Raw genomic sequence first — 230,686 nt, forward strand, 5'->3', positions numbered from 1 at the left:
CAGGAACACGGATCCTGCTTCCGTAGCGGAATAGCCGTGCGCCTCGATCAACGTGGTGGGAAGGAAGAACAGGGCGCCGCTCAGGGCGAAGTAGAGGAGCAGGGTCAGGGCATTCACGCCGGCGAAGGCGCGGACGCGGAACAGGTCCAGGGGCATCATCGGCGTGGCCGCGTGCGCCTCGTGAAGCACAAAGGCAGCCAGCAGGACGATTCCCGCGAGCGTCGCCAGAATGGCGATCCCGTGCACTGTTCCGACCTCGCCGAGGGCGGTGAGACCAAAGGCCAGGGCCCCGAGGCCGGCGACCGCGAGCAGCGCACCCCACCCGTCCATGGCGGCGTTTAGCCCCGTCCGGCTCTCGGGAACACGGGTCGAGCAGAGCCAGAGCGCGAGCGCGGCAAGGGGAAGATTGATCCAGAAGATCGCCTGCCATGGTCCGATATCGATCAGCCAACCTCCGAGAATGGGTCCGAGCGCGGCGGCGATGCCGGAGGCCGCGGCCCAGGTGCCGATGGCCCTGCCGCGTTCGTTCTGCGGGAAGTTGGCACTGATCAGGGCCAGCGAGCCCGGGACCAGCAGGGCTCCGCCAATGCCCTGGACGGCCCGGGCCAGGATCAGCGCGTTGGCTGATCCGGACAGGCCGCAGGCCAGGGAAGCCGATCCGAAGACCGCGATCCCGGTCATGAAGACACGCTTCAGGCCATAGGCGTCGCCCGCCGCTCCTCCGATGAGCAGGAAGGCCGAGAGGGTCAGCGCATAAGCGTTCGTCACCCACTGCATTTCGGCGAGGGAGGCATGAAGGCTCACGCGCATCTGCGGCATGGCGACGGTGACGATCGCGCCGTCGGCGAACACCATGCTGGAGGCCAGGATCGCCGTCCACACGACGAAGGGTTTCGCCGCCACTCTGTCGTCGTCCGGTCCCGGTCGTGCCACGCCAAATCGCCCCATTCGAGGCCATGGTAGCGCCGAATGCGGCTGAAGGCACAAGCGTTCACCCGCCCCAGCCATCGTCCTGCGGAAAGACAAGAAAGGATTCCCCGCTCGTCGTGAAATGCTTTAGGAGACGGCCATGACCATTCATGTCCGCCCTTCCGTCGAATCCGATCTTGCCGCCGTCACCGCCATCTATGACCACGCGGTGACGTACGGCACCGCCTCGTTCGAGCTCTCGGCTCCGGACGAGGCGGAGATGGCCCGCCGCCGCACCGCCCTTCTCGATGGCGGCTATCCCTATTTTGTGGCGGAGCGGGAAGGGGAGATCCTCGGCTATGCCTATGCAGGGCCCTACCGGCCGCGCCCGGCCTATCGCTCGACGGTGGAGGATTCGATCTATGTCGCTCCGTCCGCCCATCGCCTCGGCGTCGGGCGTAGGCTCCTCTCGCGCCTGATCGAGGAATGCGAAGCCCGTGACTTCCGGCTCATGGTCGCCGTGATCGGCGACGCGGAATCACACGGATCCATCGGGCTGCACAGGAGCCTGGGATTCGAGCATGTCGGGACCTTCGAGGGGATCGGCTACAAGCATGGACGCTGGCTCGACAGCGTGCTGATGCAGCGGCGCCTTGGGCGCGGCACGGCCGAGCCGCCGACCCGGCCGGTTCCCTGAGATCGATCCGATGCTGCGGACGTTGGGCGCATCCCGAGCCGGACTTTGGCACAATCCGGACTTCCTGAAGGTCTGGGCGGCGCAAAGCCTGTCCGCGGTCGGCGCACGCTTCACGCGCGAGGGCCTTCCGATCATCGCGGCCCTGCTGCTCGATGCGTCGGCCATGGATCTCGGCCTCCTCGTGGCGCTGAGCGCGCTGCCGGGGGTGGTGCTCAGCCCCTTCGTCGGGGCCTGGATCGACCGCGTGCGCCGCCGCCGGGTCCTGATCCTGGCAGACCTCGTCCGCGCCGCGGCGCTGGCAATCCTTCCGGCCATGGCCTGGCTCGATGCGATCACGATCGGTCAGGTCATGGGCGTGGCAACCGTAGTCGCCCTGTTCTCCATGGTGTTCCAGACAGCCGACAACGCCTATCTGCCGACGGTGGTGGAGGAGGACCGGCTGCTCGAGGCCAATGCGAAGCTCGCCACCTCCGATGCCGTAGCCGAGATCGCCGGGCCCGCCCTCGCAGGCATCACGATCCAGCTTCTGACGGCGCCGTTCGCGATCCTGATCGACGCCATGTCCTATCTCTGGTCCGCCGCGCTGCTCGCCTCGATCCGGCGGGTCGAGCCGCCTCGCGCGTCGGGCGAGGGAGCGCCGGACCTCTGGCGGGAGACGATGGAGGGCCTTCGCTTCGTCTTCGCCCATCCCGTGCTTCGCCCTCTGACCCTTTGCCTGGCGAGTGTCACGTTCTTCCTGTCGTTCTTCGCACCGCTCTACGTGCTCTACGCGGTGCGCGAACTCGGCATTGCGCCAGGAATGCTCGGCTTCATCATCGCGCTTGGCGGCATCAGCGCCCTGGTCGGCGCGCGCTATGCGGAAATTGCCGGGCGACGCATTCAAGCCCGCCCGCTTCTGCTCGGGATGCTTTTGGCCTATGGCGTCGTTCTCGCCTTCATCCCCATGGCCGGCGGGCCGCCCTGGATGACGATCGGGCTGCTCTGCATCCCGCAGATTCTTGGCGATGGGCTATCTGTCGTCTTTTTCACCAACATCACCACGCTCCGTCAGAAGGAGACTCCTGAGGCGCTGCGGGGGCGGGAGGGCGGAACGGTCCATCTCCTGACAGGTGGCCTGGGCCTCGTCGCGGCCCTGATCGCAGGCGCTGCAGCGGATTCAATCGGCATCAGGCCCGTGCTCTGGGTCGCGATCGTCGGCGTCCTGGCCTCGAGCCTGTGGCTTCTCGCACTGCCGCAGGAGAGGAGCCGCTAGGGCCGTTCAAGCGTCCGGCCAATCAGGAAACGACCTTCAGCGGCTTGTCGAGGATGCGCAGGACCGCCGGAAGCTCGTGGCCGCGCTTGAGGATCAGGCCCGACGGCGCCATGACCGAGTAGGCACCCTGCTTGCGGGCCAGCTTGGGGTTCTTCTCGATCCGGTAGAGCGGCATCTCGGAGGTGCGTCGGAAAACGGAGAAGACGGCCCTGTCCTGAAGGAAGTCGAGCGCATAGTCGCGCCACTCGCCTTCCGCGACCTTGCGGCCGTAGAGGTTGAGGATGCATTGCAACTCGAGGCGGTCGAACGATACCCTTCTATGGGCGGCGGGAAACGGCAGCACATGGCCCGAATGGGAGGCCAGGCTGCCGCGAAGCGGCTCTGCGAGGTCACCTTCGCTCATAGATCCTCCGGCGAATGAACAATCATTAGCCAGATGATGGGTCTCCCCGGCGGGCGGCGCAACCCCGATCCTGGCGGTTCCTTAGAGGGTCCTAATCTTATTTTCGCCATATTCGCGCCGCGCCGCAGCCCTGATGGCGAATGATAACTGGGCCGTTGCCTCGACGGCCCGGTCTGTCGGTTTCCCTGGACACGTCAGCCCCCCAGCCCCCGGGGTCATCGGTGGGCCGGGCCACATTACCCATCGAGCGCAAAAAGCCGCCTGTTCAAGGCGGCTTTCTTTTTGTCTGCGGACGGAACGCGGGGTGGTCCGTTTCCCGGTGCATCGCGCGGACCCAAGAGGGCCAAGCGAGAGAAAAGGGAATCTCGGTGTCCGCACAAGCGATGCGCCGCTATGGGGAGGCGCATCGATCGACCCCGGAAGTGAAGTCCGCTCCCGGGTCCGATGCCTACCGGAAGCCCTCCAGCACGACCTTGCCCCGCGCCTTGCCGCTCTCGATGAAGGCATGCGCGCGCCTGAGGTTGTCCGCGTTGATGGGCCCGAAGGTCTCGGCCAGCGTCGTGCGGATCGTCCCTTGGTCCACCAGCCGAGAGACCTCGTTCAGGATCTCATGCTGGCGCTCCATGTCCGCTGTCTGGAAGACGGAACGGGTGAACATGGATTCCCAGTGCAGGGAGACGCTCTTGCGCTTGAGCAGGGTTACGTCGACCCGTTCGGGATCGTCGATCAGCCCGAGCCGGCCCTGCGGCGCGATCAGCTCCGCGAGGGCTGGGAAATGGGCATCCGTATGCGTGATCGAGAACACGAAGGCGGTGGGGGCTCCAAGCCCGATTTCCCGTACCTGATCGACAAGGGAGGCCCGGTGGTCGATCACATGGTGCGCCCCCAGTTCACGACACCAGGCCTGTGTCTCTGGGCGGGAGGCGGTGGCGATCACGGTCAGATCGGTGAGATGGCGTGCCAGCTGGATCGCCATGGACCCGACGCCCCCCGCCGCCCCGACCACGAGGAGGGCAGGGGCGGCGCCCGGGACAGGCTTGCGGATGTCGATGCGGTCGAACAGGCTTTCCCAGGCGGTCAGCGACGTCAGTGGCAGGGCGGCGGCCTGGGCGAAATCGAGCGTCCTCGGCTTCCTGCCGACGATCCGCTCATCGACGATGTGAAACTCGGAATTGGTGCCGGGACGGGCGAGGGAGCCCGCATAGAACACTTCGTCTCCCGGCTTGAACAGGCTTGCCTGCGAGCCCGCCTCCCGGACAATCCCGGCCGCATCGAAGCCGAGGATTCTCGCCGACCCCGGCTCCGGCGCCACCTTGGAGCGGACCTTCACGTCGACGGGATTGACCGAGACGGCCTTGACCTCGACCAGCAGGTCGCGCCCCCGCGCTTCCGGCTTCGGCAGGTCGATCTCGATGAGGGACGATTCGTCTGCGATGGGAAGCGGGTTACGATAGGCGACGGCGCGCATGATGGATCTCCTGACCAAGGTTGATTTCCGGCCTTGTGCAAGCGAAGTTGAGGCATACGCGTTACTGGCGCAAGAACGCACATTCAGCGCACATAGTGTCGAAAAGGATACTGTCATGGCCCGTCCGCCCCGCAAGGACATCCCCGGCGCCGGCTGCTCCGTGGAGGGCACGCTCAACCTGATCGACGGCAAGTGGAAGATCGTGATCCTGTACAAGCTCCTGCGCGGCACCCTGCGTTTCAACGAGATCCGCCGTCTGATCCCGGCCGTCACCCAGCGGATGCTCACCACCCAGCTGCGCGAGCTCGAGGCCGACGGGCTCGTCACGCGGACGGTGTACGCCCAGGTGCCGCCGCGGGTGGACTATTCCCTGTCGGAACTCGGCCGCAGCCTCGAGCCGGTGCTCATGGCCATGAAGGCCTGGGGCGATGCGAATCTGAATCTTTCGTCTTCACCGGCCGAAGCGGCTTAAAATGTCGCGAAATTAATCACGTTGCCTGTTGCGTGTGCAGAATTGCAGGCTTTAGTTGCTTGTCCTGTCTGACTGTGGCAACGCTCCGGCGACGACCATCAGCGAGGATGCGGGCATGAAGCTGGAACCTTCCACCAGTGGACGCGACCTGACGGCGCAAGCCGTCGCCGTGCTCGAGTCCGGGCATGCGGGCGTACCCCCCACCTTCCTCCATGTCCTGTTCGGCCGCGTGCCTTCCGAGGACCTCGCATCCTATTCGCCGCAGGCGCTGGCCGAACTGGCCACCGAAGCCTATGAGCATCTCAAGGCTCCCCGGCCGGAGACAGGGGCAGATATCCGCCTGATCGACCTCGAAATCGAGCGCGAGGGCCGCCGCCGCGACGTGACGATCCTCGAAGTCGTCAATGACAACATGCCGTTCCTGCTCGATTCGACCCTGTCCGAGCTCGTGGACGAGGGCTACGAGCCTCTCCTCGTCGCCCATCCCATCCTGGCGGTGGAGCGTGACCGGAGCGGAGCGCTCGTGCGCCTCCTCGGGGAGGCGACCGCCCACACCCAGATCGGCGTCAAACGGGAAAGCTTCATCCATATCCATTTGCCGCGCATCGACGACGCCGAGGCGCGCGATCGCCTGACCGAGGCCATGCGACGGGTCTACAAGGATGTGGCGCTCGCGGTGCAGGATTGGCCGAGCATGCGCGCCCGTGTCACGGAACTCGTCCAGAACTACCGCCTTCATCCGCCGCCGCTGCCGGATGACGAGGCGAAGGAGGCCGTCGCCTTCCTGGACTGGATCGCTCAGGACAATTTCACGTTCCTCGGCCTGCGCGAGTATCGCCTGCCGCTCGGCGACACGGCCGCAGACCCGGTGGAAGGGACCGGCCTCGGATTGCTGCGCGATCCGTCCGTGAAAGTTCTGCGCCGTGGCCGCGAACTCGTGGCCATGACCCCCGAAATCCGCGCCTTCCTGGATCTTCCGAAGGCGCTCATCATCACCAAGGCGAACGTCAAGTCGCGCGTCCATCGCCGGGCTCATCTCGACTATATCGGCGTCAAGCTGTTCGATGGCGAAGGCCGCCTTCAGGGCGAGTTGCGCATCGTCGGCCTCTTCACCGCCAGCGCCTACACGAACACCACCGGCGAGGTGCCGTACCTGCGCCACAAGGTGGCGAAGATCGTCGCCCGCGCCGGCTTCGATCCATCGAGCTATTCCGGCCGTTCGCTGCTCAACGTCCTCGAGAACTATCCCCGCGACGAACTCTTCCAGATCGACGAGGACACGCTCTATCACTTCGCTCTCGACATCATGAGCCTGTCCGAGCGGCCGCGGATCCGCGCGCTTGCGCGGCCCGACGAGTTCGACCGCTTCGTGTCCGTGCTCGTGTTCGTGCCGAAGGACCGCTACGACACCGATGCGCGCCGCCGGATCGGCGAGTTTCTGGCCGGCATCTACGAGGGTCGCGTGTCCGCCTCGTATCCGGCCTATCCAGAGGGTCCGCTGGCGCGCACCCACTACATCATCGGCCGCGACGAGGGCGAGACGCCCAAGGTCTCCCGCGAGACGCTGGAATCCGGCATCGCGGGGATCGTGCGCACCTGGAGCGATGCGCTCCGCATCCAGCTCGACGACACCCTGGGCGGCGCCCGCGCCCGCGCCCTCGGCGCCCGTTACGCGCACGCCTTCAGTGCTGCCTATCGCGAAGCCTTCGGCGCCGAGCAGGCCATCGTTGACATCGGCATCCTCGAGCAGCTCTCGGAGGCTCGCCCCCGCGCAGTCGATCTCTACCGCCGGGAAGGCGACGACGAGACGCGCGTCCACCTCAAGGTGTTTTCGCGCGGCACCGCGCTGCCGCTCTCCGAGCGCGTGCCGCTTCTGGAAAATCTCGGCTTCCGCGTCGTGAACGAGCGAACCTATCGTGTTCTCTCTTCCGGCGTGTCGGGCATGGATCGGGTCTGGCTCCACGACATGACGCTGGAGCGTGCCTCCGGCGGGGCGATTGCCATCGACGAGATCCAGGAGCTCATCGAAGCTGCCTTGCTCGCCCTGTTCCGCGGACTTGCCGAGTCGGACGCGTTCAACCGGCTGGTTCTCGAGGCGGGCCTTGGCTGGCGGGATGTCGCCATGGTCCGGGCGCTCGGCCGCTATCTGCGCCAGATCCGCATTCCCTATGCCCAGGACTATCTCGCCGAAACGCTGACGCGCCACAGCGCGATCGCGATCAAACTCGTCGAGCTGTTCTACGCGCGGTTCGATCCCCGGATCGAGGATGCCGAGGAACGCTCCGCCAACGAAACGGCACTGCGCGCAGAGATCGAGGGTCTCCTGCGGAATGTGACGAGTCTCGACGACGACCGCATCCTGCGCCGCTTCATCAACCTCATCGAGGCCGCGGTCCGCACCAATTTCTTCCAGCTCGAAGGCAACGGCCTGCCGCGCCAGACCATTGCGTTCAAATTCGAATGCGCGAAAGTCGACGGCCTCCCGCTGCCGAAGCCCCTCTACGAGATCTTCGTCTATTCGCCGCGGGTCGAAGGTGTCCATCTGCGATTCGGCAAGGTGGCGCGCGGGGGCCTGCGCTGGTCGGACCGGCCGCAGGATTTCCGCACCGAGGTGCTCGGCCTCGTCAAAGCGCAGCAGGTCAAGAACGCGGTCATCGTGCCGGTCGGCGCCAAGGGCGGATTCGTGCCCAAGCACCTGCCTCCGGCAAGCGACCGCCAGGCCTGGCTCGCAGAAGGCACGGAAAGCTACCGCATCTTCGTGCGCACGCTCCTGCAGCTCACCGACAACATCGAGGGCGACCAGGTGGTGCCCCCGGGCGAGACGGTGCGGCACGACGGGGACGATCCCTATCTCGTGGTCGCGGCGGACAAGGGCACAGCGACCTTCTCAGACACGGCGAATGCACTCTCCGCCGAGAAGCACCACTGGCTCGGCGATGCCTTCGCCTCGGGCGGCAGCCACGGCTACGACCACAAGAAGATGGGCATCACCGCGCGCGGCGCCTGGGAGGCGGTAAAGCGCCATTTCCGCGAGATCGACGTCGATATCCAGTCCGAGCCGGTCACGGTCGTCGGCGTCGGCGACATGTCGGGCGACGTGTTCGGCAACGGCATGCTGCTGTCGCGCGCCATCAAACTGGTGGCCGCCTTCGATCACCGTGACATCTTCCTCGATCCGAACCCGGATCCGGAGGCTTCCTTCAAGGAACGCGAGCGCCTGTTCAATCTGCCCCGCTCCAGCTGGCAGGATTACGACAAGAGCCTGATCTCGAAGGGCGGCGGCATCTTCCCGCGCAGCGCGAAATCGATTCCGCTATCGGACGAGATCCGCGCCGTGCTCGGGATCGACAAGGCGGAGGCCGCTCCGACCGAGGTGATGAGCGCGATCCTCAAGGCGCAGGTCGGCCTGCTCTGGTTCGGCGGCATCGGCACCTATATCCGCGCGTCATCGGAGACCGACGAGCAGGTGGGCGACCGTGCCAACGATTCCATCCGCATCACGGGCGCCGATGTGCGTGCGCAGGTGATCGGCGAAGGCGCCAATCTCGGCATGACCCAGCGCGGCCGCATCGAGGCCGCGCGTGCCGGGATCCGTCTCAACACGGATGCGATCGACAATTCCGCGGGCGTCAACACCTCCGACGTGGAGGTCAACATCAAGATCGCGCTCGCCGTTCCGGAACGCGAAGGAAAGCTGAGTTTCGACGCGCGCAACGCGCTTCTGGTCGACATGACGGACGAAGTCGCCAGGCTCGTGCTGCGGAACAACTACCTGCAGACCCTGGCGCTGTCGCTCTCGGAGCGACGCAGCCTCGCCGATATCGGGTTCGCGCGGCGACTCATGCACATGCTCGAGGCGCAGGGGCGTCTCGACCGCAACGTCGAATATCTTCCCGACGATGCTGCGCTGGCGGAACGCGCCCGGAGGGGCGAGGGTCTGACGCGCCCTGAAATCGCGGTGCTCCTCGCCTATGCCAAGCTCTCGCTCCATGACGAGCTTCTCGAGAGCGCGGTGCCGGACGATCCTTATCTTGCCAAGGAACTGGAGCGCTATTTCCCGGAAGAGATGCGCGAGGGCTTCCCCGAAGCCATCGCCGGCCACCGGCTGCGGCGCGAGATCATCGCGACCCAGCTCGCCAATGCCATCATCAATCGCGGCGGACCGACCATGGTTGCGCGCCTCGTCGATCAGACCGGCGCCGATGCCCCGACGATTGCGGCGGCCTACGCGGCAACGCGGGATTCTTTCGGCCTCGCCGAACTCAATGTCGCCATCGACACGCTGGACGGCGTCGTGCCCGGCGCCCTGCAGCTCCGGCTCTATGGCGAATTGCAGGAACTCCTCATGAACCGGATCGTCTGGTTCATCCGGAACGTCGACTTCACGAGTACGACCCTCGACGCCGCGATCGGCACCTACGCATCCGGCATCGCGGATGTGGAGCGCGGGCTTCGGGAGACCCTGTCGCAGGATGCGCTGGAATCCTGGGAGGCGCGCACGAAGGCGCTGGCGGAGCAGGGAACGCCGGAGGACCTGGCGCGGCGGCTCGCGGCCCTTCCCGATCTGGTCGCTGCGCCGGACATCGTCCTGACTGCCCAGAAGACCGGCAAGCCGGTGCTCGACATCGCTCGCACGCATTTCGCCCTCGAAGGAATCTTCCGCCTCGGTTCGCTCATCGGAGCGGCGCAGGAGATCAACGTGAGCGATTACTTCGATCGCCTTGCGCTCGACCGGGCCATCGACAGCATCGCCTCGGCGCATCGCAATCTCACGGCCGAGGTGGCCGCGCAGGACAGCTCCGGAGCCGAGGCGGTCCAGGCCTGGAGCGAGAAGCGGGGTGCGGATGTCAACCGGATCCGCTCCGCCGTCGACAGCATTGTCCAGTCGGGACTGACCCTCTCGAAGGTGACGGTGGCCGCAAGCCTTCTCGGCGACCTGGCCCGCGTTTGAAAGCAGCGCGAAGCCGGGGCGAGGGCGATGTGCCCGGAGCGTTGCACCTGAACGGGGCTTCCCGTCCGGGAATCCCTCCGATGCCTGCATCCTCGCGTGGCATGTCGCCGGTTGCAGAAAATCCAGGTCCCCTTTTCCGCCCGATGGCTTAAGGAGATTCCATGAACGAGCACAACGTCCTGGACTCTCCCGCCTCCGCCGCGCCGCCTTCCGCCCGTTCCGGGAGGGCGCGGCCGGTCGGTAACGCGTCCCGGTCCGCGATTTTCGGCTGGCTGCTCTTCGACTGGGCCTGCCAGCCCTTCTTCACCCTGATCACGACCTTCGTCTTCGCGCCGTTCTTCGCCGCCGCGCTCGCGCCCGATCCCGTCGCGGGGCAGAGCCTGTGGGGCTACGCGACAGCCTGTGCCGGGCTCGTCCTCGCCGTCCTGTCGCCGGTCCTCGGATCCATCGCCGACGCCACCGGGCCGAAGAAACCGTGGATCGCGGCCTGCGGCCTCGTGCTCTTCGCCTCGTCGTTCGCTCTCTGGTTCGCGGCGCCGGGGCACCCTTACGCCATTCCCGTGGCGCTCGTCGGCTTCGCCATCGGCACGGTCGCAGTCGAGGTTGCGGCGGTGTTCAACAACGCCATGATCCCGCACCTCGTCCCGCCGGAGCGGTTCGGGCGCCTCTCGGGCACGGGCTGGGCCATCGGCTATCTCGGCGGCCTCGTCTCGCTCGTGATCGTGCTCGGCTTTCTCGCGGCCAATGCGGAAACCGGCGAGACCATCCTCGGCCTGCCGCCCTTGTTCGGCCTCGATCCGGCCCTGCGCGAAGGAGACCGCATCACCGGCCCGTTCTCCGCCGTGTGGTTCCTCCTCTTCATCCTGCCGCTCTTCCTCCTCACGCCCGACATCGCGCGCTCGTCCTTGAGCCTGCGCGACGCGGTCGCGAAGGGCGTTGCGCAGGTCGGCAGCACCATTGCCGATGCGCGCCGGCATGAGAGCGTCGGCCGCTTCCTCCTCGCCAACATGGTCTACCAGGATGCCCTGGTGGCGCTGTTCGCCTTCGGCGGCATCTACGGAGCGGGCGTGTTCGGCTGGCGGGCGACGGAACTCGGCATCTTCGGTATCCTGCTCACCGTCACGGGCACCCTCGGAGCCCTGATCGGCGGCAGGCTCGACGACCGGTTCGGGGCGAAGCCCGTGATCCTCGGCGCCATTCTGGTCCTGTGCCTGGTCTGCCTTGGCATTCTGTCGCTCGGGCCCGGCCACGTGTTCTTCACCGTCGCCACGGCGCCCGCCCAGCCCGGCGACGGCCTTTACGGCACCATCCCGGAAAAGCTCTTCCTGCTGCTCGGCCTTGCGATCGGCGCCGTCGCCGGACCCCTGCAGGCCTCCTCGCGCAGTCTCCTCGCCCGCCTCGTGCCCGCACATGAGGCGGGCCGATATTTCGGGCTCCTCGCCCTGTCGGGAAAGGTGACGTCGTTCCTGGCCCCACTCACGGTCGCCGTCGCGACGGCCCTGTTCCAGACCCAGGCGGCGGGTCCCGCCGTGCTGATCGTGTTCTTTCTGGCGGGCGGCTGGCTGATCGCGGGCGTGAAGCGAGCATGAGCCTTCCGGGTTGGGCTGCGCTTGAGCCGCGACCGTTGCGACGTTACGATACGATCCGTTGAAGGGGAGCCGATCCATGTCCTTGAAGACGCTGTTCACCGCACATCCCGACTCCGTCGGCGAAACCTATTTCGAGCATATGGGCGTGGCCCTCAGCTTCGCCTGGCCGCTGCTTGGGGCGGGTCTCGCCGCCCTCGTTCACGCCTTCCTGCCATTCCTGTGCGTGACCACCGCGAGCGCGACCGTGAAGCGGCTTTACGCCCGCATGATGAACCGGACCCCCCGACCGGTCCAGCAGGCGGCATCCGACCGGATGATGTCCTGGGATCCCGTGATCTGATCCGGCCGTCCACGTCCAGGGAACCGTCGCCGTTGCTTTCGCGTCTCACTCCTGCATAGCTTGCGGCAGGAGGGTCCGGGACATGAGAAGAAGCATCGCCGTCATTGTGACCGCAATCGTGGCCGTGGCGGCTCCTGGCGCTCCTGTGGGGGCCCGTGAGCTGGTGCCTTTCGAGGGCGGCGCTGCACCCGGGACGATCCTGATCAAAACCAGCGAACGCAAGCTCTACTATGTGCGCGGCGATGGCACCGCCCTGCGCTACCGGGTCGCCGTCGGCAGGCCCGGCAAGCAATGGTTCGGCGAAGCACGCATCGACGGCAAATACGTCAGGCCGGCCTGGGCGCCGCCCCTCGAGGTGAAGCGGGACAATCCGCGCCTGCCCGATGTCATTCCGGGCGGCTCACCCCATAATCCCATGGGCGAGAGGGCGATGACCCTCGACCGGGATCAATATGCCATCCACGGCACCAACCGCCCGTCCTCGATCGGCACCTACGCCTCCTACGGCTGCATCCGCATGATGAACGAGGATATCGTCGATCTCTACGACCAGGTCGCCGTGGGGACGCGGGTGATCGTGGAGCGGTGAGCGTTCTTTGTCCTTCCGGGACAGCGCGGAGCGCCGGGCCCGACCCCTCGCGCCGCCCCGGTGTGACGGGGTGCATCCTACCGATACAGGTCCGCCCGTGAGGGCGGCAGGCCGGCGGGGCCTCTCGTGCGCTTGGAGGCGAGCGTCTGGTTGACGCCGATGACGCCGCGCCCGAACCCGAGCGATACACCGGCGAGATACAGGAGCCAGGTCCGGGTTTTTTCCGGTCCGACCTCGGCCTCCGCCTCGGCCCGGCGGGCATTGAGGTTCTCCCACCAGAGACGGGTCGTGCGCTGATAGTGCTCCCGCCAGGCCTCCACGTCATGGACCTCGAAGCCGAAGCGTTCCAGATTCGCCACTGACATGCCGAGATGGTCGAGTTCGGCGCCAGGGAAGATGTAGCGCATGATCGCCCTGGCTTCGGGCTTCAGGCGTCCGAAGGCCCGGTCCGAGCGTTTCGCACGGCGCGCGATGCAGTGATGCAGATAGAGACCGCGCGGCCTCAGGAGCCGGTGCACGGTGCGGTAATAGGCAGGGTGGTTGGCGATGCCCACATGCTCGAACATGCCGATGGAGGAGATCTTGTCGAATTCGCCGTCCATCTGCGTGAAATCCTTGAGGATCACCTCGACCCTGTCCTGGAGGCCTAGCCGGGCGATCTTCTCCCGGGCCAGTGCCGCCTGCTCCTCCGCCAGCGTCACGCCGGTGGCCTTGACGCCATAATGCTGTGCCGCGTGGCAGATGAGGGCACCCCAGCCGCAGCCGATATCGAGCAGGCGCTCGCCGGGCTTGAGCCGCAGCTTGCGGCAGATCATGTCGAGCTTGTCGATCTGCGCCTTGGCGAGGTCGTCGTGCCAGTCCGGCTGGAAATAGGCGCAGGTATAGACCATCTCCGGATCGAGAAAGAGCCGGTAGAAGTCGTTCGACACATCGTAGTGATAGGCGATGTTGCTCTTGTTGGTCTCGGGTCGGCCATCGCGGGCGTCGGGTTTCTCTACGACCCGGTCGAGGGGGCGCGGCATATCGGCGGGGGCGCGCCAGAACTGATAGGCGGCCCTCAGGGCCTTGATCTTGCTCACCCCCTTGAGGCGGCGGGCGAGCTTGCCCTGGGGACGCTGGTCGGCGAGGTCGAAGAGGGTGCCGTTCTTGAGATCGAGCAGACCCGCCACATGGGCGTTGACGACCGTATCGAGGCGCGGGCGCCGGACGAGAGCCGCCACGACGCTTTCCCGCCGGATGACGAGGCGCATCGCATAGGAGGGGAGATCGCCGGGCACGGTCGATCCGTCCCACAGCTCGAAGCCGAACGGCAGATCGAGCGCCCGATGCGCATCCGTAAGAAGACTCCGGAAAATCTCCAGTCGCTCGGTTCCGCCCATCGTCCTCCCCCGTGCTGCGGCACGCACCGTAACGGGAGGGTGCGGGCGGGACAATCGTTCCTTTGATGCGGGGCGCCGTCAGGACATGGGCAGACCGACGGACCCCGCAAGGTGACGCAGCTTTTCGGGGTTGCGGACCACATAGATCGCGGAGATGCGACCATTCCCGATTTCGAGGGCCAGACTTTGCAGCGTCCCGTCCTTTTCCAGGGTGACGATCCCGGGCAGTCCGTTGATCGGACCCTGATAGAGAATCGGTGGCCTCTCGAAGTTCGCCTTGCGGGCGACGCCGGCGAAAAGGCCGGCGACCCTGCGGAATCCGAGGAGCGGGTTGATGGCCGCATTCTTGATGCCGCCGCCATCGGTATAGGCCACGACATTCTCCGCGAGCAGGGTCCGGAGCGTTGCCAGATCACCGCTGCGCGAGGCCGCGAAAAAGGCATCGGCCATGCGCCTGCCCTCGTCCATCGAGACCGGGAAGCGCGGACGCGCGTCGCGTACGTGCTTGCGGGCCCGCGCCGCCAGCTGGCGGCAGGCGGCGGGATCGCGGTCGAGGGTCGCGGCGATCTGGTCGAACTCCATGCCGAACACGTCGTGCAGGAGAAAGGCCGCGCGCTCGAGAGGCGAGAGCCGCTCGAGCGCCATCATCAGGGTCAACGACAGATCCTCGTCCCCATCCCCGTCGAAGGCCGGCTCGACAACCGGTTCCGGAAGCCAGGGGCCGATATAGGTCTCGCGCCGCACCCGGGCCGATTTGAGGAAGTCGAGACAAAGCCGCGTGACCATCCGGGACAGGAACGCCGCCGGTTCGCGGATGGTGGCCCGGTCCGTGCCGTGCCAGCGGATATACGCCTCCTGGACGATATCCTCCGCCTCGGTCACGGAGCCGAGCATCCGGTAGGCGAGGCGGATCAGCCGAGGCCGTTGAGGCTCGAACCGATCCGCCGCCTCGTCGTCATGCGGCTGCACGGTTCGAGCCCACCGGATGGATCGACCGGAAGCCGATGGCGAGCCGGTTCCAGCCATTGATGGTGACGATCAGCAGGGTCAGCTTGACCTGCTCCTCCTCGGTGAAATGAGCCGCCAGCATCTCGTAGTCCGCATCCGGCGCGTGGGTCTGCGACACCAGGGTGAGAGCTTCGGTCCAGGCCAGGGCGGCCCGCTCGCGGTCGCTGTAGAGGGGCGATTCGCGCCACGCGTCGAGGAGATAGATGCGCTCCTCCGATTCCCCGTGCGCCCGCGCATCGCGCGTGTGCATATGGATGCAGAAGGCGCAGCCGTTGATCTGGGAGGCGCGGATCTTCACCAGCTCGATCAGGCTCTGCTCGAGGCCGCTCTTCTGCACCTGTTCCTCGAGCGCCATCATCGCCTTCATGCTCTCGGCGCCGACCTTGTAGAGGTTCAAACGGGGTTTCATCGTCGTCTTCTCCTGGAAACGTTGGTACGGATGAAAGACGAGGCAGCGGCCCTCGATGTGACATGGGGCGTCGAAAAAATTCAGAAATCCGTCGCGAGCCCCTTCACCTCCCAGTCCTCGTAGCGGACCGGCTCCAGTCCGCCGCGGCCGCGATGCTCCTTCTGCCTGGCGAGGTCCGCGGCCTTGGCGTCGATCTCGCGCCGGCGCTCGGCGGCTTCCCGGAGCGCCCGCTCCGCCGCAGGAGAGAGGGATTTGCCGGGGGCGGCCCCCGCGGGAGCGCCATTATGGCTTGTGTCGGGTCTCTCGTTCGTGCTCATGAGGCGTCTCGATACCAGTTTGGCGGATTGTCCGCGAGATCTTGGGCGCGGTTCCCATCATCCCCACATAGCACCCTTGAGGGGAATACCTCGAGGGTTTTGCCTGACCTGAGGACGTGGAGACGATCATGAACACCGTCAAGACCGGGATGCTGCTGGCGGCGCTGACCGCCCTGTTCGGCGTCGTCGGCTATATGCTCGGCGGCGGGACCGGCATGCTGATCGCCCTGGGGCTCGCTGTCGCGACGAATCTTTACGCCTATTGGAATTCGGACCGGCTGGCGCTTGCGGCCCATCATGCCGTGGAGGTCGACGAGCGCACGGCGCCGGACCTCGTGCACATGGTCCGGGACCTCGCACAGCGGGCACAGCTGCCCATGCCGCGGGTCTATGTCATCGAGAACCCGCAGCCCAACGCCTTCGCTACCGGACGCAACCCGGAGAACGCGGCGGTGGCCGCCACGACGGGCCTTCTGAACATGCTCGCGCCCCACGAGGTGGCAGGCGTCATCGCCCATGAGCTCGCCCATATCAAGAACCGCGATACCCTGATCATGACGGTGAGCGCGACGGTCGCCGGCGCCATCGCCAGCCTCGCCCAGTTCGGGTTCCTGTTCGGCGGTCGCGGCGACGACAGGCCCAATGCCATCGTCATGCTGCTCACAGCCCTCATCGCGCCTCTGGCCGCCATGATCCTGCAGATGGCCATCAGCCGCTCGCGGGAATACGATGCCGACCGCACGGGCGCCCTGATCGCCGGGCAGCCGCTGGCGCTTGCCACAGCCCTCGCCAAGATCGCCGGCGGCGTGGCACATCTGCCCAACATGGACGCGGAACGTCATCCGGCGACCGCGCCCCTCTTCATCATCAATCCTCTCTCAGGCCGGGGCATGGACAATCTCTTCTCGACACACCCGGCGACCGAAAACCGGATCGCCGCCCTCCAGGCCCTTGCCCAGGAGATGGGCGCCTCCGCCCCGCAGGCGGGCTTCACCCGCACCGCCCCGTCGAGCCCATGGAATACGGGCTCCCGCAGAGGGCCGTGGGGTTGAGCATCGTGGATCGAAGCGAAGGCCCTGCCATGTCCGACCAAGCCGGCCTCGGCTCCCGCCGTCTGGCCTGGAAAGCGGTCAGCGAGACCCTCAAGCGGCGCGTGCCTCTGGACGACGTCTGGGACGACCTGGCGGCGGCGGAGCGCCTGTCTTCGCGCGACGAGGCGTTGGCGCGCGCCATCGCCACCGTCACCTTCCGCCGTCTGGGCACCCTCGGCTGGGCCCTGCGGGAGCGGCTCGCGAAGGGCCCGCGCGATGAGCGCCTCCTGCATCTGCTCGCCGTAGGCGCAGCGCAGATCCTGTTTCTCGACGTGCCCGACCACGCCGCCGTCGATACCGCCGTGCAACTGGCCCAGCAGGACCACCGGCTCCGGCACGCGGGAGGGCTGATCAATGCCGTCCTGCGGCGGGTGGCGCGGGAGCGTGAGGCGATCCTGGCGGCGGACGACCCATTCCTCGATACGCCCGACTGGCTGGAGAAGCGCTGGATCGCCCAGTATGGCGAGGCTGTCGCGGCCCGGATCGCCGGGGCCCATCGCACGACCGCCTCGGTCGATCTCTCCGTCAAGGACGATGCATCGGGCTGGGCTGGGCGCGTGGGGGGCCTCGTTCTGCCGACGGGAAGTGTCAGGCTGACCGGTCGTACCGCCATCCCGGAATTGCCGGGTTATGCCGAGGGCGGCTGGTGGGTGCAGGACGCAGCCGCAGCCCTCCCGGCCCGCCTGCTCCTGGCGCAGCCGGACGAACGCATCGCCGATCTCTGTGCCGCGCCGGGCGGCAAGACCGCCCAACTGGCCGCGGCAGGCGCCGACGTGCTGGCCGTCGACCGCTCGCCCCGACGTCTGAAGCGTGTGGAGGAGAACCTCGCCCGTCTCGGCCTGAGTGCCCAGACCCTCGCCCTCGATGCCGAAAAGCTCGATGCGCCGCCGTTCGACGCCATTCTCCTCGATGCCCCATGCTCCGCCACCGGCACCATCCGCCGCCATCCGGATGTGGCGTGGACGAAGAGCGACGACGATGTCGCGAAGCTGGCGGCATTGCAGATGCGCCTTCTCGACAAGGCAGCCCTGCTGCTGAAGGACGGCGGGCGCCTGGTCTATTGCACCTGTTCCCTGGAAGCGGAGGAGGGCGAGCGGCAGGCGGAGGCTTTTCTCGCCCGCCATCCCGGCTTCGTGCGGCTGCCGGTCGAGCCGTCCGAGATCGGCGGCCTTCGCGAGTGCGTGACTCCCGAGGGCGATCTTCGCACGCTGCCGTTCCACATGGCTGCCGCCGACGGCACCTATGGCGGCGTCGACGGCTTCTTCGCGGCGCGTTTCCGGAAGGGCGCTTCCGCATGACAGGGATTCGTCGGTCGGCGGAGACCCATGCTGTTAAGGGTGTATTGGGTATAACATCACATTGGATGTGCCGCGAGGCCTGATTTTCCTGCTCTTTTGGATGACAGGCCGGTATTCGCCTCTTCGTGGTTACTCGATGTTAACCCAACGGCGAGCATTTCTTCCCTTAGCGATCGTTAACGTGACCTAAACGAGAGGAGCGCCGCGCGTGGATTGGGGGCCGGACCGCTGGCGGCTGTATGGCCTTGCCTTCCGCGAGGCAGGCCGTGCCATGCGCGAGGCCGTGGTCTGGGGCACGTCGAAGGTCTTCATCGGCGCGCCCGCCCCGACCCGACTCCTGTTTGCGCCCCAGGATCTGCGTACCGCCGATCCGACCGTCGCCACCGACATCTATTCGGGCTTCTTCGCCTTCGCCGGCCGCGCCATCACCACGAGCGGACGCTCACCCTTCGGATTCGTGCCGCCGAGTCGCGCCTGGGCCGAGGCGCTCTACGGCTTCGGCTGGCTTCGTCATCTCAGGGCGGCGGGGACGGCTCTGGCTCAGGCCAATGCCCGCTCCCTGGTCGACGAGTTCGTCTCGTCCCGGCTCGGGGACCGGCGAATCGCCTGCGATACGCAGGTCATGGCGCGTCGGCTGATCTCGTTCATCAGCCAATCGCCCCTCATCCTCGAGGGGGCGGATCACGGATTCTATCACCGCTTCCTCAGGATCATCGGCGGTGCCGTCCGCGACCTCGAGCGCCACGTGCGCGCCGGCGCCCTGCCGCAACAGCAGCTCATGGCGGCCATCGCGCTCTGCTATGCGGGCCTGTGCTGCGAGGGTCTCGAAAAGACCCTGCGCCGCGCCACCCGCCTCCTCGTGCGGGAACTCGAGCGGCAGGTTCTCCCCGATGGAGGCCATGCGAGCCGCAATCCACGCGTCGTGGTCGACCTTCTGTTCGACTTGCTTCCCCTGCGGCAGATGTTCGCCAGCCGGGAGGTCGATACGCCAGAGGCGCTGCTGAACGCCATCGATCGCATGCTGCCCATGGTCCGTCTTTTCCGGCACGGGGACGGGACGCTCTCGCATTTCAACGGCATGGGCGTCACGGCGGCGGATCATCTGGCGACGCTCCTGACCTATGACGACATGCGCAGCCAGCCGATTCACCACGCCGCGCGCTCGGGCTACGAGCGCATGGAGGCGGGTTCCTCCCTGCTGGTCGCCGATGTGGGCGCATCGCCGCCGCCCGCGCTGTCGGCGGAAGCCTGCGCCGGCTGCCTTTCCTTCGAGTTCTCCAGCGGCGCGCAGCGCATCGTGGTTAATTGCGGCACGCCGCGCATCGCCAACGATGTCATCCTCCAGGCCTCGCGGTCGACCGTCGCCCATTCCACCGCTTCCATCGACGACGTCTCCTCCTGCCAGATCGCAGGCCTGCGCGGGACCTGGCTCGACCGGGCGGCGGCGGGCTGGCTCATGCGCCGGATCGGTCCCGTGGTGGTGCGCGGCCCCGGGCATGTGGCCGTGGAGCGGGGCGAGCGCGACCATGTCCAGACCCTCAATGCCAGCCATGACGGCTATGTTCGCCGCTTCGGGCTGACCCACGAGCGCCGGATCCAGCTTTTCCCGACCGGCGACAGGGTCGAGGGCGAAGACCTCTTCTGGGGCGAGGGTGCCGCCTCGCCGTCCCGGGAAGCGATCATCCGCTTCCATCTTGCGCCGGGAATCCGGGCGAGCCGCGCCCAGGGCGGGCGGGTCGTCATGCTCGTCCTTCCGAACCGGGAGGCCTGGCAGTTCTCCGCCAGTCCCGGCGAGGCTTACGTGGAAGACAGCATTTTCCTTGCCGTGCCCGATGGCATGCGCCGGACCGAGCAGATCGTGCTCGCCTTCCGCCCGAGCGAGACATCCTCGGTCCGCTGGCGGTTCGAGCGCCTGGCACGCAGCTTCAACCCGCCGCCGCACGCGGAGACGGCGCAGGACGAGACCTGACCGGTCCTCCTTCACGGGTGGCGGTTTCCATCCCTGCCCGTCCGTGCTATCGCGCCCGCACATCCCCTGACAGAGCCGGTCGCGCCCCGACGAAACCGGCTCTTGCTTTTCGTGGTCGCATTTTCCGAGGCGGACCAAAGCCCCTTCGCTGGAAAATGCTTGAATGGAGCGGCCGCCATGCCGAGCGATCTCAAGCGCGTTTCCCGCGCTCTTCTGTCTGTTTCCGACAAGACCGGCCTCGAGGATTTTGCCCGCGCGCTCGTGGAACACGGCGTGGCGTTGGTCTCCACGGGCGGGACCAAGAAGGCACTGCAGGATGCCGGCATCCCCGTGCAGGACGTGAGCGACCTCACGGGCTTTCCCGAGATGATGGACGGGCGCGTGAAGACCCTGCACCCTGCGGTCCATGGCGGGCTGCTCGGCATCCGCGCCAATCCCGAGCATCAGGCGGCAATGCTGGCGCACGGCATCGCGCCCATCGACCTCCTCGTCGTCAATCTCTATCCCTTCGAGGCGACGGTCGCGGCGGGCAGGCCCTACGACGATTGTATCGAGAACATCGATATCGGCGGCCCGGCGATGATCCGCGCGGCCGCGAAGAACCACGGCGACGTCGCTGTCGTGGTGGATGGGGCCGACTACAGGGCCGTTCTCGACGATCTCTCGGCCCATGACGGCGCCGTGACCTTCACCCTGCGCCGCCGCCTCGCCCAGAAGGCCTATGCGCGCACCGCCGCCTACGACGCCGCGATTTCCAACTGGTTCGCGGCCGAACTGGGCGAGGCGACGCCGCCCTACCGGGCGCTTGGGGGCTCGATCGCGGAGGTCCTGCGCTACGGCGAAAACCCGCACCAGTCGGCGGCTTTCTACCGGACGCCGGAAAGCCGCCCCGGCGTCGCCACCGCCCGCCAGGTGCAGGGCAAGCAGCTGTCCTACAACAACATCAACGACACGGATGCGGCCTATGAGGCCGTGGCCGAATTCCGTCCCGAGCGCACGGCGGCCGTCGTCATCGTCAAGCACGCCAATCCGTGCGGCGTCGCGGAAGGCACGACGTTGCGGGACGCCTACGAGAAGGCCCTGCGCTGCGACCCCGTCTCGGCCTTCGGGGGCATCGTCGCCATGAACCGGCCGCTTGACGCGGAGGCCGCGAAGGCCATGGTCGAGATCTTCACCGAAGTGATCATCGCGCCCGACGCATCGGAAGAGGCGATCGCGATCGTCGCGGCGAAGAAGAACCTGCGCCTCCTGCTTGCCGGCGGCCTGCCGGATCCCCGCCAGGGCGGCCTGACCCTGCGCACGGTCGCAGGCGGATTCCTCGCCCAGAGCCGCGACAACGCCGTCGTCGATGGCATGGACCTGAAGGTGGTGACGAAGCGCGCGCCGACCGAGCGTGAGCTTTCCGACATGCGCTTCGCCTTCCGCATCGCCAAGCATGTGAAATCGAACGCTATCGTCTATGCCAAGGACGGCGCGACGGTCGGCATCGGCGCCGGCCAGATGAGCCGGGTCGATTCCTCGCGCATTGCCGCCTGGAAAGCCGCGGAAGCGGCCAAGGCCGCGGGGCTACCCGAGACCCTGGCCAAGGGCTCGGTCGTCGCCTCCGATGCGTTCTTCCCCTTCGCCGACGGGCTGCTGGCGGCGGCGGAGGCTGGCGCCACGGCCGTGATCCAGCCGGGCGGATCCATGCGTGACGAAGAGGTCATCCGTGCCGCCGACGAGGCCGGCCTCGCCATGGTCTTCACGGGATATCGCCACTTCCGGCACTGAGGCGTGCCACTTGTCCTTTTCCTATAGGCAGGAGAGTCGGACAGCGCTTCCACCGTCATTCCGGGGCCGCGGAGCGGAGTCCGGAACCCATAGCCGCTGACAATGCAGGGTGATGCGCAGGCAATTGCAGCTTTCTATCCTGCACCACCGATGTTGATGGGTTCCGGGCCCAGCGCCATGCGCTGTCCCGGAATGACAGTGACGGCGCGACCTCCTCCCCACCAAGGGAGGAGAGCCGGGCGGCGCCACTTATCGCCTTTCCCAGCGCATCTCGGGTGTTCCCGACTTGCGCAAGGGTCGAGCGGATCTCGGAAACATCCGAGATCCGAGAGGAAAGCCGCGTGGCGCTACGCCGCCTGCGTGCGCTTGTTCTGGCGGTTCGTCACCAGGTCGTCGACGACAGTCGGGTCGGCGAGGGTCGAGGTGTCGCCGAGATTGCCGTATTCGTCCTCGGCGATCTTGCGCAGGATCCGGCGCATGATCTTGCCCGAGCGGGTCTTGGGCAGGCTCGGGGCGAACTGGATCAGATCCGGCGAGGCGATGGGGCCGATCTCCTTGCGCACCCAGGAGACCAGTTCCTTGCGCAGGTCCTCGGAGGGCGTTTCCCCGGCCATCAGGGTGACATAGGCGTAGATGCCCTGGCCCTTGATGTCGTGGGGATAGCCGACGACCGCCGCTTCCGACACCTTGGGATGGGCGACGAGGGCGGATTCCACCTCGGCCGTGCCCATGCGGTGGCCGGAGACGTTGATCACGTCGTCGACGCGGCCGGTGATCCAGTAATAGCCGTCCGCGTCCCTGCGGCAGCCGTCGCCGGTGAAATACTTGCCGGGATAGGTCGAAAAATACGTCTGGATGAAGCGCTCATGGTCGCCGTAGACCGTGCGCATCTGGCCCGGCCAGGAATCGGCGATGACGAGATTGCCCTCGGTCGCCCCCTCCAGCACCTTGCCTTCCGAATCCACCACCTCCGGCCTGACCCCGAAGAAGGGCAGGGTGGCGGAGCCCGGCTTCTGCGGGATCGCGCCGGGGAGCGGCGTGATGAGGATGCCGCCGGTCTCGGTCTGCCACCAGGTATCGACGATGGGGCAGCGGCCGTCGCCGACCACGCGGTGATACCATTCCCAGGCTTCGGGATTGATCGGCTCGCCGACGGAGCCGAGGAGGCGCAGGGACTTGCGTGAGGAGCTCTTCACGGGTGCCTCGCCCGCCTGCATGAGGGACCGGATCGCGGTCGGCGCGGTATAGAAGATGTTGACGTTATGCTTGTCGATCACCTCCCAGAAGCGGGAAATCGACGGATAGGTCGGCACGCCCTCGAACATCAGCGTCGTCGCGCCGTTCGAAAGCGGACCATAGACGATGTAGGTGTGGCCGGTGACCCAGCCCACATCGGCCGTGCACCAATAGATGTCGCCGTCATGGTAATCGAACACGTATTGGTGGGTCATGCCCGCCCAGACGAGATAGCCGCCGGTGGTATGCAGCACGCCCTTCGGCTTGCCCGTCGAGCCCGAGGTATAGAGGATGAAGAGCGGGTCCTCCGCGTTCATTTCCTCGACAGGGCAATCGCTGGTCACCATCTGCGCCGCCTCGTCGTAATAGACGTCGCGACCCGGAACCATGTTTACGGGGGAGCCGGTGCGGCGCACCACGAGCACGTGGTCGACCCCGCCGACGCGGGCGATGGCGGCGTCGACGTTCTCCTTGAGCGGAACCTTGCGGCCGCCGCGCAGTCCCTCGTCGGCGGTGACCACGAAGGCCGATTTCGCGTCCTCGATGCGGCCCGCGAGAGAATCCGGGGAGAAACCGCCGAACACCACCGAATGGATCGCGCCGAGCCGCGCGCAGGCGAGCATCGCATAGGCCGCTTCCGGGATCATCGGCATGTAGATCGTGACCCGGTCGCCCCTCTGGACGCCGCGATTGCGCATGACATTGGCCATGCGGCCCACCTCGTCATGCAATTGGCGGTAGGTGATGTGCTTCGACTCGGATGGGTCGTCGCCTTCCCAGATGATCGCGACCTGGTCGCCCCGGGTATCCAGGTGCCGGTCGATACAATTATAGGCGACGTTGGTGGTGCCGTCCTCGAACCAGCGGATCGAGACGTCGCCGGGGCCGAAATTCGTGTTCTTGATCCGGGTCGGTTCCTTGAACCAGTGGATGCGCTTGGCCTCCTCCGCCCAGAAAGCGGAGGGATCCTTGACGGAGGCCGCATATTTCGTCCGGTAGCCGGCCTCGTCCAGATAGGCGCGGCGGCTCCATTCGGGCGATACCTCGTAGATCTTCTCTTGCATGGCGCTTCTCCCAGGATTCCTGACGTGGTTATCCTAGCTTTACGGAAAGAGAGAGGCCGCGGGCAAGCACCGGAGGATCGGACTTTGGTCGTTGATTGGCTTTCCGGCGCCGTCCCGGGGCGCCGCGCCTTGCGCCTTTAACCTCCCGGCGGAAGAGGTCACGCCTGAGGCGTGGGAGAAGGACTGCGCCGGATCCGGATAGCACTCACCCGCCGCCTACAGGCCGCCCATCCTGCAGATCAGCGCCCATTCCTCATCCGTCACCGGCTGCACGGACAGGCGGGAATTGTTGACGAGGATCATGTCCTTGAGCTGCGACTCGGCCTTGATGGCCTCCAGGCTCACCGGCTTCGGCAGTGCTTTGACGGCCTTGAGGTCGACCATGCCGAACTTGCCGGACTCGTCCGTATGATCCGGGTAGTACTCCTTGATCACCTCCACGATTCCGACGACGGCCTTGCCCTCGTTGGAGTGGTAGAAGAAGCCGCGCTCGCCCTTTTTCATGGCCATCAGGTTCTGCTTGGCCACGTGGTTGCGCACACCGTTCCAGTGCGTGCCCTTGGCGCCTTGCGCGACCTGCTGGTCCCAGGACCAGACGGAGGGTTCCGACTTGTAGAGCCAATGGGCCATGGCTTCTCCTCGATATCAGTATTCGGCTTTGATCGGACGATTCATCAGGGCATCGACGGCCTGGTCGACGGTGGAGGAGCCGTCGAGGACCCGTTCGACGGCCTCCGCGATCGGCATGTCGACGGCCCTGGCGCGGGCCAGCGCCACCAGGGCGCGTGCCGTGGTCGCTCCTTCCACCAGCTTGCCGCCGGCGGCCGCCTCGGGCGTCAGGCCCTGCCCGAGGCGCATCCCGAAGGCGAAGTTGCGGGAATGGGCAGTCGAGCAGGTCAGGACCAGATCCCCCAGACCGGACAGGCCCATCAGCGTCTCCGCCTCGCCGCCATAGGCGCGGGCGAAACGCAGGAGTTCCGCAAAGCCGCGGGCGATCAGGGCGGCCTTGGCGCTCTCGCCGAGACCCCGCCCGGCCACGGCGCCGCAGGCGATGGCGAGCACGTTCTTGGCCGCGCCGCCGATCTCGACCCCGCGCGTGTCGGTGCGGTGGTAGACACGGAAGCCGGGGCCCGAGAGGGCGGCTGCGATGCTCTCGGCAAGGGCCGGGTCCCTGCAGGCCAGGGTCACGGCGGTGGGAAGGCCGCGGGCGACATCATCCGCAAAGCTCGGGCCCGAGAGGATGGCGAGCGGGCTGCCGGGGCGGACCTCCGCCGCCGCATCGCTCAGGAACATCCCGGTATCCCGCTCGATCCCCTTGGCGCAAAGCACGAGAGGTGTTTCCCGGGGCAGCGCGGCCGCGAGGGCTGCAGTCACCTCCCGCGTGGTCTGCGCAGGTGTGACCAGGAGGACCGCCGTCGCTCCGGCGAGGTCGGACAGCGCCGCGGTCGGGCGGATCCGCTCATGGAGGCGAACGCCCGGCAGGAAGCGCTCGTTCGCCCGGGTCCGGGCCAGAGCCGCCGCCTGCCCGGCGCTTCGCATCCACAGGACCACGTCGTTGCCCGCCAACGCCGCGGCATTGGCGAGGGCCGTGCCCCAGGCACCGGCGCCGGCGATGCCGATCACGCCTTCGCTCCCGCCTCGTCCCGGCTCGAATCGAGGGGCCAGCGGGCGCGGGCCGGGGCGGAGATGTCGTCGATCAGCCCGAGGCGCAGGCGTTCGAGCCCGGCCCAGGCGATCATGGCGCCGTTGTCGCCACAGAGAGACAGGGGCGGCGCGACGAGGCGCAGGCCCGTCTCGACCGCAAGGCGCTGCAGGGCCTGGCGGATGGCCTGGTTCGCGGCAACGCCGCCCGCCACCACGAGGGCTGTGGGGTGGCCGGCGATATCGCGGAAGGCGCGCAGGCCCACGCGGGTCCGGTCCACCACCGTGTCGACGACGGCAGCCTGGAAGCTGGCGCAGAGATCGGCCACGTCGCTCTGGGTCAGCGGCGCGATGCGCTCGGCCTCCAGCCGCACGGCGGTCTTGAGACCGGACAAGGAGAAGTTCGGCTCGGGCCGTCCGATCATCGGGCGGGGCAGGGCGAATCGCTCCGGATTGCCTTTCGCCGCTTCCTGCTCCACGTGCGGGCCGCCGGGATAGGGCAGGCCCAAGAGCTTTGCGACCTTGTCGAAGGCCTCGCCGATGGCGTCGTCGATGGTGGTCCCGAGGCGCACATACTCCCCGACGCCCTTCACGGCGACGAGCTGGGTATGGCCGCCGGAAGCGAGGAGCAGAAGATAGGGGAAGCCGACGCCGTCGGTGAGGCGGGCGGTGAGGGCATGCGCCTCCAGGTGGTTGACGGCCATGAGCGGCTTGCGGGTGACGAGGGACATCGCCTTGGCGGTGGTCAGGCCCACGAGGACGCCGCCAATGAGACCCGGCCCGGCCGCGGCGGCAATGCCGTCGATATCGTTGATGGTGCAGTTGGCGTTCTTGAGCGCACGCGCGACGAGGCGGTCGATCACCTCCACATGGGCGCGCGCCGCAATTTCCGGCACGACGCCGCCATAGCGGGCATGCTCGGCGATCTGGCTCAGAACCTCGTTGGAGAGGATTTCCCCCCGCCCGTCGAAGCCGACCCCGACCACGGCGGCGGCGGTCTCGTCGCAGGTCGTCTCAATTCCGAGAATGCGCATGGTCGTTCAAGCTATGGCCGGTTGGAGCACGATGTCTTCGGCACGCCGATTCCCGTCTTGCCGGATCCTGCTCGGGGTGATCTTTCGGGCTTCACGGCCCGCCTCTCATCCCCCTATAGTCCGCCGCGCCGTCCAAGATCAAACACCGATCTCGCCCAACAGGAGAAGACAGCAGGAAATGGTCGCTACATCCGCCCTCGTCATCGGCACGCGCGGCAGCCCGCTGGCGCTGGCCCAGGCTCACGAGACGCAGAGGCGCCTCGGTTCCGCCCACGGCCTTGCTCCCGAGCAATTGCCGCTGCAGATCATCAAGACGACGGGCGACAAGATCCAGGACCGGCCGCTCTCGGAAGCCGGCGGCAAGGGGCTGTTCACCAAGGAACTTGATACCGGGCTTTTGGAGGGCTCCATCGATCTCGCCGTTCACTCCGCCAAGGACCTCCCGACTGCCCTGCCGGAAGGAATCGTCATTGCCGGCTACCTGCCGCGGGAGGATGTCCGCGATGCGTTCATCAGTTTGCGCGCCAAGAGTCTGCGCGAACTCCCGGCCGGGGCCGTGGTCGGCTCCGCCTCCCTGCGGCGCCAGGCGGAGATCCGCCGCCTGCGGCCCGATCTCACGGTCACGCTGCTGCGGGGCAATGTGGAGACCCGGCTCGCAAAGCTCGACCGGGGAGAGGTGGATGCGACCCTGCTCGCCATGGCGGGACTGCGCCGTCTCGGGCTGACCCGGCATGTCACGGCCGTTCTGGAGGTGGACGATTTTCTGCCTGCGGTCGGACAGGGGGCCATCGCCATTGCCATCCGCGCCGATGACGAACGGGTCGCGCAGCTGGTCCGGCCCATCCTCGATGCGGAAACCGGCCATGCGCTCGCGGCGGAGCGGGCCTTTCTCAGCGTTCTCGATGGGTCATGCCGTACGCCGATCGCGGGTCATGCCCGCCTGACCGGCGAGACCCTCGAATTCCGCGGTCTCGTGCTGCGGCCCGATGGCTCCGAGAGCCTCGAGGTGGCAAGGCACGGCGCGCCGGCGGATGCCGCGTCCCTCGGCCGTGACGCCGGACTCGACCTCCGGTCCCGCATGCCGGCGGGCTTCCTCGAAATCTGATGCGGGTTCTCCTCACACGGGCGCTGGACGATTCCGAGCGCACGGCTCGGCGGCTCGCCATGCTCGGCCACGAATCGGTTATCGCTCCCATCACCCACATCGTGCCGACGGCGGACCCGAAGCCTCCGGGCTCCTGGGATGCCTTGATCGTGACCAGCGCCCACGGGGAGGCGGCGTTGCGGGAGATGGCCGACAAGGACTGCCCTGTCTTCGCTGTCGGGGATCGTACGGCTGTGGCGGTACGGCAGGCGGGGTTTTCATCCGTCATGGTGGCGGACGGCGACGCGGTTTCCCTTTCGGCCCTGATCCGCGACCGGCTCGAGCCGGGCCGGACCCTGCTCCATGTCACGGCCCGGCATCACAAGGAGGAGCCCGCGGCCTCGCTCCGTGCTGCCGGATTCGGCATCGTCACCTGGGAGGCCTACGAGGCCGAGGCGGTCCAGAGCCTTCCCGACGATGGCGTCCGGGCCCTCCGCTCTGGTCAGATCGAAGCCGTGCTCCATTATTCCCGGCGCAGCGCGGCTCTTTTCCTGCGGCTGGCGAAGGAGGCAGATCTGTCATCGAACCTCTTGCTGCCTGTCCATCACTGCCTTTCGGCCGATGTGGCGGCTCCCTTCGAGGCTTTGGGGCTGTCGACGCGGGTGGCGGCACGACCCGACGAGGATGCCCTTCTGGCCACGCTCCGGTGACGCCCGTGACTTCTTCCTTTACGATCCGTCCCCGGAGAGGGAACGAATGGCCGTGCTCAAGCTTGCCTCATTTGTTCATCAAGAGTGACCCGTGACCGATTCTTTTGACCCCCAAGACCCGAAATCGCCTCGCAGGAAACCCCGGCGCGAGCCGGCGACCATCGACCTCGAGGCGAAAGTCGTCGATGAAGGACACCGTGCAGAGCAGGCGGATGCGGACACCGAGCGGCTCGTGAGCGAGGCCATGGCCGAGACCGAGGCCACCCTCGACTCCGGCGCCGGAACCGATTCGATCGCGGCGGCGTCCCCGTCCGAGACCGTCGAGGGTGAATCCGTTGGCGCAGGCAAGTGGGATCCTCCCCCGCCACCGCCATCCGAGCCTCCGCCGCCCCGGCGGGCAGCGGCAGGACCGCTCATTGGAGCCGGTCTGGTCGGGGGCCTTGTGGGAGCCGGTCTCATTTACGGACTCCAGGTCTGGCAGAAGCCGCCGGCGTCCCAGGATACCCAGCGCCTCGCCCAGCTCGAGCAGCGTGTGTCCGCGCTTGGTCAGCCAGCCAGTACGCAAGGGCTGGAAGCCCGCCTCAGGGCCCTGGAGGACGCCCGCGCCACTGTCGACCGTCGCCTCCAGGCTGCGGAAGCCGCGGCCCGCCAGGCCGAGGCCCGTTCCGCCGAAGCCTTGAATCGGCCCGCAGCCGAAGCGCCCGTTCAGCAGGACGACGCGGCCCTGAAGAATCTCTCCGACCGGCTTGCCGCACTGGAGGAACAGACCAGGGCCCAGATGCAGGCCACGCAGCAGGCGGGCGGCTCTGCGCAGGCCCTGGAGCAGACGGTTCAATCCCTCGACAGCCGGGTCGCGGAAAACGACAAGCGGCTCGCTGACCTGTCCGAGCAGGTCGGGCACGGTCCCGACGAGACGACCCTGGCGGCCCTCAGGCTCTCCCTCGCGGCGCGCCTGAACGATGCCCTGCAACGCGGTGTGCCTTATGCGAATACGCTCGCGGCGCTTCAAAAAGTCTCGAAGGATTCCCAGCGCGTTGCGCCGCTGGCAGCCTTCGCGCAGGAGGGAGCCCCGACCGTGGCGGACCTGTCCCGGACCTTTGCGCCCTTGCGCGCGGCAATCTTGCGCGACGACCGCACCACCAGCGGAAGCTGGACCGATCGGCTCTGGCGCATGGCCGACCGCGTCGTGACCGTACGGCCCGTGAGCGAGACGGGCGCCACCGGCGTGCCGGGCATCGTCGCCCGCATCGACAAGGCCCTCGAGAGCGGCAATGTGACGGACGCAGCCGCGGCATGGCAGAGCCTGCCGGAGCCGTCCCGCCGTCTTTCCGACGACTGGGGACGCAAGGTCCAGGCCCGCGCGGAGGCAGAGGCAGCGGCGCAGGCCGCCGCCGACGATGCCCTTTCCGCCCTTTCAACGGCGCAACAATAAGGATCAGGCCAGCATGTGGCGCGCTCTCGTCTTCATCGGTCTTCTCTGCGTTGCGGCCTTCGGTGCGGTGTGGCTGGCCGACCGGCCGGGTACCGTCCTCGTAACCTTCGGCGGCTATGAGATGCAGACTTCGGTCGCCGTGGCCGCGGTGGCGCTCGTCGGGATCGCGCTGATCCTCGCTCTGCTCTGGGCCGCGGTCACGACCATCCTCCGCCTGCCCTCGCGCCTGACCTTCGCGTCCCGTGCCCGCCGCCGGGCGCGCGGCTACCAGGCCGTGTCGCGCGGCATGGTGGCGGTCGGGGCGGGCGATCCCATCGCAGCGCGCCGCTATGCCGGCGAAGCCGAGCGACTCCTCGGCCGGGAGGCCCTGACGCTTCTCCTCAAGGCTCAGGCGGCGCAGGTCTCGGGAAACCGGGCGGCCGCCGAGGCAGCCTTTACGCAGATGATGGAAGAAGACGAGACACGGGTGCTCGGCCTGCGGGGTCTGTTCGTCGAGGCTCGCCGGCGCGGCGACATTCCGTCGGCCCAGGAATATGCAGCCGAGGCTGTCCGCCTCGCGCCCGCAGCCACTTGGGCAAGCGACGCGATCCTCGAGGCCCGCTGCGCCGAGCGCAACTGGCGCGGCGCCCTGGAGACGGTCGAACGCCGGGCGTCCCTCGGCCTCGTCGACAAACCGACGGCCAAGCGTCACAGGGCGGTGCTTCTCACCGCCGATGCCCTGGATCGGGCCGACCATGACCGGGAAGGGGCGCTGAGCAGTGCCCAGGATGCGCTCAGGCTGGCGCCGACCCTGATTCCGGCCGCGGCCCTCGCCGGCGGTATCCTGTCCCAGCGGGGCGACCTTCGCCGTGCCGCCAAGCTGGTGGAGACCGCTTGGCGCAGCCAGCCGCACCCGGATCTCGCCGAAGTTTATCTCAACCTACGCCCCGGCGATTCCGCCCTCGACCGGCTCAAGCGCGCCGAGACCCTCATGAAGCTGTCCCAAGGGGCTCCCGAGGGGCGGCTTGCGGTGGCCCGGGCCGCCCTGGAGGCGCGGGAATTCGACCGCGCCCGCCATGCGCTCGAACCGCTCCTGTCGGACCGTCCCACCATGCGGGTCTGCCTGCTGATGTCGGATCTGGAACAGGCCGAGCACGGCTCGGCCGGACGGGGGCGGGAATGGCTCGCCCGCGCCACCCGCGCCCCGCGCGATCCGGCCTGGATCGCCGATGGCGTCGTGTCCGACCGCTGGGCGCCCATCTCCCCCGTGACGGGACGTCTGGACGCCTTCGTGTGGGAGGCCCCTCCCGATGTTCTCGTCGCTCCCGAGCTCGCCCTGAGCGACGAGGTGACCGCGGATCTCGACGATACCCAAAGGATGCTTCCCATCGCAGTCGAGGCGGAGGAGGCTGCCCCCGCCGCCGAGGCGGCGGCCGCAGACGGCGCCCTTGTCGAGGAGGCGGACCAGCGCGCCACGCCGCCCGCCGCGGAGCCCGCCAGGATGGAATCGCCGAAGGCCGTGCCGGAGCCGGTCGTCTTTCCCGCCACTCCGCCGGATGTTCCCCGGTCTCCGGAGGATGCCGCGCCCGCACGCCGCAGCGTCTTTTCGATCTGGTAGCGAGATCGGCCATCCGCGTGCCGATCCTCCCTTGCCAACCGCCGGCCTTGAGGGTATGAGGTCGCCCTCTCCGGTCGAATGACCGCGACGCCGCAATAGCTCAGCTGGTAGAGCACCTCATTCGTAATGAGGGGGTCGGGGGTTCGAATCCCTCTTGCGGCACCATTTTTCCCTTCATAACGATCAGCCCTGCAGGCATGCGCCATGGCAGCACCGGTGCGACTCTGTCGCGACGGGAGATCCTGAACACCCCGTTGCCGAGGCTTCGGCTCTTTCCGGACGGATACCCCGCGTCGACACAGCCTCCACTGAAGTCCCAGCATGAACCGGGTTGGCGTTCCGACGAATACAGAGACGCATATTTCACTGGCCAGAGCCCTTGCATCCTGTAATCTCTCAGGATCCCGGTCAGCGATAAGAAGAAGTGTCCAAACTCCTCGGAATCTCCATTCTCAATAATGTTCCGGCGTTGATGGCCTATGTCGATCGCCATGAGCGGTATCTGTTCAACAACAATACCTACCGGGAATGGTACGCGGTCGATCCGCTGGAGATCCATGGGCTCACGATCCGGCAGGTCGTGGGTGAGGCGAACTACGGGATCCTGAAGCCCTATATCGAGCGCGTGCTCGCGGGTGAACCGATCATCTACGAGCAGACTCTGGTGACGGCCACGGGCCCTCGCTATGTCCAGGGAAGCTATTCGCCCGACCGGACGGAGGATGGACGGATCCGTGGCTTTTTCGTTCTCGTCACGGACATCAGTGAAAGGCGCGCCCTGGAATTGCGGCTCAGGGAGAGCGAGATGCGGTTCTCCGGAGCGTTCCGCTTTTCGGACGTGGCGATGGCCATCGTCAGTCCCGAAGGGCGCTACCTCCAGGTCAATCAGGCCTATTGCGACATGCTGGGCTATACCGAGGAAGAACTGTCCCGGTTGACGTTCCAGGACGTCACCCATCCGGATGACCTCGAGGCGGATCTGCATTCCACGGGGGAGATGCTGGCCGGCACGCGGGCCGCGCAGGTGTTGGAAAAGCGCTACATCCACAAGGATGGGCACGCGGTCCACGGAATTCTCAGTGCATCCCTGGTACGGGACGAACGGGGACAGCCGCTTTATTTCGTCTCGCAGACCCAGAACGTCACCGCCCACAAGATCGCGGAGGAGCGTCTTTTCCGCGAGCATGAATTGTCTCAGGTCACATTGCGATCCATCGGCGATGGGGTCGTGACGACGGACATGGACGGGTCCATCACCTCGCTCAATCCCGCAGCGGAAGCCATGACCGGCTGGTCCGCCGAAGAGGCCATGGGGCGTCTGCTTCACGAGGTGTTGCAGGTCGTCTCCAGCGACGACGAGGCAGGACGCCCTTTGTCCGGCCCCCCGGCCTCGTCACGGCAGCCACCGGTCTGGCCGGGGCGCAACAGGATGCTGCTGCGGCGCGACGGCACGACGGTCCCGATCGAGAAGACAGCCGCTCCGATTCGTGACCCTGCCGGCACCGTGGTGGGCGGCGTGCTGGTGCTGCGTGACGTGACCGAGCAGCGCGCGCTCACATCCCAGTTGACGCGTCTGGCTCATCACGACCCGCTCACCGGCCTCGCGAACCGCACGCTTTTCAAGGATCGCATCGAACAGGCGATCGCCCGCGCCGAACGCGGACAGGGAGGCGCCGCAGTGTTGTTCGGCGACCTCGATCGCCTCAAGCTCGTCAACGACAGCCATGGTCATGGCACCGGCGACCGGGTGATCAGGGAGGTGGCCGAGCGGCTGCGTGACTGCGTCCGCGAGGAAGACACGGTCAGTCGCTGGGCCGGGGATGAATTCGGCATCCTTTTGCCTGATATCACCGATGCGGCGGTCGCCGCCGCGGTGGCCGAGCGGATCATCGCCGCCATCGGGGAAGGCTTTCATCTCAAGGGGGTGGAGCAGCCGATCCATGTGGGGATCAGCATTGGAGCGAGCCTCTACCCGCACCACGGCGCGGACAGCGACGAACTCATGCAGACGGCCGATGTCGCGCTCTACGAGGTGAAGCGCAGCGGAAAGGGCGGTTATCAGTTTTTCTCCCACGCCATGAACGAGCGGGCCCGCGAAAGGGCCCGCATCGAGGCTTTGCTCCGACAGGCCGTAAAGGTCGGAGCCTTCGAGCTGCATTATCAGCCGCGCATCAATCTCGCGTCCTGCCGGGCCGTCGGGGCCGAGGCGCTCGTGCGGCTGAAGAATGCAGACACGCTGATCCCGCCGTCGCGGTTCATCCGCATCGCGGAGGAAACCGGCCTCGTTGTTCCCATGGGCTGGTGGGTTATCGAACAGGTCTGCCGCCAGCTGAGGGAATGGGCGGGGACGGCTCTCGGGGAGCTGCGGCTCTCGCTCAACGTCTCTCCCGTTCAGGCCCGAATGGACAATTTCTGCGAGTCCCTGATCGCCATGACGGAGAAATATGGCGTCGATCCCTCGCAGATCGAACTGGAGATCACGGAAAGCGTCCTGGTCGAACCCGAGCCCAGGATTGCGGCCTGCATGAACAACCTGAAGAATGCGGGCTTCGCCATGTCGCTCGACGATTTCGGCACCGGCTATTCCAGCTTTTCCTATCTCAACCGCCTGCCGATCGACACCTTGAAGATCGATCGGTCATTCATCCAGGAGGTCAGTTCCCCGCAGGGCGCAGTGGTGGTGGAGGCGATCCTCGCTCTCGGTCGGGCCTTGGGCAAGACCGTCGTCGCCGAAGGTGTCGAAACGGAGGATCAGCTCCACTGGTTGAAGGCCAGAGGATGCGACGAGGCGCAGGGATTCTTCTTTCGCTCTCCGGTTGCGGCAAGCAATCTGGCAGCCGATCTCCAGGCGGGAGGGTTCCTGCCGGGCCTGGTCGGCGGATGATCTGCATCCTCAGGACAGAACCACGATACCGGCATGCTTCGCCTTGTTGTCCGGCTCCACATGGATCGTGATCAGCGCATCGTGGACCTCCGACTTCAGGGCCCGCTCGATCCGATCGCAGATCTCGTGCGCATCCGTCACGCTCATGATGCCGGGCACGACCAGATGGAAATCGATGAACGTGACCCGCCCCGCGTGACGGGTGCGCAGATCGTGCGCCTCGATGGCGCCTTCCGCATTGATGGCGATCACCTCGCGCACGCGGCGCAGGGTCTCCTCCGGGGCGGCCTCGTCCATGAGCCCGCCGATGCTTTCCTTCATCAGGCCCCAGCCGGACCAGAGGATGTTGACGGCCACCAGGGCGGCCATGGCCGGGTCGAGCCATTGCCAGCCGGTCAGCGGCACGAAGAGCAGGCCGGCCAGGACGCCCACGGAGGTATAGACATCGGTGAGGAGGTGGCGCCCGTCCGCGCTCAGGGCGGGGGAGCGCAGGCGACGGCCCTGGGTGATGAGCACCCATGACCATCCGGTATTGATAAGGGTCGCAATCGCATTGACTCCGAGCCCTTCCAGCGGAAGGTCGAGAACCCTGGGACGAAGAAAACCGGAATAGGCTTCCTGCAGAATCATCAGGGCTGCGACGATGATCAGGACGCCTTCGAGGACAGCCGAGAAATACTCGACCTTGTGATGTCCGTAAGGATGGTTCTTGTCTGCCGGCTGCGCACTGACGCGCACGGCCAGGAGCGCCACGACCGCGGTGACGACGTTGATCGTGCTCTCCAGGGCATCCGAATAGAGCGCGATGCTGCCGGTCAGATAATAGGCCGCGAACTTCAGGGCGAAGACGATAGCGCCGATGAAGATGCTGCCAATGGCAAGTTTCTGAATCTTGTCCATCGCGTCACAGGATAGGGGAAAAGCGGATACAGGGCGACCTTATAAGCGGCCCGAACGGCGGTGCAAGTCCTTGTTACTCTTTGCAAATAGCTCGCAGGAGCACGTCGTTTGCCGCCCCTCGCGGATCGCGAGGACGTCAGGCGCTGCGCGACAGGCGGGCTTTGATGCGCTCGTAGTATTTGCCAAGGGACGGCGCCATCGTCAGGCATGCCTCGGCGAGGGCCAGTGCTTCGGCCGCGTTTCCGGCCCTCATTGCCGCCAGCAGATGCGAATGCTGCTCTTGGAGGGCGATCAGCCGGGGATCCAGGTCGGGACCGGTGGGAGCAAGCACGGTGAAGATGGCGGATTCCGTCGCCCGTCCGCGCACTGCGATCCGGTCGAGTTCGATCAGGATGTAATGATCCCGCACCGCCTCCGCCGTACCGGGTCCGAGGATCAGCGACACGCCATAGTCCTTGGACAGGCTTTCGAGACGGGAGGCCAGGTTCACCGTGTCCCCGAGCACCGAATAATCGTAGCGCCAGCGCGAGCCCACATTGCCGACGACGCAATCCCCCGTGTTGATGCCGACGCCGATCGCGAAGACGGGGGCGCGGTCGCCTTCCTCTTCGCGCAGGGTGGCGTTCAGCCGGCCTACCGCCTCCAGCATGTGCATGGCCGCCCGCACGGCCCGCAGGGGATGGTCGGGGTTCGGAAGCGGTGCGTTCCAGAACGCCATCACGCAGTCGCCCATATACTTGTCAATGGTGCCCTTCTCGGCGAGAACGGCCTCGGAGAGCGGGTCGAGCAGGCGGTTGATGAGGCCCGTCAGTCGCTCCGGCTCGTCCTTCAGGGTTTCCGAGAGCGTCGTGAAACCGCGTACGTCGCAGAACAGGATCGACAGGTTCCGGCGCTCGCCGCCGAGCTTCAGAGCCGAAGGATTGCGGGCGAGCTGCGCCACCAGGTCGGGCGAGAGATAGCGCGAGAAGGCTTCCGAGACCGCATGGCGCATCTGCCGCTCGTGGGCATAGTCGAGGCCGAAGCGTGCGCCGAAAACCCCGAGCGCCGCTGCAACGGGAAGAGCCGGAGGCGCCCATAGCCGACCGAAACGAAGCAGCGCCCAGGCTCCGACGAGGATCAGCAGCAAGGTCAGCGCGGCGATCAGGCTCGTCCGCCAGAAGACCCCGTTCCGACACAGGAGTGCCGCCAGAACAGCGACGGCCGCCATGAGAGCGATCATGGCGGAGCGTGGGACTGGTATCACGAAGAGGCCATGCTTGAGGTTGTCGAGGATCGTCGCCTGAGCCTCCACGCCGGCGGTGAGGCCTTCGCTGAGCAGCGTGTAGGGTGTCGCGAAGGCATCCGGTGCGCCGCTGTCCGGCGACGTCGCCGCCTTGAGACTCAGGCCGACGAAGACGATTTTGTCCTTGAAACGCCCGGGCGGCAGGAATTCCTGGGGATCGAGCGCCTGATAGTAAGAAACGGTGGGATAGGTCCGTGCCGGGCCGAAATACTGGATCAGGGCGCCTTCCGGTGCAGGCTCGACCGGCACTCCGCTCAGGTCCAGGGCTTTCTCGGCGAAGCTGTCCGGAACAGAGGGCATGCGACGCAAGGAGGCGTCGCCGTCGAGATCGACGGAGGTCACGCCGGGATGGGCGCCCGCTTCCAGGAAGAGGTCGACGGGATTGACCCGCGTCGTCTGTGTCCCCTGTTCGAGCGGGGTCGTGACATCGTCGGCGGCGAGAACCACGTCCTTCCCCAGGGAAGCAGCGAGCCGACGGTCGGGGTCCTCGGAGGAGGGCTCGGCGAAGATGATGTCGAGGGCGATAACCTTCGCCCCCGCGCCCCTGAGCGCATCGATCAGGTGGGCATGGAGATCGCGCGGCCAGGGCCAGCGCTGTCCGACCTCGGAAAAGGATGGCTCGTCGATGGCGACGATGATGGCGCCGGCGTCGGGCGGCCGAGGCGGCGCAAGGGTCGAGAAAATGTCGAAGAGCCGCGCCTCGACGAGGTGAAACGGCGGGAAGAAGGAAAACGGCGCCAGCAGAGCCGTCACGATGAGGGCGATGGCATAGTGACGCCAGATCGCCCTCGTCGCGCGTTCGTGATGCTCTGTCGGAGCCGCCCCGTCGCTCACCCTAGAAGCGTGCCTTCATGGTCGCCGCGAAGGTCCGGCCCAGCCCCGGGATGCCGGGGGCGAGATCGTAGTCGCGATCGAACAGGTTGACGACAGTGAGGCCGAGAAGAAGGCGCCTGTCCGGTGTTTCCCAGGAGACGGACGCATCGGTCGTCCAATAATCGTCCAGTTTCACGCCGGCCAGATTGCCTGTCCGGTCGCCCACGAAGGTTTCCGAAAGAGTGAACTTCAACCGGCTCGGATGAACGAAGGTCACGCCGGCCCGGGCGAAATGGCCCGCCACGAACGGAACATCGAGACCGAGCGCCTCCTCGGAGCGGATCTCCGTATTGGTCACGCCGACCGAGCCGAACACGCCGATCCCATAGCCGAGCCAGAGATTGGCCGTTGCCGCAAGCCGCTCGATCCGCGCTTTGCCGATCGCCAGCGTATCGAAGGTGTTCGACAGGGGGAGATCGAGACTCCGCATGTCCTGACGCTGGTACTCGACGGCGGTGAACACATGTGGGGTCCATTCCGCGTCCCAGCGCAGGGCCAGCGTGTCCATCCGGCCGCTGAGGGCCAGCGGCAGGGCATTGGGCACGAGGCCGACCGTGGTGATCGGCGAGAGGGTGAACGCCAGCGGCAGCACCCCGTCCTGGCGATAGGCTGCGCGCAGCCAGTGTCCCTCAAGCGGCGCGACGGCGACGCCTACGCGCGGCGAGACCGAGGTCTCCGAGCGTTGCCCTTCGATATCGACGAAGGAACGCTGCACGCCGGCCTGCGCCTCGAACCAGTCCGACGGCCTCCAGAAGAGATCGGCATAGAGGCGATTGGCATTGAAGTCCGCATCGGTCCGGCTGGCCGTATCGCCGGACTGGCTTTCGTTCGTAAGCGTGCTGACGACGACGCCACGTCCGAACGCGCTTGCGAAGCTGCGCCCGAACTGACCCTCATATCCATATCGCAGCGTGAAGTCGTTGAAGCCCACGCTGTGGTTGACGGCCGCGACGACGCCTTCCGTGCGCGTGCTGGTCCATTGCCGCTCGGCAAGAACCAGAGTCGGGATCTCGGCGTTCAGGGAGTCGTAGGTGTGCCGGTCGAGGCCGCGATTGGCATAGATGGCCGCCGTCAGCACATTGCGATCGGCAAAGCTGTGGCTCCAGCCGCCGCCCGCCTGCATCGACGTCAGCTCCTGGTCTCCGGAGAACAGGCGGGTCGGGCGGTCGACACGAAGGATCGGTGGTTCGACCTTCGCCGCCGAGCCGAAAATCAGGAAGCGATCGGTCGCCGACGGCGCCATGCCGATGAAAACGGAGGCGCTGTCGGCCGCCTCCTTATCGATGGCCTCGCGGGCATCGATCTTCGTCCGTCCCGCGGTGAGCGAAAACGATGTCGGGAGAGGCTCGTTCGAGAAGCCTTGAACCGTGGCGTCCGCGCCCCATCCGACGCGGTTGTCCTTGACGAACAGGCTGCCGCCGACTTCCGCGTCGAGGAAGGGCTGCCGCAGGAGATCCTGCCGGCGGACCCGGCCCGAGACGGCGAGCGGATCGTAGAACAGGCCTTGGACGGAGAGGTTGAAGGCCGTCAGGTCCGAGGCATTGTCCAGAATCGAGGAGATGGTCGGACGCGTGGTCAGGAGAGTGGGCCGACGCGCGACCGCCTGGTCGAAATAGCTCGATGCGGTGAAGGGGTCGAAAACCCGGTCGCCATAGAAGCGGGCCCATTCATTCAGATCGAGGAAGCGATAGGCCTGGGCCGGATAGGAGCCGGCCTGACGGTTCACCGCAAGGCCTGCGAAGTCGCCGCCCCGTTGCCGGAACCGACGTACGGCTTCCCGCGCGCTGAGAACGGCCTCGTCGGCGCGATATTGGTCGAGCGCAATCGCGGTGCGGGCGATGGAGACGATCGGGTCGTTCGGATCGAGTCTGTCCGCATTGTCCAGGGCCTGAAGGGCGAGTTCGTCGTCGCCGTTCTGGTAATAGGCGATGGCGGTGGCGAGCAGCCCCTGCGAATAGGCCGGGTTGGCGGTCGATCCGGCCAGGATCGATTCGATGCCCTTGGCCGTCTGGCCCGTCTGCAGCCAATAGCGGCCGAGGGCGATATAGCCGGTGCTGAAGGCCGGATCGAGCGCGAGCGCCTTGTCGATCAGCGCCTTTGCCTCCTCGACCCGGCTTTGGTCGAGAAGCAGGATGGCGAGATTGGCATACGCGACCGGGCTGTCCGGGTCCGTCGCAATGGCCCGGCGCAGGGCCTCCTCGGCAGCGATCGGCGAATCCCGCGTGGACTCGAACAGACCGATCGTGTTCCACAGGTCCGAATGGCCGGGAGCGATCGCAGTGGCCCGCCGCAATTCGCCGACCGCGGCTTTGTACTCTCCGTCGATGTCACCGCGGATGCTGCTGTCGGCGATGATGACGTCCGGATCGTCCGGATCGATCGCCTTGGCACGGGCGATGGACGTCCGCATCTCATCGCGTCGGTTGAGCGCGAAGGCGATCCGCGCCGCCGTCACGGCAATGCGGGTATCGTTCGGGAAGCGCTTCTCCGCAGCCCGGATCACCTCGGCAGCGGCCGCCAGGTCCTGCCTGAAGGCGACGACATAGGCATGGGCAAGCGCCGCGATCGGATCGTTGGCGGCAGCCTTCGGCTCGGCATAGACCTGTTTCGGATTGGCGAGCGACAGGGCGATGTACCGTCCGTAGGACGCGATGGTCCGGCGCTTGGAATCGAGGCCGCGTTCTGCCCGCGCGTAGTAACCCGCCGCGTCCTGCCAGCGCCTCTGCAGGCTCGCGAGGACTCCGTCGACGAGGTCGGCACGGGCGCGCTGCGCGGGGGTGAGCCCGCGATTGCGCGCCTCGGCCAAGGCTTGCTCGGCGACCGTGCGCCCGTCGAGGTAGAGTGCGATTTCCGCGAGGCTGAGCCAATCCTCCGCCCGCCGCGCCTGCGGCGGGAGCGCCTCGATGCGTGCCCGTTCCGCACGCAGGTCGGGCCCGGTCAGGGACGATGTCGTCTGGGATGAAAACGCATCGCGCAGCGTCATGTAGAACAGCATCTGCTCGCGATCGCTGGAATTGACGAGGACGTACTTCGTCGGCGCCTGGCCGATCGAGGCGACCGCCCCCTCTCCCTGATGGACGGTGACGGATCCCTGCGCGTTGCGCAGTTCCACGACGCCCTCCAGCACGACGAGCGCGGTCTTGCCGGATCCGTCCACGGACAAGGACCAGTCAGTCCCCCTGATCGCGGCCACGGCTGCCGGCGTCTTCACATCGACGCCGGATCCGCCGCGGGCGGCACGCGCCCAGATGGTGCCGGCCTGGAGGGTGAGATCGGTCGTGCCATTCGAAGACCTCGCGATCTCGTTCACCGTAAGCGTTGAGTTGCGCCCGACCCGGATCTGGGTCTGGTCTGCGAACAGGATCGCCAGGTTGCCGATGGCATTGGTGCGCAGCACGTCGCCACCGACCACGTCCTGCCTGATCTCGGCAGTCCGCCACAGGCTTTCACGCACGAACCGCAGTTCCTCGCCGCCCTTCGCGGCGACGATGGATCCGGCAACAGGGGTCGGCCGCGGCACGGGCGACTGGGCAAGGGCGCCCGTGAAACCGAGCGCTATGGCGCTCGTCACGGTCAGGAGACGAAGGGTTCGGGATCGCATCTGTGTTCGCAAGACAAGGTTACAACATATCTTCAGATAAGGCGAAGCTTACTCTGGGATAACGTAACTTGAAAGCGGATTCAGGCGAACTTGGCCGTGTTTTCCCACACATGATAAATGTGCAGGAAGAGAATCGAGCAGGAGGAAAGACTTTTCCTAAGCTGCGCTGCCGCGCGCCATCAGCAATTTCTGCTTGAGGTCATTTTGCGCAAACGGCTTCTGCAGGACCGGGCGGTCCCGGAAGGTGTCGCGAATACCGGCACTTCCGTAGCCGGTGGAAAAGACGAACGGAATGGAGCGTTGCGCCAGCGCCTCTGCGACCGGATAAATGGGCTCGCCGGCCACATTCACGTCGAGGATGGCGATATCGACCTGCTCCCGGGCAACAGCATCGAGAGCAGCCGAGAGGCGGGCAGCCGGTCCGATGACCTCGCAGCCGAAATCGAGCAGCATGTCCTCCAGAAGCAGGGAAATTGCAGCTTCGTCCTCAACAACCAGAATACGCAGGCCATTCAGATCGCTGGTCGCCAGGCTTTCGGTCACGGCTTCGCTTTCTCTTTCAAACCGGCGCCTTTGTCTGACCATCGGCGCCGAAACACTTGCCTCAATAATGCCTTAAGCATTACGGGAATCAGTAAGATGTACCACCTTCCCGATCGGACCCATAGCATGCTTCCCACGCATGGGTCCGAACCTCCGGACCAAACCGCTCCTTCGAAAGTGGAATAGGAAGCAGGTCTGTGCCGGCAGCTTGGCATTATCCATCCTAGTGATGGAGGATTCCCATGTCTTTTCAAGACCTTTCTTCAACTTTTGCCGCGTCGTGGGCGCCGAGGGGCTCGATTTGCGTTGTGACCGTTTCCGTCGGCGTGTGACAGATTGGCCTAGCCCCGGATCGGGGGTGGGACCGGCCCCGGCGCGAGCCTCTTGCGGAAGCGGCTGAACTTCCTGAATAATCGTGCCATGTCCTTCCTGTCCCATCTTCGTGAGTTTTTCGGTCCTGCAGCCGCTTCGGAGGGCATGGCCGAGCAGGGCGAGCAGCTCACGCTGGCCGCACTTCTGACCCTGGTCATGCACGCGGACGGCCGGATTCTCGAAGTCGAGGAGAAGGGCCTGCGGAGGATGCTGCAATCCCGCTTCGGCCTGACGGAGCCGCAGGCGGAACATCTCATCGCGCGGGTCCGTGACAGCGAGGCGAGGTTTGATCCCGCGACGACGTTGATCGATCGCATCGCAACCGATATTCCCGCGGAGGATCGCCCCCGTATCCTGGCACTCGCCTATCAAGTCGCTGCGATTGATGGGGCTGTCCATGAGTTCGAGGACAACCTTATCTGGCGCACGGGACGCCTGCTGGGCCTCTCCGACGCGGAGCTCGGCGCGATCAGGGAGGATGCCCTTGCGCATTCGGGTCATGACTGAGATGCCTTCCCGTGCGCCGATCCTCATCGTGCTTCACCAGGAGCATTCCACCCCCGGTCGGGTCGGCCGCCTCCTGATGGAGCGTGGTCACAGTCTCGATATCCGCCGTCCGCGCTACGGCGATCCGCTGCCCGAAACCATGGCCGATCATGCGGGAGCGATCATTTTCGGCGGCCCCATGAGCGCCAACGACGGCGACGATTTCGTCAAGGCGGAGATCGACTGGATCAAGGTTCCCCTGCGGGAGAACAGGCCTTATCTCGGGCTCTGCCTGGGCGCGCAGATGCTGGCCAAGCACCTCGGAGGCCGCGTCTGGGAACATCCCGATGGAAAGGCCGAAATCGGCTATTACCCGCTACTGCCCACCAGTGCCGGCGCCGCTCTGAGCAAATCCTGGGGCGTGCCCTGGCCGACCCACGTCTATCACTGGCATCGCGAGGGCTTCGATTGCCCGCCCGGCGCCGACATGCTTGCCACCGGCGACGACTTTCCCACCCAGGCCATCCGCGCCGGAGAAGCGGCCTACGGTCTCCAGTTCCATCCGGAGGTTACGCACGCCATGATCTGCCGCTGGACCGTCCGCGCGGCGGAGCGTCTGGCGATGCCCGGAGCGCAGGATCGAGCCCGGCAGATCGAAGGGCGCTTCCTCTATGATCCCGAAGTGTCGCTCTGGCTCGACAGGTTTCTCGATCATTGGCTCGACGGCCGGAGCGCCGGTGAGCTGGCGGCGTGACCGGAGCTCTCAGGTCGGATCGAACTCGAACGGCGATACGCCCCGCTTCATCTCGTCGACGATCAGCGCATGCATCAGGGGCGGCGCCGCGCGCTGCGGGCAGGCGACCCGTTCGCACAGCCGGCAGTTGATTCCGATCGGCGTCGGATCGGGCGCCGTGAGGTCGAGGCCACGGGCATAGACTAGGCGGTGGGCGTATTTCAGCTCGCAGCCGAGACCGACCACGAATTGCGGATCGGGCATGCCCCACGCCGTCGAGGCCCGCTTGACGGCGCGCGCGACCGAGAACCAGCGTGACATATCGGGCAGTTCGATGATCTGGGTCATGACCTGCCCGGGCGTCTTGAAGGTGGCGTGCACGTTCCAGAGCGGGCACGTGCCGCCATATTGTGCAAACGGAAAGCGTCCGGAGGAGAAGCGCTTCGACACGTTCCCCGCCGAATCCACCCGCACCAGGAAGAAGGGGATTCCGCGCGCGCCGGGGCGGGCGAGGGTGGTCAGGCGGTGGGCCACCTGCTCGAAGCTCGCGCCGAACCGGGCGCCGAGCACGTCCACATCGTATCCGAGCGTCTCGGCGGCCATGTGGAACTTGCCGTATGGCATCATCAGCGCCCCGGCGAAGTAGTTCCCGAGCGAGACGCGCAGCAGGCGGCGGGCCGGACCGTCCGCCGGCTCCCATCGGATGGAAAGGTCGTCGATGACCTGCCGCATCTCTGCGAAGGCCAGCTGGTACGCGGCCTGAAAGGTCCGTCCCGACGGATCGACCATCTCGGAAATGAGGAGCTGACGACGGTGATGGTCGTAGCGGCGAAGCGAGTCTGACATCACATCGACAGGCATCACCCGTACGCGGATCCCATGCTTCGCGCGCAGGCGCTCCGCGATCGCGAAAAAAGGCTCGTGGCCCGTCACCTGCAGATCCGACGCCAGGGCCTCCGCCGCCTCATCGAGATCGGGAAAGTAGTTTCGCGCGCCCTGGATCAGGTGCCTGACCCTGTCGACCGGGTTGTCCTGCGGGGCGTCCTCGGCCCTGTCGCGATCGCTCACGTCCGGCGCCTGCGCCTCCCGGGCGCTGCGCATGGCCACATAGGCCCGGTACAGCCGGCCCACCGCATCGATCAGGCCGGGCGCGGTCTCGATGGTCTCGCGCAGCTCGAGGCGCGGCACCGGCGTGCTACGAAAAAGGGGATCGGCGAAGATTTCCTCGAGCTCGGACGCAGCGCGCTCGGTGTCGTCGGTGGCGAATTCCCGCGGATCGAGGGAGTAGGCATGGGCCAGTCGAATCAGGACCTGCGCCGTAATGGGGCGCTGGTTGCGCTCCATGAGGTTGAGATAGCTCGGAGACAGCCCAAGCTCCTCGGCCATGCCGGCCTGACTCAAATTCAGGTCGCGACGCAGGCGCTTGAGGCGGGGGCCGACGAACAGCTTCTTCGCGTCTTCCATTTGTAAATTTCTTTACAGATTTACTGCTCAGGTGGTGTGTTGCTTTTACAAGCCGACTTTTCTTCTGAAAACAAGCATTGAAACAACAGGCTCCTTGGCCGTTACTGATGTCAGAGACCCTGCTAACCGGATGAGATTGTGGATGGCGCGCAGGATTTGTCAACGATTGTAAATGGGAAGGCCATGATGACCGCTTCAACGACCCCGAGCTCATTCGAGGAGCTGTTCGCGACCGCGCCGGCAGGGCGCTACGACGGCATCCGCCGCCCCTATACGCTCGAGGATGTGCTGCGGCTGCGCGGATCCGTGCCGATCGTCCATACGCTCGCCGAACACGGCGCGCAGCGCCTGTGGCAGCTGCTTCAGGAGCGGCCTTATGTGCATTCCCTCGGAGCCATGACGGGCAACCAGGCGATGCAGATGGCCCGCGCGGGTCTTGAGGCGATCTATCTGTCCGGCTGGCAGGTGGCGGCGGACTCGAACGTCGCCGGCGCCATGTATCCCGACCAATCCCTCTATCCGGCCAATTCGGGCCCGGAACTGTGTCGTCGCATCAACCGCACGCTGCAGCGGGCCGACCAGATCGAGCACGCGGAGGGCGGCGCAAAGCGGAACTGGTTCCTGCCGATCGTCGCCGATGCCGAAGCAGGCTTCGGCGGCCCGCTCAACACCTTCGAGATCATGAAGGCCTATATCGAGGCCGGCGCAGCAGGCGTGCATTTCGAGGACCAGCTCGCCTCGGAGAAGAAATGCGGCCATCTCGGCGGCAAGGTGCTGATCCCGACGTCGGCCCATGAGCGCAACCTCATCGCTGCGCGTCTGGCGGCGGACGTCATGGGAACCTCGACCCTCATCATGGCCCGTACGGACGCGGAATCCGCACGCCTCATCACCTCCGACGTGGACGAGCGCGATCGGCCCTTCATCGAGCCGGACAGCCGCACGCCGGAAGGCTTCTATCGCCTCAAGGAGGGCACGGGTCTCGATCACTGCATCGCCCGTGGGCTCGCTTACGCGGAATACGCGGACCTGCTCTGGTGGGAGACCTCGCATCCCGATCTCGATGACGCGAGGCGATTCGCCGAGGAGGTCCACAAGCGCTACCCGGGCAAGCTGCTGGCCTATAACTGCTCGCCTTCGTTCAACTGGAAGAAGAAGCTCGACGACGCCACCATCGCGAAGTTCCAGCGCGAACTTGGTGCCATGGGCTACAAGTTCCAGTTCGTGACATTGGCAGGCTTCCACCAGCTCAACTTCGGCATGTTCGATCTGGCAAGCGGCTACCGCGACCGTGGCATGGGGGCCTATTCCGAGCTTCAGGTCCGGGAATTTGCGGCGGAGGCGGATGGCTATACTGCGACGCGCCACCAGCGCGAGGTCGGCACCGGCTATTTCGATCAGGTCTCGCTGGCCATCACCGGCGGCAAGTCCTCGACCACGGCCATGGGCGATTCGACAGAGACCGCCCAGTTCCACCCCTCGGCCAAGCTCCAGGCGGCCGAGTGACCCCGAACCCCCTGATGAACGGAGAAAATGCCATGCAAAAGTCTCGTTACTGGGTCGTTGGCGGCGAGTACACCTCCACCGATTTCGAAACCTTGATCCAGGGCACCGAGCGCGTCGTCGGTCCCTTCGAGAGCCGCAACGAGGCCGAGCGTACCTGGCGCTACCTCTCGGAAGACCACCGGCCCCAGGCCCAGGTCCGCTTCACCATTGCGCAGGAACCGCACCATGCGGTCATAGCCTGAGGCGCAGTCCACAGGCGACGATCCTGCAACCGCCCGAAACCGGTTGCGGGATCCCGCGCGTCAACGATACTTGACGGAGGTATATCGGAATCACGACGGGGCACCTGTCGGAGAGGCCGAAGCGGCCCTAAAACACGTGGGCCGGATTGCCGGAACCGCCGAAGGGGTCGTCTGATGAAAGCAGTTCTGAAATCTCTCGCCGTGGTCGCGGCCCTGGGTCTGTCCGCGGCCGCCGCACGGGCCGATGTCGTCGTCTCCTCCAAGATCGATACCGAAGGGTCGGTTCTCGGCAACATTATCCTGCAGGTCCTCAATGCCAACGGGATCAAGACGCAGGACCGGATCCAGCTTGGTGCGACGCCGGTCGTGCGCAAGGCGATCACCGCCGGTGAGATCGACATCTACCCCGAATATACCGGTAACGCCGGCTTCTTCTTCAACAAGGCCGACGATGCCGTCTGGAAGGATCCGGCGAAAGGGTATGAAACGGCGAAAAAGCTCGATTACGACGCCAACAAGATCGTCTGGCTCGCGCCATCTCCGGCCAACAACACCTGGGCCATCGCGGTGCGCAAGGATGTGGCCGGGCCCAACAAGCTGGCGAGCATGTCGGATTTCGGGAAATGGGTGGCTGGCGGCGGCAGTGTCGTGCTTGCGGCCTCCGCCGAATTCGTCAATTCCGCCGCCGCCCTGCCTGCCTTCCAGAAGGCCTATGACTTCAAGATGAAGCCGGAGCAGCTCATCGTCCTGTCCGGCGGCGATACGGCTGCGACCATCAAGGCAGCCGCCGAGCAGACCAACAAGGCCAATGCGGCCATGGTCTATGGAACGGACGGCGGCATCGCGCCCTCGGGTCTCGTGGTGATGGTGGACGACAAGAACGTCCAGCCGGTCTATGCGCCGGCACCTATCATCCGCGAGGCGGTGCTGAAGGAGAATCCGAAAATCGCCGACATGCTGAAGCCGGTCTTCGAGTCCCTCGACCTCAACACGCTGCAGACCCTCAACGCCCGCGTTCAGGTCGGCGGGGAAGCGGCGAAGACAGTCGCAGCGGACTACCTGAAGTCCAAGGGCTTCATCAAGTAATCGGCCGGATGCCGAGAGACATTGGCACGCAACCGTGATGAGAGAGCGACCGAGCCTGTTGTGAATGCGCCCTCAGCTCAAGCGAGCACGCTCGGCGCATTGTCGCTCCGTCCGGCCCTCTCGCCCGATCGCCTCGGGGGCGTCATCGCCCTTCTCATGGGCATCGCTCTGTTCGCGATGCCCTTCGTGACCTATCGCGCCAACCGCATCGTTTCGGGCGAGCCGCGCCTGCTTTGGCAGGCCCTTCCGGGCGGGATGGCAGCGTCCGTGATGCTCACGGCGATCGGTGTCGGGCTTGTCGCGGCCTTCGTGCGGCGACCGGCCGCCAGGCTCGCGGCAGCCGCACTCGGCCTGAGCATCGTTGTCCCTGCCGTCGGCATGTCGGCCGCCTTCGTGACGCCCGCCGAGAACACCTTCGCCCGCGTGTCTCCAGCCTCCGGCTTCTGGCTTCTGGTCCTTTGTCTCGGTCTGCTCGTCGCGGATTCCCTGACACGCCTGCGCTTCGGGCCCTGGGCCCGGCTCGTCTCCCTCGCCATCGTCATCCTTGCCGTCGCTGTACTCCTTCGCACAGGTGCGTGGCATGACCTGTCGCTTCTGAAGGAATATTCCACGCGGGCCGACAGCTTCTGGCGCGAGGCCGAGCAGCACGTGCTCCTTGCGCTCGGCTCGACTATGGTGGCGGTGGCTATCGGTCTGCCCCTGGGCATTCTGTGTCATCGGAGGCCAGCCTTGAAAGGCGCCATCCTCCAGGTGCTCAATATCGTGCAGACGATCCCGAGCATTGCGCTCTTCGGCATGCTCATGGTCCCGCTGGGCTTCCTTGCGGCGAGCGTGCCCTTCGCCGCCGCCATCGGCATTCGCGGGATCGGGGCGGCACCTGCCTTCCTGGCGCTGTTCCTCTATGCCCTGCTGCCGATCGTTGCCAATACCGTCGTCGGACTCGATCAGGTGCCCGCAACGGTGGTCGATGCGGCCCGAGGAATGGGCATGTCGCGCACTCAGCGGCTGATGCAGGTGAAGCTGCCCCTGGCCCTGCCCATCATTCTGACCGGCATCCGCATCGTCCTGGTCCAGAATTTGGGCCTCGCGACCATCGCCGCGCTCATCGGCGGCGGCGGTTTCGGAACCTTCATCTTCCAGGGTGTGGGGCAAACGGCCATGGATCTGGTGCTCCTGGGCGCCATCCCGACAGTTGCCCTGTCGTTCGGGGCGGCTGTCATCCTCGATGCCATCATCGATCTGGCGCGGAGAACCGGGACATGATCGAGATCGAGCACCTGTCCAAATATTATGGCGAGACGGTTGTCGTCGACGATGTCTCGATGCGCGTCGACGAGGGCACCATTACCGTCATCGTCGGCACTTCGGGAGCCGGGAAGTCGACGCTGCTGCGCATGATCAATCGCCTTGTCGAGCCGACCTCCGGGCGTGTGCTCATCGACGGGCAGGACACGATGTCACTTCCGGAGGACGCGCTCCGGCACCGCATCGGCTACGTCATCCAGGGCCATGGGTTGTTCCCTCACCGCACGGTCGCCGGCAACATCGCCACGGTGCCGCGCCTGCTCGGCTGGGACACCAAGCGGATCGCTCAGCGGGTCGACGAGCTGCTCGGCCTGTTCCAACTGGATCCAGCCGAATTTGCGAAAAAATATCCGCATGAACTGTCTGGCGGACAGCAGCAGCGCGTGGGCGTCGCGCGCGCGCTCGCGGCCCGTCCCGCGCTTCTCCTCATGGACGAACCATTCGGAGCGCTCGATCCCGTGATCCGGAGCAAGGCGCAGGACGATCTCCTGGCGATCCAGCGTCGCCTCGGCACGACCATCGTTCTCGTCACCCACGATATGGAGGAGGCGTTCCATCTCGGCGACAGGATCGCCGTGATGGATGAAGCCCGTCTGCTGCAGTACGGCACGGCCGCTGAGTTGCTGACCCGTCCGGTGCCGGGATTCGTCGAACGTCTTGTCGGCACGAGCGAGCGTCCATTCAGGCTTCTGTCTCTCACGATGGCGCGCGACGCCCTCGAGCCCGGCTTTGCCGAGGGCGAGCCGATCGACGGCTCCGCGAGCCTTCGGGATGCCCTTGCCAGACTGGTCTGGACGGGGAGCGACGCTCTTCCGGTCGCGGACGGGTCCGGCGTCGTACTCGGGCGGATCAGTATCGGCGGAATCCTCGCTCGTGGACGGCGGCCGACATGAGGGTCTGGCCCGCCGTTTCGCGTATCGTCGCCCTTGCCGTGCTGGTGACGTTCATCACCGCGCCGCAACACTTCGCCTTCGCCTTCGAGCCTTTGACCGAAAACGGAGCGCCGGCGATCTACAACCAGGGCAGCCTGCTGTCCCTGACACTCTCGCATCTGAAGACGGTGTTCGGCGCCGTGATCGCCAGCACGATCGTTGCCGTCCTGCTCGGGATCTTCGTCACGCGGCCTTCGGGGATGGACTTCCTGCCGCTGTCACGAAGCATCGTCAATATCGGACAAACCTTTCCACCCGTGGCTGTCCTTGCTGTGGCGGTTCCCCTCGTCGGCTTCGGCGAGGCACCGACCCTGATCGCCCTGTTTCTCTACGGCCTTCTGCCGATCTTCGAGAACACCCTCAGCGGACTGACCCAGGTATCGCCGCTCACCCTCGATGCGGCCAAGGGAATGGGCATGTCGCCGCGGCAGCGCCTTCTCGGCGTGGAACTGCCGCTGGCCTTTCCCGTGATCCTCGCGGGCATCCGCCTGTCCGCCATCATCAATCTCGGAACTGCGACGATCGGGTCGACGGTCGCTGCGAAAGGGCTCGGCGAGGTGATCATCGCCGGGCTGCAATCGAACAACGTCGCCTTTATCCTCCAGGGTGGACTAGTGGTCGCGCTCGTGGCGGCTCTCATCCACGATGGATTGACGGTTCTGGAACGGACCGTTGCCGCGAGGCTCGGCCGTTCCGCCTAGCCGACCCCGCTGGGAACAGGACCATGCCTCGCGGCCGAACGCCATTCCGCGGAATCAGCGTTGTGCATAGTCCATGAGCGGCTCTTTGTAGATCGCCGTCCGGAGGATGCCATCCGCCTGGACGACGCCGCGATACATGCCCGAGCAGTTGAAGGGGAGCGAGAAGGTCCCGTCGCGCGCCACCGCGATCACGCCGCCGGAGCCGTTCGCCGGAGCCAGCATGTCCATGACCACGATGCTGGCGGCCTCTTCGAGAGAGCGCCCGGCATAGCGCATCTGGGACGCGATTTCATGACCTGCCGCGTAGCGAATGAAGACCTCTCCGTGTCCCGTGCCGGAGACCGCGCAGGTATCGTTATCGGCCCACGTGCCGGCTCCGATGACCGGGCTGTCGCCGACCCGGCCTGGCGATTTCGCGGTCATTCCGCCGGTCGAGGTCGCCGCCGCCAGATGGCCATGCCTGTCTTTCGCCACGGCGCCCACGGTACCGTGCTTTCGGGATTCATCCTGGTCGTCGGCGCCGGCTTTGCGCATCGCCAGTGTCTCCTGGAGAGCGTTCCATCGCTGCTCGGTGAAGAAGTAGGAAGCCTCTTCGAAGGCGAGCCCTTGCGCCCGGCAGAATTGCAGGGCGCTCTCACCGATGAGAAACACATGGTCGGAACGTTCCATGACGGCCCTCGCCGCAAGGATCGGGTTTCGCGGCCCGCAGATCCCGGCCACAGCTCCGGCGGCGCGGTCTCGCCCGTCCATGATGGCTGCGTCCATCTCCTGCTTGCTGGCCGATGTGTAGACTGCGCCGCGTCCCGCGTTGAACAGCGGTTCGTCCTCCAGGGCCATGACCGCGGCGGTGACCGCATCGAGCGCCTTCCCGCCGTCGGCAAGGACGGAACGCCCGGCATCCAGGGCACGCCGAAGGCCGGCGTGATAGGCGGCTTCCTTCTCCGGCGTCATCTTGCTTCGCAGGATTGTGCCCGCACCGCCATGCACGGCGAGAGTGAAATTGGCGTCCGAGGAGAGCGTCATGGGTGTCGAGCCTTTCAGAAGGGATGTGTCATGATCTGGTGGGCGTCCGGGCAAGGGTGACCGTCCTGTCACTCGACCGGACAGTCTTGCTTCCGCTCATCGTGAACATTCCGCCTTCGCGAATGCCGCGATCTCCGCATGAGTCGCGATCCAGACGTCCGGGCGCTGCGAGATTTCCTCCAGGAGCTTTTCCAGGATCCAGATGCGCGAGCGGTAGCCGGTCACGTGCGGATGCATGGTGAGGAGGAAGAGGCCGCCTTCCTGGTAGGCGCGCTCGAATTCCCGGAAGAAGATGTCATAGACGGCCGTCGGGGGCGTGTGCGGACGCAGGCCGTTGAACCGATGCATGTTGAAATAGACGGCGTCGTCGCGGATCCACTCCACCGGCAGTTCCACGATTCCGGTCGGTTCGCCCTTCTCCAGCAATTCATATGGATCGTCGTCGGCCATCAGGGACGAATCATAAAGCAACCCGAGCTCGCGCTCGATCCGCAGCGTATCGGGGCTGAAATCCCACGAGGGCGTACGAAGGCCGACAGGCCGCACACCGGTCACGCGCTCCAGCGTATCCGAGGCGCGAAACATCAGGTCGCGCTCGACCTCATAGGGCAGCTGGCTGTTGAGCTCGTGGATCCAGCCGTGGATTCCAACCTCGTGCCCCTCGGCGGCCACCCGGCGCTGCTCGTCCTCGTAAAGGAGTGCAGCAACGGCGGGAACGAAGAACGTTGCCTTAGCATCGTATTTCCTGAGCGCGTCGAGAATCCGCGGCACGCCCTGCCGATTGCCGTATTGGCCCTGCGACATGCGCCCGATGGACTTGCCGCCATCGCGCAACTCGTTGGTCTCGTGATCGGAGTCGAACGAAAAGGCGACGGCGCAACGCGCCCCGTTCTTCCAGCGCGCCGGCTTCATCGAACGGCCGGCGCGGACATGCTCCACTTTTCTGCGCCACGTCTCCTCCGGCCAATTCCATGGCTGGCTGCTGATGTCGTCCATGGGCTTTCCTTCCCTGCTTCGGTTGAGAGGCCGGCACGGAGCCAGCCGCACGGATGCTCATGGCGCGCGATGCTATGATCGCCCGCCGTCTACGGAAACGATCTGGCCGGAGACCCAGCCCGCGACGTCGGATGCGAGGAACATCACCGTGTCGGCGATATCCTGCGGACGTCCGAGGCGGCGGGTGTGGATGCTCTCCACGAGGCGAGCCTGGCCCTCGGGGCCATAGCTGTCCCACTGACGCTGCGTCGCGGGGTTCGACAGCACGAAGCCGGGCGCGACGCTGTTGACGGTGATGCCAAACGGCCCAAGTTCGAAGCTCAGCTGCTTGGTGAGGCCGACCAGCGCGTGCTTTGCGGCCGTGTAGCCCTGGATGCCGGTGAGGCTGGGGCGCAAGCCTGCGCCCGACGAAATGTTGACGATCCGCCCGAAGCCGCCGCGCTTCATGTGCGGCGCCACTCCCTGAGAACACCAGAATGCACCATGCACATTGGCCTCGAACAGCACGAGCCACTCCTGCTCGGTGACCTCTTCGACCGGCTTCGCCGCCTGGCCGCGAACGCCACCGGCGCAATTGACGAGGATATCGATGCCTCCAAGCGTCTCCGCCATTTCCGCAATGACCTCGCCGACGGCGGCGCGATTGGAGAGATCGAGGGTGCGCGTGGCCTTCGCCCCGGCTTCGGACGCCACCCGCAGGCCCGCCTCGTCGAGATCGAGCGCCCAGACCTGGGCGCCCTCGGCGGCGAAGGATTGCACGATGGCGCGGCCGATGCCCTGGGCGGCTCCCGTGACGATGACGCGACGGTGGGAAAAGTCGAGCCTCATGGTTCGAGCATCCGGTCGAGGGTGGCCCAGGATTGTTCGCGTCGGCCATCCTCGATGTCGTGGATCAGGGACACGAGCCTGGCCACGGTCGGCGTGGCGATTCCGGCCTCCGTTCCGAGCTGCGCGATGATGGCGATCTGCGCATCGACCTCTGTCTTGCGCTTCCTTACGGCGAGGTCGCGCCAGATTCCGGAGTGGGTCTTGGCAGTATGGCGGTTGAACTCCGCCATGGCTGCGACGGACCTGCGTGCCACAGCCTCGTCCGCGTCCGGCATGAAGGCTGCCGGATCGAACCCGTTGAACCCGAGGGGTCGCACGCCACGCGCCAGTGCGACAGCCATCACTTCGCGGCCCAGGCGATGGAAGACAGGGAAGTGCCGCTCGGAGGCAAGGTTCTCCGACATGGAGGCGGGGGTCAGGGCCGTGGCGAACAGCATGGCGCCGTAGCCGAGCTTTCCCCACAAATAGCCCCAGATATTGTCCGTGAGCACTGCATCCGGCTCGAGGATCGAAAGCAGGCGATGATAATCCCGCACGCGCGGCGTCGTGCTTCCGTCGATCTCGCCGACGGCTACCGTCGCGCGATTGCCGAACAGGATCCGCCCAGGCTCCAGCCAGTCGGCGCCGAAATTCACGAAGCAACCCACGGTCCGCTCAGGGCCGATTTCCTCGGCGATGACGAGCTCGTTCAGGCCGTTCTGCGCCGACAGGACGGAGCCGCCGGGCGCGAGATGCGGGAGCAGGGCGCGTACGGCTTCACGCGTGTGATGAGCCTTCACCGCCAGAATGACGCGATCGAACTGTCCGTTCACATCGTCCGGCGTTGCCGCCCTGACGGCCTGGCGGAAGGCCTCGACGGGTCCCTCGATGGCAAGCCCGTCACGGTTCATCGCCTCGACATGAGGCGCGACGATGTCGACGAGCAGCACGTCCTCGCCGGCACGGGCGAGGTAGGCTCCAAGGGTGCCGCCGATGGCACCGGCACCCCAGATGAGGATCGTGTCGCTGCTCATCACCAGGTCTCGATCAGGGCACGGGTTTCTGCGATGGCGACGGACCAGATCGCATTCATGTCCTCGTCGGAGCGCTGGTAGCGCCCGCCGAAATTGCCGTCTCCCAGGATCTCGCGCACGCCTTCGGGTCCGAAGGTGCGCATGCGCTCCAGATCGACCATGGGTTTCTGATGATCGGGCTGAGCCACATCGCGCAGCCGCGTCCAGGGGAAGTTCTCCATCCAGGACGCATGGGAGGCTACCGGATCGATCTCCTTGACCTTCTCGAAGGTTTTGGGCGCGTTCCACCAGTTATGGAAGCGGACACGGCAGTCCGGGTTGTGATTCATCCATTCGATGCAGGCCGTCTGCGCGGGCGAGTTCCCGCCATGGCCGTTGACGAACAAAATGCGCCGGAAACCGGTGCGGCGCAGCGAATCCAAGACGTCGGAAATCAGGCGAAGGTAGGTCTCGGCCTTAAGGGAAACGGTGCCTGGATAGGCCATGAAATAGGGCGTGATGCCGTAGGCCTGCACAGGGAAGACGGGCACGCCACAGGGCTCGGCAGCCTCAACTGCGACCCGCTCGGCGAGAATGCTGTCGACGGAAAGGCTCAGGTAAGCGTGCTGCTCGGTGCAGCCAAGCGGAACCACGGCGCGGTCGTCCGACTTCAGGTACTCTTCGACCTGAAGCCAGTTCATATCGCTGATTTTCATCCAGTCTTTTCCTCTTGTCTGACGTTTGACGAGCGCAGCCGCTCGAGCACGGGGAGCAAGGTGGCGCGGATCGCATGTGGATCCGGCACGTAGCGGAATTCCATCGCCTGCCTTCCCGGCGGGAGAAGCTGTTTGATCTTGGTCTCGGCGCCGCTCGCGTAGATTGCGACGTCCACCTGGGCGAGGAACGCTTCGAGATCGGGTGCAGTGATCATGCGCACATCGACATCGGTGACGTGCGGCGCGAAGCGGAGAACCCCCGGCTTCATCAGGGCCATGAATTCGGGGAAGATCGAGACGATCCCGACCCGGGCCATCGGGTCTATCACGGCAAGCTGGGCACGCGTTTCCTCGGCCGGAATGAAACTCAGTCCCACAACGGGAATTCCTGTCGGGATCAGATGCTCGACCTCGCTGCGGCGATGGGCGAGAGTGATGCAGACATCGCAGGGTTGCGGGAAGGGGTTCCCCGCCTGCAGTTCGTCGACCGTTGTGACGGCGATGGAATCGCCCGGACCGAGATATTCCTGGATGCGATCCGCATAATTCTGGGTCGTCTTCGTGAAATTCCCGACCATGACGAGGAATAGCGGACGGCTATGGGTCCGGCCCCGCGCTGCACGGGCATTGACCAGAGACGCGACGACGGACGGGGCGAGGCCCAGTTCCTCGGCTTCGTTGAACAGCGTCTCGATGCGGCGCTGGATCTTGCGCATGGCAGAGGAGCGCAGTCCTTCGCTGCCGTGCCCGTCGCCCACATAAGTCCCCGCTCCTGGTTTGGCTTCGATCAGGCCCGCCTTGCGCAGGTCCTGATAGACCATCGCAACGGTCATGTGCGCGATGCCTGCGCGCTCAGCCAGTTCGCGCACCGAGGGAAGACGTTGCCCGGCCGGCAATTCGCCCAGGGCGATCCCGAACTCGATGAGCCCTCGCAGCTGAACGCCCAATGGCACAGGAAGCGTCCGGTCGAGCGCCCCAGCCAGGTTGTTCAGGATGCGCATCTCCGGCGTCTGTTCCGTTTCGCTATAACAGATGCTCTCGGAAGTGACAGGAGATGATGGCGTTTTGGGCACAGCTGAGTTGACTTTAGTTGGTTGCGTCACTTACCGTTCTAATCCGTAAGAACACATTGGACGAAAAGACAGGTTCTTAGCAAGAGGGGAGAGCATATGAAACTTCATTTCAAGCTTGGCGGGGCACTTGCGGCGGCTCTTTTCGCCGGCACCATGCTCGGGGGCGCCGCCTCCGCTCAGACACTTACGATGGGCCTGCGCGCTGGCCCGGATTCGATCGACCCGCATTGGTCGACGCTGGGCAGTCAGGCCGAAGCCCTTCGCCACATCTTCGATACGATCGTGATGGCGGACGAGAACCTGCAGCTCAAGCCGGGCATCGCAACATCCTGGAAGGTGGTCGACGATACCACCTGGGAGTTCAAGATCCGCGAGGGCGTGAAATTCCACGATGGTTCTGATCTCACGGCTGAGGACGTGAAGTTCTCCATCGACCGCATCCCGGTCGTGACCGGGCCGATGAGCATGACGATCTACACGAAGCAGGTGAAGGAGACGAAGGTCGTCGACAAATACACCCTGCACGTGATCACCAAGGCGCCCGCTCCGACGCTGCCGAACGATTTCGTCCGTCTCTTCGTCGTGTCGAAGTCGATCGGCATGGATGCCCGCAACGAGCAGTTCAATTCCGGCAAAGCCGCCATCGGAACCGGACCGTACAAGTACGTGTCCTGGGAGCCGAAAGGTGACCTCGTGCTCGAACGGTTCGATGGCTACTGGGGTGAGAAGCCCCATTGGCAGAAGGTCATCCGCAAGGAGATTCCGAACGATCCGGCCCGCATGGCGGCGCTCAAGTCGGGTCAGGTCGATCTCGTCAACTACGTTCCTGCCACCGACTATGCGTCCATGCAGAAGGACAAGTCGGTCGATACCTTCATCGCGGACACGGTCTATTTCTTCAACATCACGCCCAATGTGAAGGAAACCCTGCCGAAGCCGGTGAAGGTCGACGGCAAGGAAATCACCGCCAATCCTCTGCGCGACCCCAAGGTGCGCGAGGCACTCGACCTTGCCATTGACCGGAAGACGCTTGTCCGTGTCGTGCTCGAAGGCCTCGGCCGTCCGGCCAACCAGCTGATGCCGACCAATTTCTTCGGTGGAAGCAAGAATCTTCCGGAGCGCCCGTATAATGTCGCAAAGGCCAAGGAGCTTCTCGCGGCGGCGGGCTATCCCAAGGGCTTCGAGATCGACTTCAGCTGCACCAACAACCGCCTTCCGGGCGACGGAGCGGTGTGCGAGGCGCTGTCGCAGATGTGGGCCCGCGCGGGCCTGAAGGTGAATGCCAGCGCCCTCAACGGCACGGTGTTCTTCCCGGCGCAGCAGAAGGGCGAGTTCTCCATGTGGATGAGCGGCTGGGGCACGCTGACCGGCGAGGCCAGCTATACCTACGGTTCGCTGGTGCATACCGCCGATCCGAAACTCGGCCTCGGCGCGTTCAACAAGCAGGGCTACTCCAATCCGGAAGTGGATGCCTTGCTGGAGGAGGGTGCCCGCACCATGGACGACGCGAAGCGCCGGGCCCTGTTCGAGAAGGTCACCGACATTTCGATGAACGACCGTGCCCTGATCCCGACCGTGCAGCTCCAGACGGTATGGGCGGCAAAGAAGGGCACGATGGTCATTCCGCCGCGCGTCGACCAGGAAACGCTCGCCTACGAGATCAAGCCGAAGAGCTGATCGTCACCCTGAGCCGGCCGGGATTTGTCCGGCCGGCTCGCCCTTGGGCGGGACCCGGTTTTTGGTCCCGCTTCATCCACTTTTCTTGCCACGGAACGATTTCCAACCCATGCACGGGTCAGCATGATCGGTTTTCTCATCCAGCGCCTCCTGCAGGCGCTTTTGGTCATCATCGCCATGTCGATCATCGTCTTCCTCGGCGTTTACGCCATCGGGAACCCGATCGATGTCATGATCGATCCTGCCTCCGACCAGGCCCTGCGCGAGGCGCTGATCCGGCGCTATGGTCTCGATCTGCCCCTGATCCAGCAATATTTCGTGTTCATGAGCAACATGCTGCACGGGGATCTGGGCGAGTCCTTCATCTATAGGCTGCCCGTGCTCGACCTGATTTTCTCGCGGTTTCCGGCCACGCTGGAACTGGCTTTGTCCGCGATGCTGATCGCAACCTGCCTCGGCATCCCGCTCGGTCTCTGGGCCGGCTACAAGCCCGATGCCCTGTCTTCCAAGGCGATCATGGCCTTTTCGGTGCTGGGCTTCAGCGTGCCGACATTCTGGGTGGGCCTGCTGCTGATCATGGCATTCGCCGTCGAACTGGGGTGGCTCCCTTCGGGCGGCCGCGGTCCGACGACCACTATCCTGGGCATGAACCTGTCCATCACGTCGCTGGAAGGGCTGAGCTACATCATCCTGCCGGCGTTCAACCTCGCCCTGTTCAAGCTGGGCCTCCTGATCCGGCTGACCCGGGCCGGCACGATGGAGGTGATGAGTTCCGACTACGTGCGCTTCGCCCGCGCCCAGGGATTGTCGGAGGGCAAGGTGGTAGGGCTGCACGTCCTCAAGAATATCTCGATTCCGATCGTCACCGTGTTCGGCCTCGAACTTGGTTCCACGCTCGCCTTTGCTGTCGTTACGGAAACAGTCTTCAACTGGCCCGGCATGGGCAAGCTCATCATTGACTCCATCACCGTGCTCGACCGTCCCGTCATGGTCGCCTATCTCATTCTCGTGGTGTTTCTGTTCGTCGTGATCAATCTCGTCGTCGATCTTGTCTACGGTCAGCTCGATCCGCGAATTCGCGTGAAGGCTTCGTGATGCGTATTCCCGTCGAAACCCGCTGGAGCCGGCTCGCCAATTTCTGGTCGGATTTCAGGCAGAGCCCGGTCGCCGTGGCGGCCCTGGTCGTCATCGTGGCCGTCATTCTCATGGCGATCCTCGCGCCTCTCGTCGCGCCGCAGGACCCCTACAACCAGGAGACGCTCGATCTCTTCGATGCCCGGCTCGAGCCTGGGGAGGTCGGTTCCGGGGGCTATGTCCACTGGCTCGGCACTGATGCGGCGGGACGGGACGTGTATTCGGCCATTCTATACGGCCTGCGCACCAGTCTCATCGTCGGCGTCATGGCCGGCACGTTCGCGCTCGTCCTCGGCGGCGTGGTCGGCCTCGTTGCCGCCTATTACGGCGGGCGCATCGAGGCCCTGATCATGCGCGTCATCGATCTGCAGCTGTCTCTTCCCGCGATTCTCCTCGCCCTCGTCCTGGTGGCGATGTTGGGGCAAGGGCTGCCACAACTCGTGGCGGCTCTCGTGGCAGCGCAGTACGCCTATTTTGCCCGCACCACCCACGGTGCCGCGAGTGCGGAACGGCGCAAGGACTATATCGAAGCGGCTCTCTCGACGCCGATACCTGCCCGCCAGGTTCTCTTTCGCCACCTGCTTCCGAATGCCCTGCCGCCGCTAATCGTGGTGGCGACCGTGCAGGTCGCGAATTCCATCGCGCTCGAGGCGACCCTGTCGTTCCTCGGACTTGGCCTGCCGCTGACCCAGCCGTCCCTCGGATCGCTGATCTCCAACGGGTTCCAGTTCCTGCTCTCGGGCCGCTACTGGATTTCGATCTATCCCGGCATTGCGCTGATGCTGACCGTCGTCGCGATCAATCTCGTCGGCGATCAGGTTCGCAATGTCCTGAACCCGAGGCGCAGCCGATGAGCGAACCCGTCCTCAGCGTCAAGGACCTGCGCACGCAGTTCAGAACCCGCAATGGCGTCCTCAACGCCGTCGACGGAGTCGGTTTCGAGGTCGGCCGCGGACGCATTCTCGGATTGGTCGGCGAGTCGGGCTCCGGCAAGAGCGTGACCGGCTATTCGATTCTCGGCCTCATCGAGCCGCCGGGCACGATCGCCGGTGGCGAAGTTCTGCTCAATGGGCGTGACATCACACGGCTGAAAGGCGACGAACTGCGGCGTGTTCGCGGGGCGCAGATCGCGATGGTCTTCCAGGACCCGATGATGACCCTCAATCCGGTCCTCAAAATCGGCACCCAGATGATCGCGGCCGTACGTGCCCACGACAACGTATCCCGCAAGGTCGCCTGGGGCCGGGCGCGCGACGCCCTCGCCAAGGTGGGCATCCCCAGCCCGGAGGAGCGGCTCGAGGCCTATCCGCATCAACTCTCCGGGGGCATGCGCCAGCGCGTCGCCATCGCCATCGCCCTCCTGCATCGGCCGGCGGTGATCATCGCCGATGAGCCGACGACGGCCCTCGACGTGTCGATCCAGGGCCAGATCCTCGCGGAGGTGCGGCGTCTCGCCGACGAGACGGGCACCGCCTTCGTCTGGATTACCCACGATCTTGCGGTGGTCTCGAGTCTCGCCGACGATATCTGCGTCATGTACGCGGGACGCATCGTGGAGACCGGAGCCGCGGCCGATGTCATCGCCGCGCCGCGTCATCCCTATACGGCGGGGCTTCTCGCTTCCGTGCCGGCCGAGCACGAGCCCGGCGAAAGGCTGCCACAGGTTCCGGGGTCAACGCCGTCGCTCGGCGATCTCCCGCCGGGTTGCGCATTCGCGCCGCGTTGCTTCAAGGCCGGTCCTGCCTGCACGACCACGCCGCCCGTCCAACGTTTCGAGGACGGCCGTACTGCCCTCTGCCACTATCCGATCGAGTCTGTTTCATGTCAGCCGCTCTCCTCGACGTCGACCACGTATCGAAGCGCTTCGTAAAGCGGCCGAGCCTCGGCGAGCGCATCGCAGGGGTTCTCGGTGCGGGCAGCAAGATCGAGATCGTGCGCGCCGTCAGCGATGTCAGCCTGTCCGTACGCAAGGGCGAGGTTGTCGGCCTCGTCGGCGAATCCGGCTGCGGCAAGTCCACACTCGGGCGGATCATCGCCGGAATCTACACGCCGAGCGACGGCAAGGTGCTGTTCGATGAAAAGCCCGTCGCCCGGGAGCAGGGGCGGCGGACAAGCAAGCTCACCACCCGCATCCAGATGGTCCATCAGGATCCCTTCGCGAGCCTGAACCCGCGCATGCGCATCGGCGATACGGTCTCCGAGGGGCCCGTCACTCATCGGATCGTAAAGGCGCGGGATGCGGATGCCTATGTGGCCGATCTGCTGGGCCGTGTCGGCCTCGATCCGAGCTATCGCCGGCGCTTCCCACACCAATTCTCCGGAGGGCAGCGGCAGCGCATCGCCATCGCCCGCGCGCTCGCCATGAAACCCGATCTCCTGGTCCTCGACGAGCCGGTCGCCTCACTCGACGTGTCGATCCAGGCGCAGGTGCTCAATCTCTTCATGGATCTGCGCCGGGACCTCGATCTCACGGCCATCTTCATCAGCCACGATCTCGGCGTGGTACGCCATGTCTCGGACCGGGTCGCGATCATGTATCTCGGACGCATCGTCGAGCTGGCGCCGACGGCCGAGCTCTATGCGGCGCCGAACCATCCTTATACGAAGGCTCTTTTCGAGAGCGTCCCGCGCGTCGGCGTCGGGCGTAAGAGCTTCCATCCGATCGCGGGCGAAATCCCGTCGCCGCTTCACCCTCCGAGCGGATGCCATTTCCATCCACGCTGCCCCTTGGCCGGTCCGCGCTGCAGGATCGAGGCTCCCGCCCTCGCCGCTGTCGGTCCGGGGCGTTTCTCGGCATGCCACCTCAATACCGGCGGAACCGCCTGATCTCGAACCAGGGCCCATTCATGACCCGTGACGCCTCTCTTTCCGCGCTGAACGAGCGCATCGCCGCCGTGAACGATGTTCTGAACGCGATTTCCGTCCTCACCTGGGATTCGCGGACGATGATGCCGCCGGGCGGTGCGGAGACACGGGGATACCAGATTGCGACTCTGACACGCGTGGCGCGCGATCTGCTGCTGGCGTCGGAGACCGCGGAGGCCCTCGACGCGGCCGAAAGGGCCGTGGAGGACCTGCCGGAGGACGCGGCCGAGCGCCGGATGGTGGCCCAGACGCGCCATGCGGTAGCGCACCATGGCCGCGTTCCGGCGTCCTTGATCCAGGAGCGCGCGGCCCTGCGTACACTGGCGCAGGCTGCGTGGATCGAGGGGCGCGCCAAGAGCGACTTTTCGATCTTTGCGCCACACCTCGAGAAGACGATTGCCTTGGCGCGCGCATATGCGGATTGCATCGGCTGGAGCAGTCATCCCTACGATGCGATGGTATCGATCTATGAGCCTGGCGAGACGGCGGAAAGCCTGAAGGTCCTGTTCGCGACCCTGCGGACTGGCCTGCTTCCAATCCTGGAGTCCGCCCGTGCGCGGCCGACGCCGCGGAACGACTTCCTGTTTCGCGACTTCCCGGAGGATGGACAGCGTGCCTTCGGCCTGAGCGTCGCCCGAAAGCTCGGCTACGATCTGCGCCGCGGACGGCTCGATATCACCGTTCACCCCTTCGAGGTTTCGTTCACGCGCAACGACGTCCGCATCACCACCCGCTACAACCGCGCCTATCTGCCGGCCTCCATCTTCGGCACGGCGCATGAAACCGGGCACGGGCTCTACGAACAGGGCGTCGATCCTGCCTACACCCGCACGTCCCTCGCCACCGACCTCATTGGCCTTTATGCCGTTGGCGGCACGAGCTTTGGCGCCCACGAGTCCCAATCGCGCCTTTGGGAAAACCATGTGGTCCGTAGCCGGACCTTCTGGGAGCTCCATTTCCCGGAACTGCGGAGCCATTTTCCGCAACAGCTCGGCGATGTCGGCTCCGACGAGTTCTACCGGGCCGTTACCCGTGTCGAGCCGGGCTTCATCCGTGTCGAGGCCGACGAGCTGACATATGACTTCCATATCATGCTGCGTGCCGAGATCGAATGCAGCCTGATGGACGGTTCGCTCAAGGTCGCGGACCTGCCGGCCGCATGGAATGCCGCCATCAAGCGAGACCTCGATCTCGACGTGCCGGATGATTCGAAGGGCGTGCTGCAGGACGTCCACTGGTCGACCGGCTACATCGGCTCCTTCCCGACCTATACCATCGGCAACGTCATGGCGGCGCAGATCATGGAGGCATTGCGCAAGGACGATTCCTCGCTCGACGATGCCATGGAGGCCGGGGACTATTCCGGTCTCGCCGACGCGTTGCGCGACCGCATATGGCAGCATGGTCGCCGTTTCCAACGCGAGGAACTGCTCGTCCGCGAAACGGGACGCGGGCTCGATCCTGTGCCCTACCTGTCCTACCTGGGTCGCAAATACGCAGCCTGATCCGATTCAGGCCGTCCATGGAGTGACGCAGGCCGGCAAAGGCTCTAGACCAGCGGCATGAAACCGGTGAAAGCCATTCTCTTCGACCTCGACGGCACGCTCGTCGACAGCGCACGCGATCTTCAGGAGGCGGTCAACGTTCTCCTGAAGGACGAGGGACGGGAAACGCTCGGCCTCGATGACGTAAAGGCCATGGTCGGCGATGGCGTTGCCAAACTGGTTGAACGGGCACTGCTTGCGACCGGCGGGACACGTCCGGATAATGCCGCCCTCGTGCGCCGCTTCCTGGACATCTATGAGGCGAATGCATCCCGCCACACCCGTGCCTATCCCAGCGTATACGAGGTCCTGGAAGAGCTGCATCGTCGCGGCATCCGTCTTGGCATCGTCACCAACAAGCCCTCTGTCGCCACCAGGGACATCCTGGGCGCTCTCAGGCTCCGCAATTTCTTTGCCGCAATCGTCGCAGGCGATACGCTGCCCGAGCGCAAGCCGCATCCGGGCCCGCTGCTGTACGCCCTCGAGAGCCTGGGCGTCCCGCCGGCCGCGGCGCTCATGGTCGGCGACAACTATCATGACGTCCAAGCCGCCCGCGCTGCGGGCATGCGGGTCGTCGCGGTCACCTACGGTTACAGCCACAAGCCGCATGCGGAACTCGGCGCCGATGCCCTGATCGATGCGATGCCGGAGCTGCTCCCTGTCCTTGAAGGGTTTCGGCTGTCCGGGTCAGTGCCGGCGGGCCCGGGTTTCCGGCGATAGCCGCGGCGGTGCGCCGCCGGCCGACCTGCTCCTGCCAGGCCATCTTCCGCCGCGATCGGGTTGCGATGCGATGAAGAAGGGGCTTTCACTCCGACCTGTCCGCCGTCACAGTGCGAGTGCGCCCTTCGAGGGATGACGTCGCTGGCCGAAGAGATGCCCGATGGTGGCAGATACCCCAGAGGATTTCTGGTCTCGCCCCGTTGCGGAGAGCCTCGCGCTTCTCCAGTCCGGGCCGCAGGGCCTGCCGGGCCGGGAAGCCGCACGCCGCCTGGCGGAAAGCGGCCGGAATCTCGCCGTCGAACCGCCGCGCCGCAGGCTCCTCGTCAAGATCGGCAAGCGCCTGATCGAACCGTTGATAGCAATCCTGATCGTGGCGGCTCTGATCTCGGGAGCCGCGGGGGACTGGGCAAGTTTCGTGACGATTCTCGCTATCCTCTGCATCTCCACCGCTCTCGACGTCACGCAGGAGCATCGGGCGGAAGGAGCTGCCGAGGCCTTGAAGCGCTCGGTGGCGGTCCGCTCGCAGGTGAGGCGCGACGGGAACCTGAGCAGCATTCCGGTCGAGGATATCGTGCCTGGAGACATTGTCCTGCTCCGGGCCGGGGATCTCGTCCCTGCGGACGGGATCGTGTTCGAAAGCCACGGAGCGCACACGAACGAGGCGTTATTGACGGGAGAGCCTTTCCCTGTCGAGAAGCGCGTGGGGCCTAGCAACGCGACAACCCCGGACGGAGCGTTCGATGCGCTGTTCGGCGGGACTGCCCTCGTGAGCGGCGAGGCCATCATGCTCGTTACAGCAACCGGGGCGCGCACCCGCTTCGGTGGAATTTCGGCGGCCCTGAGGTCGGAGGAGCCGCCCACCGCATTCGAGCGGGGCCTGCACGGGCTCGGCATCCTGATCCTGCGCATGACCGCATTCCTGGTCCTGTTCGTGCTCCTTGCCAACCTTGCCCTGCATCGGCCGGTTCTCGAGTCCTTTCTCTTCGCGGTTGCGCTGGCCGTCGGGCTCACGCCGGAACTGCTGCCCATGATCATGACCGTCACCCTGTCGCGCGGGGCGGTCCGGATGGCCGCCCGCAAGGTCGTGGTGAAGCGGCTTGCCGCCATCCACGATCTTGGAGCGATGAACGTGCTGTGCACCGACAAGACGGGAACCCTGACGGAGGCCAGCATCGCCCTCGTCGGTCATCCCGGATTCGATGGAGCGAATTCGGAACGGGTGATCGAACTGGCAGCGGTCAACAGCCGCCTCGAACGCGGGATCAGGAGCGCGCTCGATGACGCGATCGTTGCCCATACCACGCAAAGGCCGCTGTCCCCCTGGCGCCGGATTGCGGACATTCCGTTCGATTTTGAGCGCCGCCGGGTCTCGGTCCTCGCCGAGAGGGATGGGAAGCGCCTCCTGATCGTGAAGGGAGCGCCCGAAGAGATCCTGGCACGGTCGACCCGGGTCGATATGGGTGAAGCGGAGCCCGTTCCGCTCGACGACGAGAGGCGGGCGAAACTCGTCGCTCTGCTCGATGAAAAGTGCGAGCAGGGGCTTCGATGTCTCGGTGTCGCATGGCGGAATATGTCGGCCGATACACTCAGGCCGGCGGCCGAGGACGAACAGGATCTCACCTTTGCAGGATACTGCGTCTTTATGGATCCGCCGAAACCATCGGCCAGGCAGGCCATCGCCCGCCTCGAGGCCGCCGGTGTCAGAATCAAGATCCTATCGGGCGATGCGGCACCGGTCCTGCGCCATATCGTCGAAACGCTCGGAATTCCGGCTCGGGGAATGCTGACCGGGGCGGAGATCGCGGGATTGAGCGATGCGGCTCTTGCTGCGCGGGCGGGGAAGATCGATCTGTTCGCCCGCGTATCGCCGGACCAGAAGACGCGCATCGTCAGGGCACTGCAGGCCCGCGGGCATACCGTTGGTTTCATTGGCGACGGCATCAACGACGCACCGGCCATCAAGGCCGCCGATGCGGGCGTCTCGGTCGACGGCGCCTCCGATGTCGCCCGCGCCGCTGCCGACCTGATTCTGCTGGAGCACGACCTCGGGGTCGTGGCGGACGGTGTTGCCGAGGGCCGGCGAACCTATGCGAACATCATGAAGTATGTGCGCATGGGCACTTCGTCGAACTTCGGCAACATGCTGTCGATGGCTTTTGCCTCCGTCGTCCTGCCATTCCTGCCGCTCACTCCGATTCAGGTCCTCCTCAACAATCTCCTCTACGATCTGAGTGAGACCGGAATTCCGTTCGACAACGTCGATGAACAGGAAACCGCCGAACCTCACACGTGGGACATGCGCAGCGTCCTGCGGTTTTCACTGATCATGGGGCCGCTCTCGTCCCTATTCGACATCGCGACATTCGTCCTGCTTCTGTACGGGTTCGGGGCATCGGCGGAGGTGTTTCGAACGGCGTGGTTCGTGGAGTCGATGGCAACCCAAATTCTTGTCGTCTTCCTGATCCGCACAACTCTCCCGGCCTGGATCAGCAGACCGAACCGCGCGCTCATGGCGAGTTCTCTCACAACCCTGGGCCTGGCACTGCTCATCGCCTTGACGCCGGCCGGCCAAGGGCTGGGATTCGAGGCCCCGCCATGGAAGATCCTGGCGATCATGGCTGTCCTGGTGGCGACCTACCTCGCCGCGGCGGAGGCCCTGAAGCATACGGCCCTGAAGAGCGGGCGGCGGCGGTGGCGTCATAAAGACAGGGACCATCGGGGTGTCGGGAGGTCGAAGCCAGTCCCCTGAAGAGCAGGATTCGAAAGCGGCCCCAACAGCCGGGAGACGATCCCCGGACCAGGTCACGAAACCCGGTCGTGGGCTCGCGAGACAGATTCATCCCATCCATCGGCGCAGGAGGACAAATTGTTGCGATTTTTCAAAGGTTTGGTGGTGGGCATAGTCCAGTACGACCCGGTCTCCCCATCCATTTGCCTGTTCAGCCGGAAAATACAGGGAATTCGGTTACTTTCGTTGTAGTTGAGTAGCCCGTGAATGCAAAAAGGCTAATCCAGTGTGCTATTTGGCAGCAATTTCCCTAAAGATCAAAATAGGGAATGGCCTACGAGAAACTGGGAAACAGGAAAGCAGCATCAGGCATTTGATAGATCTCGTAGCGATGGTTTCGAGTCCCTCCCTGGCCGCCATTTGCCACCGATCACCGCACAAAGTGTCCGATTATTCCATTAGTTATCAATCAGATAACTCGTTTAGAGCGATTGAGGTACGAGGAGTGGTTCTCGCCCCAATCGGGCAGGATAGCCTTACTGAGACAACCTTCGATCACACGCTACACACCGCTTCACCTCGTCGGGGAACGGGCATGGTGTGACTGGATTGGGTCGATTCCAGCCTGACCGCTTTCGATTCGCTAGATCCATCAAGCGGTCATTCGACTTCGGGTTGAGTATATGAAGGATGCCCTCGTCGATTGCGTGCTCGCCTTGATCAAACAGGTGCTGTTAGCGAAAGGCCAGCAGATCCGCCTCCATTATGAGCCTGTGGAAGAGCCGCCAGTGGAACCACCCGAAAACGATTAAGCCGTCGCGGACACATGATGGGCGCAAGCAATCCGGCGCGACGTTGCAGAGCGGTTCAGGTCAAGCCAGGATAGCCAAAAACGGCAGTTGCTTTGGTTCGAACTTGGAATAAATTACTACGCATCTAGGTGACGGCAGTGTGCGCGTGCGGGGCAGATGCAGCAAGCAAGACTAGGTAACGATCCGAGCGGATTTCATCCATAATGGAGGGAATTGCTTCGCCTTTTTCAGCGGCCGAACAGGGGCTTGGCTATATCTTTCAGCCGCGATTTGCCTTGCTGAAGATATTGGAACTTCCCGAAAGCAGTGCGGTCTTCTTCGAGAAGGAGGACGATGTCGAGTTTGTTTCCGAGAGGGGCATACGATCGCTCGGCTCCCTCAAGCACAAGGCGGAAGGCGACAAGCTGACCAACCTATCGATTGATTTCTGGAAATCAGTCAGGATCTGGCTGGTTTATTATCGCAAAACCGGCGGTGTCGAATCTGACGGCCGTTTCTTCCTCTTCACGACGGCTGAGCTTGGCGAGGGCACTTTTCTCGCTTTGTTCGCAGACGGCGCGCGGGGCGACGAAGACCGTGTGGAGGCAGCGCAGGCGGCACTCACCACCAGCACATCCGAGCTCATCGGCAAGGTTCGCGAGGCGCTCGACGCGCTCAACGAAGACGAACTGCGCGATTTTTACAACCGGATCACCATCGTTGATGCGACGCCCCGGATCACCGACCTGCCGGCGTTGATCAACTTGCACCTGCGTACCATCCGCCGAGAGTCTCGCACGGCTGTGTTCGAGCGCCTCGAAGGGTGGTGGATGGATCTCGCGATCAAGATGCTGGCCGGCGAGCGCAAGGAGCCGGTCTATGGCTTTGAGGTCTCGGATAAGCTGTCGGCGATCGCTGAGGAATATCGCACCGACAGTCTGCCGATCACCTTCCGCAATCGCCTGCCCGATGGGCAGATCGACGTCGCCAACGATCCGCGCCTGTTCGTCGAGCAGCTGCGCATCCTGGACCTTTCGACAACTCGCATCCGCAATGCCATCATCGATTATTATCGTGCGTTCGAGCAGCGCTCGAGCTGGGCTCGCGAGAGCCTGCTCATTTCCGGTGAAATTGAGGAGTATGAAGACCGGCTGGTCGACGAATGGACGCGCTATCGCGAGATCGTCTTCGAGAGGCTGAACGATGCCAGTGACGAGGATGCGTGTCTCGTCGCGGGCAAGGAGCTGTACCGCTGGGCGGAGATGGAAACGCTGACACTGCGCATCCGTGAGCGCGTCACGGAACCCTATGTTGTGCGTGGTGCCTTCCACATCCTCGCCAATGCGAGCCCGCGGCCGAGGGTCTATTGGCATCCTCGCTTTTTGGAGCGCCTCGAACAATTGCTCGGGATCGCTGCATGAAACGTTGGGATCAGCGACCCGTTGAAATTCGCAATCTCTTTAATCCCGCTTTTTGCGGCCTCGTCCTAATGCGCGCTTTATGCGGCTTTGAGGAGGTAGATGAGCGAGGTATGCCCTTCTCGCTTGCGCTGCTGGTGCTGCCGCTCTGCCTCCACAAGCCCTCGCGTGAGATCCTCCAAGCGGGCAATCGCAGCTATTTCCTGAAGCTTGTCGCGAACCATCCAGAGCTTCTGGTTGGCTTCGGACGACGGGCATCCGACCTTTTGCCTTTCACCTTTGAGGCTTTAGGTGTCCTGATGCAGATGGGCCTCTTCACGGTCGACGAGCACGGGCGCCTGAAGGCCGCGCCAGACGGCATGCGCAAGTCGGTCACCGGCACGACCGAAACCGTTTCCTGCCAGCGCGTAGCGCGTTTCCTCGGCAAGGAATTCGCCCGCGTTGGCGATCGCAGCACTCTCTATATGACGATGGGCGTTCGGCCATGAAGATAAGTTCGATCCATATCTACAGCCATGATGGCCGCCGGCGCGACCTGTCGTTCCATGACGGGCTCAACGTCATCACCGGGCGCTCGTCGACGGGCAAGTCCGCGCTTTCCGACATCATCGAATATTGCATGGGACGGTCGACCTTCAACATCCCCGAAGGTATCATCCAGGAGCGCGTCTCCTGGTACGCGGTCCTCTATGCGTTCGAGGGTGAGCAGGTGCTGGTTGCCAAGCCGGCTCCGGAACCGGGGCGCAGCAGCTGCAGCCTCGCCATGGTGCGCCGCGGGGCGCAAGTCGCAGTTCCCGACTTCGCCGATCTCGCGGTCAATGACGATGATGATGGCGTCGTAGGTCTGCTGTCGCGACTGCTCGGCATTCCGGAAAACACCACCGACGTTCCGATAGGGCATAGCCGAGAGAGCTATGACGCCAACATCAAGCACACCCATTTCTACCTGTTCCAGAAGCAGACCATCGTCGCTAACAAAGACCAGCTATTCTACCGCCAGAATGAGCAGTATCAGCCCCAAACGATCAAGGACACGCTGCCCATCCTATTGGGCGTGTCGTCGCGTGATCGGTTCAGCCTGGAGTCGCGGCTGCGGGCTGCCCAGCGCGAACTACGTCTGAACACCAAGTTGCTGGATGAGGCAAAAGCTGCGATCGACACCTCGGAGGAGCGCGCGATCGGACTTCATTCGGAGGCGCGCGCGGTCGGTGTCCTTCAGGCCAGCCCCGCAGCGGGCGCCGCAATCGTCGACCAACTGCGCGAAGCGTTGACCTGGAAGCCAGCTCCGGTCCCCGAGGATGACGGGCAGCGCTTGACGTCGATCGAGAATGAGCTGGTGACGCTGCGCGAGCAGCGGCGCGAGATCCAGCGCCGTCTCGATGCGGCCGAGCAATATGCCCGGCGCGCCGACGGGTTCCAGACCGAGGCCGTCGAGCAGCATGATAGGTTAACCTCGATCAAGGCCTTGCCGATCAACAAGGCCACCGGCGAGTGGCAATGGCCGTTCGCTGAAGCCAATCTTGCGCTTGGGAGCCCGATTGCGCGCCTGCTGCTCGCTGATTTGGAGTCGCTGGACCGCGAAATGAACGCGGTCATCGGCGAGCGGCCGCAACTCGATGCCTATCTCGACGAGCAGCGGCGAGAGCTGCAGACAACCGTTGACCAGATTCGGGCCAAGGAGGTTGAGCTATCGAGCGCTATCGCGGCGAGCGAAGTGATCGTGCAGCTGGGCAATCGCAACAATGCTGCATCGCGCGTCGTCGGCCGAATCAGCCTGTTTTTGGAAGGCCTGCTCCCTGACACAGAACTTGCGCGGCTCGAAAAAGAGCAGCGCCGCCTGAAGGCACGGGTGGCCGATCTCGAGCAGCGCATCGGCGCGGATGATTCAGGCGAACGCCTTGCCTCGACGATGAACAATATCTCGATGCACATGTCGGGCTATATCGCCGCGCTGGGCGGCGAGTTTAGCCAATATCCAGCGCGTTTAGACCTTCACAATCTGACGGTTGTTATCGACAGGCCCGGCCGCCCGATCTTCATGCAGCGGACCGGCGGGGGCGAGAATCATCTTGCCTATCATCTGGCGGCTCTGTTGGCGCTACATCGCTTCGCAACCAGCCAAAACCAGCCCATCCCGCGCTTTTTGCTTATCGATCAGCCGACCCAGGTCTATTTCCCGTCCGAGGCATCTTACGAGGCGGCTGGCGGTTCGATCGAGAAGACCGAGCAGGACGCCGATCTCGAAGCGGTGCGGCGGCTATTTGAGCTGCTCGAGAAGTTCGCACGAGAAGACGCGCCGGGCTTCCAGATCATTGTCACCGAGCATGCCAATCTGCGGAATTCTTGGTTCCAGGAAGCCTTGGTCGAACGCCCTTGGAGCAAGCCACCCGCCCTGGTGCCGGAAGACTGGCCGGACCTCGCGGAGCTCTCGGACTAATCTCAACTAAACTCATTAGTGAATGTCCGCTTCCGGGACCGACGAGCGGGATTCTAGATGACGAAGATTGGCGCATAGCTAACATTAGCTATTCGGGTTGTTCGCTATCTGGCGTTTGCTGGCTGGCCCAACTCTGTTGAGGACGGTCATGGAAGGCTAGAGATTAGACGTAGTTCTCCGTTTCGTCGTTCTCAGCCCGCCGTACAAGGGCTCGACGGTGGTCCGGGTAATTCAGGGGCAGAGTAAGTCTTTGATTCTGCTGATTTTTACTATTCAGAGATACAATCCTCTCCTGAGCAGAAACGCGACGGCGACTCTGCGGCGTCCTATCAGGGTCTACGATTACCGCTCCGCATCCGTAAGATCCTGCCACAATATTTCCAGATGGGGACCAGGAGTGCTCAGAGGTAAGCCGTTCTCGATCCTACAGAGCGCCTGACCAGATAGCTGCCAAGATTAGACAAAAATGATAATAGCTTAATCTCAAGAGAAGGATTATCTCCCCGCCTTCCGTTGCGCCTCAATGATGAGATTGCCATGGCACACGAGACTGCCGAGTTCGCCTATGATCTTCATGCTGGCCTCTCTTCACTTCGAGTGCCTGAGTTTGATCAACTCCAAATCATCGGAATGGCTGCAACCCTAGCGATTCACCTAAAAGGACTCGGGGACATAGAGTACGAGGTGCTGCGAAAGGTTTCCGACCACTTCATGGGCATTCCCTCATACGCTCTCAAGCAAGTTCTCGAGGTTCTTGGTGAGATCGAGTTCGTCCGCATCTTCTCTACCGGCAAAACCATTGAGAAGATCACGCCAAATATCCCCGTCTTTGAGGATGTCTACCAAGGTGTCGGTGAGTACGCAGATTCCGAGGTCAGCTTAAATGAACACGAGCAAGCTACTTTGGAAATCCTCTCCGCACTATACGTATCTCCGAAGAAAAGGGACTCGTTGTTCGCCAAGCTCGGAATAGATAAGCCCGTGTTTGATCGATGCCTTGCTCTCGGGCGAGAGAGCGGAATAGTCGCGCAGCACAAGGCTCGCGGGCGGGATATCCTCATCAGCCCTTTCTACTTTGCCGACAATCTTGATGGCCTAGCGGATATCGTCGCCGGTGCTGGTACTCCGGCGCTTGAGGCGACGCTCCAGAAAGTCAAGCAGAACCAAGGCTGGCCGCTCTCTCTTGTGATTGCGACCGGCGAAATCGGCGGGGTCAGACTGTCCCCGACCGAGATTGCGCTCGTCGACAAGCTCGCTACAGAAGGGATCGTAAAGCCGCCGACAATCAAATTCGGAGCGCAGACGGAGTCTTTCCTATTCACCCCTAAGCCCGGAAAGACGCGATTAAACGCTGCGAATCGAGAGGTCTATGAACGAGCCATGGCTCTCATCTCGGCCGTGCGCAAAGGGCAGCTCCTTCCTGAGGCATATCGTATTCGATCCCCAATCCGTATCCTGGAGTCACTCAGGGATACGGGATATCTGCGTTCCAATTCCGAAGCGAAGGATCAATACCAGAACCTTGTTGTTCTGCGAGTGGCGCATCTTAAGCAAACAGCTCCTTCGCGATGGCAGCTGCATCTCAATCGCACCCCAGAGAATGAGGCGGCATTGAAGTTAGCCATCGAACTTCTTCGAACAGGTGAACTTGCTAACATGGAGGTTGATCAGGAGGCTCGGATCGCACTGTCGAAGGACGAGGAGTATATCCAGTCGCTGATCTCCTCATCTGAGATGAAGAAGAGAGAGAAGCAGATCAAAGATCCCCAAGCAACGCATGAGTTCGAGCAGCTACTGCTCAAATTGGACTGAGGATTCCATGGGTAGATACGACAAAGACCGTCGTCAAAAAGAAATGGCGATCCGCTACTGCCTGGCTCGGGGCATTGCCCCCTGTTTGGAAGTTCTCGTCCCAAGCGCAAGCGATCTAAGTGATAGCTCCGAGATCCTGACGGATATCGATGTCTTAGGCCTCCAGTTCATGGCAGATGGAGGCTTTCGGCGCACCATATTCGACTGCAAGACAACTAACAAAATGAGCCCGGTGAATCGGGCCTTTTGGGCCGCTGGCGTGTTGAGGTATGCCGCATGCGACGAAGCAGTTGTTATCCTAAAGAACCGCGCCGTTCACAATCATCGTCTATCAGGCCTCAAGATTTCGGTTGATCTACACGACGAAAAGTCATTCGAAGATCTCGGGAAGACATTCGACCTAATGTTCGACGCAGATCTTGTCTATCAATCGTCTATGGACCGCTGGAACCAAGTCTACGATATATATGTGAAGCATGCGTGGTCAGAGGGACTATACATCCTCGGGAGAAGCCAATTTCCGGTTTCAAACCAGCCATGGGCGGCATTCAGGCGGTTAATTGCTGAACTAAAGTCCGTTCGTGGCCATGTAGATCCAGCAAAACCGGATCATGTGGTTATTTTTCTCGATGTCTTGGCTGCTGCATCCATACTCTGGTCGTCCATGGGCCGAGATATTCGCCGATTCTACGATCCAAGCATGGATAAGGCTGCCTTCGAAAAGATCCTCCGCTATTACATCTGGGGTGGCAAGGAGGCCTATCAGATCCGGCAGGAGCTTAGAGGTCGTCTCGACGATGACGGTCAGCCCCTCGAGTTTCCTGCGTGGGGGCGGCTTGTTGGGCTCGCTGGCCTCGTTATCGCCGCCCCACAGGAATTCTTTGGGTGTATTCACGTATGCAGAGAACTTGCCTTTCGGAGGGCCTGTGGAGGCATCGCAGGCCACGATAAACGCCTTTCGGATGCGATGAACCGCAACAAGAGGGTAAGGCAATTCGTGCCGGCTTTGAGCGACTACCTAATTGCAGCTTGTGGACTTCCGAAGGATCTCTCTGACCAAGTCCAAGCGGAACTGTCACTCGCTCCGTAATCAACAAGCCAGAGACATCCTGACGAGAAATCACCTTCGGTAGTACCTGTCGGTCTCGAATTTGGTTTGAAGTACGGTCATGGCCAGCTTACAACTGTTGAGCTTCTTGGTGATACATCGAGTGATGCAAGGCTCTCCCAGTGAGACCAGATGCGAGTAGAATTAATCCTGAAAGACGTCGGTAGTGTCGGCGCAGGCCTGAAACTAAGAGCGTAACTATCGACGCGGCATGGCTGAGTTGAGAGCATTTGGTAGTGCGTCGTTACGACGTTGGCATGGGCAGGTAGCTAGTTTCGTACGGAGAACTCGATATGGCGAGCTGCCAGCCCTTTGCGCATATCGATCGGTTTTGGATCCGGGGCACCCACTTGATCAATCTCGGTACGTCCAATCGGTGATGGCTGCGATCTCCCTGAACAGACAATCGACACCATTCGCCGTTGGATCGGCCCGTTTCAGCGAATTATCCGCCCAGGCGATCCACTCTTCAACACTTCGCCCGTCAATCTCAACGGAGGAGTCGGCATCCATCGATCGCAGTGCAGCGAGGAAATCGCGGACCGTCGCAAGCTCATGCCAGGCCTGAGCCATCTCCTTGAATCGCCGCCAACGGTTCGTATCGCGTTTGCGCCGTCGCTCTTCTTCATACCGGCGCTGCTCGGCGACCTGCCGCTCGCGCTCTGCCGCCTCTCTATCCTTCCGCTGCTGGACGAGGAGGGGGCCCGCCGCGACGAAGGTGGCAAGGATATCTGGTAGCATGCCCTCCATTGGCTGCTTATCAGATTCAAGCCATTGGCGTGGAAGGCCGGCTGGCCATTGCCAGGTCTTGATTTCAAAGACGAGCAATCCGGACGGCACCAGTTCCTTCTTCCAGCCGTTATCGCCGGGTGATCGCCATCGCTTCTCATCGTCAGTCAGCGGCCGCTGTTTCTGTTTTTGCTTCTCGCGAACCTGGAATTCCACTCTCTCGCCCAACAGCTCGGCAAACAGGATGCCCCGCTCTCCCTGCTTGACCTTTCCGCCCTGGCGCTCGATCGCTTTGAACAGCGCATCCAGAATGCGGTGCTTGCGATGATCCGTTTCGGTGTATTCGCTCGGACGGTACAGATTGCGCATCCATGGATCGCGCTCGTTGCGGGCCTGCCGCTTCCTATTCTCATGTTCAGCAAGCCATGACGCGATCACCGGGTGTGGTCTCAGAAGGCGGTCGGGCACCGCAAGAGCGATTTCAGATGCCCGAACCCTGTCCGCCTGGTGCTTAACTTCCGGCGGTAGTTCAATGGGAGGTTGTGGCAACGGTGTCGGGCGAATAGTGATGGGACGTGCGCTGTTAGACTTCGGCAACGGCGTTTGCTTTGGTGCTCTGCCCACGACATGTTTCGCCCAATAGCCGCGCGGCGGATACGGGATATCTTCTCGGTCGCAGATCTTGGCGAGACCATTGCCGCTAATCCCATAGTCCTCGGCTAATCGCGACATCGGTCTCGTCCATACCGCGTCGTAGAGTTCCTCGCGTGTCATCGTCGTTGGCTGTGTCGGATGCGGCTTTGGCTGAGCCCTCGTCAAATTTTCATCAAGGGGCGCCGGAGTCTTCTGTGCCACAACCAAAGCCGCCGCGGGATCCGCTTTGCTATGCTTCAGTTTACGCTTAACACCCTGTTTCGCGGTGTCTAACACCAACGGCTCAATACACCCAGACGGCGTCGGCGGCAAAGGTGGCTGCTCAACAGGCTTCCCGAACTCCTTCCGCATCCAATGTCCAGGCGGGGGCTTTGGGATATCGGCACGTTGCAGCAATGTGCTGAGAATTCCCGTGGTGGTCCCCAGTTCGGCAATCAAGTGCGACATCGGCTCCGACCAAACGCGGTCATAGAGCTCTTTGCGAGTGAAGCGATGTTCCATGGCGATCAAACAGAGCGGCTATTGCGGGATTTTGACAGAAGATATGAGCACAATCCATATAGCCAGAGAGTCCCGAGTTTGAGTCCCAGAGCGCTCACCAATACTTTCAAAGGGTTACCGGCATCTGCCCTTTGACCTGGTTTAGCCCAGATAGCCAAGCGTTAGGACAGCAGAGGCTCGCTTGTTTCCGAGCCAAGCCGAACCGGGGAGCGGGAACGACGGACTGAGTCGCTCAAGGTCTGCTCTCCGCAATCTCCCACTTCCCTGGAAGTGCTGTCACGGAGCGGGCTGTAATAAGTCCAGGATTGTCCGATCTTGCGTCGTGAGCAGACCCTCTTCTAGCCTGTCTGAACTTCTCAATTTGACCCAAAGCAGAGGTTCGTGCCGCTTATTAGTGATGTCGGCTTTGCGCTCTATGTCAGAGGTTTAGAGCGGTCATTGCGCAACTAATGGTCAAGGGTTGGTATGGGCCTGATAGCTGTCGGCACGTTGAATCAAATGGGTTCCATTTTCCTCAGCTCGGCACCCAAGGTGACATCAACCTTTTCCCGGGCATCGAATGCCGACATGCCCGATGCCATCAGATCATGGAGTTCATCCAACATCCGAAGGTGATAGGCGGGATATTTTCGAAGCGCCTTGGGAAGCCTCACTCCACCCCGAAATACGTGCCTGCCTCCATCATCTGTATCCAGCCACTCGATGAAGGGGTCGGGGATGAATTGGAACTGTGAAGGCGCCTGCACCAATTGCGGCGTCAGACAAAGCCAATGCCCGCGCGTTTCTACAACCGAATGCAAGATGAGGTCCGAACCGTAGATCAACCATCCACAAACATGACGGCTCACCCGATCCGGATCGTTTGCCGCCTGTGCGAAGCAGTTTGCATGGCAATCGTATGGAAGCATGCCAGCGGCCAACAACTGCTCCTCGGGTGGCCGCGTGACAGTGACACGCGGCAGGGCAAGAACCTCCGTAAGGGTGTTCGCCTCCCATTCGGTTGCTGGGAACGCCATTTGCTCGGCATTTCGCAAGGCCAGTTCCCCCAGTTCTTCTCTTCGGAGCGTGTTGTCAGCCATTGTGCCGTTGCCCATGTCGCTGTCGATCAATTGCTAGTTATCAGTTCCCGTCCGACCTGGGTTGCTAATGACAGAGATGGAGTAGGCCTCAGCGCTCCATTTGCCCGATAATGGCGCATATCTCCTCAAGGTAATCTTTCTGCCGAGGATCGGTGCCACGCCGGAGAACATCCGGGATCTTCGCGAAGAAGTCGTCCGGATCGTCGAACCGGCGCGCCAGCATCACGTCGATCATCTGCTTGCGCAGAATGCACCGCTGGGGCTCAGCACCGGGATAGTCGACCTCGATCCGGGTCCGCCGGAACTCTTCCAGCTCCGCGCGGGCCTGCTCAAGGGTGATCTTGGCTGCGGACCTGGTAGACGATGGCTTGGGTGCATCGGCCTTGAGCGATCCAAATCCTAGGGGCAGGGCAGCCTGCGTTGCAGCCTTCCTCTTCGATGCGGGAGCAGGCTCCCAATCGAAAAGCGTTCCGTCAACACTCTGGCGAGCGGACGCCTTCTCCGCTGGCTTCTCCTCAACTGGCATCTCGGTTTCTGACTCGGCTGCCGGATGGTATTCCGGAATGGACACCCGGTACTCGGGGTAGGCCGTGATAGGCATGCTGCGCAGGGCCTCGATCTGCTTGACCAAGCGCTCGGTCTGGGTGTCGGCGTTGTGGAACCAGTCGGTCGACCAGACCCGCAGGATGTTCCATCCCAAGCCGCGGAGGACCTCCTCACGGAGGCGATCGCGGTCGCGGGCGCTCTTGCTCGAGTGGTAGGTCGCCCCGTCGCACTCGATGCCGGCAAGATAGACGCCCGGTTGTTCGGGATGGCGGATGCCAAGGTCGATCCGGAAACCGGAGGCGCCGATCTGCTTGTCCACCTTGTAGCCGCGGTCCTCCAGACGGCGGGCCACCTCCATTTCGAAATCGCTCTCGAACTCGGAACCGACGCTCTCCGCCGTTGCCCGGCCGCGGGCCTCAGCATAGGCGAGATAGCGCTTGAGCACGTGGACGCCCTGACTGCTGGTCTCAGACGGCTTCACATCCATCGATGTCATCGACGAGAAGAGGATGACCCGGACGCGGGCGCGGGAGAACAGGACGTTCAGACGCCGGTGGCCCTGCTTGCCGGCGATCGGTCCGAAGCGCTGCAGAACCTGCTTAGAGCCCGGGGCGGGACCGTAGGTCAGCGAGATGAATACGTAATCGCGCTCGTCGCCCTGCACATTCTCCAGGTTCTTTACGAAGACCGGCTCACCCTTGGCTGCGACCTTCTCACGATAGGTCTTCACCAACTCTTCGCCGGCCTCGAGCCGCCGCAGCTCCTCGAAGATGAGGTCCCGCTGGTCGGTGTTGACCGCCACGATGCCGAGGGTTGGAATGGCGTCCTCGGGGAGCTCAGCGTGGTGGCGCATGAAGGCAACCGCCTCCTCGGCCGCATGCTGTGCCTCAATGACGTTGCGCCGCTGCTGGTAGATTCCACGGACCGGCACGAGGTCGATCGAGAACGAATCCGGCTTCGCCATTGGGAAGGTGATCAGGCCGCTCTCGTAAAACTCCTTGTTCGAGAAGGCGATCAGGCTCTCGCACCGGCTGCGGTAGTGCCACTTCAGACGACGGACGGTCCGGAAGGTCTTCTGGCAGGCTTCAAGGATGGATTCAGAGTCGATGTCCTCGAAGTCGTCGGCGTCGTTGGCGACCTCGACCGATCGGTTGAAGAAATCTGTCGGGGGAAGCTGCTTGGGATCGCCGACTACGATCACCTGCTTGGCCCGAAGGAGGGCGCCGAGCGCATCCTCAGGCTTCATCTGAGAAGCCTCGTCGATCACCAGGATGTCAAAGAGGAATCCAGAGCGCGGCAGGTACTTCGCGAGGGAAAGCGGAGACATCATGAAGCACGGCTTCAGCGACCGGATCGACTTCGGCGCTCGGTCGAGCATGGCCCGAACCGGGGTGAAGCGGCGTGACTTCCTGAACTCATTCTCCAACAAAGCCATCTCCGTCCACGAGCGGCGCGGCCCTCCGTTGTTTCCGGAGTGGGTCTTAGTGTTGGACAGGAGATTAGCCAAAATCTCCCGGCGATCCTTCTGAACCTTCAGAGAGTCCTGCTCGGCGAAGGCCCTGCGCATGGCGTCGAGGTTCATACCGGAGGCCTGCGCCAGAACTGTGTTCTGCCGGCGGGCACGATCCGCCCTCTGGGCCGTCACGAGGTGGTCGAAGAGCTTGCCCCAGGTATCGTACTGCCTAGGAGCGGCCTTCTTGAGCGCCCGCACCACGTCGCCGAGCCCCGCAGAGGCAACTTCTGAGTGACCCTCCAGGAGCCCGAGATAATCCGCGAGTTCGTGACCATGGTCGAGAAGCTGGGTCGCTGACTCGACAACCTTGACCGGCGTCCCGTCCTCCCCGAGATCGTTCACGCCGAACCGCAATCCAAGATCACCCACTGTCCGGTCGAGTTGCTCGACGTCTGCCTGCGCCTCACCCGCAAGTTGCCGTAGCTCGTCGAAGACGGCAGCCCCGTCCACGGCGATCAGGGTTTCACGGACCTGCGTTGGCAGATCGCTCTCTTCGACAAGGCCTATCCACTTGAGGACATCCTCAAGCCGGTCGAGGCCGCCGGGCATCGCACTCAGTCGGTCAAGCAGGCCGCAGGCCGAATGGGTCCGCAGTTCCTTGGCGAGCGACCGGCGCTCCAGTTCGGACGAAGCGATGCCGGCAAGCTCTGCCAGCGTCAGGTCGATCAGGCCGAGGGCGCTGTTGGGATCGAGCCCCATGAACGCGTTCAGATAGGCATGATGCTTCTTCCAAGCATCGACCCGCTGCTCCAAGGGCCCTTCGCCAGTCAGGTCGGGATGGGCCGTGACGGCCTTGAGGGAGGCCGAGCCGTCAGCCAAAGCAATGAACTGGGCCAGGGCATCCGGGCCCAGGCCGAGAAGGCGCCGCGCGACGCCATCCCCGTCATACGCCTTACCAAGCTTGACTTGCAGCACGTCCCGGTTGTCTAAGACGGTCGCCAACTCCTCGAACGGCGTCGCGAAGCCCATCCATAGGTCGCCGACGATCCGCTTGTTCTCGGAGTCTCCCTCAAAGGCCACGAGCGCCCGAAGATGGCGGGCTAGTTCGCTGATCGTCTCTCCGACCTTCTCGCCCTTCGGATCGAGCCCGAGGGAGGCGGCGACCGCACGGGCCTGCTTCAGCTCACCTCCGAAGCTGGCGAGCATCCGCCCGATCATTCCCTTGTTCAGGATCTCGGCAGCAGTCTCGAGCGACGCGGCATCCGGACGCTTCGCTGGGTCATAGGAGGGAACCCGCGACCGAAGACCCCGGTCGGCCTGCCACAAGGAGCGCCACCGTTCTAGAACCTTCCGGAAGGATCCCACGTCGCCTGCGGGCAGCCATCCCCACAGCCGGGCGTGCTCGGTCGACTTGCCCGCCAACAGTTCAACTGTCGTGGCAATGGCAAGGCCCAATGTCTCAAGAGCCCGCGCGTCACGAACCGCCATCTTCAGGATGTCATAGGCGGGCCGGAGATGCTCCGCCGCGGCGATTAGGGCCGCCACGCCATCCGCAAGGACCCTGGCCTCGTTCTTCGCAACAGCCGGAGTCATCCTATTCCGCACGTCGGCCGACCATGCGAATTCGTCCAGCCGCTTGGCCAGCTGCAGCGTGCCGTCAGGAAGTCCTGCGACATCCCTGTATTGGGCGACCGCCGCTTGGAGGTGCGCGATCCTCCGGCGGATCGAAACAGCCTCGCTGACCTCCGCAACTCCGATCTCCAGAATGTCAGGAACAAGATCGAGGTCTGGCGGACTCGGAAGGGTGGGGACGGCTGCAATAACCGACCTCAAGTCAGGAAGCGTCTCGACGCCAAGCTCATTCCGCCCATCGAGGACGTTTCCGATCCGCCCGACGATCTCCAGGAGGGTCTGGATCAGGGCAAGGATCTCCTCGGACTCGTAGCGGGGCCCCCGAAGCGCCTCGAACGACGACCATGGCGAATCCGAAATCGGCCCGAAGCTGGCCTCGAAGTCGGTCAGGATCCGCGCGAGGACGTCGATCCTGCTCCTGGCAACGAGCGCCTCGTTCGGATCGCTCAGCAGGATGTCCGGCATCCTCACCGCGTTCAATGAGCGAAGAGACACCGGCTCGAACTCCGAACGCCCTGCGATCGCCCTCCACATCAGGCTGAAGGGGGTCTGCTCGTCGTCGCCTGGGGCGTGCAGGGCCGACAAGTAGGCCTTCGTCAGCTCCTTCGCGTTCTCCCAGGTCTTGAGGTCCATCCGCCTCGCACTGGGATCGAATCTCGGGCGGCCGAGCTCTGCCCTTCTGCGCAGGCTGTCGATGACCGCCCTCGGAGAGGCCTTGTCGGAATGGAGCTCGAGGCAGAAGTCGCCGAGGCCGGCCCGGTCGAGGCGGCGCTTCACGACCTCGAGGGCCGCGAGCTTCTCTGCCAGGAAGAGGACCGACTTGCCCTCGTTCAGGGCGTTCGCGATGATGTTGGTGATAGTCTGGGACTTGCCGGTGCCGGGCGGCCCCTCGACGACCAGGTTATTCTCCTTCATCACGTCGATGATGGCGGAATGTTGGGAGGCATCCGCGTCGTGAATCAGGACTGGGGCGATGGCCTCGACCTCGGGATTGTCGATCTCGTAATCCTGGGGAATGGCCAGGGACGCCCCCTCTCCGGATCCCTCGGCACCCGTCAGGATAGCCTTGACCAGGGGATCGCCGGCCGGCGTCAGCTTCCAGTTCTCAGGGTTGAGGTCCTCGTACATGGCAAGCCGGCCGAAGGCGAAATGACCGAGGACCATGTAGCGGCGCACCTTCCACCGCTCCAGTCCCTTGATGGCCTCCTGGACCTCCGCGAAGTACTCCTCGACCGACGGCTGGTTCTCCTCATCCGCACCAAAGGCGGGCAGGTTCCGGCCATGCTCCTTCTCGAGATACTTCTCCAGGTTGACGTTTGTCTCCGCCCATTCGGCCGTCGCCGCCAAGGAGAACACGGTCTTGCCGCGGACCGTCCTCTCGTCCAGGCGCACGGGCAGAAGGAGCAGAGGGGCATAGTTGACCCGGTCGGAATGCTCGGATTCGTACCATTCGAGGAACCCGAACGCGAGGAACAGCGTCGAGAGGCCCATTTCCTGCTGCGACAGGCGGGCCGCATCGGAAATCTTCTCCAGCCGGGCCTCAAGGTCGTCCGGGAAGAGCATCGTCTGGAGCTTGTTTCCCTTGCCTCCGGCCTGCTTGGAGGCGGACGGCAGGTTCATATCTGGATTGATGCCGTGCTTGCGAGCGTGGGCGATCAGGTCGAGTTCCTTCCGCGCCTTCAGTTTCGGCATCCCGAGGGAAGCCCGGACCTTGTCGCTCAGCCAGCGATCGAGCTTGGCGATCTCAAACTCGTCGTCCCGTGCAAGCCCGTCCAACGCCTCAAGCTTCGTCAGGTACTCCAGATCGGAGACCTTTGCATGGGCGAGGGTGGACTGGAACTCCTCGGTCTTCTCATCTTCAGGAATGTCGTCCGGCTCCGGCAGAGCCTCGATGTCGACCGAAGCCTGGTCGTAGGCGAGTTTATCATGAACATCTTCGGGAGCCTTGTCGACGAACTGAAGATATCTCTTCAGGCGCGGTGACAGCTTGAAGTTCAGCATTGGGTTGCGCCGCGAGAGGTCTAAGAGCTTCTCCCGCAAACCATCATAGAGGCCAGACAGGCGCCGTTTCTCTGCCTCGTCGAGGTTGTGGAATGGATCGTCAATTCGATAGGCAGACGCTGCAGCGTTGTCGGAGGCTCGGAACTGGGATGCGCTCATTGCTGAATACTTGACCTCTGAACTGTGTAACTTTGAAGCTGAATCTTTGGATTCTGCAGGCTGATCCCCGGACCATCTAGCGGGTCGTATGACCGCTGCCGTTCTTTGAGCTGAGCTCAGGCCGACTGCGGCGCTAGGTGCTCCTCCGCCAACAGCCAGATCAACCTTTTGAGAAAAAACCTTCGCGCCCTGGGCTTTCGCGAGAAGCTCCCGAGAGCGTGGCGTGCTTCGATGCCTGAGTTCATCAATGAGCACATTGAGAGCACGGATATCTGGCCCGCAGTTCTCGAAAAGTGCCTCAAGCTCATTGATCTTGAGCTTGCTGTATGGGCGATCTGGCATGCTTCCGGTGGTACTCGGTGGGTAGGACGATCAGATGGGCCAGCCTTGTCAAGGGTGGCTCCACGCGTTGGAATGTCCGAAGATTGCTCGGTGACGAATCTGAATACATTCGCCATCCCCTCAGCAGTTACTGCATTGTTCGGAAGCAATGTTGCATAAACTGTCAGGCAAAGGGAAATAAGACCCTAGTATCATTCTTACGTATTCCCAAGCTCATTGGTGCCTATCCCTATGTGACAGCACAGACAGGTTCTAGTAACTAAGATTCGCTAAGGTAAGGTTTTGAAGTTCCTGAAAGTAACTAAATAACGCAGACAATCCACTGCCGGGATGCGGTATATGGTGCCGGACGGGTGGGCCTTTTCCTGCCGCCGGACAATAAGCAGCAACGTCCGATAATGGCACCGGGCGGACCTTAGCCGAAGTTCCGCACTGGTGGCGTGAGCTGACCCTCATAGCAAGAGCTTAATGGCTCAGGTTGACCCCGGACAGACATTCCCTTCAACCGTTCTCTGGCGGCGGATGCGGCAGAACTCTCAGTTCGCTTGGATGAGTAGCATCCGGTCCGGGTGCGCGTCCGCGTCCGCGTTGTTCGAAGTCGGCTCATAGCAAGGCGGATACTGCTCCACGAGGAGCATGGATGATGTGCTTGCACTCCGACTCCTACTCGTTCAATTTGCTTGGAGTGCGAGCAGATCGCGGGCGGATGTCGCTGGCTTCAGAAGTCGTGAACGTTGCCTCTCAATAGCTATTGAGTCACACCTTAAGAAAATCGAACGAATATTAAGTCTTAAGTCTAATCTGTTCGAGCGTCACAGCCTTGACCGCCCACCAGCCGACAAGAAGAATATTTCAGTAGCTGATATCCACCGGTGCCGCGGGAAGGTCCTCCTGTGCCGGCAACGATGTTGCAAAAAGCGTCGTGGATAGTCGGAGGGGGTATGAATCAGAATAAAGTGCCACCCCAGGCAATCCTGGTCGGTGCGAATCTCGCGCTGAGGCGATCGATTGAGGCTGCCGATGCTTCCCCTTTTCTTGGGCATCACGCTCTCGACCCAGGGCAACACGATCGCGTCACGACAGTAGTTCGATCGATTGTAAATGGTGACGCCGAGCGCTTCGTCGGGCTATTTCGATCCTACTCCCTTCTGTGTGCCTGGTTGATGGTTAAGGGGCTGGCGGAGGAATACGCACAGGACGGTACTGCGAATGTCTACCGACCCATCGCGCGTATATTGGGCGCTAAAGAGGTTCCGAATTCTGTTCGGCCGCCATTGAACATTGCATTTCGGCGCGCCTGCTTGCGCAGTGGTCTTGCTCTTCCGCCCCGATTGGAGGTCGAACAAGCAGATTATGTGAGCGACTATATCGTCCAAGCGGGCGTTGCCCACTCTCAGCTGGAATCTCTTGCAGAGGCTTTCCATAAGGCGCATGCCAGACTTGGACCCCCGCCTATCGACGACACGCACCGTCTGCAGCACTGGTCCTGTGAGGCCGTCGAGTTTGCCCACCCAGGCCTCGTACGGCTGCGCCGGGTGATTTACTCCGATAGCGTCGGCTATCATGCAACAATATTTGAGAAACTGGCGAGCGGCGACACTGCAATCTCACCCTTCGAGAGGTCCTTCTCGAAGGCAATCCAGGCCACGCGTGCGGGGAGCCGAAGCACAGGCAGCATGCCTCCTCGCGAGCCCGCGCTCACCTTCAGGGACGGCGAACTCGCGGTTGAGAACACAGGTCAGACGTATTCTGTTGTGCTACTGATTGACGGACGCGAGCGGTTTCTTTCGTCCGGAGCACGGCATGGCCTGAATGCGCCCTGGCCAGAGAGCATTACGTGGCGGTTCACTGACAAATCGGGCTCAGAGAACCTGTCGCGCCTGAACATCATAGACGCTGATGAGGTTCTCATCTTCGACGGAGAGAGCGGTGCGCTCCTGCGACGCGTGACGCAGGAGATGAGCAATGTTGCGCTCGAGGCTCCGAGTGTCTTCATCGTCGCACGCAAGCCATTCTGCGTCGATGACGAAGAGGGCTACGATCTTGGAGGGGCGTATGCGTATTACGCTTCCCTAGAGGCCCCGATCAATCTCCATATGGGCGGTCGGTCCATCCAGCTGAGCCTCGTTCAGCGTCCCCGGCTACTTGTCGACGGCCGGCCAATTGCCTCATCAGGCGGCAGTCCATTGGTCATGCGCCCGACGAGAGTGCGCATCTTTGCTGATCCCGACACGTTGAGAGAAGCGCTCGTCGTGCGGATCGAGCATCCTGCGATGGCGGCCCCGATCGATGCTCCCGTGATGCGTGGGGACGACGGTGCCTTCTTTGCTAATCTTGAGATGCTGCCTGAGAGCGGTCCATTGGGCCCCTTTCGAATGTCTCTGAACTTGAAAACGCAGCAACGGGCCATTGCGCGAACCCGCGTTTGGCTGTGGCCCGGGCTCCGCGACCTGCTCGACGGAATGATATTTGACGCTGACATTCCGTCCAACTTCGATATCAATGCGAGTAGCCACATAGAGAAATCCGCAATCGGGCGCCTCGAGCTGGCAGGGGGAGGGAATTACCTTTCTGCGGTTCTTGCCTTCAAGCTACCCAACAACGAACGGATCAGCTTTACGTTCGCCCGCCCCGGGTTGGTTCTCTCGATCGCTCCAACGAACGGACCCGAGCGTCCTGTTGAAGCTGGCACATCCCTCGTGCTATCCGATGGTCTCGATGGCAGCCTTGTGATCCGGTCCTCTGATAGCAAGGCATGCCTCGACATTTGTGGTCGCCACGAAACAGAACCCTTTGCGGCGACCGGTATACGCCGGATTTCACTGGCTTCGCTTCTCATCTCAGACGGGCACAACGAGGTCCGATATTGGCCCAAGGGTGACGAGCGCCAGGGCTTTCAGCTCGTGCGTGTTGTTCCCTCCACAACGCCACGAACGTTCAAGTGGTCGCAACACGCTGAAATCATAGAGATCGAAAGCCGGTTTCTCATTCCAGTGGATGCGGTGCGGCTAAACCTGACCCATATGGCGACTGGCCAGGTCCTGACTCTTGATGCTGCCGTCGGACGCCGTCCCGTGGCTTATTCCGAGGCTGAGGCGTTCTCGGCGACCCAGTACAGTGCCGACCGTTCCGATCTGCGGATGCGTCTTGATCGCCGGTCCTTCTTCGAAGGAATTTGGCTTGCCGAGATCTCCATCCGAGCCGAAGGAAAGGACGAATGGCGTCCCGTGATCAACGAGCGTCTCGACGAGTTTTCCTTTGCTTTTGATGGGTGCGGGACACGCGCCATTCTCCGAGACGGAGCCACCACTGTTTTCTCTCGGCTCAACACGGTGCTCTCGCGCTGTTTCGCGCCAGAAACATGGCCGAGTGTTGGGTCGGTGCTTGTCCCCCAATGGAAGGAGCTCGGAGCGAGCTTGATCGGCTCCGAGGCCGGACGCGTCACCCTGATGGCGGCGGCAGGCCAAGGTCCGGCAGCGTTCTGCTCTCCCTCCTGGATCCCCATTCATCATCCTCTCGAAATCGCTCCCGATCTATTCGAGGCGCCGCCTCATGATTTCGTCGCATTCACCACTGGCTCGGCCGAAGGGAGCGAGCATCTGGCCAGGATGTCCAAGCTTGCCGAGTGCCAAAGAATCCGGGATGCGCGAGAAACTCTCAACGTCGGGCTTGCCTTTTTCCTTGGCTTCGAAAATTTGATGCATGCCCAAAGGTCAGATCGGATCCGTCTCAAGGGCTTCATGTTCAATCGGTACGCGCAGGCGAGCGAGTTGGACAGCGACGAAGAGGGCACGTTCTGGAATACCTCTCGCGACTGGCTCACCCGAGCACACCACTCCTGGTGCTGCGCCCGTGCCTACGAGCGGATCCAGCGCGTGGCTCCTCCGGGTAGCCGGGCGAACGAACAGCGCCTGCCCGGGGTGACACGGTTCGCGCAAGTGGCGCGAACCCAGATTGGGTTGCGCTATCTTCGAGCGCCTGAGCACTTAAGTGAAGATATGGCCCTCGTCGAAGCAATGCCTGCGGCGCTGTCGGCCTTTGCAAGGGCATGTCGGCATCGGGAAACCTCGCCATTCCTGAAACCCATTGCGGAGCGTACGGAGCGTTCGATGGATGAGGCGCTTCGGAACGTTGCATTTCTCATACGGCTCGCTCCGGAGCTGTTCGCGTTTTACATGATTTTTTGGACTCTTGTGACGACAAGCGAGACACGATGAACGATCTCAATCCTCTGAGCTTTCGAAATACTCTCAGGGAGACGATGGCACGCTATATGGCGACGGCCGTGCCTGTATCGCAACAGCGCCTGCCGCGCCTTGCCAGCGCCATCCGGGCGTCTTTGAACGCCGCCGAAACAGAGCTCGTGAAGGGACCATACCTCGAGAGCTTGCCCGATTTTGAAAAGGGATCGAGCCTCCGCCAACTCGTGGCTGCCGGCGTTCTTTGTGACCGCTGGCTCGCGATGGACAGAACCGGCTTTTCGAGTCTCCTCGACCGACCGTTACACCGTCATCAGGAAGCAGCGCTCCTGACGGCTGCTCAAAGGCAGAATTATCTGGTCGCGACCGGAACGGGCTCCGGCAAAACCGAGAGCTTTCTTTATCCGATCGTTGATGCCCTGCTGCGCGATGATCTCAAGCAGCCTGGTGTCCGTGCCATCCTGATCTATCCGCTCAATGCGCTCGCCAATGACCAACTCTACTTCCGTATCGCGCGTTTGCTCCTGCGCGAACTCGGCGATCCCGGTATCACGTTTGGCCGGTTCACCGGGCAGGTCGGTTCCGCCGCGACCCGAGCGGAGGAGGAAAGCCGGATTCTGGCCAACAAAGCGATTCAGCGAGCCCTGAACCTCGACACCCGCGTCCCGAAGAGCTGGTTGTTGTCTCGTGAGGAGATGCTGAAAGCACCGCCGCACATTCTGGTAACGAACTATGCAATGTTGGAGCATCTCCTGCTGCTCCCGCGCAATGCGCCGTTGTTCGAGGGCGCAAATCCCCAGTTCATCGTGCTCGACGAAATTCACACCTATGCCGGCGCGCAGGCAGTTGAAGTTGCTTTCCTGATCCGGAAGCTCAAGACGCGACTTGGTCTTGGACCCGAAGACCTGCGTGCAATCGGGACCAGTGCCAGTTTGGACCAAGATCGTAAGACGGAGCTTGTACATTTTGCCGGCGATCTCTTCGGGGCTCCATTTCCGGCTCCTGAGAAGGCAGTGATTACCGGAACCCGCAAGCTGTACCCGGCACTGCGCTCCGGTACGGCCGATCAGACAATGCGAGCCGAGGCATGGGCGGAGGCTGGCGGGGCGGCGGCCGAGATCGTCACTCTCGATATGCCTTCGATCGACGACTGGAATGTGCTATGTGCTGATCCTGCCCTTGCGGCGTTGCGCATCGACCGCGGGAGATATTCTTCACTCGGGGAGGGCTTGCTGTCGGTCCTTCCTCGGTTTGAAGAGGTCCGTCGCCTCGCTGATCGCCTCGAGCGCGGATTGGCTGCGGTGACCGAGGTTGCCGCGCACCTGTTCCCCAATAATCCTGCCGATGTCCAGCTCGCTGCCCTCCGCGGCATCGTGGCGCTTTGCGTTCTGGCGCGGCGTGAGAACGAGTTCCCGCTCCTGCCGGCGCGCTACCACTTGGCCGCAAGTGGTATTGAGGGGGGCGTCGTACGCCTCGACCCGAACTCCACCGAGGGCTGGTCCGATTTCAAGCCACTTCGCTCATTCGACCCGGGAGACGGGACAGCCTACTTCCCGCTTCTGGCTTGCCGGAACTGCGGCGAGGCGTACGTGGAGGCTTGGGAGCACTCGGGCGGGTTGAGTCCGAAGCTGCAGCCGGGTGGACGGCGAAAAGTGCTGCGCCTGATTGCGCAAGGTACGGCGCTTGACGATGATGAACTCGAGAGTGACGAGGAGGCGCAAGCCGAGGAGGCGGAGCTTTTCCGAATTGATGCCAGGACCGGCACGTTCGTCGATGAAGGTGCAGACGGGGCTATGACGCTCGTTTGCGCCGAGATGAAGGAAGATGACGAGGAGCGACGCAGCTACGTCGTTCGCTGCAGCTGCTGCAATGCCTCCTCGGGGGTTCATCGCGAGCCGGTGACTCCCCTTCATCCTGGTGATGATGCGCTCGCAGCCGTCGCGTCTCAACACCTGCTCGAGGCACTGTCCGGTAGTCAGGATGGGGACCCTCGGCCCATGGATGGCCGAAAGATGCTCGTGTTTTCCGACAACAGGCAAGATGCCGCGTTCTTCGCCCCATTTTTCGAGCGGACCAGCAGGGATCAGGCCATCCGTGCCGCGATCGCGCGAGCCGTGAAATCCGCTAGAGGCGAGCCGCTCGACCTGATTGATGCGGCCGAGAAAGCAAGCAAGATCCTCCGCAACCGCGGCCAACGCGATTTTCCGTTGTTCAACCGGGACGGAATCACGCAGCGAACATCGAGTGCCAGGGACCAGGCGATCCTCAATTGGGTTGCTGCGGAATTCTGCTCTCCCGCCAATGCACGACTCTCTCTCGAAGCGCTTGGGCTCGTGTGCGTCGAGTACGACAAGAAATCCGTGAAAGACGTCGCTGATCGAATGCGGTACGAGGTGCCTGCACTGGGCTCGGACGCAGACGGCGTCGCTGCATTGTTCCTGGACTGGATTCGCCGCTCCAGGGCGATCAGCGATCTCGGTGAGGAGATCAATCTCACCGATCCGGCCATTTGGGGAGAGCGGCACAACCAGAAGAACCGGTGCTATGTGGCCGAGCGCGAGCCTCGCCAGCCCAGCACAGTGAAAGGTATCCTGCCGACCCGGGGGCGAGACAACCGGTTCACGTGGTTCCTCAAGCGTTTAGGTCTTGACGACAATTCCGCACGAGCCGCCATCGTGAGCTTTTTTACCACGGCGCAAAGGTCAGGCTTGCTGATCCGTCATGCACCCGGTCAGGCCCTCGACCTTCGTAAGGTTCGCTTCTTCAGCGGCAATGAAGCCGCCCTCCTGCAGTGCGATTCCTGTGGTGCCCGTACGCAAAGGAACGTGCGGGGTGCGTGCCAAGCCTGGAAATGTGAAGGGACACTTCGGGCTCTGGACGGGCAGCAACGCAATGTATTCGAAGAGACAAATCACTATGTCCAGCGCTACCGCTGTGACGATCCCATGAGCGGCATTGCCCGTGAGCACACGGCTGCCATCGGCACGGAGCGTCGCGAGCAAATCGAGGAGATGTTCCGCGAAGGCAGGCTCAATCTCCTGAGCTGTACTACCACGATGGAGATGGGGGTCGACTTAGGTGACCTTGAAGCAGTTCTCTGCCGCAACGTTCCGCCCGGGATTGCGAGTTACCAGCAGCGGGCCGGTCGTGCAGGTCGGCGCGCGCAGGCCGCTCCCGTTGCTTTGACCATCGCTCGAAATGGGAACTTCGACCAGGCGAAATTCCGGGAATTTTCCAGCTATCTCACAGAGAAAGCGTCCGTCCCCTATATTGCGCTCGACAATCCGGACTTCTTTAGGCGCCATCAGCTTTCGCTCATCTTGTCAGGCTTCCTGCGCAAGCGCCTTGAGGGCAGGACGTCCGAGGGAGCTCCGCGCCTCTCGGATTTTCTCGGCTCACCCCTTGATGGGACTGCGCTCCAAGCGTTCGAGGATAGTTATCATGCATGGGTAGAAAGTGCGGCCGGGAGGGAAGCATTCCAGGGAGCGGAAAACCTCATCGCCCAGTTGCCCGATGACTGTTTTGCCATCGGATTATCCGGTTCTACGCTGGTAGAGCATGCGGGTCAGCGCATTATCCGGTTTGCTCTGGAAATCGCGGAGCAGTGGCAATCGCTTCAAGACCGCCGGGATGAGTATCGGTCTCAGCAGAAAGATCGGGCAGCTGCTGCTGTTGGAGCTGAACAAGAAAAGCTTCTCGCCCAGTTTCTTGTGAGTGCGCTTTCCCGCGCTGCGATGATCCCGACCTACAGCTTTCCGGTTCACAGTTGCCGACTTGAAATCACACAGGATCACGGACGGGTGTCGCATCTCGCGGCGCGCAATGATGCCGGTATTCAGCTCGATCGTGCCGCCGCGATGGCTATTTCGGAATATGCGCCGGGCGCCGAAGTTGTGGCAGACGGTCGGATCTGGGTCAGTAAGGGTATCATCAAGTATCCCAAGGACTTCATGCCAAGGCGCTACTACGTAGCATGCCAGTCATGCCGGCACGTTCAAATCGCGAATGATCGAAGCGACATGAGTGCCACATGTCCGCAATGCGGCGCCGGTGCCGGTCAAGTTCGAACCTTCATCGAGCCGAAAGGTTTTCTCACATCCTACGAAGACCGGGACGGCCGTGATCCGAGCTCGTCGCGCGTTCGGCAAAAGCCTGTCGAAGAAGCCCGCCTTGTTACCCGGGCTCCGGCTCATCTTTACGCCGAGACAGATGTGAGGCAGGTGGTGAGCTTCTTCGCACCTGCATTCCCCAACCAGTACGAAGATATTCCACCGGGCCGTCTCTTCGTCGTCAACCGAGGCTCTAAGGGCGGCGGCTATGCTCGATGCCCCCGATGTGAGTATGCCGATCCTGTTCAGCGCGCGTTTCAGTTCGGCAAACGCCCAGACGTCAAACATTCCGATCCCCGTACGGGCGAGACGTGTTTCGTCACAAAGTTGATGGACCCCGATGACTTGGGGCACGTCTTCGAGACCGACGTTCGGACGATTGCATTCCGCTCACCGATGCCCGCTTTCAACGATGATCCGGAGGGACGCAATCCTTATCGCTTCGCCAGAACCTTGGCCGAGGCCTCCAGGCTCGCGGCCGCACGTCTGCTCGAAACTGATGCTCGGGACATCGCAGCTACCGTTCAGGTCGAGGGCCATCAGCCTGTCGTCGTGCTTTATGACTCGGTGGCTGGCGGAGCGGGATACGTACGCAGGCTGTGCGAGCCAGGGCGATTCTCGGCAGTGGAGCTCCTGAAAGCCGCCATCAAGGTCCTGGATTGCCCCGTGCAATGTGCATCGTCCTGTGCCAAATGCCTGAATGATTATGGGAACCAGCACTATTGGGATGATTTCGACCGGACGCTGGTGCTCGGATGGCTGCGAGACCTAACGGCTGATCGGGAAGCTCCGACCAATTTTGCCTCATCCAGCGCAGCGGCCTGGACGAGCGCGTCGACGGCAGGACTAAAGGAGCGGCTTGCGAGCGCTTCGACACTGGATCTCGTCGTATCGGCGGTCGCCGGCTCCGGCGGATCGGATTTTGCCGATGAGACTGTTCGATTTCTCCGCAACTTCCTGGAAGGAACACCCAGCCGACACGTCCGCATCTTCACCCGAGAACGCCCGTCATCTCTCGCGGCGTTTGCGCCCTCGGCCCAAATTGATGCAATCGAGGAGCTCGCTCGATTAGAAAAGTCGGGTCGGCTTTCGCTCCATTCGGCGAGCGCTGAGATGTTCCGGTATGGTCCGGTGCCGCGTGTTTCAGCGGAGATTGCAGACGGGCGGTTTGCTCTTTTCAGCGATGCGTCGCCCGCGCCCCTGTTTGACGGGGTCGTGAAAGGAAAATGCTATATTGCGTCTCCGCTTCCTCGGGAAGAGACAGCAGCCTTGGCTGATCTGCTCGATAAGCAACAACCAATTCCGAACTTCTTAGGGCAAATTCTCGCCAATACCCATCGCTTTGACTATGCGCCCGGTGTTGCAAGATCAATTTTCGAGGCATTTGGTGTTCTGAAAGGCGCCTCTCGCCCAAGTGTCGGTATTCATGATCCTTACCTGCTCTCAGGCGAACGCAACCGTAAGAACGCTGCAGCATTCCTGTCAGAGCTTGATGGTTTGACTCAAGATGGTCTCGGCGTCGTAACTCTTCGTTGGCGCGAGGATGGCTTACATGGTGCCTACGGTAGGGGATCCGAAAGCGCCCATGAACAAAAAGCCCTGTTCACTCGTGCTCTCTCTGAGCTTGGTGTCAACTATTTACGCCTGTCCTTCATGCCGCAAAAGCCCGGTGGATCGCATTTCCATGATCGCCAGGTCATTGCGGAATATGACGTCGGCGGGCAGCGGGTTCGCTACCGCTTTGATCTTACATCAGGTGTCGACAACTTGATGGACCAGAGCAAAGAGGCAAAAGTGTTTAGAACGCGCATCGACCGCCCATGAATGGAGTTTATAGAGAACTCCTTATAGGAGCTTGGCAATTATCTGTCGCCATACCAGTGGATACTTCAGGGGTGGCCTGGTTGACATTGACTAGGGTGACCGTATAGCGCCCCCTCAGAACAGCTCTCAACTAAAGCGAGATGTAATAGCCGTGGACGCGGAGTGGACAGACGGGGAGCTTCAGGCTGCCGTAGCAGCCTATATTCAGATGTTGCGTCTGGAACAATCTCAGGCACCCTATTCAAAGGCTGAATTCCGCAAGCGACTGCTTGCCTCAGCTTTATCGAATCGCACCGAGGGTGCGGTCGAATACCGAATGCAGAACATCTCCTTTGTCATGGAGAAGCTCGGCTTGCCTCGTATCGCGAAATATCTGCCGGCGAGCAACGTCGGTCCGACCAACGAAGCGCGATTACGCCGGATCATCACCGAAACAGGTGGGGCATTCCAAGGGCTGAAGGTCCCGTCTCGGCTCAGCGACGTCGTAACCGGTGCGGATGCGCTGATGGGGGTGAAAGCGGTCTTCGGAATGCTCAGCTCGCACGTCCTTTGCTTCGGGGCGCGAGGGAGCCTTAACGACAAGAGTGCCTACTCGGTCGCGGCAGGGGCAGCGCGTCGGGCTGTGAAAAGCCCTTTCGTCGTGACGGTCGGTGGAGGCAAGGAGGTGCGGGACGGCCTGGAAGGGCGGGTTTTGAACGTTGCGCGGGTCGCCCTCGTCTATGGCCCCACAAGCGTGTTGGTCACCGACCCGGAGGAAGTCGCGCGGCTGGCGCAGTGGCCCGTTGCCATTGCGCTTCACGATGTCTGGCGGTTTGTCGGCATGCCACACCTGGTCGAGGATCTAGGCTTTCCGGACCGGACGATTCTCGCCGGGGCGCAGGACGGGATCGTTCATCCGGATGAGCCTATGGGTCAGCTCTGGACCGCGCTGTGCGATTGGCCCATTGAGCGCGTGGCTCTGCCGCTTCCCGGAAATTTCTACGACTCCGGTCAGCCTAAGCTGATCGGCACAAGGCTGCCGAGAATTCCGTCCTCGGCCGGTGCCGAGGAGGGCGATCGAGTTTGGAAGCTGCAGCGGTCGATCGAGCGGGACCGCGCCACCGCGCAAGAGGCTAAACGGCTCAATGTGGAGCGATACGGCATCATGACCTGCGAGGCCTGTGAATTCGCCAATAACGATACCGCGATGTTCGATGCCCACCATCCGACACCTCTTGCGGTGGGAAAGAGAACGACGCTGCCCGAGCACCTGCAGATCCTCTGCCCGACCTGTCATCGACGCGCTCACCGGAAAAACCGTCTCGACCCGTACCAGCTCCACGAGCTGCGAGCCTGGGTTGCGGCCGGCCGGCCATGAGACTTAAGGCGGAGAGATCCGTTGCCGCATGTGAGTGAGTTGGGACGTCCTATTCGATTGCATCGCCAAGATCAGCCGCGGCATCGCGCACGCGAGGGCGTAGGACATTGATAAATGTGTTCACCCGTTCAGCGAGCCAGCGGAATGCTTCTTTCCGGATGACCGGGTCGTCGAGGCTGCCGAACGCTTTTGAATCAGTGATGTAATCGCGGCCATATCGGTCTCTCGCTACGTGCGCGGTACCGTCGAGAGCTGGGCCAATGTCATCCCAGTCTGCGAGAATAGCTTCAACGGCGGCTTCGCCGGGGCTGTTCTGATGGGCTGAAAGGAAGACACCGACCGTGCCTTTATAGAGATTGCGATAGGCGGTGATCCAGCTGCTGCGTTGAGGTGCGGGAAGCACGAACACCAGGTACCCTCGGCGCGCAGGCTTAGGCACCGTCTGGCTCCGATCGTCGAGGCGCAGATAATTGTCCACGAACTCCTTCCAGAAGGTTTGTTGGGAATCTCCGAGGGCAGAGCGGTCCGGATCGGTCTCGACGCTTTCCTCACCTGCGGCTTCCGCAGGCTCCTGAACCGCGTATCCATCCGGCAAAGTGACGACGTTCCGAGTGATCGTGTTGGTACGAGCCACAACACGCGGGGCAACGAGACGCTCGCCGCCGGGCAGGCGAAAAATCGGGAACTCCACGAGGCCGAAGGTGAAGTGCAGCCCGGCATGAGCCTGCAGGTAGCTTGCGATGGCCTCGACGTCCTCGCGTATTCCATCGCCTAAGATCAGCAGCAGGAAGCGGCCGCGGCGGAGATTGATGGTCACTGCGTCTGTGAACTGGATTTCGTCGACCTTCGGATCGGCTGCGCGAACCAGATCGAGCAAGGCATCAGGTCCCTTGCCCGTACGGATGCTGACTTCGCGCTGCAGATCGGAGAAGGACCAGCGACTAAGCACCTTGGCGTAATCCAGGATCTGCCCGACCACCTCGCGGCGCGCCTCCGGATTTCGCCAGAGTTTGCACTCGACCAGGACCGGCAGGCCCGAAGGTGTGATCAGGAAGTTGTCCACCCGCCCCGCCTTGCCGAGCTGCATCTCGCGGCAGACAGCAAGCGCGCCCATGAACATCGGGTCGATTTCGGCAATCGGCAACGCACCGGGATGCGCGTGGACCAGGGCCTGGATTTCAGCTTCCAGCATGCCGGCCTGTTGGGTATTCGACTGGGAGATTGGTTCAAGCGCAACAGAACGCCCGTCGGCTGAAACGAGGATGGGTGTGCTGTGCTGACGTTCCACGTATAGGCTCCGGTAGGGCAAGCTCCTCGCCTTAGCTCAACGGCGTAGAGAACGCGAGGTTAAACGTCAGCGATTTTTCAAGCTACCTGCAGAAGCTCCAACTTTCCCTAATTTGTAAAGAATTGTGGTTACGGCTCGACGCCTCAGCAGTTATCAGCCTGTCATCACAAGAACCGGATGCGCGGCGCGTTGAACTCATCGTCCATGGCCCAGGCCAGGAACTGCGTCATGCTGTCGATCTGATCGTCATGACGGCCGTTCGGGAAGGCTGCCACCTCGCGCTGGAACTCACCGAGCCAGGGCGCATCCTCCGGGATGACGATCCGGCCGGCTTCGATCTGCGCCGTCTGGTTCGAGGCGCGCATGACCTTGTCGCCCTGCGGCGTGACGGCGATCGGATAGACCTCTCCTGCATGAGGCAGCTCCTGAATCAGCTGCGTGCCCGAGCCCTTGTCCTCGATTAGCACCGCATGCGGACGATGCTGGTGATATAGGTCGAGGACGCGACGCTTCAACGCCGGATAGTCGAGCCGGTCGCGGTCCACGTCGAGCAGGTAGTAGCTGCCGTTGCGGATCAGCCAGGTCGTGCAGACTGAGTAATCGTTCAACTCGCCCGCCTTCGAGGCCGTGTCCCAGCTTTGGACGATCTGATCTTCCGGCTCGCGGAGAGGGGCATGGCTGAAGCGCCGGAACCACGACCACTTGATCAGGCCACCGTCGATCGGCACCGGCTGCTGCTGGTACTGGGCTGCAAAGTCAGAGGTGCCGAGGTTCAGCCGCATTTCGTCGAGCACGTCCGCCGAGTCCCGCTCCGGGTGAAGAATGTCACCGATCCGGCGCGTGTGGAACTGCCCTCGACCGACCGGGATCGCCTCATCGACCTCGGCCATCGCCGGCAGGTTCAGGTGGTGCCAGCCGCCGCGCTCCAGCAGATGGCCCGCAAGGTCATCCACGTGCAGGCGCTGCATCACCAGGATGATCGCGCCTTCGGCCTTGTCGTCGAGCCGCGACAGCACCGTGCCGTCGAACCAGCGCCGCACGCGATTGCGGATGACTTCCGACATCGCCTCCGCCGGCTTCATCGGATCGTCGATGATGATCAGGTTGGCACCGCGCCCGGTCAGAACCCCGTCGACCGAGGTGGCGAGCCGTCCGCCGCCCTGGGTCGTCTTGAACTCCGACTCGGTGTTCTTGGCCGGGCTGAGCCGGGTTCGGGAATAGAGCTCCTGATACCAGGATGACTGCATGACGCCGCGGCACAGGTTGTGCAGCTCGACGGAGAGGTCCTGGGCATAGCTCGCGCAGATCACCCGCCGCGAGGGGTCGCGCCCAAGGAACCAGGCGGGCAGTGCGACCGAGGCGCAGATCGATTTGAGATTGCGCGGTGGCACCGTGATGATGAGCCGCCGGATCCGGCCTTCTGCCACCTGCTGCAGATGCCAGGCGATCGCCTGAATGTGCCAGTTCCATTTGAACGGATCGCCGGGCCGGATCGTCGCGAAAGTTTTGTGGGTGAAGGCGCCGAGATCCTGCCGGAGGACCGCGTTGAGAACGTCGGGATGCATGGCTTACTCCTTCTCAGGATCGATCGTGGGTGGGGTTTGCCGCTGGAGAAAGAGCTCCAGGATGGCCTGATCTTCCGGCGCGGGCTCACGCGCCTCCGGCTCAATCCGGGCATCCGCAAGCCCTAAGCGGGCCATCAGCGCGACCATGGTGGTCAGGGCTCGCGGGTCGCCCTTGGCGGCACGGTTGATGGCGCTGGCGAACATGAGCTCACGCTTAGTCATGCGCTTAGCCTGACCGTTCTCTGTTACTGTGACTTTCTGATTGAGAAGGGTCTCCAGAACAGTTTTGATGTTCTGGTGACCTTTGGGCCGCCCGCGCGGATTGCCGGACCGGCCCGGCTTGAACCGGGAATGCTGCGGTGGGCGGCCGTAGCCGACCTCGTAATCGCCGCTAGGCCTGCGCTTCGACATGATCGGCCTCCTCGTGCTGACGGCGTTGAGCCACTTCGGCAAAAGCCTGCCCTGTGCCGGCCAGCACGGCTGCCTGGCCAGTCAGCTGCTGCCAGCGCCGGATCGCCACATCGACGTAAGCCGGATCCAACTCGATGGCGCAGGCCCGCCGTTCGGTCTTCTCGGCGGCCAGGATGGTGGTGCCGGAGCCGCAGAACGGATCGAGCACCAGCGCTCCGCGATGCGAGACGTCGCGCAGGGCATCAGCCACCAGGGCCGTGGGCTTCACCGTCGGGTGGGCCGCCAGATCGGTCTCGCGGTCCCTGTGAAAGGTGTTCTGGCCCGGATAGTCCCACACGTTGGTGCGGTTGCGGCCGAAGCGGCCGAGTTCGACATTGTTGACGTGCGGGGCCGAGCCCTTCTTGAACACGAACACCAGCTCGTGCTTGGAGCGGTAAAGCGAGCCCATGCCGCCGTTGTCCTTGTTCCAGACGCACAGGTTCTTGAGCTCGCTGTAGAGGCCCTCGGCCCCGGCCAGCACCTCGCGCATGTGGCGCCAGTCCATGCAGATGAAGTGAATGGCCCCATCACGGGAAAACGCCGCCATGTGCTCGAAGGCGGTGCGCAGGAAGGCGGCAAAGGCCGCCTCGCTCATCTCGCCCGACGCCATGGCGAACTCGCGGTGCCGGCTTTTGCCGAGGCCCGAGACGTGCCCTTGCACCGGTACATTGTATGGAGGGTCCGTGAAGACGACGTCGGCGTGTTCCTCACCCAGGAGGGCCGCATAAGCCGAGGCTTCCAGAGCCGAACCGCAATAGAGGCGGTGGGCGCCGAGCAGCCAGAGATCGCCGTAACGCGACACCGCCGGTCCCACTGAGGGCTCCGGCACAGCATCCTCGGGAGCATCCTTCCTTTCATGGTCATCGAGCAGGATCTCGATCTCTGGCAACTCGAAGCCAGTCAGCGACAGGTCGAAGTCGAGCTCGCCCAGGGCCTCGAACTCCAGTGCCAGGAGATCGCGGTCCCAGCCGGCGAGTTCCGCCAAACGGTTATCGGCAATGACATAGGCTCGCTTCTCAGCCTCGCTCATATGGTCGAGGCGCAAGGTTGGGACCTCCGGCAGGCCGAGGAGCCTGGCGGCCGCCACCCGGCCATGCCCGGCGATGAGCGTGCCTGCTTCATCGATCAGCACCGGGTTGGTGAAGCCAAAGCGCCGAATGCCCTCGGCCAGCTTCGCGATCTGCTTCTTCGAGTGAGTGCGGGCATTGCGCGGGTTTGTGCGCAGCGTGCCGATCGACCGGTACTCGACGTGAAGCAGCAAATTTGGGAAGGGACCACTATCACATTTTGAAGTAGCATTTAAGGTTGCAATTGAACATGTCATCAGAGAAGCTCCATTGAGGGTGAGGGGAAGATCAGGAACGCCCGCGCTTACGGACGGGGATGCGCTCAAGCCAGTAGCGCAGCTGCAACGCCATGTTGACGAGCTCGATGGTGATGATCGGCAGCTTCGTCCCGCTGAAGTGGTCGACGGCCTCTGCCTGAGCGGCCGTGCCATGAAAGATATGCGCCGTGCCCAGTTCGCCAGCTGGAAGAGGCTGAAACATAGGAGAAAACCCTGCGCCTCCGGGCGTGACCAGATAGCTTTTGTGGACTGGATCTCGCACCAGAGTGCCGTAACTCAGGCGAGTCTTACGCTCACCCTCAGGGAAGCCTCGATGCAACTCTTCCCAGTCGAAGCTGAGGATGCGGTCGAGTTCGAGGTCAAGGTCACGGCGAAGAAAGCGCAGAAAGCCTACCGCTGTCCCTTGCGGCAGGCCGCCCTTCATGAGCCTCTCGCCGATGAGAAGAGCAAAGGCATCGTAGATCGTATAGGCCATGTCGGTGCCGGGTCCGGACGGCTGATCGAAGAAGGCATAGCGCCGCCCCGAGCCTTCCAGCCGCTGCGGTGAGCGCTCACGATCTAGGTCGATCAGGCGCTTGAGATCGACCTTCAGGGTCTTGTCCGGGGTCGGATCATTGTTGGCGAGCCGCCCCGTCACCTTGGCGACGGCGCGCTCGACCTGATCCCGTTTGTAAGTTTGTGTGGCAGGGGCTGTCATGAGCCAAGAGTTAACAAGCGCAATTGCGGTAGTCAATAGGGTCGCAATTGCCGTGGGGCAGGGTAAGACACCCCCAGACCCTCACCCGGTTCGCTCCATCAGCCAGCCCATCAGTCCCGCCTCGACTGCCCGGCGCGCCAGTTCCTCCCCGCTCCAGACATGCACGCCCCCAAACTCCTCCGGGACGAGGCGGCCCTCCGGCGAATGGCAGACGAAGAACAGGCGCTGGTAGCCGCCGCTCCGAAAGATCGCCTCATAGCGCAGGAGCGTTGCCTGATCCGCTTTCGACTTGACCTGAACCAGCGCCCGCTCGCCCGTCGCCGGCTGTTCGAGGATGAGGTCGGCATCCTTCAGGTTGCCGCCGAGCTGCGACACCCGCTGCCAGCCCGAGCGCTGGAACAGCAGTTCGACGAAGAGCTCGAAATCGTTCCAGTGCAGCTGGTGGATCAGCCCGGCAGCGGCCGCGACGGCCTGTTCGAGGGCCGAGCGGGCCTGGGCCACCATGGGCTCATCCCGGCCGTTGATCTTGCGCAGGAGATACGCAATCTCCTTCACCTGACAGATCGTCTTCTGGTAAGCGGCCACCTGGGTGAGACGGGTGCTCAAGATATCCATCCGCAGGGGATCGCCGTAGAGACTGGTCGAGAACCACTGTCGGACCCGGCGCATGACAGCGCCGTGCTCACCGGGCGTGCCGCGCAGGTCGATGACCTCTGAGGCCGTGAAGGCCCACCAGAGATGCCCGTCGGCAAAGGTGATCCAGAGGCAGTCCTCGTCTTGCGTGTAGAAGTCGCGCATCTCGCGGATGGCGTCGCTGGCGACACTCGGGGCGTAGCCCAGCTTCTCGATCAGGACCCGACGGGCACCGTCCCAATCCCCTTGCAAGCAGAGGTCATGCGGCTCGTGCGGAGCGCCGAAATGCATCTCGCTGGTTTCGAAGCACAGCCGCGCCCAGCGGCCACCCTGACCGAGCTTGATGTAACGCACGGTCGTGGGCTCGATCTCGGCCATGATCGTCGGGCTTGGGTCCATGGACACTCTCCTGTGGGGTCTTGACACCTGTCGCTTGGGGCAGGGCGGCAGTCCAGAGGAATATCTGAATTATAGATATCTATTTTTTGTATATGGCATTCATGCGCATAGGCATCAGGCCGGTTCCACCCAGCCCGGCCGTTCATGCCCTCTCACCATCGCTCCCCGCGCCATCAGCGCCTGGCAGAGCTGCTTGCGCAGTACCGGCGGGAGGCTGCCCTGAAGCAGGTGGACGTGGCGCAGGCGCTCGGCCGCTATCAGCCCCTGATCACCAGCATGGAAAACGGGCAGCGCCGGATTGATGTGGTCGAGCTCCTGGACCTGGCCGAGATCATCGGCTTTGATCCACATGAAGTGCTCGACCAGCTGATAAAGACGCCCAAGAAGTAGCGTCCTCAGCTCGTCCTGATCACGACAGGACAAAAGCGGCCCGAACAAAGCACTGTTCTTGCTCTCATAGCGCTCGACTTCCTGTGCCTGGCACGCATCCATGGGACCGCCAACGACGCGGAGGCAGACATGGATCGCACACTCACCATCACCGAGAGCTTACGGGCCGCCAGTCAGCGCCTTGACCGGGCAGCCGCTCTCGCACGGGGAGCGCTGACCTGCGCCGAGGGCGGGGCGGAGATGGAGGCGGTGCGCATGACCCTGGAACTCGATCTCGAAGTATATCTCAGCGAGGCGCAGACCCTGCTCTCAGCGGCAACCTTGCTGCAGCGCATGAGTCGGAAGAGCGAAGGCGATCGCAACGACGGCAGCTGATCCAACCGCTCCGCCGATCGGAGCAAGCAGGACCGAACCGTGTGCCCCGTATACGGGGCTTGAGGCAGTGGCGGCGCTGGTGCCGCCGATACCCTCAAGGATCAGCCTCATGACCACATCTACCCTGACCGATACACAACTGGTTCTCTTGTCTGCGGCATCGCAACGAGAAGATGGGCTTCTGGTTCAGCCGGAGCGCCTGAAGGGAGCGATCGCACAATCCGTGGTCGCCCGGCTCCTGGCAGAAGGAGTCGTTGAAGAAATCGCCGTCGATCACAGCAGGCCCTCTTGGCGCCAGGACGACAATGGCAACTTCATCGGCGTCAAGATTACTGCAACCGGTCTGACAGCGATCGGTGTCAGCCATGACGGTGAAGGGTCCGCACCAGAAAGCATTGCTCAGCCTGGAGAGGAGCAGAGCACGCACCGATCCGAAGAACCGCATCAGGCTCGGCCTGAGCGACCCGGCACGAAACGGGCTCTGGTGATTTCCTTGCTGCAACGTGAGGAAGGAGCCGACCTGGATGACTTGATCCAGGCGACAGGGTGGTTGCCTCACACAACCCGTGCGGCTCTGACTGGATTGCGTCAGAAGGGATATGCAATCAGCAAACAAAAGGGAGCACAAGGACAAACGGTCTATTCGATCAAAGATGTTGAGCCAGTCGATCCGGAAGGATGCGACGACCGGGACACGGCTCCGACTGAGGCGGTGTAATGGTGATGAAGCAAGTCGCAACTCATCGCGAACGAGGAGTCGCAGATGCTCCGGCGATTCATCCCGACCATCAGGCGTTAAAGCAGCAGAAGGTTGAGAGCGAGCTTGCTGCTCTGGCAAGCGCAGACATTCACGAGCTTCGGGTCCGCTGGCGACGGCTCTTTCGAACCAAGGCGCCGGAGCATCTTTCCCGCACGCTGCTGGTTCGCATCCTCGGTTATCGCCTGCAGGCGGATGCGTATGGCGACCTCGACCGCGAGAGCCTGCGCTTTCTGGATCGGGTCGCCAGACAGCTTGCTGCCGGAAGCGACAAGCCCGTCCCGCCGGTCACCGAGACCTTTAGCCTCAAGCCTGGCACCGTCCTGATCCGGGAGTATGACGGCGTTCTCCATCAAACTATGGTGACGGGTGACGGCTATAGTTGGAATGGGAGGAGCTACAAGAGCCTGTCAGAGGTCGCGCGGGCGATTACCGGAACCCGCTGGAACGGGCCCCGCTTCTTTGGCTTGCGGGACAGGAAGTCTAACCTACAAGCGGAGAAGGCGGCATGAGAGCATCGCCTAAACCCGCCTTTCGCTGCGCGATCTATACCCGTGTCTCGACCGATCACGGGCTGGAGCAGGAGTTCAATTCGCTCGACGCTCAACGGGAGGCTGCCGAAGCCTACATCAAGAGCCAAGCTCATGAGGGCTGGCAATGCCTTCCGGCTCAGTACAATGACGGCGGCTTCTCGGGCGGATCCATCGAAAGGCCGGCGCTGCAACAGCTCCTATCGGACATCCGGTCTGGCCTGATCGACATTGTGGTCGTCTACAAGGTCGATCGTCTGACCCGGTCCTTGGCGGATTTCGCCAAGCTCGTTGAATTGTTTGACCAGTACGACGTCTCGTTCGTCTCGGTCACCCAGGCTTTTAACACGACGAACAGCATGGGACGCCTGACCCTCAATGTCCTGCTGTCCTTCGCGCAGTTCGAGAGGGAGGTCACGGGCGAGCGCATCCGGGATAAGATCGCCGCATCCAAAAAGAAAGGGCTCTGGATGGGCGGCGTCGTTCCGCTGGGGTATCGCGTGCATGAACGGACGCTGGTCATCCATGAGGAGCATGCTGAGCTTGTCCGCATGCTCTATAGCTCATATACGGCATGCGGCAGCGTCCACGAGCTGAAGAAGCAACTGGACGGGCAAGGTTGCTGCCTTCCCATCCGAACGGACGGAAGGGGGAGGCAGACGGGTGGTGGCCCGTTCAGCCGGGGACATCTCTACAAAATCCTGTCGAACCCGGTTTACATCGGTGAGATCGTTCATAAAGGGCAGCGGTATCCCGGACAGCATGAGGCTTTGATCGATCCCGCCTTTTGGGAAGTCGTTCAACGGCATCTCGCTGAGCAGGCTCAGACATTCAAGAATCGCCGTAGTACATCGGACGCGCTCCTGCTGGGGCGGCTGTTCGATGACCGGGGCAATGCCATGAGCCCGAGCTATTCTCAAAAGGGCAGCATCCGCTATCGCTACTACACCTCACAAGCTCTCCTACAGGGCCGGAAGGCTGAGGCCGGATCGCAGCCTCGGGTCCCAGCCTGCGAGCTGGAGCGGGTGGTTTTCGATTACCTGCGGACAATTCCGACAGATTCTAACGGGCCGCTGCATGTTCCGACGGCAAGCAGCGACGAGCAGTTTGCAACGGATGGCCGGGCTCTGGTCGAAGCGCATCTGGAGAAGGTCATTGTCGGGAGAGGCAAGGTGTCTATCCTGCCCAAGGCGAAAACGGTTGAAGGGTGCGGCGCGAGCAGAGTCGAGATCGATTGGGCACCGAAGTCCGGCACCCGAAAACGGGACCTTATCCGAGCCGACGGGCAAGTCTCCCGCCCTATGCGTTCTGAAGCCAGGAGCAGGCTGCTGATTGCTCTGGTAAAAGCCCGCCGATGGCTAACCGACATCATTGCCGATCCGGAGATAACCCCTCGGGTGATCGCGGTTCGGGAGGGGTACAGTGAGCGATCGGTTCGGATGATCTTGAATCTTGCCTTCCTATCCCCGGAGGTCGTGAAGGCCGCGATTGATGGAACCCTAATGCGAGGTGCGGGAATGTCCGGGATGACGGATCTGCCGATTAGTTGGGCGGAACAGATGAAGGCGGTTTGAGGCACTAGGTAGACAGTGAAAGCCTCAGCCCGCTGTAAGCTTATGATGGTACTCGGTGCGCCGCAATTAATGCGCCTATTCGCGATGTCGATTGACAGTGGAGAAAAGCTGCCCGAACCTCCGATCAAAGGACGATATAGGATAAATGAACGGTGTCGAACGGGCGGCTCTCGGATTTACGGGACTTCTATTCTCTCCTTGGCGTGCTCTCAGATCGCGCCGTTAAGCTCCGCAAGCTAAGCGAATGTTCGGGGCGCATGGATTGGCCCAAGCGCGGAGTCTACTTTTTCATGGAGGGTGGCGAGACCCGCTCGGACAGTGGCAGTAGCCCGCGGATCGTGCGGGTAGGAACCCACGCGCTGACGGATGGTTCGGGCTCGAGGCTCTGGGGTCGCCTGCGTCAGCACCGAGGCCAAGGCAAGGCCGGCGGCGGTAATCATCGCGGCTCGATCTTTCGGCTGATTGTCGGCACCGCACTGATTGCACGTTACGGTCATGAGTTCCCGACGTGGGGACAGGGCAACAATGCCCCAGCCGATGTGCGGGCAGGCGAGGTCGGCCTTGAGCGTGAAGTCAGCAAAGTGCTTGGTGCAATGCCGTTTCTCTGGCTCGCTATCGACGATGAGCCGAGCCCAAAGAGCCTCCGGGGCTATATCGAACGAAACTCCATCGCGCTTCTCAGCAACTTCGATAAGGAGCCACTTGACCCGCCGAGCGCAGGGTGGCTCGGGCATTCCTGCAACCGTGAGCGGGTCCGTGGATCCGGGCTCTGGAACCAGAACCATGTGGACGAGACCTACGACCCGGCCTTTCTCGGCTGCTTTGAGAAGTTGGTTTCAAAGATGGAGCGAGCCGCGTGATCGTCGTCATTCAATGTGCCGGTAGCAAGCGACCAGATGCCGGAACACTACGGACGACAGATGGAAAACCGATTCTGTTTGTCGCCCATCCTGAGAAGGCACCAAAGGCCGACAACGGTGTCTACGCCCGCCCTGATGGCCCCGCTTCAGGCGGTCGCTCATGGCGGGAGGAGCTTCTGGCTTATAATTATAGACCCGGGAACAATCCACTCGGGCTGCTTCCCGCATACGAGCTTTACAAGAACGAGATCTACCGCTCTCTCGTGAGGCAATATGGGGTTGAGAACACGTACATCCTTTCAGCCGGATGGGGTTTGCTCAATGCCGCCTTCCTGACCCCGAGCTACGACATCACTTTCAGTGGTTCAGCGGAGGATTTCGTCAGGCGGCGCAAAGGAGACTCTTACGGAGACTTCTGCATGTTACCGAATGACGTAGATGGGCCGGTCGTCTTTTTCGGCAGCAAGGAGTACGTCCCCCTTTTTGCCTCTCTGACACGTCCGGCGAAAGCTGAGAAGGTGGTGTTCTATAACTCTCAATTGCCGCCAGCCATAGACGGCTGTGTTCTGAAGAGGTTCGAAACCCGGACGAGAACAAATTGGCAGTACGAATGCACCAGCGCCTTTATGAGCGGCAGGGTTCATCTTTGTTAAGGTATGCCAAAAGCCATGCCAATAGAAAGTGATTTGATTGCTGGCCTTGAGCGGCTTTCGGCGGAATTTCAGCCGAATGAACTCGCCTACCTCGCCGCGACCTGCAAAATCGAGTTCCCAATACGCGATAGACTCGCCTTCTATATGCACAAGAAGTACGAGAGTGTCGGATGACGGGCTGATCGAGGACGGACTCGCGCCGTCGTACTATCTCGAGGGGCTGTTCTACAACGTGCCAGTCGATCAATTCGGCGGCAGCTACCAAGACACTTTCATGAATTGTTTCAATTGGCTTCTAAGTGCCGATCGAAGCAAGTTTGTATGTGCAAACGAACAGTATTACCTGTTGCGTGAAAGGTCGCCAGTCACTTGGCGGGCAGAAAAATGCGACAAGTTCCTAAGCGCTCTGAGCGATTTTTGGAAACAGTGGTAAGTACCCGGCCAAGCGGAAAGCGGTGCGGTCCGACTGAAACGGCCATTTTCACCAGGTCAACCTTTCACTGTCTTCAGATCAGCCTCCGAATGCCATGATAAAGACCAATCGCAGGCCGAGCACTGTCGGCGAGATCTGACCGAGGAGTTCCTGGAGCCAATGGGCCTAATGCAGGCAGATCTGGCTCAGGCGTTGGATGTGCCCAGCTTGATAGCGCAGGGTCTTTGTGACAACCGCATCCCTGTAGACGCTGAATTGGCGAAAGCTCTGGCCAACGCACTCGGGACCTCGACCGAGTTCTGGCTAAATGCTCAGAAAGCAGCCAACCAGTACACCGGAACGGGTCCAGGGTAGCGGTTCCAATCTTGAACCCCATTTAAAGCAATAAAGTATCTTAATCCGGAGGCGCGTGGATTAGAGGCTGCTGACTTTCGGGGTTGGCCGTGGCATTAACCTAAGCTTGACGCCGGTCGTTGTGAAACGAAGACAGCGGGATAGGACGCCGGTGGAGGGCCAGGGGGGCACGTGGCGCTAACGGAAGCTGACACCTGTCGGAAGTTTGTCATTCCAAAGCTTCAGCAAGCTGGTTGGGACTCGCGGCCCCATGCGATCAATGAGCAGCGAACTTTTACTGACGGGCGCATTGTATTTGTCGGGGGTAAGGCGAGGCGCGGTAAGCAAAAGCGCGCGGACTACATCCTCCGGTACCGCCCAGACTACCCCATTGCTGTCGTCGAAGCAAAATCCCGTTATAAGCATGCTGGCGAAGGGCTGCAGCAAGCCAAGGATTACGCTGAGATCCTTGGCCTTAAATTCGCTTACTCAACGAACGGGGTCGAGATCATTGAATTCGACTATACAACCGGGATAGAGAGGTTTGTTGCTGAGTATCCTCAGCCTGACGAGCTTTGGAGTCGGTTAAGGGCCGCTGAGGGCATCACTCAGGACGAAACGGCCGAAAAGCTCCTTACACCCACGTATCCTGACCTAGGCAAGCCACTCCGGTACTATCAGGAGATCGCGGTCAATCGCTCGGTGCAGGCCGTGCTGCAGGGGCGAAAGCGCACGCTCCTGACGCTCTGCACCGGAGCAGGAAAGACAGCAGTTGCCTTTCAGATCTCGTGGAAGCTCTGGTCTGCCCGCTGGAACAGCAAAGGCACGAGCTGGCGGCCGAAGATCCTATTCTTGGCCGACCGTAATGTTCTCGTCGACGATCCTATGGCGAAGGATTTCAGACCTTTCGGAGATGCACGGGAGAAAATCGGGGGAGGAGTGGCGGTTAAAAGCCGTGATATCTACTTCGCAATATATCAAGCCATCGCACGGGACGAAAATCGCCCTGGACTATACCGTGAATATCCCAGGGACTTCTTCGACCTTATCATCATCGACGAGTGCCACCGTGGCAGTGCTCGGGACGACGGTAATTGGCGAGAAATTCTTGAGTGGTTTGAACCGGCCTACCAGATCGGGATGACGGCAACTCCCCGCCGTGAGGAGAACGTCGACACGTACCACTATTTCGGAGATCCAATCTACGAGTACAGCCTAGCTCAGGGTATTGCAGACGGCTTCCTTGCGCCGTACCGCGTGCACCGCATTATCACCGATTACGATGCCGCGGGGTGGCGCCCTAGCAAGGGCGAGTTAGACCGCTATGGACGTGAGATTCCAGACGCAGAGTACGGCACGAAAGATTTTGAGCGGATCGTTGCCATCCGGGCTCGGACGCAGGCGTTCGCGCGGCACCTAACAACATTCCTCAACGCAACGGATCGCTTCGCCAAGACGATCGTCTTCTGCGTCGATCAGGAGCACGCGCTGGAAATGAGGCACGCGCTGGCTGCCCTCAATGCGGACTTAGTTAAGAAATATCCGGACTATGTGTGCCGGGTGACAGCAGACGAAGGCGACATCGGGAGTGCCCATCGAGCCAAGTTCCAGGATATCGAAACCCGGACCCCGGTAATTCTCACCTCATCCCAGATGCTGACAACCGGGGTCGATGCGCCGACCTGCAAGAACGTGGTTCTGGCACGGGTTGTCAGCTCGATGCCCGAGTTCAAGCAGATCATCGGCCGCGGAACTCGGCTGCGCCCTGACTACGGGAAGCTGGCTTTCAACATTATCGACTATACCGGCACTGCCACGGAGAAGTTTTCAGATCCAGCGTTCGATGGAGACCCTGTCCGTGAGCGAGAAGAGGTCATCGACGAAGCAGGGGTCGTTGTCGAGGAAGCAGAAATTTCCGAGGCGCATGTCGACGATATCGCAAGTCGGGATGAGACCAGCGATATTGCCTTAGAGACCGACCAAGATGACGCTCCACGCAAGTTTTACATCGATGGCGGCTCAGTCGAGATAATCCGGCACATGGTCTATGAGCTCGATGCAGACGGAAAGCAGCTCGCATGCCGGCAGCTTACGGACTACACCGGTGACAAGGTGCGAACGCTTTTCCCCAATGCATCTGAGCTTCGGCACGACTGGCTAGATCCAACTCGACGTGCCGATATCGTAGAGAGGCTGGAAGAAAAGGGGATCGACATCGAGTCGTTAGCGGAGGCAGTTGGAAAGCCAGAGGCCGACCCGTTCGATCTTCTATGCCACCTGGCGTACAGCGCGCCACTTCGGACTAGGCGTGAGCGAGCAGACCGACTGAGACGCGAAGAAACGGACTTCTTCGACCGGTTTGGACCTGAGGCTCGCGAGATCCTCGACGCTCTGATCGAGAAGTACGCTGAGCACGGCGCAGCCCAGTTCAAGGTGCCAGAGATTCTTGAAGTTCCGCCTTTCAATGGCTGGGGAAACGTGATCGAGATCGCCTCCCGCTTCGGTGGAGGCAAGCAGCTTCGGGGTGCAGTCGGTGAGCTACAGCGATTGCTCTACACCTCGTAATTCAAGGAGAACAAGGACGTGGCGAAGACCACCCGGACACGCAGCCAGCAAAAGCCACAAACCACTGCCCAGCGGCTTGACAGCATTGTTAAGTCTGCGCGGAAAGTGATGCGCAAAGATAAAGGTCTGAGCGGCGATTTGGACCGGCTGCCCATGCTCACGTGGATTATGTTCCTCAAGTTCCTCGATGATATGGAGCGTATGGAAGAGGAACGTGCTGAGATTGCAGGGCGCGACTTCAATAGTGCGATCGAGGCTCCATATCGGTGGCGTGACTGGGCTGCCCGTGCCGATGGAATCACCGGTCCTGATCTACTCTCGTTTCTGACTGCGGAAAGAACTGAGCTACCAGATGGTTCAATCGGACCGGGCTTGTTCGCGTACCTGAAAAGCTTGCGTGGCGACAATGGACGCCGCGATAGGCGAGATGTCGTTGCTACCGTGTTTCAGGGTCTCACGAACCGTATGGAAAGCGGATATCTGCTCCGTGATGTCGTAAATCTTATCAACGATATACATTTCGACTCATCGGAAGAGATCCACACGCTGGGGCGCCTCTATGAGACGTTGCTCCGCGAAATGCGCGATGCGGCAGGGGACTCGGGAGAGTTCTACACTCCTCGTCCAGTTGTTCGTTTCATGGTGGAGGTAACAAACCCTCGGCTTGGTGAGACAGTTCTGGACCCAGCCTGTGGTACAGGTGGCTTCCTTACTGAAGCTTTCCAGCATCTAGAGAAGCAGGCGGACACCGTTGAAAAGCGTGCAGTTCTCCAGAACAAGAGCATCGTTGGAGGTGAGGCCAAGCCGCTTCCATATTTGCTCGTACAGATGAATCTACTACTCCATGGACTTGATGCGCCTCAGATCAATCCAGGTAATGCTCTTACAGTCCGTCTGGCGGAAATCGGCGAGGAGCAGCGGGTCGAAGTAATTCTCACCAATCCCCCTTTCGGAGGAGAGGAGGAGACAGGAATTCTTAACTTCTTCCCTGACGATCGCCGTACAGCTGAGACCGCGCTTCTGTTTCTTCAGCTGATCATGCGCAAATTAAAACGCGGAGGTCGCGGTCGAGCCGCGGTCGTGGTTCCTAACGGGACCCTGTTCGGCGATGGCATCGCTGCGAGGATCAAGGCCGACCTTTTGACTGAGTTCAATCTGCACACCATCGTGCGACTGCCGGAAGGTGTGTTCTCCCCTTACACCGACATCCCAGCGAATCTGATCTTCTTCGACACCACAGGTCCGACGGATACGATCTGGTTCTATGAACAGCCTCGGCCAGAGGGACGGAAGAAGTACTCGAAGACGGCACCTCTAACCTATGAGGAGTTCGGTGACTGCCTTTCTTGGTGGGGTAACCGGCAGGAGAATGAGCGCGCCTGGCAGGTTCGTGGACAGGAGCTGATACAGCGTGACGACAAGGAGAGGGTTGTCTCATGCAATCTCGACCTAAAGAACCCTCATTCCGGTGACACAGTCGAGCATCGAGCGCCTTTGGAAATCATCGACAGCATCATCGAGAAGGAGACGCGCATTCTCGCCATCATGAGCGAGATCAGAGCTACACTTGCGGAGGTAGCATAATGGCATGGCCTGTTGCGCCTTTGAGCGAGTGTGTCGAGCAAGTACAGCGGACAGTCCGTGTCGAGCCAGACCAGAAATACCAGCTTTTAGGAATGCGCTCGAAGATTGCCGGGCCATTCCTTCGTGAGACCAAGGTAGGCGCTGAAGTTTCGGCTGACACGCTGAACCGGGTTGAGACCGGCGATTTCATCTACAGCAGACTTTTCGCCTGGCAGGGATCGTTCGGGGTTATTCCTCCGGAACTCGATGGCGCATATGTTTCGAATGAGTTCCCGATTTTTCGTATCGACGAGGAAAGACTAAATCCGGTCTTCTTGGTCTACTGGTTCGGGTTGCCTTCTACACAGAGGATTGTAGAAGCCGACTGCTTTGGCTCGACGCCAGGCACGCGAAACCGGTTCAACGAAGGGTACTTTCTTAAGCTTCGTCCGCCATTGCCTCCTGTCGATGATCAACGTCGAATTGTCGAGGTGCTGGATAAGGCAACGGCGCTTGTTAAAGAAGTGCGTGTGCTTCGCAACGCAATCGGTGACGACATCAACTCGTTCATAATAAGTGCGCATGAGTCATACGCAGACACAGAAGGGACTACTCTGGGTGACTTTATCGAGCTCGCAGAAGATCGTGTGGCAATCGACCCGGTCGTCTCCTATCCGCAGGTTGGAATTCGCGGGTTTGCCGGCGGCTTGTTTTTCAAGGACGAAGTGCTCGGTTCCGAGACCAGCTACAAGGCATTCAATCGTCTTTCCCCAGGGCTGCTCGTAGTCAGCCAGCCCAAGGGTTGGGAAGGCGCGGTCGCGGTTTGCGACGAGACATCCAATGGTTGGTTCGCATCACCCGAGTACCGGACATTTAGGTGTCGAACAGGATTACTTGAGCCAGCCTATCTGGCTGCACTCCTACCGACCCCATGGTTTCAAAGTCAATTGAGCAAACTCACTCGTGGCCAAGGCGCGCGTCGAGAGCGACTGCGTCCCGACATGTTGCTCGGCATGAGCATACGCATGCCATCGCTTGAGAAGCAGCACAAAGCTCTGGAGGCAATCGAAAAACTTCGACAAATTCACGCGTCCAAGGCCGCGTTCATGAGCAGTATCGAAGCATTGCTGCCAGCGATGCTTCACCAAGTGTTCAGCGGTGCGGGTACGGCAGGGGGGCAGATCTTGGTGGATAACTTTGGTGTTAAGAACCATCTCCCCACTGATCTACAAGTGGCAGTGTGAGGATGTTTCTCGGCGTCACACGCGGGCAGGTATTTTACTGGTTCAGTTAGGGTATGCCTTCGGAGAACCACCCATAGCCCGGTACATTAATGCAGCTTGGCAATTCATAACAGGCCGCTGCATAGTAAACCATCTTAAAGAACCGATGGACTCTATATGTTTGTTCGTGCCTACCTCCGAGCAAGTACCACCGAGCAGGACGCTCAGCGTGCCCGTGATCCTCTTAATGCTTTCGCGGCAGAACGGGACCTGACCATCGCCTCCTGGTACGCTGAGAATGAGAGCGGATCGAAGCTCTCACGCCCTGAGCTGTTCCGGCTTCTGGCCGATGCTCAACCTGATGACGTGCTCCTAGTCGAGCAGGTGGACCGGCTCTCACGCCTAAACGCAGGTGACTGAAAGAAGTTGAAGGGTCAGATCGCGACCAGGCGCCTGCGCGTCGTGGCGCTCAATCTGCCCACTTCGTGGATGATAGCTACCAGCAGTGCAGACGACTTCACCACCCGTATGTTCGAGGCAATCAATGCCATGATGCTCGATATGCTTGCTGCTGTGACTCGCAAGGACTACGAGGACCGCCGTCGGCGCCAGTCTGAGGGGCAAGCCAAGGCCAAAGCCGAGGGCCGCTACAAGGGGCGTCCGGAGGATGAGGAGCGCAGTGCCGGTATTGCCTCAATGCTCAAGGCAGGCGTCTCTTGGTCGCAGATCCAGAGTGCTACTGGATGCAGCAGGGCAACCGTGGCCAAGATCGCCAAGCGAATAGCTGGTTGATCAACCAATATGCTCGGGAGCTCATAGCAAGTTGCTGAATCAACTTCCAGGCTGAACGCTGCCCTATACTTGAAGCGCAGCAAGGCCAGCTCGTACCAAGTGACTGTCCGCCGCTCCAAGCACCTCGCCAAGCTTTTGCTCAATGTCATTTCGAGCGACGCCAGGTTGGACTATCACCATCTCGAAGTGCGGAGGCCTCTTCCGGGCTAGAGCCCTCATTGTGGGTTCGTCTCCGCGTATGAACTGAGCCATCCCCGTGCCGCGGCTGAATCGCCCGCATAGCTGATCAACAAGGCGTTCCAAGTCGCACCAGATGATCCCTTTTACCGCTTGACCGCATACCTCATAGAGGTCATCGACGCGGTTTCCGGAGGCAGCACCGCCTGATCCTTTGCAGTGGTAAAAGGTGACGCGCACGCCTCCATCTGCACTGAGTGACATAGCTACAAAATCGGCTGTTTCGCCGCTACCGTGGTCCCAGTAGACGACCTCGTTTTCAGGCACATTCAGAACACGTGCTAAATAGCCTTGGATCGAGGATGCCTGTGCTGCTCCCGTTGCAAATTCTACTTCGATGTCGACACCCTCAGCCGCCCAATCAACAGTCCGGATGCGCTCGGCGTCATAGGGGCTATAACCGTCCGCAGGCACCGCGAAATGTTCGTCACCATACAAGCGGGACCAGTCCTCCAATATCAAATGCAAAGGATTGTCGTTTAGGAAGTCAACAAGATCCTCGGTATTTCGTCCTCGCTGTAGGATCACCGTGGCTTGAGCGTCATCCAAGTAAGAGAAATAAGCGTCCTGATAGATGTGGAATGCAATTTTGGTTTCAAAGCCATGGCCCGCAAGTCGAATCACCGCGTGATTGCTTGCGTAGCTTTCAACTATGAGATCGAAACCGATTAATGGTCGCGAATGCGCCCTGCCGGCAATCTCATAGATCGCGTCGGGGGGATCGAGGTAGACGTCCTTTTCCCAATCAGCAAACAGAACACGGGAGGGTATTTTCTGAACGGGCTCCCCCATCATCAGCAGATCGAGTTTACTGCCCGTCAGAGCGGCCCGATCATCGTGAATCTTACGGGCTAGTCTCTGACACCAATCTAAAAGTTCAGGCAGTGAGAGATTGGTATTGCTCCAAATCTTAGAGGCGCTGCTCAAGCCGATCGTCACGTCGATACCATTCTCTTTAGCGCTTCCAAAACAATGACCGCGGTGAAACAGGCGAGCATCCTCGGCTCGGATTGCTTCGTCTGCCCTCGACCCAGTAATCATCCGGTACGACTCGGTGAGGCTGGATTGCTGGCGGTTTCGCATGCCAACGTTGAAGAATTTAGCTTGATCCAGTTCCTTAAGTGCCCGGTTCAATGCGGAAAGGTTTAGGATCCGAGGGTCATACCCGACTAGATCGCGGACGATTCGTCGGTAAAGACCGTCTGCACGTTTGGACGCGCAAACAAAGAGTAAGTTGGCGGTGGGGTCATAGTAGAAGACAAACAGATCGAAGCGGACATCAATTAGTCTGTCATCGTCCGCCCATGGGACAACACCAGCCTTTCGGGTTATGTAGACGCTCGAATTCGTTGTCTCACTGACACGCCCGAACACCTGTTCTCGGTCGCTGCCGAAATTTGGTTCGCGCTGGATGTCAAAAGGCTCCCGAAGCCGAAAGATCTTTACATGCGCGTACGGCGAAAACGTATATAGCGAAAGGTCGTTCAGGTCCGGCGTCGTTGGTTTCTCAAGTTCAAAGCTCTCAAGGGTCTCCCGCGCCTGAACTTCTCGTTGGACTCGTGCCTCACCTAGATTAGGGATGATTTCGGACCATATTGCGCCTGCGGCGTAGAGTTTCTCCGCCTCGACCTCGATTCCTGACCGGCTTGCTACAAAGGTTGCGTCACCAAGGTTCTCACCAGCTGTCCGTGCGAACCTTCCAATGAACTGGAGCGTTACAGCCAGCGATCTATGAGGCGAGTGGATCGCGGCTACCTTCAAGCGTGGCATGTCGAAGCCCTCGCCAAGCATGTTCACGCAAATGATGCCATCCAGTTCGTCAGCCTCGAGGGCGGCTAGAACCTTCTTAACATGTCCAAGCGAATGTCCGCCGTGGACCAGCTTCAGCTTCAGATCGGTGCTTTCCGCATATACTTTTTCCAACTCTGATGCTCGTGCCCGGCTGTCCGTCCTAACCATCAGGAGATGTCTTAGACCAGCTTCGCGGTCAGATCGGAGTTTGACCTCTGCAGCTCGAGCAATAGCAATGTCGACTTGGCCTACCTCTTGATCTGGGCCATCGACTCCGACGGGTTGATAATCGATATGACCGAACACTCCGTCGCGGTAGGCGGTTTTGAGATCGTAGGTATAGATGAAGCGACCTTTTATCTCCCTATCGTCTCTTCGAAATGGCGTTGCAGTAAATAGAACCTTCTTCGCTTCACTGAAGATCTCTAAAAGAGCCTTCCAGGTTGCCGCTGGGCTGTGATGAGCCTCGTCGACGAGAATAAGATCGAAGAGATCGTTAGGAGGGATCGGTATGCCTCCGTTGTGCGGACTGACGCTTGGGACCGTGGCGACTACCACGTCAAACTCACGCATCTGAGCCCAAGCATCGGCATCAGTAACGCGGTTTGATGTAGCCATAACCCGTGGCACCGGGAGATCTTCCGGAACCGCGCCAAGGCGCTTCAAGACTCCGAGAGCCTTGAAGTCCTCAGCAATCTGCTCTCGAACTAACCGGCTCGGGGTCAGTACCAGAACCCGTTGTGCTCTGAGCAGAAACGCAGATGCTTGGAGAACAGCCGTTTTCCCGGAGCCGGTCGGCATCGTGACAATTGCAGGCTCGGAGCGCTGGGTGAAATGTGCGCCAATGGCAAAAAGTGCGCCACGCTGGGCCGTTCGGAACCCAGGACTCTGGTCGGTTCTGAGTGGATAGCTAAGCTTAGGGTATTGTGCTTCGAAGTACGACATTTTTTGCCCACCTGCTCACAAGTAGGAGTTTTTTCGGTCGCTCATTCAAGGCCACCGCCAGGGATATCCACTGGTTGTAGTGCCAGCAGGATGCTGGTTCGGAGGCTTGGGTAGTTTGCTTAGAGGGGACAATTCACTTGGTCAGAAACCGCATGGCTAATTAGGGTTCGCCTATTGCTCCAAATTGGCCACGTTCGGTATGGACCTCACCGCTCCAGAAGTGGCGCCGGCGGTGCCTGCTCCTGTCCTCACGAACAAGCGCCGTGATGGGCGCAGCGCGCGCAAGACCCACCGGATGCTGCCATTCGCAACGCGGGTCAGTCCGGAGTTCGACAACCGCCTGCGCGATATTGCCGATCGCGATGGGCTGCTGCTGGTCGAAGTACTGGAGAGGGCTTTAGAGATCTACGAAGTGCAGCAAGGTTGCAGCAAGCCAGAAGGTGCAGCCATGAAGCATCCGGGAGAGCTGTTTGAAAAGCCGGGTGGTCCAGGCCAACAAGAGCTATTCGAGGCAGAAACACAGTGGTTCCACGTATTCAAAGCTATGGTTGACAGCGGCGAACTGGCTGCGCTGAGCGGCTCGGCTATCAAGGTGTACTTGGTGGTGAAGGCGCATACCAACTTCAGCACGGGCCGCGCCTTTCCCGCCCTGGAGACCATCGCCGAGAAGGCGGGGCTAACAGTCAGCCAGGTAAAGCGAGAGATCAAGATGCTCGAGGAGCACGGGTACATCTCGAAAGAGAAGCGGGGTCGTTCGAACCTCTACATGCTCCGAGAAAAGGTGAGCATTACAGGCAAAGATGGTCGGCCGCAGGCTGTTGCCACCTGGGATTACCTGCCATCGACCGTGCAGCACGCTGTGGCTGACCTTCGCAACGTACTGGTGACTGGGGATCTGGGCGGAGCAAACATCGTCCACATTGAGCGCTACAGGTGAACGTGAACCACGTCAGCGACGGCAGCGTGCACCTGAACGTTCAGCAACTCCTGTCAGACCTCGACAAACTGCCAAAGAGCATCCAGGACAAGCTCCGCACTCACCCCGCTGACCCCAACTGAGTTATACACAGCTCACCGGTGACCCGTGTCATAGGTGAGCTGTTTGGGAATTGGATAGGGTTCTCCCGTGGAGACGAGCCTAAGCCTTTGGCTGCTTCACGATTTTGCAAGACGGTACGGAATAACAGGCTACGATTGTAGTCTTCTCTTCGTTGGCTAATATGAACACGCCCATGGATAAGTGTTGGATTACTGCTGTCTGATCAATGTCACGAACTATGTTAATAGCATGATCAACATCCCCGGGCGTTCCATCGACCCTGATGATGCACTTCCATGCCTTGCCCTTAGGTCTGTTTTTGCCTCTTACCATCTTTGGCTCTGCCCTACCCACGCCCTCGGCCCGCTGAGTGCATCTTTCCGGTTCCTCTGAATAGAATCTGAGTTGCTCAATCTGGATCGTGTACGGGCGGCTGTGGCAGTGGTCGCCAGTGCGACGGCGGTAAGGTGAATGGCTTCTTGGACTGGGCATCCACCCACTTGCCCCTGCGGACATTGTACCGCGCGAAGGTATAATCAAACTCGCCTCTGGCCCAAGCAACCATGATGATCCTACCATCTTGTGGTGCTGCAGCCATAAGATCCCAACCGTCCTCATAGCGACGGGTGTTCCGGCGCCTGATAGGACCGGTGTCGGGCTTGTCCTTCCATTCGCTTGCCTTAACGCCCTCTTGGAGCAGCAAGTGCCACTCGGTGCCGTCCCGCACTGGCGCACCATCCATCTCCAGAGCAATCGATAACGCCCAGATAGTGTAAATCGGGCCATCGATGGTGTCAGGACGGTGAGCATCATCCGGCCAAGCAAAGATGATGTGCCTCTCGCATTCTATAAACTTGATCCGGAAGACGCCCTGACACTTCTCGCCTGTTCCATCCCAGATATAGATATCGACCTCACCGAGAGAGAAAATGGGAGCCGGTTGACGCGGCAATTGCACCACGTTCTCACCCTCAACCTGAGGCTTAGGTTCCTCAGGTATCTGGATGTCCAGGATTGTGCGTCGCTCCCAGTCAATGCGGCAATTCTCGGAGATCCGCTTCAAATAAGCCAAGCGCTCTTGCCTCATTTTCGCCCCCCCCGTTATGGGCTGCAACGTAAAGTAACGCGTAAAAAGCCTCCTGTTCAACTTGTCCTTCCGACTTGCTGAAAGGCAGCCTCACATATCTCGACACCCTTGCTGCCGCTTAATAGTGGCCAGTGTCTTGAGTGCCTCCATGATATCGAATTGGATTCATCGACCATCTCGCGTTCATTGGCACTGATCCGGCCCCAGCTTCGCACCAGCATGATCCGGACGAAGAGGTCCCGCTCGATCATGAGGGAGTAAGACCCCTTCACCTCTATTCCGAGTCAATCTGATGCAACACAGGATGGTGCTGGATAGGGGATCGGTGTCGCCCATCGAAGCCGCGTGCGAGGTTTTATTTGCCCTCTACAATCTCTTTGTGGTTGGCAATCACAGCTTTCAGTTTTGCATGCTGCTCGGTGAGCTGCGTGGCTCGGTTACGTTGCACCGCTTTAACAGTATCGTATCCGAGGCTAGGCGGTATATTCAGAATGGCTTCGTCTTCCTCGCGTATGACATGATCCAGCATTAGGGCTGCGGGTGCTAAGTGCTTTTCAAGAAGAGTGGCTAAGGTTTTCCTGCGAGCATTGTTCATTTCTGCTTTTGCTCCATATCAAAATGCACTCTGGATTAGCCGACAGCGGCCCTCCGGCTTTGCCGAATATCCTGCTATGGTTTGTCCAAGGCCGCGTCGCTATCACGCTTGGTATGCTCGCTGCGCCTGCTGCCGCATCTGGTCGAGCTCGTCCTGTAGTGTGTTTATCTGCTCCTCAATTGCATCCAAGGACGTGCGCTCAGGTGCCAGGAGCACACAGCCGTTGTCCGATGCACTGTGCCGCTGAACGGCTATCCTCATGCGCGCCGGCAGGATCTCGTCCCCAGGCTGAATATCGAGTGCGAAGGTTTCAAGCGGGCGCATTGCAGATTTCCTTCTGACGCTAGGCCTCTTTCTGATCTTTCAGGCGTACACCTGGCCGGCCATGGTTCAGGAACTCCACGCCCGCAGCCTCTAGAGCCATCTGCACCCGGCGGACTACCTCCATGCTGCTAGTGAGGATGTTGCCGCCCTTAGCTTCCATATTGCGGATCGTGTTGACGTTTACGCCCGCAGCATCAGCCAGTGTCGATTGATCCATCTCGGCGAGGGCGCGAGCGGCTTTGAGTTGGTTCCCCGTTGTCAGCATCTGAGAGCTTTGGCCCTTAAAAAACTATTCCCCTATTTTTCATAACTAGCTGGTTGTTGACAAGACATAATCTCACCGCCAGTTTTAAAACATAGCGAAATGGTTCTGAGGACCAAAGAGATGGCCTTTCACCGCAAACTCGATTTGAATGCCGCAATGCGCGACATGCGCGCTAGTCGGACCACGCCTGCCGCTGGCTTCCTGGCCGCTCGTTCTCTCGAAATCGCCCGCCTCAATCGTCTGGCCCAGGAAGCGGCCTCCGTCCCCTTCGATGTCGCTGGCTCTTATGACAGATCGGCCATCATGAAAGCTGCAATCGCCCAGGCCCGTGTTCAGCGGGTTCGAGGCAGCAAGGCCCCTTGGTCTCAGCTCGTTGGCTCCGCTCTCAAATTCGTGTGGCTGCATGCCAAGCAGCAGCGCGCTCTGGCCGCTCACTAAGGGGTGGACCATGCAGTACCCGTGCGGCGAACGCTGTGGAGACAGCCATGGGGATTTCGGCTCAAAAGCTTTGGAACGAGAAGAGCTGAGCAGATGATCCAGACGCCTCAGGGCTTCGTCGTTTCGACGGAATGCCAGAAAGTCGCCGAACAGAACGGCTTCCGACGCTTCCTCAGTGAGGCGGACGGATGGGCGGGCTACGGCTCCACAACCGCCCAGGGCACGAGTTTTCTGGCTGCCTCGGGTCCGCAGGGGCCATGGTTTCTCGCCCTCGACCACACTGGCGTCGTTGACGAGCTAGGTCTGCCCGCAGCCGAGGTGCCAGGCCCCGGCGTCGCCCGCTTCGCCTTCGACAGCCTTGCCCCGCTCTACGCTGTGATGCACCGCGTCTATCAGCTCGCGGTCAGTCTGCCCGATGCGCCACTGCAAGAGTTCCGGTTCAAGACTAAGGATTTACCCCAGAGCACCGAGGCCGAGCGACTTGTTGTCCAGCGCGTCGGTCAGAACATCTTTCGCGCGAGCCTTATGGATTATTGGCAGGGCCGCTGTCCTCTAACCGGAATAACGGATCCCGAGTTGCTGCGCGCCTCGCATATCGTTCCGTGGAAGGATTGCGCGACGGATGCCGAGCGGCTCGACGTACACAATGGCCTGCTGCTCTCGGCTCTCTGGGACGCTGCCTTCGACCGCGGCCGCGTGACCTTCGATGATGAAGGCAGGCCGGTGTTCTCACCCGCGTTGAGCGAGGCTGCCCGTGATGAGCTACGCTGGCGGGCTCCGATCCCGATCGCAGACAAGCATCGCATCCGCCTGGCACTGCATCGTGCGAACTCTTTCAAGAAGCTATAAGCCAAATGTTGCAAACGCGGGGCTACTCCGCCACCCGGGCATCTCATGCTGGAAGTGGCGCAAGCATTCTTAGCGCGCATTGAAAAAGCTACTTAGCTGAAAGCGTAGCCTCGAAGGGTTAGTTCTTCGGTCGCGGGAACAATGGCTCCCAAGTCCCACAACTCCCGTGCAGGATCGGAAGGGTGTTATTTGGGCAGGTATCGCTGAAGACCACAAGCAACCCAAGACCACCAAAGCCTAGTGGATCGGTTTTGTAGATCTTTTGCCCTAGGTCCGTGACTAGTGCGCGTGCCTGATCGGCCTCGGCGCCATCTGCCCAAATGCTGTTTCGGGTGCAGAAAGCGTAGTGCATGTCGGCGAGGACCTCGCAAGCGCGAAAGTCCAAGTTGACGCCGGAAAGTCTCTGCAGCTTCGCCCTGAGCTTCTCTTCACCATCCCTTGTCGCTAGCAACCCAACGATCACAACGGTAATGTTTCTGTCGAGCAGGAACTGGAGATTGGCAGTCACGAACCGTTCAACATTGTCTGCAAGGCTCCGGCCCGTAGCAACGATATCGTCGATAATCACAACGCCGTTAACAGTAATCCCCCTCTTGTCCTCGTGATCAAGAACCCTTGCGGCAAAGTCTTCAGCTGCGACCACGCATTGGGTCGAGATGAGGTTCTCCTCTGCATAGCGATCAGCGTAGCGACTTCCGCTCTTCCCAGGACCGTCGACCCAGGTGACCATGATGTCGTAACGTCGCTGAACCCGGCTCTCCGGAGTGAAGGGCGTGGTATGATTTTTGACGATGCTGTGCGCCGATCGCAGTTTCTCGCGTAGCTCCTCCTCACTGAGGAACCGAACGTTCTGCAGCAGCTTGAAAAGTAATCTCTGCTCCTGGAATGAGGGTACTTGGTTGAGCCAGTTTCTAATATCCTCAGCAGTGACGCGTCGTCCGCGATATAGAGGCCAGCGATCGGCGAGGGCGGAGATCTCCGGCCCACTAACGTAGGCTCGATCCTCGGCCTGCTGTATTGCGTCAGCCATCTCGTCTCCGAGCGTATCGGTAATTAGCTTGGTCAAGCCTCCTGCTACTAACCACTCTTCGAATAGGGGAAGCACGAATTCGTATTCCGTGCCTTTCTCACGCAGGATGTCGCGCCGGCAGAAATCGGCGAGGATTGGGCCAATATCCATTGTGGAGAGGCCTGAGCCGCCTCTGTTTGCGGAAATTGTATCAACGTTTAGTGGCTGCCCCTGTCGGCGTGTGCGAGCAAGTGCAACTAGAACTCGGCATCGCTTCAGTTCAACTACTTCAGCTTCCTCACGGCCAGCCGGTATTCCATCCTTCCAGAAGTGTGCGAAAGCATTGGTGTCAAGAGAGCCCACGAGGCCGGCCACGCCGGCCTGCACTTCGTCGACTGTTACATCGGCATCTCTATGTGCGACCGAGGTCTGGAAAATCCGCGCGCATAGGAGCTTCGTGTAGTATGGGTGACCATTCGTGTAGTTGAAGATCTCGGAAATTGCCGCATCATGCCAGCTTAGAGGGGACTCCCCCTTCTCACGCACCAAGCTTGAGAAGTCCTCCCACTCCTCTGCTCGAGAGAAGTAATCTAGACGCTCGCGAACGAACTTGTTGAGCTGGTCTCCCTGTGCCCCAATGATGAAAGGCATGTTCTCGCCACCAACCAGCATAAGGGCGATGTTCTGTTTTGCGCTAAGAGTCCTCAGGTTCGAGAAAAAGGTCTCAGCAAGAGATCCGAAGCGATACATCTCCGGATGGATCTCGTCGAACTCATCGAGAATAACAAGAAACTTCAGTTCTGGCCGTACGGTGATCAGGGCCTGAGAGATTTGATTCAGCGGCGCGAGGGACCCATTGAAGTTTGGTACGGCAGGCCGTCCCTCTGATGGGAAGTGCTCAAGTAAGTGAGTGGCAATCGCAATGCCGAGGGCATCGAGCGTGGCGTCAGCACTTCGATGAGCGTATTCGCCATACTCAAGGTAAATTGGCACGATGGTCTTGTCGCTGCCAGATAGGGCCATGACTTGGTCTTTTACGGCAAACGCCAACGATGTCTTACCGACACGCTTCTGTCCCGTGATATAGGATGATTGCATCCTTTCTTTACGGAGACGGTTAAGAAGCGCGAGCACTTTGGCTCGACGTCCCACGAACTCGTCACCTTGCGCGGGCTCTGTGCTATAGGGGTCAGCGTGCTCGAGAAATTCCCAATCGATGTCGGTCTTCTGACCAAGGACAATAAGATCGAAGCTTGCTGTCTGGCGCTCGGCACCACGAACCGAGCCCCAACTGAGCTCAACGAGGAGTGGAATCTTTTCAACGTGGTCGCCGACGAGAACCTCGCATAATATAGATGACTCTCCTGGTGGAACTGTTCCAAGGTCGATCGACTCTCCTGCAACTGCTATACGGTCGGTTCCTGAAACGATCTGTGCGGTAGCCCCAATTGCAACCCCGGGTCCGGTGTTCACGAGAGGAATTTTGACCCGTAAGATCCGGTTCTCTTCATGCAACGGGTACTTGCGCTCGAGGACGTACGGGGAGTCCCGTCGCAGCCGAAGTGTGCACTTGAAACGCTCGGATGAATCTTTTTCGATTCTCTCGAGCACTAAGCGCGCAGTCTTAAGAAAGGGCAGGTAGTAGTCGATGCTAAGAAAGTCCGCCTTCTGCTCACTTCTTGCGGTCTCTGCGTCCACGAAGTCGAACGTCTGCTGCAGCTTCTCACCGAAGGTGGCGTCTCTGAGTTCGAGGAGTTCGTGAATGTTGCCATATACAAGACGCACTGCATTCGCGAAGTCAGGGAAATCAAAAGGATTCAGGTACGCCTTCAAAATCTTATTGTTCAGGATTTTGAAGATCTCCTGTCGCCGTGCTGCGAATTCTCTGCTGTCTGACGGGAGTTTCCTGAACACGGATAGAGTTTCACAAACCTGCGGGTGGAACGCACGAAGCGCCTCGAATTTTTCGTGATTCTGCTTCTTCTGGCTCAGCTTGAGGTGCTCGGAGATATCAGGCGCGGCGGTTTCGACCAAGGAAACGAGTCGACGGTGGACTGCAGCCACCTCGCCGTCTGCCTCCGCAAAGTGCTCAATCTGCTCCAAGTATCGTAGGAAGAGGAGCGCGGCTTCGCGCCTGCCACTAGGTGAGTCGCTCGCAGAGTCAATCCACTCTGAAACTTTTAACGTGTCTGTCGTATGCTGCAAAGTTGCACAGGAGCGCGCCAAAAGGTTCTGGACGTCCTTCTGAAGCTCAGCGCCGACCTGTCGAAGATCATTCTCAAGAGTGGGCCGAACGGCATTCTCTACTATCTGCAGCGCGTCGGTCGCACCCATTAGGCCCCCCAGTCATTACTTATTGCTGTTTAGTAGCTGGGCAGAAGCTGATTTTCAACGCACTAGGATGTACCCCCTTAGTATTCAGTGAGAATAGGTCATGCCAAGGGCGCTATGAGTTGAATGGGCAGCCTATTTCGTTGCTAGGCCGTGTGGACGGATTTGATGAGGATGAGGCCCGGCGCAGGACCTGAGTGGATTCGAGTTCACGAACTCTGTCTCTGAACTGAAGCCTCTAAGTTGCGGGAATAATACCTAAAATCGGCATCAATATCTCGCACTCGTTGCAGAAGCAGCAGACAATGCAGATCAGAAGGTGCGTCAAGGGTTGCGCTCGCACAGGCATCAATGGCTGGTGGTGCTAAGTTAGCCAAGTCAGGTCTATGTCTTCTGACAAGCCCAGCGATGGGCCTTCAAGGCGCTACAGCCGCAGCTAAAGCTCAATTGATCTAGCCCGCTTAGTCTATCGAGTGCTAGCCACAGGCCATAAAAGAAAGCAGCCCTGGAGTCCGGGTTGCATTCGAAGGTCGAAGATCTGAAGTCTAAAAATAATAGTCTCTGCTGTGTGCAAACAAGTCTCTAACTTGAGCAAGGTACTTCCTCGGAAATTCCGTGCAAGAGGCCTGAGACAGGGACATGCAGAGGTTATGTAAATCGTCAGAAAAGGTGCCGGGAATTGTCTCTAATTAAGAAACGTCTGCTATAAACCCGCGGAATGTGGCGTTTACAGATCCAAATTATACTTATTTATAGGAAAATATGACTGATTGGTGGAGCTGAGGGGATTCGAACCCCTGACCTCTGCAGTGCGATTGCAGCGCTCTCCCATCTGAGCTACAGCCCCGGTCCGGTTGGCAGACCAAGCGGCGGGGTTTTAGGCCTGAGGGGTTCCCTCTGTCAATCGGGATGACAGGCGCCTCCGGGAACTTTTGCGCGGGAAACCGGGGCGGGCAGGAACTGCCGGGTTGTTCCGCTGCCTCAGGAACGCTACATCACGGACGCCCGACCCTGACGAGTATCCCATGCGCTCCCTGCTCGAAGTCATCCTTTTGGCCCTTCAGCTCTATACCTACCTCATCATCGCCTCGGCGATCCTGAGCTGGCTGGTAGCCTTCAACGTGGTCAACGTCCGCAATGATGTGGTGCGGTCCATCTGGAGGTTTCTGGATGCGGTCACGGAGCCTGCTCTGCGCCCCATCCGCCGAATTCTGCCCAATCTCGGCGGCATCGATATCTCGCCCGTGATCCTGATCCTCCTCATCATTTTCCTGCAGAACCTGATCGCCCGGCTGATGCAGCAGTACATTCCGGCGACCCTCCTCTAGGGTCGCCTATGCCCTGTCGGATCCGCCACGACGGGATCGAGATCCGGGTCCGGGCGACCCCGCGCGGAGGAAGGGACGCGGTCGACGGGATCGAGTCGCTCTCCGACGGAAGCCAGGTCCTGAAGGTCCGGGTCCGGGCTGTGCCGGAGGACGGCGCGGCGAACGAGGCCGTTCGACGGCTTCTCGCAAAGACCCTGGGTATCCCGGCGTCGGCCGTGAGCCTCACGGCTGGCGCGACGGCCCGGCTGAAGACTTTTTTCATCGAAGGCGAGGCGGCAGCCCTGGCTGCCCGCTTCGCTGCCCTGACAGGACGAGACTCATGAGCGCGACCATCATCGACGGGAAAGCCTATGCCGCAGGATTGCGGGGCCGGATCGCGGATGCGGTGGCGGATCTGGGACGGCAGGGCATCCGTCCCGGACTTGCGGTGGTTCTTGTCGGCGAGGATCCGGCGAGCCAGATCTATGTGCGCAGCAAGGCCAAGCTCACGGTCGAGGTCGGCATGGCCTCCTTCGAATATGTCCTCCCGGCCACGACCAGCGAGGCGGAGCTTCTCGCCCTCGTGGCGAAGCTGAACGCCGACCCGGCGGTCGACGGCATTCTCGTGCAATTGCCCCTGCCGAAGCAGATCGACGCGCAGAAGGTGATCGAGGCCATCGACCCGGGAAAGGACGTGGACGGATTCCATCCAATCAACGCGGGTCGTTTGATGACCGGCGTGCCGGGTTTCGTCTCCTGCACGCCGCTTGGCTGCCTGCTGTTGATCCAGTCCCTGAAGCGGGATCTCGCTGGGCTCGATGCGGTCGTGGTCGGACGCTCGAACATCGTCGGCAAGCCCATGGCGCAGCTCCTTCTCTCCCAGAGCTGCACGGTGACCACGGCCCATTCCAAAACCCGGGATCTGCCGGGCGTCTGCCGTCGGGCCGATATCCTGGTGGCGGCCGTGGGACGGCCGGAAATGGTGCGAGGCGACTGGATCAAGCCCGGCGCCATCGTCATCGATGTCGGCATCAACCGTGTGCCCAACCCTACGGCCGGGGCGGGGAAGACACGGGTTGTCGGCGACGTGGCCTATGAGGAGGCCGCGAAGGTCGCGTCCGCGATCACGCCGGTGCCGGGCGGTGTCGGGCCGATGACCATCGCCTGCCTCCTGCGCAACACCCTGGAGGCCGCCTGCCTCAGGCATGGGCGGGCAATGCCGGAACTCCGCTGAGGCCCGCCGTCGGGCAAGCCGCTTCGATCCCGGTCAGTTGGCGGCGAAGCAATAGAACAGTCCCGCGCCGCCGGTGCCCTTGAGGGCATCCTGACTGCAGCCACCGCGGGATGTATGCGACGAGTTCCAGGATTTTGCCGGGGGCTGCTCGTCCAGGCCCATGCGGTCGTGATGGCCGAGCATGGCGGCTCCGTCCGCGCCGCCCTTCGTCCAGTTGCCGCAGGTCCGATCCTCGCCGGCTGCGAAGGCGGTGCCGTCGGGCTGCGATCCGGTGAGCATATCGTGGGTGTTCGGCGTGTCTCCACGGCCTTTCACCGGCTCCCCTTTTTCGGTCAGGGCCGTCTCCTTCGTGATGGTGTTGGCGGCGTGAAGGTCCGCTACGTCCTTCGCGATGACGATGCCTTTGGCGTTCTGCCAGGGACCGCGGCCGATCCTGTCTCTGGCATTGGTGGCTGGCGTGCCGCCGACCGCCTGGGTCGAGAGGTAGGCACGCCAGGTTCTGGTACCCGCTCCGGCTGCTTGTGCGAGCGTCTGGCAGTGTCTGTCCGCGCCGTCGAGGCCGCCGAGATCCGCGCCCTTGCCCGATCCGACGCTTGTGACGAAGAACGTCATGTCCGCCGAGCCGCCGGAACTCTGGGCCTGAGCGAGGCCGAGGGGGCCCGAGGCCAGAATGCCCAGGGAAGCCATGATCCGGATGCTGCCTGCTCCGCGCATGTCCTTCTCCTCCGATTCCTGACCCTGTCCATGGTGCCAAGGCTATCATGAGGCCGATCGAGGGAAGGATTGAAATCTCCGTGATGCTGTGCCGGTCCCTCGGTGGAGATTTGTCAGGAGCCGTTCCGAAGGTGCTCAACGAGCTGCCGCGCGGAAGGAGCAAGGGCATCCGTGGCGCGGATGCACAGAGTCAGCTCCCGGGCAGCCCAGGCGTCCTCGAGGGCTACGATGGCGATATTCATGGTGCGGGCGGCACGGCGCGCCGTGGTCTCGGGCACGATGCCAAGACCGACCCCGGCTTCCACCATGCGGCAGACGGCATCGAAACTGCGCAGCTGCACCCTCAGGCGCAGGGGCTTTCCGATGCGCCCGGCCTTGTCGGCGAGGAAACGCTGCAGCGCGCTGATCCGGTCGAGGCCGACAAAGTCGAACCCCAGGACCTCGGCGAAGGCGAGATGGGAGCTGCGGGCCATGGGATGGCCGTTCGCGACCACGAGCACGAATCGGTCGCTTCGGAAGGGAAAGGTCTCCAACCGTCCCGTATCGACCGTCCCGGCAACGATGCCGATGTCGCCGACGCCCTCGGCGATCATCCCGACGATCTCGTCGGAGAGGCGCTCCTCCAGGTCAATGGAGACCTGGGGATGCTCGGCCAGGAACGCGCCCAGGGCTTCGGGCAGGAACTCGGTCAGGGCGTTGGTGTTGGAGAGGATGCGAATCTGACCGGTGAGACCGCCCATGTACGCGCCCAGATCCTCCCGGAGCCGCTCCGCCTGTCCCAGCATGGCGCGGGCGTGCTGCAGAAGGGTCCGCCCGGCTGGAGTCGGAACGACGCCCTGCCGGTTGCGCACCAGCAGCGGAGCTCCCAGGGACTTTTCCATGTTGCGGATGCGGGTACTGGCGGCCGCCAACGCCAGATGAGCGCGCTCCGCTCCGTGGGTGATGCTCCCGGCCTCTACGACGTGCCGGAAGAGACTCAGGTCGGTCAGATCGAATTGCATGACATCCTTCGTCAAAGGCGAAGGCAGATTAGAATAATGACAAATTGTGCCGAGAGCGAGCGTAAAGCACACTTCGTGGCTGACGAAGTGTGCGCCCTGGCATCGTTGTGCGGAAGATGCATTGCGATGGTCTCGCGCTTCAGATACGAACCATTCCAAATTTCAGTGCGACATTTTCGTCGTCGATCAGGAGCGAACGCATGGCTGAGGTGAAGGTGGCCCCCAGGCCCTTGTCCCCGCATCTTCAGATCTATCGCTGGACCTGGACCATGGCCATGTCCGTCTTCCACCGGGCGACCGGCTCGGCCCTTTACATCGGCATCGCTCTCTTCGCCGTCTGGCTCGTGGCGCTCGCCTCCGGCCCCCGCGCGTTCGACGCGGTGCAGTGGTTCTTCGGGTCGCCGATCGGGCTTCTGGTTCTCTTCGGCTATACCTGGGTGCTCATGCATCACATGCTTGGGGGCGTTCGCCACCTCGTGTGGGATTTCGGGCGCGGCATGGAGCCTGGCGTCCGGATCAACATGGCCCGCTTCACCCTCATCGGCTCGGTCGTCCTGACGGTCCTGATCTGGGTCGTCGCTTTCATCGCTTTCTAAAAAGGAGACCGGATCATGGCCGATAACAGGGCTGACACCCGCGTTTCCATGCGCACCCCCCTCTCCCGCGTCAAGGGCCTCGGCGCCTCGGGTCACGGAGTGGAGCACTTTTGGCTGCAGCGCGTCACGGCGGTGGCGAACATTCCCCTCATCATCTCCTTCGTCATCATCGTGGCTGCCCTCGCGGGCAGCTCCTATGACGAAGCGATTGCCATTATCTCGCACCCGCTCGTCGCGATCCTTCTCATCCTGGCCGTCGTTTCGGTGACGAACCATATGCGCCTGGGGATGCAGATCATCATCGAGGACTATGTCCACGACAAAGGACTGAAGATCGTCTCCGTGATCGCCAATAACTTCTATGCCGTGATCGTCGCGGTCGCGTGCCTCTACGCGATCCTGAAGGTCAGCCTCGGCCGTATCCTGCTTTAAGGAGCTCACCCATGGCCCAATCAGCCACCATCAACGGCAAGGCCTACACGATCGTCGATCATACCTTCGACGTCGTCATCGTGGGCGCCGGCGGAGCAGGCCTGCGCGCCACCGTCGGCTGTTCGCAGGCCGGTCTGCGCACCGCCTGCATCACCAAGGTCTTCCCCACCCGTTCGCACACGGTGGCGGCTCAGGGCGGCATCTCGGCGTCTCTCGGCAATATGGGACCGGACGACTGGCGCTGGCATATGTACGACACCGTGAAGGGGTCGGATTGGCTGGGCGACCAGGACGCGATCGAATACCTCGTCCGCAACGCTCCGGCGGCCGTTTACGAGCTGGAGCACTGGGGCGTCCCGTTCTCTCGCACGGACGAGGGCAAGATCTACCAGCGGCCGTTCGGCGGCATGACCACCGAATTCGGCAAGGGCACCGCGCAGCGCACCTGCGCCGCCGCCGACCGCACGGGCCACGCGATCCTGCACACCCTCTACGGCCAGGCCGTCCGCAACCAGACGAACTTCTTCATCGAGTATTTCGCCCTCGACCTGATGATGAACGACGAGGGCCGCTGCATCGGCGTCGTCGCCCTCAACCAGTCGACCGGTGAAATCCACCGCTTCCGCGCCCACATGACGATCCTCGCTACGGGCGGGTACGGACGCGCCTATTTCTCGGCGACCTCGGCCCATACCTGCACCGGCGACGGCAATGCCATGGTTCTGCGCGCAGGGCTTCCGCTGCAGGACATGGAATTCGTGCAGTTTCACCCGACCGGCATCTACGGCGCGGGCTGCCTCATCACGGAGGGTGCACGGGGCGAGGGCGGTTATCTCACGAACTCGGAAGGCGAGCGCTTTATGGAGCGCTATGCGCCCTCGGCAAAAGACCTTGCCTCCCGTGACGTCGTGTCCCGCTCGATGACCATGGAGATCCGCGCCGGGCGCGGCGTGGGCAAGAACAAGGACCACATCTATCTCCATCTCGACCACCTCGACCCGAAGATCCTGCACGAGCGCCTGCCCGGCATCTCGGAAAGCGCCAAGATCTTCGCCGGCGTCGATGTGACCAAGGAGCCGATCCCGGTCCTGCCGACCGTCCACTACAACATGGGCGGCATCCCGACCAACTATCACGGCGAGGTGCTGACCCTGAAGGACGGCAATCCGGACACGGTGGTCCCCGGCCTCATGGCGCTGGGCGAAGCGGCCTGCGTCTCGGTTCATGGGGCAAACCGCCTCGGCTCCAACTCGCTCATCGATCTCGTGGTGTTCGGCCGCGCCGCCGGCCTGCGCTGCGCCGAGATCCTCACCCCCAACGCGAAACATGCCGATCTGCCGAAGGGCGCGGACGAACTGGCGCTCTCGCGCCTCGACCGCTTCCGCCACGCCAATGGCGCGACGCCGACGGCGGAACTGCGCCTCGAAATGCAGAAGACCATGCAGAACAACTGCGCCGTGTTCCGCACGGGTGAGGTTCTCGCCGAAGGCAAGGACCTGATCCACAAGGTCTGGAGCGCCTCCGCCGATATCAAGATCACGGACCGCTCGCTGATCTGGAACACCGACCTGTATGAGACGCTCGAATTCGACAACCTCATCGGTCAGGCGGTCGTGACCATGGAAGGCGCGCTCAACCGCCAGGAATCCAGGGGCGCCCATGCCCGCGAGGACTTCCCCGACCGCAATGACAAGGACTGGATGAAGCACACGCTCGCATGGCTCGACGATACCTCCCAGAAGGTGACGATCGATTACCGGCCCGTCCACACCTACACCATGTCGAACGAGATCCAGTACATCGAGCCGAAGGCTCGCGTTTATTGACAGCAGCCGTCGTGGCCGGGCTCGCCCGGCCATCCACGTCATTCCCGTCGACCTCAACCGAAGGCGGGTAAACGGGACATGACGAAGTAGAGGCAGGTAAGACCGAATGGCCCAGTTCACGCTTCCCAAGAATTCCCAGTACAGCGAAGGCAAGTCGTGGCCGAAGCCGGCCAATGGCAACCGGGTGCAGGAGTTCCGCATCTATCGCTGGAACCCGGACGATGGCGCCAATCCGCGCATCGACACGTATTACATCGACCGGGACGATTGCGGGCCGATGGTGCTCGACGCCCTTCTCTGGATCAAGAACAAGGTCGACCCGACCCTGACCTTCCGTCGCTCCTGCCGCGAAGGGATCTGCGGCTCCTGCGCCATGAACATCATGGGCCAGAACACCCTGGCCTGTACCCTCGGCATCGACGACTGCCAGACCGACAGCATCAAGATCTATCCCCTGCCGCACATGCCGGTGCTGAAGGACCTGGTGCCGGACCTGACAAGCTTCTTCGCCCAGCACGCCTCCATCGAGCCCTGGCTGCAGACGGAGACGGCGGAGCCCGAGACCGAATGGCGCCAGACCCCGGAGGAGCGCTCCAAGCTCGACGGACTCTATGAGTGCATCCTGTGTGCCTGCTGCACCACCTCCTGCCCGAGCTATTGGTGGAACGGCGACCGTTTCCTGGGCCCCGCGGCTCTGCTCCAGGCCTATCGCTGGCTCATCGACAGCCGTGACGAGAGCACGGGCGAGCGCCTGGACAACCTGCACGACCCGTTCCGGCTCTATCGCTGCCATACGATCATGAACTGCGCCAATACCTGTCCTAAGGGCCTGAACCCGGCGAAAGCCATCGCCGAGATCAAGAAGATGATGGTGGCGCGGACGCTGTGACGCCTACCTGCAACACTTTCTCAAAAGGCGCCTCGGGCGCCTTTTTTTGTCGACGGCAACACCGTACTCTGCAGCGCGGCCGTAGCAGCCCTGAAGCGACCCTCTCTGGAACGGTTGCGGTCGGCAGGCATTGGTGTCGAGGAAACGGCCAAGCATGATGAGGACAATGATGAAGAGCCCCTTATGGATCGTGACGGCGACGCTTTGCTCCGCGTTGTCTCTCGGCGCATGCTCCTCCGCCCGCCTCGGCGGTGGACCGATTCGCGGTGCGGCTGCGGCTCCTGCCGTCACTCCGGCACCGGTCGAGGCGGTCCCGTCGGGGCCGGTGACCTCCGCGCCGCTGCCGCCTCTGGACGGTCAGCCTCTGCCCCCGGTCGCGGGTGCGCCGATGTCCGGCATGCCCGGTGACATGGCGGCACTCCCGCCGACGGCAGCCCCGGCTCCGGCTGCAACGCCTGCGCCCGCCCCGGCGAGCCGGACGGCCATGGTGGGCAACTGGACCGCAAGTGTCGCCGGCGGCACCTGCAGAGTCCAGCTGACCAGCTCGCCGTCGCTGGATCTCTACCGCGCCTCCGCCTCGGGCTGTCCAAGCCAGGATCTTTCGAAGATCTATGCCTGGGACTTCCGGGACGGCGAGGTCTACCTCTACCAGACGGGAGGAGCCGTCGCGGCGCGCCTCCGCGGATCGTCGGGCTCCCTGAGCGGCGTTCTCGCCAAGTCCGGAGCACCGGTCAGCCTGTCGCGATAAGCCGTTTGCGCTGGGACCGCGAGGAGGGTATCGGTCTCGCCGTGACCGACCATCATCATCGCTCCCCCAAAACCATGGCCGCCCGCTACGAGGCGCTCGTGCGGGCGGGCACGATCGAGCGCGATCCGGCTCAGATCAAGCTCGTCGCGTCTTTGAACGCACTCGCCGAAAATCTCAGCGGGTTTCGCCTGGCGCGGAAGAACAGCGCGCTGGGCTGGCTATTCAGCAAGCGCAATCCGGCTGCGCCCAAGGGACTCTATGTCTGGGGCTCCGTCGGGCGCGGCAAGACCATGCTGATGGATCTGTTCTTCGAGTCCCTGCCGGTCCAGCGCAAGCGTCGCGTCCATTTCCATGCCTTCATGGCCGACGTGCATGAACGTATTCACGCTTTCCGGCAGAAGCTGAAGACGGGCCAGGTGAAGGGCGATGACCCGATCGGACCCGTGGCGGACGCGCTGGCCGCGGAGGCCTGGGTTCTCTGCTTCGACGAATTCACCGTTACGGACATCGCGGACGCGATGATCCTCGGGCGCCTGTTCACGGCGCTCTTCGCCCACGGAGTCGTGGTCGTCGCCACTTCCAACGTTGAGCCGGACCGGCTCTATGAAGGTGGCCTGAACCGCACTCTCTTCCTGCCCTTCATCGCCCTGCTCAAGGAACGGATGGACGTTCTCAAGCTCGAGGCGCGCACCGATTTTCGTCTGGAGAAGCTCGCCGGGAGCCCTGTTTTCTATGCGCCTGCCGACCGCCATTCGCACGAGGCCCTGTCGCTGGCCTTCAAGCGGCTCAGCGGGCACCCGCATGGCAAGCCCCTCACCCTCACCGTGAAGGGCCATGCGGTCGAGGTGCCTCAGGCGTCGAACGGAGTCGCACGGTTTTCGTTCGAGGATCTCTGCTCCAAGCCGCTGGGAGCTGCGGACTACCTGACGCTGGCAGAAGAGTTCCACACGGTCATTCTGGAGAATATCCCGCGGCTGACCTTCGAGCGCCGCAACGAGGCGAAGCGCTTCATCCTGCTGATCGATGCGCTCTACGATTCTCATGTCAAACTCCTCGCCTCCGCCGAGGCCGAGGCGCCGGAGCTCTATCAGGCCGATACGGGCCGCGAAGCCTTCGAGTTCGACCGCACCGTATCGCGCCTTATCGAAATGCGCTCGGAGGAATATCTGGCCCTCCCGCATGGGCGCCTGGATTCTGCCGGATCCGGTGAAACGACAGGCCTGGTCGAGACATGAAGCCGCCTCGCGGCAGCTCCTCGCGCTTCATGGATGCCGCAGTCCCGGCCGATACACGCCTTCTGGCCGTTGCCGCAGACCACCTGAAACGCTTCGGCCCTCGCCAGGTCACGGTGGTCAGCATTGCCGATGCGGCAGGCATGACCCATGCGAACGTGTACCGGTACTTCCCGTCGAAGGCCGCGCTCATCGATGCGGTGGCCGGGCAGTGGCTGCGGTCCGTCGAGGCGCTGATCGCCGATATCGCCGACGCGCCCGATCCGGCCGACGACAAGCTGGAGCGCCTGATTCAGGCCTCTGCCCGGACTCATCGCGAACTGCTCAAGGAAAACCGGCACCTCTTCGATGTCTATTGCACCGCGACCGAGACCTCGCGCCCGCTGGTGCGGAAGCACAGGGCCCGGATGCGGCAGCTGACCGAGCGGGTTCTGGACGAGGGAATCGTGACGGGAAAGTTCGACCCTCGGGACCGCGAGCGGGCCCTGGCCCTTATCACTGATGCCTCCTATCGGTTCATCAATCCCCTTACAGTGCGGCTGGATGCGGACGTACCGCAAGAGGTCCTCGACCAGCGCCTCGCCGCCGTTATCCGGGTGATCCTTCGATCCCTGACCTTTGGTATCGTGTAACCATAGTGACAAAAATCAAAATCTGTAACAGGAAAATCGACCTAGACAGACAAGGCTTAAGTCGTTGCAGATCAATGATGATTTCGGACGGTCGCCACGCGGCGAGACCGCCGTACGCCTAAAACCCTTACGTTTTAACCTTTTGTTGGCTTGAAGAAGGCCCATTTCTGAGTCACACACCGCCATCCTCAAAAGGCTCGCGCCTCCCATATTATCCAAGGATATCTCCATGGCTCGTTCCAAGATCGCGCTTATCGGCGCCGGCCAGATCGGCGGCACGCTCGCCCACCTGGCAGGCTTGAAGGAACTCGGCGACGTCGTTCTGTTCGACATTGCAGAGGGTGTTCCTCAGGGCAAAGGTCTCGACATTGCCGAGTCCGCGCCGGTCGACGGGTTCGATACGAAATATGCGGGCGCGAACGATTACTCTGCCATTCAGGGCGCCGACGTGATCATCGTCACCGCCGGGGTGCCTCGCAAGCCTGGCATGAGCCGCGACGACCTTCTCGGCATCAACCTGAAGGTGATGGAAGCGGTCGGCAACGGCATCAAGCAGTATGCCCCGAACGCCTTCGTGATCTGCATCACCAACCCGCTCGACGCGATGGTCTGGGCGCTGCAGAAGTTCTCCGACCTCAAGCCCGAGAAGATCGTCGGCATGGCCGGCGTGCTCGACTCGGCCCGTTTCCGCCACTTCCTCGCGGAAGAGTTCAACGTCTCGGTGAAGGACGTCACGGCCTTCGTGCTCGGCGGCCATGGCGACGACATGGTGCCACTGGTCCGCTACTCCACGGTCGCCGGCGTCCCGCTCCCCGATCTCGTGAAGATGGGCTGGACGACGCAGGCAAAGCTTGACGCCATGGTCGAGCGCACCCGCAAGGGCGGCGGCGAGATCGTCAACCTTCTCAAGACCGGCTCCGCCTTCTATGCCCCCGCGGCATCGGCGATCGCGATGGCCGAGAGCTATCTCAAGGACAAGAAGCGCGTTCTTCCCTGCGCCGCCCATCTTTCCGGGCAGTATGGCGTGAAGGACATGTTCGTCGGCGTTCCGATCGTCATCGGCGCGAAGGGTGTCGAGCGCATCGTTGAGGTCGAATTCTCCGGCGACGAGAAGGCAATGTTCGAGAAGTCGGTTGCCTCCGTTCAGGGACTCGTGGACGCCTGCAAGCAGATCAATCCGGCTCTGGCGTAAGGGGCGAATGATGAGCCGCGGATGGCGTATGGGCCTTCCAAACGCTGCCGCCCTCACCGCCATTCGCCAAACGCCATTCGCCACTCGCCAATTGAAAGCGCGAACCCATGAATATTCATGAATACCAGGGCAAAGCCATCTTGAAGGAGTTCGGCCTGCCCGTATCCCGCGGCAAGGCCATCTTTTCCGCGGACGAGGCCGAGGCGGCCGCCAAGGACCTCGGCGGACCGCTCTGGGTCGTCAAGTCCCAGATCCATGCGGGTGGCCGCGGCAAAGGCAAGTTCAAGGAATCTGCCGCCGGCGAGAAGGGCGGCGTGCGCCTCGCCAAGTCCATCGACGAGGTCAAACAGTTTGCCAAGGAGATGCTCGGCAACACGCTCGTCACGATCCAGACGGGCCCAGCCGGCAAGCAGGTCAATCGCCTCTATATCGAGGACGGTTCGGACATCGAGACCGAATTCTATCTCTCCATGCTTGTCGACCGCGTAACGGGGCGCGTCGCCTTCGTCGTCTCGACGGAGGGCGGCATGGATATCGAGCAGGTCGCGCACGACACCCCTGAGAAGATCCTCACGTTCTCCATCGACCCGGCCACCGGCGTGCAGCCGTTCCACGGCCGCAAGGTCGCGAAGGCGCTCGGTCTGAGCGGAGCGCTGACGAAGGAAGCCGGCGATCTGGTGACGAAACTCTACACGGCCTTCGTTGCGAAGGACATGTCGATGCTCGAGATCAACCCGCTGATCGTCACCAAGGACGGTCATCTCAAGTGCCTCGATGCGAAGATCTCCTTCGATTCCAACGCGCTCTACCGGCATCCGGAGGTCATGGAACTCCGTGACCTGACGGAAGAGGACGAGAAGGAGATCGAGGCCTCCAAATACGATCTCGCCTATATCGCCCTCGACGGCACCATCGGCTGCATGGTCAATGGAGCGGGCCTTGCCATGGCGACCCTCGACATCATCAAGCTCTACGGCGAAGAGCCGGCGAACTTCCTCGATGTCGGCGGAGGCGCTTCGGAAGAGAAAGTCACGGCGGCGTTCAAGATCATCACCGCCGACCCGAACGTGAAGGGCATCCTCGTCAACATCTTCGGCGGCATCATGAAGTGCGACGTCATCGCCCGCGGCGTGATCGCGGCGGTGAAGGCGGTCGGCCTCCAGGTCCCGCTGGTGGTCCGGCTCGAGGGCACGAATGTCGAGGAGGGCAAGCAGATCATTCGCGGCTCCGGTCTCAACGTCATTCCGGCCGACGACCTCGACGACGCCGCCCAGAAGATCGTGAATGCCGTACGCGGCGGGAAGTAAGGTTTCGAGCTGATGTCCATTCTCATCGACAAGAACACCAAGGTCATCTGCCAGGGCTTCACCGGCAAGAACGGGACCTTCCATTCCGAGCAGGCCATCGCCTACGGCACCAAGATGGTCGGCGGCACCTCGCCCGGCAAAGGTGGCTCGACGCACCTGAACCTGCCTGTCTTCGACACGGTCATGGAAGCGCGCGAGAAGACAGGGGCCAACGCCTCGGTCGTCTACGTGCCGCCCCCGGGCGCGGCCGATGCCATCTGCGAGGCCATCGATGCCGAGATCCCGCTCATCGTCTGCATCACCGAGGGCATTCCGGTGCTCGACATGGTGCGCGTGAAGCGTGCGCTCGAGGGCTCCAAGTCGCGCCTCATCGGCCCGAACTGCCCCGGTATCGTAACGGCAGGCGAGTCGAAGATCGGCATCATGCCGGCCAACATCTTCAAGCCCGGCTCGGTCGGCATCGTGTCGCGCTCCGGCACGCTCACCTACGAGGCCGTGTTCCAGACAACCAACGAGGGTCTCGGCCAATCGACGGCGGTCGGCATCGGCGGCGACCCGGTGAAGGGCACAGAGTTCATCGAGATGCTCGATATGTTCCTGTCCGATCCCAAGACCGAGTCGATCGTCATGATCGGCGAGATCGGCGGTTCGGCCGAGGAGGAAGCAGCCGAGTTCATCGCCCGCGAAGCCAAGAAGGGCCGCAAGAAGCCGATGGTCGGGTTCATCGCCGGCCGCACGGCTCCCCCCGGACGCCGCATGGGCCACGCTGGCGCCATCATCTCCGGCGGCAAGGGCGGGGCAGAAGACAAGATCGCGGCCATGGAGGCGGCAGGGATCCGCGTCTCGCCGTCCCCGGCACGTCTCGGCAAGACCCTCGTGGACGTGCTCAAGGGCCGATAACCGAAAAGCGACCGCCCCGGAGGCCGGGGCGGTCAACCCATCATTTGGATAGACAATTGCCATGGCACGCCAAGACGCCAACGAAACGTTCCTGAACACCGCCTTCCTCTATGGGGCGAATGCGCCCTATATCGAGGATCTCTATGCCCGCTACGAGAAGGACCCGTCCTCGGTCGACGCCGAGTGGCGGGCGTTCTTCGGCGCGCTCAAGGACGACAGGCAGGCGGTCGAGAAGAGCGCCAAAGGTGCTTCCTGGAAAAAGCCGAACTGGCCTGTCCCGGCCAACGGCGAGCTGATTTCCGCCCTTGACGGCAACTGGGCCCAGGTCGAGAAGGCGGTTGGAGACAAGATCAAGGCGAAAGCCGAGGCGAAGGGCGGCGAAATCAGTCAGGAGCAGGTGCTCCAGGCGACGCGGGATTCCGTCCGCGCGATCATGCTGATCCGGGCTTATCGGGTGCGCGGCCATCTCCACGCGAAGCTCGATCCGCTCGGCATCAATCCCCGTCCCAACGATCAGGAACTGCATCCCTCCCATTACGGCTTCACGGATGCCGACTGGGACCGCAAGATCTTCCTCGACAACGTGCTCGGGCTCGAATTCGCGACAATCCGTGAAATCGTCACGATCCTGGAGCGGACCTATTGCCAGACGCTCGGCGTGGAGTTCATGCATATCTCCGACCCGGCAGAGAAGGCCTGGCTCCAAGAACGCATCGAGGGTCCGGACAAGGAGATCACCTTCACCCGCGAAGGCAAGCGGGCGATCCTCAACAAGATGGTAGAGGCTGAAGGCTTCGAGAAGTTCCTCGACCTGAAATATACCGGCACAAAGCGCTTCGGCCTCGATGGCAGCGAATCGCTGATCCCGGCGCTGGAGCAGATCATCAAGCGCGGCGGCAATCTCGGCGTGCAGGAGATCGTGCTCGGAATGGCCCATCGCGGCCGCCTGAACGTGCTCACGCAGGTTATGGGCAAGCCGCACCGGGCGCTGTTCCATGAGTTCAAGGGCGGCTCCTTCGCGCCCGACGACGTGGAAGGCTCCGGCGACGTCAAGTACCACCTCGGTGCCTCGTCCGACCGCTCCTTCGACGGTAACAACGTCCATCTCTCGCTCACCGCCAACCCGTCGCATCTCGAGATCGTCGACCCAGTGGTGCTCGGCAAGGTCCGCGCCAAGCAGGACCAGCATGGTTGCTCTCCGGAGAACCGTACCGCTGTCATGCCGCTGCTGATTCATGGCGATGCGGCCTTCGCCGGCCAGGGCGTGGTGGCGGAATGCCTCGGCCTGTCGGGGCTGCGCGGCCACCGCACGGGCGGCTCGATCCATTTCATCATCAACAACCAGATCGGCTTCACCACCGATCCGCGCTTCTCGCGCTCCTCGCCCTATCCCTCGGATGTGGCGAAGATGGTCGAGGCACCGATCTTCCACGTGAATGGCGACGATCCGGAGGCGGTCGTCTTCGCGGCCAAGGTCGCGACCGAGTACCGCCAGAAGTTCCAGAAGCCTGTCGTCGTCGACATGTTCTGCTATCGGCGCTTCGGCCACAACGAGGGCGACGAGCCGTCCTTCACTCAGCCCTTGATGTACCGCACGATCCGGTCGCACCCGTCGATCCTGGAGATCTACTCCAGGAAGCTCGTGGCGGAAGGCGCCGTGACGGAAGCGGAAATCGAGGAAATGAAGAACGCCTGGCGTTCCAAGCTCGAAGCCGAGTTCGACATCGCCCAGAGCTACAAGCCCAACAAGGCAGACTGGCTGGACGGGCGCTGGGCCGGCCTGAAGGCCGTGCGCGAGGATCAGGACGATCCGCGCCGCGGGCAAACCGGCGTCTCCGTCGAGACCCTGAAGCAGATCGCCAGCGCGCTGACCACGGTGCCGCAGGGCTTCCACGTACACCGCACGATCCAGCGCTTCCTCGACAACCGCAAGAAGATGATGGAGACCGGGGAGGGGATCGACTGGGCCATGGCCGAGGCCCTTGCCTTCGGATCGCTCCTGCTGGAGAACCACCGGGTTCGTCTTTCCGGCCAGGATGTCGAGCGTGGCACCTTCTCGCAGCGCCATTCCGTGCTGGTCGACCAGGAGAACGAGGAGCGTTATACGCCCCTCAACCACATCCGCGAGGATCAGGCCCGGTACGAGGTCATCAACTCGATGCTCTCGGAGGAGGCCGTGCTCGGTTTCGAATACGGCTACACCCTCTCCGAGCCCAACGCCCTGACCCTGTGGGAAGCGCAGTTCGGGGACTTCGCCAACGGCGCCCAGGTTGTCTTCGACCAGTTCATCTCCAGTGGGGAGCGCAAGTGGCTGCGCATGTCCGGCCTCGTCTGCCTGCTGCCGCATGGCTATGAGGGCCAGGGTCCGGAGCACTCCTCCGCCCGCCTTGAGCGCTGGCTGCAGATGTGTGCCGAGGACAACATGCAGGTTGCATATTGCTCGACGCCGTCGAACTACTTCCACATCCTGCGCCGTCAGCTGAAGCGCGAATTCCGCAAGCCGCTGATCCTGATGACTCCGAAGTCGCTGCTGCGCCACAAGCGAGCCGTGTCTTCGCTCGCCGCGATCTCGGAAGGCACCTCCTTCCACCGCGTTCTCGCTGATGACGCCCAGCGTGCCGCGGATGGAATCAAGCTCGTCAAGGACGACAAGATCCGGCGCGTGGTGATCTGCACGGGCAAGGTCTATTACGACCTGTTCGAGGAGCGCGAGAAGCGGGGCATCGACGATGTCTACCTGATGCGCGTCGAGCAGCTCTATCCGTTCCCGGCGAAATCGCTGGCGGCCGAACTCGCCCGATTCAAGAAGGCCGATGTGGTGTGGTGCCAGGAAGAGCCCAAGAACATGGGTTCCTGGACCTTCGTCGAGCCCTATCTCGAATGGGTGCTCAAGACCGCAGGCTCGAAGGTGGATCGTCCCCGTTACGTGGGTCGTTCCGCTTCGGCAGCAACCGCGACCGGCCTGATGTCCAAGCATCTGGCGCAATTGCAGGCCTTCCTCGACGAGGCTTTCGCGGCTTAAATGTCGTGAGAGACCTCAGACCCTTTCCAACGGGCCTTCCGGCCCTGAACCGATAAGACGATCATGGCGACCGAAATCCGCGTACCCACCCTCGGCGAATCCGTTTCAGAGGCCACCATTGGCCGCTGGTTCAAGAAGCCCGGCGATCCCGTGAAAGCCGACGAGCCCGTCGTCGAGCTTGAAACCGACAAGGTGACTCTCGAGGTCAATGCCCCTGCCAGCGGTACCTTGGGAGACATCCTGGCCAAGGACGGCGAGACGGTCGCTCCCGGCGCCGTGCTCGGCTCCATTGTCGAGGGAGGGGCTGCCGCCACCTCCGCTCCCGCGGCAAAGGCAGAGGCCCCCAAGGCCGAGGCTCCCAAGGCTGCTCCCGCGGCAGCCCCTGCCGCGCCGGCTGCCGCCGCGAAGGAAGCCGGTCCGGCTGTCGCCCGTATCGCCGCTGAAAGCGGCGTGAACCCGGCCAATGTGCCGGGCACTGGCAAGGATGGCCGCGTGACCAAGGGTGACATGCTGGCCGCCATCGCCACCGGCGGTGCCGCAGCGGCTCCCGCTCCGGCAGCGCCGGTCCAGGTCCGCGCTCCTTCCGCGCCCGACGATGCCTCCCGCGAGGAGCGCGTGAAGATGACGAAGCTGCGCCAGACCATCGCGCGGCGCCTCAAGGACGCGCAGAACACCGCCGCCATGCTCACCACGTTCAACGATGTGGACATGAGCGCGGTGATGTCGCTGCGCAGCCAGTACAAGGATGTGTTCGAGAAGAAGCACGGCGTGAAGCTCGGCTTCATGGGCTTCTTCACCAAGGCGGTGATCCAGGCCCTCAAGGATGTCCCGGCGGTCAATGCCGAGATCGATGGGCAGGACCTCGTCTACAAGAACTATTACCACATCGGCATTGCCGTGGGCACCGAGAAGGGCCTCGTCGTCCCGGTGGTGCGCGACGCGGACGATCTTTCAGTCGCCGGCATCGAGAAGAAGATCGCCGATTTCGGACGCCGCGCCCGCGACGGCAAGCTCACCATCGACGAGATGCAGGGGGGCACGTTCACCATCACCAATGGCGGCATCTACGGCTCCCTCCTGTCGACGCCGATCCTCAACGCGCCGCAATCGGGCATTCTCGGCATGCACCGCATCGAGGAGCGTCCTGTCGTCAGGAATGGTCAGATTGTGGCGCGTCCGATGATGTATCTCGCGCTCTCCTACGATCACCGGATCGTCGACGGCAAGGAGGCCGTGACCTTCCTGGTGCGGGTCAAGGAAGCCCTTGAGGACCCGGCGCGCCTCGTTCTGGATCTCTGAACGAGACCAGCCCGTCAGCGTCATGGCCGGGGACCCCCCGGCCATCCAAGCCTTCAGGCCAAGCGCAGACCGTGACTGCCCGGACCGAGTGGCGGCAGGACGGCAAGTGGAGACAAGACATGTCCTACGATCTCGTTGTCATCGGAACCGGACCGGGCGGCTATGTATGCGCCATCCGAGCCGCGCAGCTCGGCCTCAAGACGGCAGTCGTCGAGAAGCGCAAGACCCATGGCGGCACCTGTCTCAATGTGGGGTGCATCCCCTCCAAGGCCCTCCTGCACGCCTCGCACATGTTCGAGGACGCGCGGGATCACTTCGCTCATTTTGGAATCGGCATCAATCCGCCCAGCCTTGACCTCAAGCAGATGCAGGTCTTCAAGCAGGAGGGCGTCGACGGCAATACCAAGGGCGTCGAGTTCCTGCTCAAGAAGAACAAGATCGAGGCTTTCCAGGGCACCGCGCGCATCGCCGCTGCGGGTCAGGTGGAAGTGACCGGCGAGGACGGTTCAAACCAGATCCTCGAGACCAAGAACATCGTCATCGCCACGGGCTCCGATGTCACGCGCCTGCCGGGCATCGAGATCGACGAGAAGACGATCGTGTCCTCCACCGGCGCGCTCGAACTCGCGAGCGTGCCGAAGCGCCTGGTGGTCATCGGCGCCGGCGTCATCGGCCTCGAGCTCGGCTCCGTCTGGCGCCGCCTCGGCTCCGAGGTGACGGTGGTGGAATATCTCGACCGCATTCTGCCCGGGATGGACGGCGAGGTGGCCAAGAATTTCCAGCGTATCCTCTCCAAGCAGGGCTTCCAGTTCAAGCTCGGCGCCAAGGTGACGAAGGCCGAGAAGGGCGCGAAGGGCGTGACCCTGACCTTCGAGCCTGCCGCCGGTGGCAACGCGGAGACGATCGAGGCCGATGTGGTCCTCGTCGCCATCGGCCGCGTGCCGTACACGCAGGGCCTCGGCCTTGACGAGATCGGCATCCAGAAGGACAAGCGCGGACGCATTCTCACCGATGCCCATTTCTCGACCAACGTCACCGGCATCTATGCCATCGGCGACGTGATCGCTGGTCCCATGCTGGCTCACAAGGCCGAGGACGAAGGCGTGGCCGTCGCCGAGATCCTGGCCGGCAAGGCCGGCCATGTGAACTATGACGTGATTCCGAGCGTGGTCTACACCTTCCCGGAGGTTGCTTCCGTCGGCAAGACGGAGGAGGAGCTCAAGGAGGCGGGCGTCGCTTACAACGTCGGCAAGTTCCCGTTCACCGCGAACGGGCGCGCCAAGGTGAATCGCACCACCGACGGCCTTGTGAAGATCCTCGCCGATGCCACCACCGACAAGGTGCTCGGTGTCCACATCATCGGCGCCGAAGCCGGCAACCTGATCCACGAGGCGGTGATCGCCATGGAGTTCGGCGGATCGTCGGAGGACATCGCCCGCTCGTGCCACGCCCATCCGACGCTGGCGGAGGCCGTCAAGGAAGCGGCGATGGCGGTGGAGAAGCGCGCAATCCACATGTGATCGGCCGATGGCGAAGCTTCATTTCCTCTATTCGGTAATGAATGCAGGCAAGACGACGCATCTCCTGCAGGTTCGGCACAACTACCTCGAGAATGGCGGCAATGTGCTGCTGTTCACGAGCCTGATCGATGACCGGTTCGGGATTGGCAAGGTCAGATCCCGCATTGGCATTGAGGCCGATGCGATCCCCTTGAAGAAGTGTGACGCCATCGATGCCATCGTCGCGGAAGAGCACGCCCGGAGGCCGGTGACGGCGGTCCTGATCGACGAAGTGCAATTCATGACGGCGGACCAGGTGCGCCAGCTCGCCCGGATTGTCGACGAACTGCAGGTGCCGGTCATGGCCTATGGGCTGAAGAACAACGTCTATGGTTCGCTCTTCAGCGAGGCGATCGCCGTGATGATGGCGCTCGCCGACGATTTCCAGGAAATCAAGCAGCTCTGCCATTGCGGCCGCAAGGCAACGATGATCCTCAAGTATGATCGCAATGGCGATGCCGTGCGCTCGGGCGAGGTGATCGAGATCGGCGGGGAGGGGCGTTACGTTTCGGTCTGCCGGCCGCATTGGACCAGGGGCGAGATCGGCGCTGCCGCACGGCAACTGCTGGCCGCGGCCGCAGCGGCGGAGTGATCGTCCCTCGTCATCCCGGACCTCCGCTTTCGTCCCGCCCGGAGGAATGTTTCATCCGGCGTCCTGCTTCACCCTTGCCCGCGGATGCGCCGCGTTGAAGGCATCCATCAGACGTGCCGCATCGACCTTCGTGTAGAGCTGCGTGGTCGAGAGCGAGGCGTGGCCGAGGAGTTCCTGGATCCCGCGCAGATCGCCGCCCCGTGCCAGGAGATGCGTCGCAAAGGAATGGCGCAGGGCATGGGGCGTCGCGCTGTCAGGCAGGCCGAGGGCGCCTCGCAATTCTTCCACGGCCAACTGAATGATGCGCGGCGATAGCGGCCCTCCGCGCGCGCCAACGAAGAGAGGCCCTTCCGGCGCCATCACATACGGGCAGAGGCGAAGGTACTCCTCCACGGCCTGCTGGATGGCCGGGATCACAGGGACGCTGCGCATCTTGCCGCCCTTGCCGGTGACCGTGATCGAGTCGATGCCATGGATCGGCGCATCGCGGCGCTGGAGGCCAAGGGCCTCCGAAATGCGCAGGCCCGCCCCATAGAGAAGGGACAGCACCGCTGCATCCCGCGCAAGGATCCACGGCTTGCGGTTCTCACCCGCCCGCGTTTCGGCATCGGTTACCGCAACGGCAGACGAGGCCGAGAGGGGGCGAGGCAGGTTCTTGTCGACCTTCGGCGTGCGAATCGCTGCGAAGGCCGAGGCCGTGCCGTGCCCCTCCCGCTCCAGATGGCGCGCGAAGGAGCGCAAAGCAGCCAGTTGCCGCATGAGCGAGCGGCTTTGCACGGCTTCCATGCGCCGGGAGGCCAGGAAGGACCGGATATCGAGCGGCTTCAGCCCGAGGATGGCCTTAACGCTCGGCGCCTCGCCGAGGTGCCCGGTGAGAAAGGTCAGGAATTGCCTCAAATCGCGGGCATAGGCTTCGACCGTCTTCGGGGACAGGCGGCGCTCCTTCGCGAGGGAGGCGAGCCAAGCCATTGCCTCCTGCCGCGTGTCGGCGGCGCCTGGCAGGACGAGATCGAGCGCCATCTTGGAATCGCTGCTTGACATGGTCCAGCTTTGTGCAAGGGCAGACAAAGTAGCATGGACAGGTTAATCCGATCCGAATGACGAGCCACATCGCCGATGTTCTCATCCCGTTAGCGCTGGACACGGCCTACAGCTATGCGGTGCCCGAGGGGCTGGCCCTGCAGGAGGGCGACGTGGTGCAGGTTCCGCTGGCCACCCGCGAGGTGGCGGGCGTGGTCTGGAGCCTGCGGCAGGGATCGGGGGCCAATTTCAAAGCCGTGACGGGCCGGATCGACGCGCCGGCGCTTCCCCCGAAGATGCGCAAATTTCTGGATTGGGTCGCCTGGTACACTCTGGCTCCCAAAGGTTCCGCGCTGGCCATGGGCCTCAAGCTCGTGGATGGCGAGCGGCCCGAGGCAGTAAGGATCGGTGTCCGGCTCGCAGGCAGCCTGCCGAAGCGCATGACCCCGGCGCGCCAGCGCGTCGTGGATGCCGCCAAGGACGGACTCGTGCGCTTGAAACGGGATTTGGCGCAGGAGGCCGGCATCAGCATCGGGGTCATCGACGGGCTTATTGACGAGGGCACGCTCGAGACGGTGGCCCTGCTGGCGGAACCTGCGGCGGAGAGCCCGAACCCGGAATTCAGCCACAACAACCTGTCCGCCGATCAGCGAAGCGCAGCCGACACACTGGTCGCCATGCTGGCCGAGGAGCATGCTGCCGTTACTCTTCTCGAGGGCGTCACCGGCTCCGGCAAGACCGAAGTTTATTTCGAGGCCGTCGCGGAAGCGATCCGGCAGGGCAGGCAGGCCCTGATCCTCATGCCGGAAATTGCCCTGACAGCCCAGTTCCTCGACCGATTCGCGGCTCGCTTCGGGGTGAAGCCCGCAACCTGGCATTCTGGCGTCTCGGGCCGCAAGCGTGAGCGTCTCTACGCGGGGGTCGCGTCCGGCGAGGTGAAGGTGGTCGCCGGCGCCCGCTCGGCCCTTTTTCTCCCTTATGCAAAGCTCGGGCTCATCGTGATCGATGAGGAGCACGAGACGGCCTACAAGCAGGAGGACGGCGTCCACTACCATGCCCGCGACATGGCCGTAGTGCGCGGGCGGATCGAGAATGCCGCCGTCATCCTGGCCTCCGCAACCCCCTCCATCGAGAGCCGGGTGAACGTGGAGCGCGGGCGCTACCGCCATGTTCGTCTTCCCGAGCGGTTCGGCGGACGGCAATTGCCTCAGATCCGCGCTGTCGACCTCCGGCGGGAACAGATTCCCCGCGGGCGATGGCTCTCGCCCGCCCTCATGGCTGCCATGGAGGAGAACCTGGGGCGGGGCGAGCAGGTTCTGCTCTTTCTCAACCGCCGCGGATATGCGCCACTGACCCTCTGCCGCGCCTGTGCCCACCGCTACGAGTGCCCTAACTGTTCCGCCTGGCTCGTCGAGCATCGCTTCCGCAGGTCCCTCGTGTGCCACCATTGCGGCCATGTGGAGCGGACGCCGCAGGCCTGCATCTCGTGCGGCAGCGTCGATTCGCTGGTTTCCTGCGGCCCTGGCGTGGAACGGATCGCCGAGGAGGTAGCGGAACTGTTCCCCGACAAGCGCGGCATCGTGCTCTCCAGCGACTTTCCGGGCGGCACCGAGCGCCTGCGCCGGGAACTCGCTGCCATCGCGGAGGGCGAGTTCGATATCGTCATCGGCACTCAACTCGTGGCGAAGGGGCATAATTTCCCGCTCATGACCCTCGTCGGCGTTCTCGATGCCGATATCGGCCTGACCTCCGGCGATCCGAGGGCGGCCGAGCGTACTTTCCAGCTCCTTCAGCAGGTTACGGGTCGCGCCGGCCGCGGCGAAAAGCCCGGTCGGGCGCTTGTCCAGACCTGGCAGCCGGACCATCCGGTCATTGCGGCCCTGGTCTCGGGCGACGCGGAGCGTTTCTACCGCGAGGAGACACGGGTGCGCGAACTGGCTGGCCTGCCACCGTTCGGGCGCCTTGCCTCCCTGATCGTGTCCGCAACCGAGCGGGAGGCGGCGGAAGCCCATGCCCGCGCCATGGCCAAGCTGGCAGAGCCGCCTGTCGGCGTCACGGTCCTGGGCCCGGCCGAGGCACCGCTGGCCCTCATCCGCGGGCGCTACCGCTACCGTCTCCTCGTCAAGACGGAGCGGGACGTCGATCTCCAGCGCTACCTGCGCGACTGGATGGGGCGCTGCCCGAAGACGCGGGGCAACACCCGCGTCGCCATCGACGTGGACCCACAGAGCTTTTTGTGATCAATCGCCTCTATTCTCGAGGAAGTCATGCCGAAGATCGTCCACTGCATCCGCCACGGCCAATCCACGTTCAACGCCCATTTCGCCGAAACCGGGTGCGACCCTCTGTATCCGGATGCGCCTTTGACCGCCCTCGGTCAGCGCCAGGCCGCAGAGCGGGCGGCCGAGCTGAGGCGCCATCCTTATGAGCTCGTCGTCACGTCTCCCCTGACCCGCGCCATTCAGACCACGCTCGGGATTTTCGGGGAGCATCCCGCAGCACCCCCGATCCTCGTGGAGCATCTGCACCGGGAATATCTGGAAAGCAGTTGCGACGTCGGCCGGGCGCCGGCCCTGCTGGCCCAGGATTTTCCGCATCTCTCCTTCGAGCATCTCGAGGAGGTCTGGTGGCACAACGAGGGCGACCCGGACGAGCGCGGCATCGTCTGCGAACCTCCCGCTATCCTGACCGGGCGGGTCCGGGAGTTCCGCAGCTGGCTTTCCGCGCGACCGGAGCAATTCATCGCCGTGATCGGCCACGGGACGTTCTTTTATCACCTGACGGGACGGCAACTGCAGAACTGCGAGGTTGCGACCCTCGAGCTCTAGCCGATCCGAGCCCTCGTTCCTTCGGAGCGGAACTCAGCCCGGTCTTGCTCCGCCTCGCCTTGCGCCTGCGAAAAACCCATGCTAGTGCACCCCAGCCTGACGGGCGGAGCGACTTCCCCGCTGGCTCATTTCCACCGATCTGACGGGTTTCCCGAGAGAGCGTGCTCAACGGCTCCGCCGGTCCGAAACCCTTAAGACTTGAGAGAGACGATTGAAGTGGCGCAAAGCGGTTCGCAAGAAGGACCCCTCCTGTCGGGTGTAGCGATGCGCTACGCCTCGGCGCTGTTCGAGCTCGCTCAGGAAGCGAATGCCGTGGATGCCGTCGCCGGCGACCTCGACCGCTTCGGACAGCTGATCCAAGAGAGCGCCGATCTTCAGCGCCTGATCCGCAACCCGGTCTTCACGGCCGAAGAGCAGGCGGGTGCGATCAGTGCCATCCTCGACCGGGCGGGCGTTTCCGGCCTTGCCGGCAATTTTATCCGTCTCGTGGCTTCCAAGCGTCGCCTTTTCGCGCTGCCCGACATGATCCGTGCCTATGGCGATCTCGTCGCCGACGCAAAGGGCATCGTCCGGGCCCAGGTCACCCTGGCCGAAAAGCCGTCCGACACGATGATGAACGATATCAAGGCGGCGCTGCGCGACGTCGCCAAGGCTGACGTCGCCCTCGACGTCAAAATCGACCCGAGCCTCATCGGCGGTCTGATCGTGAAGATCGGTTCCCGCATGGTGGATGCCTCGGTGCGCACCAAACTCAATTCCATTCGTCTAGCGATGAAAGAGGTCCGCTGATGGACATTCGAGCCGCTGAGATCTCCGCGATCCTCAAAGAGCAGATCAAGAACTTCGGCACCGAGGCAGAAGTCACAGAAGTCGGACAGGTCCTGTCCGTCGGTGACGGTATTGCCCGCTGCTATGGCCTCGACAAGGTCCAGGCCGGCGAGATGGTCGAGTTCGAGAGTGGCGTGCGCGGCATGGCCCTCAACCTCGAATCCGACAATGTCGGCGTCGTGATCTTCGGCTCCGACCGTGAGATCGCCGAGGGCCAGACCGTGAAGCGCACCGGCGCCATCGTGGACGTGCCGGTCGGCAAGGGGCTGCTCGGCCGAGTCGTCGACGCTCTCGGCAACCCGATCGACGGCAAGGGCCCGATCCAGTCGACCGAGCGCCGCCGTGTGGACGTGAAGGCGCCTGGCATCATTCCGCGCAAGTCGGTGCACGAGCCCATGGCCACGGGCCTCAAGGCGATCGACGCCCTGATCCCGGTCGGCCGCGGCCAGCGCGAACTCATCATCGGCGATCGTCAGACCGGCAAGACCGCCATCGCCCTCGATACGATCCTGAACCAGAAGCCCCTCAACCAGGGCAACGACGAGTCGCAGAAGCTCTACTGCGTCTATGTCGCCATCGGCCAGAAGCGCTCGACCGTCGCTCAGTTTGTGAAGGTGCTGGAAGAGAACGGCGCTCTCGAATACTCGATCATCGTCGCCGCCACCGCTTCCGACCCGGCCCCGATGCAGTACCTGGCCCCCTTCACCGGGTGCGCCATGGGCGAGTTCTTCCGCGATAACGGCATGCATGCCGTGATCACCTATGACGACCTGTCCAAGCAGGCCGTCGCCTATCGCCAGATGTCGCTCCTGCTGCGCCGCCCGCCGGGCCGCGAGGCGTATCCGGGCGACGTGTTCTACCTGCATTCGCGTCTCCTGGAGCGCGCCGCGAAGCTCAACGATTCGCACGGCGCAGGCTCCCTGACCGCTCTGCCGGTCATCGAAACCCAGGCGAACGACGTGTCGGCCTATATTCCGACCAACGTGATCTCGATCACCGACGGCCAGATCTTCCTTGAGACGGACCTGTTCTACCAGGGCATTCGCCCGGCGGTGAACGTCGGTCTTTCCGTGTCCCGCGTCGGGTCCTCTGCCCAGACGAAGGCGATGAAGAAGGTCGCCGGCAAGATCAAGGGCGAGCTTGCGCAGTACCGCGAAATGGCGGCCTTCGCTCAGTTCGGCTCCGATCTCGACGCCACGACGCAGCGTCTGCTGAACCGTGGTTCCCGTCTCACCGAACTTCTGAAGCAGCCACAGTTCTCGCCGCTGAAGATGGAAGAGCAGGTGTCGGTGATCTACGCCGGCGTGAACGGTTACCTGGATGCGCTGCCGCTGAACCGCGTCCGCGCTTTCGAGGACGGTCTGCTCGGCACGCTGCGCAGCAAGCATGCCGACATTCTGGAGGCGATCCGGTCCAGCAAGGATCTGTCGAGCGACACCGAAGCGAAGCTCAAGGACGTCGTCCAGTCCTTTGCCAAGTCGTTCTCGTAAGAGTTCGTGTTCGTAAGGTTCAACCGGATCTCCGGAGAGGATAGGGCCGCTCGATGCCGAGCTTGAAAGACCTTCGTAACCGCATCGCCTCGGTGAAGGCGACGCAGAAGATCACCAAGGCCATGCAGATGGTGGCCGCCGCGAAGCTGCGCCGCGCGCAGAGCGCGGCGGAAGCCGCGCGTCCTTATGCGGAGCGCATGGCCGTGGTTCTCGGCAACATTGCGTCCGGCGTCACCGTCGGGCCCGAGACGCCGCGTCTCCTGGCCGGAACCGGCTCCGACCAGGTTCACCTGCTGATCGTCTGCACCGCCGAGCGCGGCCTTTGCGGCGCCTTCAACTCTTCCATCGCCCGTCTGGCACGCGATCATGCCAACCGGCTGATGGCCGAGGGGAAGACAGTCAAGATCATCTGCGTCGGCAAGAAGGGCTACGATATTCTCCGCCGCCAGTTCGGCGAGCAGATCATCGAGGTCATCGACCTGCGCTCCGTGCGTCAGCTCGGATTCGAGCAGGGAGAGCAGATCGCGCAGAAGGTTCTCGGCCTCTTCGAGCGGGGCGAGTTCGACGTTGCGACCCTGTTCTACTCGCAGTTCCGTTCTGTGATCTCGCAGATCCCGACGGCACAGCAGATCGTTCCGGCTCAGATCGAAGCAGGAGCAACTGCCGTGGATGCCGTCTACGATTATGAGCCCGACGAGGGCGAGATCCTGACGACGCTTCTGCCGCGGAACCTCACCGTCCAGATCTTTCGCGCGCTTCTGGAAAATGCCGCCTCCGAGCAGGGCGCTCGCATGAGCGCCATGGACAATGCGACGCGGAACGCGGGCGAGATGATCAAGAAGCAGACGATGACCTACAACCGGTCGCGTCAGGCAATGATCACCAAGGAACTGATCGAAATCATTTCGGGCGCCGAGGCGCTCTGACGACATCCGAGAGGAGCCAACCATGGCCAATACCGCCAACACCGCCGGCAAGCAGACCGGCCAGATCACGCAGGTCATCGGCGCCGTCGTCGACGTGCAGTTCGATGGCCACCTGCCGGAGATCCTGAACGCCCTCGAGACCGACAACCAGGGCAACCGCCTCGTCCTCGAAGTGGCGCAGCAACTCGGCGAGAACACCGTTCGCTGTATCGCCATGGACACGTCGGAAGGCCTTGTCCGCGGCCAGCCGGTCACGGACACGGGTGCCCCGATCTCGGTCCCGGTCGGCCCTGCCACGCTCGGTCGCATCATGAACGTGATCGGCGAGCCGGTGGATGAGGCGGGCCCCATCGTCGGCGAAGCCAAGCGCGCCATCCACCAGCCGGCTCCGTCCTATGCCGAGCAGGCGACGGAAGCGCAGATCCTGGTCACCGGCATCAAGGTCGTCGACCTCCTCGCCCCCTACGCCAAGGGCGGCAAGATCGGCCTCTTCGGCGGCGCCGGCGTCGGCAAGACCGTGCTGATCATGGAACTCATCAACAACGTCGCGAAGGCGCACGGCGGTTACTCCGTGTTCGCCGGTGTCGGCGAACGCACCCGCGAGGGCAACGATCTCTATCACGAGATGATCGAGTCGAAGGTGAACGTGGACCCGCATGAGGCCGGGTCGGCCGCTGGATCCAAGTGCGCCCTCGTATATGGCCAGATGAACGAGCCCCCGGGCGCCCGCGCCCGCGTCGCGCTCACCGGCCTGACCGTCGCCGAGAACTTCCGCGACCAGGGCCAGGACGTGCTGTTCTTCGTGGACAACATCTTCCGCTTCACGCAGGCAGGTTCCGAAGTGTCGGCGCTTCTCGGCCGTATTCCTTCCGCGGTGGGTTACCAGCCGACGCTCGCCACCGACATGGGCGCCCTGCAGGAGCGTATCACCACGACCACCAAGGGCTCGATCACCTCGGTGCAGGCCATCTACGTGCCCGCCGACGACCTGACCGACCCGGCTCCGGCTACGTCCTTCGCGCACCTCGACGCAACGACCGTGCTGTCGCGCTCGATCGCCGAGAAGGGCATCTACCCGGCGGTCGATCCGCTCGACTCGACCTCGCGCATGCTGTCAGCCGCCGTCGTCGGCGAAGAGCACTACAATGTCGCCCGTCAGGTCCAGCAGGTCCTGCAGCGTTACAAGTCGCTCCAGGACATCATCGCGATCCTGGGCATGGACGAGCTCTCGGAAGAGGACAAGCTGACGGTGGCCCGCGCCCGCAAGATCGAGCGCTTCCTGTCGCAGCCCTTCCACGTGGCGGAAGTGTTCACCGGTTCGCCCGGCAAGCTCGTGGCGCTCGAAGACACCATCAAGGGCTTCAAGGGCCTCGTTGAAGGCGCCTACGATCACCTCCCCGAGGCGGCCTTCTATATGGTCGGTACCATCGAGGAGGCCATCGAAAAGGCCCAGCGCCTCGCTGCCGAAGCGGCCTGATCCACCTTTCCAGCGCTATCCCGGGCCGATCGCTCGGCCCGGGATAGCGTCTTTTCAACACCAGAACGATCCCGGATATCCGCCTTGCTGCGGCCGGACGACGAGGGGCTGACATGGCGACCTTCACCTTCGAACTCGTCTCTCCCGAGCGTGTGCTGTTCTCCGGCGCCGTCGATGCGGTCGTCCTGCCCGCGACAGAAGGCGATATGACCGTTCTCGCCGGTCACGCGCCGATGATGACGGCTCTCAAGACGGGGTTCCTCGTCATCACGAGCAATCCCGGCAATGGGCGGCGGGTCCTGATTCGCGGCGGTTTCGCAGACGTCAACCAGAGCGGCCTTACGGTGCTGGCCGAACGGGCTCTCCCCGAGGAAGAGCTGACCCAGGAAATTCTCGATCACGAGATCCTCACGGCCGAGATGCACTATGACGCCACGACCGACCTTGCGGCAAAGCACGCCGCCGAGGCGGCTGTCGCTCAGTTGCGGGAAGCCAAGGCGGCCCTGAATTTCTAACGATGAAAAACCCGGCCAAGGCCGGGTTTTTTATTAGGGCCGCGAACAGCAGTGCCCCGATTTGGCGGCATGTCATGGACAGTGCCCCTTAGCCGTCAGCCACGAAGCGCCATGAATTCTCGTACCGAAGGGCTTGCTCGCCATTGCGATGCATGCCCTCCGCAGAGGCACATCAGCGTACCTTACTCGCCCATCGCGATCAGGTTGGCGTTTCCGCCCGCGGCCGCCGTGTTGATGGTTACCGTCTGCTCGGTAGCGAATCGCAGGAGGTAGTGCGGACCGCCGGCCTTCGGGCCCGTGCCCGAGAGGCCATGACCACCGAACGGCTGGACACCGACCACGGCGCCGATCATATTGCGGTTCACATAGACATTGCCGACGGAAAGACGGTCGACAACACGGTTCATGGTGGCATCGATCCGGGAATGGATGCCGAGAGTCAAACCATAGCCGGTCGCGTCGATGGCTTGCAGCGTCTCCTCGAGCTTGCCGGCCCTGTAGCGTACCACGTGCAGGATGGGCCCGAACACCTCCTCTGCCAAAGCCTCCGGCCGGTCGAGCTCGAGAATGTGGGGAGCGACATAGGTGCCCGTCGGCGGTGCCTCGCCCGCATAGCGGACCTTGGCGGACGCGGTCATCGCACGCACATGCGCATCGAGGCGCTCCTTTGCCTCGCGATCGATCACAGGACCAATGTGGGTAGAGACGTCACGCGGATCCCCTAGCTTCAGTTCCCGCGCGCTGCCGGCGATCATCTCGACCATCTTGTCACCCACGTCGTCCTGCACGAACAGGAGACGCAGAGCCGAGCAGCGCTGCCCCGCGGATCGGAACGCAGACATGACGACATCGTCTGCCACCTGTTCCGGCAAGGCGGTGGCGTCCACGATCATGGCATTGATGCCGCCAGTTTCGGCGATGAGCGGCACGATAGCGCCATCCTTTGCCGCAAGGGCCCGATTGATGAGCCGCGCCACATCCGTCGAGCCTGTGAATACGACACCGGCAACATGACGACTCTCGACAAGTCGTGCACCGACCCGGCCGTCTCCGGGGACGAGATGCAGCGCGGAGGACGGAATACCCGCTTCGTGAAGGATCCTCACGGCAAGAGCGGCGATCAGCGGTGTCTGCTCGGCCGGCTTGGCAACGACGCTGTTGCCCGCCATCAGGGCGGCTGTCACCTGTCCGAGAAAAATGGCAAGGGGAAAGTTCCAGGGCGAAATTGCAACGAAGACCCCGCGCCCGCGCAGCCGCAGGACATTGCTCTCGCCCGTCGGGCCTGGCATCTCCTGCCCGGCTGCGAACAGAGCCTTGCCCTGCGCCGCATAATAGCGGCAGAAATCGACAGCTTCGCGCACCTCCGACAATGCGTCGTCGAGGGTCTTGCCGGCCTCGACCTGCAGAAGATGCAAGAGCGTGCCGCGCCTCGCCTCGAGCAGGTCCGCCGCCCGCACCAGCGCCTGCGCCCGGACATCCGCGCTCGTGCGGCTCCAGGATGGGAATCCGGCCATGGCCGCGGCCATCGCCTTGTCGGTCGTCTCAAGCGATGCCTCGGCCACTTCGCCCGCGACGGAGGTTCCATCAATGGGACTGATCACGGCTCGCTTCTCGCCACCAGCATCCTTCCCATCGATCAATGGCGCCGCAGCAAATGTCTGCTGCCTGCCCTTCGCGATCTCCGCAATCAGTCCTTCGAGGGATGCCCGATGGCCGAATTCCACGCCTCTCGAATTGGCGCGGCCGGGGCCGTAAAGGTCGCGGGGAAGGGGGACTTTAGGGTGACGCGCTCTGTCGGGGGAGACGATGATATCGGCAGGGCGCTTCAGCAGGGCCTGAACGGGAATGCTCTCGTCGGCCGCCACCGAGACGAAGGACGAGTTTGCGCCGTTTTCGAGCAGGCGCCGTACGAGATAGGCGAGAAGATCGCGATGGCCGCCGACGGGCGCATAGGTCCGGCAGGCGAGGCCCGGCTCGTCCTCGAGAAGTCGCGCGTAGAGAGCCTCCCCCATGCCGTGCAGGCGCTGGAACTCATAGCCTTCCGTTCCGCCGGCCCGCTCGATGATCGAGGCGACGGTCAGCGCATTGTGGGTCGCGAACTGAGGATAGATTCGAGGACGCAGATTCAGGAGCTTCTCGGCACAGGCCATGTAGTTCAGGTCTGTCATCGCCTTGCGCGTGAAGACCGGATAATCGTCGAGCCCGCGCTCCTGCGCCCGCTTCACCTCGGTATCCCAATAGGCGCCCTTTACAAGGCGGACCATCATGCGCCGGTCATGGCGCTCCGCCATCGCGGCAATGGCATCGATCACTGCGCCTGCGCGCTTCTGATAGCCCTGGATTGCAAGGCCAAAACCACTCCATTCCGCGAGTGACGGGTCCGCTACGACGGCATCGATGACCTCGAGGGACAATTCGAGCCGATCCGCTTCCTCCGCATCGATGGTGAAATTGAGGTCGTAGGCCTTGGCCTTCTGCGCCAGCTCGATCACCAGAGGCACCAGCTCGCGCATCACCCGCTCGCGGCTCGTCGCCTCATAGCGGGGATGCAGGGCGGAAAGCTTCACCGAGATCCCGGGTCGGTTCGGCAGCGGTTCATTGCCGGCGGACCGGCCGATGGCGTCGATCGCGGCGGCATAGGAGGCAAAGTAGCGCTGCGCATCGTCCGCGGTGCGGGCCCCTTCGCCGAGCATGTCGAAGGAATAGCGATAAAGCCTTCCCTTGCTCGAACCCGCCCGCTTCAGGGCCTCGTCGATCGTCTGGCCCAGCACGAAATGGCTGCCCATCACCCGCATTGCCTGGCGCGTTGCCGTGCGCACGGCGGGAAGGCCGAGACGCTTGGTAAGCTGGCGCAGGATTCCCTCCGGCGTCTCCCCCGGCTGGATGATCCGGGCGGTGATGCCGAGCGCCCAGGCGGAGGCCGAGACCAGAAACGCGTCGGATTTTGCCTCGTGCTCCGCAAAATTGGCTTGCCCGAGCTTGTCCTCGATCAGCCGGTCCGCCGTTGCCGAGTCCGGCACGCGCAGAAGGGCCTCTGCCAGGACCATGAGGGCGAGACCCTCCTTGGTGGACAGGGCATACTCGCGCAGCATCTCCTCGACGCCCCCAAGGCCGCCGCCCTTGGACCGGATGGCCTCGATAAGCCGGGTCGCCCGCCGATCGATCCGCCGTTCGCGATCCGATGAAAGCCGCGCCCCGGCCAGAAGCCGGGTGGCGATGAGCTTGTCGTCTTCCGCGTAGGGTGGGTTGAAAGGCAGGGGGGCAGGCGAGGCTTGGTTCATGGCGTTCTCCTAGAGGACGGCGGATGATAGGAGACAGCAGAGCGCGCTTCGATGGCAATTTATGCCAGTTTGCCTTAGAATTACAGGGGAAAGAGCGAAAATGGCGTGAAAATGGCGGAAATTGACCGTATTGATCGGAAGATCCTGAAGTATCTCCAGAGCGACGGCCGCATCGCGACCGTGGAGCTTGCCGAGAAGATCGGACTTTCACCAACGTCCACCAGCGAACGCATGAAGCGTCTGCAGCGCGAGGGATACATCGCCGGGTTTGGAGCACGGCTGGACCCGCACCGCCTCGGGCTCGAGCTTCTGGTCTTCGTGGAGGTCTCTCTGGACAAGACGACGCCGGACGTCTTCGAGAAATTCGCCGCCGCCGTCCGCCGCGCGCCCGAGGTTCTGGAGTGCCATATGGTGGCCGGAGGCTTCGACTATCTGGTGAAGACCCGAGTCGCCGACATGGCCGCCTATCGTCACTTCCTGGGCGAAATTCTGCTTGCATTGCCGGGGGTCAAGGAGACCCGCACCTACGCGGTGATGGAGGAGGTGAAGAGCGACGGGCTGCTCCCTGTCTAGAAAGCGGTCAATGGACCGCCTCCTCCGCCGAGGGCGGATCGTTCCGCGTCTTCCAAAGGCTCCACGCGACTCCTGTCGCCAGAATGCCGAAGGTCACCGCGAGCGACACGGCCGGCGGAACCTTGGCGAGGCCGAAGGCATCGGCGATAAAGATCTTGGCGCCGATGAAGATGAGAACGAAGGCCAGGGCATACTTCAGGTAGTGGAAGCGGTGCACCATGGCGGCGAGTGCGAAATAAAGCGCACGCAACCCTAGGATCGCGAAGATGTTCGACGTGTAGACGATGAACGGGTCCGTGGTGATGGCGAAGATCGCAGGGACGGAATCCACCGCGAATACCACGTCTGCGATTTCGATGAGGACGAGGGCAAGGAAAAGGGGCGTCATGAACCACGCGGATCCGTCGCCGGTGGGATGAGGCTTCTTCACGAAGAAGTGTTCCCCATGGTGCTCGTCCGTCACGTTGAAGCGTCGGCGCATGAAACGCAGGACCGGGTTCCCGGCGATATCGTAATCCTTGTCGGAGAATATGAGCATCTTCACGCCGGTAGCGATCAGGAACACGGCAAAGATGTAGAGCACCCACGAGAACTGGGAGATCACGGCTGCGCCGAAGCCGATCATGATGGCCCGGAGAACGATGACGCCCAGGATGCCCCAGAAAAGCACGCGATGCTGATAGATCCGCGGCACGGCGAAGAAGCCGAAGATCATCGCGATGACGAAGACGTTATCCATTGCCAGCGCCTTTTCGAGCGCAAAGCCGGTCAGGTAGTTCAGTCCGGGCTCCGGCCCGAGACGCCACCAGACGAAGACGCCGAAGAGGAGAGCGAGTGCGATGTAGAACGCGCTGAGGAGGAGACTCTCGCGCACGCCGATCTCCCGGTTCGTGCGATGGAACACGCCGAGATCGAGAACAAGGAGCGAAACGACGATAGCGAGAAAGGCAAACCACATCCAAAGAGGTGTGCCGAGCCAATCGACCAGAAGGACATCAAGCATGACCGAACCCATTGTTGAACCAATCGGTTCCGACATCACGGATGCAGCCTTCCACATCCGCCAGAGGGGCCCGGTCACCGACGCTTCCTACTTGGGAAGGCCGGACACCGGGGTCAAGGGCGCCATCGTTCTCATTCTTGAAACCATTGGTTGCCAAAGCGCTTGACGCTCAGAACCGATCTGCTTGCATGGTCGGAAAGAACGAGGGGCGGGGCCGGAGATCCGGCGAAGACGGATCCGGCTATTCCAGCCGGTCGCTCCGTGATCAGAGGAAGATCGACGATGTCCCGGGAGGGTTCTGCCAAGGTGAAACACCGGATTGCCGGCTTCGTGGCCGGAATGGCCGCGCTTCTCGTCTCCGCCGCCACGCACGCGCAGACACCGGTCCGGTTCAGCCTGGACTGGCGCTGGGAAGGCCCCGCCGCAGCCTTTGCCGTGGCGCTTGAGAAGGGCTACTTCAAGAGCGAGGGGCTCGATGTGACGATCGAACCGGCGACCGGTTCCCGCGAGGCACTCACGCGTGTTGCAGCCGAAGGTTTTGAGTTCGGCGTGGCCGACGTGAACACCCTGGTGCGTCTGCTCCATGACAAGCCGGAAATTGGCGTCATCGCCGTGATGATGATTCATGATCGGCCGTCCTTCGCGATCGTCGGGCGCAAGAGCCGGGGCATTTCGAAGGATCTTTCGAGCCTTCAGGACAAGACCTTCGGCGCACCGCAGGCGGACGCCGCCTATGCCATGTGGCCGGTCTTCAGGATGTTGAACACGATCGACGATTCCAGCATGAAATTCGAAAATGTGGGCCTACCCGTCCGCGAGCCGATGCTGGCCCAGGGCGAGGTCGATGCCGTCTTCGGGTTGGCGACGACCGTCTTCGTCAATCTCAAGTCCCGAGGCGTGCCCGTCGAGGACATCGTCACTCTGCTGATGAGCGATCATGGCCTCGAAGCCTATGGCAATGCCATCGTCGTCTCACAAAAGTTTGCGCAGGAAAAGCCAGACGCCGTGAAGGGACTGTTGCGGGCCGTTGTGCGCGGTTTCCAGGATACGGCGAAGGAACCTGCCAGTGCGGTCGATGCCGTCCTGACGCGCAACGACCTGGCGAAGAAGGAGGTGGAACTGGAGCGCCTGAGGATGGCCCTCGAGCAGAACATTCTGACGCCATGGGTCAAGGACAACGGAATCGGCGATATCGACAAGGAGCGTTTCGCGAAAGCCCTCGATCAGATTGCGTCGGCCCTGGAATACAAGAATAAGCCAAAGCCGGAGGACGTGTTCACGGACATGTTCCTGCCTCCAATCGATCAGCGGAAGCTGGAGCGCTGAGCGGCCAGTGGATTTTCAGGAACCGGAGGTCCGTCAGCGATCAAATGGCCGTGCACTGACAAGAGGGAGCCGCTTTTCCGTCCGGAAATGCCGCACATCGGAGACTTCAAAGCGGGCGTTCCACGCCGGCGAAAGCGGCTCTAGCGTCTCAGCGACAGCGGGTTGTCGGCGAGCGCCGCTGCATCCGGACGGTCGATCTGAGGTTTTCCAAGGAAGGCGTTCCACAGCGCCTCGACCGCGCTCTTCTCCAGATCGTCGACGATGAGGACGATCCGGCTGCGCCGATCCTTGCTCGGCCAGCGCGGCAGGACGGCCGGAACATGGATCACGTGCTGCACACCGTGGATGACGACCGGATGGTCGGGGTCTTCCGCCAATCCGACGAGACCCTTGACGCGCAGCAGCTTCGCGCCCTGGGTCGAGCGCAGCAGGTCGAGAAACATGTCGAGACTGCCCTGGCGGATGGGCTCCTCGCTGACGAGACAGAAGGCACGGATGCGTTCGTCATGACGGTTCACGTCGTGATGGTGGCCGAGGTGGCCGTGACCATGCAAGTCGTGATCATGCTGGTGATCGTGACTGCGCCGTTCGGCTTCCTCCACCGCCTCCGTCTTCAGCCATTCGCTCACATCCGCAATCTTGCCGTGGAGGTCGAAGAGACCGCCGGCGATGATTGCCTCGACCGGAGCGTCACCGTTGAGAATCGTAGCGCCCGGATTGAGCTGGCGCAGTCGGCTGCGCAGACGTTCCACGGCCCCTGCATCGGCGAGGTCCGTCTTCGTGACCACCAGCCGCTCGGCGACAGCCGCCTGTTTCAATGCCTCGACATGAGCGTCGAGGGTCGCCTCGCCGTTGACCGCGTCGATGACCGTCACGACTCCCTCGACTGCGTAGCGCATCGAGAGATAGGGATGATAGAGCACTGCGTGCAGGATCGGCGCAGGATCGGCAAGACCGGTGGTCTCGATGATGACCCGTTGAAAAGGCGCGATCCGACCGTTGTCGCGCTTGCGAAGCAGGTCCTCGAGGGTCGCGATGAGGTCGCCCCGCACCGTGCAGCACAAACAGCCGGCGGAGAGCAGAACCATGTTGTCGTCGATCTTCTCGACGAGAAGATGATCGAGGCCAATCTCACCGAATTCGTTGATGATGACGACACTGTCGCGCAACGCTTCGTGCTGAAGCAGGCGGTTGAGAAGCGTCGTCTTGCCGGCGCCGAGAAAGCCCGTGAGGACGGTCAGCGGAATCGGCGGGAGAGGACCGGCGGGGCGAGCATCCGTCATCGAAGGTCAATCCATGGGTACGACCGGGGCGGCCTGACGCCGCTCCAGGAGAATATTGGTCACGATGGCCGCAAGCACCAGAGTTCCACCCAACGCCTGCAGGGGAACGATACGCTCTCCGAGGACGAAGGTGGATGCCACGGTCGAGACGACCGGCTCAATGCAGTAGATGATTCCTGCCGCTATGGCTGAAATGCGGCCCAGGGCAACAATTTGAAACAGGAAGCCGACCACGTAGCCGCCGATTGTCATGGCGACGCCGAACGGCGCAAGCGCCAGGGCTGCGGGCGAAGTCAGCTGGCCCGTCACCGCGCCGGCGAGGATCGCGGTCGGCAGGACGATGAGATGAACCCAGAACATCTTGGCGGTCAGGCTCGTCTTACGGCACCGGGCCGCCGTGAAGAACTGCGCTGCGGTGGCGGCTGCGGCCCCGAGCGCCAGGGCGAGGCCGCGCCAGTCGAGATCTCCAAAGGCTGGGCCTACCACGAGGATGATTCCGATCAGCGCCAGGACGACGACGCCGATCAGGGATGGCGTCAGCTTCGTCCCCTCGACGAAGGGAGCTGTCAAGACGATGAGCGACGGATACGCATAGAAAAGAACTGCCGCCACGGTGACAGGAATGAAGGCGACCGAGGAGACGTAGCAGAGGCCGACGAAGGCGGTCGAAACGCCGAGAATGGCCATCGTGAGGCGTTCCTCCCGCGCCACGACGAGCGAACGACGCATCAGCACGGCTGCGATCGCGACAAGTGCGAGCATCAGCAGGACGCGATAGACCACGACCGCAGGTCCCGGAACGCCGCCGACGGCGGCAACGCGGGCATAGACGATATTGAGGCCATAGAGACCGGCCGATCCCAAGGCGAACAGGAGGCCGCTGGAGGGGGACGTTCTGGACATGTGGGCGATCATGGTGCGGAAACACCGTTCGCCCGGTTCGTTCGTGATTGCAAGGCCCAGCTTCGGAAGACTGTCCGCTTCCGTGTCGTCCCCGTCGAATCATGCCGCCGCGAATGGTGGATCGCGGCGTGAATCGACGCTTCGCGTCAGTTCTTGACGCTCTTGCCCTTTGCGGGGGCCTCCGCGGTCGCCGGGTTCTTGCCCTTCGCAGGCTTTGCCTTGTTCTTCTGCTCGCTCACGGGCTTGACGCTGATGCTCTCGCGTCCCTTGCCTTTGCCGGTTTCCTTGGACACGCTGGCGGTTGCGGGTTCCTTCGTATCTTTTGAATCCTTGGCGTCTTTCGCATCGGCAGCTTTGGATTTCGCCTTGCCCTTGTTCGATGCCTTTTTGCTCGAGGCCTTCTTGGCTTTGTCGGCGGCATCGTCCTTGGCCGCCTGAGCAGCCAGTTCCGCCTCTGACGGTGGGTTGAGGCCGACCCAGACCCGCTCCGGTTGCACGGTCGAGCGTGGCCCGAGGGTGGTGCGCGTCGGCTGCGTCCCACCCGCGAAGGCCATGACGTCCGATGAAAAGAGATTGGGAATCCCCGAGCTCTCGCTGCTGGCGATGGTGGTCTGGCTGTCCTCTTCGTCGGGCATGGGGCCGCGGCGGTCGCAGATCACCGAGCGCATGTCCGGCGGCGTATGGACGGAAGAGGCGGGAAGAGCGGCGAGGGTCGGGTTGGACGAGCCGGCCAGGCTGTTGAACCCGCGATCGAAGAGTTCGGCCGCCTTCATGGTGCGCTCATTGGCCGATGGCGCGCCGAGGACCACGGTGATGAGGTGCCGCCCGTTCCGGGTCGCACTCGCCACCACGTTGAATCCGGCCGAGCAAATGAAGCCGGTCTTCATCCCATCGGCGCCGGGATAACGGCCGATGAGCCCGTTGGTGTTGCGCATGATCCGGCGGCCGTATTGGATGGCGCCGATGTCGAACAGCCCCTGATATTCAGGAAAGTCGTTGAAAAGCGCCCGCGCCAAGATGGCCATGTCCCGCGCCGAGGTCTGGTTGCGTTCATCGGGAAGGCCGTGCGGATTGGCGAAATGGCTCTCCCGCATGCCGAGGGCCCGCGCCCTTTGGTTCATCAGGTCGGCAAAGCCCTCGATGGTGCCGCCGAGATTCTCGGCGATGGTCGCTGCGACGTCGTTGGCCGACTTGACCATGATGATCTTGAGCGCATTGTCGAGGCGGATCTGGGTTCCGGGCTTGAAGCCCATCTTCGAGGGCGGCAGGGAGGCAGCCTGCTCGGAGACGGTCAGAAGGGTGTCCATCTTCACGTGGCCCGAGCGGATGCTGTCGAGTGCCACATAGGTCGTCATCAGCTTCGTGATCGAAGCCGGGAACCAGGGATCGGTTGCCCGCTCGGCATGGAGAACGCGGCCCGTTTCAGCCTCGACCACGAGAGCGGGACTGCCAGCCAGGGCTGTTCCGCTCACGAGAGCTGCAAAGGCGAAAGTTGTCATACGGAGGGCACGGCTGACGTTCATACGGAACGGCTCCATGAGAAAACATGCATGAGAAGGGTCTTGCGATGGCCCTGGTTGCAGTATGACTATTTTTAGGTCCGGAGCCCCCCTTTGGCTAGGCTTCCGGGTAATTAGTCCTTACCTGTCCACCCTTTCTAAGGGAATCCGTGGCAAGACCATGGCAAGAGCCGCGCGGATTCAAGATCGAGCATGACCCCTTCTCTCCTCTGGATTCCAGTCACCTTGGTCGCGGCGGCCGCCCAGACCGGTCGGAACGCTACCCAGCGCCGGCTCACCGAGACCATCGGGACGGTGGGCGCGACCCAGGTTCGCTTCCTTTACGGTTTTCCCTTCGCCGTCCTCGCCCTCGGCCTCGTCCGCCTCGTGCTGAGCGAGCCTGTCCCGGGCCCGCAGGGTACCTTCATGATCTATGTCCTGGCCGGTGCGACCACGCAGATCCTGGCCACGGCTCTCATGCTTGCCGCCATGCGCGAGCGTTCGCTTTCCGTCGTCACGGCCTACATGAAAACCGAGCCGGTGCAGGTCGCCCTGTTCGGGGCGGCCATCCTCGGGGACCCTCTGTCACCCGGCGGCGCCCTGGCCATCGCCATTGCGACGTTCGGTGTCGTCCTCATGTCGCTGAAGCCGGGTGCCAGCCTCACGTCGTCGGGCCTGCGGCCGGTGATCTATGGGATCGCATCGGGCGCCTTCTTCGCGCTCTCGGCCATTGGATTCAGGGGGGCAATCCTGGCTTTGCCGGAGGGGTCCTTCATCATGCGGTCGACCACGACCTTGGTCTGGGCGCTCGGCACGCAGACGATCATCCTCCTGGTGGTGCTTGGTCTTTTCAACCGCAGGGCCCTGCTCGAAAGTCTGAAGGCCTGGCGCCCCTCCCTCGGTGCCGGTTTCCTCGGAGCGCTGGCCTCGCAATTCTGGTTCATCGGATTCTCCCTGACCACGGCCGCGAATGTGCGGACCCTTGCCCTCGTGGAGGTGCTGATGGCCCAGGCGGTCTCTCACCGGTTGCTCTCGCAGGTGACGACCCGGCGCGAACTCTCAGGCATGGTCCTGATCCTTGCCGGCGTGGGCCTGCTTCTCGCCTTCCAACACTGACCGGGGCAAGCGGCGCCTCCCGGTCCTGGCCGCCCTGTCGGAAACGAGCCTTGCCGACCGGGCCTGGTGGGGCCATTCTCCAAGTCAAAGATTTTCGAGGAGTTTCCCATGACTGCCTGCATCGTCGGCTGGGCCCACACCCCATTCGGCAAGCTCGACTCTGAAACCGTCGAGAGCCTGATCGTCCGCGTCGTGAACGAGGCGCTGGATCATGCCGGAATCGGGCCCGAGGACGTGGACGAGGTCGTGCTCGGCCATTTCAATGGCGGCTTTTCCCCTCAGGACTTCACGGCCTCTCTGGTGTTCCAAGCGAGCGACAGGTTCCGCTTCAAGCCTGCGACCCGGGTCGAAAATGCCTGCGCAACGGGTTCCGCAGCTGTCCATCAGGCCATCAAGACCATCGAGGCGAAGCGGGCCAAGACGGTACTCGTCGTCGGGGTCGAGCAGATGACGACGACCCCCGGTCCCGAAATCGGCAACATTCTTCTCAAGGCCTCCTATCTGCCGGAGGACGGTGGCACGCCAGGAGGCTTTGCCGGCGTCTTCGGCAAGATCGCCGGGCTCTATTTCCAGCGTCACGGCGATCAGTCCGATGCGCTGGCGATGATTGCCGCAAAGAATCACAGGAATGGCGTCGACAACCCCTGGGCGCAGATGCGCAAGGATCTCGGCTTCGACTTTTGCCGCACCGAGAGCGACAAGAACCCCTTCGTGGCTGGCCCGCTCAAGCGGACGGACTGTTCCCTGGTTTCCGATGGCGCGGCTGCCCTCGTGATCGCTGATACGGAGACGGCTTTGCGCATGAAGCGGGCGGTGGCATTCCGCGCCACGGCCCATGCCCAGGATTTCCTGCCCATGTCGAAGCGCGACATCATTCAGTTCGAAGGGTGCGCGGAAGCGTGGCGGCGGGCGCTCGACCAAGCGGGAATTCAACTTTCCGACCTGTCCTTCGTGGAGACCCACGATTGCTTCACCATCGCCGAACTCATCGAATATGAGGCCATGGGTCTGACGCCTCGCGGTCAGGGAGCGATCGCGGTCAAGGAGGGCTGGACCAACCGCGACGGCAAGCTGCCGGTGAATCCTTCAGGGGGCCTCAAGGCGAAGGGGCATCCCATCGGCGCGACAGGCGTATCCATGCACGCCCTGTCGGCCATGCAGCTCTGCGGCGAGGCAGGCGGCATCCAGGTCAAGGACCCCGTTCTCGGCGGCATCTTCAACATGGGCGGCGCCGCCGTCGCGAACTACGTCAGCGTGCTCGAGCGAATCAAGTAGGGCCGGTCAGGACTTGCGCGGGTCAGGCTCTCCCGGGGCGCGGGCCTCGATGGCGAGAGCATGCAGGCCTCTGGCGAAAGCGCCCTTGAGAACCTCGTTGACGAGGCGGTGGCGCTCGACCCGGCTCTTGCCTGAGAACGCCTCCGACACGATATAGAGGCGGTAGTGGGTTTCACCGCCCTCGCGCCATCCGGCGTGACCGCGATGCTGCTCCGATTCGTCCGCGACGGTCAGATGGGTCGGGTGCAGGCGCTCCCGCAATTCCTGCGTGATCCAGTCGGTGAGGGTCATGCTCTCATATCTACCTTTTTGAACAGGTCTGCGGCGAAAAGCGTCGAGGCCTTGGCCTTTCGCCGGAAGCCACTCATAATCGCTGCGTCATGGATCTCAACTCACCACTTTTCGACCGCATCCGTATCAAGGCGACGTGCGACGAGCCGCGCGAGGCGGAAGGGCCGACGTGCGAGCATCCGGCCTGCAAGGCTCCGGGGGAGTACCGCGCGCCCAAGGGGCGAGACCATGAGGGCCAGTACTGGCGATTCTGCCTCGCCCATGTGCGCGAGTACAACGCCTCGTACAATTATTTCGCCGGGATGTCGGACAACGCTGTCGCGGCCTATCAGAAGGATGCCGTCATCGGGCACCGCCCGACCTGGGCCATGGGCGTGAATTCCAAGTCCGAAAAGGGCGTCGAGCGCGAGTGGGCCTATGTCGACCCCTTGGGCATTCTGCGCGGCGAGGATTTCAGGCAGGGTCGTCGGAGCCGGGCCGCCCCAGCTGAACCGAAGGCACCCCGCCATACGGGGCCCGTGCGCCGTGCCCTCGACGTGCTCGGACTCGACGAGACGGCCGACGGGCCGACGATCAAGGCTCAGTACAAATCCCTGGTGAAGCGCTTCCATCCGGATGCGAATGGCGGGGATCGCTCCTTCGAGGAACGACTGCGCGATATCATCAAGGCCCACGATACGCTCAAAAGCGCAGGAATGTGCTGAGGAAAGCTGCTTGGCACGGCTCCGGTATGCAACGATCTCGTTTGCGCCCCGTGGGCATGATTGTTAAGTAACCCCGGCGCTTGTGACAACTCGACGAAATCCGACCGAAAGGCCCTGACAATGGCGACAACCGAAACAACGACCCTCTTGCCGGACATGAAGGTGTCCGTTCGCCAGGTCTTCGGCATCGACTCGGACCTGGAAGTCCCGGCCTTTTCCCAGAGCGAGGAGCATGTGCCGGATCTCGACCCGGATTATCTGTTCGACCGCGAAACGACCCTGGCCATTCTCGCGGGCTTCGCGCGCAACCGGCGCGTGATGATCACCGGCTACCACGGGACCGGCAAATCCACCCATATCGAGCAGGTCGCCGCGCGGCTCAACTGGCCCTGCGTGCGCGTCAACCTCGACAGTCACGTGTCCCGTATCGATCTGGTCGGCAAGGACGCCATCGTCCTTCAGGAGGGCAAGCAGGTCACGGCCTTCCAGGACGGCATCCTGCCCTGGGCCCTGCAGAACAACATCGCTCTCGTGTTCGATGAGTACGACGCGGGCCGGCCCGACGTCATGTTCGTGATCCAGCGTGTGCTGGAGCAATCCGGCAAGCTCACGCTTCTCGACCAGAAGCGGGTCATCCGGCCCCATCCCGCCTTCCGGCTCTTCGCCACGGCGAACACGGTGGGGCTCGGCGATACGTCCGGCCTCTATCACGGCACGCAGCAGATCAACCAGGGCCAGATGGACCGGTGGTCGATCGTCACGACCCTCAACTACCTGCCGCACGACAAGGAGGTGGACATCGTCCTCTCCAAGGCGAAGCATTATCAGGAAAGTCCGGAGGGTCGCGACATCGTCAACAAGATGGTGCGTGTGGCCGATCTTACCCGCAGCGCCTTCATGAACGGAGATCTCTCGACCGTCATGAGCCCGCGCACGGTCATCACCTGGGCCGAGAACGCCGATATCTTCGGCGATACGGGCTTCGCCTTCCGTGTCACCTTCCTCAACAAGTGCGATGAGCTCGAGCGACCCCTGGTGGCGGAATTCTATCAACGTTCCTTCGGCAAGGAATTGCCGGAAAGCGCGGTGAACGTGGCGTTGTCGTAACATCGTCGTTCCGGGGGGCGTCGCCGCCGAGCCCGGGACCCATAAAATGCGCCGCGCCTGTCGGGCTCGGCTCAGGGTTATGGATCCCCGCCCTGGCGGGGATGACAGAGGAGGCTTCATGTCCATCTCGAATCGCAAGCCAGGTGAGAAAAAGGAAGCGCCGGCGGAGCCGCTGAAGCGCTCCATCGCCGGCTGCATGAAGGCCATTGCACGCAAGCAGGATCTCGAGGTCACCTTTGCCTCGGACCGCCCGGCCATGATGGGCGACAAGGTACGCCTGCCGGAGCCACCGCGGCGGCTGACCTCGCAGGATGTTGCGATCCTGCGCGGCTATTCCGATTCCATGGCCCTGCGGCTTGCCTGTCACGATACCGCCCTTCACCGCAGGCTTGCGCCCGAGGGCCAGGCGGCCCGTGCCGTCTTCGATGCGGTGGAGCAGGCCCGTGTCGAATCCATCGGATCCCGCCGGATGTCGGGCGTCGCCACCAACATCACGGCGATGCTGGAGGACCGCTATCATCGCGGCGGCAAATACGAAGAGATTACCGATCGCGCCGACGCACCGCTCGAGGATGCGGTGGCGCTGATGGTGCGGGAGCGCCTCACCGGGCAGCGGCCCCCGGCCTCTGCGGCCAAGATCGTCAATCTGTGGCGCGATTTCATCGAGGATCGCGCCGGGCACGAACTTGACGGCCTTCTCAAGAACATCGAAAGCCAGCGCGACTTCGCCCGTCGCATCCGCGAGCTCCTCTCCTCCCTCGACATGGCCGACGAGGCCGCCCTCGATTCGGAGGACGAAGAGAACGAGGAGGAAAACGAAACCGAGCAGGAACAGCAGCAGGGCGAGGGCGAGAGCGAGCAGGAATCGCAGGGAGACCGGGCCGAGACTGAGATCAGCGAGGATTCCAGCGACGAGATGGAGGAGGGCGCAAGCGAGGACGCGGACGGTCCCTCCGGAGAACTGCCGGACGAGGCGGACGAGGCCGATTCTGAGAACGCCTCCGAGTCCTGGCGCCCGCCGTCCCGGAACAACGAGGCGCGGGGCCCCGATTATAAGGCTTTCACCACCCGGTTCGACGAGGTCATCCACGCAGAGGATCTCTGCGATTCGGACGAACTCACCCGCCTTCGCGCCTATCTCGACAAGCAGCTTGCCCATCTCCAGGGCGTCGTCGGCCGTCTCGCCAATCGCCTGCAGCGCCGGCTTCTGGCACAGCAGAACAGGGCCTGGGAGTTCGACCTCGAAGAGGGCACTCTCGATCCTGCAAGGCTGCCGCGCGTGGTCATGGACCCCTTCCAGCCCCTGACCTTCAAGCAGGAGCAGGACACCAATTTCCGCGACACGGTGGTTACGCTTCTTCTCGACAATTCAGGCTCCATGCGCGGTCGTCCGATCACGGTCGCAGCGACCTGCGCCGATATCCTGGCGCGCACCCTGGAGCGCTGCGGCGTGAAGGTGGAGATTCTCGGGTTCACCACCCGGGCGTGGAAGGGCGGACAATCCCGCGAGACCTGGCTGCAGAGCGGCAAGCCGGCCAATCCCGGGCGGCTCAACGATCTGCGCCACATCATCTACAAATCCGCCGATGCACCATGGCGCCGGGCCCGCAAGAATCTCGGATTGATGATGCGCGAGGGCCTGCTCAAGGAGAATATCGACGGCGAGGCGCTGGACTGGGCGCACAAGCGCCTGCTCGGGCGCCCCGAGCAACGGCGGATCCTGATGGTGATCTCCGACGGCGCTCCCGTCGACGATTCGACTCTGTCGGTCAATCCCGGCAACTATCTCGAGCGGCACCTTCGCTTCATCATCGAGGATATCGAGACCCGTTCGCCGGTGGAGCTGATCGCCATCGGCATCGGCCACGACGTCACACGCTATTATCGCCGCGCCGTCACCATCGTCGATGCGGAGGAGCTCGGCGGAGTCATGACCGAGAAGCTCGCCGAACTGTTCGAGGAGAATTCCACGGCTCCGGTGCGGGCACCTCGTCGCCGCGCTTTCGCGTAGCGTCACCTTGACGGCAGCATTGATCTCGATGAGCAGTTCGTCCTGATCGGATTATCGTTGAGCTGGGGCGCCAAGCGGCATGAGGCTTAATCGTCGCCTATTCCTTGTTGGCGGTGGCGCTGCGACTGCGACGCTCCTGGCTGGACGGACATTCGCGCGCCCACGTCCTGCCGAGACGATCCTTCCGATCGATGTGACGGCACGGCCGATCGACCATCTTTCAGTCACGGATCGGGGCCGGAATCGCTTCGGTAATCTGCTTTTCCGAGGCGGGCTCGACCTGCGCTCGGCGGAAAACCGCTTCGGCGGCTTTTCCAGCCTCTGGCGCTCTCCAGACGGTCGGCGCCTTGTCTCTGTCGCCGACAATGCCCAGTGGCTGACGGCGCGCGTTCAGACCTCCGACGGGCGCCTGTCAGGTCTTACGGACGCTCAACTCGCGCCGCTGCTCTCCGGGGAAGGCCGCCTGCTTGGCGGAACTCGCTATTACGATACGGAAAGTCTGACGATCGCGAATGGCGTGGCCTATGTGGGCATCGAGCGCAAACACGCGATCATGCGCTTTGACTGGGGCGCCAGGGGCCCTGCCGCGCGCGCCCGACTTGTGGTCCTGCCGAAGGAGCTCCGAGACGATATCGAGGATCTCCCGAACAATCATGGCCTGGAGGCCATCGGCGTCGCGCCGTCGCGATCGCCCTTGGCGGGAGCCGTCGTTGCGATTGCGGAGCGGGCGCGCAAGCACGACAAGCCGACCCGAGGGTTCATCGTCACAGGCCCTCGGCAAGGCGAGTTTTCCGTCCGACGCTCCAACGGCTACGATGTGAGCGACCTTGCCTTTCTTCCCGATGGCGACATGCTGCTTCTGGAGCGGCAATTTTCCCTCTTCGAAGGTTTCCGCGTCCGGCTGCGTCGGGTGGCTGCCGATATGATCGAGCCCGACGCCGAAATCGATGGCGCCGTCATCTTCGAGAGCGATTCGTCCCAAGAGATCGACAATATGGAGGGGCTGTCCGTCCATCAGGAGGCGGGCGATATCGTCCTGACGCTGATCTCCGACAATAATTTCAGCCCGCTGCAGCGGACGCTTCTGCTCGAATTTTCACTCGTCCCCTGAGGACTAGGCCGGAGCCCTCTGCATCAGAACGGGGCGCATGAACCTTAGGACGATGCCGTAGGGGAGGATCGAGAAGATCGAGAGCGCCAGCTTGACCCCGTAATCGGCGATGGCGAGCGTGACCCAGGGGAGGGCCAGGCACTCGCTGGCGATGCCGGCATGGGCGAGGAGGCTGTCGATGGTCTGGGTCGAGCCGGGCAGGGGCCCGCAATAGAACGCGACCGAAAAGAAGATCATCGTGTCGACCGCGGCCGAGATGGTCGAGGAGGCAAAGGGCGGAAGCCACCAAGCCCGGTCGCGCAGGCGCGAGAAGATCGAGATGTCGAGGAGCTGGGCGGTGAGGAACGCGCTACCTGAGGCAATGGCGATCCGGGGCGTCGCCAGGATGACGGACAGGATGACGGCGAGGGCGAAGCCCACATAGACGACGCGGCGCGCCCCCTTCGGGCCGAAGCGCCTGTTGGCGAGTTCCGTCACCAGGAAGGAGAAGGGATAGGTGAATGCGCCCCAGGTGAAATAATCCTGGAGACCCCAGGCATGGAACGGATACTGGACGAGGATATTCGACGACAGCACCACCACGGTCATGGCGGCGAGGGCAATCCCAAAATCCCGGCGGTCGAGCCCGGTCATGGCGTTCGTTCCTAGGGTGAGAAACGCAAAACGGGCGGCTGAGGCCGCCCGCTGCAGAACATCGCTGGAAGTCGAGCTTTCAGCTCGCGGCGGCGAGCTTCTTCTCGAGCTCACGCTTGATCGTGCGGGCGGTCGTCGACAGCTCGTCTTCCTTCGCCTTGGCGAGGAACGCGTCGAGGCCACCGCGATGCTCGACCGAGCGCAGGGCGTTGGCCGAGATGCGCAGGCGCACGGAGCGCTGGAGCAGCTCGGATTGCAGCGTGACGTTGCAGAGGTTCGGCAGGAACTTCCGCTTCGTCTTGCGGTTCGAATGGCTCACGAGGTGGCCACTCAGCACGGCCTTGCCGGTCAGTTCGCAACGGCGCGACATGGGTTCAATCCTATCGTTCACGAGGGTCACGGCTCGATCCGCTGCGGGTTTGCTTCAACGCAGATCCCGCGGCTGCCGGACGCCAAAAGTCCTTGGAAGATGCGAGCCTATAGGCCGAAACGACGGCCCGCGTCAAGAATAGCACGGTGCCGCAGCCTGATTTTTTGTAATATCGTGGTCACGATTTATTCTGATTCTCGTGAGAGGGGAATTCAGTGACCTCCAGGAATCTCCCGGGAAACGCCCTATGCGCATGATCGCTCCAGCCATCGTGGCCCTGGCTCTTGCCGGATTCGGCGCAGAAGGGAAGGCGCAGACCCTTCAGGTCGAGTATAATGTAACTTTGGCCGGATTGACCCTTGGCAAGGCGGACCTGACCTCGACCTTCGAGGGCCCCAAATACAAGATGCAGGCGGGGGTGAAGCTGTCGGGTCTGGCCAAGCTTCTGACTGGCGGCAAGGGCGCTGCCACTGCCGCGGGCACGATCGTCGGAGTCCAGCCGCAGCCCGTCAGTTTCGCAATCACGTCCCGGTCTTCCGACGATCAGCGCACCGTTCGCATGGGTCTGGCTTCCGGAAACGTGGAAGCTGTCGAAATTGTCCCGCCTCTCGAAGAAAAGGCCGACCGGGTGCCGGTGAAGGAGGATGATAAGAAGGGGGTCGTGGATCCGATCAGCGCTCTGCTGATGCCGTCCATTGCCTCGGCAGGACTAACGGATTCGACCAACTGCAACCGCACCATTCCGGTCTTCGACGGGGCCGCCCGGTTCGATATCGTCCTCAACTACAGCGAGACCAAACAGGCGGATGTGCCGGGCTACAAGGGGCCCGTGCTCGTCTGCAAGGCCCGCTATGTCCCGATTTCCGGCCATCGCGCCCTGCGTCCCTCCACCAAATTCATGGAGGAAAACAAGGATATGTCCGTCTGGCTGGTGCCGCTGGATCGCCAGAAGGTCCTTGTCCCCCTGCGCGTCTCGGTCCGGACCATGATCGGCGTCAGCGTCGTCGAGGCGTCCCGCTGGGCGTTCAACGATATGGGGAAGTCTGTGCCAGCCTCTCTCGAAAATGCCGTGAAGGCCGGTGCCGTCCGCTAGCGGCCGGGCAAAGTCTCCACGAGCGTCCGACTGCCGCTTCCAGGATCGTTCAAGGACAAGATTTTGAACAGGTTGCCCGGTAGCAAAATCGTCAGTCTGCCTCCATATGAAGGGCGAACCTGCTGCCGGACGGACCCGGTCGCGCCGTAAGGGGCTCCTGCGACGGGATGCAGCCACAGGCCCCGGACATCTTAACTGGGATTGTAGCCCCATCACCGCTTATCAAGGCATGACCCGCCGTTCCCTCCCCCCGCAAGTGCGCGCGCGCGGCGTGACAGCCGTGCTCGGGCCGACGAATACCGGCAAGACCCATCTCGCCATCGAGCGAATGCTCGGCCATGAGACGGGCATGATCGGCCTGCCGCTGCGGCTTCTGGCACGGGAGGTCTATCAGCGGGTCGTGGAGAAGGCGGGCGCCCATAACGTCGCCCTGATCACGGGCGAAGAGAAGATCAAGCCGGACCGGCCTCGCTACTGGATCTCGACCGTCGAGGCGATGCCACGGGATCTCGATCTGGCCTTCGTGGCCGTGGACGAGATCCAGCTTGCCGCCGATCTCGACCGGGGCCATGTCTTCACCGACCGGCTCCTGAACCAGCGTGGCCGGGAAGAGACGCTTCTGATCGGCTCGAACACCATGCGTCCCCTGATCGAGGCGCTGATCCCCGGCGTCCACGTGGTGACTCGCCCCCGCCTGTCCCAGCTGACCTTCGCTGGCGAAAAGAAGGTGTCCCGCCTTCCGCGGCGGACGGCGATCGTCGCGTTCTCGGCCGAGGAGGTCTATGCCATTGCGGAGCTGATCCGCCGCCAGAGCGGCGGGGCGGCCGTGGTCTTGGGGGCGCTGTCGCCGCGCACCCGCAACGCCCAGGTCGAACTCTATCAATCCGGGGACGTGGAATATCTCGTGGCCACCGATGCGGTCGGCATGGGCCTCAATCTCGATGTCGATCACGTCGCGTTCGCCGCCGACCGGAAGTTCGATGGCTTCCGCTTCCGCAAGCTTTACCCTGCGGAGCTGGCGCAGATCGCCGGGCGGGCCGGGCGCCACATGCGGGACGGCACCTTCGGCACCGCGGGCCGTTGCCCGCCTTTCGATGCGGAAACCGTCGAGGCGCTGGAGAATCATACCTTCGATCCAGTGAGGATCGTGCAATGGCGGAACCCTGACCTCGATTTCTCGTCCCTGGCCCGCTTGCGGGACAGCCTCGGCGAGCAGCCGCGGGAATATGGCCTCGTCCGCGCTCCCATGGGCGAGGATGTGGCAGCTCTCGAGGTCTTGGCCAGGGACGACGATATCCAGGCATTCGGCCGTTCGAAAGTTGCGGTGGAACGTCTGTGGCAAGTATGCCAAGTTCCTGATTATCGGAAAGTTTCTCCGCAGGTTCACGCGGATCTCGTAGGTCAGCTTTACCGGTTCCTGATGAAGGACGGTGCTCTGCCGGCGGATTGGTTTTCCCGCCATCTTCTGGCAATGGACCGGACAGATGGCGATATCGACACCCTGTCGAACCGCATCGCCCAGGTCCGGACCTGGTCCTTCGTCGCCAACCGTCCGGACTGGCTGAAGGATCCGGAGCATTGGCAGGGTGTTGCGCGTCAGGTAGAGGACAAGCTATCGGACGCGCTCCATGAACGTCTCGCCCAGCGCTTTATCGACAGGCGCACGAGCGTTCTCATGCGGCGCTTGAGAGAGAACACGATGCTCGAAGCGGAAATCACGACCACCGGCGACGTCACTGTCGAGGGTCAACACATCGGCCACCTGCACGGCTTCCATTTCGTGCCTGACCCTCAGGCCGATACGGCGGAGGCCAAGACCCTGCGCAATGCGGCCAGCAAGGCGCTGGCGGGCGAGATCGAGGCGAGAGCCGACCGATTCGCCGAGGCGCCCGATACCATGCTCGTCCTGTCGAATGACGGAACCATCCGCTGGACGGGTGATCCCGTCGCGAAGCTCGAACCGGGCGACAAGCTGTTCGAGCCGCGTCTGCGGGTCCTTTCGGACGAGCAGCTGACGGGTCCGGCCCGCGACAAGGTGGACACGCGTCTCCGGGCTTGGCTCAAGGCCTATGTCGTGCGTCTGCTTGGCCCGTTGATGGAGCTCGAAGGCTCGCAGGAGCTGACCGGGATTGGTCGGGGCATCGCCTTCCAGATCGTCGAGGCCCTTGGCGTGCTGGAGCGGGCAAAGGTGCTCAACGATGTCCGCAGCCTCGACCAGGAGGCCCGTGGCGCCCTGCGCAAGGCCGGGATCCGGTTCGGCGCCTACCACCTGTATCTGCCGGTGCTGCTCAAGCCCGCCCCGCGTATCCTCGCGGCCCAGCTCTGGGCGCTGCAGAACGGCGGCCTCGACCAGAAGGGCATCGATGAAATTGCCCATCTCGCTCAGTCGGGCCGGACCTCGATCCCGGTCGACAAGGAAATCGCGGCGGGACTCTACCGCGCGGCCGGTTTCCGCGTCTGCGGCGACCGGGCGGTGCGGGTCGATATCCTGGAGCGCCTGGCCGATTTGATCCGGCCGGCTATCGCCTATCGCCCGGGCATCACGCCGGGAGAGCCTCCCGCCGGCGCCGCCGACGGCGAAGGCTTCGTGCCGACGGTCGCGATGACATCGCTGGTCGGATGTGCCGGCGAGGACTTTGCGACCATTCTGAAATCGCTCGGTTACGTGATGGAACGTCGTCCGGGCCCAGCCATCACGGTGCCGCTGGCCTCGGCCCCGCAGGCGGTCGTCCCGGCATCGCCGTCGGGCGGTGAGGGGGAAGTCGAGCCGGTTGCGGAATCGCCTTCAGGCATGCCTGCCGAACCGGGCGAAGCGAATGCCGCCGCGCTCGAAAGCGTCGAGGCGTCCGCCTTCACGCCGCCGCCGGAAGCGGCGCCGGCCGTGGAGCTCGCCGCTGCTCCAGAGGTGCCGGCGGAGGCGCTGCCGGAAAGTCCGGCCGAACCGGAGCCGATCGAGGTCTGGCGCCAGCATCGGCGTCACCACGACGGGAACCAGGCACGGCAGGGGCGCGGACGTCCGGAGAGAGGCGACCGCCGCCCGCGTCAGGGCGAGCAGCCATCGGGGGATAGGCCACCCCGGCCGGATCGCCGGCCGGATCGTCGCCCTGAGCGCCGGGAAGCCGCGGGTGAGGGCGGTCGGCCTCAGAACCGGCCTCCGCGCGGTCCGGGCCGTTCCGATGAGCGTCGCGGCCCCCGGCCCGACAAGCGTTTCGAGCCACGCCGGGATGGAGGGGCGGAGCGTCGGGAGAAGCAGCCGGACCCGAACTCGCCCTTCGCGAAGCTCATGGCCCTGAAAGCGCAGCTCGAGGACAGCAAGAAGTGATCTGGCCTCGCCCGGTCCCGCATGCTTTGGCCATGGTCTCGGGCCTGGCATGGCGCGGCGACCGGGCGGGGCGGCTTCGCTCCGGTGCGGTCTCCGATGCGTGATGATCGGCAGCGGATCGACAAGTGGCTTTGGTTCGCGCGCTTCGCGAAGACCCGCACCCTGGCGGCCAAGCTCGTGACAGGCGGATTCGTTCGGGTGAATGGCCAGCGTATCGAAAACGCCGCCAAGCCTTTGGCCGTCGGCGATGTCGTCACCTTGGCGCTGGCGCGGGCGACCCTGGTTCTGCGGGTCGAAAACCTGGGTGAGCGCCGCGGCCCTGCATCGGAAGCAAGGCTGCTCTACGCAGATCTGAACCGTGACGACGGGACCCTTGTCAGTGAAGGCGACAGGGGGTAGAGCGGCGTCACCGCTTTCGTGATCCTGCCCGAGCAGACCCGCAGAGGACCGTCCATGACCTACGTCGTCACTGAAAACTGCATCAAATGCAAGTACATGGACTGCGTGGAGGTGTGTCCGGTCGACTGTTTCTACGAGGGTGAGAACATGCTCGTGATCCACCCGGACGAATGTATCGATTGCGGAGTCTGCGAACCCGAATGCCCGGCGGAAGCCATCAAGACGGATGCTGAGCCGGGTCTCGAGGAATGGCTCAAGCTGAACGCCGATCTGGCCAAGAGCTGGCCCAACATCACCCAGAAAAAGGACCCCCCGTCAGACGCGAAGGAATTCGATGGGGTCCCCGGCAAGTATGAGAAATATTTCACGCCCAATCCCGGTGAAGGGGACTGAGGTAAGCTGGGCCATATTCGTACCCTCTTTACGCTATTTATGAAATATTTTTGCTTTTTTGGTGAGACTGTGATAGGGTCTCATCAATGCAGTCGCTTGCGCCCGATGTGTGCCAACTCCGCAGTTTGGCGGCTCACAAGATGAAGCAATGATGGATGCACACCCCGTGACTTAAGGGAGCTTGCTGCCTTGGGCCAGGGGGTCCGGGCGTGTTTGGACTACTAACGTACTTCAGGGAGACGGGCGGAATAGTCAAGTTCCGCGGCTCGTCATTTTTTGTTCCGCCGGGACCCTGTCCGGCGAAACCACAGCGCCCTCGCCTATCGGCGAGGAAGCATGCAAGGAGGCCTCTCTCGCATGACCACCGCCAAGAAGTCTGCCCAGCGTCTCGGTTTCAAGACCGGCGAAGCGATCGTCTATCCCGCCCACGGCGTCGGCCGCATCACGGCCGTTGAAGAGCAGGAAATCGCTGGATTCAAGCTGGAGCTGTTCGTGGTCTCCTTCGACAAGGACAAGATGGTTCTCCGCGTCCCGACGGCGAAGGCTTCGAGCGTCGGTATGCGCAAGCTTGCCGAGCCGGCTCTCGTCCAGAAGGCCCTGGACGTGCTGACCGGTCGCGCTCGCGTGAAGCGCACCATGTGGTCGCGCCGCGCCCAGGAATATGAAGCCAAGATCAATTCGGGCGATCTGATCGCCGTGACCGAGGTCGTCCGCGATCTTTACCGGTCCGAGGCTCAGCCGGAGCAGTCCTACAGCGAGCGTCAGCTTTACGAATCCGCTCTCGATCGCGTTATTCGCGAGATCGCGGCGGTGAATAAGATCACCGACACAGAAGCGCTCAAGCTGATCGAGCAGAGCCTCGCCAAGTCTCCCCGCCGGGGCAAGGGTGCCGATGCGGAAGCCGACGCCGAGGGTGAGGACCTTCAGGAGGAGGCTGCCTGATCAGGCCGCTATAACTTACAGTGCTGCAAAAGCCCGGCTCGTGCCGGGCTTTTCTTTGCCATGGCCGCTTGTCTTTGCGCAGGCCATCCCTATTTCCGCAAACTGAGCCGTTTCGAGCTGAACTTTTTCCAGCCTCGCTCGTTGTGTCCTTGCCAAGGGAGGACGCAATGGGAGAAATCTCTGGGGTTCGTCGTCGGTTCGTCCGTGCGGCCATGAATGCTCCGTTCCTCGAGCGGGAAGAAGAGCACCTGCTCGCCGTGAGATGGAAAGAGCAGCGCGACGAATCTGCGCTTCATCAGTTGACGGCTGCCCATATGCGGCTGGTCATCGCCCTTGCCGCCCGTTTCCGCCATTATGGCCTGCCTATGGCAGACCTTGTCCAGGAAGGGCATGTGGGCCTCCTGGAGGCCGCTGCCCGGTTCGAACCGGAACGTGAGGTGCGCTTCTCCACCTATGCGACGTGGTGGATCCGCGCCTCGATTCAGGATTACATTCTCCGCAACTGGTCTATCGTCCGTGGCGGCACGAGCTCCGCCCAGAAGGCACTGTTTTTCAACCTTCGTCGGTTGCGCGCCCGCCTGACCCGAGGGGGCGAGGAGAGGATCGCATCAGATATCCACGAGAAGATCGCCGAGGCCATCGGTGTCTCGCGGGCTGATGTTGCCCTAATGGATGCCAGGCTTTCCGCCCCGGATACCTCTCTCAATGCGCCTGTGCTCGACGCCGATTCCTCGAATTCTGCCGAGCGGGTGGAATTCCTTGTCGATTCCAGTCCCTTGCCGGATGAAAGCGTGACCGATGTGATCGACAGTGAGCGCCGCGTGCGCTGGCTTCGACAAGCGCTTGAAGTGCTCAACGAGCGCGAGCTTCGTATTCTGCGCGCCCGTCGTCTCGACGATGAGCAGGTGACCCTTGAATTCCTCGGCGATCGCCTGGGCATTTCGAAGGAAAGGGTCCGCCAGATCGAGAACAGGGCCCTGGAGAAGCTCAAGCGCGCCCTGATCGAGAAATATCCGCAGGCCACCGGTGCTTTCGTCTGACCCGCGCTGCGCCAGTCACTCTATGGCGATTTTATAGCGTTCGCCGACTTTCAGGGCGTCATTGCGCTCGAGGCCGTTCAGCAGCAGGAAGCGATCGAGCGGGCGATCGACGGGCATGCGATCCGCGAGGCTCTGAACCGTGTCGCCCGGCTGGGCGGTGATGATCTTCAGGCGCAATGGCCTGATCATGCGCGCCTCGGTCGGTTGCACCTGTCTCACGCTTTCGAGAGTCTTCTGGAACAAGTTTTCGAGGTTTCCGGAACCGCTGCGGGCTGCGAGGATCAGGCGATACGTCGTGTTGCCGATCCTGATCGCGGACAGCCGGAACGACCATTCCTTACCATTGGAAATCGCCGTTGCGACCGGAAGGCCGTTGATCGTCGAGGTGGAGAGGCTGCCGGGCTCGATGGTGTCGTTCCATGTCGAGCGCAGGACCTCTTCCAGGCTCTGTCCAGAGGGCGTGTCGGCTGCGTCGAACAGAAGCCGCCGGCTTCCGTCCGCCGACGCACCGAGAACCGCCTGGGATGTATTCTCCAGGGTAAAGCCCTCCGGCGCCTCAAAGGCCACCCCAAGGCGCGAATGGATGAAACGGCGCCCTCGGACGACCCCGTCGGCCGGGTCGTCGCCATAGGAAATGCCATCGATGGCCGATAGATACTCGGCCCGACCGGATTCTCCGACACCCGGCGCGCTCGCGCGCCGCGCCGCCTGCAGGGCAAGGGCTACCCGTTCGCGGGTGCTCGGATGACTTGCCATCATGTCGGCGCTGGCGTCGGAGCCCCCGGTTGCGGAGCGTCCCAGTGCCGTCAGGAAGCGGGGTGCGCCATAGGGATCGAATCCGGCGCGGGCCAGAACCTTCACGCCAGCCTGATCGGCTTCCAGCTCCTGCGCCCGGGAGAAGCTCGCCAGGGTCGAGCGCGACTGGTTCTGCACCAGGGCCGCCTCCTCCGCATTGTTCAGGACGTTCTCGGTCACGCGCTTGATCAGAGTCGAGCGGGCCTGCAACTCGTTGCGCTGCGAGGCATGGCGCAACGTGACATGGGCGATTTCATGGGACAGAACCGCGGCGATTTCTGCTGTGTCGCTCGCAAGAGCCAAGAGGCCACGGGTCAGGTAAAGGCGTCCGTTCGGCAGGGCGAACGCGTTCACGGCCGGCGAATTCAGAATCGAGACCTGATAGGATTCGTCAGGCCTGTCGCTTGCCTCGACCAGACGCCTTGTTACCTCGTTCATAAGGCGCTGTGCCTCGGGCGCCCTCATCTCGCCGCCGAAAGCCGCCACCAGGCGCTCGTGGTCGCGGTCGCGCGGCCGCTCCGCCCCAACGACGCGCGGCGCATCGGCCGGAAGCGACACATTACTGTCGAAACCGGCGCAACCTGCGAGCCAGGCGAGGAGCAACGTGCTCCCGACAACCCGGATTCCCTTCATCTGACGTTTACGGCTCATACTCGCTCAGCGTGACGGGCGCGGACCATCGAGGCGCTCGATCATCTCCGGTACTACAATGGTAAGAGCGGCTCCTTGCCAAGGCTCCAAAATGCCTCGGGCCCTGATCCGCTGCCCTTTCAGATCCGCAGCATTCCAGCCGCGATCCATCAGGGTCTTCCATGTCCGTCTCGGAATGACAATCGTGAAATCCTCTGCCCAGTGCCCTCCGAAGTTCAAATAGATCCGCTGCTTGCGTTCGCCGATGCTTCGCACCCGTCCCTCGACGAGGACGAATGTTCCGAATCGGTCATGCAGGCGGCTGATTTGGTCTGCGTCGAGGGGTTTATAGAGAGCATCGGCCCAGAGGCCAAGGTTTCGCTCGCGCGCCGTTTCCTCGAGGGCCAGCAGTTCAGGTTGGCAAAGGCTCTCCTCCTCACCGGGAGAAACCAGAGCAAGGCCGGCTTCGATGAGCTTCTCGGCGAGGTCCACACCGCCTGTCCCGTCGGCGACCCGAACCCGGACCGGAACCCGGCTCCAGCGGTCACGCTCCACTCCCACGGAGGTCAGGACCGAATGCCCCACCAGAGCCCGAAGCTCGGCGAGGGCCTTCTCCCGAAAAGGCGACGAGCGTGGAAAGCCAACACCTATGAGCTTGGCCACCGCCCCAGATTCAAGCACGAGGTCGGCCTCCCGAGTCACGTCCACGATACGGTCGGGTGCCGTTGCGGCAGGGCATGCAGGAGAATTCGGTTTGACCGCGGCCACGGCCGATTGTGCCCGGCAGGCCTGCGCACCGCCGAAAAATGCTGCCGCCAGGCAGACGAGGATGAACGGCTTCATGATGAATCCAAGCCAATTCAAAGGACCATAATCCTTTGCGGCTGTCTCGCCAGCCTAAGCTTTCCTGGGTGCTGCACGACCCCCGTTTACCTGTGGGCGAATTGTGCTACTCATCGCCTGTGCGGTCCCGTAGCTCAGCAGGACAGAGCAGCGGTTTCCTAAACCGAAGGTCGGAGGTTCGAGTCCTCCCGGGATCGCCAGTTATTCCGAGGCTGCCGGAAGGGCCGCGGTTACCTCCGGGTTACAGCCAGCGAATTTGCTCTTCAAAGCTTAGCTTGCCTGTAATTCTTGGGAATATGAGGATGGTTTCAACGGGACCTGTGGCGCGTGCCGACGCCACAATAGACATGGAAATGGCCGGTATCGGGGTCATCGGCACTATCCTGTTCGGCGTTAAGTCGAGTCCTCCCGGTATCCAGTTTTCCAAATGACATTTCCCTGCTGTCCCATTTGAGCGACGGCCGCTTTGGCATCATCGAGATCCGGCGCGTCGATGTACCGGTAATAGGCTTGCACGAGGCCGAACAGGCCAAAGGCGAAGAGACCGACTGCGGTGAGCGCCAGGAGCACCCAGCCAAAGGGCTGCCGCTGCAGTGATTGCAGCGCGCCGCCAACACCATGCGCTTCTGACGAGCTGCTGTGTAAGGCCGCCAGCACCAGGAAGCCGCCGATCAGGACGAAAACGACGCCTCGCGCCACAAAGCCGGCGCGTCCGAGAGAAACGATCCACTCCCGCTTGTCGACAGGAAGCGCAAGATGTTGGGTCACGTCACCGCGCCAGGCCTTCCAGGCAAATGCAAGACCAGTGCCAACAATGGCAACGCCGATGAGCCCGACGAACCATTGGCCAAAAGGCTGCGCCAAGAGCCAGGCCGTCCAATCTTGGGTGGCCTGATCCTCGCCACCTCCCTTGGAACCCCGGCCCACGGCGAGACTCAGGGCCGAGACCGCTAGGCCGGCATAGATGCCGCCACTGATGAGATGGGCAACTCTCGTGGCCCAGCCCTTCACGTCGGTCCCATGGTGATCTGCATCGGTCAGCACCTCGATGACGCGCCAGAAGCAGAAGCCGAGAAGCCCTAGGGCGATCAGCCCGAGCCAGATTTTGCCAAATGGCTGAGATAGGAGCGTCTGTAGGGCGCTGCGACTGCCGCCCGTCTGCCCGCCTGAGCCAATGGCTGCCAGAAGGGCGAGGCCGCCTACGAGGCCATAGACCACGCCACGCGCGCCGTAGCCCAGGCGGGCCAGTACTTCGATGGGATTCCTGCGGAAGTTGGGCATGTGCGGCGGCTCCTCCCTGTGTGGTGAATCGCCAAGCCCCAGCCCGTGTTCCTTCAGCCGAGATCCGCCGTCTCTCCGCGGGCACCCTCTCTGCCAGTGTTGAAAAGCCGTTGGTCGGAGGTTCGAGTCCTCCCGGGATCCTCAGTATTTTCGAGGTTGCCGGAGCGCAGTGGCCGCCTCCTCAGGTTCCCAAAACGAGCGATCCGCTCATCGTCCTTTGGCCCTGTGCCTCGCATCTTTAGAAGGTTGCCGGACAGCTTCTGTGGTAGGCTCTGCGAAGTTGCGGAGGTCTGGCATTGATCGCCTATGTAACGATGACTCTTCTCGCACCTGTCGCAGGGTTCTTCACGGCGCTGTACATACTTCTGCTCTGGCTTGGCGATGGGCGCATGTCGCCGGAGGACGAGAGCGACCTCGATCCGGTTCTGGATGAGCAGGACGTTGTGGCAATCCATGGAGCCCGGTCCGGCCCGATCCCGATGCCGGCCCATCTCAAGACCGCCGACGAAATGGTCGACTGGATGACGAAGGAGCTTCCCAAGCTTACCGCAGAGATGCCGAACTTCCGCATGTGAGGAACAGTCTCTGCAACGTGGCGGGCAGTCGAAATCCCGCCCTGCCTCCCTCCACCCGCCAGCCTGGGGCGGGTGCTGAGCATAGAGCGTCGTTGCAGCGCGCCCGTTCGCGCCTGGACCGCCTCTGGCATGCCCGGCGAGGCATGATGCCCGCGACCGCGTCGCGGTGGGCACCTGAATGGCAGGCGTTGCCTGGGCGGGACTCTTCCCGACGGGCCTGTTCGTCCCGAAAGCTCACCGAAGTGGATCTGCCCTCTCGATTCAAATAAGAGCTATCATGTTCCCACGGCTGCGATGACGCTTGAGCGCAAGTTTCGGCAGTATTTCAAGAGGAGAATACCTTGGGCAAGGAATCGGAGTTTCGTGTCACCCCCAACGCGAACGTGGTGCCGGAAACCGAGCGTGGGCGGCTTCTGGAGGACCCAGGATTCGGCAGGGTTTTTACCGACCATATGGTCACAGTGTCCTGGGACGCCGAGAAGGGCTGGCACGATGCGTGCGTGCGCGAACGCGCACCATTCCAACTCGACCCTGCCAGCGCCGTTCTGCACTACGCCCAGGAGATCTTCGAGGGGATGAAGGCATACAAGACGGAGCAGGGGGCCATCACCCTGTTTCGGCCTGAGGAGAATGCCCGCCGCTTCCGAAGCTCGGCGGAGCGCTTGGCGATGCCGGTTGTGCCGGAGGAGTTGTTCCTTGCCGCGATCGAGGAGTTGGTTCGCATCGATCGCGCATGGGTGCCGCCTGGAGAGGGAAGCCTGTACCTGCGTCCTTTCATGTTCGCCAGCGAGGCCTTCCTCGGTGTGCGGCCTGCAAACCAATACACGTTCTGTGTGATTGCAAGCCCCGTAGGCGCGTACTTCAAGGGCGGGGAAAAACCTATCACGGTTTGGGTTTCGGAAACCTATAGCCGGGCTGCTCAGGGCGGCACTGGCGCCGCCAAGTGCGGCGGAAACTACGCTGCCAGTCTCGTTGCGCAGGCCGAGGCGGCGGCTAAGGGATGTGACCAGGTCGTATTCCTGGATGCCGCGGAACATCGATGGGTCGAAGAACTCGGCGGAATGAACATTTTCTTTGTGATGGACGACGGGACGGTCATAACGCCGCCACTTGGAACGATTCTGCCGGGGATCACACGTTCCTCACTGATCACGATCGCGCGGGACGCCGGCATGAAGGTCGAGGAGAAAGCCTATTCTTTCGACCAGTGGCAGATGGATGCCGCTCGTGGCCGCCTCAGGGAAACCTTTGCGTGTGGCACGGCGGCCGTGGTCGCTCCCATCGGCGGCGTCCGCCACGCCAAGGGCGAATTTTCCATTTCCGAGGGCAGGGTTGGTCCCGTCACCCGCAAGCTTCGCGACACGTTGGTCGGGATGCAAAGAGGTTCGCAGGCCGACGTCTATGGTTGGCTGCACAGGATCGCCTGAGCTCGACGTATCGTGCTGGGATGAGCAACGGCTCCTGCCGCCGAGGCAGGAGCCGTTGCTCATCTCGCGGTTTTTCGTCGATTGCGCCACCAACATGCTCATCGCCATGTCCTGCCGCCGGCCGTTGGAATCTCAAGATGGATCGGCATCGGTGACATTCACGGCCAGAGGCTCGTTGCCGCCGCGCATGCATGCACGCCCGAGGAGATCGCCGCGGCCCGGCTTGATCTCCCGACAGGCTACAGGCTGGAGCATGGACGGCATCTCCTGACCGGCCTCCGCCACGATCCGAGCTGCTTGGACCTGCGCATGTGCGCCATGCTCCGAACCACCTAAATCATGCTCCGCCACTGGCCATGCTGATGCACTCCGGCCTTGATGAGAGGCTGGATCGATCTTCCGCATGCCGATGCGGGCATGTTTGATCGCAGCTTGGTGAAACCTTCCTGTTGCTCCGGCGGTAATGGCATCGAGCCCGCCTCCCCTGGTGACCTGGATGTCGTGGACACCCCATCGCTCGTGACGACCGTCGCCGTCGCGGCCGAGCGTTAAGAAATCCAGCAATGGCTCAGCTTGCGGAACGGAGGGGCCTACCCGTCAAAATCTGGGTGGCACATGGATAATCAGAAGACCACGAACGTCTCAGGAGCGAAATTTCTTTGGATAAACTAACAGAAGAAGGGGTTAGAAGCCTTCAAATCGAAGGTTATGACGCTATGCATAAGGGCTGAACGACACAAGCACTCTGTTCATAAAAGGGAATGTCAGGTGGCAAAAGCAGCAACCAAGACTACAACCGGCAAAGCACCCGCCCGTAAGGCTGCCGCAGCCAAGTCTCCGGCAAAGACAGCGACCAAGGCGGCGAAGACGCCAGCCAAGGCAGGGGCGACCAAAGCAACTGGCTCCAAGGCTGCGGTCTCCAAGACCTCCGGATCGAAGGCGCCGGCAAAGACCGTGAAGAAGGTCGCAAAGACATCTGCCGCTACGGCGGGCGCGGTGTTGACGCTGCGCCACATTGCCGAACGACTCTCGGAATTGCATGAACTGCCCAAGCGCCAAGCCAACGAGATGCTGACCCATCTTGTGGAAATGATCACGAAAAGCCTGAAGAAGGGCGAGAAAATCCGCCTGACAGGCCTGGGCATCCTACAGGTGCGCAAGCGCGCTGCTCGAATGGGCCGTAACCCGCAGACTGGCGAGCCCGTGAAGATCAAGGCCTCGAAGAAGATTGCCTTCCGGGCTGCCAAGGACCTTAAGGAATCCATCTGAGTCGCTCGCGGCGGTGGTCCCGTGCAGTCGCATTCTGTGCTGCACGGTCCAGCCGAGATAACGCTGGCGCTCGAAATGATCTTGGAGCCGAATTGAAGAGGATCGGGTTCGGGATCGCGTCATCTGCAGTCTACACATCTGGCGACAGCTCGATCAAAAGTATCCCCTGAGACGCCGCGACGACCACGATACGCGTTCAGTCATAGCTGTCTCGTGATGATCTTTCTGCTGCAAGCGGCGATGAAGACCACAAGGCCCGACTACCGAAGCGCCTTGCATTTTCCTCGATATGCTCTGCCTCGACGGCTCTTGAACCCATTGCCGCCTTGAGCTGTCGAGCCATGGAGTTCCGTTCGAAGGCAGTTAGGCCGAGACCGCATCTGGGAGCATCGACGGGGGGCTCCCTCAAGTTTAGAGCATTTTCAGGAGCCGGGTCCCGCTTCAGTGAAAGGGGTACCGGTTTTCCGTCCGGTGATGCGACACATCAAAGTCGTCGACGCGGTTTTGCGACCCACGACAGCGAAAACCGCTCTCACTACAAAACGTGGTGGTACCCGTAGCCACGTTCCTCATGTCGTCTTTCATTCCAGGTTAATGGATCCCAGGCCGAAGCCTGTCTTGTCGTGGGTGATCCAAACCTCCCCCTGCCCAAGCATCATCCCTTTGTCCCGGACAAAGACCGTCTCAAACGTCGCCTTCGCGACAACCTCCCGGATGCGCGGGTCCATGACCATTTGCCTTGCTGCGACAAGCTGTTCCCGATTGCGGATGGTCCGCCTGACCCTTCCCGTAACCGTCAGGGGAAAGTGAGCGACATGCGCCAAGAGTTTGACGTCACCCGAACGAAAGGCCGCCTTGACGCGCCTGAAGCCCTCATAGGCGGCGAGAGGGTCGAAGTTCAGGTCGCGGTAACTGGCCTCGACCTCGGGCATCAGTTTCGGCCGTGAGAACCCGGCTCCAGTTGGCCGTACCGGCAGGTTCATGGACCGCCGCAACTCTCTCACGAGGAGATTCAAGGCCCTGTGGCGGTCGTAGAGCGTCTGCAATTCTGGCGAACGGGTCTGCGCAGCTCCGGTCGTGAGCGACCCCGTAATGTCCTGCCGGATCTCCTTCGAGTCGGTTCCCATATTCTGCCACTCCCGGGCGGTCGTGGCCTTCTCCAACGCATCATCGAGCTGGTTTCGCACGATCCAGATCCTTTCCTCGACCTCAGCGAGAACCTGCTCATGCGACGCCTTGAAGCCGGGACCTCGTGCAATGTCGGAAGGCAGAGCCTTCATGGCCTCTTGAGGCTTCGGGCCCTTCGGTTCCTCGGCCGAGTACCGTGGATCGACCTTATAAGTCCTCCCGTAGACCTTGACGAAAAACGGCTCCGCTTTGACCGGGACGAAGCTGAGCAAAGTCAGCAGGCAAGCGAATGGCGCGATCATTCTGGCGATACAGCCGACCATCGTCGCCTCCCATCCCGAAGGATTCCGGCCGACGCAGTCTACACCCCGATCCCCGAGACTGGAACGACAACGGCCGCAAAGCACCCCGGCAGGGAAGGAACTGCCATGACAAGCTGTACCAGACCGCCGGCACATTCGTGTCTGCAGCGAACCCAAGACCATCGATCTGTCTCAACAGTCCTCTCCAGATCGCTGACTGGCTGTCGAGCTGGCGAATGGCTCGTGAAGTCGAGCCCGGACGAGGGAAAGCGTGACGGCAGATGGCATTTCGTGCCACTCGGCCTAAGGCAAGCACTGGCACGTTCATCGCCAGTGCATTGTTTCTGTCTTCTTTCCGCTCCTGATACACTCCTGTCGGACCAGACGAACCATCCACGCCGTTGCCGCTGGATGCCTGAGCATCCTGAGCCGGCGGGGCCTGGAAGCACAGCGTCAAGAATGCAATCTGAATGAGGTGGCGGAGGTGATGGATGAGCGTTGATCTGCTGACGTTCCTCGTCGGGGTGATTGCGGGCTCGCGTGCCATGACGGCTCCCGCAGCCGTGAGCTGGGCAGCCTATCTCGGTCTCCTCGACCTTGATGGAACCTGGCTTGCCGTTCTGGGCTATCGGTTCACGCCCTGGATCCTGACGCTGTTGGCTTTTGCAGAGCTGGTCACGGACCAACTTCCCTCCACGCCGAGCCGCAAAGCTCCTGCGGCGTTCGCCACGAGAATTGTCATGGGCAGTCTCAGCGGCGCCGCCATCGGCGCGGCGGGCGACGCTTTTCCGGCCGGCTTCATCGCGGGAGCTGCTGGAGCTATCGTCGGAACACTCGGCGGGGCAGCCATCCGGACACGACTGGCCACGGCTTTCGGCAAGGACCGTCCGGCGGCACTGATGGAAGATGCCGCTGCGATCATCGGTGCGGTGCTTATCGTGGGAGCAGTATCATGACCCAGTCTTTCGATGCGATTGTCATCGGTGCAGGCCAGGCGGGCCCGTCCCTGGCCGGACGGCTGACGGCGGCAGGGATGAAGGTCGCGCTTGTCGAGCGGAAGCTGCTTGGCGGAACCTGTGTCAATACCGGTTGCATGCCGACAAAGACACTGGTGGCAAGCGCCTATGCCGCTCACCTTGCCCGGCGGAGCGACGAGTATGGAATTACGCTCAGCAGCCCCATCGGGATTGATATGAGAGCCGTCAAGGCGCGTGCCGACGCCGTCGTCACGAACGCACGCACCAATCTTGAGACGTGGCTGGGCAGCATGGATGGTCTGACCGTGATCCGCGGACAGGCCCGTTTCGAGAAGCCGGATACCCTCCGCGTCGGAGCAAGTCTGCTGCAAGCCCCTCGCATTTTCATCAATGTGGGTGGCCGGGCGAGCGTGCCGGACATGCCCGGAGTCGATACGATCGAGTACCTCACCAATACCTCCATTCTTGCGCTGGAGACAGTCCCAAGACATCTGGTCGTTGTTGGCGGAAGTTATATCGGTCTCGAGTTCGCGCAGATGTATCGCCGGTTCGGCGCAGACGTCACGGTGGTCGAGAAAGGGCCGCGGCTTGTCGCGCGCGAGGATGAGGATGTCTCGGAGGCCATTCGGGATATTTTGACAGCCGAGGGAATCGCAGTCCGTACAAGCGCGACCTGCATCGGGTTTCACTCACTGGCCGACGGCGTCGCGGTCGACGTCGATTGCACTTCAGGCGAACCGGTTGTGACCGGCTCGCACGTCCTGCTCGCTGTGGGGCGGCGGCCGAACACTGATGATCTCGGTTTGGACAAGGCAGGCGTCAACGTGGACGCGAGGGGCTACGTCGCCGTTGATGACTCTCTTGCCACGAATGTGCCTGGCATCTGGGCCTTGGGGGACTGCAACGGCCGCGGGGCTTTTACACATACTGCCTACAATGACTACGAGATCGTCGCCGCAAACCTACTCGATGGTGCTGCCCGCCGAGTCAGCGAGAGAGTTCCGGCCTATGCGCTCTACATCGATCCGCCGCTTGGACGGGTCGGCATGACGGAGACGGAGGCGCTCAGCACGGGCCGTAAGCTTCTCGTCTCCAAACGCCCGATGACGCGCGTCGGACGCGCAATAGAGAAAGGGGAAACCAAGGGATTCATCAAGGTCGTCGCAGATGCCGAGACGAAGCAACTTCTCGGAGCAGCCATTCTGGGAGTGGGTGGCGACGAGGCGATTCATGGCATCCTCGACATGATGAATGCTGGAGTTCAGTATCCGACCCTGCAATGGGCGGTCCCGATCCATCCAACCGTTTCGGAGTTGATCCCAACCGTCCTCGGAGACCTGCGACCTCCCAGCTAAGCGCCCTTGGGAGCATCGGCCTGAAAGTGGAATGCCTGTTTGGGACTCTTCGGAGTTAGGACCCTATAGAGCAAGGCGAGCCCGTCCTGTCTGCAAGACGAGGAGCATGGCGCCGTCGGCCAAGTGCTGGTCTGCGCCCGCACCGCGAAGCGATGCGATGCGAGCGTTTCACCTCCGGTTTATTCCGCTAATGCCGCCCGCGGCCCGGATGCCAGCCGTATGGCGCCCTAGAGCGGCAGGTTTCGTAAACTGGCGACGGCGGTCATCACACCTCGCAACTCGGCGAGACCCTTGAGGCGACCGATCGCCGGATAGCCCGGGTGAGTCGCCTTGCCGACATCATCGAGAAGCTCGTGTCCGTGGTCCGGCCGCATCGGAATGCGCCACTTCGGATCACCGGCAGCCTTGCGGCGCTGTTGTTCCTCGAGAAGGGTGGTTACCACGGCCACCATGTCGGTATCACCGCCGAGGTGGTCTGCCTCCATAAAGGAGCCGTCCGGCTCTTTCGCGACATTCCGCAGATGGGCGAAATAAACGTGCCGGGCAAATCGCTTTGCGATCGCCGGGACGTCGTTCGTGACGCCTGCGCCAAGCGAGCCGGTGCAGAGCGTGATGCCATTGGCCGGCGACGGGACAGCCTCCACAATGTAGGCCAGGTCGTCGGCGTTGGAGACGATGCGCGGCAGGCCCATGAGGGGGCGTGGCGGATCGTCGGGATGAATGCACATCCGGATCCCGACTTCTTCGGCGACGGGGATCACCTCGCGCAGGAACCGGGCAAGGTTCTCGCGAAGGCGTGCCGCATTCACATCCCGGTAGCGGTCCAGCATCCGGCGCAGGCCGGGAATGTCGTAGCGGTCGTAGGCACCGGGAAGCCCGGCCATGATATTGGCCAGGAGTTTGTGGCGATCCGCCTCGGACGAATTTTTGAACCACTGGCTGGCCTTTGCCAGAACTTCGGGGGAATGGTCGGCCTCCGCGCCAGGGCGCTTCAGCATGAAGCAGTCGAAGGCGGCATGTTCATGGGCGTTGAAGCGCAGCGCCGTTCCGCCCCCCGGCAGCGGATAGGCAAGCTCGGTACGCGTCCAGTCTAGGACCGGCATGAAGTTGTAGCAGATCGTTGTCACCCCGCAGATTGCGAGATTGCGAAGCGACTGGCGATAGTTATCGAACAGGGGATCAAGGTCGCCTTCGCCAATCTTGATGCTCTCGTGGACGGGCAGGCTTTCGACAACACTCCAGCGCAAACCAAGCGAGGCGTCAGCGGCGATTTGTGCCTTGCGCACCTCGATCTCATCGACGCTCCAAACCACTCCATACGGGATCTGGTGAAGGGCGGTTACGATCCCGGTTGCGCCGGTCTGGCGGATATGAGGAAGTTGGACGACATCGTCCGGACCGAACCAACGCCAAGTCTGTTCCATGGTGCTAACCTTCTTGGAGCCGGCCTAAGCGCCGGCGGTGGATTGAATACGGGGAAATGACAGGGCGGCCGTAGAAATCATCGCCCTAGCGTGTCGTCGCTTCTTCCTGCGCTCCGGCACGAGAAGCAAATGCGAATGTGGTTCTGTTGTCGCCATGGGACACTTAAAGGTCATTGAGGATCAGGTCCGGATGCTGGGTTGCCAGCGTCTCGGCGCTTTTCAGGATTTCGGAAAGATGCCCCCTCATGGCCGCCGCGGCGGCTTCAGGATCGCGTCGCAGCACTGCTGCTAAAATATCGCGGTGCTGCGCAATCAGGGATGCGACAGGTGTGACTAAAGGTAAGCTCAGGAAGCGGATGCGGTCGAACTGTGATTTTTCCCGTTCCAATACCGCCCAGATCTGCGCAATGCCGATATCTTCGGCAAGAGCACGGTGGAATGCATCGTCGGCAATCGTGAATGCTTCCGGGTCTTCTTGAGCCTTCTCCTGTGCGGCGAGGCTGGCAGTTACCCTTTCACCCGCCTGTGCAGAAAGCCCACGTTCTGCAGCCTGACGGACGATTGCGACCTCCAAGGCCTCGCGCACGAAGCGCGCCCGTTTCATGGCCGCGAGCGAAATTCGATTCACGAAGCTGCCTCGTTGCGGCATCACCTCGATCAGTCCTTCCTCGACGAGGCGGATGATGGCCTCTCGGACAGGGGCGCGACTGGTGCCGAAGCGGAGTGCGAGCTCGTTTTCCGATAGCCTGGCGCCTGGGCGCAGCCGCAGCGTGACGATGTCCTGGCGGACCTGAGCATGGATGCCCCGCACCATGACCGAGGGTGGTGATGCCGCTGTGCTGGAAGTCCATGCGAGCGACCCCGGCTTTTCCGGATACGATTTCGGCACCTCGCCTGTCTCCCAAGCTGTGCTGGCGAACCGATCCCGAAATCTTAAGGTGATAGGCAGTCGCGCCAGTAGTCGACTAGTCGACCAGTATCAGGAATGCTCCACTGGTTCAAGTGGCCGAAAAGGGTCTCGAGAGCGATTTCTCCCGGTCTGGGCAGAGCGCAACTATGGAAGCTCTCGATAAGCGGCGCGCGCATGGACAAGGGCAAATCGTGCCGGACTTCTCTGCTGGAGCGTTGTAGCCCCGCCGGCAGGCGCGGGGGCAACCTCATACGCGAATGTGGTCAGTGTCACGATTCCGGCGCTTGGGGCGTATCGGTGCATGAGAGGAATTTCCCGACCTGACCCAATGAGGAGCGGCACCTACAGTCCGGCCGAGCCCTGCCGTCAATCTCGGTTCCAGCCTTCGACCATTCGGGAACTGTCGCCGGTCAGGGCCAGCCGCAGCATTCTTTGGCAGCGGTAGAGACGAATACGAACCAAGCAGATCATCGCGAGCCAGCGTTCCCGGATACCGAAGACCCTGTCTGAGGATATGACACTCACTACATCGGCCAAAGGCGAGGCTGCAATGGCGAGACTCCGAGCGGTCCACCTGATGATGCTTGCTGTTTGGGGCTTAACTTCCTTGAATTCATGCGCAATGTGCCGGTCCCAGCGGCGTGTGAGTTCAGTGAAGGTCTTACAGGCCGGTGTGAATACCCGCACGTGAGGCGCATATCCAATTTTGAATCCCAACTCCGTTGCCCGATGCCCCCAGTCATTGTCCTCCATAATGGCGATCCCGCCGAACGGTCCCACGGATCGAAAAACGCTTCTGCGGACCGCCATGTTGCCCGTCGTTGCGAAATGATCACGTTCAACGTAAAGCTGCACGCGATAGCTGAAGATGCGTTCATACGCTTCGATTGCCATCGAGTCGCTCGCATTCCCGCGAGCAACTCGAATGTCTCCAGCAAGACAATCCACATCCGGATTCGTATCGAAATAGCGGACGATCTCACGGATCCATCCGGCATCCGCCACACAGTCGGCATCGATGAAGGCGAGGATCTCCGCCCGGGCGACACTAGCGCCACGGTTTCGTGCGGGACCTGGGCCAGGAATAGGCTCCCGTTCCAATCGCACATCCGAGCAAATGGATTCCGGCGGCACTATTGAGCCGTTATCGACCACGATGATCTCGAAGGGAATTCCGTCAACCCTCTGCGCTCGCAGCGCGCTAAGGCACCGGCTCAGATCGTCGGGCTCATTGAGGTGCGGGATAATGATGCTGACTCGCGGACACGGTGGACTGAAGGCCTGCATGATCGAACTATCCCGACGTTGCGATGCTATAGAAGTCGATGTCGGAGCGGCAGCATCTCGCGACGAACATTGCCGATTGGTGCACTCGTCCTCCTCATACCAGATTACCCGATAGTCATGACAACCGCCATGCCTGAGACCCTCCACGCTATTCTGGCATGATCGCTGCCGAAATGAATAATTCTCCAGGGTGCATTGAGCCATCCCGGCGGGGTAATCCCCCTTCGACGATCGATTTCATGGACACGATTGCTTGTCTGTTGCAGTTTCACGGTCAAGTTAAGGAAAATATGCGTCCCCGCGGACGTGAGGTAGCAGATGACGATCTGTGCGCTCCCGCAAGCTGATGCTGTTCAGACCATCCGCACAGCTCCTATTTGTATTATTGGCGGCGGAATCGCAGGTCTCCTGGTTGCCATGCGCTTAGCCAGATCTGCGCAGCGGGTTATAATTGTCGAGAGTGGAATCGACATATTCGATGAGCAGATTCACGAACTCAACAGCATCGAAGATCTGTTTGGGCGATACAATCGCGCGCTGACGGGACGCGTTCGGGCGTTTGGAGGGACCTCGAGTTCCTGGGGTGGACGCTTAATCCCTCTCACATTGCACGATACCGGGGAGCGACCCTATCTCTCCCTTTCTGGCTGGCCGTTCCCGGCAAGCGAGCTCGAAACCTATACTCGCGAGCTTGAAAAAGTTTTCCGGGTCGATGCTTCTCCCTATGAAGAGGAACTCCTGGAGCGGTTCGACCGGGATGGGCTCTTCCCAAGGAAGGATCCAGATCTGAGATGTCGCTGGTTCAAGTGTCCGACACACCAGCGCGCCAATGTAGGAGCCGCTCTCAAGCGGGAAGTGACCCGCCTCAGCAATCTTGAGGTCTGGCTTGGCGCCACGGTCTGCGACTTGAAACTGGACAGAGGTTCCGGACGTATCACCAGCATCGTGGCCAAGGACTTGAGCGGTCGCCAGCTCACCGTCTCAGCGGACGAATTCGTTTTTGCTGCGGGCAGCATTGAAACGACACGCCTGCTGCTGTTGCTGGATGCAGCCTCAGATGACAGGGCGTTCGAAGGCTGCAATGCACTCGGACGTTACTTTCAGGATCACGCAAGGGCCGTCGTCGGCAAGATCCGCCCGCTTGACCAAGTCAAGACAAATCGACTTTTCGGATACCGCTTCGTCGGCCGTACTCGGCACAATCTCCACTTGGAGCTCACTCCTGACGCTCAACGGATGGAAGGTGTCGCAAGCGCATATGCCGAGGTCGCTCTCGATCTGTCTCCACAATCGCCTCTTGGAATCGTCAGAGAATTGCTCCGAAACCTGCAGAAGCGTCAGCATTCAATGCTGGGAAGCGATATGCGCCAACTGGCAGCGCACACCGGCTATCTCGCGCAGGCGGCCTATTGGCGATTTGCTCGCCGTCAACTGTTCATGCCTAGGGAGACAGGTCTGAAGCTGGAGATCTGCATCGAGCAAATTCCGGATTGGAATAACAGGATCACCCTCTCCCAGGAGCGGGACCGGCTTTCTGTTCCAAAAGTAAGGCTCGAATGGCAATTGACTGAGAGCGATGAAAGGACCTTTCAATCCGCGGTAAAACGAACGTCGGCCTACTGGAAACGCTCCGGCTTTGAGAGTGTCTGCCCTATCGAATGGGAAGGTTATGTTGGCGATGGCTCGGCGAGGTTCATCGACGTGGCCGATCAGAGGGCGCATCCCTCGGGCTCAACGCGCATGGGAACGGATCCCGCCACGTCGGTGGTCGGGCCAGATCTGCGTTGCCATCACGTCGGCAATGTTTGGGTGGCAAGCGCGTCCACCTTCCCGTCTTCAGGGAGTTCGAACCCTACCTTGACGATTATGCAACTGGCCCTTCGCGCTGCTGACGCTCTTCTTCAGCGAATGGCGCGCCCTGCAGGGCTTGGCCATGTTTCAAGCAGCGACGGAACGGGCAGATACCAGGTCAACTAGGTTTCCTCCGGCGGATCGATGTCCCACAGAAAGTCTCGATCAAGTCCTTCTCGACCCGGCGTCGCATGCTCCGGAACCATCGAAAGTCCGGAGTCAGCCTGCTGAGATATTTTCGACGATGCAGCCGTATTTTTCTGGACGTCTAACTCCGTCACTCCCAAAAATCGTTAGAAGATGACCGCTTGCTTTCCAGCTGCAGGGACCGCTACCGTTCGTCTATGAAGCGTGCGAAGACGTCCTTGAAATCCGGGTGCCAGCGGGAGAGAGCAGGGCGGTTCTGCACGATGTCCTCCGCAGACCAGCGGATTCTCTTTTCGTCCATCTCTCGCGTTGTCTCATTGTCAGGACAAAGAATGTAGAAGTCGCCTCGCGCCGTGGCCGACAACATCAGGTCGATAACCTGATCGGGGTCCCAGGCCCCGGCAGGCTTCTCCATTACACCACGTGCCATCGTAAGCCCGGTATAGACGAAGCCCGGAATGAGAAGATGCACGGTGACTGAACAGTGAGCTCTGTTCCGAAGCTCGTGCGCCAGCGCCTCCGTGACTACCCGCACGCCCGCCTTTGAGACGTTGTAGGCGGTATCGCCTGGCGGAGTGGTAATGCCCTGTTTCGATCCTGTATTGATAATGGCGCAAGCCGTCCCCTGCTCAACCATGGCAGGACCAAAAATCTGTATACCGTTGATGACGCCCCACAGATTTGTATCCAGAATTGCCTTCCAGCGCTGCGGGTCGGCAAAAAGCTGGCCGCCGCCTTCGATTCCGGCGTTGTTCATCAGCAGGGCCGTCTCGCCGAAAGTGGCGAAGGCCCGATCCTTCAGGCGCTGGACATCTTCTCTTCGGGCGACATCCGTAGCGATGGCGACAACATGATCGGGTGATTCCGCGACCGCGGCAACCGCCGCAGCGCTGCGTGTCAAGGCTTCTTCCTCGAGGTCGGCCATGCACACCTTCATTCCAAGGCTCGCAAGTCGCTTGGCGGCGGCGAGACCGATTCCGCTGGCTGCTCCCGTAATGACGGCGGCCCGGCCACGAGCAATCGCTGGATGCTGGTCCATAGCTGGCTTCCTGCACTTCCAATAATCATGTCGCCCTATAATTTAGCCTCTCGCATCCCTCCGGCAACGCCTTTTGTCAGCCGAACGCGGCGGCCTGACCCCTGTGCCATCACTATCCCTGAGCGTAGTCGTCTTCGAAATTTCCACTCCAAGTCTTCGAAAGCACTGCTACGGTTGACTTCGGAACTGCGGGGGGCGCCTTATGCCGTGCCGAGGAGCTTGCAGTACGCATTCCTTGGGAAAGGGAGCATGGATTCACAACGGAGCAAACAAAGTCCGCGTGTGGCGGCTGAAATCATACGGAGGAGCCTCCAGCTTTCCGCATGGCTGCTTGTCGCTCTAATTGTGGCCTTCACCCTGTCACCCATCGAACTGCGTCCGGTCTCGGGTGCGCCTGCGAACCTCGAAAGGATCGTCGCCTTCGCCGCGTTGGGCGCGGTCTTCGTTTTAGCCTATCCCCATAAGCGCTTGGCGGCATTTGTCTTTTTGGTGAGCTTTGCTGCTACCCTCGAAACGCTCCAGAATTTTGTCCCGGGCCGCCATGGCCGAAGCGAGGACTTCGTCGTGAAAGCGGTGGCTGTCGTAGCAGGATTTCTACTCGCTCACAGCATCATGCGTATTGTCCGTGTTTCCTGGTTCAAGCCCCAACTTTAAAGAAGCTTGCTGCCGCATGGCTCGAAATAACTGAGCCCGGTTTTCGGAATGCGTAAGCCTATGCTCCTCCTGATCCCTGCTGCCGTTGGATAGAGATACGGCGTTCGCGAATATACGACCCCGCAGGAGGGCTCCTGCCCGGGAAAAGAATGTCGGCGGAGAAATCTATGATCAAGTAACGAATTGTTTGGCTGGCTGGATTATTTTGCTATGGCAATAGCGCTGCTCAACTGAGTAGACGACGGGACGTCGTCCTGGATTTGAAAAGTCAGAAGGTCGCCCGAAGTTAGGAATGCAAGAGTAATAATAGATCGTATTCGGACCCTTCATGCATCGTCAAATCATCGGCATCCTCACAGTTTGCGGTACTCTGCTTATCCAGCAGGCGGCTTTCGCATCGACCATATGTCCGGCGGAGCAGGCAACGCCGCAGATGCCGAAGGATGATGCGCTCTGCGCTTCCCTGGATGCCGATATTCGAAGGCCCAGTCGCTTTCCTCTCGACATTTATCAGCAGAAGCTCGGAAGCTATTTGCGAGCCTTTTGCCACCGCAGTCCAATATCAGGATGGAAGGTCGACAAGGCTGTTCGCGACACCGGTCCGTTTACGGCGTCCCTTAAGGACGGCAAGTGGTCCGGAGTGTACCATGGCACTCACGCGCCCGTCGTTATCTGGTATTCACCAGAGATGTACGAATGGCTGAAGGCTAATCGTCCCTCGGATGAGCGTCATGCACCTGCCGTGCCGGACCCGGTGCCGGACGGAGCCGTCATGGTTAAGGAGATGTATCCCGCTCCTGCCGCCGCATGTCGCGACATCGACCCTACTCGTCTCCTGCCGACGAGCGGTGCCGCAGTAATGGTGCGAGACACTAGAGGCTCTCACGACGGTTGGTTCTGGGGCTGGTTCGGTTGGAGCGACTGGGAGCCCGATTGGCCCGCAGGTCCGGGTAATGGCTACCCCAATATGGGATTTGGCCAATATTGCGTTAACTGCCACGCATCAGCCAAAGACAATTCCACGTTCGCGGCATTGCGAAACATCAGGGGAGAGCCAGGGCGACCACTGAGTTTCCTCAGCCAGCACTGGTTCCAAGATCAATTCACGAAGGCTGACGAAAGCTTTGCCGAACTCCTGAATCATCTCCGGATCGTTCAGGAGTCCGACGACGTCACGCCTCAGGGGACACCTCCTCATCAGGCCTACGACCCCGCCTTTAAAGCATTCTATCGACCGCCTTATGGGTTCCCGGCAAAGACACAGGTGATGCAGATGCCATCCCAGACGTATGACAACGTTTGGGCGGGCGCCGGGACATCAGAAGCGCCTCAACCATTCCTGACTTCCGACCAATGCATAGGATGTCACGATGCAGGCTCGACAGGGCTGCATTTCGATATGACCGAGCCTGGGCCGAACGGTAAGCTCCTCAATCTGTCGCCGCATGGAACCTGGAGCACATCCCCGATGGGCCTGGCAGGGCGCGACCCGATTTTCTTCGCTCAACTCGCCAGCGAGACAGAGGCCTTTCATCCAGAATCGTCGAAGCTCGTTGAAGATACCTGTCTCGGATGTCATGGCAATATGGGGCAGCGCCAATTCAAGATCGATCGGCAGGCTGCCGGAGAGGGTTGCGTTGCGTTCTCACGCCAAATGGTCGACGTCACACCATTTCCCACGAAACCTGACGCCGGAAGCTCCCGCTATGGCGCCCTGGCACGTGACGGCGTCTCCTGCACGACCTGTCATACGATGGCACTTGGAGAAAGCGAGCGGGACAAGGTTAAAGACGATCCGCAGAATAGCTGCGTGGCTGACCGGCAGGCTCTGCTCACGCCGGGCAACTCGGGTTTTGCCAGAACCTTCTCGGGCAGTTTTCTTGTTGGGGCCACGGACAAAATCAACGGTCCCTTCAATGATCCCAAGGTGCGGCCTATGGAGAACGCACTCGGTCGCACGCCGGTTCACAACAAGCATATCAAGGACTCCGAAGTCTGCGGAAGCTGCCATACGGTTCACTTGCCCGTACTGAACAAGGGTAAAGTCATTGGCCATACCTACGAACAGACAACCTATGCTGAGTGGGCGTTCAGCGACTATCGTACGGGAATGACGCCCGACGGTGCGCTGCCTTCAGGAAAGGGCGATCGCGCGCAGACATGCCAAGAATGTCATATGCCAAGCCGGGACGTGACTGGAAAACCGTATCGCAGCAAGATTGCCAGCATCCAGGAATTCAGCAACTTCCCACAAGCTGACAATACGCTCGACCCGGAAGACATCGATCTACCAGTGCGGGAAGGCTTCGCCAGCCATGTCCTCGTCGGCCTTAACACGTTCCTGATCAAGATGGCGCAGCAGTTCCCAGACCTGCTTGGAATCAGGACCCAGGATCCGATGCTCACACGCAAAGGGTTGGATCCCCTGCTCTACACGGAGAAAGCAATTGCACATCAGGCGGAGACGAAGACTGCCGAGATCGCAATCTCCCGCATTGCGAGGGACCTGAAGACGCTCGAGGCGAGCGTGACGGTGATCAACAAGACCGGGCACAAGTTCCCTTCAGGTGTCGGGTTTCGTCGCGCCTTCATTGAGTTTCAGGTTCTCGATACCCAGGGAAAAGTGCTTTGGGCTTCCGGCCGTACCAACACAATCGGCGCCATCACGGATGAAAATGGCCGCCTGGTGGCTGGCGAGGCGTGGTGGAAGGATGATTGTTCCGCGCGTCTGGACCCACTCGCGCATCAGCCCCATCGGGAGGTGATCACTCGCCAGGATCAGGCTCAAATCTATCAGGAACTGGTATCCTCGCCTCCTGCATCAGGGCCAGTTCAATGCGGCATCAGATCAATCCCTTCCGGTGAGCTCACAACCAGCTTTCTGTCCATCTGTTCGAATGTGAAGGACAATCGCCTCCTCCCGCATGGCTTCATGAAACGGGACGAGCGAGTTCGCATCGCCAAGGCGATTGGGGCCGGTCCCGAACTCGCCGACGAGTCTGGTCCCGTGCAAACGGGTGATGACCCTGACTATAAGGCAGGTGGTGGCGATACGACCGTCTATCGCATCAATCTCGCTGACATCGCGGGTGAACCCGCCTTCCTCGAGGCAACTCTGTACTACCAGGCAACACCACCGTTCTATCTTCAGGATCGCTTCTGCACCTCTCAGAGCGCGGACACGAAACGCCTTCTCTACATGGCTGGTAATCTCAACTTGAGGGGGTCGAAGGCTGAGGATTGGAAGCTGCGAACCGTCAGTACGGGTCGTGTGTCACTCCCCTGAACATGCCGCTCAATCTGGCTGTCCGCTCGCACAATCAACGAGATTCCGGACTGCGGGCGACGGTCGTACGGTTTCGGCCCGCCCTTTTTGCTTCGTAGAGAGCTCTGTCGGCAGCCTCGACAAGATAGGCATGGTCCGGATGGCCCTCATATGTCGCTAACCCGATTGAGGCTGTAACGGTGAACTCTGTCCCGTCCGGAAGTCGCAAATCATGCCCCATAAGCTCCTGCCGAATTCGCTCCGCTATCATGAGGCTCTGGTGAGCGTCGGTCTCGACAAGTACAACTAGAAACTCTTCGCCGCCGTAGCGGAAGACAAAGTCACTCAGGCGAACTGTATTGAGGATCACTTCTGCGACATCGCGCAATACTAGGTCGCCGGCGGGGTGCCCCCACCGGTCGTTGATTTGCTTGAAGTGATCGATGTCGATCATCAAAATCGTCAGCGGTGCGCTACTCCTTCCCGCAATCGAAATCTCTCGACTCAGAATGGAGGGCAGAAACCGCCGGTTAAGGGTGCGAGTGAGAGGGTCCCGTCCGTTTTCTAGTCCCTCTACGCTCTGAAACAAGTCGGCCAGGAGAAGCTTGATCTCTTCCATGAGCGATTGCAGCTGCGCGAGAGGTTCTGTCAGGACAGGGCGATTGCTCGCCCGTATTTCTTCCAGTTTCGGCAGTAGAATGCCATCGATTTTCTGCATGGCGCCCTCGATGGTCTCAATCGCGGGCACGCCCTGAAACATGACGTTTGCCCGATGATGAAGCCACAGACCGAAGGAGGAACTCGAGATTGCCTTCAGTTTCGTGGTCTGCTCGTTTCCGAAAAGCGCAAAGAGAACCGTTTGGCTCCATTCCATGAGGGCAGCGCGCTGGCGTTCGCGTTCGAGGGTGATATCTTGGCCCAAAGTGAATAATCTAAAGGCCTCATCCATTTGGGCCCGCTGAGTTGTGCCGGACACGTAGGCTTGGCTCATCAACCGCATAGCATGATCAATTCGCTGGTCGAGCATGATCAATGCCGTTCCCATCACCTCGCGGCTCGTCGCGTGATGCAGGATATGTGCCGCAATTGCGCCTTTAATGAGCGACGCTCCCTCCAGAACCAGGTGGATTGGTATCTTGATCCGAGCGTGGACATTGCCGATGGCTCGCTGTCGCTCTTCGAAGCTGTCAAGATCATGAGGCGAATCGACCGCAAACAGTTGTGCCAGCCACTCTTGAAGCGAGTGGCTGAGTCGATCATGCACGATCGAATGATTGAGAAAGGTCGAGGCCTCTTTATCGCTAAGAAATGTAGCATAAAAAAGACTGACGAGTTCGCCGCTTTTCTCGGCCACAATATGTGCCAGGATTTCTCGCGCTGACATGGAGACATTGTCGGCGCGTGCAACCCCAAAAGGCGCGCTATCCCAGGCATCTTGCCTCATGCTCTGTTCACTCCTCCGACAGCTCGCCGCATTGCTATTCACGCCCGCAATCCGGGCTCAGGCGACCTTACTCCGTGGGCAAGCTGGAGCAGGCCTCATGGAAATCGTCATGCTAAAGCGTAGAATCACTGCCTCATACGAAACAACTCTGCGCGTGGGCAAGCCCTAGTCTGACCCAACGGGAAGATTAGACATGGCCATCAGTCTCCGCGGCATGAAACGCAGCGAGGTCACAACAGGTCAGCGAGCCGAGCACTATGCAAGAGTATTATACCGGTTACGAACAAGGGATCGACGCCTTGCGGGGATCGTCGCTGGCCGTGCCCTGCTGACCCAGGTGGACCTTCTCTGGCGCATCTGCTGTGCTTTGAAAGATTATGAAGGGTATGTATAGATTGTCGTCAACGTTGGCCTCGGCCCTCGCGCCGTCGCTATTATATAGGCGCGAGACTGCCGGATGAGTTGTCCATGAGTGACCTGATCCTAGTCCTCAACTGTGGCTCCTCCAGCATCAAATATGCGCTATTTGATGCCGGCCGCATACCCATCGATCGCACGCCCGACTGGAAGGGGAAGGTCGATGGCATCACCGGACCGTGTCCCACCTTAAGCGAGACAGACATTGATGGCGGGTCGATATCCCTTGATCGCGCTAATCCGTACCGTGCCGCTCTGACGCAGATTGCACATCGTGTCGAAGCACGGCGCGGCAATCAGACGATCAAGGCTATCGCTCACCGTGTCGTGCATGGGGGAAGCCGCTACTTCGAGCCCGTGCGCGTCGATCGGGACGTCCTGATGGATCTGCGCAGCTATATTCCCCTGGCACCGCTCCATCAGCCGTTTGCGCTGGAGGCCATGGAGAGCCTTTTGGAGTTGCGCCCGGGACTGCCACAGATCGCATGTTTCGACACAGCGTTCCATCATACTCTGCCGCGGGTGGAGCAGATGCTTCCGCTGTCCTGGGAATCCTGGGAGCGGGGAATTCGCCGCTATGGATTCCATGGTCTGTCCTACGAATACCAGGCGGTCGCACTGGCTGAACGATATGGCAGTCTCGCCTGCGGCCGCACCATTGTGGCGCACCTCGGCAGTGGTGCCAGTCTTTGCGGCATGCAGAACCTCAAGAGCGTGGCAACGACAATGGGCTTTTCCGCTCTGGATGGACTCATGATGGGGACGCGCACAGGCGCTCTGGATCCCGGTGCCTTGCTGTACCTGATGGAGGTCGAAAGCCTTTCTCCTCATGAGGTCGGTCAATTGCTCTATCACAAATCGGGTTTGCTCGGCGTTTCGGGCATTTCCTCCGATCCGCGCATATTGCTGCAGCACGAGACCAAACCCCATGCCAGTGACGCACTTGCTCTCTACGTGCGAAGAATCGTCCGCGAGATTGGGTCGATGAGCGCTGCGCTTGGTGGCCTAGACTTTCTCGTTTTTACAGCCGGCATCGGCGAGCACAACGCGGTGTTGAGGGAGCGCGTCTGTCATGGCTTGGCTTTCATGGGCATCGCACTTGATCCCGAAGCGAACACCGTCCATAGCTCGCTGATATCAAGTCCGATCAGCGCGATCAAGGTTGCGGTCGAACCTACGAATGAAGAGTGGATTATCGCTTCGCATGCCAGCAAATTGATCGGTTCGTAAGCAATTGCGCAAACCGCATCCCTGGGAGAAGTTCAAGTCTATGCTTGGCGCGGAACTCGATGCTGACACGTCAGCCAAGGGCTCTGCCACCGACCCCTTGAGGCTCTTGAACGCCGCTGACATTCTTGGAGGCGCGACCAGCGATGACTTCAAAAGCTGAGTGAGCTCGCGTTGCGCAGACTAGTCATTGGAGTCTTCTTGGTAATCACCTCACTGTGAGATTACATGCAGGCTCGTGGTCAAGCACATAGCTGGATCGGCATTCTCTCCAACAAGTATCTCGAAATGACCAGGCTCGAGAACCGGTTCCAGGTCTTGGCCGATAAAGGTCAAGGCATTGATACTCAGTGACCATGTCACGACACCATGTTCCCCTTCGGCGAGTTGAATCTTTTGCACCCCTTTCAACTCAAGAGTGGGCCTCGCCACGCTCGCAACCCTATCTCGCACGAAGAGGAAAAGGGTGGCCTCGCCAGCTATTTTGCTGGAATTTGCGACTGTGATCGAAACCGTCACGCTGCCGCCAGCCTTTGCGCAGGTCGGCTCGCAGCGCAGGTCAGTCAGTTTGAAGTCGCTGTATGATAATCCATGTCCAAAAGGAAATTGCGGCGCCGCAGGAAGGTCAAGGTACGAACTCGTATAGCGCTCGCCATCCTTCGTTGGGCGCCCTGATGGGCGCTGAGCGTAGAAGATTGGTACCTGTCCCACGTGACATGGCCAGGAGATCGGCAACCGTCCTGTCGGATTGAACCGACCCGTCAAAACATCGGCAATGGCATGCCCGGCTTCACTGCCAAGAAACCAGGTCGCGAGAACAGCGTCTGCGCGCTCGAAGAGCCAAGGAAGCGTGAGAGGTCGTCCCGAGGATAGCAACACGATTACGGGCTTGCCGAGCGCAAAGACCGCCTCCGCGAGTTCGCGCTGTCGCCCCGGCAGGGCAAGGTCGCCGCGGCTCGCCGCTTCTCCGCTCATTGCAGCAGCTTCACCGAGACAGAGTATCACGGTCTCCGCCCCGGCACAGACATTCAGTGCGGACGGGATGGCGCTGTCGTCCTGCCCGTCAATATCCACGCCGTCGGTTACATCGATCCGGCACAGGGGCATAGCTGTTGTAAGCGCGTCAATGAAAGGTATTGCCTCCTCAGCGCGCCCGGCCGCAGACCACGATCCGAGCATCTCTCCTGTCGCAGCTGCCAATGGGCCAACAACTGCAATGCGCCGGGCTTCGGAAGACAGGGGTAGCACACCATTCCTATGGGTCAGGAGCACGATGGCCCGCCGCCCGACCTCCCGTGCCAAATGTCTATGCTTTTTCGATGCCAGTTCTACCGCACCTGACCCTCGAGCGTAAGGATCATCGAATAGACCAAGGCGCTTCTTGAGGGATAGGACCCGCCTTACAGAGCGGTCGATGTCTGTTAAGCTGATGAGGCCACGTTCAAATGCGACGGGTAAGCCGCGAAGGTATGCTTCGCTCATCATGTCGATGTCGACTCCGGCCTTTAGAGCCAAGGCGCTGGCCTCGACAAGGTCTGCCGCAACACCATGATTGCAAAGTTCGGCGATCGCATTGTAGTCGCTGACCAGGACACCCTCGTAGCCGTTGCGGTCACGGAGCCAACCTTGAAGCAGGCGTGTGTGAGCCGTCATGGGTATCCCAGCTATGTCGTTGAATCCGGGCATGATAGCCGCAACTCCAGCTTCGACAGCCGCCGCGAAAGGCACGAGATAGACTTCGCGAAGCGTCCGCTCTGAGACATCTGCAGAGGCGTACTCCCGTCCAGCGATAGGGGCGCCATACGCGCAGAAGTGCTTTGCCGTAGCCGCGAGGTTCTCCGGATGTGCGAGGTCGTTGCCTTGGAAGCCGCGTGTTTTGGCCATTGCAAACTGAGAGGCAATCCATGGGTCTTCGCCCGGCCCTTCCACGATGCGTCCCCACCGCGGATCGCGTGAAACGTCAATCATGGGCGCGAAGGTCATGGAGATCCCGTCTCGTGTCGCCTCGAGGGCCGCAGCCCGGGCCGTCTCTTCCCACGCTACCGGGTCCAACAGACAGGCTTCCGCGAGCGGAACCGGAAAGATCGTACGGTGGCCATGCAACACATCGAGTCCGATGAGAAGCGGGATGCCAAGCCGGGTCTCTTCCACCGCGAGGCGTTGTACGGCATGAACCTCTGCAGCCCCCCAAAGGTTGAGGAGACTGCCAACCCGACCATTGCGAACATCATCTTGGACGTCTCCAGGCACCTTTGGACCCGTGACTGCGTAAGTGGATGCGACCATATTGAGCTGGCCGATCTTCTCATCAATGGTCATGGCCCTGAGAAGTGCTTCTATGTCCTTCATTGGAGACCCTGGGTAGGCGCCTGAGTGACGTGCCGGTACGAGTGATTCTTCTTGTAAACAGAGAACTTACCCTGCCAAATAGAAAGATAGCTTTCATTCGGATAGGAATGAATTTATTTGAAATATTGCGAATATTTTCATTCGCTCAAGCGGATCGGAAATAGAAGGCAGGGGTTCGATGGCACAGCGCCTTGGCAAAGCCCGTGATCTCAGGGGCGGCTTGGACAGGTCGCCGGAGCAAGGTCGGATTTCGGCAACCATGGAAATGATGCTCTCATTCCGTGCTTCCTCCAAACGGGGCAAGATATTTTTCCTGGTGGTGGCGCTTATAGTCGTCGTTGGCGCGACCGCATATGGGCAGATTCGGCTCAATGCCTGGAATCAACCTTTCTATGACGCGCTTTCGCGCAAAAACCTGTCCGAGTTCATAAATCAGTTGGGTGTTTTCGTGATCATTGCGGGTCTTCTGCTCGTTTTGAACGTCACCCAGACATGGCTCAATCAGACCACGAAGGTAACGCTTCGAGAAGTTCTCGTGGACGATCTGCTGAATGAATGGCTGCGCCCCCTGCGTGCCTTCCGGCTTTCAAATGCCGGCGAGATCGGCGCCAATCCTGACCAGCGCATCCATGAGGATGCGCGGCACCTCACCGAACTTACCACCGACCTGGGGGTCGGTCTTCTCCAAGCCACACTTCTGCTTCTCAGTTTCATCGGCGTTCTCTGGGGCCTCTCGAATGGCATGGTACTGTCGCTCGCCGGGCACAGCTTCGTCATTCCTGGCTACATGGTCTGGTGTGCACTCCTCTATGCCGGGACCGCCTCGTTCCTCAGCTGGAAAGTCGGCCGCCCGCTCGTCGGCCAGAACGCTGAACGATATGCGCGAGAGGCGGAGCTCCGCTTCTCATTGGTGCGGGTCAACGAACATGTCGATGGAATAGCGTTGAATGGAGGCGAAGACGACGAAAAGCGCTATCTAACGGTCGTCTTCGGGACAGTGCTTGAGATAATCCGCCGTATTGTCAAGACAACCACGCGTCTTACCTGGATCACCGCAGGCTATGGATGGTTCACGCTCGTTGCTCCAATTCTGGTCGCGGCTCCAGGCTACTTTTGGGGAACCATGAGCTTTGGTGAACTCATGATGGCGGTTGGCGCCTTCAACCAGGTTCAGCAGGCATTGCGGTGGTTCGTGGACAACTTTTCCGCCATCGCCGATTGGCATGCCACTTTCTTCCGTATTGGGAGTTTCCGCGAAGCGTTGATCGAGATCGATAAGATCGGAGAAACGACGGGCCGCATCACATATGCCGGAAGCGATGATTTCGCATTCCGCATAGAGGACCTCGAAATCGCGTCGCCTGTCGGATGCATTAGGCTGAGCGAGAGCAAGATCGTCTTTCAACCTGGCGAGCGTATTCACATCATCGGTGAAATTGGCGCCGGTAAAACGCTGCTGTTCCGAGCTCTCGCCGGCCTTTGGCCCTGGGGAAGCGGACTTATTGCGCGCCCAACGGGCCGCTCGGTTATGTTCATGCCGGACCACGCCTATATCCCACCTGGCACACTTCGCGCATGCGTTACCTATCCCGATTCAGCACAAGTCTATGAGGACGCAGCCATCGTTGCTGCGCTCCAGAGCGTGGGTCTGGAACAATATGCGAAGCAACTCGACCGGACGGAGCGGTGGGACCGACGATTGACGGGAGATGAAAAGCAATGTCTCGCTTTTGCACGCGCCGTTCTTCAGAAGCCGAAATGGCTTGTGCTGGACGAGTCGCTCGATGCACTTGATCGCATTTCTCGAAAGCGGATTGAGGCTCTCTTCCTCGCAGAGCTTGCCGATATCGGCCTCATCAACGTAGGTCATGCCGAAGCAGAGATCGGATTCTTTACCCGTTCGCTTCATATCACCACGGATCCGCATGGCCGTGCCTTCAAGCCAGCTTATCGGAAGGGGGCACCGGCTCAGCCGAAGCCTGCCTGGGAAACCATCCCTTTTGGATAGAAGGACATCCATGTCTCACCCGCTCAAAGCCAAGAATCGGCTGCAGACGTCTCCCCGGTCCCATGGACTTTCCGACCCGGAGTTGCTTGACGCTATACAGCGTCAGACATTTCGCTACTTTTGGGAAGGAGCGCATCCGGTCAGCGGGCTTGCACGCGATCGCAGTAGTCTTCTCCATGATCCGGCGAACGAAATAGTCAGTGTCGGAGGCTCGGGCTTCGGCATTCTTAGCGTCATCGTCGCCTGCGAGCGAGGCTGGGTCCAACGGAAGGATGCTGTGGCAAGGCTTACGGCGATGCTCGAGTGTCTCGAGCAGGCCACCTGCTATCATGGAATGTTTCCTCACTTCATGAATGGTGCCACGGGCGCCACGATTCCTTTCAGCCGTAAGGATGACGGGGCCGATATCGTCGAAACGTCATTCCTGTTCCAAGGCCTTCTCTGCGCACGTGCCTATTTCAGCGGCGACGCTGCGGACGAGACGCAACTGCGCCAACGTGTGACCAACCTTTGGCAGGAGGCCGAATGGGACTGGTTTACTCGCGATAACCGCAAAGTGCTGACCTGGCATTGGAGCCCCAACAACGGTTGGGCACTCAATCACGAGGTCCGGGGTTGGAATGAATGCCTGATGTCCTACGTGCTTGCAGCTTCATCTCCCCGCTACCCAATCTCGTTTGAGGCCTATAGGGACGGGTGGGCGGAAGGTCGGCAGTTCCTGAACCGGTGTAGTTTCGATGGCATTTACCTGCCGCTCGGACCGGCCTGGGGAGGTCCGCTGTTCTTCGCGCATTTCTCCTTTTGCGGCATCGACCCCCGGGGGCTTTCCGATTCTTACGCGGACTATTGGCAGCAGAATGTGAATCATACACTGATTAACTATGCCCATTGCGTCCGTAACCCACATGGCTATGTGGGCTATGGGCCGGCCTGCTGGGGACTTACGGCGAGTGATACAATCGGCGGCTACGCAGCTCATGCACCAGACAATGATTTGGGTGTCATTAGCCCTGCGGCCGCTATAGCAAGCCTGCCCTATGCTCCGTCCGAAGCAATGAGTGCAATTCGGAACTTCTACGAGAATCTCGGCGATCGGATCTGGGGACGCTTTGGGTTCGTGGATGCCTTCAGCGAGGAGCACGAGTGGTACGCTGATACATACCTCGCCATCAGTCAGGGGCCCGTCGTTGCAATGATCGAGAACTACCGGAGTGGCCTTCTCTGGCAACTGTTCATGAGCATACCGGAGGTCCAGACCGGCATGAAAAAACTCGGCTTCTCCAGTCCGCATTGGGCATGAGGCGACTATGACAGAACTGGATGAATGGATCACATCCGAAGCGCGGTATGCAGCTCGGACAATGGCGAGTGCGATCTCGGCAACCCATCTCGTGAAAGAGCGAACTGGTTTTGGGCAGACAGTCGTTCCAAGTCCTGGCTCAGTCCTTGCTTCGCCGATTCCGGCTTCCTACGACCCTGATCCGGACTACTTCTTCCACTGGTTCCGGGATTCCGCGATTGTCGTCGATGCCTTGCGTGTGGCGATGGACGATGGGTATGCCGATTCCTCACTGGAAGGCCGATTCCAGGAATTCGTGGACTTCAGTCTGTCTCTATTCTCGCTGAATGGACAGAGTTTTCTCCAAAGCACAGACTTCAGATCGAGGGTGAAACCATGGTTTCTTCAGTATTTGCGTCCGGATGATGAAATTGCTTCCGTCGAGGGCGCCCAAATTTCAGGGGATACGCGCGTCAACGTGGATGGGACTCTCGACTTCATACGATGGTCGCGGCCGCAGTCCGATGGACCGGCGCTCAGGCTCCTCGCCCTACTGCGCTGGTGGAATCATATTCGACCATCCGAGCGTGCGTTACGTGCCAAGATGCAACGCCTGATCGAAGCCGATCTGGCGTTCACTTTATCCCGAGTTGACCAATCTTCGTATGACATTTGGGAGGAGGAGAGAGGCTGGCACTATTACACCCTGCTGGTTCAGGCGCAGGCTCTCACCGAGAGCATGGATTGGCATCGTGCGGTAGGGCAGGGGGACCGTGCCCAAGACCTGCGTGCCATGGTCAACAGAATCCTATCGCGTCTCGATACGTATTGGGATGACGCACGATGTATCTATCGATCCCGCTCCGGCGTGGCGGGCAACCCTAGCGACAAGGACCTCGATATAGCTGTTATCCTGGGGATCATTCACACCGGGCGGCCGAATGGTCCACACAGCGTCCTTGATCCACGCGCCCAGGCGACTCTCAACGCTCTCGAAGAGCTGTTTGAGGTTGAATACGCCATCAATCGCAACCGTTCCATAGATAAGGGGCCCGCCCTAGGCCGGTATGCGAACGATTCCTATTACAGTGGCGGCGCCTATTTTTTTGCAACCCTTGCTGCGGCTGAGTTCTATTTCAGACTTGCAGACGCACTGCAGACTGGCGCAGAGATGCCGAATACACGGGAGAACCTTGGCTTTCGGCTGCGCCTCGTCGGAACAGGGGACTCTTCGCCCAGAGACCAAGTCGCGGCGGCGGCCATCCGCTCAGGTGACGCCATTCTGGAAACCGTACGAACCTATACGTTGCCGAGCGGCGCTTTGTCAGAGCAGTTCGACCAAACAACGGGCATGCAGACGTCAGCCAAACATTTGTCCTGGAGCTATGCGGCCTTCCTGACCGCTGTTTCCTGCAGATCGCGCTGCGTTCAAGCATCTAGCGCAGACTTCTCGCCGTCAGCGTAAGGCTGCAGCCATTCCAGACTCAAGCCTTGTAACGAGGTCGGTAGACACGGCATTGAAACAGGCTCGCCGAAGTAACGCCGAACGCCGAGGACATGTCGGATTAGAATATTCATATAAAGGCCCGGCCCGCTTGAATAGATCCGCCATCCTCCGTCGACGGGAATCGTCCCCGCCTTAACGCGGCTCCATTCCGCGCTTGCCTCATATCGGTCGCAGAAAGCTGCATCGCTGCTGCTGAAGTATGCATTGCGCTGTCGAAGTGCAGCATTCACCACACAGTCGGTTGCCGATATTGGATTGGCGACGGCAAGTGCTTGCCAGGATGCTTCGCCGTCGCCGAGCAATGCCATCGCTTCTGCATATCGAAGGTGAGCATGAACGTACATGAGGCCGATCTCGCGTCCAAAAAATGCTGAAGATTCGGCCCGCCGGAAAGTCGTTTCAAGCCCTCCATGATAGGCAATCGGCTTATCCATCAGACGAACGCCATCGGGAAAGCACAGATGTTCGCGAATGAGCGAACAGTGATGCTGCACCTGCTTCGGCGTGAAGAGGTCGCCAAGAATCGCCCGCGTCATTGGAATTAGAGAGAAGGAGACACCGGTTCTGACATCCCGTGGATGAAGAATAAGCTCCGGCAAGCCACCTCTGGGGTCGAACAATCCGTATCCCGCCACTACTCCGTCACGGACGAGGTAGCGATGAAAATCATGGCACATTTGCTCTGCGACGGCGTCATAGCCTGCGGCTTTCTCAGGTTTCCTGATCCGGCGCATGATCTCTGCGTAGCGGCGAAGCTGTTGATACAGAAGTGCTACCGTCCAACTGCTTACCATCCAATCTCGTTTCGACGGGTCGACAGGTTGAAGCGAGTCGTTCCAATCTCCGTTCCCGTATCCGATCAGGCAGGTGCCTGCCACGAAGCGGCTCCGGGCGACATCGATGAGCCTATCGACGTGAACCTCAAGGGAGTCAGTATTGGTTGTTCTCTTAAGATCGCTCTCGCGGCGCCAAGCCACCTGATCGTCTAGAAACGCCAGATCACCCGTTTCTTCCACATAGTCGCATAAAGCCTTAAGTGGCCATACCAGGATATCGCCATGAGCGTGCCGATCCTGGATGATGGAATATGGCTCCAGCATGAACCATTGCGGCCAATCGCCCAGGTTTTCGTACTGCTGAGCGTAGACTATGCGCAGGATCTCCTTGGCCGGTTCGTCATGCCTTAGTGAGAGAAGCAATTCGACAGGCCCTTGGCAGACGTCACGCGTGCCCCAAGCCCCGCCCGTATATTGCTCCAGGCCATGCGGGACGGTCAGATGCACCATCGCATCATGGACGAACCATGGCAGGACGGTGTCGGCCGCTTCTACCGTGGCATCAATCCTATCGCTCATTAAACGGATGCCGCGAGTGAGGCCTTCCCAATAACTGGCGGAAGAGACATGCATGGCCGCGTCGTCCACGGGTCGCTCATACTTTCCTGCCAGTCGATCCGCATCCTCCTCTCTCGCCAGCGAGCCCACAACCGCAAAGCACAGATCATTCGTGCTAACGGTCCGAATTGCTATAAAGCCCCCTCCTGGAGAGCCTCCTTCGACCCGGAGCAGCTCCTCCCCTCCAATGGCCTCAATACACTCGGGTGTGCTCGTTACGAGTTGATAGACGGATTGGGGATAGTGCTGGCCCCAAAGCTGCTCCTTGCTGGGCCGAAAGATGAAGCGTTTGCGGACTTCATCGACAATGATCGAACTCGAAAACTCTAGCTCGCGCTCTCCGAGAACGAGGTGGCCAGCGACAAGGAATCGACAAGGAACACCTGTGACCATGACGCGCCATTGCATGGCGGGCGCATCGCCGGCGACTGTGGCAGAGACAGTGATCGTCCTATCGTCCTGTCGATAGATCCAGCGGCAATCCCACAAGCCCATCTCGAAAGCGGAAGGGACCGTCAACAGACGCCATCCCTCGCCATCATCCATCAGGATCCGCAATCCGCTGGAGCGCATGACGTTATAGGGATCCCGCGATACCGAAAAGAGCTTATGAAATGATGTATTGCCGATCGTAAGCTGCGCCGCGAAAACGCCATGCATCCAGCAGGTGGCGCAGAGGGTTTCATCGCTTGGTAGGACGTCGGAGCCGCTTCGCAACAGCTCCCCATGTCTTCGGAGCACGCTTCGCTCCTTATCGCGAAGGACGACGTGGCGGCTGTGTGCTTGAGCTTTTGTAAAGAACGACAGGACTTGGCCTTCGCAGATCTCGGTCTGGCGGCGATCAGGATAGAGCTCGTCAATCTCTGCATCGCTCAAAGAAAGCACGGCCAATGGCCGTGCGTCGTCGATAAGACTCCGAACGGGTTGTCCAAGTTGCGGGATATGTGGCTTATAATCCCTGCTGGCCTGCTGAACGACGTCAATGCCTGAAAGATCGGCGTCGCTCGATCTTCCCGCATGGTCCGGCTGATATACTCCGAAGAAATTCCACGACAGGCTGCTGCCGGGCGAGAGTTCTTTCACGGGAGCCTGCAGGGCCGCACATGCGCATTCATGCTGAAGGCGGTGTGTTTCGAGATCCGTTCCGAATGGATGATCGAAGTCGGCAGCGTCACGGTAAGCTGGGCCCGTGAACTGCCGAAAGTCGGTTGCAAACCCTGCTGGTCGCTCGAGGCAACCATGAGCAACCCAGGGATGTACACCATCCTGCGCCAAATTCTGCCGGGTCATGATGACCCGGCCAATATCGGGATGAACTGCGATATGATGATCGAGATACTGGCATGCGAAGGCTTCGTTGTTCATCAGAAAGCCACGCCCGCCGAGACCGAGGTCCTGGACGAGGATAGCATCACATGAGAGGGATATATCCCGCGCGCTTTGCAGCTCGACCCTCCAGAACCATGTGTTCATCGAGGGATGGAGCCAGAGTGTAACGCAATGGCGGATGCCACGGGTCTCGCCGACCCACGCGATACGGTCCTTGCCAGTGCCGACGCGACAGTGGGCGCTTGGCCCAATGACCTGAAAGATTGCCGGGTCAGGTTGACCAATTCGAACATAGACACGACCTAACCCGCCGCCAACGGACGAGCCGAGAACCTGGTTGATCATGATCCGACGCTGATCGGCTTCATGTTCAAGCGCAAAAACCGCACCATTGGGAAGCAGGCTGACCTCGAGCCCGGTCCGATTGCGCACGCGCAATAGCCGGAGATCCGCCTCTGTAGGTGTCCATAGACGTCTCGTGCGTGACTCGTTCACAGGCTCGGATCCTCAGGTCCCTTGAGCATGCAGGTGCTCTCAATCCCCAGCCTGAGCCGCGGTCTGATAGGGCCACCCCCAATTGCGGATCTCCGGCATATCCTCACCATGGCGCGAGATGTAGTTTTTATGCTCGATAAGTTTGTCGCGAACCGACTGTACGATGTAGGCAGCGGTTGGCGCCAAGAGTGGGACGCGCCGTGCAGTCGCTTCCACCAGGTGGAAGCGGTCGAGCTTATTTAACACAACCATGTCAAAGGGGGTCGTTGTGGTGCCCTCCTCCCTGTAGCCATGAACATGGAAGTTGTCGTGGTTCGAGCGCTTATAGACGAGCCGATGGATGAGGTGGGGGTATCCATGGAAAGCAAAGATGACTGGCTTGTCTTTGGTGAAGAGGAGGTCGAAGTCACGGTCGCTGAGTCCATGCGGATGCTCGTCCGGAGACTGCAGGGTCATCAGGTCCACGATATTGATGACCCTCACCTTCAAGGCAGGAGCATGCTTACGAAGGAGATCGACCGCTGCGAGGACCTCAAGGGTTGGGACATCGCCGGCACAGGCCATCACCACGTCTGGCTCGGCTCCATGATCGGAACTTGCCCAGGTCCAGATTCCAATTCCGGCGCTGCAGTGCGCGACCGCCTGGTCAATTGTCAGCCACTGAGGAGCTGGTTGCTTGCCGGCGACGATTACGTTGATGCGGTCATAGGTCTGCAGGCAGTGCGCTGCTACATGAAGAAGACAATTCGCATCCGGCGGAAGATAGATACGGACGATCTCTGCCTTCTTGTTCGCAACGACGTCGATGAAACCGGGATCCTGGTGGCTGAATCCATTGTGGTCCTGGCGCCAGACATGGGACGTGAGCAGATAATTCAGCGACGCTATCGGACGACGCCAAGGCAGCTCCCGGGAGACTTTCAGCCATTTGGCATGCTGATTGAACATTGAATCCACAATGTGGACGAATGCCTCGTAGCATGAAAACAGGCCGTGGCGGCCGGTCAGCAGGTAGCCTTCGAGCCATCCCTGACAAAGATGCTCGCTAAGGACCTCCATTACTCTCCCTTCCGGCGCAAGGTGAACGTCCTCCGGCAGAATAGCGGCCATCCAGGCGCGATCCGTCTTCTCAAAGATTGCGTCGAGGCGATTCGAGGCCGTCTCATCCGGACCGACGACCCGGAAATTTCGCTCCGATTCGTTCAGGTCGACAATGTCCCGGAGATAGGTTCCGAGGACACGGGTCGCTTCGCCGGTCGCCTTTCCAGGGGCATCAACCCGGACCGCGAAATCACGGAAGTCCGGCAAGCGAAGCGGACGCATCAGCAAGCCGCCATTCGCATGGGGATTGGATCCCATCCGGCGCTCGCCGGCAGGTGCCAGCGAGGCAATTTCGGAATGGAGCCTGCCAATGTCGTCGAAAAGCTCGTCTGGCCGATAGCTGTGCAACCATTCTTCGAGCTGCTTCAGATGAGCGAGATCGTTTCGAACGTTTGCAAGAGGGACTTGATGCGACCGCCAGAAGCCTTCGGTCTTGAGCCCGTCCACCTGTTTCGGCCCAGTCCAGCCCTTAGGCGTCTTTAGCACAATCATCGGCCAGCGGGGACGCTCGGCCTTTTCTCCATTTCTGGCGGTATTCTGGATGAACATGATCCTGTCGAGGACAGCGTCGAGAGCCTTGGCCAAGGCCTGGTGGACCGCTTCGGGCTCTGTCCCCTCGACGAAATGGGGCTCATATCCGTATCCGGTCAGTAGCTTCTCCAGTTCGCTTCGATCGATACGGGCCAGGATCGTTGGGTTGGCGATCTTGTACCCGTTGAGATGGAGGATCGGAAGAACGGCGCCATCACGGGTAGGGTTCAAGAACTTGTTCGAGTGCCAAGCGGCTGCGAGAGGTCCCGTTTCCGCTTCGCCATCCCCGATCACACAGGCGACAATCAGGTCGGGATTGTCGAAGGCGGCGCCGTAGGCATGGAGGAGTGCGTACCCCAATTCTCCTCCCTCATGGATCGAACCTGGCGTTTCCGGGGAGGCGTGGCTCGGGATACCCCCCGGAAAGGAGAATTGCCGAAAGAGTCTTTTGAGGCCTTCGGCATCCCGCGTTATCTCTGGATAGATTTCACTATAAGTCCCCTCAAGATAGGTATTGGCGACCATACCAGGACCGCCGTGCCCAGGCCCGCACACGTAAATGATGTTGAGGTCCCGTGCCTTGATGACTCGATTCAGGTGAGCATAGATAAGATTCAACCCGGGCGTGGTGCCCCAATGGCCAAGCAGGCGCGGCTTTACATGCTCGGGCCTCAATTCGTGCCGCAGCAAGGGGTTGTCCAAGAGATAGATCTGGCCCACGGAAAGATAGTTCGCGGCCCGCCAATAGGCGTCAATCCTGTTCAAATCGTCATGATTGAGCGGCATTTCCGATGACTGCATCATTATCCGATCTTCGAAATAGCCTCGTTCCCTGCGTGCCGTCTGGTGATTATGCTCGACCGGAGGATAAGATGCCTCGCTTCCTTGATCCGAGCAATCGCTCGCAATCCCGGGTCCGCATCGGTTTCCATTGAGTGCAGCTTCGGACAGGATTCAACTCCGCCCATATCTCGATTGCCGAGGTTAGATCGGGCTCATGCGCTGCAGCGTGCCGTCCCGAAGCACGAACTGATGCCACAGGGCGATAAGGGCATGGAGCCCGGCAAGGATGAGGATGAGCGTGCCTCCCGTCTCGTGAATCTCGGCAATTGGCCCGGGAGGCCCCTGGACCGATGCAGCGATGGCGGGCAGTGGAATGCCGAAGAACGAAACCGAAACGCCGAGTCGCGATGCAGCATACCAGCCCGTAATCGGCAGGCCGATCATGAAGAGATAGAGTACGGCATGACCAATCTTGGTCGCCAGGTTAAGCCAGGGGCCCTGGATATCCTCAATGCGGGGAGCGTCGCCGAGCCAGCGGGCGATCAAGCGGGGCGCAACAAGCAGCAGCGTTGCCAAGCCCAGGGAAAAATGCAGCAGGGGCGGATTGAGACGAACCTGCCGGCCCCCCTCGCCAGTGAACCAAGCTGCCAGGATGAGCAGGGCGGTGATCCAATGTAGAGCAATGAGAGTTTTGGAGTACTTCGGGACCGATGAAACTCTTTCACGCGATTCCGACGGATCTGGAGCTCTTAGTGCAGTTTCAGCAGCCATTGCGATCATCCTTGGCGTCATAGAGGCGGCCCAGATTTAGTTGGACAGCTAGGTACATTCTAACACTTGGCAGAGCCGACCGGATTGCGTTCGATCAATCCCGAAGGCCCTTATGCATGGGAGGCTGGAGGTATCTCCCGGGAGCTTTCTTCCTAGATCCTCCTGACTGTCGGATCGCTGACATCGCTCCACAGCGAGATGTCAGCGGCTCTCATCCCACCTGGTGAGCATTTCGGTACACTGGGAGGCGAAGCTCAACCTTCAGGCCGCCGATCGGGGATCTCGCAAGAGCGAGAGAGCCACCATAGATCTCGGCAAGATCACCAACAATAGCGAGCCCAAGGCCACTCCCCGGCACGCTTTCATCCAGACGTCCTCCGCGTGCGAGAACCGTTTCAATTTCGTGGCCCGGGATGCCTGGCCCGTCGTCATCCACTGAGAGGACGATCGCCTCTCCTTCTCCACGTCCTGCGACGCGAACATGGCGGGCTGCCCACTGAGCCGCATTCTCGACGAGGTTCCCCAGCATCTCGGCAAGGTCCTGAGCATCGACCGTCGTCTTTAAATCGTCATCGACTTCAATCTCCCATGTGAGCCTTTGGCCGCCCGGTGTACGACGCATTACCTCGATGACTTGGTCGAGAACGGGCCGCACGGTAAGAGGATTGCCGGCATATGTCCGGGTACTGGCGCGCACGCGGCTTAGCTCGCGCTCGACATGGCGGCGCATGCTGTCGGCGAGCATCGCAATTTCATGCGCCATCTCGCTCTCCCCGCGCGCGTCGAGCTCCTCCGCGTCTGCGGCGAGGACAGTCAGCGGAGTCTTTAAGCCATGAGCAAGATCGCCGGCCCGCGCTCGTGCTTGGGCGATAGCCTTCTCCTGAGCTTCGAGAAGATGATCGACCTCCCGGGCAAGTGGCCGGACCTCCACGGGGAAAGCGTCGCCCAGGCGAGCCTCCTGTCCCGAGCGGATTGCTGCCAGCCTGCGCCGGATGGCATCAAGAGGCTGAAGACCGACCGTAACCTGAATCCACGCGGCTGCGATCAAGAACAAACTAAGGGCAATCAGGGAGGGAATCAGATCGGAAGCGAAGGCCAGTCCCGCCTGGTGAATTTCGGATCGACTGATCGCAACTGCAGCCCGAACATTCGCTTGCCCGAGACTCGGCGGCAGCTTGAGCTCGCGCTCGACCACAAGCAGAGAGTCACCGGCTGGGCCGGGAATTGTATGCTGATGAAACTGACCATCCGAGAGCCGGTCCTCGGGCAATGGGAGTGTGGCGTCCCAAAGCGAACGGGAGCGAAGGACCTGCCCATCCGGTTCCACTAATATCTGCCAGTATAATCCGCTCAGGGGCTCCAGGAAACGCGATTCGGCAGGAGGGCGTCCAACCTGAAGCGATCCGTCGGGCGTCCGCTCGAGACCTCCTACCAGCTGGCGAAGATGTGCTTCCAGCTCGAGAACCATCCGACGCTCAACATGTCGCTCGAACAGGAGAAGGAGCGCGACGCCGGCGATCGCCATGGCTACGGCAATGGAAGCAGCGCCTGCCGCGATGAGCCTGAGCCTGAGCGAACGCCGACTCATGGAGCCGCATTTTCAGGAACGAGATAACCGAAGCCCCGTCGCGTCTTGATCAGATCGACGCCAAGCTTACGGCGTAGTCGGCCTACGAGAACTTCGATGGCGTTAGGGTCCCTGTCATGATCATGATCATAGAGGTGATCCATCAACTCTCCTGGCGAAATGACCCGCCCGGCATGATGCATCAAGTAGTCCAGGGCACGGTACTCGAGCGGCGACAGGTTGATCGGCACATCATCCACTGTCACTCGCATCTGGCGCGTATCGAGTGTGACAGGACCTCTGGAGAGGATCGGCGAGGCCCGTCCCGCTGCACGGCGCAGAAGAGCTCGTGTGCGAGCAAGCAGCTCCTCCATGGCAAATGGCTTGGTCAGATAGTCGTCGGCACCCGCATCGATCCCTTCGACACGCTCCACCCAGGCGCCCCGGGCAGTCAGGATCAGAATGGGAAAGTTCCGTTCGGACATCCGCCACTTCTTCAGTACGGAGAGGCCATCCATCTTCGGCAAGCCGAGATCCAGGATGGCAAGGTCGTAATCCTCCGTGTCGCCACGAAACCAAGCTTCCTCGCCATCGGTTACCGGATCAACCGCATAGCCTGCCCCTTCCAGCACGGCTTGGATCTTTCGGGCGATGCGGGGATCATCCTCGACAAGCAGGATGCGCATCAGTGCTTCTCCTCCTGCTTGAGGATCTCCCCCGAGGCTGCATCGACATAAATCTCGACCAGTGTGCCGCCAGGCCGGACCACTTTGAACTCATACATCCAGCGGCCCCGCTTTTGTTCGAACGATACGTCGATGACCTCGCCACCGAGGTCGGATCCCATTCTCTCTAAGATGGCCACAAGTGGAAGGGCCTCGCCCCGTTCCACCGCAAGCCGGGCGCGGTCATGGTCGCGCTCAGCCCAAGCAGGCATGACAAAAAAAGGTCCGGCCATGCACAGGATACAGCAGATCAGATCTCTCCGGTTTATGCGCAACATCGTGCCACGATAGTCCTTCGAGGCTGTCAGGTTGCTGACAGGGACCGGTGGGTCATGGAAGCGGAGCTGTGCCAGAACGTCGGTCCGGACCGTGCGAATGGTGGGTCTCCACCGCGGATACACTCCTTACTCATGATTTTGCCTGCAACGATTCTGGCGTCCGCGGCTGCCCCGCCTGAAGATCTCTCAGAAGCTCCGGCGCACGGATCACATCATTGACAGCGCTGGCAACATGATCTCCGCCGACTGCGTTCGTAGCAGGCTCTCATACTGACCGGTGTAGCACCGGGCAAAGCGATCAGACTTCTACGCTCATGGTTAGGTCTCAGTGGAAAGGCCCTACTGTTCATCCGGCATTCGGAACATTGAGATGGGCAATTCACAGCCGGGCCGCCTGTAGGGCGTGGCTGGCTCGGCTGTCATGGTCGTGGGGCCCCGGCCCGATGGGCCCGAAATCGCCGCGCAGCGCCTTGAGGGCATACCGCTCCGTATCGATCTCGCGGGCTGTGCGGAATCCAAGCCGCCGGAGGATTGGCAGGGGTGGACACCAGCCCTGCACCGCATGCTGGAACAGGAACGCGGTCACAAGCGCCGGGAGGGCGAGCCAGCGCCGGTCCACCGCCGCCCCGAGCATCACGCCGGTAAAGGCGAGGGTTGAGGCGTTGGCCTCCAGGGTCCGCTCAACGTCCCACTCCCGATCCAACTCGCGCAAACGGCGGTCGATCCCTTCAGGGTAAGTCGCGTGCCAGCGCACGCTCTCCGCGATCTCCCGCATGATCTGCCGGTTGATGGCTTCCCCTGTATGCCTGGAGACCCGTTCGACTGTGCTCGCGACCATGGTTCGGCTTCCTGCAATAACAGGAGCAACGGGGCGATGGCCGGTCAGTTCCACGCCGGTGGCCCGGCCCCGGACAGGGTCCTTGCATATTTATAAGAAAATGCTAAATTAGTCCAAACTTATCGAATAGGTGTGGCATGCTCCGTCCAGAACTCGATCTTGAGACGTTTGAGAGGAAGGCGACAGAAGTCGCGGACATCCTGCGAGCGCTCGCCAACGAACGCCGTCTGATGATCCTGTGCAGGCTCGTGGAATGGGGCGAGGCCAATGTGACCTCCTTGGCCGAAGCTGTCGGGCTGTCGCAGTCGGCTCTGTCGCAGCATCTGGCCAAGATGCGCGAGGAGGGCATTGTGGCGACCCGGCGCGAGAGCCAGACTGTCTGGTACCGCATCGCCGACCCGCGCATCGAACAGCTCTTTGGTGTCCTCTATGCGCTGTACTGCGAGCAGGCCAAGTCCGGCAACTCGGCCTAACGGGGAGTCAATCATGGAAGACTTTACCCCGGTATCATCTCTGATTGGGGGCCTGATGATCGGCTCCTCGGCCGCATTGTTTCTCGTGCTGAGCGGGCGCATCGCCGGCATCAGCGGCATCCTTGGCGGGCTGCTTCGTCCAGCCCGGGGCGAGGTCGGATGGCGAGTGGCTTTTCTTGGTGGGCTGTTCGTCGCGCCTCTGGCTTACGTCGCCTTCGGCGGCACGCTGCCGCCTGTCGAACTTGATGCATCCCTGCCCTTGCTGATCGTGGCCGGGCTCATCGTCGGCTTCGGTACGCGTCTGGGGGCCGGCTGCACCAGCGGCCACGGCATCTGCGGCATCGGCCGGGGCTCGCCCCGCTCCCTCGTCGCCACGGGCGTCTTCATGGCTACCGCCGTCGCCACCGTCTTCGTCACCCGTCATGTCATCGGGATGTAGCCCATGCCCCTGATCCTTTCCGCCTTCGCCTCCGGCCTGCTGTTCGGCCTCGGACTGATCGTTTCCAAAATGGTCAATCCGGCCAAGGTGCTCGGCTTCCTCGACATCTTCGGCCATTGGGACCCGAGCCTCGCCTTCGTCATGGGCGGCGGCGTCGTGGTCTCGGCGCTTGGCTATCTCGTCGCCAAGCGCCGCGGCTTGCCCGTATTGGCGCCGCGTCTTGAAATTCCGACCCGACGCGACCTTGATCCGCGGTTGATCGCCGGGGCCGCCCTGTTCGGCATCGGCTGGGGGCTGGTCGGATTGTGCCCAGGCCCAGCATTGGTCGGCCTGACCTTCGGCCCGACCAAAATTTTCGCCTTCGTGGCCGCCATGATCGTCGGCATGGCCATCTTCCGGCTCGTACCTGCGGACTGGCCCCAGGTCACCTTCCGGCGCGAGGCCGCCGGCGTGGACGGCTGAGGACGGCTCCACCCCGCCGCATCAAACCTCAAGAGGATACTTACGTCCGTTGACAGGAGCAGTGTTCATGTCGCCCCAGACCTCGTCGTCCCTGCATGGCCGTCCCCTCGTGACGGGCTTCTATGAAAAACGCACCGGGAGTGTCCAGTACGTGGTTGCGGATCCCGAGACCAGGAAGTGCGCCATCATCGATCCGGTGCTCGACTTCGATCCCAAGTCTGGAGCGACCGCGACCTGGTCGGCCGACGAGCTTCTCGCTCACGTGGAGCATGAGGGTTACTCGCTCGAGTGGATTCTCGATACGCATCCGCATGCCGACCACTTCTCGGCGGCCGGCTACCTCAAGGACAGGACCGGGGCTCCAACCGCCATCGGCGAGAAGGTCGTCGAGGTCCAGAAGCTCTGGAAGTGCATCTACAACTGGCCTGCTAGTTTCCCGACCGACGGCTCGCAATGGGACAAGTTGTTTGCCGACGGCGAGCGCTTCAAGATCGGCACTCTGGACGTGGAGGTAATGTTCACGCCCGGCCATACGCTGGCCTCCATCGCCTATGTGGTTGGCGATGCCGCCTTCATCCACGATACGATTTTCATGCCCGATAGTGGCACAGCCCGTGCCGACTTCCCGGGTGGCTCGGCCCAGGCGCTGTGGCAGAGCATCCAGCGCATCGTGTCGTTGCCGGACGAGACACGCCTGTTTACAGGCCATGACTACCGGCCGGGCGGACGCGAGCCGAGGTGGGAGAGCACGGTTGCGCAGCAGCGGCGCGAGAACAAGCACCTCGTGAAAGCGAGGACCGAAACGGAGTTCCTGGCCCTGCGAGAGGCCCGCGACCGTGAATTGCCAATGCCGAAGCTCATCCTGAACGCGCTGCAGGTGAACATCCGCGGCGGTCGCCTGCCAGAGCCTGAAGACAATGGCAAACGCTACCTCAAGATCCCACTCGATGCCCTCGGCCAAGCTCCCTGGGACGAATAAGCCATAGAACCGGAGCCATGCGCACCCAATTGCGCCTCCGATCACACAGTTTCGGATTGGCTTGCCCTGTCCCCGGAGCTTTCAACCAGCGTCAGTCCGAACCCGGCCCTTGCTCCGGCGCCATCCTGCCGGTTCCGGAGCACGAAAGAGGCTCTCGCACGCTTGAGGGCTGTGTCGACGATGGCAAGCCCAAGGCCGCTGCCCACGGCGCTGCGATGGCGTCCGCGGAAGAACCGGTCAGTCACCTGGCCGATCTCATCCGCCGGAATACCCGGCCCTTCGTCTTCCACGGCAATCGAGGGTGGCTTCGTATCTTCATCAAGGAACCACCTCACGAGCCCGCCCTCGGGAGAGTGCTGAACCGCATTCTCATGGAGGTTGCGCACGGCGAGATGAAAAAGCTCCCGGTTCATCCGGATTCCCGTCCGGTAGAGCACCGGGGCGATCTCAACGCGGATGCTCGACTTGCCTGCGCCGAGGCTTGCCACGACCTCCTCAATGGCGGGGCCAACCACAATCTCCTGCGCTTCGCTGTTCTCCGCCGCAGCATCGAGGGCTGACATTGCCAGCAGCTGGCGCACGAGCCGGCTGGTGCGGTCAACGGCGACGAGGGTTTGCTTCAGGGCCCCTTCGCGCGTCTCCGGATCCTTTGCCGCCAGGGCAATCTGGACCTGCGTGCGCAGCCCGGCCAAAGGAGTGCGAAGCTCATGGGCCGCAAAGGCCGTGAAGCTGCGCTCGTGCTCGCGGGCCGCGACGACCTTGCCGAAGAGGCCGTTCAGGGCTTCGACCACGGGGCGGATTTCCGAGGGCGGGTTGCCGACGTTGACCGGGCTCAGGTCCTCCGGTCCGCGCGTCTTGAGGCCCTGCGTCAGGCGGCGGAGGGGCCGCAATCCCTGCCCGACGCTGGCCCAGATCAGGAAGGCCAGGACCGGCACCATCAGGGCCGCCGGCAGGAGCAGGCCGCGGACGAGATCGGCCACGAGGCGGTCACGCAGCCCCAAGCGATCGCCCACCAGAACCCGGACACCCTTGTCACGGTCGGCAACGGCATAGACACGCCAGGGCTCGCCATTGACCTCCCGTTCCGAGAAGCCGCTCGCCTCGTTCGACAGTTCCGTGTCAGGGGCACCGCTCGAGCGGCCGATCAACCGGCCGTCGAAGGACCAGATCTGGCACGAGAGCTGGCGCTCGTAGCCGAGATGCTCCGGCTCGGGCAGGGGAATGGACGCGGCGGGCTGATCGGCCCGGGCCGTCAGCGCGATCTCGCCGCTGGTGACCAGCGAGCTGACCATGCGGGCCGACTCCATCAGGCGGGTGTCGAGCACATGTTCGAGCTGGCGCTTGCTGTCGAGGTAGATCCAGGCAGTCCCTGATAGCCAGATCAAGCCGGTGGCGGCGATCAGGATCACAAACAGGCGGGTGCGGATCGAATTCACGTCAGGTGCTCCGAAGGCGGTAGCCGAGGCCCCGGACCGTCTCGATCGCTTCGCGGCCGACCTTGTCACGGAGGTGGTGGATGTGCACCTCCACGGTGTTGCTCTCCACGTCCTCCTGCCAGCCATAGAGGCGGTCCGCGAGCTGGTCCTTGGACAGCACCGTGCCGGGATGCGTCATGAGAGCTTCGAGGATCGCGAACTCGCGCCGGGACAGGCTTACGGGCTCTCCGCTGACTTCGACGGTACGGCGGCCCGGGTCGAGCTCGATGCCGTTCCACGACACGGTTGGCGTGGCCCGCCCGGCCGCCCGGCGGGAGATCGCCCGCAGTCGTGCCGCGACCTCGTCGAGGTCGAAGGGCTTGCCGAGATAGTCGTCCGCGCCGCTGTCGAGACCGCCGATCCGATCGGCCACGGTGTCCCTGGCCGTCAGCAGCAGGACCGGCGTTGCGTCCCGGCGCCGGCGCAATGCCCGTAAAACATCCAGACCAGAGCCGTCGGGCAGCATCAGGTCGAGGACGATGGCATCGAACTCGTCTGCGGCCAGTGCCGAGCGGGCGTCGCCGCAGGACGCGACAGTGTCGACCGTAAAGCCAAGCAGGCTAAGGCCGACCTTCAGGCCGTCGAGCAGTACCGTGTCGTCTTCAACCACGAGAATACGCATTGAGCACCTCCACAGGCTCACTGGTCCGCTCCCCTTAAGGCTGCCTTAAGGTTGGTCCGGCGGATGGAGACAGCTGTCCTGTTGCGGGGAACCTCTTGTCTCAGAATCTAATCCGAATTTTGTTCGCCCTCGCGGCAATCGTTCTCGGAACAGGCGGAGCCGGGGCCCAATTCAAGATCCCAGGTCCCGATGAGGTGTTCCAACTCAGCGTCTCCAGGGGCGATCAGGGCAGCGTCAACCTCGACTGGTCGATCGCGCCCGACACCTATCTTTATCGCGACAAAGTGATCGTCTCGACGGGAGACACGAAACTAATCCCGGTCGAGACCAGCCCCGGCCAGAAAAAGGACGATCCGACCTTCGGCACGACCGAGGTCTATCACGACGCGGCCCACGCCATCGTGACAACCACGGCGCTCGAGGCCGCAGGCGCCGTGCGCGCCCTTCTGGTCACTTACCAGGGCTGCGCCGAGAAGCTGGGCATCTGCTACCCGCCCGTGACGAAATCCGTCGACCTGAAGACACTCGTGGTTTCGGATGCCGATGCCGCGAGCGTCACGTCCAGCCGAACTGGCGCCGATCGGGGATCGTCGGCAACGTCCGCCCCGCTCCGGGCTGAGACGCCGGAACCTGCCCGGCCTGCGGCGACTCAAGCCGCGCCACCGTCCATCGCCGCTCCGGCACAACCAAATTGGGAGGCCGATAGCTGGATGAGCGGCAGCCTCGTCTCGGTCCTGGCGACCTTCCTCAGCTTCGGGCTGCTGCTGACCTTCACGCCCTGCGTACTGCCGATGCTCCCGGTCCTGTCGGGCATGCTCGCCCGCAGCGGTGGCCAGCTGTCGGCGGGGAGGGGGTTTGCACTCTCGACCACTTACGTGCTGGCCATGGCGGCGGCTTACGGCCTGCTCGGCGTCGCAGCCGCGTGGTCGGGCCAGAACCTGCAGGCGGCCCTGCAGACACCCTGGGCACTGGGCGCGACGAGCGTGCTGTTCGTGGTCCTGGCGCTGTCGATGTTCGGCCTGTTCGAGCTCCGGCTGCCCAACTCCTGGACCGGTCTTATTGCCGGCCGGACCTCCGGCATGGGCGGATCGCTTCCCGGTGCGGCTGCCCTCGGCTTCACCGCGGCCCTGATCGTCAGCCCCTGTGTGACGCCCCCATTGGCGGGAGCGCTGCTTTATGTGTCCCAGTCAGGGGACATGATGCGTGGCGCAGCAGCCCTGTTCATGCTGGGTCTCGGCATGGGTTTGCCGCTGATCGTGTACGGCACCATCGGGGCCAAAGCCCTGCCGAAGTCGGGTCCCTGGCTGGTGCGGGTCAAGCAGGCCTTCGGCGTGGTCTTCCTCGGCGTCGCCATCCTGATGATCTCCCGCATCGCATCACCCCAGCTGTCGCTTGCCCTGTGGGCACTGCTCGCCATCGGAGCCGGCGTGTTTCTTGGTGCCTTCGACGCAGCTCCCACCTGTCCCGGTCCCCGGCTGGCGAAGGCGGCGGGCATCGCAGCGGTGCTCTATGGCGGAACATTGGTGTTGGGTGCCGCGTCCGGAGCAACGGACCCGCTCCAGCCGCTAGCGACTTTTGCTCGCGGGTCGGCGTCCACCGCACCGCTGGAGCCTGCCTCCACCCACGCCACCACGCCCGCCGAGTTTGACGCCGCTGTTCAAACGGCGCAGGCACAAGGCAAGCCGATCCTCGTCGACTTCACCGCCCAGTGGTGCGTGACGTGCAAGGAGATCGACCGCAGCGTCTTCGCCGACCCCGTCGTGCAGGCACGGCTCAAGGACGTGGCGTTCATCCGGGCCGATGTGACCGACTATAATGAGGCCAGCCGGACGCTGATGCAGCGCTTCCGCGTCATGGGGCCGCCGACGATTTTGTTCCTCGACTCCAGGACGGGGCAGGAGGTCGCTCCCGCCCAAACGATCGGCACGATCGATGCGGATGGCTTCCTTCAGAAGCTCACCGCGGCGGGGGCATGATGACGGCCAACCCATCTCGTTCCCCCGCCGACGCATGGCCTCGGCGGAAGTTCCTGACATTCGCAGTCCTTTCCCCGGGCTTGGCGCTCCTGCCTCGACAGGCGCACGCACAGGCCGCTGCAATCGCCTTTGCGCATGTCACCACGCGAGAGGCATTCGACGCGGCGGTCAGGCGTGCTCGCGCCCGGACGAAGCCCGTGCTGGTGTACTTCACGGCGGAGTGGTGTCCAATCTGCAAAAGCATCGATGCCCGCGTCTTCTCCAATCCCGTCATCAAGAGGCGGCTCGAGGGCATCGCTCTGGTGCGCGCGGACATCACAACGGTCAATGCGGGGAACCGGGCGCTCATGGAACACCTTCAGGTGCCCGGGCCACCAACGATGTTCGCTATCAGCGCCAATGACGGCCGGGAGCTTCCCAGGACTCGCCTAAGCGGAGCGGTCGACGCCAATCTCTTCCTCGACACGATCAATCGCGCTGGGCTCTAGGCCCGGCATCAGTCCTTTCTAAGAGAACAAGGAGCCAAACATGCCTCGCCTCACGCAGTCTCTGTTCGCTGCTCTTTTGATGGCGTTGTTCGTCGCCGTCGTCATGCCCGCCGCTCCGGCGCAGGCCCAGGATAAAGCCATCCCGGCCGATGCGATCCTGAACGATCCCGAAGCGCCGGTCGCCGGCAACCCCAAGGGTGAAGTCACCATCGTGGCCTTCCTCGATTACAACTGCCCCTTCTGCAAGAAGTCGGCCCCGGACCTGGAGAAGATTGTCAAAGCGGACGGCAAGATCCGGCTCGTCTACAAGGACTGGCCCATTCTGACACCAGCCTCCTACCACGGCGCCCGGCTGGCTCTTGCGGCCAAGTACCAGGGTAAATACGATGAGGCTCACCGAGCCCTCATGAACACTCCGGGCATGAAGATCAGCAAGGAGAGGATGACCGAGGCGGTCCAGAAGTCCGGCATCGACATGGACCGTCTGAACGCAGACCTGACGCAGCACGGCGCCGAAATCCAGGCCCTGCTCCAGCGCAATCTCGACCAAGCCGACGCGCTCGGGCTGACGGGAACGCCGGTCTACCTGATCGGCCCGTTCAAGGCATCGGGAGCGCTCACCTACGAGCAGTTCCGGCAGGCGGTCGCCGACGCCCGAGCCCGCGGCACGCAGTAATCCGCGTCCGCCTTTCCGCCCCAAACTGCCTTTCTCTGCCCGACAGGATATCCATGTTCAGTCTCACACAGCTGGTACAGCCAGCCGGTCTTCTCCGCGCCATTGCCCTGATTCTCCCGGCCGCCTTGGCCGCCTGCAATGCCACGGCCTCGGCCCCACGTCCGGTGGTCGCCTCGCCTGGCGTCGATCCTGTCACGGCCCAGCGCTATGCCGCGATCGCGGATGACAAGCATCCGGTTCCTGGCGTCGATCCCGCCACGCTGAAGCCACGCAATGTTCGCCAGCTCGTGGATTTTTCTGCAACGGAGAAGCCGGGCACTATCGTGGTCGACCCGAGAAAGCGCTTTCTGTATCTCGTGCAGGAAGGCGGCAAGGCATTGCGCTACGGCGTCGGCGTCGGCAAGGCAGGACTGGAATTCCAGGGCACCGCCACCGTGGAACGCAAGGCGCAGTGGCCGCATTGGACGCCGACCCCCGACATGATCAAACGTGATCCGGTACGCTATCGGCCGTGGGCGCGTGGCATGGAAGGCGGCACCGACAACCCGCTCGGCGCACGTGCGCTGTACCTGTTCAAGGACGGCAAGGACACTCTCTATCGTATCCACGGCACCAACGAGCCGGAGACGATTGGGCAGGCCGTGTCCTCCGGCTGCATCCGCATGATGAACCAGGACGTGATCGACCTCTACAACCGCGTTCCGGCCGGCAGCAAGGTGGTCGTCCTGTGACGCCGCTTCGCATCGCAGCGACACATATTTTTGATGGATTGATCAAGATGGACGTCGGCCGCAGCCGACAGGATCTCCCATCCGCGCCATTGACGCCCTTCGGGCGCGGTGCGAGGTGGACCGCAAGTAGATCCGGACGGCCGATCCGAGTTTGGCCACTCGGAGGCAACCCAACCTGCCGGGCAGAGTTGTGTTCAATCCTGGGCCCAGGCAGGGCGCGGGACCGGCATGGCTCAGAGCAGGTTAAGGCTTCGCACGAGCATGTAGATGGCTACGACGAAGATCAGGCCGGCAAAGACGGTGTTGAGGGCGCCTTTCCTGACCGCAAGCTTCGACGCCAGCCTTGCGCCGAGGAGACCGCCCAGGATCCCACCGCCGATGAACAGTGCTGCCAAGGTCCAGTCGATCAGACCGGAAAAGGCGTAGTTGGTCGCGGTGGTGAGACCGAAGCCGGTCACCGCCACGAGGGAGGAGCCGACGGCGTACAGGATCGGCATGCCGGTCGCCATGATGAGCCCCGGGACGATCAGGAAGCCGCCACCAATGCCAAAGAACCCGGAGAGAGCCCCAGTCGCCAGGCCAACGCCGACCAGCTTCAGAAAATTGTCCCGCCCGAGTCTGACATCGTGGTTGCCCTCGCCGGAGCGTTTGCGCAGCATCAAGGCACCGACGACCATCATCAGAACGGCGAACAGGGCGAGGAGCTTCTGCCCATCGACCATCTTGCCGAGGGTCGAGCCACCAAGGGCGCCGACAATGCCTGCGACGGTGAACACCAGGGCACAGCGCCATTTCACGTTCCTCGCCCGGGCATGAGTGGCAAGATTGAGGGCCGCATTGGCCGCCACGGCAACTGCGCTCGTGCCGATCGCCACATGCGGATTCGTGACGCCGACCAGGTAGACCAGCAACGGCACGGCCAGGATCGAGCCGCCCCCGCCGACGAGACCGAGCGTGAAGCCGACGAGCGAGCCCGAGGCTAATCCGAGGGCGCTTTGGATAAGCGAAAGCGTCATTGTGTTCTCCTGAACGCGCGGTCCGACCGCGTCAGGCGATGGGATGCAGAAACCGCGATTCCGCTCGGCGCATCGGGAATCCGGCGGATCGTCACATCCTGTCGGGCCAGCGTTCATTTAATTAGTTATTGCTTATTTAGTTAAACCTAATTTATTGTCAATATCCAGCGGAGAACGAACCGGCGAGGAATGGGGTGGACCACGGCCTCAACCGGCGGGACAACGCCCTGCTATGGCGCATCGGGAGCGCTGCTCCAGCACGAAGAAAAGGGCCGTGCGAGCACGGCAGGTCGCTTCTCCTCGCAACCTATCGTGCTTGCCGCACCGCCATTTTGCTCAACTCCCTCAGCCATAGGACTGAACTCGCCACGGCGACGCAGATGAACCAATCCTTCGCATTCAAAGGAACGGTCGAGAAGGCCAGTTGCAGGAAGGGGATGTAAATCACGGCGACGTGCAGAAGCAGCGAAAGGCTAACCGCAAGCCAAAGCCAGCGATTGGTGAG

The 230,686-nt window shown here is 62.1% G+C and carries 183 protein-coding genes, 3 tRNA genes and 2 pseudogenes (2 of these 188 cut by a window edge); 117 read left to right on the forward strand and 71 right to left on the reverse strand.

Annotated elements, in window-relative coordinates; translation table 11 throughout:
- Positions 1-933, reverse strand: the 5' portion of a protein-coding gene (locus AC522E_RS21165; protein ID WP_500748194.1) for an MFS transporter. 576 nt of this gene lie to the left of the window's left edge; only the first 933 of its 1,509 coding nucleotides appear in the window; it begins with the start codon at positions 931-933; its stop codon lies off the left edge, out of view.
- Positions 934-1,069: 136 nt separating this feature from the next.
- Between AC522E_RS21165 and AC522E_RS21170 the strand changes: the two genes are divergently transcribed.
- Both AC522E_RS21170 and AC522E_RS21175 read left to right on the forward strand, forming a co-directional pair.
- Complete coding sequence (locus AC522E_RS21170; protein WP_500748195.1) at positions 1,070-1,606, forward strand: GNAT family N-acetyltransferase; 537 nt, start codon at positions 1,070-1,072, stop codon at positions 1,604-1,606.
- Between the two features lie 10 nt (positions 1,607-1,616).
- Positions 1,617-2,858: an MFS transporter gene (locus AC522E_RS21175; protein ID WP_500748196.1), complete on the forward strand. Its 1,242-nt coding sequence runs from the start codon at positions 1,617-1,619 to the stop codon at positions 2,856-2,858.
- Positions 2,859-2,880: 22 nt separating this feature from the next.
- On the opposite strand, the gene AC522E_RS21180 is transcribed toward AC522E_RS21175, so the two are convergent.
- Together AC522E_RS21180 and AC522E_RS21185 are read right to left on the reverse strand one after the other, a co-directional pair.
- Entirely contained in the window at positions 2,881-3,261 is a 381-nt protein-coding gene (locus AC522E_RS21180) for a DUF2794 domain-containing protein (protein WP_500748197.1), read from the reverse strand.
- A gap of 448 nt (positions 3,262-3,709) precedes the next feature.
- Positions 3,710-4,729 carry a zinc-binding alcohol dehydrogenase family protein gene (locus tag AC522E_RS21185; RefSeq protein WP_500748198.1) on the reverse strand — a complete coding sequence of 340 codons (1,020 nt, stop codon included), beginning with the start codon at positions 4,727-4,729 and terminating at the stop codon, positions 3,710-3,712.
- 115 nt (positions 4,730-4,844) lie between these two features.
- Here AC522E_RS21185 and AC522E_RS21190 point away from each other — a divergent pair, with 115 nt between their 5' ends.
- The 5 genes from AC522E_RS21190 to AC522E_RS21210 all read left to right on the forward strand — a co-directional run bounded on the left by AC522E_RS21190 (position 4,845) and on the right by AC522E_RS21210 (position 12,670).
- Positions 4,845-5,201, forward strand: a complete 357-nt coding sequence (locus tag AC522E_RS21190) for a winged helix-turn-helix transcriptional regulator (RefSeq protein WP_500748199.1) — start codon at positions 4,845-4,847, stop codon at positions 5,199-5,201.
- A 115-nt stretch (positions 5,202-5,316) separates the two neighbouring features.
- Positions 5,317-10,152 carry an NAD-glutamate dehydrogenase gene (locus tag AC522E_RS21195; protein WP_500748200.1) on the forward strand — a complete coding sequence of 1,612 codons (4,836 nt, stop codon included), beginning with the start codon at positions 5,317-5,319 and terminating at the stop codon, positions 10,150-10,152.
- A 161-nt stretch (positions 10,153-10,313) separates the two neighbouring features.
- On the forward strand, positions 10,314-11,741 hold the full coding sequence (locus AC522E_RS21200; RefSeq protein WP_500748201.1) for an MFS transporter: 1,428 nt from the start codon (positions 10,314-10,316) through the stop codon (positions 11,739-11,741).
- Positions 11,742-11,817: 76 nt separating this feature from the next.
- Positions 11,818-12,081, forward strand: a complete 264-nt coding sequence (locus AC522E_RS21205; protein WP_500748202.1) for a DUF6356 family protein — start codon at positions 11,818-11,820, stop codon at positions 12,079-12,081.
- An 82-nt stretch (positions 12,082-12,163) separates the two neighbouring features.
- Positions 12,164-12,670, forward strand: coding sequence for a L,D-transpeptidase (locus AC522E_RS21210; protein WP_500748203.1), 507 nt, complete (start codon positions 12,164-12,166; stop codon positions 12,668-12,670).
- Between the two features lie 77 nt (positions 12,671-12,747).
- On the opposite strand, the gene AC522E_RS21215 is transcribed toward AC522E_RS21210, so the two are convergent.
- From AC522E_RS21215 to AC522E_RS21230, 4 genes are all read right to left on the reverse strand, one after another.
- On the reverse strand, positions 12,748-14,049 hold the full coding sequence (locus tag AC522E_RS21215) for a class I SAM-dependent methyltransferase (protein ID WP_500748204.1): 1,302 nt from the start codon (positions 14,047-14,049) through the stop codon (positions 12,748-12,750).
- 78 nt (positions 14,050-14,127) lie between these two features.
- On the reverse strand, positions 14,128-15,018 hold the full coding sequence (locus AC522E_RS21220; protein ID WP_500748205.1) for a sigma-70 family RNA polymerase sigma factor: 891 nt from the start codon (positions 15,016-15,018) through the stop codon (positions 14,128-14,130).
- A complete protein-coding gene (locus AC522E_RS21225; RefSeq protein WP_500748206.1) occupies positions 15,005-15,466 on the reverse strand; it encodes a carboxymuconolactone decarboxylase family protein in 462 nt (153 codons plus the stop codon). Before AC522E_RS21225 ends, AC522E_RS21220 begins: the two co-directional genes overlap by 14 nt.
- A gap of 80 nt (positions 15,467-15,546) precedes the next feature.
- The gene (locus AC522E_RS21230) at positions 15,547-15,783 is read right to left on the reverse strand and encodes a DUF1674 domain-containing protein (RefSeq protein WP_500748207.1); all 237 of its coding nucleotides are present in this window, start codon (positions 15,781-15,783) and stop codon (positions 15,547-15,549) included.
- Positions 15,784-15,911: 128 nt separating this feature from the next.
- Here AC522E_RS21230 and htpX point away from each other — a divergent pair, with 128 nt between their 5' ends.
- The 4 genes from htpX to purH all read left to right on the forward strand — a co-directional run bounded on the left by htpX (position 15,912) and on the right by purH (position 21,911).
- On the forward strand, positions 15,912-16,835 hold the full coding sequence (htpX, locus tag AC522E_RS21235; RefSeq protein ID WP_500748208.1) for a zinc metalloprotease HtpX: 924 nt from the start codon (positions 15,912-15,914) through the stop codon (positions 16,833-16,835).
- A gap of 29 nt (positions 16,836-16,864) precedes the next feature.
- On the forward strand, positions 16,865-18,172 hold the full coding sequence (locus tag AC522E_RS21240; RefSeq protein WP_500748209.1) for an RsmB/NOP family class I SAM-dependent RNA methyltransferase: 1,308 nt from the start codon (positions 16,865-16,867) through the stop codon (positions 18,170-18,172).
- 208 nt (positions 18,173-18,380) lie between these two features.
- Positions 18,381-20,141, forward strand: a complete 1,761-nt coding sequence (locus AC522E_RS21245; RefSeq protein ID WP_500748210.1) for a heparinase II/III family protein — start codon at positions 18,381-18,383, stop codon at positions 20,139-20,141.
- 177 nt (positions 20,142-20,318) lie between these two features.
- Positions 20,319-21,911, forward strand: a complete 1,593-nt coding sequence (gene purH, locus AC522E_RS21250) for a bifunctional phosphoribosylaminoimidazolecarboxamide formyltransferase/IMP cyclohydrolase (RefSeq protein WP_500748211.1) — start codon at positions 20,319-20,321, stop codon at positions 21,909-21,911.
- Positions 21,912-22,258: 347 nt separating this feature from the next.
- Here purH and acs read toward each other — a convergent pair whose 3' ends face one another.
- The 4 genes from acs to tsaD form a co-directional block, all read right to left on the reverse strand.
- Positions 22,259-24,211, reverse strand: a complete 1,953-nt coding sequence (acs, locus tag AC522E_RS21255) for an acetate--CoA ligase (protein ID WP_500748212.1) — start codon at positions 24,209-24,211, stop codon at positions 22,259-22,261.
- Positions 24,212-24,427: 216 nt separating this feature from the next.
- Positions 24,428-24,841 (reverse strand): EVE domain-containing protein, encoded by a 414-nt coding sequence (locus tag AC522E_RS21260; RefSeq protein WP_500748213.1) that lies wholly within the window; start codon positions 24,839-24,841, stop codon positions 24,428-24,430.
- A 15-nt stretch (positions 24,842-24,856) separates the two neighbouring features.
- Positions 24,857-25,834, reverse strand: a complete 978-nt coding sequence (locus tag AC522E_RS21265; protein WP_500748214.1) for an NAD(P)H-dependent glycerol-3-phosphate dehydrogenase — start codon at positions 25,832-25,834, stop codon at positions 24,857-24,859.
- Complete coding sequence (gene tsaD / locus AC522E_RS21270; RefSeq protein WP_500748215.1) at positions 25,831-26,886, reverse strand: tRNA (adenosine(37)-N6)-threonylcarbamoyltransferase complex transferase subunit TsaD; 1,056 nt, start codon at positions 26,884-26,886, stop codon at positions 25,831-25,833. The genes AC522E_RS21265 and tsaD overlap by 4 nt, the downstream gene beginning before the upstream one ends.
- 178 nt (positions 26,887-27,064) lie before the next feature.
- Here tsaD and hemC point away from each other — a divergent pair, with 178 nt between their 5' ends.
- The 6 genes from hemC to AC522E_RS21300 all read left to right on the forward strand — a co-directional run bounded on the left by hemC (position 27,065) and on the right by AC522E_RS21300 (position 34,593).
- On the forward strand, positions 27,065-27,991 hold the full coding sequence (gene hemC / locus AC522E_RS21275; RefSeq protein WP_500748216.1) for a hydroxymethylbilane synthase: 927 nt from the start codon (positions 27,065-27,067) through the stop codon (positions 27,989-27,991).
- The gene (locus tag AC522E_RS21280; protein WP_500748217.1) at positions 27,991-28,680 is read left to right on the forward strand and encodes a uroporphyrinogen-III synthase; all 690 of its coding nucleotides are present in this window, start codon (positions 27,991-27,993) and stop codon (positions 28,678-28,680) included. The genes hemC and AC522E_RS21280 overlap by 1 nt, the downstream gene beginning before the upstream one ends.
- Positions 28,681-28,771: 91 nt before the next feature.
- Positions 28,772-30,112 (forward strand): COG4223 family protein, encoded by a 1,341-nt coding sequence (locus AC522E_RS21285; RefSeq protein WP_500748218.1) that lies wholly within the window; start codon positions 28,772-28,774, stop codon positions 30,110-30,112.
- Between the two features lie 13 nt (positions 30,113-30,125).
- Positions 30,126-31,709 (forward strand): heme biosynthesis protein HemY, encoded by a 1,584-nt coding sequence (locus AC522E_RS21290; RefSeq protein ID WP_500748219.1) that lies wholly within the window; start codon positions 30,126-30,128, stop codon positions 31,707-31,709.
- 89 nt (positions 31,710-31,798) lie between these two features.
- Positions 31,799-31,874, forward strand: a tRNA-Thr gene (locus AC522E_RS21295).
- A gap of 259 nt (positions 31,875-32,133) precedes the next feature.
- Positions 32,134-34,593, forward strand: coding sequence for a sensor domain-containing protein (locus AC522E_RS21300; protein ID WP_500748220.1), 2,460 nt, complete (start codon positions 32,134-32,136; stop codon positions 34,591-34,593).
- Between the two features lie 9 nt (positions 34,594-34,602).
- On the opposite strand, the gene AC522E_RS21305 is transcribed toward AC522E_RS21300, so the two are convergent.
- The 4 genes from AC522E_RS21305 to AC522E_RS21320 form a co-directional block, all read right to left on the reverse strand.
- Positions 34,603-35,493 carry a cation diffusion facilitator family transporter gene (locus AC522E_RS21305; RefSeq protein WP_500748221.1) on the reverse strand — a complete coding sequence of 297 codons (891 nt, stop codon included), beginning with the start codon at positions 35,491-35,493 and terminating at the stop codon, positions 34,603-34,605.
- A 136-nt stretch (positions 35,494-35,629) separates the two neighbouring features.
- Complete coding sequence (locus AC522E_RS21310) at positions 35,630-37,609, reverse strand: CHASE2 domain-containing protein (protein WP_500748222.1); 1,980 nt, start codon at positions 37,607-37,609, stop codon at positions 35,630-35,632.
- Between the two features lies 1 nt (position 37,610).
- The gene (locus AC522E_RS21315) at positions 37,611-41,249 is read right to left on the reverse strand and encodes a tetratricopeptide repeat protein (RefSeq protein ID WP_500748224.1); all 3,639 of its coding nucleotides are present in this window, start codon (positions 41,247-41,249) and stop codon (positions 37,611-37,613) included.
- A gap of 156 nt (positions 41,250-41,405) precedes the next feature.
- Entirely contained in the window at positions 41,406-41,834 is a 429-nt protein-coding gene (locus tag AC522E_RS21320) for a response regulator (RefSeq protein ID WP_500748225.1), read from the reverse strand.
- 378 nt (positions 41,835-42,212) lie between these two features.
- Here AC522E_RS21320 and AC522E_RS21325 point away from each other — a divergent pair, with 378 nt between their 5' ends.
- Together AC522E_RS21325 and AC522E_RS21330 are read left to right on the forward strand one after the other, a co-directional pair.
- Entirely contained in the window at positions 42,213-42,671 is a 459-nt protein-coding gene (locus AC522E_RS21325; protein WP_500748226.1) for a tellurite resistance TerB family protein, read from the forward strand.
- Positions 42,664-43,404 (forward strand): glutamine amidotransferase, encoded by a 741-nt coding sequence (locus AC522E_RS21330; RefSeq protein WP_500748227.1) that lies wholly within the window; start codon positions 42,664-42,666, stop codon positions 43,402-43,404. Before AC522E_RS21325 ends, AC522E_RS21330 begins: the two co-directional genes overlap by 8 nt.
- Before the next feature lie 9 nt (positions 43,405-43,413).
- On the opposite strand, the gene AC522E_RS21335 is transcribed toward AC522E_RS21330, so the two are convergent.
- A complete protein-coding gene (locus AC522E_RS21335; protein ID WP_500748228.1) occupies positions 43,414-44,847 on the reverse strand; it encodes a helix-turn-helix domain-containing protein in 1,434 nt (477 codons plus the stop codon).
- A gap of 186 nt (positions 44,848-45,033) precedes the next feature.
- Here AC522E_RS21335 and aceA point away from each other — a divergent pair, with 186 nt between their 5' ends.
- The 6 genes from aceA (at position 45,034) to AC522E_RS21365 (ending at position 50,619) form a co-directional block, all read left to right on the forward strand.
- Positions 45,034-46,353 (forward strand): isocitrate lyase, encoded by a 1,320-nt coding sequence (gene aceA / locus AC522E_RS21340; RefSeq protein ID WP_500750797.1) that lies wholly within the window; start codon positions 45,034-45,036, stop codon positions 46,351-46,353.
- A gap of 32 nt (positions 46,354-46,385) precedes the next feature.
- Positions 46,386-46,595: a DUF4170 domain-containing protein gene (locus tag AC522E_RS21345; RefSeq protein WP_500748229.1), complete on the forward strand. Its 210-nt coding sequence runs from the start codon at positions 46,386-46,388 to the stop codon at positions 46,593-46,595.
- A gap of 174 nt (positions 46,596-46,769) precedes the next feature.
- Positions 46,770-47,681: a glycine betaine ABC transporter substrate-binding protein OsmF gene (osmF, locus tag AC522E_RS21350; RefSeq protein ID WP_500748230.1), complete on the forward strand. Its 912-nt coding sequence runs from the start codon at positions 46,770-46,772 to the stop codon at positions 47,679-47,681.
- A 99-nt stretch (positions 47,682-47,780) separates the two neighbouring features.
- Entirely contained in the window at positions 47,781-48,944 is a 1,164-nt protein-coding gene (locus AC522E_RS21355; RefSeq protein WP_500750798.1) for an ABC transporter permease, read from the forward strand.
- Entirely contained in the window at positions 48,941-49,879 is a 939-nt protein-coding gene (locus tag AC522E_RS21360) for an ABC transporter ATP-binding protein (protein WP_500748231.1), read from the forward strand. The genes AC522E_RS21355 and AC522E_RS21360 overlap by 4 nt, the downstream gene beginning before the upstream one ends.
- Entirely contained in the window at positions 49,876-50,619 is a 744-nt protein-coding gene (locus AC522E_RS21365) for an ABC transporter permease (protein ID WP_500748232.1), read from the forward strand. Before AC522E_RS21360 ends, AC522E_RS21365 begins: the two co-directional genes overlap by 4 nt.
- Before the next feature lie 54 nt (positions 50,620-50,673).
- Here AC522E_RS21365 and AC522E_RS21370 read toward each other — a convergent pair whose 3' ends face one another.
- The 6 genes from AC522E_RS21370 to AC522E_RS21395 form a co-directional block, all read right to left on the reverse strand.
- Complete coding sequence (locus AC522E_RS21370; protein WP_500748233.1) at positions 50,674-51,642, reverse strand: isoaspartyl peptidase/L-asparaginase family protein; 969 nt, start codon at positions 51,640-51,642, stop codon at positions 50,674-50,676.
- 96 nt (positions 51,643-51,738) lie between these two features.
- Positions 51,739-52,638, reverse strand: a complete 900-nt coding sequence (locus tag AC522E_RS21375; protein ID WP_500748234.1) for a polysaccharide deacetylase family protein — start codon at positions 52,636-52,638, stop codon at positions 51,739-51,741.
- A 72-nt stretch (positions 52,639-52,710) separates the two neighbouring features.
- Positions 52,711-53,466, reverse strand: a complete 756-nt coding sequence (locus tag AC522E_RS21380) for an SDR family NAD(P)-dependent oxidoreductase (RefSeq protein ID WP_500748235.1) — start codon at positions 53,464-53,466, stop codon at positions 52,711-52,713.
- Positions 53,463-54,479 (reverse strand): ketopantoate reductase family protein, encoded by a 1,017-nt coding sequence (locus tag AC522E_RS21385; RefSeq protein WP_500748236.1) that lies wholly within the window; start codon positions 54,477-54,479, stop codon positions 53,463-53,465. Before AC522E_RS21385 ends, AC522E_RS21380 begins: the two co-directional genes overlap by 4 nt.
- Entirely contained in the window at positions 54,479-55,174 is a 696-nt protein-coding gene (locus AC522E_RS21390; protein WP_500748237.1) for a creatininase family protein, read from the reverse strand. The genes AC522E_RS21385 and AC522E_RS21390 overlap by 1 nt, the downstream gene beginning before the upstream one ends.
- A complete protein-coding gene (locus AC522E_RS21395; protein WP_500748238.1) occupies positions 55,171-56,175 on the reverse strand; it encodes a GntR family transcriptional regulator in 1,005 nt (334 codons plus the stop codon). The genes AC522E_RS21390 and AC522E_RS21395 overlap by 4 nt, the downstream gene beginning before the upstream one ends.
- 168 nt (positions 56,176-56,343) lie before the next feature.
- Between AC522E_RS21395 and AC522E_RS21400 the strand changes: the two genes are divergently transcribed.
- From AC522E_RS21400 to AC522E_RS21460, 13 genes are all read left to right on the forward strand, one after another.
- Positions 56,344-57,924 (forward strand): ABC transporter substrate-binding protein, encoded by a 1,581-nt coding sequence (locus tag AC522E_RS21400; RefSeq protein WP_500748239.1) that lies wholly within the window; start codon positions 56,344-56,346, stop codon positions 57,922-57,924.
- A 123-nt stretch (positions 57,925-58,047) separates the two neighbouring features.
- Positions 58,048-59,019 carry an ABC transporter permease gene (locus tag AC522E_RS21405; protein ID WP_500748240.1) on the forward strand — a complete coding sequence of 324 codons (972 nt, stop codon included), beginning with the start codon at positions 58,048-58,050 and terminating at the stop codon, positions 59,017-59,019.
- Positions 59,019-59,912 (forward strand): ABC transporter permease, encoded by an 894-nt coding sequence (locus AC522E_RS21410; RefSeq protein ID WP_500748241.1) that lies wholly within the window; start codon positions 59,019-59,021, stop codon positions 59,910-59,912. Before AC522E_RS21405 ends, AC522E_RS21410 begins: the two co-directional genes overlap by 1 nt.
- Positions 59,909-60,928 (forward strand): ABC transporter ATP-binding protein, encoded by a 1,020-nt coding sequence (locus tag AC522E_RS21415; protein WP_500748242.1) that lies wholly within the window; start codon positions 59,909-59,911, stop codon positions 60,926-60,928. Before AC522E_RS21410 ends, AC522E_RS21415 begins: the two co-directional genes overlap by 4 nt.
- Complete coding sequence (locus AC522E_RS21420) at positions 60,880-61,884, forward strand: ABC transporter ATP-binding protein (RefSeq protein ID WP_500748243.1); 1,005 nt, start codon at positions 60,880-60,882, stop codon at positions 61,882-61,884. The genes AC522E_RS21415 and AC522E_RS21420 overlap by 49 nt, the downstream gene beginning before the upstream one ends.
- Positions 61,885-61,904: 20 nt before the next feature.
- Complete coding sequence (locus AC522E_RS21425; protein ID WP_500748244.1) at positions 61,905-63,428, forward strand: carboxypeptidase M32; 1,524 nt, start codon at positions 61,905-61,907, stop codon at positions 63,426-63,428.
- 57 nt (positions 63,429-63,485) lie between these two features.
- Positions 63,486-64,187 carry a phosphoglycolate phosphatase gene (gph, locus tag AC522E_RS21430; protein WP_500748245.1) on the forward strand — a complete coding sequence of 234 codons (702 nt, stop codon included), beginning with the start codon at positions 63,486-63,488 and terminating at the stop codon, positions 64,185-64,187.
- A gap of 160 nt (positions 64,188-64,347) precedes the next feature.
- Positions 64,348-66,936 (forward strand): magnesium-translocating P-type ATPase, encoded by a 2,589-nt coding sequence (gene mgtA / locus AC522E_RS21435; protein ID WP_500748246.1) that lies wholly within the window; start codon positions 64,348-64,350, stop codon positions 66,934-66,936.
- Between the two features lie 994 nt (positions 66,937-67,930).
- Positions 67,931-69,127, forward strand: a complete 1,197-nt coding sequence (locus AC522E_RS21440) for an ABC-three component system protein (RefSeq protein ID WP_500748247.1) — start codon at positions 67,931-67,933, stop codon at positions 69,125-69,127.
- A complete protein-coding gene (locus AC522E_RS21445) occupies positions 69,124-69,612 on the forward strand; it encodes a three component ABC system middle component (protein ID WP_500748248.1) in 489 nt (162 codons plus the stop codon). Before AC522E_RS21440 ends, AC522E_RS21445 begins: the two co-directional genes overlap by 4 nt.
- Positions 69,609-71,561 (forward strand): DUF3732 domain-containing protein, encoded by a 1,953-nt coding sequence (locus AC522E_RS21450; RefSeq protein ID WP_500748249.1) that lies wholly within the window; start codon positions 69,609-69,611, stop codon positions 71,559-71,561. Before AC522E_RS21445 ends, AC522E_RS21450 begins: the two co-directional genes overlap by 4 nt.
- 537 nt (positions 71,562-72,098) lie before the next feature.
- Positions 72,099-73,373 carry a hypothetical protein gene (locus tag AC522E_RS21455; RefSeq protein ID WP_500748250.1) on the forward strand — a complete coding sequence of 425 codons (1,275 nt, stop codon included), beginning with the start codon at positions 72,099-72,101 and terminating at the stop codon, positions 73,371-73,373.
- Positions 73,374-73,380: 7 nt separating this feature from the next.
- Positions 73,381-74,463 carry a hypothetical protein gene (locus AC522E_RS21460; RefSeq protein WP_500748251.1) on the forward strand — a complete coding sequence of 361 codons (1,083 nt, stop codon included), beginning with the start codon at positions 73,381-73,383 and terminating at the stop codon, positions 74,461-74,463.
- A gap of 372 nt (positions 74,464-74,835) precedes the next feature.
- On the opposite strand, the gene AC522E_RS21465 is transcribed toward AC522E_RS21460, so the two are convergent.
- The 3 genes from AC522E_RS21465 to AC522E_RS21475 all read right to left on the reverse strand — a co-directional run bounded on the left by AC522E_RS21465 (position 74,836) and on the right by AC522E_RS21475 (position 83,577).
- Positions 74,836-76,365: a hypothetical protein gene (locus AC522E_RS21465; protein ID WP_500748252.1), complete on the reverse strand. Its 1,530-nt coding sequence runs from the start codon at positions 76,363-76,365 to the stop codon at positions 74,836-74,838.
- Positions 76,366-76,859: 494 nt separating this feature from the next.
- Entirely contained in the window at positions 76,860-77,474 is a 615-nt protein-coding gene (locus AC522E_RS21470) for a hypothetical protein (protein WP_500748253.1), read from the reverse strand.
- Between the two features lie 58 nt (positions 77,475-77,532).
- Positions 77,533-83,577 carry a PDDEXK-like endonuclease domain-containing protein gene (locus tag AC522E_RS21475; protein ID WP_500748254.1) on the reverse strand — a complete coding sequence of 2,015 codons (6,045 nt, stop codon included), beginning with the start codon at positions 83,575-83,577 and terminating at the stop codon, positions 77,533-77,535.
- A 941-nt stretch (positions 83,578-84,518) separates the two neighbouring features.
- Here AC522E_RS21475 and AC522E_RS21480 point away from each other — a divergent pair.
- From AC522E_RS21480 to AC522E_RS21490, 3 genes are all read left to right on the forward strand, one after another.
- Complete coding sequence (locus AC522E_RS21480) at positions 84,519-87,794, forward strand: hypothetical protein (protein ID WP_500748255.1); 3,276 nt, start codon at positions 84,519-84,521, stop codon at positions 87,792-87,794.
- On the forward strand, positions 87,791-93,709 hold the full coding sequence (locus AC522E_RS21485; protein WP_500748256.1) for a DEAD/DEAH box helicase: 5,919 nt from the start codon (positions 87,791-87,793) through the stop codon (positions 93,707-93,709). Before AC522E_RS21480 ends, AC522E_RS21485 begins: the two co-directional genes overlap by 4 nt.
- A gap of 316 nt (positions 93,710-94,025) precedes the next feature.
- The gene (locus AC522E_RS21490) at positions 94,026-95,066 is read left to right on the forward strand and encodes an HNH endonuclease (protein WP_500748257.1); all 1,041 of its coding nucleotides are present in this window, start codon (positions 94,026-94,028) and stop codon (positions 95,064-95,066) included.
- 49 nt (positions 95,067-95,115) lie between these two features.
- On the opposite strand, the gene AC522E_RS21495 is transcribed toward AC522E_RS21490, so the two are convergent.
- The 6 genes from AC522E_RS21495 to AC522E_RS21520 form a co-directional block, all read right to left on the reverse strand.
- Positions 95,116-96,354 carry a hypothetical protein gene (locus tag AC522E_RS21495; protein WP_500748258.1) on the reverse strand — a complete coding sequence of 413 codons (1,239 nt, stop codon included), beginning with the start codon at positions 96,352-96,354 and terminating at the stop codon, positions 95,116-95,118.
- A 164-nt stretch (positions 96,355-96,518) separates the two neighbouring features.
- Positions 96,519-97,919 carry a phage terminase large subunit gene (terL, locus tag AC522E_RS21500; protein WP_500748259.1) on the reverse strand — a complete coding sequence of 467 codons (1,401 nt, stop codon included), beginning with the start codon at positions 97,917-97,919 and terminating at the stop codon, positions 96,519-96,521.
- Between the two features lie 3 nt (positions 97,920-97,922).
- Positions 97,923-98,330: a DUF5681 domain-containing protein gene (locus AC522E_RS21505; protein ID WP_500748260.1), complete on the reverse strand. Its 408-nt coding sequence runs from the start codon at positions 98,328-98,330 to the stop codon at positions 97,923-97,925.
- Positions 98,311-99,630 (reverse strand): site-specific DNA-methyltransferase, encoded by a 1,320-nt coding sequence (locus AC522E_RS21510; protein WP_500748261.1) that lies wholly within the window; start codon positions 99,628-99,630, stop codon positions 98,311-98,313. The genes AC522E_RS21505 and AC522E_RS21510 overlap by 20 nt, the downstream gene beginning before the upstream one ends.
- A gap of 94 nt (positions 99,631-99,724) precedes the next feature.
- Entirely contained in the window at positions 99,725-100,411 is a 687-nt protein-coding gene (locus AC522E_RS21515; RefSeq protein WP_500748262.1) for a hypothetical protein, read from the reverse strand.
- Between the two features lie 81 nt (positions 100,412-100,492).
- Entirely contained in the window at positions 100,493-101,443 is a 951-nt protein-coding gene (locus tag AC522E_RS21520) for a restriction endonuclease (RefSeq protein ID WP_500748263.1), read from the reverse strand.
- 144 nt (positions 101,444-101,587) lie between these two features.
- On the opposite strand from AC522E_RS21520, the gene AC522E_RS21525 reads away from it, so the two are divergent.
- The 13 genes and pseudogenes from AC522E_RS21525 (at position 101,588) to AC522E_RS21585 (ending at position 113,491) form a co-directional block, all read left to right on the forward strand.
- Entirely contained in the window at positions 101,588-101,833 is a 246-nt protein-coding gene (locus AC522E_RS21525) for a helix-turn-helix domain-containing protein (protein ID WP_500748264.1), read from the forward strand.
- Between the two features lie 129 nt (positions 101,834-101,962).
- A complete protein-coding gene (locus AC522E_RS21530) occupies positions 101,963-102,208 on the forward strand; it encodes a hypothetical protein (protein WP_500748265.1) in 246 nt (81 codons plus the stop codon).
- A gap of 109 nt (positions 102,209-102,317) precedes the next feature.
- Positions 102,318-102,926: a DUF3489 domain-containing protein gene (locus AC522E_RS21535; RefSeq protein ID WP_500748266.1), complete on the forward strand. Its 609-nt coding sequence runs from the start codon at positions 102,318-102,320 to the stop codon at positions 102,924-102,926.
- Positions 102,926-103,477, forward strand: coding sequence for a DUF2924 domain-containing protein (locus tag AC522E_RS21540; protein WP_500748267.1), 552 nt, complete (start codon positions 102,926-102,928; stop codon positions 103,475-103,477). The genes AC522E_RS21535 and AC522E_RS21540 overlap by 1 nt, the downstream gene beginning before the upstream one ends.
- Entirely contained in the window at positions 103,474-105,069 is a 1,596-nt protein-coding gene (locus AC522E_RS21545; RefSeq protein ID WP_500748268.1) for a recombinase family protein, read from the forward strand. Before AC522E_RS21540 ends, AC522E_RS21545 begins: the two co-directional genes overlap by 4 nt.
- Before the next feature lie 152 nt (positions 105,070-105,221).
- On the forward strand, positions 105,222-105,929 hold the full coding sequence (locus AC522E_RS21550; protein WP_500748269.1) for a GIY-YIG domain-containing protein: 708 nt from the start codon (positions 105,222-105,224) through the stop codon (positions 105,927-105,929).
- The gene (locus tag AC522E_RS21555; RefSeq protein WP_500748270.1) at positions 105,926-106,582 is read left to right on the forward strand and encodes a hypothetical protein; all 657 of its coding nucleotides are present in this window, start codon (positions 105,926-105,928) and stop codon (positions 106,580-106,582) included. Before AC522E_RS21550 ends, AC522E_RS21555 begins: the two co-directional genes overlap by 4 nt.
- 76 nt (positions 106,583-106,658) lie before the next feature.
- A complete protein-coding gene (locus AC522E_RS21560) occupies positions 106,659-107,015 on the forward strand; it encodes a nucleotidyltransferase-like protein (RefSeq protein WP_500748271.1) in 357 nt (118 codons plus the stop codon).
- Positions 107,016-107,150: 135 nt separating this feature from the next.
- Entirely contained in the window at positions 107,151-107,369 is a 219-nt protein-coding gene (locus AC522E_RS21565; RefSeq protein WP_500750800.1) for a HigA family addiction module antitoxin, read from the forward strand.
- A 171-nt stretch (positions 107,370-107,540) separates the two neighbouring features.
- Positions 107,541-109,913, forward strand: a complete 2,373-nt coding sequence (hsdR, locus tag AC522E_RS21570) for an EcoAI/FtnUII family type I restriction enzme subunit R (protein ID WP_500748272.1) — start codon at positions 107,541-107,543, stop codon at positions 109,911-109,913.
- 18 nt (positions 109,914-109,931) lie between these two features.
- Positions 109,932-111,497 carry a class I SAM-dependent DNA methyltransferase gene (locus AC522E_RS21575; RefSeq protein ID WP_500748273.1) on the forward strand — a complete coding sequence of 522 codons (1,566 nt, stop codon included), beginning with the start codon at positions 109,932-109,934 and terminating at the stop codon, positions 111,495-111,497.
- Positions 111,497-112,720, forward strand: coding sequence for a restriction endonuclease subunit S (locus AC522E_RS21580; RefSeq protein ID WP_500748274.1), 1,224 nt, complete (start codon positions 111,497-111,499; stop codon positions 112,718-112,720). The genes AC522E_RS21575 and AC522E_RS21580 overlap by 1 nt, the downstream gene beginning before the upstream one ends.
- Before the next feature lie 156 nt (positions 112,721-112,876).
- Positions 112,877-113,491, forward strand: a pseudogene (locus AC522E_RS21585) (recombinase family protein).
- Positions 113,492-113,554: 63 nt separating this feature from the next.
- Here the strand turns inward: AC522E_RS21585 and AC522E_RS21590 are convergent.
- The gene (locus AC522E_RS21590) at positions 113,555-116,464 is read right to left on the reverse strand and encodes a DEAD/DEAH box helicase (RefSeq protein WP_500748275.1); all 2,910 of its coding nucleotides are present in this window, start codon (positions 116,462-116,464) and stop codon (positions 113,555-113,557) included.
- Positions 116,465-116,663: 199 nt separating this feature from the next.
- Between AC522E_RS21590 and AC522E_RS21595 the strand changes: the two genes are divergently transcribed.
- Entirely contained in the window at positions 116,664-117,401 is a 738-nt protein-coding gene (locus tag AC522E_RS21595; RefSeq protein WP_500748276.1) for a helix-turn-helix domain-containing protein, read from the forward strand.
- Positions 117,402-117,912: 511 nt separating this feature from the next.
- On the opposite strand, the gene AC522E_RS21600 is transcribed toward AC522E_RS21595, so the two are convergent.
- The 4 genes from AC522E_RS21600 to AC522E_RS21615 form a co-directional block, all read right to left on the reverse strand.
- Positions 117,913-118,590 carry a hypothetical protein gene (locus tag AC522E_RS21600; protein ID WP_500748277.1) on the reverse strand — a complete coding sequence of 226 codons (678 nt, stop codon included), beginning with the start codon at positions 118,588-118,590 and terminating at the stop codon, positions 117,913-117,915.
- A gap of 355 nt (positions 118,591-118,945) precedes the next feature.
- Complete coding sequence (locus tag AC522E_RS21605; RefSeq protein ID WP_500748278.1) at positions 118,946-119,185, reverse strand: hypothetical protein; 240 nt, start codon at positions 119,183-119,185, stop codon at positions 118,946-118,948.
- A 102-nt stretch (positions 119,186-119,287) separates the two neighbouring features.
- The gene (locus tag AC522E_RS21610) at positions 119,288-119,509 is read right to left on the reverse strand and encodes a hypothetical protein (protein WP_500748279.1); all 222 of its coding nucleotides are present in this window, start codon (positions 119,507-119,509) and stop codon (positions 119,288-119,290) included.
- 19 nt (positions 119,510-119,528) lie between these two features.
- Positions 119,529-119,774 (reverse strand): hypothetical protein, encoded by a 246-nt coding sequence (locus AC522E_RS21615; protein ID WP_500748280.1) that lies wholly within the window; start codon positions 119,772-119,774, stop codon positions 119,529-119,531.
- Between the two features lie 120 nt (positions 119,775-119,894).
- On the opposite strand from AC522E_RS21615, the gene AC522E_RS21620 reads away from it, so the two are divergent.
- Both AC522E_RS21620 and AC522E_RS21625 read left to right on the forward strand, forming a co-directional pair.
- The gene (locus AC522E_RS21620; RefSeq protein ID WP_500748281.1) at positions 119,895-120,212 is read left to right on the forward strand and encodes a hypothetical protein; all 318 of its coding nucleotides are present in this window, start codon (positions 119,895-119,897) and stop codon (positions 120,210-120,212) included.
- 93 nt (positions 120,213-120,305) lie between these two features.
- Positions 120,306-121,061 carry an HNH endonuclease gene (locus AC522E_RS21625; protein ID WP_500748282.1) on the forward strand — a complete coding sequence of 252 codons (756 nt, stop codon included), beginning with the start codon at positions 120,306-120,308 and terminating at the stop codon, positions 121,059-121,061.
- A 118-nt stretch (positions 121,062-121,179) separates the two neighbouring features.
- On the opposite strand, the gene AC522E_RS21630 is transcribed toward AC522E_RS21625, so the two are convergent.
- Both AC522E_RS21630 and AC522E_RS21635 read right to left on the reverse strand, forming a co-directional pair.
- Complete coding sequence (locus AC522E_RS21630) at positions 121,180-124,404, reverse strand: phosphoribosyltransferase-like protein (protein ID WP_500748283.1); 3,225 nt, start codon at positions 124,402-124,404, stop codon at positions 121,180-121,182.
- Positions 124,405-125,172: 768 nt separating this feature from the next.
- Positions 125,173-125,248: transfer RNA gene (locus tag AC522E_RS21635), tRNA-Ala, on the reverse strand.
- A 178-nt stretch (positions 125,249-125,426) separates the two neighbouring features.
- Here AC522E_RS21635 and AC522E_RS21640 point away from each other — a divergent pair.
- From AC522E_RS21640 to folD, 3 genes are read left to right on the forward strand one after another with little or no spacing between them, the layout of a single operon-like run.
- Positions 125,427-125,729 (forward strand): YggT family protein, encoded by a 303-nt coding sequence (locus AC522E_RS21640; protein ID WP_500748284.1) that lies wholly within the window; start codon positions 125,427-125,429, stop codon positions 125,727-125,729.
- Between the two features lie 8 nt (positions 125,730-125,737).
- Positions 125,738-126,052: a DUF167 family protein gene (locus AC522E_RS21645; RefSeq protein WP_500748285.1), complete on the forward strand. Its 315-nt coding sequence runs from the start codon at positions 125,738-125,740 to the stop codon at positions 126,050-126,052.
- The gene (gene folD / locus AC522E_RS21650; protein ID WP_500748286.1) at positions 126,049-126,942 is read left to right on the forward strand and encodes a bifunctional methylenetetrahydrofolate dehydrogenase/methenyltetrahydrofolate cyclohydrolase FolD; all 894 of its coding nucleotides are present in this window, start codon (positions 126,049-126,051) and stop codon (positions 126,940-126,942) included. The genes AC522E_RS21645 and folD overlap by 4 nt, the downstream gene beginning before the upstream one ends.
- Positions 126,943-126,975: 33 nt before the next feature.
- On the opposite strand, the gene AC522E_RS21655 is transcribed toward folD, so the two are convergent.
- Both AC522E_RS21655 and AC522E_RS21660 read right to left on the reverse strand, forming a co-directional pair.
- Positions 126,976-127,656, reverse strand: a complete 681-nt coding sequence (locus AC522E_RS21655; RefSeq protein WP_500748287.1) for a hypothetical protein — start codon at positions 127,654-127,656, stop codon at positions 126,976-126,978.
- A gap of 113 nt (positions 127,657-127,769) precedes the next feature.
- Entirely contained in the window at positions 127,770-128,657 is an 888-nt protein-coding gene (locus AC522E_RS21660; RefSeq protein ID WP_500748288.1) for a LysR family transcriptional regulator, read from the reverse strand.
- Between the two features lie 200 nt (positions 128,658-128,857).
- On the opposite strand from AC522E_RS21660, the gene sdhC reads away from it, so the two are divergent.
- The 14 genes from sdhC (at position 128,858) to AC522E_RS21730 (ending at position 144,883) form a co-directional block, all read left to right on the forward strand.
- Entirely contained in the window at positions 128,858-129,253 is a 396-nt protein-coding gene (gene sdhC / locus AC522E_RS21665) for a succinate dehydrogenase, cytochrome b556 subunit (protein WP_500748289.1), read from the forward strand.
- A 15-nt stretch (positions 129,254-129,268) separates the two neighbouring features.
- Complete coding sequence (sdhD, locus tag AC522E_RS21670) at positions 129,269-129,685, forward strand: succinate dehydrogenase, hydrophobic membrane anchor protein (RefSeq protein ID WP_500748290.1); 417 nt, start codon at positions 129,269-129,271, stop codon at positions 129,683-129,685.
- Positions 129,686-129,696: 11 nt separating this feature from the next.
- Complete coding sequence (gene sdhA, locus AC522E_RS21675; protein ID WP_500748291.1) at positions 129,697-131,511, forward strand: succinate dehydrogenase flavoprotein subunit; 1,815 nt, start codon at positions 129,697-129,699, stop codon at positions 131,509-131,511.
- A gap of 106 nt (positions 131,512-131,617) precedes the next feature.
- Positions 131,618-132,400 carry a succinate dehydrogenase iron-sulfur subunit gene (locus AC522E_RS21680; RefSeq protein ID WP_500748292.1) on the forward strand — a complete coding sequence of 261 codons (783 nt, stop codon included), beginning with the start codon at positions 131,618-131,620 and terminating at the stop codon, positions 132,398-132,400.
- 166 nt (positions 132,401-132,566) lie between these two features.
- Complete coding sequence (locus AC522E_RS21685; protein ID WP_500748293.1) at positions 132,567-133,148, forward strand: AprI/Inh family metalloprotease inhibitor; 582 nt, start codon at positions 132,567-132,569, stop codon at positions 133,146-133,148.
- A 74-nt stretch (positions 133,149-133,222) separates the two neighbouring features.
- Positions 133,223-134,383, forward strand: coding sequence for a cell division protein ZapE (zapE, locus tag AC522E_RS21690; RefSeq protein WP_500750801.1), 1,161 nt, complete (start codon positions 133,223-133,225; stop codon positions 134,381-134,383).
- Positions 134,380-135,012, forward strand: coding sequence for a TetR/AcrR family transcriptional regulator (locus AC522E_RS21695; protein WP_500748294.1), 633 nt, complete (start codon positions 134,380-134,382; stop codon positions 135,010-135,012). Before zapE ends, AC522E_RS21695 begins: the two co-directional genes overlap by 4 nt.
- A gap of 229 nt (positions 135,013-135,241) precedes the next feature.
- Positions 135,242-136,204, forward strand: coding sequence for a malate dehydrogenase (gene mdh, locus AC522E_RS21700; protein ID WP_500748295.1), 963 nt, complete (start codon positions 135,242-135,244; stop codon positions 136,202-136,204).
- Positions 136,205-136,311: 107 nt separating this feature from the next.
- Positions 136,312-137,511, forward strand: a complete 1,200-nt coding sequence (gene sucC, locus AC522E_RS21705) for an ADP-forming succinate--CoA ligase subunit beta (protein ID WP_500748296.1) — start codon at positions 136,312-136,314, stop codon at positions 137,509-137,511.
- 12 nt (positions 137,512-137,523) lie between these two features.
- Entirely contained in the window at positions 137,524-138,411 is an 888-nt protein-coding gene (gene sucD / locus AC522E_RS21710; protein ID WP_500748297.1) for a succinate--CoA ligase subunit alpha, read from the forward strand.
- 61 nt (positions 138,412-138,472) lie between these two features.
- On the forward strand, positions 138,473-141,433 hold the full coding sequence (locus AC522E_RS21715; protein ID WP_500748298.1) for a 2-oxoglutarate dehydrogenase E1 component: 2,961 nt from the start codon (positions 138,473-138,475) through the stop codon (positions 141,431-141,433).
- Between the two features lie 63 nt (positions 141,434-141,496).
- On the forward strand, positions 141,497-142,732 hold the full coding sequence (gene odhB, locus AC522E_RS21720) for a 2-oxoglutarate dehydrogenase complex dihydrolipoyllysine-residue succinyltransferase (RefSeq protein WP_500748299.1): 1,236 nt from the start codon (positions 141,497-141,499) through the stop codon (positions 142,730-142,732).
- A 119-nt stretch (positions 142,733-142,851) separates the two neighbouring features.
- Complete coding sequence (gene lpdA / locus AC522E_RS21725) at positions 142,852-144,252, forward strand: dihydrolipoyl dehydrogenase (protein WP_500748300.1); 1,401 nt, start codon at positions 142,852-142,854, stop codon at positions 144,250-144,252.
- Between the two features lie 7 nt (positions 144,253-144,259).
- The gene (locus tag AC522E_RS21730; RefSeq protein WP_500748301.1) at positions 144,260-144,883 is read left to right on the forward strand and encodes a thymidine kinase; all 624 of its coding nucleotides are present in this window, start codon (positions 144,260-144,262) and stop codon (positions 144,881-144,883) included.
- A 51-nt stretch (positions 144,884-144,934) separates the two neighbouring features.
- Here the strand turns inward: AC522E_RS21730 and AC522E_RS21735 are convergent, their stop codons facing one another.
- Positions 144,935-145,924 (reverse strand): tyrosine recombinase XerC, encoded by a 990-nt coding sequence (locus tag AC522E_RS21735; protein WP_500748302.1) that lies wholly within the window; start codon positions 145,922-145,924, stop codon positions 144,935-144,937.
- Between the two features lie 56 nt (positions 145,925-145,980).
- Here AC522E_RS21735 and AC522E_RS21740 point away from each other — a divergent pair, with 56 nt between their 5' ends.
- The 7 genes from AC522E_RS21740 to AC522E_RS21770 all read left to right on the forward strand — a co-directional run bounded on the left by AC522E_RS21740 (position 145,981) and on the right by AC522E_RS21770 (position 153,967).
- The gene (locus AC522E_RS21740) at positions 145,981-148,143 is read left to right on the forward strand and encodes a primosomal protein N' (RefSeq protein WP_500748303.1); all 2,163 of its coding nucleotides are present in this window, start codon (positions 145,981-145,983) and stop codon (positions 148,141-148,143) included.
- Between the two features lie 27 nt (positions 148,144-148,170).
- A complete protein-coding gene (locus AC522E_RS21745) occupies positions 148,171-148,731 on the forward strand; it encodes a histidine phosphatase family protein (protein ID WP_500748304.1) in 561 nt (186 codons plus the stop codon).
- Between the two features lie 216 nt (positions 148,732-148,947).
- Positions 148,948-149,520, forward strand: coding sequence for a F0F1 ATP synthase subunit delta (locus tag AC522E_RS21750; protein ID WP_500750802.1), 573 nt, complete (start codon positions 148,948-148,950; stop codon positions 149,518-149,520).
- Positions 149,520-151,049: a F0F1 ATP synthase subunit alpha gene (gene atpA, locus AC522E_RS21755; protein ID WP_500748305.1), complete on the forward strand. Its 1,530-nt coding sequence runs from the start codon at positions 149,520-149,522 to the stop codon at positions 151,047-151,049. Before AC522E_RS21750 ends, atpA begins: the two co-directional genes overlap by 1 nt.
- Positions 151,050-151,102: 53 nt before the next feature.
- Positions 151,103-151,975 carry a F0F1 ATP synthase subunit gamma gene (locus AC522E_RS21760; RefSeq protein WP_500748306.1) on the forward strand — a complete coding sequence of 291 codons (873 nt, stop codon included), beginning with the start codon at positions 151,103-151,105 and terminating at the stop codon, positions 151,973-151,975.
- Between the two features lie 22 nt (positions 151,976-151,997).
- The gene (gene atpD, locus AC522E_RS21765; RefSeq protein WP_500748307.1) at positions 151,998-153,452 is read left to right on the forward strand and encodes a F0F1 ATP synthase subunit beta; all 1,455 of its coding nucleotides are present in this window, start codon (positions 151,998-152,000) and stop codon (positions 153,450-153,452) included.
- 113 nt (positions 153,453-153,565) lie between these two features.
- Positions 153,566-153,967 carry a F0F1 ATP synthase subunit epsilon gene (locus AC522E_RS21770; protein WP_500748308.1) on the forward strand — a complete coding sequence of 134 codons (402 nt, stop codon included), beginning with the start codon at positions 153,566-153,568 and terminating at the stop codon, positions 153,965-153,967.
- 182 nt (positions 153,968-154,149) lie between these two features.
- Here the strand turns inward: AC522E_RS21770 and putA are convergent, their stop codons facing one another.
- Positions 154,150-157,248 (reverse strand): bifunctional proline dehydrogenase/L-glutamate gamma-semialdehyde dehydrogenase PutA, encoded by a 3,099-nt coding sequence (gene putA / locus AC522E_RS21775; RefSeq protein ID WP_500748309.1) that lies wholly within the window; start codon positions 157,246-157,248, stop codon positions 154,150-154,152.
- Positions 157,249-157,359: 111 nt separating this feature from the next.
- Here putA and AC522E_RS21780 point away from each other — a divergent pair, with 111 nt between their 5' ends.
- Positions 157,360-157,821, forward strand: coding sequence for an Lrp/AsnC ligand binding domain-containing protein (locus AC522E_RS21780; RefSeq protein ID WP_500748310.1), 462 nt, complete (start codon positions 157,360-157,362; stop codon positions 157,819-157,821).
- A gap of 7 nt (positions 157,822-157,828) precedes the next feature.
- On the opposite strand, the gene AC522E_RS21785 is transcribed toward AC522E_RS21780, so the two are convergent.
- Positions 157,829-158,824 (reverse strand): TerC family protein, encoded by a 996-nt coding sequence (locus AC522E_RS21785; RefSeq protein WP_500748311.1) that lies wholly within the window; start codon positions 158,822-158,824, stop codon positions 157,829-157,831.
- Between AC522E_RS21785 and AC522E_RS21790 the strand changes: the two genes are divergently transcribed.
- Both AC522E_RS21790 and AC522E_RS21795 read left to right on the forward strand, forming a co-directional pair.
- Complete coding sequence (locus AC522E_RS21790; RefSeq protein WP_500748312.1) at positions 158,823-158,990, forward strand: hypothetical protein; 168 nt, start codon at positions 158,823-158,825, stop codon at positions 158,988-158,990. The genes AC522E_RS21785 and AC522E_RS21790 overlap by 2 nt on opposite strands.
- Before the next feature lie 116 nt (positions 158,991-159,106).
- Entirely contained in the window at positions 159,107-160,150 is a 1,044-nt protein-coding gene (locus AC522E_RS21795) for an ABC transporter substrate-binding protein (RefSeq protein WP_500748313.1), read from the forward strand.
- A 140-nt stretch (positions 160,151-160,290) separates the two neighbouring features.
- Here AC522E_RS21795 and AC522E_RS21800 read toward each other — a convergent pair whose 3' ends face one another.
- The 3 genes from AC522E_RS21800 to AC522E_RS21810 form a co-directional block, all read right to left on the reverse strand.
- The gene (locus tag AC522E_RS21800) at positions 160,291-161,433 is read right to left on the reverse strand and encodes a CobW family GTP-binding protein (RefSeq protein ID WP_500748314.1); all 1,143 of its coding nucleotides are present in this window, start codon (positions 161,431-161,433) and stop codon (positions 160,291-160,293) included.
- A 6-nt stretch (positions 161,434-161,439) separates the two neighbouring features.
- Positions 161,440-162,336: a DMT family transporter gene (locus tag AC522E_RS21805; RefSeq protein WP_500748315.1), complete on the reverse strand. Its 897-nt coding sequence runs from the start codon at positions 162,334-162,336 to the stop codon at positions 161,440-161,442.
- 146 nt (positions 162,337-162,482) lie between these two features.
- Positions 162,483-163,859 (reverse strand): D-alanyl-D-alanine carboxypeptidase family protein, encoded by a 1,377-nt coding sequence (locus AC522E_RS21810; protein ID WP_500748316.1) that lies wholly within the window; start codon positions 163,857-163,859, stop codon positions 162,483-162,485.
- Between the two features lie 189 nt (positions 163,860-164,048).
- Here AC522E_RS21810 and AC522E_RS21815 point away from each other — a divergent pair, with 189 nt between their 5' ends.
- Together AC522E_RS21815 and AC522E_RS21820 are read left to right on the forward strand one after the other, a co-directional pair.
- Positions 164,049-164,951, forward strand: coding sequence for a DMT family transporter (locus tag AC522E_RS21815; protein ID WP_500748317.1), 903 nt, complete (start codon positions 164,049-164,051; stop codon positions 164,949-164,951).
- 108 nt (positions 164,952-165,059) lie between these two features.
- Positions 165,060-166,226, forward strand: a complete 1,167-nt coding sequence (locus tag AC522E_RS21820; RefSeq protein ID WP_500748318.1) for an acetyl-CoA acetyltransferase — start codon at positions 165,060-165,062, stop codon at positions 166,224-166,226.
- 6 nt (positions 166,227-166,232) lie between these two features.
- Here the strand turns inward: AC522E_RS21820 and AC522E_RS21825 are convergent, their stop codons facing one another.
- Positions 166,233-166,517: a BolA family protein gene (locus tag AC522E_RS21825; RefSeq protein WP_500748319.1), complete on the reverse strand. Its 285-nt coding sequence runs from the start codon at positions 166,515-166,517 to the stop codon at positions 166,233-166,235.
- Between the two features lie 89 nt (positions 166,518-166,606).
- Between AC522E_RS21825 and AC522E_RS21830 the strand changes: the two genes are divergently transcribed.
- The 4 genes from AC522E_RS21830 to AC522E_RS21845 all read left to right on the forward strand — a co-directional run bounded on the left by AC522E_RS21830 (position 166,607) and on the right by AC522E_RS21845 (position 171,450).
- Positions 166,607-167,221 (forward strand): J domain-containing protein, encoded by a 615-nt coding sequence (locus AC522E_RS21830; RefSeq protein WP_500748320.1) that lies wholly within the window; start codon positions 166,607-166,609, stop codon positions 167,219-167,221.
- A gap of 120 nt (positions 167,222-167,341) precedes the next feature.
- Entirely contained in the window at positions 167,342-168,328 is a 987-nt protein-coding gene (cobS, locus tag AC522E_RS21835) for a cobaltochelatase subunit CobS (protein WP_500748321.1), read from the forward strand.
- A 118-nt stretch (positions 168,329-168,446) separates the two neighbouring features.
- Positions 168,447-170,339, forward strand: a complete 1,893-nt coding sequence (gene cobT / locus AC522E_RS21840) for a cobaltochelatase subunit CobT (RefSeq protein ID WP_500748322.1) — start codon at positions 168,447-168,449, stop codon at positions 170,337-170,339.
- Positions 170,340-170,418: 79 nt separating this feature from the next.
- The gene (locus AC522E_RS21845) at positions 170,419-171,450 is read left to right on the forward strand and encodes an esterase-like activity of phytase family protein (RefSeq protein ID WP_500748323.1); all 1,032 of its coding nucleotides are present in this window, start codon (positions 170,419-170,421) and stop codon (positions 171,448-171,450) included.
- Positions 171,451-171,453: 3 nt separating this feature from the next.
- Here AC522E_RS21845 and AC522E_RS21850 read toward each other — a convergent pair whose 3' ends face one another.
- Both AC522E_RS21850 and rpmB read right to left on the reverse strand, forming a co-directional pair.
- Entirely contained in the window at positions 171,454-172,083 is a 630-nt protein-coding gene (locus AC522E_RS21850) for a queuosine precursor transporter (RefSeq protein ID WP_500748324.1), read from the reverse strand.
- Positions 172,084-172,162: 79 nt separating this feature from the next.
- Complete coding sequence (rpmB, locus tag AC522E_RS21855) at positions 172,163-172,453, reverse strand: 50S ribosomal protein L28 (protein ID WP_500748325.1); 291 nt, start codon at positions 172,451-172,453, stop codon at positions 172,163-172,165.
- Positions 172,454-172,700: 247 nt separating this feature from the next.
- Here rpmB and AC522E_RS21860 point away from each other — a divergent pair, with 247 nt between their 5' ends.
- The 6 genes from AC522E_RS21860 (at position 172,701) to AC522E_RS21885 (ending at position 179,642) form a co-directional block, all read left to right on the forward strand.
- Positions 172,701-173,546 (forward strand): DUF3108 domain-containing protein, encoded by an 846-nt coding sequence (locus AC522E_RS21860; RefSeq protein ID WP_500748326.1) that lies wholly within the window; start codon positions 172,701-172,703, stop codon positions 173,544-173,546.
- A 229-nt stretch (positions 173,547-173,775) separates the two neighbouring features.
- Positions 173,776-176,868, forward strand: coding sequence for a helicase-related protein (locus AC522E_RS21865; RefSeq protein ID WP_500748327.1), 3,093 nt, complete (start codon positions 173,776-173,778; stop codon positions 176,866-176,868).
- A 96-nt stretch (positions 176,869-176,964) separates the two neighbouring features.
- Positions 176,965-177,267 carry an RNA-binding S4 domain-containing protein gene (locus AC522E_RS21870; protein ID WP_500748328.1) on the forward strand — a complete coding sequence of 101 codons (303 nt, stop codon included), beginning with the start codon at positions 176,965-176,967 and terminating at the stop codon, positions 177,265-177,267.
- Between the two features lie 54 nt (positions 177,268-177,321).
- A complete protein-coding gene (fdxA, locus tag AC522E_RS21875; RefSeq protein WP_500748329.1) occupies positions 177,322-177,660 on the forward strand; it encodes a ferredoxin FdxA in 339 nt (112 codons plus the stop codon).
- A gap of 357 nt (positions 177,661-178,017) precedes the next feature.
- Entirely contained in the window at positions 178,018-178,602 is a 585-nt protein-coding gene (locus tag AC522E_RS21880) for a CarD family transcriptional regulator (RefSeq protein ID WP_500748330.1), read from the forward strand.
- Positions 178,603-178,769: 167 nt separating this feature from the next.
- Complete coding sequence (locus tag AC522E_RS21885; protein WP_500748331.1) at positions 178,770-179,642, forward strand: RNA polymerase factor sigma-32; 873 nt, start codon at positions 178,770-178,772, stop codon at positions 179,640-179,642.
- Between the two features lie 15 nt (positions 179,643-179,657).
- On the opposite strand, the gene AC522E_RS21890 is transcribed toward AC522E_RS21885, so the two are convergent.
- Both AC522E_RS21890 and AC522E_RS21895 read right to left on the reverse strand, forming a co-directional pair.
- A complete protein-coding gene (locus tag AC522E_RS21890) occupies positions 179,658-181,088 on the reverse strand; it encodes a M48 family metalloprotease (protein WP_500748332.1) in 1,431 nt (476 codons plus the stop codon).
- Positions 181,089-181,094: 6 nt separating this feature from the next.
- Positions 181,095-181,910: a thermonuclease family protein gene (locus tag AC522E_RS21895; RefSeq protein WP_500748333.1), complete on the reverse strand. Its 816-nt coding sequence runs from the start codon at positions 181,908-181,910 to the stop codon at positions 181,095-181,097.
- 123 nt (positions 181,911-182,033) lie between these two features.
- Between AC522E_RS21895 and AC522E_RS21900 the strand changes: the two genes are divergently transcribed.
- Positions 182,034-182,110, forward strand: a tRNA-Arg gene (locus tag AC522E_RS21900).
- Between the two features lie 193 nt (positions 182,111-182,303).
- Here AC522E_RS21900 and AC522E_RS21905 read toward each other — a convergent pair.
- The gene (locus tag AC522E_RS21905) at positions 182,304-183,191 is read right to left on the reverse strand and encodes a DUF1206 domain-containing protein (protein WP_500748334.1); all 888 of its coding nucleotides are present in this window, start codon (positions 183,189-183,191) and stop codon (positions 182,304-182,306) included.
- Positions 183,192-183,487: 296 nt separating this feature from the next.
- Here AC522E_RS21905 and AC522E_RS21910 point away from each other — a divergent pair, with 296 nt between their 5' ends.
- The gene (locus AC522E_RS21910; RefSeq protein WP_500748335.1) at positions 183,488-183,766 is read left to right on the forward strand and encodes a hypothetical protein; all 279 of its coding nucleotides are present in this window, start codon (positions 183,488-183,490) and stop codon (positions 183,764-183,766) included.
- Positions 183,767-184,107: 341 nt separating this feature from the next.
- Positions 184,108-185,193 (forward strand): branched-chain amino acid aminotransferase, encoded by a 1,086-nt coding sequence (locus AC522E_RS21915; protein WP_500748336.1) that lies wholly within the window; start codon positions 184,108-184,110, stop codon positions 185,191-185,193.
- A 132-nt stretch (positions 185,194-185,325) separates the two neighbouring features.
- Here AC522E_RS21915 and AC522E_RS21920 read toward each other — a convergent pair whose 3' ends face one another.
- Positions 185,326-185,448 carry a hypothetical protein gene (locus tag AC522E_RS21920; RefSeq protein ID WP_500748337.1) on the reverse strand — a complete coding sequence of 41 codons (123 nt, stop codon included), beginning with the start codon at positions 185,446-185,448 and terminating at the stop codon, positions 185,326-185,328.
- A gap of 699 nt (positions 185,449-186,147) precedes the next feature.
- Between AC522E_RS21920 and AC522E_RS21925 the strand changes: the two genes are divergently transcribed.
- Positions 186,148-186,462 carry an HU family DNA-binding protein gene (locus AC522E_RS21925; RefSeq protein WP_500750803.1) on the forward strand — a complete coding sequence of 105 codons (315 nt, stop codon included), beginning with the start codon at positions 186,148-186,150 and terminating at the stop codon, positions 186,460-186,462.
- 581 nt (positions 186,463-187,043) lie between these two features.
- On the opposite strand, the gene AC522E_RS21930 is transcribed toward AC522E_RS21925, so the two are convergent.
- Complete coding sequence (locus tag AC522E_RS21930; protein WP_500748338.1) at positions 187,044-187,742, reverse strand: hypothetical protein; 699 nt, start codon at positions 187,740-187,742, stop codon at positions 187,044-187,046.
- A 641-nt stretch (positions 187,743-188,383) separates the two neighbouring features.
- On the opposite strand from AC522E_RS21930, the gene AC522E_RS21935 reads away from it, so the two are divergent.
- Both AC522E_RS21935 and AC522E_RS21940 read left to right on the forward strand, forming a co-directional pair.
- Positions 188,384-188,848 carry a DUF4126 domain-containing protein gene (locus tag AC522E_RS21935; RefSeq protein ID WP_500748339.1) on the forward strand — a complete coding sequence of 155 codons (465 nt, stop codon included), beginning with the start codon at positions 188,384-188,386 and terminating at the stop codon, positions 188,846-188,848.
- A complete protein-coding gene (locus tag AC522E_RS21940) occupies positions 188,845-190,224 on the forward strand; it encodes an FAD-containing oxidoreductase (RefSeq protein WP_500748340.1) in 1,380 nt (459 codons plus the stop codon). Before AC522E_RS21935 ends, AC522E_RS21940 begins: the two co-directional genes overlap by 4 nt.
- A 227-nt stretch (positions 190,225-190,451) precedes the next feature.
- On the opposite strand, the gene uxuA is transcribed toward AC522E_RS21940, so the two are convergent.
- From uxuA to AC522E_RS21955, 3 genes are all read right to left on the reverse strand, one after another.
- A complete protein-coding gene (gene uxuA / locus AC522E_RS21945) occupies positions 190,452-191,648 on the reverse strand; it encodes a mannonate dehydratase (RefSeq protein ID WP_500748341.1) in 1,197 nt (398 codons plus the stop codon).
- Positions 191,649-191,811: 163 nt separating this feature from the next.
- Positions 191,812-192,537, reverse strand: coding sequence for a GntR family transcriptional regulator (locus AC522E_RS21950; RefSeq protein ID WP_500748342.1), 726 nt, complete (start codon positions 192,535-192,537; stop codon positions 191,812-191,814).
- Positions 192,538-192,924: 387 nt separating this feature from the next.
- Positions 192,925-193,845, reverse strand: a complete 921-nt coding sequence (locus AC522E_RS21955; RefSeq protein ID WP_500748343.1) for a glycosyltransferase family 2 protein — start codon at positions 193,843-193,845, stop codon at positions 192,925-192,927.
- A gap of 318 nt (positions 193,846-194,163) precedes the next feature.
- Here AC522E_RS21955 and AC522E_RS21960 point away from each other — a divergent pair, with 318 nt between their 5' ends.
- On the forward strand, positions 194,164-195,822 hold the full coding sequence (locus AC522E_RS21960; RefSeq protein ID WP_500748344.1) for a GMC oxidoreductase: 1,659 nt from the start codon (positions 194,164-194,166) through the stop codon (positions 195,820-195,822).
- 205 nt (positions 195,823-196,027) lie between these two features.
- On the opposite strand, the gene AC522E_RS21965 is transcribed toward AC522E_RS21960, so the two are convergent.
- Positions 196,028-196,882 (reverse strand): SDR family NAD(P)-dependent oxidoreductase, encoded by an 855-nt coding sequence (locus AC522E_RS21965; RefSeq protein WP_500748345.1) that lies wholly within the window; start codon positions 196,880-196,882, stop codon positions 196,028-196,030.
- Between the two features lie 249 nt (positions 196,883-197,131).
- Between AC522E_RS21965 and AC522E_RS21970 the strand changes: the two genes are divergently transcribed.
- Together AC522E_RS21970 and AC522E_RS21975 are read left to right on the forward strand one after the other, a co-directional pair.
- Positions 197,132-197,536, forward strand: a complete 405-nt coding sequence (locus tag AC522E_RS21970; protein ID WP_500748346.1) for a VanZ family protein — start codon at positions 197,132-197,134, stop codon at positions 197,534-197,536.
- Between the two features lie 328 nt (positions 197,537-197,864).
- Positions 197,865-200,822 carry a hypothetical protein gene (locus tag AC522E_RS21975; protein WP_500748347.1) on the forward strand — a complete coding sequence of 986 codons (2,958 nt, stop codon included), beginning with the start codon at positions 197,865-197,867 and terminating at the stop codon, positions 200,820-200,822.
- A gap of 34 nt (positions 200,823-200,856) precedes the next feature.
- Here the strand turns inward: AC522E_RS21975 and AC522E_RS21980 are convergent, their stop codons facing one another.
- On the reverse strand, positions 200,857-202,245 hold the full coding sequence (locus tag AC522E_RS21980) for a GGDEF domain-containing protein (RefSeq protein ID WP_500748348.1): 1,389 nt from the start codon (positions 202,243-202,245) through the stop codon (positions 200,857-200,859).
- A gap of 468 nt (positions 202,246-202,713) precedes the next feature.
- On the opposite strand from AC522E_RS21980, the gene AC522E_RS21985 reads away from it, so the two are divergent.
- A complete protein-coding gene (locus AC522E_RS21985) occupies positions 202,714-203,892 on the forward strand; it encodes an acetate/propionate family kinase (protein WP_500748349.1) in 1,179 nt (392 codons plus the stop codon).
- Positions 203,893-204,102: 210 nt separating this feature from the next.
- Here AC522E_RS21985 and AC522E_RS21990 read toward each other — a convergent pair whose 3' ends face one another.
- Positions 204,103-206,238: a glycoside hydrolase family 3 N-terminal domain-containing protein gene (locus AC522E_RS21990; protein ID WP_500748350.1), complete on the reverse strand. Its 2,136-nt coding sequence runs from the start codon at positions 206,236-206,238 to the stop codon at positions 204,103-204,105.
- A gap of 178 nt (positions 206,239-206,416) precedes the next feature.
- Here AC522E_RS21990 and AC522E_RS21995 point away from each other — a divergent pair, with 178 nt between their 5' ends.
- The 3 genes from AC522E_RS21995 to AC522E_RS22005 are packed head-to-tail and all read left to right on the forward strand — an operon-like array spanning position 206,417 to position 210,990.
- Positions 206,417-208,246, forward strand: coding sequence for an ABC transporter ATP-binding protein/permease (locus AC522E_RS21995; protein WP_500748351.1), 1,830 nt, complete (start codon positions 206,417-206,419; stop codon positions 208,244-208,246).
- Positions 208,247-208,256: 10 nt separating this feature from the next.
- Entirely contained in the window at positions 208,257-209,546 is a 1,290-nt protein-coding gene (locus AC522E_RS22000) for a glucoamylase family protein (RefSeq protein ID WP_500748352.1), read from the forward strand.
- 7 nt (positions 209,547-209,553) lie between these two features.
- Positions 209,554-210,990, forward strand: coding sequence for a glycoside hydrolase family 15 protein (locus AC522E_RS22005; protein WP_500748353.1), 1,437 nt, complete (start codon positions 209,554-209,556; stop codon positions 210,988-210,990).
- Here AC522E_RS22005 and AC522E_RS22010 read toward each other — a convergent pair.
- The 7 genes from AC522E_RS22010 to AC522E_RS22040 all read right to left on the reverse strand — a co-directional run bounded on the left by AC522E_RS22010 (position 210,954) and on the right by AC522E_RS22040 (position 220,844).
- Positions 210,954-214,193, reverse strand: a complete 3,240-nt coding sequence (locus AC522E_RS22010; RefSeq protein ID WP_500748354.1) for a GH36-type glycosyl hydrolase domain-containing protein — start codon at positions 214,191-214,193, stop codon at positions 210,954-210,956. The genes AC522E_RS22005 and AC522E_RS22010 overlap by 37 nt on opposite strands.
- A gap of 96 nt (positions 214,194-214,289) precedes the next feature.
- Positions 214,290-216,686 (reverse strand): phosphoketolase family protein, encoded by a 2,397-nt coding sequence (locus tag AC522E_RS22015; protein WP_500748355.1) that lies wholly within the window; start codon positions 216,684-216,686, stop codon positions 214,290-214,292.
- A 180-nt stretch (positions 216,687-216,866) separates the two neighbouring features.
- Positions 216,867-217,436 carry a cytochrome b gene (locus AC522E_RS22020; protein ID WP_500748356.1) on the reverse strand — a complete coding sequence of 190 codons (570 nt, stop codon included), beginning with the start codon at positions 217,434-217,436 and terminating at the stop codon, positions 216,867-216,869.
- A gap of 211 nt (positions 217,437-217,647) precedes the next feature.
- Positions 217,648-219,024, reverse strand: coding sequence for a sensor histidine kinase (locus AC522E_RS22025; RefSeq protein ID WP_500748357.1), 1,377 nt, complete (start codon positions 219,022-219,024; stop codon positions 217,648-217,650).
- Positions 219,021-219,689: a response regulator transcription factor gene (locus AC522E_RS22030; protein ID WP_500748358.1), complete on the reverse strand. Its 669-nt coding sequence runs from the start codon at positions 219,687-219,689 to the stop codon at positions 219,021-219,023. Before AC522E_RS22030 ends, AC522E_RS22025 begins: the two co-directional genes overlap by 4 nt.
- Positions 219,689-219,940, reverse strand: coding sequence for a PepSY domain-containing protein (locus tag AC522E_RS22035; protein WP_500748359.1), 252 nt, complete (start codon positions 219,938-219,940; stop codon positions 219,689-219,691). Before AC522E_RS22035 ends, AC522E_RS22030 begins: the two co-directional genes overlap by 1 nt.
- Positions 219,941-220,385: 445 nt before the next feature.
- Positions 220,386-220,844: a hypothetical protein gene (locus AC522E_RS22040; RefSeq protein ID WP_500748360.1), complete on the reverse strand. Its 459-nt coding sequence runs from the start codon at positions 220,842-220,844 to the stop codon at positions 220,386-220,388.
- Positions 220,845-220,981: 137 nt separating this feature from the next.
- Here AC522E_RS22040 and AC522E_RS22045 point away from each other — a divergent pair, with 137 nt between their 5' ends.
- From AC522E_RS22045 to AC522E_RS22060, 4 genes are all read left to right on the forward strand, one after another.
- Positions 220,982-221,317, forward strand: a complete 336-nt coding sequence (locus tag AC522E_RS22045) for an ArsR/SmtB family transcription factor (RefSeq protein ID WP_500748361.1) — start codon at positions 220,982-220,984, stop codon at positions 221,315-221,317.
- Positions 221,318-221,330: 13 nt separating this feature from the next.
- Positions 221,331-221,756 (forward strand): YeeE/YedE family protein, encoded by a 426-nt coding sequence (locus AC522E_RS22050; RefSeq protein ID WP_500748362.1) that lies wholly within the window; start codon positions 221,331-221,333, stop codon positions 221,754-221,756.
- Between the two features lie 3 nt (positions 221,757-221,759).
- Positions 221,760-222,218 carry a DUF6691 family protein gene (locus tag AC522E_RS22055; protein WP_500748363.1) on the forward strand — a complete coding sequence of 153 codons (459 nt, stop codon included), beginning with the start codon at positions 221,760-221,762 and terminating at the stop codon, positions 222,216-222,218.
- A 67-nt stretch (positions 222,219-222,285) separates the two neighbouring features.
- Positions 222,286-223,197 carry an MBL fold metallo-hydrolase gene (locus tag AC522E_RS22060; protein WP_500748364.1) on the forward strand — a complete coding sequence of 304 codons (912 nt, stop codon included), beginning with the start codon at positions 222,286-222,288 and terminating at the stop codon, positions 223,195-223,197.
- A gap of 41 nt (positions 223,198-223,238) precedes the next feature.
- Here AC522E_RS22060 and AC522E_RS22065 read toward each other — a convergent pair whose 3' ends face one another.
- Together AC522E_RS22065 and AC522E_RS22070 are read right to left on the reverse strand one after the other, a co-directional pair.
- Positions 223,239-224,633: an ATP-binding protein gene (locus AC522E_RS22065; protein WP_500748365.1), complete on the reverse strand. Its 1,395-nt coding sequence runs from the start codon at positions 224,631-224,633 to the stop codon at positions 223,239-223,241.
- 1 nt (position 224,634) lies between these two features.
- Positions 224,635-225,294, reverse strand: a complete 660-nt coding sequence (locus tag AC522E_RS22070) for a winged helix-turn-helix domain-containing protein (protein WP_500748366.1) — start codon at positions 225,292-225,294, stop codon at positions 224,635-224,637.
- Positions 225,295-225,389: 95 nt separating this feature from the next.
- Between AC522E_RS22070 and dsbD the strand changes: the two genes are divergently transcribed.
- The 4 genes and pseudogenes from dsbD to AC522E_RS22090 form a co-directional block, all read left to right on the forward strand.
- Complete coding sequence (gene dsbD / locus AC522E_RS22075; protein WP_500748367.1) at positions 225,390-227,270, forward strand: protein-disulfide reductase DsbD; 1,881 nt, start codon at positions 225,390-225,392, stop codon at positions 227,268-227,270.
- Positions 227,267-227,758: a thioredoxin family protein gene (locus tag AC522E_RS22080; protein WP_500748368.1), complete on the forward strand. Its 492-nt coding sequence runs from the start codon at positions 227,267-227,269 to the stop codon at positions 227,756-227,758. The genes dsbD and AC522E_RS22080 overlap by 4 nt, the downstream gene beginning before the upstream one ends.
- Positions 227,759-227,861: 103 nt before the next feature.
- Entirely contained in the window at positions 227,862-228,434 is a 573-nt protein-coding gene (locus AC522E_RS22085) for a DsbA family protein (RefSeq protein ID WP_500750804.1), read from the forward strand.
- A gap of 53 nt (positions 228,435-228,487) precedes the next feature.
- A pseudogene (locus tag AC522E_RS22090) lies at positions 228,488-229,162 on the forward strand (L,D-transpeptidase); the annotation flags it as partial.
- A gap of 236 nt (positions 229,163-229,398) precedes the next feature.
- On the opposite strand, the gene AC522E_RS22095 reads toward AC522E_RS22090, so the two are convergent.
- Entirely contained in the window at positions 229,399-230,181 is a 783-nt protein-coding gene (locus tag AC522E_RS22095; protein WP_500748369.1) for a sulfite exporter TauE/SafE family protein, read from the reverse strand.
- A 307-nt stretch (positions 230,182-230,488) separates the two neighbouring features.
- Positions 230,489-230,686, reverse strand: partial view of a cation-translocating P-type ATPase gene (locus tag AC522E_RS22100; RefSeq protein WP_500748370.1) — the end only. Its footprint extends 2,607 nt past the window's final position; only the last 198 of its 2,805 coding nucleotides appear in the window; its start codon lies beyond the right edge, outside the window — the gene reads right to left on this strand; the stop codon is at positions 230,489-230,491.

Source organism: Microvirga sp. BF8 (assembly GCF_059888585.1).

What these genes read in the sequence shown, in the direction of transcription:
- AC522E_RS21170 (WP_500748195.1), top strand. Translation starts at nt 1,070, where the DNA reads ATGACCATTCATGTCCGCCCTTCCGTCGAATCCGATCTTGCCGCCGTC.
- AC522E_RS21175 (WP_500748196.1), top strand. Translation starts at nt 1,617, where the DNA reads ATGCTGCGGACGTTGGGCGCATCCCGAGCCGGACTTTGGCACAATCCG.
- AC522E_RS21180 (WP_500748197.1), bottom strand. Translation starts at nt 3,261, where the DNA reads ATGAGCGAAGGTGACCTCGCAGAGCCGCTTCGCGGCAGCCTGGCCTCC.
- AC522E_RS21185 (WP_500748198.1), bottom strand. Translation starts at nt 4,729, where the DNA reads ATGCGCGCCGTCGCCTATCGTAACCCGCTTCCCATCGCAGACGAATCG.
- AC522E_RS21190 (WP_500748199.1), top strand. Translation starts at nt 4,845, where the DNA reads ATGGCCCGTCCGCCCCGCAAGGACATCCCCGGCGCCGGCTGCTCCGTG.
- AC522E_RS21195 (WP_500748200.1), top strand. Translation starts at nt 5,317, where the DNA reads ATGAAGCTGGAACCTTCCACCAGTGGACGCGACCTGACGGCGCAAGCC.
- AC522E_RS21200 (WP_500748201.1), top strand. Translation starts at nt 10,314, where the DNA reads ATGAACGAGCACAACGTCCTGGACTCTCCCGCCTCCGCCGCGCCGCCT.
- AC522E_RS21205 (WP_500748202.1), top strand. Translation starts at nt 11,818, where the DNA reads ATGTCCTTGAAGACGCTGTTCACCGCACATCCCGACTCCGTCGGCGAA.
- AC522E_RS21210 (WP_500748203.1), top strand. Translation starts at nt 12,164, where the DNA reads ATGAGAAGAAGCATCGCCGTCATTGTGACCGCAATCGTGGCCGTGGCG.
- AC522E_RS21215 (WP_500748204.1), bottom strand. Translation starts at nt 14,049, where the DNA reads ATGGGCGGAACCGAGCGACTGGAGATTTTCCGGAGTCTTCTTACGGAT.
- AC522E_RS21225 (WP_500748206.1), bottom strand. Translation starts at nt 15,466, where the DNA reads ATGAAACCCCGTTTGAACCTCTACAAGGTCGGCGCCGAGAGCATGAAG.
- AC522E_RS21230 (WP_500748207.1), bottom strand. Translation starts at nt 15,783, where the DNA reads ATGAGCACGAACGAGAGACCCGACACAAGCCATAATGGCGCTCCCGCG.
- htpX (WP_500748208.1), top strand. Translation starts at nt 15,912, where the DNA reads ATGAACACCGTCAAGACCGGGATGCTGCTGGCGGCGCTGACCGCCCTG.
- AC522E_RS21240 (WP_500748209.1), top strand. Translation starts at nt 16,865, where the DNA reads ATGTCCGACCAAGCCGGCCTCGGCTCCCGCCGTCTGGCCTGGAAAGCG.
- purH (WP_500748211.1), top strand. Translation starts at nt 20,319, where the DNA reads ATGCCGAGCGATCTCAAGCGCGTTTCCCGCGCTCTTCTGTCTGTTTCC.
- acs (WP_500748212.1), bottom strand. Translation starts at nt 24,211, where the DNA reads ATGCAAGAGAAGATCTACGAGGTATCGCCCGAATGGAGCCGCCGCGCC.
- AC522E_RS21260 (WP_500748213.1), bottom strand. Translation starts at nt 24,841, where the DNA reads ATGGCCCATTGGCTCTACAAGTCGGAACCCTCCGTCTGGTCCTGGGAC.
- tsaD (WP_500748215.1), bottom strand. Translation starts at nt 26,886, where the DNA reads ATGCGCATTCTCGGAATTGAGACGACCTGCGACGAGACCGCCGCCGCC.
- hemC (WP_500748216.1), top strand. Translation starts at nt 27,065, where the DNA reads ATGGTCGCTACATCCGCCCTCGTCATCGGCACGCGCGGCAGCCCGCTG.
- AC522E_RS21280 (WP_500748217.1), top strand. Translation starts at nt 27,991, where the DNA reads ATGCGGGTTCTCCTCACACGGGCGCTGGACGATTCCGAGCGCACGGCT.
- AC522E_RS21290 (WP_500748219.1), top strand. Translation starts at nt 30,126, where the DNA reads ATGTGGCGCGCTCTCGTCTTCATCGGTCTTCTCTGCGTTGCGGCCTTC.
- AC522E_RS21305 (WP_500748221.1), bottom strand. Translation starts at nt 35,493, where the DNA reads ATGGACAAGATTCAGAAACTTGCCATTGGCAGCATCTTCATCGGCGCT.
- AC522E_RS21315 (WP_500748224.1), bottom strand. Translation starts at nt 41,249, where the DNA reads ATGCGATCCCGAACCCTTCGTCTCCTGACCGTGACGAGCGCCATAGCG.
- AC522E_RS21320 (WP_500748225.1), bottom strand. Translation starts at nt 41,834, where the DNA reads ATGGTCAGACAAAGGCGCCGGTTTGAAAGAGAAAGCGAAGCCGTGACC.
- AC522E_RS21325 (WP_500748226.1), top strand. Translation starts at nt 42,213, where the DNA reads ATGTCCTTCCTGTCCCATCTTCGTGAGTTTTTCGGTCCTGCAGCCGCT.
- AC522E_RS21330 (WP_500748227.1), top strand. Translation starts at nt 42,664, where the DNA reads ATGACTGAGATGCCTTCCCGTGCGCCGATCCTCATCGTGCTTCACCAG.
- AC522E_RS21335 (WP_500748228.1), bottom strand. Translation starts at nt 44,847, where the DNA reads ATGGAAGACGCGAAGAAGCTGTTCGTCGGCCCCCGCCTCAAGCGCCTG.
- aceA (WP_500750797.1), top strand. Translation starts at nt 45,034, where the DNA reads ATGACCGCTTCAACGACCCCGAGCTCATTCGAGGAGCTGTTCGCGACC.
- AC522E_RS21345 (WP_500748229.1), top strand. Translation starts at nt 46,386, where the DNA reads ATGCAAAAGTCTCGTTACTGGGTCGTTGGCGGCGAGTACACCTCCACC.
- osmF (WP_500748230.1), top strand. Translation starts at nt 46,770, where the DNA reads ATGAAAGCAGTTCTGAAATCTCTCGCCGTGGTCGCGGCCCTGGGTCTG.
- AC522E_RS21360 (WP_500748231.1), top strand. Translation starts at nt 48,941, where the DNA reads ATGATCGAGATCGAGCACCTGTCCAAATATTATGGCGAGACGGTTGTC.
- AC522E_RS21365 (WP_500748232.1), top strand. Translation starts at nt 49,876, where the DNA reads ATGAGGGTCTGGCCCGCCGTTTCGCGTATCGTCGCCCTTGCCGTGCTG.
- AC522E_RS21370 (WP_500748233.1), bottom strand. Translation starts at nt 51,642, where the DNA reads ATGACGCTCTCCTCGGACGCCAATTTCACTCTCGCCGTGCATGGCGGT.
- AC522E_RS21375 (WP_500748234.1), bottom strand. Translation starts at nt 52,638, where the DNA reads ATGGACGACATCAGCAGCCAGCCATGGAATTGGCCGGAGGAGACGTGG.
- AC522E_RS21380 (WP_500748235.1), bottom strand. Translation starts at nt 53,466, where the DNA reads ATGAGGCTCGACTTTTCCCACCGTCGCGTCATCGTCACGGGAGCCGCC.
- AC522E_RS21385 (WP_500748236.1), bottom strand. Translation starts at nt 54,479, where the DNA reads ATGAGCAGCGACACGATCCTCATCTGGGGTGCCGGTGCCATCGGCGGC.
- AC522E_RS21390 (WP_500748237.1), bottom strand. Translation starts at nt 55,174, where the DNA reads ATGAAAATCAGCGATATGAACTGGCTTCAGGTCGAAGAGTACCTGAAG.
- AC522E_RS21395 (WP_500748238.1), bottom strand. Translation starts at nt 56,175, where the DNA reads ATGCGCATCCTGAACAACCTGGCTGGGGCGCTCGACCGGACGCTTCCT.
- AC522E_RS21400 (WP_500748239.1), top strand. Translation starts at nt 56,344, where the DNA reads ATGAAACTTCATTTCAAGCTTGGCGGGGCACTTGCGGCGGCTCTTTTC.
- AC522E_RS21405 (WP_500748240.1), top strand. Translation starts at nt 58,048, where the DNA reads ATGATCGGTTTTCTCATCCAGCGCCTCCTGCAGGCGCTTTTGGTCATC.
- AC522E_RS21410 (WP_500748241.1), top strand. Translation starts at nt 59,019, where the DNA reads ATGCGTATTCCCGTCGAAACCCGCTGGAGCCGGCTCGCCAATTTCTGG.
- AC522E_RS21415 (WP_500748242.1), top strand. Translation starts at nt 59,909, where the DNA reads ATGAGCGAACCCGTCCTCAGCGTCAAGGACCTGCGCACGCAGTTCAGA.
- AC522E_RS21420 (WP_500748243.1), top strand. Translation starts at nt 60,880, where the DNA reads ATGTCAGCCGCTCTCCTCGACGTCGACCACGTATCGAAGCGCTTCGTA.
- AC522E_RS21425 (WP_500748244.1), top strand. Translation starts at nt 61,905, where the DNA reads ATGACCCGTGACGCCTCTCTTTCCGCGCTGAACGAGCGCATCGCCGCC.
- gph (WP_500748245.1), top strand. Translation starts at nt 63,486, where the DNA reads ATGAAACCGGTGAAAGCCATTCTCTTCGACCTCGACGGCACGCTCGTC.
- mgtA (WP_500748246.1), top strand. Translation starts at nt 64,348, where the DNA reads ATGGTGGCAGATACCCCAGAGGATTTCTGGTCTCGCCCCGTTGCGGAG.
- AC522E_RS21440 (WP_500748247.1), top strand. Translation starts at nt 67,931, where the DNA reads ATGGAGGGAATTGCTTCGCCTTTTTCAGCGGCCGAACAGGGGCTTGGC.
- AC522E_RS21445 (WP_500748248.1), top strand. Translation starts at nt 69,124, where the DNA reads ATGAAACGTTGGGATCAGCGACCCGTTGAAATTCGCAATCTCTTTAAT.
- AC522E_RS21450 (WP_500748249.1), top strand. Translation starts at nt 69,609, where the DNA reads ATGAAGATAAGTTCGATCCATATCTACAGCCATGATGGCCGCCGGCGC.
- AC522E_RS21455 (WP_500748250.1), top strand. Translation starts at nt 72,099, where the DNA reads ATGGCACACGAGACTGCCGAGTTCGCCTATGATCTTCATGCTGGCCTC.
- AC522E_RS21460 (WP_500748251.1), top strand. Translation starts at nt 73,381, where the DNA reads ATGGGTAGATACGACAAAGACCGTCGTCAAAAAGAAATGGCGATCCGC.
- AC522E_RS21465 (WP_500748252.1), bottom strand. Translation starts at nt 76,365, where the DNA reads ATGGAACATCGCTTCACTCGCAAAGAGCTCTATGACCGCGTTTGGTCG.
- AC522E_RS21475 (WP_500748254.1), bottom strand. Translation starts at nt 83,577, where the DNA reads ATGCCAGATCGCCCATACAGCAAGCTCAAGATCAATGAGCTTGAGGCA.
- AC522E_RS21480 (WP_500748255.1), top strand. Translation starts at nt 84,519, where the DNA reads ATGAATCAGAATAAAGTGCCACCCCAGGCAATCCTGGTCGGTGCGAAT.
- AC522E_RS21485 (WP_500748256.1), top strand. Translation starts at nt 87,791, where the DNA reads ATGAACGATCTCAATCCTCTGAGCTTTCGAAATACTCTCAGGGAGACG.
- AC522E_RS21490 (WP_500748257.1), top strand. Translation starts at nt 94,026, where the DNA reads ATGCAGAACATCTCCTTTGTCATGGAGAAGCTCGGCTTGCCTCGTATC.
- terL (WP_500748259.1), bottom strand. Translation starts at nt 97,919, where the DNA reads ATGCATCCCGACGTTCTCAACGCGGTCCTCCGGCAGGATCTCGGCGCC.
- AC522E_RS21505 (WP_500748260.1), bottom strand. Translation starts at nt 98,330, where the DNA reads ATGTCGAAGCGCAGGCCTAGCGGCGATTACGAGGTCGGCTACGGCCGC.
- AC522E_RS21515 (WP_500748262.1), bottom strand. Translation starts at nt 100,411, where the DNA reads ATGACAGCCCCTGCCACACAAACTTACAAACGGGATCAGGTCGAGCGC.
- AC522E_RS21520 (WP_500748263.1), bottom strand. Translation starts at nt 101,443, where the DNA reads ATGGACCCAAGCCCGACGATCATGGCCGAGATCGAGCCCACGACCGTG.
- AC522E_RS21525 (WP_500748264.1), top strand. Translation starts at nt 101,588, where the DNA reads ATGCCCTCTCACCATCGCTCCCCGCGCCATCAGCGCCTGGCAGAGCTG.
- AC522E_RS21530 (WP_500748265.1), top strand. Translation starts at nt 101,963, where the DNA reads ATGGATCGCACACTCACCATCACCGAGAGCTTACGGGCCGCCAGTCAG.
- AC522E_RS21535 (WP_500748266.1), top strand. Translation starts at nt 102,318, where the DNA reads ATGACCACATCTACCCTGACCGATACACAACTGGTTCTCTTGTCTGCG.
- AC522E_RS21540 (WP_500748267.1), top strand. Translation starts at nt 102,926, where the DNA reads ATGGTGATGAAGCAAGTCGCAACTCATCGCGAACGAGGAGTCGCAGAT.
- AC522E_RS21545 (WP_500748268.1), top strand. Translation starts at nt 103,474, where the DNA reads ATGAGAGCATCGCCTAAACCCGCCTTTCGCTGCGCGATCTATACCCGT.
- AC522E_RS21560 (WP_500748271.1), top strand. Translation starts at nt 106,659, where the DNA reads ATGAACTCGCCTACCTCGCCGCGACCTGCAAAATCGAGTTCCCAATAC.
- AC522E_RS21580 (WP_500748274.1), top strand. Translation starts at nt 111,497, where the DNA reads ATGGCATGGCCTGTTGCGCCTTTGAGCGAGTGTGTCGAGCAAGTACAG.
- AC522E_RS21590 (WP_500748275.1), bottom strand. Translation starts at nt 116,464, where the DNA reads ATGTCGTACTTCGAAGCACAATACCCTAAGCTTAGCTATCCACTCAGA.
- AC522E_RS21595 (WP_500748276.1), top strand. Translation starts at nt 116,664, where the DNA reads ATGGACCTCACCGCTCCAGAAGTGGCGCCGGCGGTGCCTGCTCCTGTC.
- AC522E_RS21600 (WP_500748277.1), bottom strand. Translation starts at nt 118,590, where the DNA reads ATGAGGCAAGAGCGCTTGGCTTATTTGAAGCGGATCTCCGAGAATTGC.
- AC522E_RS21605 (WP_500748278.1), bottom strand. Translation starts at nt 119,185, where the DNA reads ATGAACAATGCTCGCAGGAAAACCTTAGCCACTCTTCTTGAAAAGCAC.
- AC522E_RS21610 (WP_500748279.1), bottom strand. Translation starts at nt 119,509, where the DNA reads ATGCGCCCGCTTGAAACCTTCGCACTCGATATTCAGCCTGGGGACGAG.
- AC522E_RS21615 (WP_500748280.1), bottom strand. Translation starts at nt 119,774, where the DNA reads ATGCTGACAACGGGGAACCAACTCAAAGCCGCTCGCGCCCTCGCCGAG.
- AC522E_RS21620 (WP_500748281.1), top strand. Translation starts at nt 119,895, where the DNA reads ATGGCCTTTCACCGCAAACTCGATTTGAATGCCGCAATGCGCGACATG.
- AC522E_RS21625 (WP_500748282.1), top strand. Translation starts at nt 120,306, where the DNA reads ATGATCCAGACGCCTCAGGGCTTCGTCGTTTCGACGGAATGCCAGAAA.
- AC522E_RS21630 (WP_500748283.1), bottom strand. Translation starts at nt 124,404, where the DNA reads ATGGGTGCGACCGACGCGCTGCAGATAGTAGAGAATGCCGTTCGGCCC.
- AC522E_RS21640 (WP_500748284.1), top strand. Translation starts at nt 125,427, where the DNA reads ATGCGCTCCCTGCTCGAAGTCATCCTTTTGGCCCTTCAGCTCTATACC.
- AC522E_RS21645 (WP_500748285.1), top strand. Translation starts at nt 125,738, where the DNA reads ATGCCCTGTCGGATCCGCCACGACGGGATCGAGATCCGGGTCCGGGCG.
- folD (WP_500748286.1), top strand. Translation starts at nt 126,049, where the DNA reads ATGAGCGCGACCATCATCGACGGGAAAGCCTATGCCGCAGGATTGCGG.
- AC522E_RS21655 (WP_500748287.1), bottom strand. Translation starts at nt 127,656, where the DNA reads ATGCGCGGAGCAGGCAGCATCCGGATCATGGCTTCCCTGGGCATTCTG.
- AC522E_RS21660 (WP_500748288.1), bottom strand. Translation starts at nt 128,657, where the DNA reads ATGCAATTCGATCTGACCGACCTGAGTCTCTTCCGGCACGTCGTAGAG.
- sdhC (WP_500748289.1), top strand. Translation starts at nt 128,858, where the DNA reads ATGGCTGAGGTGAAGGTGGCCCCCAGGCCCTTGTCCCCGCATCTTCAG.
- sdhD (WP_500748290.1), top strand. Translation starts at nt 129,269, where the DNA reads ATGGCCGATAACAGGGCTGACACCCGCGTTTCCATGCGCACCCCCCTC.
- sdhA (WP_500748291.1), top strand. Translation starts at nt 129,697, where the DNA reads ATGGCCCAATCAGCCACCATCAACGGCAAGGCCTACACGATCGTCGAT.
- AC522E_RS21680 (WP_500748292.1), top strand. Translation starts at nt 131,618, where the DNA reads ATGGCCCAGTTCACGCTTCCCAAGAATTCCCAGTACAGCGAAGGCAAG.
- AC522E_RS21685 (WP_500748293.1), top strand. Translation starts at nt 132,567, where the DNA reads ATGATGAAGAGCCCCTTATGGATCGTGACGGCGACGCTTTGCTCCGCG.
- zapE (WP_500750801.1), top strand. Translation starts at nt 133,223, where the DNA reads ATGGCCGCCCGCTACGAGGCGCTCGTGCGGGCGGGCACGATCGAGCGC.
- AC522E_RS21695 (WP_500748294.1), top strand. Translation starts at nt 134,380, where the DNA reads ATGAAGCCGCCTCGCGGCAGCTCCTCGCGCTTCATGGATGCCGCAGTC.
- mdh (WP_500748295.1), top strand. Translation starts at nt 135,242, where the DNA reads ATGGCTCGTTCCAAGATCGCGCTTATCGGCGCCGGCCAGATCGGCGGC.
- sucC (WP_500748296.1), top strand. Translation starts at nt 136,312, where the DNA reads ATGAATATTCATGAATACCAGGGCAAAGCCATCTTGAAGGAGTTCGGC.
- sucD (WP_500748297.1), top strand. Translation starts at nt 137,524, where the DNA reads ATGTCCATTCTCATCGACAAGAACACCAAGGTCATCTGCCAGGGCTTC.
- AC522E_RS21715 (WP_500748298.1), top strand. Translation starts at nt 138,473, where the DNA reads ATGGCACGCCAAGACGCCAACGAAACGTTCCTGAACACCGCCTTCCTC.
- odhB (WP_500748299.1), top strand. Translation starts at nt 141,497, where the DNA reads ATGGCGACCGAAATCCGCGTACCCACCCTCGGCGAATCCGTTTCAGAG.
- lpdA (WP_500748300.1), top strand. Translation starts at nt 142,852, where the DNA reads ATGTCCTACGATCTCGTTGTCATCGGAACCGGACCGGGCGGCTATGTA.
- AC522E_RS21730 (WP_500748301.1), top strand. Translation starts at nt 144,260, where the DNA reads ATGGCGAAGCTTCATTTCCTCTATTCGGTAATGAATGCAGGCAAGACG.
- AC522E_RS21735 (WP_500748302.1), bottom strand. Translation starts at nt 145,924, where the DNA reads ATGTCAAGCAGCGATTCCAAGATGGCGCTCGATCTCGTCCTGCCAGGC.
- AC522E_RS21740 (WP_500748303.1), top strand. Translation starts at nt 145,981, where the DNA reads ATGACGAGCCACATCGCCGATGTTCTCATCCCGTTAGCGCTGGACACG.
- AC522E_RS21745 (WP_500748304.1), top strand. Translation starts at nt 148,171, where the DNA reads ATGCCGAAGATCGTCCACTGCATCCGCCACGGCCAATCCACGTTCAAC.
- atpA (WP_500748305.1), top strand. Translation starts at nt 149,520, where the DNA reads ATGGACATTCGAGCCGCTGAGATCTCCGCGATCCTCAAAGAGCAGATC.
- AC522E_RS21760 (WP_500748306.1), top strand. Translation starts at nt 151,103, where the DNA reads ATGCCGAGCTTGAAAGACCTTCGTAACCGCATCGCCTCGGTGAAGGCG.
- atpD (WP_500748307.1), top strand. Translation starts at nt 151,998, where the DNA reads ATGGCCAATACCGCCAACACCGCCGGCAAGCAGACCGGCCAGATCACG.
- AC522E_RS21770 (WP_500748308.1), top strand. Translation starts at nt 153,566, where the DNA reads ATGGCGACCTTCACCTTCGAACTCGTCTCTCCCGAGCGTGTGCTGTTC.
- putA (WP_500748309.1), bottom strand. Translation starts at nt 157,248, where the DNA reads ATGAACCAAGCCTCGCCTGCCCCCCTGCCTTTCAACCCACCCTACGCG.
- AC522E_RS21780 (WP_500748310.1), top strand. Translation starts at nt 157,360, where the DNA reads ATGGCGGAAATTGACCGTATTGATCGGAAGATCCTGAAGTATCTCCAG.
- AC522E_RS21790 (WP_500748312.1), top strand. Translation starts at nt 158,823, where the DNA reads ATGACCGAACCCATTGTTGAACCAATCGGTTCCGACATCACGGATGCA.
- AC522E_RS21785 (WP_500748311.1), bottom strand. Translation starts at nt 158,824, where the DNA reads ATGCTTGATGTCCTTCTGGTCGATTGGCTCGGCACACCTCTTTGGATG.
- AC522E_RS21795 (WP_500748313.1), top strand. Translation starts at nt 159,107, where the DNA reads ATGTCCCGGGAGGGTTCTGCCAAGGTGAAACACCGGATTGCCGGCTTC.
- AC522E_RS21800 (WP_500748314.1), bottom strand. Translation starts at nt 161,433, where the DNA reads ATGACGGATGCTCGCCCCGCCGGTCCTCTCCCGCCGATTCCGCTGACC.
- AC522E_RS21805 (WP_500748315.1), bottom strand. Translation starts at nt 162,336, where the DNA reads ATGTCCAGAACGTCCCCCTCCAGCGGCCTCCTGTTCGCCTTGGGATCG.
- AC522E_RS21810 (WP_500748316.1), bottom strand. Translation starts at nt 163,859, where the DNA reads ATGAACGTCAGCCGTGCCCTCCGTATGACAACTTTCGCCTTTGCAGCT.
- AC522E_RS21815 (WP_500748317.1), top strand. Translation starts at nt 164,049, where the DNA reads ATGACCCCTTCTCTCCTCTGGATTCCAGTCACCTTGGTCGCGGCGGCC.
- AC522E_RS21820 (WP_500748318.1), top strand. Translation starts at nt 165,060, where the DNA reads ATGACTGCCTGCATCGTCGGCTGGGCCCACACCCCATTCGGCAAGCTC.
- AC522E_RS21825 (WP_500748319.1), bottom strand. Translation starts at nt 166,517, where the DNA reads ATGACCCTCACCGACTGGATCACGCAGGAATTGCGGGAGCGCCTGCAC.
- AC522E_RS21830 (WP_500748320.1), top strand. Translation starts at nt 166,607, where the DNA reads ATGGATCTCAACTCACCACTTTTCGACCGCATCCGTATCAAGGCGACG.
- cobS (WP_500748321.1), top strand. Translation starts at nt 167,342, where the DNA reads ATGGCGACAACCGAAACAACGACCCTCTTGCCGGACATGAAGGTGTCC.
- cobT (WP_500748322.1), top strand. Translation starts at nt 168,447, where the DNA reads ATGTCCATCTCGAATCGCAAGCCAGGTGAGAAAAAGGAAGCGCCGGCG.
- AC522E_RS21845 (WP_500748323.1), top strand. Translation starts at nt 170,419, where the DNA reads ATGAGGCTTAATCGTCGCCTATTCCTTGTTGGCGGTGGCGCTGCGACT.
- AC522E_RS21850 (WP_500748324.1), bottom strand. Translation starts at nt 172,083, where the DNA reads ATGACCGGGCTCGACCGCCGGGATTTTGGGATTGCCCTCGCCGCCATG.
- rpmB (WP_500748325.1), bottom strand. Translation starts at nt 172,453, where the DNA reads ATGTCGCGCCGTTGCGAACTGACCGGCAAGGCCGTGCTGAGTGGCCAC.
- AC522E_RS21860 (WP_500748326.1), top strand. Translation starts at nt 172,701, where the DNA reads ATGCGCATGATCGCTCCAGCCATCGTGGCCCTGGCTCTTGCCGGATTC.
- AC522E_RS21865 (WP_500748327.1), top strand. Translation starts at nt 173,776, where the DNA reads ATGACCCGCCGTTCCCTCCCCCCGCAAGTGCGCGCGCGCGGCGTGACA.
- AC522E_RS21870 (WP_500748328.1), top strand. Translation starts at nt 176,965, where the DNA reads ATGCGTGATGATCGGCAGCGGATCGACAAGTGGCTTTGGTTCGCGCGC.
- fdxA (WP_500748329.1), top strand. Translation starts at nt 177,322, where the DNA reads ATGACCTACGTCGTCACTGAAAACTGCATCAAATGCAAGTACATGGAC.
- AC522E_RS21880 (WP_500748330.1), top strand. Translation starts at nt 178,018, where the DNA reads ATGACCACCGCCAAGAAGTCTGCCCAGCGTCTCGGTTTCAAGACCGGC.
- AC522E_RS21885 (WP_500748331.1), top strand. Translation starts at nt 178,770, where the DNA reads ATGGGAGAAATCTCTGGGGTTCGTCGTCGGTTCGTCCGTGCGGCCATG.
- AC522E_RS21890 (WP_500748332.1), bottom strand. Translation starts at nt 181,088, where the DNA reads ATGAGCCGTAAACGTCAGATGAAGGGAATCCGGGTTGTCGGGAGCACG.
- AC522E_RS21895 (WP_500748333.1), bottom strand. Translation starts at nt 181,910, where the DNA reads ATGAAGCCGTTCATCCTCGTCTGCCTGGCGGCAGCATTTTTCGGCGGT.
- AC522E_RS21905 (WP_500748334.1), bottom strand. Translation starts at nt 183,191, where the DNA reads ATGCCCAACTTCCGCAGGAATCCCATCGAAGTACTGGCCCGCCTGGGC.
- AC522E_RS21920 (WP_500748337.1), bottom strand. Translation starts at nt 185,448, where the DNA reads ATGCTCCAGCCTGTAGCCTGTCGGGAGATCAAGCCGGGCCGCGGCGAT.
- AC522E_RS21930 (WP_500748338.1), bottom strand. Translation starts at nt 187,742, where the DNA reads ATGAAGGCTCTGCCTTCCGACATTGCACGAGGTCCCGGCTTCAAGGCG.
- AC522E_RS21935 (WP_500748339.1), top strand. Translation starts at nt 188,384, where the DNA reads ATGAGCGTTGATCTGCTGACGTTCCTCGTCGGGGTGATTGCGGGCTCG.
- AC522E_RS21940 (WP_500748340.1), top strand. Translation starts at nt 188,845, where the DNA reads ATGACCCAGTCTTTCGATGCGATTGTCATCGGTGCAGGCCAGGCGGGC.
- uxuA (WP_500748341.1), bottom strand. Translation starts at nt 191,648, where the DNA reads ATGGAACAGACTTGGCGTTGGTTCGGTCCGGACGATGTCGTCCAACTT.
- AC522E_RS21955 (WP_500748343.1), bottom strand. Translation starts at nt 193,845, where the DNA reads ATGCAGGCCTTCAGTCCACCGTGTCCGCGAGTCAGCATCATTATCCCG.
- AC522E_RS21960 (WP_500748344.1), top strand. Translation starts at nt 194,164, where the DNA reads ATGACGATCTGTGCGCTCCCGCAAGCTGATGCTGTTCAGACCATCCGC.
- AC522E_RS21965 (WP_500748345.1), bottom strand. Translation starts at nt 196,882, where the DNA reads ATGGACCAGCATCCAGCGATTGCTCGTGGCCGGGCCGCCGTCATTACG.
- AC522E_RS21970 (WP_500748346.1), top strand. Translation starts at nt 197,132, where the DNA reads ATGGATTCACAACGGAGCAAACAAAGTCCGCGTGTGGCGGCTGAAATC.
- AC522E_RS21975 (WP_500748347.1), top strand. Translation starts at nt 197,865, where the DNA reads ATGCATCGTCAAATCATCGGCATCCTCACAGTTTGCGGTACTCTGCTT.
- AC522E_RS21980 (WP_500748348.1), bottom strand. Translation starts at nt 202,245, where the DNA reads ATGAGGCAAGATGCCTGGGATAGCGCGCCTTTTGGGGTTGCACGCGCC.
- AC522E_RS21985 (WP_500748349.1), top strand. Translation starts at nt 202,714, where the DNA reads ATGAGTGACCTGATCCTAGTCCTCAACTGTGGCTCCTCCAGCATCAAA.
- AC522E_RS21990 (WP_500748350.1), bottom strand. Translation starts at nt 206,238, where the DNA reads ATGAAGGACATAGAAGCACTTCTCAGGGCCATGACCATTGATGAGAAG.
- AC522E_RS21995 (WP_500748351.1), top strand. Translation starts at nt 206,417, where the DNA reads ATGGCACAGCGCCTTGGCAAAGCCCGTGATCTCAGGGGCGGCTTGGAC.
- AC522E_RS22000 (WP_500748352.1), top strand. Translation starts at nt 208,257, where the DNA reads ATGTCTCACCCGCTCAAAGCCAAGAATCGGCTGCAGACGTCTCCCCGG.
- AC522E_RS22005 (WP_500748353.1), top strand. Translation starts at nt 209,554, where the DNA reads ATGACAGAACTGGATGAATGGATCACATCCGAAGCGCGGTATGCAGCT.
- AC522E_RS22015 (WP_500748355.1), bottom strand. Translation starts at nt 216,686, where the DNA reads ATGATGCAGTCATCGGAAATGCCGCTCAATCATGACGATTTGAACAGG.
- AC522E_RS22020 (WP_500748356.1), bottom strand. Translation starts at nt 217,436, where the DNA reads ATGGCTGCTGAAACTGCACTAAGAGCTCCAGATCCGTCGGAATCGCGT.
- AC522E_RS22025 (WP_500748357.1), bottom strand. Translation starts at nt 219,024, where the DNA reads ATGAGTCGGCGTTCGCTCAGGCTCAGGCTCATCGCGGCAGGCGCTGCT.
- AC522E_RS22030 (WP_500748358.1), bottom strand. Translation starts at nt 219,689, where the DNA reads ATGCGCATCCTGCTTGTCGAGGATGATCCCCGCATCGCCCGAAAGATC.
- AC522E_RS22035 (WP_500748359.1), bottom strand. Translation starts at nt 219,940, where the DNA reads ATGCCTGCTTGGGCTGAGCGCGACCATGACCGCGCCCGGCTTGCGGTG.
- AC522E_RS22040 (WP_500748360.1), bottom strand. Translation starts at nt 220,844, where the DNA reads ATGGTCGCGAGCACAGTCGAACGGGTCTCCAGGCATACAGGGGAAGCC.
- AC522E_RS22045 (WP_500748361.1), top strand. Translation starts at nt 220,982, where the DNA reads ATGCTCCGTCCAGAACTCGATCTTGAGACGTTTGAGAGGAAGGCGACA.
- AC522E_RS22050 (WP_500748362.1), top strand. Translation starts at nt 221,331, where the DNA reads ATGGAAGACTTTACCCCGGTATCATCTCTGATTGGGGGCCTGATGATC.
- AC522E_RS22055 (WP_500748363.1), top strand. Translation starts at nt 221,760, where the DNA reads ATGCCCCTGATCCTTTCCGCCTTCGCCTCCGGCCTGCTGTTCGGCCTC.
- AC522E_RS22060 (WP_500748364.1), top strand. Translation starts at nt 222,286, where the DNA reads ATGTCGCCCCAGACCTCGTCGTCCCTGCATGGCCGTCCCCTCGTGACG.
- AC522E_RS22070 (WP_500748366.1), bottom strand. Translation starts at nt 225,294, where the DNA reads ATGCGTATTCTCGTGGTTGAAGACGACACGGTACTGCTCGACGGCCTG.
- AC522E_RS22080 (WP_500748368.1), top strand. Translation starts at nt 227,267, where the DNA reads ATGATGACGGCCAACCCATCTCGTTCCCCCGCCGACGCATGGCCTCGG.
- AC522E_RS22085 (WP_500750804.1), top strand. Translation starts at nt 227,862, where the DNA reads ATGCCCGCCGCTCCGGCGCAGGCCCAGGATAAAGCCATCCCGGCCGAT.
- AC522E_RS22095 (WP_500748369.1), bottom strand. Translation starts at nt 230,181, where the DNA reads ATGACGCTTTCGCTTATCCAAAGCGCCCTCGGATTAGCCTCGGGCTCG.